The organism is Flavobacterium psychrophilum, from assembly GCA_001708385.1.
In the GTDB taxonomy this organism is placed as follows: Bacteria; Bacteroidota; Bacteroidia; order Flavobacteriales; family Flavobacteriaceae; genus Flavobacterium; species Flavobacterium psychrophilum_A.
Window position 1 is genome coordinate 3,979,337 of the sequence record CP012388.1, and the last position, 163,466, is coordinate 4,142,802.

Below are 163,466 nucleotides of genomic sequence, written 5' to 3' on the forward strand. Positions count from 1 at the left end.
ACCTGCTGTTAAGCCATACGCATAAGATAAATAGTAATCCGTCGGAGCTTATGTCGTTTAACACGTATAGCTATTCAGGAAGTTTAGTAAGCAAAAAAGTAGGAGGCAGTGACATTACAGGAGTGTCTGCTTTGCAATTTATAGACTATACATATAATATCAGGGGCTGGCTAAAAACTATAAATAGTACTGGACGTTTGGCTCAGATAAACGCTCCACAGGATTTATTTGGCTACAATATAAATTATAATGAAGCGATAGGTTCAAACGCTGATGGTAAGGTTAAGCCACTTTTTAATGGTAATATAGCGGAGACTTCCTGGCGTACAACAAGTGATAACATGTTGAGAAGGTATGGTTATACATACGATGATATAAACAGGCTTACAGATGCATGGTATCAGTTACCACTTGCGAGCACGGCCATTCGAAATTCATATAATGAACATCTCACTTACGATAGTAATGGCAATATTACCACCTTAAAAAGAAATGGAGAAAGTGATACCGCAACAACCGTTATCGCAATAGATGACCTTAATTATACGTATGATACCACTAAAAAAGACCGATTACTTAAAGTTATAGATGCTACCAATCACCCAAAAGGTTTTAAAGATAGTGCAGATAATAATGTTGATGATTTTCAATACGACAATTTCGGTAATTTAACAGCTGATAGGAATAAGGGTATAATATCTATTACTTATAATCATCTAAATCTTCCTACACAGATCAACTTTAGTGGTGGGCAGGAGATTAAATACTTTTACACTGCGTCTGGAGAAAAAGTAAAGAAAGTAGTTAATGATGGAGCTACAACTACAGAGTACTTATCCGGGTTTCAATATACAAACGGTACACTTGATTTCTTCCCAACAGCAGAGGGTTATGTAAAGGCAAGTGTAAATCCTGATACAGGAAGCATGATTTATAACTATATTTACAATTACGTAGATCATTTGGGCAATGTACGTGTGAGTTACATGAAAGATCCGGCAGATGGTATATTAAAAATAGTTGATGAGAATCATTATTATCCATTTGGATTAAAACATAACGGGTATTCCTCTTCTTTGCAATTTCTCGAGGCGCAGACTAGACCTCCTTATGTTGTTTTGACCCCTGTGACAAATGAAGCCCAGGCAACATATAAGTATAAGTACAACGGCAAGGAGCTGCAAGACGAGCTGGGGCTTAACATGTACGACTATGGTGCAAGGAATTATGATCCTGCAATTGGTAGGTGGTTTAATGTTGATGCATTAGCGGAAACAGCTTATGACGAATCTACATACCATTATACACATAATAACCCAATTATATATACTGACCCCACTGGACTAATAGGAGAACATTGGGCGACCAAGTATGTTGATGGAACAGGTAAGACAATTTTGGATACTAATGATGGTAGTGATGATATAGTGACTATCCCTAATAATAAATTGACTGATTTTATATTTTATGCTGAATCCTACAAAAATGCTAGAATGAAGAGTGTTTATGATAGTGAGGACTGGAATAACAATATGAAAGCTACATTGTTGGGGTTTGAAACTATTGATGAAATGAATGGACTTTTAGATGGCTTCTCAACCCAATGGTCAAGACAAAAGGCAATTAACTATATTCAAAACCCTACTACCGCTAACGGCGTTGCCATGGCATACGCTGAAGCTTTAAGTCAATGGACAGACCCTCAAAAAGTACTTGCTGCGGCTTCAGTAATGGCAGCGATGAGGCCTAGGATAGATGCTGATGGAATAATCTATTTAAGAACTGACAGAACGGGTGGATTAAAACCTTATGCAGGACAAGCAAAAGATGAAGCTAATTATTTATTAAGACAAAAGACACATATTCGTAATCATCCCGATGCCGATTTTGAATTTAGTATCATCGATAGAGGTAACGTGGCGGGACAACATCCAACAAGTTTATCAATAAAAGAGCAGAAGGCATTAGATAATTTAGGGGGACCGACAAATAAATCAAATCCAACAGGAGGGGCATCTAATAAAAAAAATGTAATTAAAAAGCAATAAATGGAATATAAAAAAGGTGATATTTTTGAATTTAGTATTAATCAGAGTACTAAATCTTATGGTCAAATAATTGACACCGCAAAAAAAAGCACTATAACCATAATAGTTTTTGAAGGTTTGTATAGTTCACGACCTGAAATTAAAGAATTGTTAAATGACAACATTTTATTTTTCGGCAATACATTTGATGGAAAATTGTTTAATAAACATTGGATAGTATTTGATAATTTTATCGATAATATAAAAAATGTTAAATTGCCCTATTATAAAATTGGACTTGAGGATTTATACGTAGAGGATTTTTTCGAAAATAAATTAAGAAAAATAAATAAAAATGAAGAAGATGTTCTGTTATACAAGAGTTATATTGCTCCTGTTAGATTTGAATTAGCCTTAAAAGCATATTATAAAATATTAACATGGGATAATGATTATGATAAGTTATTATATTCAAATGTATTAAAGAGTAATGAAATAATTGAACATAGATAATTATTTAAATATTATTGAAGAATGCATAAGAACAGTTCAAAGATTTTAATTTATAGTCATACAACAGAAAATAAACTAATAGTCAAATTTAAAGGATGGGCAGCAATGTTCATCCTTTGTCTTTTATAACCTTTCATATCCAGTGCACTACCGCCCAGCAATAACCAGTAAGGCAACAATAATCTGCACTATGGCACCTACCAGTCTTAAGTTATAGGTGCATGTCGTTTATTGTGGTTCATTACGCCAGTCATAAACTTGCTGGCTAAAATATCGTATTTGAATTGGGTAGATGGGCTGCTGTCTGTTAGGAAGCCGTTAAAGTAGGGATTGTTATTTTTCATAATTGATTATAGTTTACCTTGAAGATAAATAATACAGTTATCCTTTGCCAGCTTCATTGCTAAAGGAATAATACATCTGATTGGGCGAGAAAGACGGTAGCGAACACTCTGCCATATGTATCATTAATCAGACTTTGAGTGAACTCGATGCTTTGGAAAGTTCAAGTCAATTATATAATTTAATTGAAAAATCCTCAGATGTTGGATCAGGAGCGTCTGGAAATGTCCAATATTCTAATGGTAAAGTTAATGTAAATATTGCGGGTAGTTTTAGTATGGGTTTGTTTGGACGTGAACTAAAACATGCCTATCAATTTGAAAGTGGAAGTCTATCATTCAATTTGTCGAATGGAAATGGAGGGGTGTTATATGATTTGCAGGATGAAGTAGAAGCCTATAATAGGGGCAGCTTTTTCGGAGAAGCTAGACAGAACCTAGCTAACATAAAAGTATTATATCCCGGTATTCAGGATCGAACTACACAGCGAACCTTGGATACCCCTACCACTCCGGGCAAACCACATACTTATAGGAATTCTTTTGAATTTTTCGACAAAAGCGGCAGTGCAATGCGTCAAATTATATAAAAAATTAAAATATGAAAAAGTGTTTTTTCCTAATATTGCCAACATTATTGGCTTGTAGTAGCTACAAAATTAAAGAAAATCGACTAGAAGGTTTATACGAAACGAGATCTCCGAAATTTTATGGTAAAATTGAACTGAGTGAAGAATTCTCGTTTACGTATAAAAGATAAACTTGGTTTAAGAATTAAATCTATTGCAGATTTTTCCCAAAGTGGTTCGCTTGGCAATTATAAGAGATATTACTATAATAGCTACTTGAATCGTTTAAACAGTATAGATTCTCAACTAAATTATAAAATTCCACAATATGTTTCTGATGAAGTAGAAGAAATTCCATGTTCTATTGGAACTGTGGGAGGGGCACCATGCGATCCGACAATTGCTAGGGATAAAGTTATTTCCTCAAGTAGTTTAAATTCTATTTATGCTCCAGGTGGTTCTAAATATCAGTATGTAACAATTAGTTATGGAGGTGATAATTTTGAAAATGGCGGAAAGGAAATTACATTTTCAGTTGCTGAGGATAGTAAAATTATAGAAGTTTTTGGTCCTGGTTCTCCAACATTTTTTTGGAATATGCTCGAGTTCGGAAAATATAGTAATACAGGCTTAACAAATGGAACCATATTAGAAGAAAATTACTTTAAGGTCGCTAGTAATAATTATGCAATCCTGCAAAAAAAACAATACAATTATAAGGAAATCCCGGAAAAATCTGGGTACTTGACGAATTGCTTTATTTCAAAGCTATTTAAAAGAAATGCTTGCCCCAGTGAGTCGAATAGTGGTGATAACGCTTTGGAAATTGGTGAAAGAAATGGACAAAGGTTTTATATGAACTACAACATTCGTAACTACTATTTTGGTGTTTATTATACATATTATAAATGGTATAATTTAGATAAAGTTACTACTACCGATTATTTTGCCGCTGGAAATATTGTAACGAGTGAAGAACTATTTTATGACAGCAAATTAGCTGGTCTGCCATCCCGAAAAGAGGTGGCCGGCACCAATGGGATAACATCTACCAAATATTACTACCCCCACGACCTGCCTACAGAATTTTTAATGCAGGATCTTATCCAGGCCAATAGGTATGAGCAGATTAGGACGGAGAGTTTTGTAAATAACGTCAAGACCTTCGAGACAAAGACGGCTTATGCAAAGGATGCCACAACCGGCAATATCGCCAGGCCAAAGTTTGAGTATGCTGCTAAGTTTCCAAACAGTAATCCAAATTTGTTTACTATCGGTCAGTTGGAAAAACGGGCAACTTACGACCTTTATGACCCTAAGGGCAATATCTTACAGTTTACCCAGGAGGGAGGCATTAGTACCTCGGTAATTTATGGCTATAACAGAATGCATCCTCTTGCGATTATCAAAAATGCTACATTCTCCGAGGTTCTCTCTGCTTTGGGAACCACGGAAGCTTCCCTGCAAACTTTGATAGTTGCTCCATCCACAATCAGGACCGTACTGCCTAGTTCGTTAATTACTACCTATAACTATAAACCGCTTATTGGGGTAAGTATGATTACAGATGAAAAGGGGATTAAGACCTACTATAATTATGATACTGATGGTCGTTTAAAGGACGTTCGGGATAACCAGAACTATATACTTTCGGAGAACGATTATAAAATAAAGAATTAAGGGCAAATGAGAAATATAATATTACTCCTTCTGTTTCCGTTTTTAGCTATAGGCCAGAGCACGACACAGAATTATATAAAAACAAGCATTTATAAGCAGCCAACCACTACATCTGATGCATCAAAAGCCAATGCTGGAGTGATCTATTATGATGGACTGGGCAGGCCTATACAAAAAGTTGCCGGAAAAGCTTCAAGCTTGGGTACTGATTTGGTTACACATATCGAATACGATAGTTTTGGCAGGGAGTCGAAGAGTTATTTGCCCTTCCCGAACAATGGTAATCTTCAGTATAATCCAGATGCGCTGTCCAACACCTTGGTGTTTCACGGTTTAGCAGGCGAACACGAGACTACCAATTACCCTTATAGTGAGAAGTTCTTTGAAAACTCACCCTTAAACAGGGTTGTAAAACAATCAGCTCCAGGTGACGCGTGGAAGGGCAATGCATCTGATGACCTTGACAATACTATCAAGTTTGCCTATCTAAGCAACACGGCAACAGAGGTGAAAAAATTGAAGGCAGTCTCAACGTGGAATGTTACGACAGGGCTTTTCGATATTTCCTTTGTTTCGGATGGCAATTATAGTGCAGGAACATTGTATAAGACTATTACGCAGGATGAAAATAAAAAAGCGACAATTTATCTGGGAATATTAAATAATTTCAAAACTAATACAGTCGAAGAGTTTAAAGATACTGATGGGCGCCTCCTGTTGAAAAGAACTTTTGTTACTCTTGTTAATGGATGGGTGACGTCTGTTCAAACTATAAACACCTATTATGTTTATGATCAATATGGCAACCTCACTTACGTACTACCTCCAATAGCAAGTGGAGTATTTAGCGATGAACTTTGTTACCAGTACAAATATGATGGACAGAACAGGCTTGTAGAAAAAAAGATTCCGGGAAAGGATTGGGAGTATATTGTGTACGATAAAATGGATAGGGTGGTTGCGAATGGCCCGGCGTATTCTCCCTTTGGAGGAAACTCTACAGGATGGTCAATTACCAAATATGATGCTTTCGGGCGTGTGGCCTACACGGGCTGGCTTACAGCAGCTACGTTTAGCAGTGCCACTCGAAAGGCGATGCAGAATAATACATTCAGTACCGTAACTCGTACAACGTCTTCCCAAACTATTGATAATATCGCGGTTAACTATACTACTAATTTTCCAACAGGCATAACGCTGCTTAGCGTTAATTATTACGATAGCTATGGATTTCCGGGAGGGCCAACAGCTTACCCCTTTGGTAGTATCTCCAATGTAAAGGGACTATTAGTTGGCAACTGGACAAGAGTACTAACTGTTGCAGGGGAATACCTTGGAAATAGCTCTTATACCATTTATGATTATAAAAGCAGGCCTATTAAGACCTATACCAAGAATTACCTGGGAGGGTTTACACAAACGGATAACAGTTATGATTTTGCAGGCAAAACCTTATTTAGTATTACTGCTCACAAGAGGCTTAATACAAGTGTGCAAACTACAGTTCGGGATGATTATTCTTATAATCCCCAAGACCTGTTGTTAAGCCATACACATAAGATAAATAGTAATCCGTCGGAGCTTATGTCGTTTAACACGTATAGCTATTCAGGAAGTTTAGTAAGCAAAAAAAGTAGGAGGCAGTGACATTACAGGAGTGTCCGCGTTGCAATTTATAGACTATACTTATAATATCAGGGGCTGGCTAAAAACTATAAATAGTACTGGACGTTTGGCTCAGATAAACGCTCCACAGGATTTATTTGGCTACAATATAAATTATAATGAAGCGATAGGTTCAAACGCTGATGGTAAAATTAAGCCACTTTTTAATGGTAATATAGCGGAGACTTCCTGGCGTACAACAAGTGATAACATGTTGAGAAGGTATGGCTATACATACGATGATATAAACAGGCTTACAGATGCATGGTATCAGTTACCACTTGCGAGCACGGCCATTCGAAATTCATATAATGAACATCTAACTTACGATAGTAACGGCAATATTACCACCTTAAAAAGAAATGGAGAAAGTGATACTGCAACAACCGTTATCGCAATAGATGACCTTAATTATACTTATGATACCACTAAAAAAGACCGATTACTTAAAGTTGTAGATGCTACCAATCACCCAAAAGGTTTTAAAGATAGTGCAGATAATAATGTTGATGATTTTCAATACGACAATTTCGGTAATTTAACAGCTGATAGGAATAAGGGTATAACATCTATTACTTATAATCATCTAAACCTTCCCACAAGAATTAGCTTCAGTGGCGGACAGCAAATAACATATATTTACACTGCGTCTGGAGAAAAAGTAAAGAAAGTAGTTAATAATGTAGCTACAACAGAATACTTGTCTGGATTTCAATATACAAATGGTACACTTGACTTTTTTCCAACAGCAGAGGGTTATGTAAAGGCAAGTGTAAATCCTGATACAGGAAGTATGATTTATAACTATATTTACAATTACGTAGATCATTTGGGCAATGTACGTGTAAGTTACATGAAAGATCCGGCAGATGTTATATTAAAAATAGTTGATGAGAATCATTATTATCCATTTGGATTAAAACATAACGGGTATTCCTCTTCTTTGCAATTTCTCGAGGCGCAGACTAGACCTCCTTATGTTGTTTTGACCCCTGTGACAAATGAATCCCAGGCAACATATAAGTATAAGTACAACGGCAAGGAGCTGCAAGATGAACTAGGGCTTGGGATTTACGACTATGGAGCGCGCAATTATGACCCTGCAATTGGAAGATGGATGAATATTGATCCACTAGCGGAAACTTCAAGGAGATTTAGTTCTTACACCTATTGTTATAACAATCCTTTAAGATTTATAGACCCTGATGGGATGCAAGGTGAGGATACATTTAAATTAGATAAGGTAGGAAATATCACAAAAATTGATGAAAAGAAATATTACGATAGTAAAGGGGTCGAAGTTGATAAGTTAGTTGCAGGTGACCCAACTTATGATAAAGACGGCAATTTGGAAAATAAAAATATTGACGTAAAAGATGGAGTTCTAGATAATCAGAAGTCTTTTACTACTACTGATGATAAAGGGAATGCTGTTAATGGCAATTCTTTAGATTTTGGTAATAATTACGGAAGTGCAAAGAAAACATTTGAATTTATAGCTAACAATAGTGATGTTGAATTTACGTTTTTAAATATTTCTAATCCAGATAATATTTCAGTTAATAAAAATTTAATTTTTACTTCGCATCAAAAGGACAAAGAATATTTTGGTGGACAAGCGGCATTGAGATATGCAGGTCCAGGCTTACTTAAAGAACATAATCATAACCATCCTCTATGGAGTGCGGGGTTACCTTCAACATCAGATTTAAAGATAAAATCTAGAATGACAGATGCAACAAATACATATAAGAATAACAATCCGAGTAAAAAGGTAAATGAAACAAAATTCAATATTTATTATGGAGGAAATTATTATAATTATTAGGCGACTATTAGTGTTATTAATTTTAACATCATCGATTTCTTGTAAATCCCAAGTTCAAGATAATGTTGAAAATAAATATTCTCTGACAGTAAACGAAGTACAATTAGATAAAAATATTTTAGAACTATTAAAAAGTACAAAAGTTAATTTTAACAATAAATTTAAAAAACAACCACAAGTAATTGTTTTGGAATTTTATAATACAGACGATATGTTGATAATGACAGTTGAAAATCGTTCATCATTATATTCAGATAGGGAAGAGCTTTTAATTTTAGATGATAATTTCATTGGAGGTGCTATTTTGGATAGTTCACTTGTATTAATAAAGAATACAAAAGCTTTTGATATAAGCTTTATAAGTATAAAATCAAACAAGGTTAAATTTAATTTAAAATATAATAACAATACGGACTTTTGGAAAGGCAAATATAGAATTAGTAAAAAGGATATTACACTAATTGATGAATATTGGTCATATGAAATATTTACTGATTAGATAATCCTGGTTGTGATGTTAAGATTGATTTTGATAATACAGATGGTTTTTTAGATAATACTCCATACAAATTGTTTGGAAAAACGATGATAATTGGGTTGGATATAGCATAGAATATTTAAAGGCTCAGGAGGCCTATTAACGCTTAATTTAATTATTTCTATTTTCAAAGAATTAATAGTAAATAAAAGAATTGATGATTCAGAAATATTTTCTAAACTATAATAAACAGTTCCACTAATTTATTGAGGATGAACAGCAATGTTCATCCTTTTTCTTTATAACTGTTTCCAAATCCAATGTAATAGCGTTCCAACAATAACCAGTAAGGCAACAATAAGTTGCAACACGGCACCAACCAGTCCTGAGTAGTTATTTATTGATGTAGATGCATTTCGTTTATTATGATTAGAGATACTATATCATATTGAGATTGTTGATGGGTTGTTGTCTATTGGGAAGCCGTGTGTTATTCTAATTTCAAAATATATTTTCTAATTTTAAAGTGTAAACGACAACATAGATCGAAAATAGGAAAGTTAATTTTTGTCAAGTGCGGAAAACCGCAGGTCTATAATATTGCTTTATTTGCTTTTTATTAGTTGATTAATGATAAAATCTTTTATAAGACTTTATAAAGAGTAACTAAATGTGGAAATTTAGCAAGAATGAATACCATTATAAGTATAATCTAAATAGTAATAATTTAGTATATTTGTAATAATTATACCGTTCTTTAAATCAATTAGTTAAGCAAGTCGAGTTTGTGGCCAAATCGTGGCACAATCAATCCTTATTTATATGAATGCCAGCATTTATGCTGGTTTTAAAGGTGAAGTTCGACTCCCATCTTCGTCAATTATCTTGCATATAAAACACAAAAACCTACTTAACAAAAATTAAGTAGGTTTTTTCTTTTAGTGGAATCGCCGGGAATCGAACCCGGGTCCAAACAGGGAAGCAAAGAGCTTTCTACACGTTTATTTTCCGATTGGGTTTTCGATAGTGCGCAAGGCCGGAAACTGCCACACACTACTTAGCTTCTGTTTTCTCAGGGCTTCCGCGAAGCGAAAAAACCCCCAGGTTTACTTTTACGGTTCTCCTATACGAAACGCCATAAACCAAGGCTTTTCAGGAGAATCCTGCCTCCCTGCCTTGCAGGGACGAGGCTAATCTTACTTTAATTTAGATTAAGCAGCTAGAGCGTAGTTATTTTCGCCGTTTATAAGTTCGAGGTCAATTTATTAACGAGAACTAACCTCTGTTCTCGACGTGCTTACTGTTCATTTCGGCCTGCTGTCAAAACCAGTCGACCCCATTTAAGTAATTCGATTTAGTATTTCAAAAACAGTACCAAATCGGTATTGCAAATATAATGATTAATTTTCTAAGTTTTTAATTAGTGAACGAATGAATTACTTGTTATATTTGGTGATTATTTGTGAGTTCGTGTTATATTACTGGTATTACATCGTTGTAGTTATATGTAAACTAACATAAACCGTGTTAATTTTGATTTTTTGATTGCTATGAAATTTGGGATAATTACTGAGAGAAAAATACCGGCAGATAAAAGAGTTGTCTTTTCGCCGGAAAAACTGGCTGAACTGAAGAATTTGTATGCAGATGCAGAAATAAAAGTTGAAGCATCTGATGTGCGTGTATTTACAAATGAAGAATATAGAGCAAAGGGATTTGAAGTAAGTTATGATCTTTCTGACTGCGATGTTCTTATTGGCGTAAAGGAAGTTCCTGTAGATAACCTTATACCCGGAAAGAAATATATATTCTTTTCGCACACTATAAAAAAACAGCCGCATAATAAAAAAATGCTGCAGGCAGTTATAGATAAGGAAATAAATCTATATGACCATGAAACATTTGTAGATGAGCATGGCAGGCGACTTATAGGCTTTGGCAGATATGCCGGAAATGTGGGCGCTTATAATTGTTTCAGAGCTTTTGGTAACAAGTTTGAATTGTATAATTTGCCACTAGCAGAATCTCTTAAAGATAAAGACGCTCTGATTTCAAGACTAAAAAAAATGGTGTTGCCTCCTGTGAAAATAGTGTTAACAGGTAAGGGTAAAGTTGGTATGGGTGCAAAAGAAATGCTTGATGCCATGAAAGTTAAAGAGGTATCTGTAGAAAATTATCTTTCTAAAACATATACAGAGCCCGTTTATGTTCAGATAGACGTTGAGCATTATAATAAAAGAGAAGACGGGAAATCCTTTGATAAAGATTCGTTCTTTAAAAATCCGAAAAATCACGTTTCAGATTTTGAACGTTTTGCAAAAGCTTCAGATATATTTATTGCAGGTCATTTTTACGGAAATGGTGCCCCGGTAATTCTATCTTCGGAAATGCTTAAAAATCCTGAAAACAGAATTAAAATTGTTGCTGATATATCGTGTGATGTTAATGGCCCAATAGCGTGTACATTGCGTTCGTCTACCATTGCCAGCCCTTTTTATGGCTATCACCCTTATGAGGAAAAAGAAGTAGATGTACATCATCCTTCTGCAATTGTAGTTATGGCTGTCGATAATTTACCATGTGAACTACCTAAAGATGCAAGTGAAGGTTTCGGAGATATGTTCCTGGAAAACATTATTCCAGCATTTTTTAATGACGATAAAGATGGTATACTGTCGCGATCACAGATAACAGATCGTGGTAAGCTAACCGAACGATTTAAATATCTTAATGACTATATAAAAGAGAAAGAAAATGTGCCCCACTTGTAGGGGCATTTTTTATGGATTACTATTAAATTTATTTGAATCTCATTATATAGGATAAACGAATTATAATCTGATAAACAGATAGTAGAAAATCGATATTTTTTTAGCAGATTTATTTGTTGGCTTGATGGTTTATATATGTATATTTAGCAAATTTTATTTTGAAAAACGTACAACTAAAACGTTTTACTAATGGCTTTTTTATTTTTCTTTAAATTAGGAAAAATGATAAATTCAGTATTATTTTAGCGGTCACATTTGCAATAACTAATATCATATAACATTTCATTAACCAAACAAACATTATGAGTTCTGAAAATACGCAAACAAAATGGGGCCAATTTATTCCGTTGGTAACTGTTTTCTTTTTTTGGGGGTTCGTTGCCGCCAGTAATGATATCCTTATTCCTGTATTCCAAAAGGCATTCGACCTAAAGAACTGGCAAAGCCAGTTAGTATCTTTTGCATTTTATATCGCTTATACAGTAGGCTCGTTGATTTACATTGGTATATCTGCAGCTATGAAAAAAGATATTGTCAGTCACCTAGGCTATAAAAATTCATTAGCTTTAGGCCTTACTATTTCTGCGCTTGGTACATTGTTATTTTATCCCGCGGCCAATTTAAGTTCTTTCCCGTTAATGCTTTCAGGTCTATTTATTGTAGCTCTTGGCTTTTCGCTACAACAAACGGTAGCAAATCCTTTGGCAATTGCACTTGGGCCTATTAAAACAGGTTCTCAGCGTTTAACGCTAGCAGGAGGTATTAATAATTTTGGTACTACTATCGGGCCGCTTATTGTGAGTTTTGCAATTTTTGGTTCTGTTGCAGATGCTAACACTAATGTGAGTGTTGAAAGTGTAAAAATTCCATACCTTGTTCTTGGTGTTGCTTTTATCGCAGTGGCCATATTATTAAAATTCTCGTCGCTGCCTAACCATCCGCCACTGGAAGAAAGTGTTGTGGAAGAAGTTGTTGGCGCTAAAACATCTGCTTTGCAATACCCTCAGCTATTAATGGGTATGCTGGCTATATTTCTTTATGTAGGTGTTGAAGTTTCTACTGCAAGTAACCTGCCTGCTTATCTTGAAAAGGATTTAGGTTTTCTTACGCATAATATTGCGCCTTATGTTTCTTTATATTGGGCAAGTATGATGATAGGCCGTTGGAGTGGAGCTGTTGAAGCGTTTACAGATAATAAGTCGATGCAGACATTATTTAAATTTATAGCGCCTTATCTTGCGTTTGGTGTATTCTTAGGAGTGAATGCTTTTATGGGACACGACCTGGCACCATTTTACGTATATGGATTAATAATAATTGTATTGATTCTTGCCGACCTTGCCAGTAAAGGTAACCCTGCAAGAATGTTGCTGCTATTTTCGGCTCTTGGTATTATTGCGATTATTACCGGTATGCTAACAAACGGAATGGTAAGCGTTTATGCGTTTACTAGTGTTGGATTATTTTGTAGTACACTATGGCCATGTATCTTTACACTTGCTGTAAGCGGTCTCGGTAAAAAGACAACTCAGGGAAGTAACTTCCTTGTAATGATGATTATGGGGGGAGGACTTGTAAGTCTTTTACAAGGTGCAGTCGCCGATGCTACAACCATTAAAACAAGTTATATTGTAGGCGTTATATGTTTTGCATACCTTGCTTTTTATGCATGGAGAGTAAAAGGTATATTAAGAAGCCAGGGTATTGACTTTGATAAAAAAATAAGCGGAGGACATTAACATATGTCGATCTAAATATCACAAACGGCTACATTTTGTAGCCGTTTTTTTTATATTTCCTAACATTCTTGTATGCGAAAAGACTTATATTTGAGTAAAATAAAAATGTATTATGAAGAATAAAGTTTTAGCATTGTCACTTTTAGTGGCTGCCTTATCATTTGGATCATGTAATAACAAAAAAGAAACAGTTGAAGAAACTACGGCTACAGAAGTTGTTGATACGACTACAGCTCCTGTAAATGAAACTGCTGCCGATACTACCGCTGTACCAGTTACAACACAGGAGAACAAAGATGGCGATAGTATTGAAGTTACCGGTGTGGTTACAGAAATTAACCAGGGTAAAGATGGCTATACTGCTAAACTAAAAACAGCAGATAACAAATCATATGCTGCAACTATCAGTATTCCCAACCTGGATAACCCTAAACAATACAGAGCTGTAAAAGTAGGCGATAAGATCACTGTAAAAGGCATTGTAACTAATCTGGAGTCGGATGTGCTTATTCGTGTAAAAGAACTTAAATAGTTGTAATTAATATATAAGCGTTGAAACCCTGTCCGGTCCGGACAGGGTTTCTTTTTTGAATGGAATGTAGGGTTGATTGGTTGGATTATTTCCATTCTATTTTTCTGGAGAAATACATTACGGCTCCTAATATGGCAAAAAGACCGATGCTTCCTACAAGCAATGCATAGTTTTCAAGCTGTATTATTACATAGATAAAACTGTATAATGCGCTCAATGCAATAGCTATAAATGTCGGGAATTTAATGTTTTTTAATATTGATACCGAATAAAGGGATATCATCACTACAACCGATAGCCCGGCAATAATATACGCCAGCCTAAAGCTGCTGTGTTCTGTAATCGATATTAATAACGTATAGAACATTACTAACGCAAGGCCAATCATACCATACTGGAAAATGTGAATACTTATTTTGCTTACTGTCTGGATTAGGAAGAACACAAGAAAGGTAAGCCCGATTACAAGAAAACCATATTTGGCAGCACGTTCATTTTGCTGGTACTGATCTACCGGAATGAGGAATTTTACATCAAAAGTATAGGGCTGTAATGATGGTATAGATCCGAAATGCTGTTGTCCGAAAGCTCTGTTAAGGTGCGATACTTTCCAGTCGGCGGTAAATCCTTCTTTAGTTATGTTGCTGCTTTCCGGTAGAAAGTTACCGTCAAAACTTGGCGAAGGCCAGTTCGATTTCATTTTCGCAGTAGTCATTTTACCGATAGGAACAATTTTAATCTGCTCGCTGCCTTTATAGTTTATCTTAAGATCAAAACCGGCATTGTTTGCAATAAAAAGATCTTTTACATTGAAAAGTGGCGTCTCCAGGGAAGATACCGAATCTTTATCGCTTTCTTCCACAGCCGGCTCAAAAGCATATTTCTTTCCGCCTATAGTAATAGTGACCGAACCGGTAATGCTTTTTATGTTGTTTGTTTTTACTACAATACTGGCTTTATCCCACTGGATATTTCCATCGGCAATAGAATGTTTACTGAAATCTGGCAACGGATAATTACCATTAAATGCCATTGCAGAAGTATAAACAACCGACTGGTAATTACTTCTGTTTTTTTGCTGGGTATCTACATTTATATCAGCATTTAATTTGTCCGGAAAAAAATAGGCAAATTTTGTTTCGGCAGATTGTTGCACAATTACTTTACGTGTTGCACTGTCAACAGTCTTAACTTCAGAATAGGAGGTGTAGGGCACTTTTAATATCGGGCCATACATATACACGTTTTCTCCCCATTTGTAGTTTATCTCGCTGATGACTTCTTTTTGGCGTTCGGCTCTTTCAAAAATAAGGCTTTTAACGTACTGAAGCGGTATAAGCAATACCAGTGTTAGTAAGCCGACCATTAGTATTTTTGCGGTACTCGACTGGAAAAAGCCCGGGTTGTTATCCGGCTGATTGATGGGGCTTGTGTGAAGGTTGTGATTTGTTTCCATAATTGTATTTGGTTTTAGTTTTATAAAATGATTTGTTTAGTCAAATAAGTACTATCCGAAAGGCTAACTTGTTGCAATGGATAAGTGGTTTCCATAATTAAAATATCAATGAGAAAATGTAATAGTAAAGCAGTGCGATCGGAATATTGAGAAGCATTACAGACGCTCTTAGGAGTAACCGTTTTTGGTATTTTTTCTCAATGAAAGAGAATAGTATAAAAACTGCTAATGCTAAAACATTAAGTACAATTGCCAGTTGTAGGTAGTAATATCCAATTAGCGCCACACCAATATGTTGAAAAACTATATATAACAATAATAGGGATGTGCCCAAAATGAGGCTTACTTTAAATATCTGAACAGGTAATGATAGCAACCATTGTATCTGTACAGGGAGAGATTCTTTCTCCATAATGTTATCGTATTAAAAATGTGTCTTTTATTCTTTGCAGCGGTAAGTGAAGCATCCTAAAATGATCCAGGTCATAGAAGCGTAGTGCATGTTTACCATCAAGATATTTGCTGTAGAAATATTTTATATGCTGAGGGTACAATAGCGTACCTGTGCACACAATAAAAAGCGTTTTTAAAGCCAGGTCGCCGTTGCCAAACAGATAGCAGTACATAGCAATTTCTTCTTTGTTAGATGTTTCTTTTGTGATGAGTACACGATGAATATCGGTTAGTTCCGGCTGCGGGTCTGCCTCATAACTATTCCTGAATAGAAAACTCCCCAGATGAAAACCTAAGGTATCTTTTGGATAACTGATTAATTCATCCATTGTAATCTTTGCTTTTTTGCCATTAATAAATGTGCTAATGATGTTGCTGATGTTTTTCATTTACGATTGATTTTTACTTTGAAATTCAAAGTGTATTTATAAATTTTTTTTAGTTCTGGGAGTATGGTATAAGTTGAATAAAAGGAACATTAAAGTACCAAAGCCGAGTGTTATGCCCCAGGCGGGTTTGCAGGTTTCAGAACTTGTAAGGCTACAAAGTATATCTATAGTAAGGGTATACGGTTTTTGGAGGATGTCCCAACTGTTATACCTAAGAAAACGGCCTATATACATGCCGAATCCGCAGAGCAGGCATACAGCACCCATAATAATCCAAGTGGTAGCGTTGCTAAACCGTTTGGCAAAAATTTTAAACATGTCTTTCATAGAGGCCACCCCAAACAGCATACCTGTAATAGAGAAAGAGGCTATAAGTAAAACATCAAACCAAAATGGAATGGGTGTTTCTCTTCTAAGATGTACAAAATCGGTTATTATGTAGGGAGCGTTTGGCAGCAACAATAGCCAACATACCAGAGCAGGGTAAAAGTAATACCACTTGTTCTGAAGGATCTTCTTATTTTTTATAATACCTGTAAAGACAAGTGGGGTATAGGCTAAAAACAAGTTCCATATAAGGAAAAAGTAAAATATAGATTGTGTAAGTTTAGCTCTTACCAATAATAGTGCTAAGCAAAAAGCTGTTAATGCAAACAACATACAATGCCTGCCTAATGTTTTAATAATGATATTGTTATTCATAATTTATTTTGTAAAGTACTTTGTATTTCAAAGTATATGGATAAAAAAATAGGTTTAACTTTTCTGTATTAATTTTTCAAGCGCATCAATATGATCTTTAAAGGCTTTACGGCCCTCTTTAGTAACCATATAACGGGTATTTGGCTTTTTGCCTATAAATTGCTTTTCGATCATAATATAGTGTTCAGCTTCAAGGGCTTTGGCATGGCTTGCCAAATTGCCATCAGTTACTCCCAGCAGTTCTTTAAGGGTGTTAAAATCGGCATATTCATTAACCATAAGAATCGACATGATACCCAGGCGTATGCGATGGTCAAAAGCTTTGTTTATATGTTGTAATATGTTTTTCAAACTTATTGGTTGCGGTCGTATTTAAAATGCATTACAGTACCGTATATAATATGGCATACGCCAAAGCCTAATGCCCAGAATTCCAGTCCATAGCCCATAAAGGCAGTTGCCACAAGCCCAATAGCTATTATAGTAAGCCCAAGGTAACGAACGTCCCTAACTGTATATTTACTTGCATTAATAATGCTAAGGCCGTAAAACAATAATGTAATAGGGGCAATAAGTCCGTAGTAATGATTGCGCAGCAAAAGTACAGCAAAGATACCACCTGTTACTAGTGGTATAAGAAAATTAATAACAAGACGCTTAGATGTAGCGTTCCAAATGGTTTCCTGCTGTTTCTTCGCCTTTCTCAACGTGAGTATATAAGCGGTAACTACCGAAAGCACAAACACAGCCGCTGCAATAAGAATCATTAATTTGAAAGAAGTGCTTTCCAGGGTAATATAGCTGCCGTAATTAAAATCATAAATGCGATGTACAGCATATGCCCCGATAAGCGCGTAGATGCCTGCCATGATACCTGCCATTCCGCTTAACGAAAGAAACTGCGATGACCTGTCCATCATTTTCTTTATGTCCTGAATGTCCTTTAAATAGTTTTCCATGTAAAAGTACTTTGAGTTACAAAGTAAATTAGAAAATTTGAATTGACAATGCGCTGCATCAAATTTTTTGTGAAATAAAAAAGGACAGCCAATGCTGTCCTCTTAATATAAGTTTTATTTACGGAGTATTTGATTAAGCCAAATTAGAATTGGTTAATGGTTTTTCTGATTGCTACCAGTTTTTCCATAAGGCCTTCAAAGTAATCAAGGTGAAGCATGTTTGCACCATCGCTTTTTGCATTAGCCGGGTCAAAGTGAGTTTCAATAAAAATTCCGTCTACGCCAACAGCTATACCAGCTTTAGCAACCGTTTCAATCATATCCGGCCTACCGCCTGTAACACCAATAGTCTGGTTAGGTTGTTGCAGTGAGTGGGTAACGTCTAACACTGTGGTAGCAAATTGCTGCATTGTAGGGATACCCCTGTAGTCAACAATCATGTCCTGGTAGCCAAACATAGTACCACGATCGGTCACCATTACATTCTCGTTATTTGAATCCAATACTTTCTGAACTGCGTGTTTCATACTTTCCGGGCTCATAAACTGACCTTTTTTAAGGTTTACCGTTCTTCCGGTTTCAGCAGCTGCAACCACAAGGTCGGTCTGGCGAACAAGGAATGCAGGTATCTGAAGTATATCTACATACTGTGCGGCAAGAATTGCATCCTGCTCTGTATGAATATCTGTAATAGTAGGAACACCAAACGTTTCAGAAACCTTACGTAATATTTTTAATGCTTTTTCATCGCCAATACCTGTAAAGCTATCAACACGCGAACGGTTTGCTTTTTTAAATGAGCCTTTAAAAACATAAGGTATCTGTAACCTGCTTGTTACTTCAACTGTTTTTTCGGCAATGCGCAGTGCCATTTCCTCACCTTCAATGGCACATGGCCCTGCAAGAAGGAAAAAGTTACCGCTATCTGTATTTTTAATTTGTGGTATATTCTGTAAGTTCATTGTTGTGTTATAATTTAGTGCAAAGATAAAAATAAAAAGACTCCGCTGTACAGGGAGGCTATAGAGTCTGTTTATGGTGCTATCGGCTTAATACTTAGTCCCTGTGGGGCTACAACCTTACCTTTTTCATAAAGATTGATGTATATTTTTTTAGGAGTAGAAAGCCCATTCCACGTAACTTCATAAATATCAAGTATCCCGGCACCCATCTCGTTTTTTTTAGATGGGAAGGGGCAGCAGCTATCAACTTTTTTATAAACCAAAGCCTGGCCTTCCGGACCTGCAAGTGCACCAAAGAAACGTTTAACGTTTATTTCTGCAGCAGTTACAGGCAAAAAACCCAGGTTTACAGGATAGTCCTGATCATAGGCATATTTCCTGCTGTTACTGGTTTCTGTTATTATAAAATTCTTCTCTTTATTAAGTGCAGGCATAATGGCATTATCATCGATATTTTTGATGGTATTTCTTGTACTTACGCACGAGGTGGAAACAAATGCCATTGCAAGAAGGGAAATAAGCAGGTACTTTTTCATAGGTTGATAAATTGTACATCAAATGTAATAATTTTTGTGGATGTTTTTATGTGTGGGTCTGAAGTCCGATGAGTGTCTTGAGTCTATTGTCTAATATCTACCATCTAATATATTATTACTAATCCTGAATTGTTACTTTTGTAAAAAATAAAACCAATATGGAGAGTTTATACGGTACCTGGCCGTGGTATGTGTCGGGATTCCTGATTGGGTCGGTTATGCTGGCTCTTATTTATTTCGGAAAAACATTCGGAATGTCGTCCAACCTGCGTACTATGTGTACCATACTCGGGGCAGGCAAAACAAGTGATTTCTTTAAATTTGACTGGAAAACACAACGCTGGAACCTTGTTGTTGTACTCGGTGCAATGATAGGCGGATATATTGCAGTACATTTTTTAAGCGATCCTTCTCAGATGGTTGAGCTTAACCCTAAAACGGTAACCGAATTACAGGCAATGCATATTGATGCGCCAAATGGTAAATTATTGCCGGATGCCCTAACAAGCGCAGAAGCACTACAGTCGCCTAAAATATTAGGTATCTTATTGTTGGGCGGATTATTGGTTGGCTTTGGTACGCGCTATGCCGGAGGATGTACTTCAGGCCATGCAATAACTGGGCTAAGCACGCTGCAGTTGCCATCGCTTATTGCGGTAATAGGATTTTTTATTGGCGGTCTTATTATGTCATGGCTGCTTTTACCTCTATTTTTTAATTAAGATCTTCTCATGAAATTTATAAAATATTTACTGGTAGGTATCGTATTCGGTATCGTACTTACAAAATCAGAGGCGGTATCATGGTACCGTATTTACGAGATGTTCCATTTTCAGTCGTTTCATATGTTCGGAATAATTATGACAGCTGTTGTCGTTGGAACTATCGGAGTGCAAATTATCAAGCGTAACAATATTAAGGATGTTAGCGGAGAACCAATTGTTTTTCCTGATAAGAAAAAAGGCTTTAGCAACTATTTTGTTGGAGGTACATTCTTTGGTTTGGGCTGGGGACTTATAGGCACATGCCCGGGACCAATGTTTATTCTTGTAGGCGCCGGTTTCTACGGAATAGGAGTAGTATTGCTTGGTGCTTTAGTGGGAACTTACATTTATGGTTTACTTAGAAATAGACTGCCTCATTAGGATGGATAATTTTGATGGAATGACTGTAAATGAAAGATTATATGTTGGTGGACTGATTGATAAATTTGACCTTGCCGTTAGAAATAGACAACATGAAGAAGTTAGGGAAATACTTTTAAAGGTTCATGTTGATGAAAGCTCTATCAAGGAAATTTTAAAGAATATATAAAAACAAAAAGGGTAGAAGCTTAAAACCTCTACCCTTTTTGTTTTTATATAAAATTGTGTACTACTTATTGAGCCAGCTCACCAGGTCATAAAAGTTCTGAGGAGCAACACCGTGCCCGGCATTGTACTCGTGGTATTCTACATCCAATCCTAAATTCTTAAGGAATTCCGGTGCTTTACGCGCCCATTCAATTGGGATAACCTGGTCTACTGTTCCGTGGGAAATAAAGAAGCGTACTTTAGATGCGTCTTCAGCATGAAGGCTTTTGCCTACGATATCCATGTTTAAATAACCGCTAAGGGCTAAAACGCGTTTCACTTTTTCAGGATAGGTAAGTGCAACAGCGTAGCTTAATATGGCACCCTGGCTAAAACCTGCAAGTGTTATATTATCTTTATCTATTGGATATGTTGCTATAAGCTCATCGATAAATTTTACAATAAGGTCACGTGATTCAGCAGCCTGCTTATCGTCAGAGAACTTATTCATGTCGTTGTCAAACGTAATGGCATACCATGCATGGCCGCTGTATTGCGGCAGGTTATATGGCGCCCTTGCTGAAACAATAAAGTATTCATCGGGTAATTGTGCTGCAAAAGAGAAAAGATCTTCCTCGTTGCTTCCGTAGCCGTGTAATAGTAGTAGTAATGGATTTTTATCCTTTTTAACTTTTGGTTCTCTAACGAGATGGTGTAACGATAAATCCATGTATTATAATCCTTTGAATAATTTTTGAAAAAGTGGTCCTAAAAGAGGTACCTCATTCATTCTGCCGGATACCGCTCCTAAAAAGCCATACATCCAAAGAATGAAAAAGAAAATATAAAATGCAGATGATACCATCCAGCTGTTAAATGTTCCTACAGGATAGCCCAGGGCAAAAAACAGCAATACTAAACCCAGAGACTGCCTGATGTGAAAAGACGCAAATGTGCTTCTCTTTTCTATATCGCTATTCATTACCATCGCAATAATACAGCCTATAATTGTTAGATAGGCTATAATCGCGTTATTCTTTCCTCTTTCTAAATCGGTTATTTTATTATTCATTCAAAAGTAATTTTCCCTGGTTGTAAATTCCGTAAGCTTTGCCTTTAAGTGTTTGTCCTAAAAAGGCTGAGTTTTTCGACTTCGATTTGATATCTGATTTTGTAAATGTCCAGTTTGTTTCCGGATTGAAAAGAGTGAACGATGCAGCAGCACCCTCTGTAATGTCATGGTTTGCAAAACCGAATACAACTTTACCGGCAGTGAATTTATCAACGATAACTTCAAGCGGAAGTATAGTTTGTAATGCTCCAAAAGCACTTTCAAATCCTATAGTACCATCTTTAGCAAGATCAAACTCCAGCTTTTTATTTTCGATATCAATAGGATTGTGATCTGATGTAATGATATCTATTGTTCCGTCAAGAACAGCATCAATAAGTGCTTTTCTTTCGCTGTCAGGGCGTAGCGGAGGCATAACTTTATAACGGGTGTCAAAGTCGGTAAGTACTTCATCCGTTAGTATCAGGTTGTGGATAGCCACACTGCATGTTACATTAAGTCCCTTGGCTTTTGCCTCACGAATCAGCTGAACCGATTTTGCAGTAGAAATAGTAGGTATGTGCATTTTACCACCTGTATATTCTAGTATGTAAAGATTACGTACTATCTGCAGTTCTTCTGCAAGGGTAGGGATACCCTTAAGCCCTAAACGTGTGCTAACAATACCTTCGTGCACAACACCTTTACCTTTAACATTGCTATCTTGTGCGAAAGCAATAACCAGTCCGTTGAAGTCCTGAACGTATTGCAGGGCAATCTTTAGGATACCTGCATCAGTAATCGATTTATTATAGTCACCAAAAGCAATAGCCCCGGCATTTTTCATGTCAAAAAGTTCAGCAATATCTTTACCTTCACTATTTTTAGTCAGTGCCCCAATCGGGTGAAGTTTTGTTGCAGCGTGAGCCGATTTGGTAAGCAGGAAACTAATATCTGCCTGTCTTTCTGCTACAGGTGTACCTGTTGGTTGCAGGGCAATATCGGTAAATCCGCTTTCAGCAGCCACGTTAAGTCCGTTTGCAATGGTCTCCCTGTCTTCATAGCCGGGTTCGCCAAGGCTAACCGAACTGTCAAACCAGCCTTTAGATATGTGAAGGTTATCTAGTTCTATAGTATCAAAACCATCTTCGGTGATGTTTTTGCCAATCTTTTTTATGATGCCGCCTTCAACCTGTATGTCTACAGCCTGCTTGTGGTGCACACTGTCTTTATCTATAATAACGGCGTTTTTGAAAATCAGGTTCATTTTATAAATTTTTGGATAAAAAGTTCAACTAATAGGAAAATCAATGTACCAATAATGAACCATTTCCACAGTTCACTGGCAGTCCTTTCCGATTTAATATCATTGTATACCGTTGCCACAGAATCGGCTTCGGTAAATTTACTGGCAAGAGCTTTGTTTTGCAGGGCAAGGTTACTTTCTGTCCTGGCATGGTTAAAGCTAATATTCTTTAAATTCTGGTCATTTTTGTATACGGCAAAGTTACCGGCTTCTTCGGGATAATCACCAAAAGAAAGCTTTACTTTATTATTCAGCAATTGCTGCATCGGTATAAAGTCGGTCTTTTCGTTTTTAACTGTCAGCACTTCATCCTTAGATAACAAAGCATCAAGCAGTAGGTTTTGGTTTTCACCGATAGTTATCGCGCTGATACCCGTTTTACCGCTATTTTGTGCCATGTTATAAAACGTAGGTACAATAAGGGGAGAGTTCTGGAAGTTACTATTGGTTTTGTTTATCGCAGCAGTAAATACATATACATTACCAAGCTTGTTGCTTAGTGAGGCTAAAAACGGAGTCTGGTCATCATAGCTTAGTACAGGTAATACATTTCCACTAAGTGTAAAACCTGTGGTTGCTTTAGGGTATTGAAAGTTATCTGTTTTCTTTTCAAACACCGTTGCATAAAGCGGATGGTTAAAAGCAATTTTAGTGATCTGTCTTTCGTTGCTGTTTGCGTTTTTAAACTGGCTACCGCCAAAAGCGCCCATCAGGCTGTTCAGGTTCTGTATACCGCTGTCTGCTGCCGGAATGATTACTACATTACCGCCTTTAGCATAAAATGTTTTAAGCGTAGTAATAAGTGCCTGCGGAATATCTTTAATTTCATTTAGGATAATTGCATCCTGCTTTTCAAGATTGTTATAATCGAGTGTGCGAAGTTCTGATGAAGTGAAATTAAAGTCATCGTCGGTATAGATCCTAGAAAGGAAATTATTCTTAGCCGCGTCGCCAATAGCAGTTACGTTAGATTTCTGTGGTTTGGAAATACTAAAGTAATAATTGTTGTCATATGTAAGGCTATTGTCATTTATTGACACATAGCCGTGAAAATCTTTTTTCGGAATGGTAAACGTTCCCGATTTTTTATTGGTGTCAAACTTTACGATAGTTTTCGCCGTAAGGCTGCTGCCATTATATAATGCGATAGGAACATCATTTTCAACATCACCAAATGCTTCCATGTCTACTTTTATCTCATAAAAGTTATCCATTACCTGAGAGATGTAAACACTGTCAATAGCTACATTATTAGTGTTTTCTGCTTCGGGTACTATAAAATAAGTAGGGGAGCTGCTGTTGAATTTTGAGATATTCTTACTGTCAAGATTAACAGCATCGGTAATTACTACAATATCTTTTCCGCTGTTTGGGTTTTTTGCTTCAGCTTTCGTTAAAAGAAAATCAGGACGAAAAGGCACATCACTATACGTAAGATTCTGTAAATCTTTCTGTATCGATTTTATGTCGGTATCCCACCAGGCGTTGGTATTTGTAATAAGCGAGAATTGCTGATTTTCGGGCGTGTTTTCAAGAATGTCCTGAACGGCGCGCTTTAAAAGTTCGCCCTTACTGCCTTTTGCCTGCATAGAGAATGAGTTATCCAGCAGGATCACCATTTCATTACCTTTATTATTATCGTCTTTTGCTTTAAAGAAAGGTTGTGCAAAAGCTACAATAAGGCAGGCTAGTAATAGCAAACGCGTTGCCAGCAAAAGCCATTTTTTAATTTTAGAGCTCTTACGGGTTTGCATGCTGAGTTCCTTCAGGAAGCGTACATTGGTAAAATATTCTTTTTGGAAACGGCGCAATTGAAACAAATGGACCAGAATGGGAATTGCAAGCAGGAAAAGAAAGTATAGAATTTCCGGGTGTTTAAACTGCATTTCGTTTGAAAGTTTGTCAAAAATACAAATTTTTATTCTAAACAGCATAGCAATTATGCTCCATAAATTTCACATAATATTTAAATACTTTACTTTTGTTATCACTAATTTGCAAAGAATGAAAATAGCCAAAATACTACTATTGCTTGTGTTTATGAATGTTAATGCTCAGGATAACTATAACCTTGTTATTGGAACTTATACTAATACTTGCGAAAGCAAAGGTATCTATGTGTATGATTTTAACGTGAATACACTTGTCTTCAAAGAAAAAAACGCAACCGATAAAGTTGTTAATCCAAGCTACCTTAGTGTAAATGCAGCTAACAATGTTATTTACAGTGTTAATGAAGACGGCGATAAAAGCGAGGTTACTTCTTTTAAATATACTCCGGCTAACGGAAAATTAAGCCAGCTTAACAGGAGAGACGCAGAAGGAGCCGACCCTTGTTATATTATCAATGACGATAAAAATGTAATTGTTGCCAACTACACCGGCGGCAGTATTGCTGTTTTTGGTAAAAAGAACGATGGAAGCCTTACCGATGCTAAGCAGGTGATAAAGCACACAGGCAGCAGTATTAATAAAGAGCGTCAGGAAAGTGCACACGTACACATGGTGTATTTTTCTCCCGATAAAAAATATGTTTTTGTAAACGATCTTGGTACCGATAAGATCTATATATATAATTATCACCCTGAAGCAGGCGATAAACCACTTACACTCAAGGAAACTGTAAGTGTAAAACCGGGCAGTGGCCCAAGGCATCTTGTTTTTAACCCTAACGGGATTTTCGTTTACCTGCTTAATGAGCTTACCGGTACGCTGCATGCGTATAGCTACATCAACGAGAAGATGGAACTTATCCAGGAAGTAAGCCTTACCCCGAAAGAATTTGTTGGGATGAATGGCGGGGCGCATATTCAGTTCTCTAACGATGGTAAATATTTATATGCAACCAATAGGGGAGATGCGAATTCAATATCAGTATTTAAAGTGCACAGTAACGGAAAAGTAAACCAGGTACAGCAGATAAGTACTCAGGGTAGTGGTCCGCGTAACTTTACTATAGATCCTACCGATAATTATGTTTTAGTAGCTAATCAGAATACCAATAACATAATTATTTTTAAAAGAGATAAAACTACAGGGATGCTTACAGATACTACAAAGAAAATTGAATTGTGTTCTCCAGTATGCCTGATCTTTACGGCTAACAAATAATTTTGATAGTTGCCATTTTTCTTATAGCGGATGCACTAAGGCTTTTGACAATTGTTTTTGCATTAGCATTATTTACAGCGGTTATACTAACGTTGCTTTTATGGTATGCACTTAAAGATAGGCTTAAAGGTTTTTGGTGGACGGCATTGCTATTTATAGTGGTACTTGTTTTCCTGCTACTTTTAGTTTTTACGCAATTTTTATAATGTTATTGCTGTAATAATTCGGGTATATAAAAGTCAAAAATGCAATATACCACGTTTTCGTTTTTCATTTTTGTTAACATATAAGTCATTTTAAAAGAAAAATGCCAGTATTTATACTTTAGGGTGTTGAATTATTTTCAATGCCCTTATTTTTTTTAGAATAATTTAAAAGTTGATTACCGTCAAGGTCAATCGCTATTAAATTTATAATTTGTGCGTCCAAAATAACATCTATTAATGAGTACTTCAACACAAAAGAATCAGAAGCCAAATTACACGGTTCCGCTGATTACAATCACACTTTTATTCTTCATGTGGGGTTTTATTACCTGTATGAATGACATATTGATACCCTACCTTAAAAAACTGTTTGAGCTTACCTTTTTAGAGTCTATGCTTGTGCAGTTTTGCTTTTTTGGAGCTTACTTTTTAGGCTCACTAGCGTACTTTATCGTATCTAATGCATATGGTGACCCGATAAACAAAGTTGGCTACAAAAACGGAATCATAAGCGGTATCATCGTTTCTGCATTAGGTTGTGTATTGTTTTTCCCTGCAGCTACATTTTCTGTTTACGGACTGTTTTTAGGAGCACTATTCGTATTAGGGTTAGGCTTTACTATCCTTCAGATAACGGCAAATGCTTATGTTTCGCTTTTAGGAAGTGAAGACAGTGCTTCTAGCCGTCTTAACATGACACAGGCTTTTAATGCGTTTGGAACGACTATCGCGCCGATATTAGGAGGTTTCCTTATCTTCGGCTCAAGCCAGGATCATGAAATAACTGCCGAAGCCACACGTGTACCATACCTTGTATTTGCAGGTATCTTATTATTGGTTGCCCTGTTAATCTATAATGTAAAGCTGCCATCATTCCAGGCGGAAGAAGAAGGAGTTGAAACTAATGGCTTAGGTGCTTTAAAGTTCCCTCAGCTTAAATTAGGTGTACTTGGTATATTCTGCTACGTAGGAGGTGAGGTTGCTGTAGGTAGCTTTATAATCAGTTTCCTTGAAAAAGATTACATCATGGGATTAAGCGAAGCGGTAAGTAAAAACTATTTAGCTGTTTACTGGGGTGGTGCTATGATAGGTAGGTTCTTAGGTGCTATATCTTTAAATCACAGCTTAAGCCAAACCAAAAAATACCTGTTTATGTTGGTAACGGCTGCTTTGGTGTTTCTTCTTATTTATAGTGTAGTTGATCTTACATTCGGTCAGTTAAGTTTCTTCCTTGTATTTATCGCCCTTAACTTTGTGGCATTCATGATAGGAAAATCGGCTCCGGCCAGAACACTTGCAGTGTTTGCGACCATTAACGTAGCACTGTTATTATCGGCTATGTTTAACGAAGGCGAAATGGCAATGTACAGTATATTAGGTATAGGTATATTTAACTCTATTATGTTCTCTAACATTTATACGTTAGGTATCTCAGGGCTTGGTAAATACACCAGCCAGGGATCGTCATTACTTGTAATGGCAATATTAGGAGGTGCATTGGTTCCGGTTATTCAGGGAGCTATTGCCGATTCTGATCCTGTTTACGGTGTACAGCACTCGTTTATTGTACCGGTATTTTGTTACCTGTACATACTTTTCTTTGGTATTTACTGCTCAAGAAAACTTAAGAATGTAGAACATGCATCTAATGCTTCAGGGCATTAATACTGCAATCATCATATACTAAAAATGCCGCTCATTGAGCGGCATTTTTTGTTTGTATCTAAAAGAAAAGCACTGCGATTGCAGTGCTTTAAACTAAACTTTCTATTTGTCTTTATCTTTTCTCTTTTTGTCACGGGCTCTTTCAACACCACGGTTACGTGATTTTGTTTTGCGGGGTTTCGTTTTGCCCGGTCCGCCAAGGTTAACTTTCTTATTCTTATCTTTCTTTTCATGAAAGCCACCTGTAGATTTTTTAGGCGCTTTAATCAGGACTTTCATTTTTACTTTGTCCTTTTCGAAATCAAGCATACGCTCGGCGATTTCAAGGCCTTCAGGAAGTTCGAGGAATTCAACCTCTTTTTCCATCAGTACTTCTGCCTGCACCTCAATATCTTCTTCAGATGGAGCTATAAAGCTAATCGCGATACCTGATTTATCTGCACGACCTGTACGTCCAATACGGTGAATGTACTGTTCAGGTGCTTCTGGGAACTCCATATTAATAACATGGGTAATATCAGAAATATCGAGTCCACGTGCCATTACATCTGTAGTAATAATACCTCTTAGTTCTCCTTCCTGAAAAGAAGCCATAGTATTTAACCTGTAGTTCTGAGATTTATTGGAGTGAATAACCCCAAATTGTCCCGGGAAATCCTCAAGTGAATCGGCTACAAGATCGGCAGTTCTTTTATTGTTTACAAAAACCAATACACGCGAAATACTTTCGTCGTTTTGTATAAGGTTTTTAAGCAGGTTTACTTTTGTAAGGAAGTTAGGTACACGATACCCAAGCTGTTCAATCTGGTCAAGCGGTGTACCACTAGCTGCCAGTGAAACTTCTTCAGGAAAATCAAAGTAATCATTAAGCATGTCATCTACTTCATCGGTCATTGTTGCCGAGAAAAGGATGTTTTGCCTTTTAGATTTCATCATTGCCAAGATCGACTGAACCTGTACGCGGAAACCAAGATTCAGTATCTCGTCAAACTCATCAATAACGAGTTTCTTTACCTCGTCAAAACGTACAACATTATCAAGTGCAAGATCCATCATCCTTCCGGGCGTACCCACAAGAATATCTACACCTTCGTAAACTCTTTTCTTTTGAGTATTAATATTTACGCCGCCATATACACCAAGTGTACGAACCGACATAAATTGGGTAAGTTTTTCAACTTCTTCCACCACCTGAACAACAAGTTCACGGGTAGGAACAACAATTACTACACGTGGTACGTGTATATCGGCGAACTTCCACTGCTTAAGTATCGGCAATAAGTAGGCAAAAGTTTTACCTGTACCTGTTTGTGCAATACCCATCATGTCCCTACCTGAGAGTATAACCGGCATAGCCCTTAGCTGAATAGGCGTAGGGGTAGTGAAGCCGAGCTCGTCAATGGCTTTTTGTAGTGCTTTTGGAAGGTCTAAATCGTGGAATGTGGCCATGTAAATGCTATATTTTGTGCAAAGATAGGCATTTTAAGCCGAAGCACCGCCGGATAGCCTTATTACAACGTGGTTATGGACAGAAGTAAATTAACAAAACCTTTTCAAAATTTGAATTTTAGCATGCTATCTTAGCTATATAAATTAACAGCCATGTCAGAATTCGTAGTAATAGGAAACAATATTTCAACAGCCACAATCAGGGATTATCTCTTTGCAAAAAAGATAGATAAAGGCGATTCACTGGTACTTAATGTCACAGATTATGAAAATATTCTTGATGAGATAAGAAACTCGGATGAGCCAATAGATATTCCTGTAAATGTTTTGGGAGTCCTGCTTATAAAAGATACATCAGGAGATGTGCCGGCAGGAAAAGTACAAATAGTAAAAAACGAACAGTTATAAAAAACGGCATTCTTACTTACTTTTATAAATCGTGAAAAAGCTTCGTAGTAGTGCCCGAAGCTTTTTTTATGCCCGTAAATTAACTATTCAATAAAAAAATATAAAATGATAAACGAGAATTTTAAGCCCGTAAAACAGGCTTTTGAGAAAGCCGGGGTAGATGTTAAAAAGGCCGAATTCAGTATTACGGAATACTCACTGAATACAGACCTGAGCTTTAAATTTGAAAATCTGGGTGAGTTGCTGCGTTTCCTGGAAGTGTCTGCACATTCAGAAAAATTTAAGGCTATAAACGCTATGCTTGTTGATTCAGGTATTGATCCTAATAATTTTTTCTATGTGAATTTCTATAAACAAAAGGTTGCCGAACTATAATTTAAAAATACATTTTTATGGATTTAGGATATCTAAAAATAAAGATTGACATAAAGACGGAGCACGACGATGCTAAAAAGAAATATAACTTTAAGAAGAAAGAGCTTAAAAAAGATGAAGTTAAAAAGGTGTTTGAAGGTTTTAAGGAGTTCTTTAAGAATGACGGCCATTTTAAATTCAAAGAAAATGAACATAGCATAGTTGCCGAATATAAAGACCATGGCGTTAAACTGGACATGGATATCTATAAAAATATAGATAACGATGATTTTAACCTTAACGGTACAATTGAGACTTATGATGAAGAGGTCTTTGAATTTGTTGTAGAAGGTGTTTGTAATAGCGATTATACTTTACAGCCTGCATTTGTTGACGAACAAGAAAGAATGGTACATGAAACCCGATATTATAAAGACTTTATCGATGATGAAATAACCTATACTTTTCAATACAGGATAACAGGCAGAGAAGAGGTTTATTCAAGCATGCAGGAATTTATGCTTGCATTGTGAGATAATTTTCCGCCAAATAATACGTTAATATAGCATATAATGATTAATTTTGCCCTTGTAAAACAATATGAAGGAGCATTGCAAGTTATTATTATTTGCACTAATGGTGGTGAGCGCTTTTATACTATTTAAATATCGTCCCCCCTTTTACAACTAAACAAACGTTATTTATCTTTAAAGGTTAAGAAAGGACATGAAATTATTTTCTCTAATATTATCTCTAATAGTATTTTTTGGCGCACTGTATTTTTTTGCCATTAAAATTGCCTATGTAAGCACGCTCGATGATGTAATTTATATTTCATTATTAATAACACTTATGGCTATATGTGTTATCGGAGTAATTATCAACTGGGAGTTTTTCAGGAAACGAAAAAAAAATAAACTGATATTGTTTGTCACAAACAATTACTCTAAAAAGAATAAATAAAAAAAACCGCAATTGCGGTTTTTTTTGTGGGTTGTTATTTCTTATCTACTACAGGTCGGTTTTCTCTGTTAGCAAGCTCCCAGGCAGTAACAAATGCCAGTTGAGCCCTTTTACTAAGTAAATCATATTCAATTTTATCAGGGGTATCACCTGGTTTATGGTAATCGGCATGTACGCCGTTAAAGTAAAATATAATAGGAATACCTTTTTTAGCAAAGTTGTAATGGTCAGATCTGTAATAAAACTGATTAGGATCATTATCCGCATTAAAGGTATAATCCAGATTCAGGTTCGTATACTTTTTATTAGCTTCCTCATTAATATTATGAAGGTCTGTACTCAATCTGTCAGAACCGATAACATACACGTAGTTGCCATTATCTTTATGAGCATCATCACGGCGTCCTATCATATCAATATTAAGGTCGGCAATAGTGTTGCTTATTGGGAACAAAGGATTTTCAGAATAGTATCTTGACCCGTGCAGCCCGTGCTCTTCGCCGGTAACATGAAGGAACAATATAGAGCGTTTGGGTCCGTAACCGTCTCTTTTAGCCTGCATAAATGCCTGTGCGATTTCAAGTAGCGCTACAGTACCCGATCCGTCATCATCAGCACCATTATACACCTCGCCGTTTTTCATACCCACATGATCGTAGTGTGCAGAAATTACAAGTACTTCATCAGGTTTTTCAGAACCCTCAATATATGCCCAGATATTTTCTGAATTGCCCAGTTTGGGGCTAAACTGCCTTTGCATAAATTCTGCTGGTACAGTCTGGTAAAAATCTTTTGCGCCTTTAGGGAAAGACATACCTTCTGACTTATATTGTTCTATCAGGTATCTTCCTGCCTTTTTCTGACCTTCGGTACCTGTGTCGCGACCCTGCATTTCGTCTCCGGCAACAATGTATAAATGTTTTTTAAGGTCTGAAGCCGAAATGGTGTTCATGTATTTATTTACATCGGCTTTGGCGTAATCCTTCTTTTTTGAAGTCTGCGAACCCGCACACGATATAAAGAGGCTTGATGCTATTGCGAGCACACATAATCTTGTCATAGATAAAATTTTATTGATAACGTAAATATAAGTTTTTAATGCATATTTAATACAATATACATTAAAGTAACTACACAAATTATTGCAATGCAAATAAAGTTAATGATAAACAGGACTATACTTTTGATTCTGGAAATAGCCCTTGTTTCACCATAAAATCTTCTATGTGATCTGAAGAAATAAAAGAAGGAATACAGTAAAAAAATAAGGCGTATTATGGTAACGAATGTATTTGCATCTATTGAAAACACATAGCCTAATAGCCAATTTATTACCATAATAATTGTTATTGATAGTAATAGAAAGGAAAAGTAATGTAACGTAAATATTCCGTGATCAAAAAAGTACCAACGTTTTTTTCCATGCATAAGCCATAACCAAAATGCAAAGATAGGCATATATATAAAAAGCACTTTAGGAAGAGTATGAGCCGCCGCAATCATCAGGTCTCTTGTGGATAGGTTATTTTCGCCAACTTTTAAAACCATCTTATTAGAGTAGTATTCATAAAAAGGCATTTTATTCTTATCACTTAAGGAATTTTGTACCGAATCAAGCTGGGTAACAGTATATATCCTTTTATTACCTATATCTAAACCTTTTTCTATTTTAGTACTTTTGTCATGATTTTCAGCTCCATACTTTATCCCATCTCCGGATAGTGTCAGTTCTGTGTCTACATTAGTATCGGCTATTTTATAATCGTGTTCAGCATCCGGTGCCATTATAGCCATTAAAAAGAACGTCACAAAACTTATAAAGATATATAGTTTTACAGGCGGTACATAACGCATTCTGTGGCCGAGTAAATATTCAATCGTAAGTCTTCCCGGACGGAACAAAAGATACTTAATGGTTTTCCAGAAAGCACCATCGTAATGTGTAAGGTCTTCTGCAAAATGCGTTAGCAAATGATGGAAAGATTGTCGTGTCTCTGTATTTTGCTGCCCGCATTTAGAGCAATAAGCAACATCTACAGTATAACCGCAGTTTTGACATTCGTTATCATTACGAAGTTTATGGTGTGACATGTTTTAAGCTTTTGACTGAAATTAAAAAGTTAAAACTATTAAAAATATGTCAATAATGTTTTCTATATTTGAAAAATGATGAAAATAGTATAATTTAGTTTTAAGAAAAAGCCTCCCTTATTACGAGAGGCTTTTTTTACTTTTACTGAGTACGGTTATTTCTTAGGAAATAATTCATCTAAAAACAACTCAAAATGTTGCCATGAACGTTTATCGGCTTTTTCGTTATAAGCAGCACCTTTACTGTTATCGTTACCTGCAGCTTTTTCGGTAAATGCGTGTACCGCATTACTGTAGTAAATCATTTGCCAGTCGGCTTTGCCATCATTCATTTCTTTTTGGAAAGCTTCAATATCTTTTTGAGGAACATGAGGGTCATCGGCACCATGAAGTATTAATACTTTTGGCTGTACAGCGCCGTTTTTTCTAGAAGCATCTTTGCCTAAACCGCCATGAAAACTAACTACACCTTTTACATTGAGTCCGCCACGTGCTGCCTCAAGAGCTCCGGTTCCTCCAAAACAATAGCCAATAACAACAATGTTGTTAGCGTCGGCACCACTTTTAATCAGCTGATCTAAGGCCGCTTTTATTCTTTTTTGGTACGCGTTGTAATCATTTTTATAAAATCCGGACAGCTTGCCTGCATCCTGTGGTGTTTTAGGGTAATTGCCTTCTCCATAAATGTCAGCAATAAACGCATGGTATCCTTCACCGGAAAGTTTTTGGGCAACTTCTGTAGTGTGGTCATTTATACCCAGCCAGGCCGGAAGAATAAGTATACCCGGGTTTTGTTTTAGCGGTTTTGCCGGAACTGCGGCAAAGCCATTTAGTTTCTGCTCGCCTTCTTTATAGGCTACGGGTGTAAGCTGTGCATTTGCATTTATAGCCATAATAGTAAGCAGTAATGCTATTTTTGTTTTCATTGGTAATTGATTTACGTAAATATAAAAAAGAAAGCTTTCATACACAATGGTACGAAAGCCTTCGGTGAATCAAAGTACTAACCTTCAATTAGCTTCTCTGAAGTTCGTGTTTACCTTCTTTAATTTCTTCAACCATTTTTTTGTTGAAAGCAGGCAGGTCGTCCGGAGTACGGCTCGTTACAAGTCCGTTATCCACAACAACTTCTTTATCTACCCAGTTTGCACCGGCGTTTTGTAAATCTTTTTTGACTGACATAAAAGATGTAAGTTCCCTTCCGTCTACCACTTCGGCATTAATAAGTATCTGCGGACCGTGGCATATAGCTGCTACAGGTTTTTTCTCATCAAAGAAGGACTTAACAAATGCAATAGCATTATCATGTCTCCTTAAAAGGTCGGGGTTTATAACACCTCCGGGTAGTACAAGTGCATGGTAATCGCCAGATGATACTTCATCCAGAGTATAATCAACCTCATATGCTTTGCCCCAGTCTTTTTCTGCCCATGCTTTTATAGTACCGCTTTTAAGGCTTACGATATCTGCTGTCCAGCCTTGCTGTTCAAGATATTCTTTTGGCGATTTTAGTTCGCTTTCCTCAAAACCGTCTGTTGCCAATATTGCTACTCTCTTGCTCATAGTTGTAATTTTTTGTCGTTAATAATTCAGTGATTATAAAATTACGTTTCGATGCCCGTGATTACTGATAAGGCTGTATTAAAGTTGTGCTAATGTTTGTTAATGAGATACATATCATCACTAATTTAGGATGATAATTTTTAACACCTTATGAAAGATATATTCGAGTGGAAGCGCTTGTTGTTTAACGACCTCCCTTTTCAGTTTTTAATAGAAGTAATATTCCGTACCATAATAATGTTTACGGTCGTACTGTTAACATTAAAATTTGCGGGTAAAAGAGGAGTAAAGCAGCTGTCTATTTTCGAAGTTGTTATTATTATCTCTTTAGGGTCTGCTGCGGGCGACCCAATGTTTTACGAAGATGTTGGCCTTATACCTGCCATTTTAGTTTTTACTGTAATACTTTTTATGTACAGGGCCGTCACCTGGTTATTAGGCAAAAGCAAACGTTTTGAGAATTTCATAGAAGGCAAAGTACATTGCATTATAGAAGACGGGCAATTTTCAATTCAAAGCTTTGAAAAGGAAGATTTGGCACAGGACGAATTTTTTGCTGAACTCAGAATAAGATCTATAGAGCATTTAGGCCAGGTTCGTAATGCATATATGGAAACCAATGGTGCAATAAGTGTCTATTTTTATGACGATGAAAATGTAAAATACGGATTGCCGATACGTCCTCAGCTATTCAATTTAAAAAGCGTTACCATACCCAAAGCAGGAATTTATGCATGTACATTTTGTGCAAACACCCAAAAGTTAGAGCCTACATCGGGTACTTGTACAGTGTGCGAAAGAAATGAATGGGTAGAGGCTATTAAATCTAAAAGGATAGTTTAATAAACTGATGTTTCTAAAAACAAATAAGCACCACTATGGCGGGTGGTGCTTACTTTCAAATATAATAGAATTAACTTAACCTCTTCTTGATGATCCTCCTGCCGAACGTGCCGGCGCACTTTGAGCCGGTGCGCTTTGTCTTGCCGGAGCCGGTGTGCTTCTCATAGCAGGAGCACTTTGTTGTCTTGCCGGAGCACTCTGTTGTATGTTATTGCTTCGTGCTGGTGCAGATTGCTGTACCGGTGCCGATCTTTGTATTGCAGGAGCACTTTGCTGTCTTACCGGAGCACTTTGCTGTATAGCATTATTGCTTCTTGAAGGTGCTGTATATGTTTCACTTCTTTGTGTGCTTCTCACTGCGTTATTCGTACTTCTTGCTGGAGAATCTACATTTCTAACAGATTGATTGCTTCTGGAAGGCGTTACTGTATTGTTGCCTGAAGATCTCACGGCATTTCCGTTTTGCCTTACTGTGTTTACATTGTTAGCTCTTGACACGTTATTTGAACGTGATGAATTCGTGAAAGAACTTCTGCTTCCATTAGTTCTTGAACCACTTCTGCTTTGTTCAAGTGTATATCTATTTGTAGCATTGTTGTTTCTGCTGCTAAAAGATCTGCCTGGGTTCTGTCTTTCGTACGCATTCTGTCTTCTTGAATTATATAAGGCCGCTGCACGCGAACTACCTCTCGAATTTGTATAGGCGTAAGTGTTTCTTGAGTTTATATGTACGTGTACATTACGTCTGTATCGGTTAACAGGGTAGGGTGCCCAATACGTGTAGTAAGTTGGGTAATAACCCCAGTACCATGGTGAGTAGTAAGGACGGTAGCTGTTCATCCAGAATATATCGAACATAACCGGCCTTGAAACATATACCGGCTCATATATATAGTTTGAACCGTACATGTAAACATCTCCTACAACCTGTACTTGTACATTATTGTTGCTATCTCTCTCAATTTCTATGGTAGCGACATCCTGAAAAGTGTCCTGAGCCAGTACTGCCTGTAATATTATAAGGTGAGTATTGTTCTCGGTAGCTTCAATTACTCTTAGGTAATCTACCCTGTTGTCACCGTTAAGGTCAAGGTTAGATATCATTAGTTCAGGATCGTTAAGCCTTCTTTCAAAATCTTCAAGATCGCTGGATTCTCCAAATATAGATGCTACAGCCTTAAGGTCAAGGTTATCGCTTATGTCGCTGTTATTAGCCCGAACGGTTGTAACATCTTGTGCAATAGCATCAGCTGTAAAAAACAGTGTAAAAAGGGCTATATGTTGTAATATCGTTTTCATGGTTATTGTTATTTAGGTTTGCCCGGTTATTGTAATTTTTGTTGATTGATTAACAATATCCAATTACTGTGCCAATATTTTTTTTGTAACTTTACATATATGTAAGAGCCTGTATTTACGGGGGTTTTAAAAATATAAAAATTATGGAGATACGCAAAGCCGCTATTGGAGATTTTGAAATAATAAATGGTCTTGCCGTAAGTACATGGCCTGATGCCTATAGTAAAATACTGTCTCAGGAACAGATAGAATATATGCTTGACGAAATGTACAGCCTTAACGCTATTACAGATCAGATCGCTATTAAAGGTCACCATTTTCTTATTTTATCTGCCGACGGAAAAGATCTTGGTTTTGCTTCGTATGAACTTAATCATCTTTCGGAGGTAACAAAACTCCACAAATTATATGTGCTGCCTGAAACACAGGGAACAGGCGCAGGGAAACTATTATTATCTAAAGTAGAGAATGCGGCTAAAGCAAACGGTAACGATAAGATTATACTTAATGTAAACCGATTTAATTCTGCCGTAAACTTTTATGTTAAGAATGGTTACGTAAAAGTAAAAGAAGAAGACATTAATATTGGTAATGGTTATCTTATGGAAGATTTCGTAATGGAAAAGCAGCTTTAATTGCAAAGTTTATAATAATATTCGGTTTATATTATGATGTCACTAACACATGTTTAATGGCATAAAGGGTAAATTTATGTATAATTTAAACCCTGATAATCATGATAGTACAAATTCCAGACCTTCCGGATACAATGGTTGGCTTCCGCGCAGACGGTGAAGTAACCAAAGACGATTTTGAAATCGTAAAGCACCAGGTGTCAAGCCTGGTAGAAAAAACAGGAAAACTTAACTACCTTTTATTCCTGAATACATCTCCATCTGAATTTACAGCAGGCGCCTGGCTACAGGATGCCCTTCTTGGTATTAAGAACATTACCAAATGGAACCGTGCTGCAATTATAAGTGATTCTGAAACCGTGATTAATTTTACAGATATATTCAGTAAACTTATGCCGGGTGAATTCCGCGGTTATCCAAAAGCTGATTATAATGAAGCTGTTGACTGGGTTTCCGGCCGAAGCGAAGACTAATTACTAACCAACAAAACGCTATAACTATGTCAGATCCTAATTCTAAAGATAATTTTAAAGATCTCTTTAACGGTGAGGCCAGAGCCAAGATTAAAGAGATGGCAAAAGATATAAATATATGTATGTTCTGTACAGAACTGTCTGTAAGGCCTGTACCTACGCGACCAATGAGTGTTGCCGATATTGATGATGATGGTAACCTTTGGTTTATCAGCTCAAAGAAAAGTAATAAGAATTTTGAGATAGGCCATGATGATGATGTGCAGCTTATCTTTGCAAAAAACGCAGATGCACATTTTCTTTCGGTATATGGTAAGGCTATTGTCTATAAAGATAAAGCCCATATTGAAGAGGTGTGGACACCAATGGCTAAGGCCTGGTTTGACGAAGGTAAAGAAGATCCGGATGTTACGGTGATTAAAGTTGAGCCTACAGATGCATACTATTGGGATACCAAAGATGGTAAAATGATATCTATGTTAAAATGGGCCGCAGGTACTATTACCGGAAACATGAAAGATGACGGTGGGGTAGAAGGCCGACTGAATGTATAATTTTACTACACAACTATAACTGAAAAACTCCCTGGCAAGGGAGTTTTTTTATGCTTCAGGCTTTGGTTCATCTTCATGCTTTGTAGGCGGGATGAATTTTACATGCCTCTCTGTTTCTTTTTGTTCTATGTATACCGCATAATCTGCGGGTTCTATATGTGCGCCAATAAAGCTGGCATACTCGCGGGTAAATTCTGCTCCAAAATACAATATTGCCGCGGTATAATATACCCATAAAAGAATAACAATTATAGATCCGGCTGCTCCGTAAGGGGAACCCGCTGCTGTAGTATTTATATAAATGCCTATTACATAACTGCCCAGCATAAATAGTAACGATGTAAAAAATGCTCCGGCACGTACATCCTTCCATGCTATTTTAGCATCGGGAAGCACTTTGAATATTACTCCAAACAGAACGGTAATTACCAGGAAGCTTATTACAAAATTCACAATGTTTACAATTATTAGTGTAAGATCGGGGAAGTACGATTTCAAAATATCATTAAGTGCTACAAGTGCACCATTTATTATTAATGATACGATTAGCAAAAAGCCAAGCCCAACAATTATTGAACCTGATAGCAACCTGTCTTTAATAAGCTTTAACCATCCCTTCTTAGGTTTTGCTTTAACGCGCCATATCATATTAATTGAATCCTGTATTTCACCAAATACCGTGGTGGCACCAATTACCAGTGTTACCCCACCAATAATAGCCGAAAAGGTAGACTTTCCGGAAAGTTGAAGGTTGCGTATTATCTGCTGTACCTGTGCCGCGGCTTCGTTACCTATAAGTCCGTTTATTTCTTCAAAAATCCTTCCTTCACTGGCTTCCTGTCCAAAAATTACTCCTGCAAGCGAAATAATAAGTAATAATAAGGGAGCAAGGGAAAACAGTGTATAGTAGGATAAGGATGCACTAAGTTTTAAACCCTTATCTGCCATGAACCCTGTAAAGGTATTTTTTAGAATGGTAAAGGTGTTCTTTAGCGCTTTTTTAGAGAAATAATTTTTCATAATACGGTTAATTATTGTCATAAAAATACATATCACCTCAGGCAAATACCACAAAATTAACATAACTATAAATTGGGCTGTTAAAAAAATGCCTGTTAAAATAGCAGCAATTTAATATGCAGGCATAAAACCCAATTATTTCATAAAAGTGCTGTGCGCAGCGTAGGCAATCATTGCCGGGTAGCGTTAAAATTTGTAACTTTATACAGGTATTTTGCACAAAAAAATATGTGCAGTAAATGAGCAATAGATGAGAATAGTGATAGTAGGAGGCGGCTTTGCAGGTATCAATCTTGCTAAAGGCCTTGCAGGCGACAAAAATTTTGAGGTAACTCTTGTAGACAAGAACAACTACAACTTTTTTCCGCCATTAATATATCAGGTAGCAACTGCCTATCTGGAACCGTCAAGTATAAGTTATCCGTTCAGGAAACTGTTTGTAAAAAACGGCAATATCCATTTCCGTTTAGGAGAAGTACTTTCGGTAAGGCCGCAGGATAATGTTGTTGTGCTTAACAATGGTGAGCTTGAATATGACAGGCTTATATTTGCTACAGGTGCAGAAACCAGCTACTTTGGTATGGAGAACGTTAAGAAGAATTCTATACCTATGAAAACACTTAACGATGCTATCGAAATGCGTAACAAACTATTGCAACGTATGGAAAAAGCTGCTATTTGCAAAAATAGCCGTGAGCGCCGTAAATACCTTAATATCGTTGTTGCAGGCGGAGGCCCTACGGGGGTTGAGGTTTCGGGTATGTTTGCCGAAATGCGTAACGGTATACTTAGAAAAGAATATCCTGAGCTTTCTACCAGTGCCAGCAATATTTACCTTGTAGATGGGGGAGATGCTTTATTGGCACCAATGAGCAAAAAATCACAAAAAGATACTTATGATGCCCTAAACAAACTGGGAGTAATTGTAAAGCTAAATACCCGTGTAGTTGACTTTAAAGACGATACGGTCTACTTCCATAACGGAGAGACTATTCAGTCTAAAAACCTTATTTGGGCAGCAGGGGTAATGGCTAAGAAATTTGATGGTCTTCCTGACGAAAGCTATGGCAGGGGACAGCGATTTGCCGTAGATGCCTTTAATAAAGTTAGTAATTCAAATAATATTTATGCTTTGGGCGATACCTGTATTCAGTTAACGGATGCTGCATTTCCTAATGGACACCCGCAGGTTGCGCAGGTGGCAATACAGCAGGGTATATTATTAGCTAAGAATTTTAAAAACGAGCTTAAAAACAGTCCGTTGAAAGCATTTAAATACCACGATAAAGGGTCTATGGCTATTATTGGAAAGAACAAGGCTGTAGCCGATCTTCCTAAGCCCGAAATGCACTTTAAAGGTTTCATAGCATGGGCTATGTGGCTGTTTGTCCACCTTATGTCTTTAATAAGCTATAGAAACAGGGTTACAACATTCTTTAACTGGATGATTGCCTATTTTGCTAAAGACCAGTCTTTACGTATGATTATTAGGCCGGATAAAACAAGAAAAAAAGAAGATGTAAAATTACCACCCGTTCAGTAAGTAACGGCTTAAATAAACAAAGGGCATTCTGAATAAGAATGCCCTTTGTTTTTATGATAGATTTGAATACTAGAACGGATATCCGATAGCTAAGTTAAATACAAGGTTTTCATCACGCCAGTATTTACTGCCAAAATCTATTTCATCAACTACCCATCGCTGCCCTTCTGGCAGGTATGGTTTTCTTAACGGCCATGCAAGGTCAAGTCGCAATACAAGGAAAGATAAGTCTACCCTTAAACCTGCTCCAGTACCTAATGCAATTTCATCCATGAATTTGCTTGAAAATTGCGATCCGGGTTTATTCTCGTTTTTATTCATTAGCCAAATGTTACCTGCATCTACAAATATAGCTCCGTGAATAACACTGAATAGTTTAGCCCTGTATTCGGTATTAAATTCCAATTTGATATCACCTGATTCATCAGGTAGGAAAGACCCCGTATCTATATTAGGCGACCTGTAAGTTCCTGGGCCTATAGATCTTGCCCTGAATGCCCTTATACTGTTTGTACCGCCAATAAAGAACTGCCGGATAAAAGGTAACTCGCTGGAATTTCCGTAAGGCACACCGATACCTGCAATAACGCGGCTGGCTAATTGTGAATTTTCGGTTAATCGTAAGTAATGCCTAAAATCATGTTCCGTTTTAACGAACTGGCTAAATGGTACTCCGAAAACCTTTGTAGGGTCGTCGGTATTACCACCTGTAGCAAGTCCTGCAATTGTGCCGGCAAGCTCTAATGAGCCTTTGTAGTAAAACGTATGCTTTTTTCTTTTCTGTGCTGTGTTGGTATACGTATAAGAATACGTAGGGCCAAATATTAACTGCTTCTCAATTACTTTTTCCAAAGGTGAAACATCTGCTCCGGTTATATCTTTATCCGCTTGTATCTGTGCAAGATATATATCTGTAACATTGGTAGGGCTAACAAAATTAATGTCTGTTACCATAAGCTGGTGCTCTACACGCGGATTATCCTTCCACAAGTAGCCAAAGCTTCCTTTAAATGAATTTAAAGAGTACAGTTTTGCCCTGTTTTGGTATTCGTAATTTATCAGGGCACGGGTTCTGGGAACAAATGCACTAGAATCGGCAATATGTATCGGCGATATAAATCGCGGCCAGGTAATACTGGCTTCACCACCAATTCTGTACACATTAAAGCCTTTGTTTTGTCCGGCTACCTGAACTTCCACACCACCAAAAACACTTAAATTAAGTAGTTCCGCGGCCCTAAAGGCATTACGGTTGCTCCAGTTTACACTTACTTCAGATCCGTTATAGTTGGCAGAGTTGGTTTTACCTAACAACTCAATACGAATTGATTTTCGGGGAAGTGGAGTAAGGTAATAATATACGTCCAATGCTGAAGCCAGAGAATCGGAAAGGCGGAACTCGTTCTTTACGAATTTAAACGTACCCAAATTTACAAGCCTGTTTAACGACAGGTTGTGGTCTCTTCGGCTATAGATGTCACCCTTGTGAAAAAAAAGCGTGCGGTCGAAAATAATTGGCCTGAAAGTATGCTGCGGATCTGTTATTAGAAAGTCTTTGTATTTTGTCACCGAATCCTGAGAAGTAATAAGTGTATCCTTAACTGTTTCTAACGTATAATTTGGATAAACATTGATTTTATTAATAGTATATACTTTGCGTGCCCTCTCTGGTGTTTCTTCTTTTATTTTTACGATGAGGTCAACCTGCTGATTGCCTACAGTACTGTCAACCTGAACTAATATATGGTCCGGACTAAAATAGTAGTAACCTCTGTTTTTTAAACGCTGGTCTATTCTCTCACGCTCTTCTTTTATTACGGCAAGATCGTAAGGCTGACCTTTTCTAAGGCGGCTCCTTCTTTTAATGCTTGCAACGGTGCTATCCAATTCTGTCGCTGTAGAATCTCCGGGAAATAACACCTCTTTTATAGTGTATTGTTTACCGGGAGTAACGGTATATTTAGCAGTAGCCCTTTTGTTTGATGATGTAGAATCGGCGGCAGTACGCGTTTTAAAATAACCTTTATTCTCAGCGTAATTTTGTAATACATCGGCATTGTAGTCAAGGTCAACCTGGCTGAATAATACAGGCGGTTCACCTACTTTAGTACGTAGCCAGTGCTTAAAACCTTTTTCTTTTTTAGGTTCTCCGGCAATGTTATATATCCATAATTTAGGTTTCAGTCCCAAAAAGCCACGGTTAGGTTTAGGACGCAATAGTCCTTCAAGCTCTTTTTCCATCGCTTTCCGGTCTTTGCGTTTCATCACGGTATCAACAACTTTAACTTCGCCACCTACGTAAAGCATTTCGCCTTCGGGCAGGTATTTGGTATTGCTGCATCCGTAAGCAAACAGTAGTGTTATGATAAAATAATATGTAAACCTATTTCTCATTCTTTTTATCCTTATCGTTAGTACTGTTTGGTGGTAAATCCTGTTCTGTATCACCAGATTGATTCTCGTTTCCTTCCGTTTTCTTTTCGGCTTCTGCCTTTATTTTTTCACGTTCTTTTTGCCTGCGCTCTATTTTTTCACGTTGCTTGCGTTCGCGTTCCCTGCGGTTTTCCTCTTTTTCGGCTTCCGACCTGTGGAAAAGCTCCCTGAATTTGTTGTAGTCCATAGTAATAACAAAAGCTACACCTGTTTCAATTACCTGCCCCTGAAGTGCCACCTGATAATCATTTTTACGGTAAGCTCTAACAAGGTAACGGCCGTCTTTTGTAAGCTGATAATCTGCAGAAAGGTCTCCTGCAATATTGTTAGTCTCTTCGTTTGCCTGTTGGCCTTCAAGTCCAAAATTACTGCCCACTGTCACTTTAAGCCTGTCATTTAGCAATCGCTTAGATACTTCTACATTCAGGTCGGTACGGTTTTGCTGTTGCCCTGTGGTATAGTCATCAGTAGATTCAAGGTCAAAATCAATTTCTACGCCTTTAACAAGATCACCTGCAAGGTTGTTAAGCTGTTGCGAAAGCAATTTACTAACACTCTGCCTTGCCAATGATTCGCCACTTGTGCCGCCTGCTTCACTAGAGAAAGGATTCTCACCAATAAATCGGTTAAGTAATAACACGGCAAACACCTGTTTATTTAATTCTGAAGGCTCCTGACGTAACTGATCTAATCTTGATCTGGTAAGGTTCAACACATTTGTTGCAACGTTATAATTACCTTCAGGAACAACAATATCAAACGAAAGTTCCGGTTTTAATAATTCACCATTAATTTTAAGTAAGGTATTGATCGGAATTTTTTGTTTGTACATATTCCTTTGTGCAGGATCACTTATCTGCTGGTCTACAAGATCAATAGGAGGGATCTCGGTTTTATAAGCAGCCGTAATATTTACGGTTGCATCCGTCGGCTCACCTGTCCATAGAATGTAGCTTCCTTCTTCAATGTCGAATTTACGCTTAATGAAGTTGAATGTCATTTGGTAAGCACCTTCGCTAAATTCGTATCTTCCGGTAAGTGTTGTTTTGCCAGATTCATCAATACCACCGGTAAGCTGCGCTTCCCCTTTTAGCTGAAGGAAGTCGCCATTTCCTTTATCAATAACTAAATTCAGCTCAGCTTCCTTAACGATCTCAATATCTACCGAAGCCTTAATGCCTTTTACTTTAGTACTGTTCAGCGTTTCTTCCATTTTAAGGCGCTGTTTTATTTCCATATTATCCTGGTCTATAAACTCAACAATACCTTCCCTGTCAGCAATTGACGGGTCTTGTTGTGGGAGCACAACTGTAAATTGGGTATCCTCATTTATTTTAAGGTTACCATCTACCACAGGACTATCCATTGTACCTTTGATGTTCAGGTTGGTATCAATATACAGGTCGCCGTAGTAAAAATCGTTATCTTTTGCTTTAGAGTTTACTGCCCTAAAGTTTTCTGCTTTTACATTAAGCCCAAAGCCAAACTCTCTATAATTGGTTGTTTTTATATCGCCGTTAATAGTAAGCTCGTTATTCTTTTCGTCCTGAATCTCAAAATTTCTGAAATTAATTCCCGTATTGGTAAACGTAATATTATCGTTCATCCCTTTAAAATATGAGTTAAGCTGGGTTACCCTCAGGCCGACATCATTAAATTGTAAATTACCATTTATATTAGGTGTTGTCGCCGTACCTGTAACTTTAAAGTTACCCGATAAATGTCCTTCACCATCTTTAACATTACCAAAGCTAAAGGCCTGTAAGCTTGCAATAGTTAGCTTTTGCAGGTCGAGGTTAAGGTCGAAGCTTTGTGACGCCGCATTATAATTACCTTTAATATCGGCCTGGTTGCCGTTTCCTGTAATAGAAACATCAGCGGTATAAGTGTTGGCAATCTCATTGTTCACCCTTATTTTTATATCGCCAACAGTATCTTTACTTACTGCAAGGTTAGAAATTTCAAGGTCAGATGTAAATACCGGGCTCGCCGTAATATTTCGTAATTCTGCTTTACCATCAATCATACCCGAGATTTTAAGCTCGTCTTTCTGGATCATATTGGTAAGCGTCTCGATCTTAAAGCTATTCAGCTCTACATTCAGCGGAGCATTTGGTGTTTCAGATGCCGATTGCAGTTTTAAAGAGCCGCCTTCACTGCTCATTTCGAAGTTATTGGCATAAATACCATCTTTGCCAAAGCGAAGTACGTTATCTACGGCAATATTCCATGGCTCGTAATTCAGTTTAAGCCCATCAGGGTCAAGAGACAGTTCTGTGTTGCCATCGGTTGCTTTAAGCTGACCGGCAAGCATATACTGTTCTTCCTCTTTTTTATCCTGTATCTGAACTTTATAAGTTACAATATTGTCCTGAACATTACCGGTAATGCTGGTATGAGGCAGTAATAACGATTCGCTTTGTACTTCATCAATAACAAGGCTATAGCCTAATGCGTTTTCTTCGTTCTGAATTTTAAGGTCTCCACCCGATATCGTGTAACTGCCATATACAACTCGTGGTATAGAACCTACAACGTTTATGCTGTCTGTTTCGCTATTGTAATTTCCTTTTATTTTAATTGGCTCAAGGCGTGTTATCTGAGGGATTAGCTTGTACAATACAGGATCATTATCTACTACCAATCCAAAATCAAACTGTTGTGGCACGTTCGATTTTTTAGGTGCAGAAGGATTAGTATTATAATATTTTGATATGGTATTGGTTAGGGCAGGGCCAACCTGGGTCAGCTTGTATTTGCCTTTCATGTAACCTCTTACGATAGGCGATTTTATCCTGATAGAAGTCGTATCAGGTTTAGTCACAGCGATAATATTGATCGAATCTAAAGCAAATTCTTCTTTTTCATTCACAAACATAAAGCTGTGCAGGCTTACCGTACCATTGAGGTTGTCGGGGTCTGCGTCTGTAATATCTGCATCTACATTACCACGAAGTTTAAGCGGACCCGCATGTAGGTTTAGCTTGTCAAGATCTGCGATATCAAGATTCAGTTTAATTTTTCCGTTAGGGAATTTCCCTTTAAAGCCTCCATTGGCAACCAGCTGAAATTCAAGATTAGGGTCGGCCATATCGGCAACAGCATCAAACTTGCCGTTGTTTATTTTTCCGTCCACATTAAGGTTGGTGTACACATAGCTATTGTATTCAGCCTTAATAACTTTTGCTTTTATTTTGGCATTTGCCGTCTGCGGATCAAGTCCCGTACCTTTTACCTTAGCCTTAAGGCTGATTTTTCCTATAGAATCATTTGTTATAAGCTTGCCTACATCAAAATTAGCAATGTCAACATCGGCATCGTAAATTTCGCGGCCTTTTCTGCGCTGGTCAAAAATGGCTTTTACTTTCGCATTACCAAAGCTGCTCTTAAGGTCTACGTTGGCATTAAAGTTATCCAGTTTGCCTTTAAAGTTGGCTTTCGCCGATAGCTTGCCCGGCAACTGAATGTTTGGCGGCAGCGTACCTTTAGGTATATAGGTATTAATATCTTTAGATGTAGAACTAAAAGCCCTCACATCCATATCAAAATAAGCGGTTTTTACATCAGGTAGTCCTGTTATGCGTCCTTTTGCAGCAATGGTTGTAGCACCGATTCCGCTTACTTCAAGGTTGGCAATGCGTATGTCGCTAACTTTACCTTCTACGCGGCTGTTTATTTTAAGTATGCCGTTCGGATTACCCTTAAACGGAGCCATATCGGCAAGCGTAGGTACAAACAATAACACATCTTTAAAGCCAATCTGGCTTCCGTCAAGATTAGCATCTACAGAGAGGCTGGCAATATCTTTAGAAACCGCCTCAAGTGACGGATACCCAACAATTATCTGGTCTTTAACCAAAGTTTGCGGTGTTTCAAGATACAGGTTTTTAAGTTCGGCACCTTTAGGACCATAGAAGAAATCGGTGCTAAGTTCGTCAACCACTAATCCGCTTTTATCATTAACGGTTAGTTTGTTTACCTTACCCGAAATAGCTTCAGGAGCATACGAAAGATCCTTGGCTTCAAGATTAAGGTTGGTAATATCAAGATGTTTAAAATCCATACCCATAGCAACAGGGGTAGAATTTTCATCGTCAAATTTAAAGGCAACGTCTTTTATATCGGCATTAGCGAGTTTAAATTTCCATTGTGCCTGCTGTACCGCAGCAGAGTTCTCAGGCAGGGCTTTTTGTACCTGCTTTTCAAACTTGCCAAAAGCCAGTTGCCCTTTCAGGTTGTCAATTTCCAGATTATCAAGATCTATCAATTGCGTTTTCAAGTCAATCTCATTAACTTCTACAAATAGCTTTTTAAGTTTAATACCTGTATCAAGGCGGCTGCCTTCGTTATCATAACCAATATTAATATTAGCTAAGTTAATTTTACCGAGCTTTAGTTTAAGATCCGGTTTTTTAGAAGCTTCTTCGGCTACCTCTTGGGTATTTTGAGCGATTTCGTCAATCATGCCCTGCTTAAGCACAAGTTTTAGCCCGTCAAGATTTACCTTGGGCACTTCAAACTCCATTTTATCAAGATCGAATGTTTTAATACGGGTATCAAAGTGTTTTATGTTGGCACTTATATTGTTCTTAGATATCTGGTCATCAAATTTTACCCTTATCCTCTCAAGGTTAATCTTGTTTATAGATATCTTCATTGGGGCAGAAGTAGTATCCTTTGGTTTATCTGACGCAAAAGCATTAATAATATAGTCGAAATTAAACACAGAATCTTTATTTCGGGATACATTGGCAACTATGCCTTCCAGGCTAATGGAGTTGATCTCTACTTCGCTGCTTAAAAGTTTAATAAGGCTAATGTCTACAGCCAGTTTTTCTCCGGCTAGCAGAGTATCACCTCTTTGGCTTTCAAAATAGACACCTTCAAGAATCACCTTTTTAGGCAGGCCTATTTCAATTTTATCGATGTTGACATCGGTGCCGATCTTGCCTTCAAGGTAGGTTATGGCCTTATCTTTTACAATGTTCTGGAAGTATGGAATTTGCAATAATAGTACAATCAGCAGGAACAATCCAATGATCGAGCCTACTGTCCAAAGGAATATTTTTAAACCTTTACGTAAGTATTTTTTCAACTTTGTGTTCATTTATAGCCTAAAAATAGACATAAAAACAGCATTAGTATTTTAAAGTTTTGCTAAAAGATTACCTACAAAATTTTAACAACCTGATTTTAATGCTAATACTCGTTGTACTGTGTTTGTTAACCATAACAAAAAGTTAATAGCTTGTATGTTTTTACTTCGTAATTTTATGTTTATTTTTTATTATGCCCAAAACCGAAATTATCATACATCCCGCGCCAAAGCGTTATTTAGACCGCGATCTTAGCTGGCTCAGCTTTAACGAACGTGTATTGCTCGAAGCAGCATCAGCCAAGGTGCCATTGCTGGAAAAAATAAAGTTCCTTTCCATCTATTCATCTAATCTTGACGAGTTTTACCGTGTGCGTATTCCGGCGCTTATGGCATTGAAAAAGATATCGGGTAAAAAGGCAGAAGCCGAAAAGCGTTTCTACAAGAAAATACTAAAACAGGCCAATACCATTGTATACAAACAACAGCAATTGTTTGGTGACCTGCTGATAAATGAAATACTACCGGGACTTACTGCCGAAAATACAGTGCTTGTTTATAACGAGTCCATTCCTGATGTGGTTAAGGCTGAAGCCGAAAATTACTTTTTTACAAGAATACTTACATACATTAAGTGTATGGAGCTAAATGAAGAAACTGACTTCTTTACCGAAAATAATAAACTGTATTTTCTTGTATCGCTAACAAAGGCAGATGGCAACAGTTGCCTCGAAATTGTAAATATACCTTCGGAAGAAATGCCGCGTTTCTATAGTATATATAAAGACGGCAAGCAGTATATTCTTTTTATTGATGATATAATTAAAGAATATTTATCGGCAATTTTTCCGAACAGCGAAATTCATGGTGCTTATAGTTTTAAGATTACGCGCGATGCCGCCGTTGAATTTGATGATGATTATGAAGAAGGGCTTGCGGCCCAAATGGAAAAGAAGATCGCCAAACGCGATTTTGGTATTGCTACCCGTTTTCTGTATGATGATAAAATGCCGCGTGAGTATCTCGAAACACTTATTAGCCTCTTAAAGCTAAAAGGTGCTAATGTTATGAAAGGCAGTTCTTATCATAACCTTAAAGACCTTGCCGAACTGCCGGTACACAAAGAGCATCTGGAAAATCCTAAATGGCCTGCTTTGGCATATTATTTTGAAGGGACTTCGCTGCTTAAACATGTGCAGGATAATGACGTTATGATTCATACTCCGTACCGATCTTACGATACCGTGCTGCGGTTTTTTAATGAGGCAGCTATTCATCCTGATGCCGAAGAAATTTTTGTAACGGTATACCGGATGGCAAACGATTCGCGCATAGCAAATGCTTTGATAAGCGCAGCAAGAAACGGAAAAAAAGTGACTGTAATTGTAGAGCTTAAAGCACGCTTTGACGAGTCTAATAATATCCGTTGGTCTAAAAAATTAAGCGATGCCGGAGTAACTATTATTCACAGTGTTCCCTCATTAAAGATACATGCCAAAATAGCGTTGGTAAAATTCAGTAAGGGTTATACTATAAAAGCTCTGGGACTGCTTGCTACAGGAAACCTTAATGAAACTACTGCGCGTTTTTATACAGATCATATACTTCTTACAGCACACGAGGGTATGATGGAAGAACTTGAACAGGTTTTCAGTTTCTTAGGCAAAATGAAGAAACCGGAACCCGATGATATTGTCAATTATAATCACTTGTTGGTAGCACAATTTAATCTTCGTGATAGTTTTATACGTCTTATTGACCGAGAGATATTAAATGCTTCTCAGGGTTTAGAGTCGGGAATTACGATTAAGCTCAATAATCTTGAAGAAAAGGTGTTGATCGAAAAGCTGTACGAAGCTTCTTCGGCAGGCGTAAAAATCGAACTGATTATCCGCGGAATTTGTTGCCTGTTACCGGGCATTCCGGGACTAAGCGATAATATTACAGTAAAACGGATTGTTGACCGTTACCTGGAACACGGGCGCGTTTTTATATTTGAAAATAATGGCGATAAACAAGTTTATCTGGGTTCTGCCGACTGGATGAACCGAAACATTTACAGAAGGGTAGAGGTATGTTTTCCTGTTTATGATGATATTTTAAAAGAGGAACTTTTACAGATGATCGAATTACAGCTTAATGAAACCACTACAGATGCAAAACGTTCCCAGGAGAAAATCTATGAATTTTTATCGGGTAAATTTAAATCCTGAATGAAACACCAAGGCTTTCATAATACCTGTGATAATGATTTGTGGAAGTAATTTCATAGCCGGCAGAAATATCCAGTTGTACATCTTTTGTAATTAAAAACATAAAACCACCATCTGTCCAGTGTTCAGAATGATGATGTGCCGGCATAAAACCATAGGCTTCTACATACGCTTTTAATTTTTTTGTAATACTGATATTAGGTGAAAACGTATAGGCGTAAATAGGCGCTGTCGATTCTCCATCCCAATTTACACCTAAATTATAGCCGAGATCTGCATTTTCGGTTAAGGTATTTTGGAAAAGAAATCGTATTTCCGGAGCAAGATGATTCACGATTAATTCTTTCGAAGCCAGTTTTGGAATTTGCATCTGTGTTATTAAAGATGCTTGGGGAACAAATCCTTTTTCATCCCACAATTTTATCTTTAAACCCACAATTAAAGGTTTTAGTCCCGATTGAGTGCTGTCCTGAAACTTGTTGTAAATAATATCTGTTTCCAGTCGGGCTTCCAGATTTTTAGAAATACCAAACTTCCATAATGCTGTTGGAAGCATTAAATCACTTTCATGCTTTTCTTCCTGCTGCTGTACAAAACCGTTTTCCATCTGAAAGCGGTTTACCGGAACAATAGAAGGTGTTTCCGTTTGATTAGGCCTGTCAGTATCAATTTCATCCTGCGCAAAAGTTGCACAATATGTGAATAATAAAATTGCTAAAAAGTATAGGTGTTTCATGCTATTTTGATTAAAGCTACCTTTTATAAAATCAGATTTATCTAAAGTTATCCTAATTTTAAACGCTCAAAAGTTAGAGAATCTCTATACATCAAACGATTCTACCTCCTGTACTTCGCCCGGCTGTAAATCTCTAAGAAGCACATCGCCAACGCGTACCCTAACCAACCTAAGCGTAGGAAATCCCACAGCAGCTGTCATTTTACGAACCTGCCTGAATTTGCCCTCGTTAACGGTTATAGATACCCATGAGGTCGGGCCGTGGCGTTCATCCCTGATCTTTCGGCCACGCTCAGGAAAATCGGGTTTTTCATGTAGAATCCGTGATTCGCACGGCAGGGTAGTGTAACGTGTTCCATTGAAACCTATTTCTACTCCTTTTTTAAGCTGCTCTACCGCGCTTTCTGTAATAAGGCCGTCTACCTGTGCATAATATTCTTTTTCAACCTTTTTACTGCGTACAATTTCACTCATCATACCATCTGTAGTAAGCAGGAGTAAACCTTCAGAATCTTCGTCAAGTCTTCCGATAGCCATTGTACCTTCAGGAAAATCGTGCAGTTCTCCCAGTAGTTTCTTTTTACGTTTTAGATTGTAAGTAAACTGACTTAAATAGCCAAAAGGTTTAAATATAAGATAGTGGTGGTGCATTGTAACAGTAGTCATGCTGCAAAAGTAAATTTTTAAAACGAGGCATTAAAATAGGAGTAGGTTATATTTAATACTACCGGAAATTTAAACGGCTATCAAATGATAGCCGCTCTTATAATGGAAATTATTTTTCGAGTATTACAGTCATTCCCTGCCCGCCCGCAGCACATACCGATACAAATCCGTAGCCGCCGCCTTTTTCATTCAGGAGTTTAGCCATAGTTGCCAGTACACGTCCGCCGGTTGCGGCAAATGGATGTCCTGTTGCCAGGCTGCTGCCGTTTACATTAAGTTTCCGCGGATCTATCTTGCCCAAAGCTTCAACGCCAAACTCTGCTGAAAGTTCGGGGCTTTCCCAAATTTTTAGGATGGCTAATACCTGTGCTGCAAAAGCCTCGTGAATTTCATAAAAATCAAAATCCTGAAGTGTAAGCCCTGCTTTTTTAAGCATTCGCGGAGCAGCATACACAGGAGCTAAAAGTAAATTTTGCTTGTTTTCTACATACTCAATAGCACCCATCTCTGCGTGGCTTATGTAGGCCAGTATAGGCAGATTGTTTTTTCTCGCCCAGTCTTCGCTCGCAATTAAAATACACGAAGCACCATCGGTAAGCGGGGAGGAGTTACCTGCTGTAAGCGTACCTGCGGTTTTGTCGAATGCAGGTTTTAGCTTTCCAAATTTTTCCAGAGAAGTATCCCTTCGCATATTATTATCCAGATCCAGTCCGAGGTAGGGCGTAAGCATATCATTAAAGAAACCATCATCGGTAGCCGCAGCCATTTTAAGGTGGCTTTGCAAGGCAAACGCATCCTGTTCTTCACGCGATATGTTATAGTATTTTGCAGTGTATTCTGTATGCCCACCCATAGACAGCCCGGTTCCGGGTTCAAGGTTTTGAGGGGCAACAGGAGTAAAATCACTGAATTTTATTTTTGCCAGTTGTTTAATTTTATCGAAAGTACTTTTGCTTCGTCGTACCGACAATAGTATTTTACGGATATGCTCATTAAATTCCAATGGCACGTTGCTGGTAGAATCTACCCCACCTGCAATACCACATTCAATTTGCCCTAAAGCTATTTTGTTAGCAATATAAATTGCAGATTCTATTCCAGTATTACATGCCTGCTGGATATCGCATGCGGGTGTTTTGGGATCAAGTGATGTTTGCAGGACGCAATCGCGCATAAGGTTAATTTCCCAGCTGTGTTTTATAACTGCACCTCCGGCAACTTCGCCTAATTCTTTACCTTGTAATTTATAGCGGTCAATAAGTCCGTTAAGGGTAGCGGTCATCATATCCCTGTTATTGGCAAGCGTATATGCTGTATTATTTCGGGCAAAGGGGATACGGTTATATCCTACAATGGCTGCCCGGCGAATTGGTTTGTCTGTAAACATAGTTTTTGGTTTGATGTAACCAATTTACAAAAATATGGTGTACGTTTTACCTTAACATATGTGTAATATAATGCAATGATAATATTTGAATAATATCCAGTTTTTTGAATGGTGCCAGCTTTGCAGCAACCAAAAACAACACTATGGGACTATTTGATAAAGGAGAAAAAAAGCTCAGGAAAGAGCTGGGTAAAAAAAACAGTGCGTTTTGCAGGGAAACGGTAAAAGAACTGGAAGAACTTCATACCGAATTAAAAACAGCATATGACGCTATTGATGATGTTGTAGCAGAGTTTACAGTTTTTAAAGAAGGTATTGCAAAAAGTCTTAGTGAGGAAGAGAATACTAAGATGGACTATTTTTTAAAACGTTTTAAAAAGATAGATAAGGTAGCCCGGGACGCTGTTAGAGATATCCGCGATTTACTTAGAAGCCAAAAGAAACGACTTCGCGAATCTGAACATGACGAATAGTGTTAAAAACAGAAAGGCCCCGCATGCGGGGCCTTTCTTTATCCTAATATTATAAGAAACTATTCTTCTCTGTTAATGTATATCCATCCGGTGTTTGTTCCACCAGCTGAACGCTCAATAACATAGTAGTAAGTACCGGTTGGTAATTCGTCTCCGTTTTTACCTTGTCCGATCCATTCTCTTGTATAGTTTGCTTTAGTGTATACTTCTTGTCCGTAACGGTTGAAGATTGACAGTTTTTTAACACCCATATATTCAAGGTCAAAATAGTCGTTCAGTCCGTCATTGTTTGGTGATATACCTTTTTGTATAGAACATCCGATACCTAATACAGTATGATTCCTTGTAGTTTCACAACCGTTTGCATCGGTAATTGTTAACAGGAATTCCTGAGGGAATACATCCTGACCAGGTGTGCTGTTAGCATATTCAGATACATCAAATGTATAAGAATTTGTTCCTACAGGAGTACCTGTTGAAGTAGTCCACTGGAATGTAAGACCAGTGCTTCCTTCATAAGTACCATCTTCACTAGGAGCAGCAGTTACGATAAATGCACTTCCGTTACACTCACCATTAAATACAAACTGAAGATCAGTTCCGATAGTGAACGTATCGCTTTTTAATCCTGCTTTGATACAGTTTACAGTATCAGCATTGAATGTATAAGTAACAGTGTGCTCACCCGGTGTACTTGCCTCAACGTTTATCGTACCTGACACAGGATCGATAACAAGACCAGGAGTACCGGAGAATGTACCACCTGTAGTAAATGCAGGATCAAGATCCGGAGTCACATCAGATGAGTCATAACAGTAGTTAGTGGCATAACTAAATTCAACTACCGGTTCAAATACAGGTACAATAGTAACATCAAATGTACCAGTACCGTCTGCTGTACAATCAGCAACATTTCCTGTAAAGTTATACGTTACAGTATAAGTACCGGTTGTACTTGCTGCAAAGTTAATCTCACCTGTTGCAGGATCAATAACAAGACCCGTTGTAGAGCTAAATACACCACCTGTGCTAAAGTCTGTTGCCAGAGCCGGAAGCTGGTTAGGTGCATCTGCACAAGCAGGAGTTGTATACGTGAATCCTGTTACAGCAGGAGCCAACGGTGTTACAACAATTTGTACGCTTGTAGCATTTCCTTTATTACAAACAGAAGGATCAGGATCTACAGTATAAGTTACTGTGTAAGTACCAGGAGTACTTTGTGTAAGATCAATTTCACCTGTAAGTCTGTCAATAATTAATCCGCCACCAGCTGTATAGTAACCTCCAGGAGTTTGTGTTGTATCCGGAGTTACAGTAGGGTTAGGGTCTTCGATACAAACGCTCGCCGGTAATGTAAATGTTGTTACAGGAACTATAGAAGGGTTAACAACGATAGTTATTTTAGTCCTGTTACTTTCACATCCAAATTGAGTTGTCTGGCTAACAAAATAATCAAATGTACCAGGTACAGCTGTAGATGGAGTAGGAGCAGTAGTGCTTGCAGTTCCACCAGTCTCATCTTCATACCAGTTTAATGTGTTTCCTGTAAATACGGTAGCCGTAAGTGTTATAGGAGTAGCATCCTGACAGTATGTGTAAGTAGTAGCAGCGATAGGCGCTGTAGGAATTGCATGTACAGTTACAGCAATTGCAGTTCTAGGGCTTTCGCAGCTATCCGGAGCTGTCTGGCTTACATAATATGTAGTAGTACCAACAGCTGTAGCGGTAGGAGTTGGTGCAGTTGCATCAGCTGTTCCACCAGTTGCTGTAGTATACCAGTTTAATGTGTGTCCTGTAAGAGCAGTAGCCGTTATCGCTACAGGCGTTTCGTTAACACAGTAATCAATCTGAGTTGTAGCAGCAGGAGCAGGTACATCTCCGTTGTCATAATGAACAATACGCTCAGTCTGACAATATAGAGTAGTCCAGTAGAATTTATAATCACCTGTTCTGCTAAATCCTGTTATTGATGTACTAGGGTTAGAAGGGTCACTGATTTCAGTTTCTGAAGGGTTGCTTGAATCAGCACTCCATTCACCTGATCCTGAAGCCTGAGCCGTAATTACATTGTTTACACAAGTAAGTTCTTCAGGTCCAAAAGTTACAATACTGTTATCAGCAGTAAATTCAATTCCATCAAGGAAGTTACCAATACTGGCTGCATTTGCAGCACCACCACAAGATGAAGCGGAGTTAAAGAAGAAACGTGTTACTGCAACACCAGGCTCAGATGTGTAAGTTCCTGTATATACAGCCCAATCTCCTGTAAAGCCGGTTTCCTGAACCGTTATCAATGGTAATGTTTTAGGATCCTGAGTTTCAGCATTACCTGCACGAAGCTCAATTTTATCTACACAGCTTCTACCTCTGTGTGCAAACTTATAAGTAAATGTTGTAACCTGCGGCGTAGAATAATCTTGGTATAAACCTGCGTTTTCGTTAGCATTAAGCTCAACAAATTGTCCGCCATCATAATCAGGTACATTTTCAAAGTTACTAGCAGGCCAAACTTCAATAATTCCGTCTGATGCCGTAGTTCTCCATCCCTGAACCGTATTATGGTGAACCATATTAGGGTATGGTGAAGGCGGGTCAACCGGCGCCGGTCTAGGATCTTCGAAGTCTGCATTTATTGTGGTTACAGCACATGCCGAAGATGTTACAGTACCTAAGTCTTTAGGTGTATTTATACAAACTTTAAACGAAGTTTGTGCTAAGTTAGGTGTAGCACTATTCATAGATAGTCTTACTTTGTAGGTAACACCCGGTACAAGGTTTCTTGCCTGTAATACGTTAACAATACTACATCCTAGTGGTTGTAAAATATCACAGTTAGTACCTTCGTATAACGAGATTACTATTGGCATAGCAACTACGTTTTGAGGAAGTGGTGCAAAGTCTGAAAGCTCAATATTATGTCTTTCTCCTGTTGCAACAAATTCATACCAAATATCGGCACCATTAGTTTGCGTACATGTGTATGGCTGCGAAGATGGTGTAGAATCTACCCATGATGTAGTAGCAGATACCTGACAAGGATTGTCTTTGTCATTTACGCCAAGCGCATACGCACCAGAACATTCGTCGTTTGCAATGTCTGTTTTAAATTCAAACGGACCAGCCCACTTACTCATATCATCTGAATCACAAATTGACCTTACAAAGAATCCGTAGCTTGTAGACGAAAGTAAGTTCGGAGTTGTATATACATAAGATTGTGGATTTGGATCTGTACTTGTTACAGAGATACCTGTAGTTGCAGCAGTAGGCGAAGGCTGTCCTGTTGGCGTTACATATATTTCCCACGATGTAGCAGTACCTTCTTCATTCCAGTTGAAAGTAGCTCCGGTTGAAGTTACATCAGTAACGTCTAATGCTGTTGGCTTAGCACATGTAACTACTTGTAGGTCTATGTTATCTATGGCTGCAGGAGCCTGATTTGCAGTAAATGTATTACTTACCCACTCAAAGATAATACGCTGGTTAGTACCTGCATATCCTGTTGGATCTAGTGTAAAACTAGCGGAAGTCCATGTTGTCCTGCCTTGCAAGTTAATGTTTGTAATTAATTCGCTGTCTGCAGGTAATGACATTTCGTTTCCTGTTGTTGGGAAATATGTAGTTGGAACTCTCCAAACACGAACATAATCTCCAAAGCCATCACCATTATTTTTCCAGTCGAAACTAAAATCTAATGACGTAGCGGTACTAGGAATAACAAAATCTTTATAAGCATGAACTACCGATCCGTTAACACCATATGTATTAGTTTCACCGTTTGTATTACTTATGTAAAGTGATTTGTCTGGGCTGTTGCTTACAGCAGTACCAACTACCCACTTATCTTGCTCCGAACCGTTTTTAAGGCTCCAGCCATGCTGAATACCATCAAAATTCTGTACATAAGGAAGAGTAGAAGCTTGTTGAGCTGTATTTAGCTCTACAGGGCCTATCCAAATACTTTTACCGTCCGATCCACAGTTAGACCTTACCCAGAAATAGTAGTTTGATGATTGCTCTAAACCTGCTAATGTAATAGAAGTAGTAGGATGTGCAACAGGATTACTAGGCGTAGTTGTGCTTGTTGGCGCAGCCAGGCTAGTAGTATAGTAATAGTCGTACCCTGCAGCCGGAACTGTAGGAGCAGTCCATGCAAATGTAGCACCACCTGCATTGTTAGATGGCATTGTAAGGTTACTTGGCGGGTAACATGTTACGGCAGCCAAATTAACGTTATCTACAGCTGCTGGTCTTTGAGTACCACCAAATTGATCGTTTGTCCATTCGAACACTAAACGTCTTGCTTGTCCTTGGAACTGGTTAACGTTAAAGATAAAATTCTCAGTTTTCCAGCCGGCATTATTCATAAACTGACCACCGATCTGAATTCTTGAATTGTTAAGTTGTGTTATTTGAGTTCCCGGAGTAGGTACATAATCTACAGGTACCATCCATACTTTTAGATAGTCACCAAATTCGCCTGTTCCTTTCCAGTCAAATGTAAACTGTACATCCTGAACAACAGCTGGTAGCTTTATATCTCTATAAGCGTGTACAACTGAACCGGCAGTACCAGTATAAGAATTATTTGCGCCGTTGTCGTTAGATATATATAATGAGTTAGGAGCACTATTATTTGTAGCAGTTCCTACAACCCATTTATTAACCTGGCCTTCATTTACAAATTGATAGCCATTTGTTGCACCGTCAAAGTTCTCTGCATAATCCATAGGCGCAGGAATTTGTGGTGTAACAAATCGTAGTGGTCCTGTCCAGTAACTTTTAGTAGCACCACAGTTTGTTCTAACCCAGAAATAGTAAGTTGTAGAAGGAGTAAGATCTGCTCCGTCAATTACCGCCTCAGTTGTAGTTTCAGCATTAAGATCTGCTGCAGGAGGTGTAGCAGTAGGAGGTGTAGCATCTGTACTATAGTAGTACTCGTAAGCTGTAGCACCTGATACAGGAGCTGTCCATCCTACTTTTACTTCTTCAGCTGCAAGTGAAGCTAATACCAAAGCTGTCGGCTGAGGACATTGTACAACCTTAAGGTTAATGTTGTCTATAGCAGCAGGCGGATTAGAACCGTTTACATTGTTATTAATCCACTCAAATACCAATCTTTTTGTTGTACCTGCGTAAGTAGAACCCTGAATGATGTATTTGAAGTTAGTCCACGCAGTCTGACCTGTAAAGTTATTGCTTGTTGCAGTAGCAGGTATTAAAAGGCGTGTGTTGGCTGTGCCAATCGCACTGCCCGGTGTTGGTGTAAAGTCAGTATTAACTAACCAAACCCTGAAGTAATCAGATGCTTCCCCAACACCTTTCCAGTCGAACGAAAGTTCAAGCTGATCTAGTGGAGTAGGCATTTGTATGTCTCTGTATGCATGTACTGTAGACGTTGCTAGAACATTATAGCTGTTTGTAGTACCATTGTCACTTGATATATAAAGTGATTTTGTGCCACTGTTACTTGTAGCTGTTCCTACCGCCCATTTGTTTGCCTGAGTACCGTTGCTTAAACCCCATTCGTGGGTAGCTCCGTCAAAATTCTGTGTGTAATCCATTCCCGCAGGAATTTGTGGAGCCACAAAGAATAATACTCCGCTCCATGTACTTTTATCAGTTGGTCCGCAATTTGCTCTTACCCAAACATAATAAGATTGAGATGGAGTAAGTGTGTTTACAGGAAGATCTAAAGTATTTGTTGCAGACGATAATAAGATAACACCTCCAACGCCATTAACAGGGCTTACAGGAGCTGTTGGTGATGGGCCAATATATACTTCATATCCTGCAGCAGGAATAGAAGTTGGCACCGGCCATGTAAAGGTAGCTTCTGTTGGCTGTAATGTACCAGCAACAAGTGTAGCTGTACCAGGTGCAGGACAAGTAATAACAGATAAGTTAATGTTATCTATGGCAGCAGGAGGCTGGTTAGCCGAGAATGAGTTGTTAAACCATTCGAAAACAAGTCTTCTTGTACTTCCGGCAACACCAGTAGGTAGCGTAATAACGTTACTTGCAGTAGACCATGCAGGAGAGCCAGATCTGTTTCCACCCACAGGGATGTTAGCAGCCACGTTGGCTATTTGCTGGCCCGGAACTAATGTTAACGTAGTTGGAGCAAGATATACTCTAAAGTAACCACCAGATGTTGTACCATTACTTTTCCAGTCGAAAGAAAGGTTTAATGATGTAGCATCACCAGGTATGGTAACATCCCTGTACGCTTGTACAACTGATTGTGTTGAAGTAGTGAAAAGGTTATTTAAACCATTATCATTAGATATAAATAACGCATTTCCGGTACCACCAAAATTAGTGTTCCCAATAGTTGCATTACCATTTATAGCCCATTTATTTGCTTGTGAACCATTGTTTAATGTCCATTGAGATGGAACTGTAGTAAAATCTTCAGTATAATTAAGCAAGGCAGGGTTTTGAGTCGTTGTAAACGCTATCGGACCTACCCAAATACTGTAAGTATCACCACTTGTACACTTAGCTCTAACATAATATTCGTAAGCTGTGGAAGCTGATAAATTTACAGGAGTTGTCCCTGTAGTCTGTGTTACTGAAGGTGTAGCACTAGTTACAACTTGTCCTGCAACTGTAGGGAATCCTGTACCTGCAGGCTGTACGGTAATTTGCCATTCTGTAGATACACCCGCAGCCCAAGAAAGGTTTGCAGTATTTGAGCTTACAGATGTTACAGTAGCAGCTGTTGGAGCATCGCAAAATATCTGCTGAACAGATAAGTTATATGCTGTTACAGCAGTTGCGCCAGAGCTTGAAATAACTATATATATAGGTGTGCCTGCCGTTACAGCATAAGTAGGTATTTCTACCGTACCATTGCCTGTAGCCCCTGCAAGACAGCTAACACCTATGTTAGCACAGTCGCTATAAACAAAAACGCCTGCATTAGGAGCAGTACCTGTAAGTTTTATATTAATATTTCCTGTAGCATCTGGTGTATATTGATATACTACATCATTACCCTGAAGGTAGTTGCCAGTAGTATTACATCCTGTTGAGCCACTTGCATTATAATTATTTGCAAAAGCTGAAGTATTGCTAGTTGTAAAGTAAGGTAAGGCTGATGGTATTACCAATGGATTACTACAACTTTCACCTAAAGCGGCGGTAGAGAAAAACACAGGATTAGTGTTGTCACTTACTCCGGAGTCACTACATACTGCACGCAGGTACACTTTATAATCGGTATCTGCTGTCAAAGTTTCTCCGGCTCCATTACCATAAACATATGGTGGTGCACCATTATAAGTTACCCAGTTGGCTGACGGTCCACCAGCACTTTCCGGGACAACATTTATTTCCCATTGCTGAGCATCATTTGTGCTGGTCCAGCCAAGTTGTACGGTTGTCATACCTGGATTAGTAGCTGTTAAACCTGTTGGAGGAGTACATATAGACAAACAAGATACATCATCTATACGCCAAGCGTCCTGGTCGTTACTTTCCAGCACAAAAGCAATACGAACATTACCTGTAACGTTAGGCATGTTTATAACCTTTTGCGTCCATGATAACTGCAATGTCTGTATAGTTTCGTCTGTATACGTAACTATATCTGTATAGTCGTCAAAATTATACGGATCTTTTCCAGGGCCTTCCTGAAAAATTTTAATTTTGTAGATGGCATTATTAACACCAGCAAATCCCAGTTTAGAGAAGAATTTTAGCTGGCCATTTGCTGGCATTGGAAAAGCTTTTGTAATAAGCCAGCTTTTTGGTACTTCACACGAAGTACATACTGCCTGACGGCGTATGTATGCAAAGCCGGTACCGGTAACCGAAGGATTTGCAGTGGTTGACTCAATTCTTTGCCACGCGTATACGGCAGCGGTTTGCTTTCTTACAATCCATCCCGCGGCAGGAACATCTCCACCCTCACCCGGCCCGTCATTGTAGTCGGGATTTGGAATCCAGGGGGCATCAAAGCTCTCATTGGGGAGCTGAGCGTAGCCGCAAAATGACAGTAATGATACAATGATCAATAATGTAATTTTTTTCATAAAAGATAGTTAATATTAGGTTTAAGTTTTAAATCTACTTAAAAAAACATCTACAATAGCAGTAACCCTAACCAGAATTTTCACTAAACACCTAAAAAAAACAAAAAACATACAAAATGTTACATATGTAACTATTTAAAAAAATATTATAACTTTTAATATTTATTTTGTAGATATTTTAACAAAATAAAAACAAGAAAGGATGTTACTAAATCGTAAAACTAGAACTTGCGGAAATTGCTAATTAGTAAAATTGTTGAATTATTATAAGTGTTTCTTTCAAAACGTTAAAAGCTTTGTTTAATAAGTGTAAATAGCCTATTTTATATTAAATGCTCTGTTAACATACACTGGAATTTTATAATTGAAATTTGTATTTAATTGAAGTTAGAAATATAGACTTTACTTGTTATTTGCAGAGGCTTCAAAAAATTCAATATATCTGCGTTTTAACTTTTTTTGTAATATATATGCGTTGTATTTACTATCGTCAATATACTACAGTTTCAACATTAAATAATTAGTTTTACCTCATTTACTATCCACAGAGAATCATTATTTCGGTACAATTATATAAAAAAAACAGGGGACACTTAAAAAGTGTCCCCTGTGATTATTACGTAGAAGTATTACTATTCTTCCCTGTTAATATATACCCAGCCGGTTTTAGTTTCTCCCTGACCTCTCTCTATCATGTAGAAATAAGTTCCTGTAGGTAATTCACGTCCATGAGAATCCTGTCCGTGCCATTCTTTTTCATAGTTGGCTTTAGAATAAACTTCCTGTCCGTAACGGTTAAAAATTGTAATTTTTCTAACGTCAAAGTCTGTAAGGTCAAATTCATCATTGCTGCCATCATTGTTTGGAGATATCCCTTTTGGAATCTTACAAGTTGTTGCAGAAATAATAATTTCCTTCTCTCCGGTACAACCATCGGCAGTGGTAACTACAACTGTATAGATACCTGGTTTAGGAGCCGCAAATTTTCTTTCTGTAGAAGTAAAATCGTCCGGACCTGTCCAGCTATATGTAGCGGAATCTTCATTAAATGAATCATCTTCTGCAATAGCTTCCAGCATGTAAATATTATTCTCGCAACCTTCTACAAAGTTAATTTCAACGGCATTTTCGTTTAGCTCAACAACAACATTCTCAGTATGGGTACACGTACCTATAGATACTGTAACACCGTATGTCCCAAATGCTGTTGAAGTTAGTGTGCTCTCGTTTCCTGCAATAATAGCTCCATCAAGAGTCCATTCGTAAACTGCATCGGCAGTGTTGAAATTCACTGCTTTAACAGTTATAGTAACATCCTCAGCACGGCAAGCTGTAAATTCGCCTTCCAGTGTAAATTCCGGTTGAGGGGTAATAGTTACCAAGAAGCTTGTTTCTGCTGTACAGTTAGGAGTAGTATTGCTTTGCGCAAAAATAAATATTTCCTGTGTGCTATCAATTAGTTTTCCTTCCTCAAGTAAAGTACCTGTTCCATTTGAACCCGTATAATAGCTATTACCATCGTTTAGTTCGGGAAGAGTATAACTTCCACATTCTGTAACATCCAGTAGTTGTTGTGCAACAGGCGCAGGTAATACAGTTACTTTTACTGTAGCCGTAGCTGTACATCCTTTATTATTTACGGTAACCACGTAATCTCCGGTTTCATCGACAGAAATTGATGCTGTTGTGTCCGGTAGGAGTGTGCCATTTAATGTCCAGCTGATAGTAACATCCTCAGTATTAAAATTGGTTGGTGTTACCGTTATTGTTCCCGTTGTGTTTTCGCATACAGAGAAATCCGGAGTAATGGTAAACAGAGGTGTTAAGTCCTGTACTATCAATTTAAATGACTTTACAGTATAACACTGCGTAGCGTTGTTTTCTATTCTGACAAATACTTCCTGTTCAGTTTGGGTAGTATTTGTATATGGACTTGTAATTGCGCCTGTATTACCTTCAGCTTCTGTAGCAGATAGGTGATACGTTACAGTATAATCTGTAGTAGTAAGTCCGTCAAGTATTACCGGTGTGTTTAATGCTAAATTAAATTCAGCAAAACCATCAGCATCACAAGCAGTAAGATCCTGTGGTGCACCGGTAACATCTGCCGCATAAAACTCAACAACAACAGTATCTTCCCTTACACAGCTATAACCTGTAACATTGGCGCTAACACTATAAGTACCCGGTTCGCTTACTACAAGTTGCGATCCTGTTTGCCCTGCAATTACAGTATTATTGCGAGTCCATTCAAATTCAAAAACATCAGCATCAAGGTTTGTTTCCAATGTTGTTTTCTGACCATCGCAAACCGCTGTATTAATTGCTACCAGTAGGTCATCACCAAGGTTAATACTACCACCTCCGTTAACGCCGCCTTTAATAAATACACCTGAATCCAGGTTATTATCTGTTTCGGCAATAGCAATTTTAAGGTGATATTGCTGGTTTGGTATAACGTCTGCCTTAGCAGTCATTACAACCGTTTGTCCATTGAACGCAGTGTTAGAATAATCCTGTTGTTCAAACACGTTATACTTGTCAAAATACTCAAGATTATAACCCGGGCAAACAGTTGGATATCCATTTCCGCTAATACTAAATACAGAGATTGGTGTAGTTGTTTCTGGTATAACAGCTATGTTCTTTTTGTTACCCTGATCATCTGTTAAAAGAATTGCGAATGTATCCCAGCTAAAACACTGTATCATATCACCATATTCTTCAGAAGCAAACAAAAAGTCTAAACTTAATGTTGGCAGGGTAGGTACAAAGTCAAATTCTATAACAGATGCATTCGTAGTTGGCTGGAATGGTTCAGCACCAAGCATACCTGTTACGACTTCATCAATGTCTGTATCGCCTGGCCATACAGCAGATCCATGCTCCATAGCCTTATAGTTAGGGCCGGGTACCATCATTGCGTTACCTGTAGTTAGCAACACACCTTCCTGGAAAGGAAAATCAGAACCATTTTTATTAAAGTAAGCAATACCATTAGGGTTATCTCCAAATACATTGTCGGGATCCGGGAAGTTAGTTCCTGTAGACCATGTAACATTGCTTACCTGTGCGCAATCTCCGCTAAATAGTACATCTTTTACAAGTTGTTCTACTGTATGTTGCGTATTGTTTACAGCAATAGGGGTAACAGGTATTTTAATACAAACTTTAAATGTCCCGGCTATGTTCGATGATTCCGGGCTAAATACCCTAAGTGTATATTTTTTACCTATCGTTAGGTTATCAAGAATCATAGAAGAAGAGTCAAGACCCATATCTGAGCTTGCCGTCATACAATACCCAACCTGCGTTAGGCCGTTGCAATCGTCACCTTCATAAATCATGTACATTAACTGTGTTCCCGAAATTAATGACAGAGTGTGCATTTCAGCGGTCGCAGTAAAATTAAACCAAACATCGTCATCGGCATTTGTCCAGCTTCCGCAAGGATTTTCCTGAGAAGATTCTGTTGCGCCGTCTAGTGTTCCAAAAGCATACACATCACAAGCAGGCCCAACGTTAACCGGAATTTCCCTAGCGGTATCGCAATCGTTATTATCAAGTTTAGTTACAAATGTAGCCTTGTCTGATGATGGGCTGGTATTCGAACCACAAATAGCTTTTACAGTTATTTCATAAGGAGTAGAAGGCTGTAATCCTGTAAGGGTGTAAGGAAGGCTGGTTACAGCTATCCCTGTTGTCGGAACATTTTCACCTTGTACATTTACAAACAATTCCCATTCCGTTTCAGTTCCACCAGCCTGCCAGTTTACTTCGGCACTGGTTTGTGTTATATTAGTTGTTGTAACATATAGAGGCTCAGCACAAGCAGGAGCAGTTTCTACCATTACATTGTCTATAAACAAATCGTCACCAAATTCATAAACCGGAGGTACCTGCCATGCAAAATATACAGGGCCTGTTTTTCCTGCAAGAGATATAATATTTACAAGATAATCCTGGTTTGTATAAGTTGCTTCCGGTAGTAAAACCTCTGTAAAGCTGCTTAGATCAGAATTTGTAGTAGACATTAATACTCTAAATCCTGTAGTGTCGCTATTACCACCAACTTTATAATGAAATTTAAGCCTTTCGTTACCTGTAAGGTTTATAGCGGGCGATATTAGCCAATCATTATTTGCGGCGTTACCTGTATAAATACTTGCTGCCTCATCACCTTCATATTGTCCGTTACTGTTAGTGTCCCAAACAGCCCAGTCGCCGTTACCGTTAACTGTTTTCCAGCAATTTTCTGATGCCGAATCACTGTTAAACCCTTCGAAGAAAGGAATGTCAAAAGCGGCACATTTTGTTGTGAAGCTAAACGGGCTGCTCCAAAATGTTTTATTTGTAGGGCCACATACTGCACGTACAAAAGCCTGATAAAGCGTATTCGGTGCTAATGATGAAGGATCGTACGATGGAGAAGTTAGTGGTGTACCGGAAAATGATTCTGCCGGAGCGCCAGATACGTTAGGATCAACCACAACTATTTCCCAGGCTGTTTCGTTATTACCCGGAGTCCATTGTAAATGAGCCGATGTAGATGTCAGATTGTTAACTAAAATATCTGTTGGCTCTGCACATGCAGGCATCGCCTCAACCAAAAAGTTATCAATAGCTATTTCATAACCACCGTTTACACCGGTAGGTATATGTAGTGCTAAATACACAGGGCCAGCAGGTAAGCTTGACAGGTTAATTGTTTTCTTTGTAAAACCTGCAACCGCATAGCTTGTAAGCGGTGAAAGCTCTATAGTAAAATCTTCAGGAGCATTTCCTGTAGTTGATGCCATAACCTTAAGGCCAACCGCGCCAAACTCCTGTGTTTGTACATAGAAGCTTAGGCGTTCGTTTCCTGAAAGTTGTATTGCGGGTGATATAAGCCAGTCATTGTTTTCTGAAGTTGAACTAACATCAAATTTAGCCGACTGGTCTCCTTCGTATGTAGCGTATGTAAAATCAAGATCCCAAACACTTCCATCATTGTTTTCATCGGCAACAGTCCAACAAAATTGTGTGGTAGAATTTGTATCGAAACCTTCAAAGAAGGGAACAGTATACACACCACAAGCGGTGTTGAATACTGTAGGGCCTGTCCAGCTGCTGTACGTTCCATCTCCACAATTGGCACGAACATACACTTCATATTGCGTGCTTTGCGTAAGGTTATTTAGCGTTACTGTATTTGTTGTTGCAGCAGTTCCGTTGCCAAGTGGCAAACCTGTTCCTACTGGCTGAACCACATATTCCCATGCTGAAAGTGACGATGTCCATCCCAGGGTAATACCTGTGTAGGTTGCATCTGTAGCTGTAACATCAGTGGGCTTATCGCAAAATTCCTGCTGAATAGTAAGTTTATACCCAACGGTTTGTGCAAACCATGAAGATATTACAATGTAATATGTTGTACCTGCTGTTACAGCAATTGTCGGGATATTAAGATCCGGAGCAGGGGTAATGTAATCATTGGCAGCACCTGCGTAACAGCTTGTGCCTATACCGGCACATGATGTATAAACAAATACACCTGCATAAGTATCTGTAATTCCCGATACGTTAATGCTTATTACACCATTTTGTGTAGCTGTATAAGCATAAGTAACATCGTTACCATTTAAGTATTGAGATGAGTTTGTGGTTCCGCAGCCTCCTGCAGATCCTTGATATACATCAAAATAGTTTGCAGTATCGTCTGTGTCAACATACGGCAGGGCAGTAACTACTTTTGCGTTTAGGCAGTTATCTCCCGGTTTCACCGTTGTAAAAGTAACCGGCCCAATCCAGTCGCTCTTACCGCCATCTGCGCAAAGCGAACGTACGTAAAATTTATATTCTGTACCCTGTACTAAATTTGTAGCAGAGTAGGGAGATGATCCGTTGTAAATAATACCGGTACCAACTGTAGGTTCGTTAACAGGTTTTAATTCAATTTCCCATTTTGTAGCCCCGGATGTGTTTATCCAGTTAAGTGTAGCAGTTGTAACACCAATATTAGTAGCAGATAGATCTGTAGGATCTGTACATTGAGACACTACCTCCACATCGTCCAGTAAGAATCTGTCACCAAAGTCGCTCACTACAACAAAGGCAATCCTAACTTGTGTATTTTCATACGCAGCAGGAATGTTTACTATTGTTTTAACGTATTCGGTCTGACCAGGATTTAGTTCCAGTTCTGTCCACGATTGTAATTCTACATAGTTACTAAGGATAGAAGCATCGGCACCTGCCGGTAATATTTTTACCTTTATAACTGTAGATTGGTCTGCCACCTGTAAAAATCTCGAATAGAAATTTATCCTTCCGTTAACAGGAGAATTAAATAGTGGCGATACAAGATAGTCTTCCGGCATACCCGTAAGTACGTTTTCGGGTATCAGGTAGGCAGCATGTGTACCGGTATTGGGTGGTGTAACCGTATTACCGGCTGTAGACTGTACCCATTTGGTATTTAAGCCTGTGTTGTTCTGGAGTATCATCCAGTTTGTTGGGCCCTGCCCGGCAGTCCAGCTCTCAAAGCTTTCGTTTGGCAGCTGTGCATAACCATTCAAAGCGAATAGCAATGCCGTTAAAAACAGTGTAATTTTTTTCATGCCATTTTCTGTTTTTGTTAGTTCATGCATTAATTAGTAGTTTATGTTAACAGGTAGTTTAGGGGTAGGATCTGTAAAATATTCTGAAGTTTTTTGGAAAGAAAAAGCAAGGATATTTTTAGGCAGAACAATACCGTACACAACATTAACTAAAATTTCACACAATATTTAAAATACGCATGATTATCGGTTTGGAAACAGTGCGACAATAACTAGAAAAAGTAAGACATGTGTGTGTTATAGTGTTGATATGTAGTCGTATAAGCTAATATTTTCCGGAATTTCCATTTTGATAGCCATACGGTCTTTTCGCTTTCTGCAAGCCTCAATTGTTATGTTAAGTATAGACGCAATTTCCTTAATACTAAGGTTCATGTAGATGTATGCAAGAAAGCGTACATCATTTGAAGTTAAGCTTGGGTGGAGACTTTTAAGACGGGTAAGGAAACCATGATTCACCTCTTCAAAATGGGTAATAAAATTATCCCACTCATCATCCGTTTTTAAATGGTTTTTAAGATTTCTTATCTGGTTTGCTAAAGAAAGGTCTTTAGATAATTTAGGCTTCTTAGACAATGATACCAATATGTCTTCTATAAGCTGATTCCTGTCTGAAAGATAAAGTGCTTTGGCAGATAGCTTTCTGTTACGGGCTTCAATTTCGTTTTTAAGGCGCTCCTGTTCTAAAAGGGCATTCGTTTCGTTTTCCCTGTACTGCTTTTCAAGCAACAGGTTGTCATTCTTTTCTTTTTCCAGTTCAAGTGATGTAATACGCTGATTGCGCTCCGCGATTAGTTTCTTTTGTCTTAAAATAAGTACAGTAGCACAAAGCACTGCTATAAAAATAGCGAGTAGAGAATAAACTATCTTACGCTCCGCGGCTATCTTTTCATCATTGATCGCCAGCTGATTCTTATAGTTCTGAATTTCAAACTTTACACGGCTATTTTCGAAGAGCCTGCCATTTTTAATTTCGTTTAATTTGGTATCGGTGCTTAAAATCGAGTCTTTATAACGAAGTGCGGTTTGATATGCTCCCGATTTTGTATAAATGTCTGAAAGTAATTCAAATATCCTCCTTCTTGCTTCCACATTGGGAGACTTTTCTAATATGGTTAAAGCACTTCGTGCAGCATTATCATAGTTTTTTTCCTTAAAGTAGCTCTTTACGATAATCTCACCTAAAGGCACACTAATGTCATTGTAAGCAACATCTTTGGTGTTTAATAAAAGTTCTTCTGCTTTTTGCCTTGCTACCGCAGTATTTCCTTCAAGCAAATCACTTTCTGCCAGTATCATATTTGCCGCTATTACAGATTTTGGCCAGTTTTTCTTGAGGTTAGGCATAGCTTCTGCAATATAGGCCCTTGCATTTTGCGGTGCATTTAAGATATTTTCTACATTGGCAAGGTTTATTAAGTATATACCAATGCTTTTGTATTTCTCATCCTTAGCAGTTTTGTACGCCTTAAGATAATATTCCCGTGCTTTCTTATAGTTTTTATCGGCAGTATATAAAATGGCAATATTGTTAAGCGCAATCATTTCAAATTCGGGGCCTAGCTCCTTTACCGAAAGGTTGTAGGCTTCAAGGCAAAAGTTAAGTGCCTCACCGTAATCCATCATAGCGATATAATTATGGGCTGTATAATTAATTGCCCAAAACAACTGTTTGTTCCACCTGTTCTTTTCGGCTGCAGTGCGGACAGTTGTAAGTAGTTCGAGCGATTTTACATATTCTTTATTGCGTGTGGCTTCCTGGCCTTTTTTTAGAAGCGAGTCGCATTGAGCCGAGGTAAGTGCCTGTGCCCATGACGGCAAGGTAAATACCACAACAAGAAGAGTAAGAAATATATATTTTAGTTTAAAATGCATTAAAAAAATAGCAGGTTATACAAAACTTAATTTATTCAAATATAACAATAACTGCTATGTAACGAAAATTTTATAGTAATAAGCGTTTTTAACCTGTCTCCGTTCTTTTATTCCTACAAAATGTATAGTGTTGTAATAACGGTTTTTAGGTATTCAAAAATGCATTTCATCGGATTTTTTAAACACTTCAACGTCTTGTTGTGCAGTGTTTTACGTTCTTTTTTGTGTTGAATTAAATTATCATTATTTTAAGTAAAATATACTGTTTTTACAATTCATTCTTCACAATAATTTGTAGGTTTGCCGATTGATAACTAAGCTATAAATTCAAGGTACTTAACCATGAAAAAACTCTATTCTATTCTCTTTTTACTCACCATCTTACCATCCTGCTTACTACATGCGAAGGTAAAACAGCCTTTTGCGCTTACTGCCGAAATTTCTGGAGGTACAACAGTTTGCCGGGGCACGTCTTCACCTTTAGCAACTTTTACAGGGGGTGGAGGTATGGCCCCCTACACTTTTACTTATACAGTTAACGGAGGTACAAATACAACAATTACAAGTACGGGCGGTGGAGATACAGCTACATTAAGCATTCCAACCAATGCAGCAGGTGTATTTACATATCAAATTGTCAGCGTTACAGATGCCGCTAATGTTACACAAACCATAACAGGGCAAAGTGCCGTTTTTAATATAAATTCTACAACCATAACAGGAGCAGGATCGGGCTGTATAGGCAATGCTGTGCCGCTTACAGGTATGGCAATGCCGTCTACTAATCCGGCAATATGGTCATCATCCAATCCGGGTGTTGCTACTGTGAGCAATACAGGTGTGGTAAATGCGCTTTCAGCAGGAACAACGATTATCTCCTTTGATGGGGGCAACGGATGTATCGCTACCCATACTTTTGAAGTTGGTGCTGTTTTAAACGCCAATTTCACTTTTAATAACAATGCCTGTTCAGAAGAAAACGTTGTTTTTTTATCTAGTGTATCTGGTGGAATATCGCCCTATACCTACGCCTGGAATTTCGGGGACGGGCAAACATCTGCTATATCCAATCCTACCCATAAGTTTGAGGCAATAGGCTGTGCCACAGAAACATTTAATGTTACCCTTATAGTAACAGATGCTTCCGGTTGTAGTGAATCGATACAGCAATTGGTAACGGTAAAAGAAAAGCCGCATGCAGCGTTACAAGACCCTAGCTTTAATCCTTTTAGCAACTGTGACAACAATCCTACAGCCGGTAACCCAATGTATGAGCTTACTGTAAATAATATATCTACAGATACAGGATGTACCACCGGCTATACCATAAACTGGGGAGACGGGAGTCCTACACAGACCATTACAACCCAGGCTACGCACACTTATACCCAGTTAGGTAGTTTTCCTTTAACCTTTACAGCTACGGGTGCCAACGGATGTGTAAACACTGTAACGTATAATGTCGCCAACCAGAGTAACCCGGCGGGAAGTTTGGGTACATCGGGTAATACTATTGGCTGTGCACCGTTGAGTGTAGGCTTTTTAATTGGTGCTTGGGAACTAAACTCACCCGGAACGCAATATGTTATTGATTTTGGAGATGATGAAAGTGTCACCCTTCAGCAATCAGATTTTGCAGGGACGCCACCCGGACAGGCCTATACTGTTATGCATCAGTATACTAGATCATCGTGTCCTGCTTCAGGAAGCTTTTCTGCATCTTTAACCGTTACAAATTTATGTAACAGCACAACATTTACAGCGGGTAACCTTCAGGTAAGAACCAAACCTATCCCTGCATTTACTGTTCCTGATACAGGAGTATGCGCAGGAACAGTAGTACAGTTCCCAAATATAACGGTTGCCGGTTTCGGAAACAACTGTCAGACCGGGGCAACATATGTATGGGATTACGGCGATCCTAATGGCGCAAATAATATAGTAACGGTAACAGGCGCTGCAAGCCCGCCAACCGGTACTCACGTGTTTTCGGCACCGGGATTATACACTGTTACATTGAGTGCAGAGAATAATTGTGGAATTGAAGTTACAACCAGACAGGTGTGTGTGGACGGCCCGCTTACTCCGTTTTTTACATTGAACAACGAGGTAATCTGTACAGGGCAAATGGTTAGGGCAGAAGGCAAAACTATAACCACGGTTAACAACGCAGCTCCTGCATGTCCTATAACTTTTGAGTGGACCGTACAGAATTACCTGCTTACAAATTGTGGTACAGGTGCCTCGTGGGGTTTTACCAATGGTACAAATGCAGGCAGCGATGAACCCGAATTTATTTTTTATGAATCGGGTACATATACAATTCGATTAAGGGCAACCAACACCTGCGGCGATTACTTTTTGACAAGAACAGTCGTAGTTAAAAAACCGGCAGAAGTTACCGTAGCCGATATTGCTAACCAGTGTTTTGCGCCGTCGGTAACTATTAATCCGGTTGCTACTGTGACTAACTGTGGCACCACGACCCCGACATACGAATGGAGCTTTCCGGGAGGTACGCCATCAACATCTACAGATGCAGCACCATCGGTAGTATATACTACAACAGGCGTAAAAACATTTACACTTATAGTAAACAACGAGTGCGGACCTTCAACTACTGTTACTAAGACTTTTACTATTTACCCTGAACTGGTTGTTAACGCAGGTGCAGATATTACAATATGTCCAACCGTTGGTGCTCCACTTTTAGCCACAGCGACAGGAGGGTCAGGCGCAGGTTATACGTATTCATGGTCGCCGGCAACAGGGCTTAGTGCAGCTAATATTCCAAATCCTACGGCAAACCCAACAGCAACCACAACCTATACGCTAACAGTTACAGATTCTAATAACTGTACATTAACAGATCAGGTTACTGTAAACGTTAATGTTATCACTCCGGGCACTATTGCTGCTTCTCAAACTGTGTGCGCAGACGGCGATCCGGTTGTTTTTACAGAAACGGTAGCCGCTACCGCTACAGAAGCAATAACATATCAATGGCAGAGTTCGACTACCGGTAATAATACGGACTTTACAGATATACCGGGGGAGACAAATACAACATTTGATCCTCCCGTTCCAATAGCAACAATTTATTACAGGCGTTTGGCAATAAGCAGCCTTAATGGCGTAGAGTGTAGTGTAACGGGCAATATCGTTTCGGTAACAATAAATAATGTTTCCGCAAGTGTCTTCGATTCAGATGAAATTATTTGCGAGGGCGGTAACCTACCGGCATTTACAGCGGCACCTGCGGCCACAGGTACAGGAACATTAACCTATGTTTGGGAGACTTCTACAGATAATGTCACATTTACAACAGCAGGAACTTCAGCATTGTTTGATCCTCCTGCATTGATGCAAACTACCTATTACAGGCAGGTAGTTACAAGCACATTTAATGGTGTTGCGTGTACAGCAACTAGTAATTTAATTACAATAACCGTTGTGCCTCCGCCAACCATAACAACAGAACCGTTAGCTACACAAACGTTGTGCGCAGGCGGAAGTATTGCGCCGTTAACCATTGCTGTTACAGGCGGTACAGGAAATCCGATAGTATATACTTATCAGTGGTATTCTAACACCATAAACAGTACCACAGGCGGAACAGCAATACCAACAGCAACATCTGCAACATTTACGCCTCCATCAACTACAGTAGGTACTGTTTACTACTATGTAATAGTAACCACAACAGGAGCGGGATGTTCAGATACAAGTACGGTGTCTCAGGTTATAATAACACCATCGCCAACATTTACTACACAGCCGGTATCTCAGGAGCTATGTGAAGGCGAAACACCTGCACCATTAACGGTTGCATATACAAACGGCACCGGAACACCAACATACAGATGGTATAAGAATACCGTAAATGATGATTCTACCGGTACAGAAATACCAGGCGCGACAACAGCAACCTATCAGCCTGTACCATTGGCAACAGATCCTTCTACGGTTTATTATTATGCCCAGGTAGAGTTTGATTCAGGTGGGTGTTCGTTAATAACATCTAATGTAGCAGCAATTATAATAAATACACCGCCCTCTGTAACAGCACAGGCTATCCAAGTTTGTAGTAATGATGCTGCATTCGCAGGATTTGTACCAACAGATGGAGGAGGCAACATTGTACCTACCGGAACTCAATATACATGGGCCGTTACAGGTGCTGCACCTGTCGGGATACAAAATTATACGTCACAGACTGCGTTACAGGATAGTTTCAGACCGATTCCTGCATTAGTTAACACGACCAATGCGCCAATAACGGTTACTTACACTGTAGCTCCACAGGCAGGTATATGTACGGGTACATCGTTTACACTTTCGGTAACGGTTAATCCAAAAGCATCAATAGCAAATAGTACAACTGCAATTTGCAGTAGTGAGACTTTTATAGTATCTCCTGCCAATGTTAACGGAAATACATTACCTGCAAATACTTTATATACCTGGGATGTTCCCGTGGTGTCAGCTCCCGGTAATATAACAGGCGCAGAGGCAGAAACAACTCCACAGGCAAACATAAGCCAGCAACTGGTTAGTACAGCAGCTGTTCCTCTAACGGTTACCTATACAATAACTCCCGTTTCAACAACAAACGGAAATGAATGTGCAGGAAATTCATTTACAGTTGTGGTAACAGTTAATCCGGTGCCTTTAATAGTGAATGTAGAACAACCGGGTATTTGCAGCGGGGAGTCATTCGCTGTTACTCCGGCTAATGGAAACGGAAATATAGTACCTGTAGGTACCACTTATACATGGGGTACTCCTGTTATAAGTCCGGCAGGTGCAATTACCGCTAATGGAGGAGGAGCACCGGTAGCGCAAACATCACCTCAAACAAGCATCGGTCAGCAATTATTTAATGCCACTAGCGATGTGGCAACGGCGACTTATACTGTTACTCCTGTAGCTAACGGATGTACCGGGTCTACTTTTGATATCGTGGTTACACTTAGCCCTACAACTACTGTAGATGCAGTTGCAAACCAAACAATATGCGCAGGAGAATTAACCGATCAGGTAAACTTTACTGGGCCTGTTGCGGGTACAGTATTCAACTGGGTAAATAACATACCTTCTATAGGTCTTACTGCCAGCGGAACAGGAGATATTCCTGCTTTTGCAGCAGTCAATAGCGGAACAACACCAATAACGGCAACTATTACAATAACCCCGGAACTTAACGGATGTATAGGCACACCAAGTAGTTTCACGATTACTATAAATCCTGCACCTTCGGTGTCATTTTCTCAGCCCGATCAGGTTATCTGTTCGGGCAGTACAAATACAGCGGTAAATCTATCCAGTACCACACCATCGGCAACTATAACATGGACGGCGGTTCAGCCTGCTGGAATTACAGGTGTAGTTACAAGCGGTACAACAACTATACCTGCCCAAACCCTGGTTAATAGTACGAGCAGTCCTATAGTAGTAACTTACATTGCAAATGCTGCCACAACAGGCGTTGAATGTCCCGGCGCCGATATGACGTATACTATTACCGTTAACCCTGTTCCGTTTGTAGGATCGGCACAGGAAACGGCTATTTGCAGTGAGGCGTCTCCAAACTTTATTCCTACCGATGGCGGAACAAACAATATACCTGCGGGTACTACATTTACCTGGATAACTTCGCCTGTTGCGGGTGTAACGGGTAATACAAATCAACCCGTAGCCCAGCCGGCGCTTAATCAGGCGTTGATAAATACCACAACAACAACTCAACAGGTTATTTATACTGTAACACCAACATCTGGTGGCTGTACAGGTGTTTCGTTTACGGTTACAGTAACAGTAAACCCTAAAGCAGTTGTCGCTAACGGATCACTTATGATTTGTAATGGCGAAGCTGCTGTATTTACCCCTACAGGCACAATACCAAACGGTACTACTTACTCATGGAACACCCCTTCGCTACCTACGGGGGTAAGCGGGGCAACATTTGGCAATGACGAAACTATAATAAACATTCAACTTACAAATTCGGGTAATGCGCCCCAGCAGGTAACTTATATTATTACACCCGTATCGCCACAAGGCAATTGTCCGGGTAATCCGTTCAATGTTGTGGTTACTGTAAATCCGTCCATCTCGGCTACCTATACAACATCAATGTATAATGGATTTGAAATTAGTGCAGCGGGTGCAAGTGACGGATCGATAGATATTACACCAGTCGGCGGATCTGGTAACTACCAATATACATGGACTTATCCTGACGGTACTACTCAGGCAACAACCCAAGATCTGTCTAACCTTAGCCAAGAAGGCGATTATGTTTTGGTAATAACAGATGCCAGTGGTGTTTGTCCGCCATTTACGCTTACGGTTAAAATTAATGCACCGCTTCCGTTAGAAATATCGATAACCGATACTACAGATGTACTTTGTTTTGGTGCAGCTACAGGAGTTATAGAAGTGGCTATTGATACGCCTTCTATAGCACCATTTGATTATGTTATTAAAAGGATAAACGCTAACGGAACAACAACTACAGTTGAAACAGTTAACGATAGCAATGACCTGAACTATATTTTTGACAACCTTACCGCAGGCAATTACAGGATAGAGGTTATTGACGCTAATAACCATGTTGAATTTTTGAATGCAACCATTAACCAGCCTTCAGAAATTGTAGTTGTGGTTGCAAAAACAGACGAAACCTGCGATGGACTGGAGAACGGTACAATTTCCCTGGCTATATCCGGAGGTACTTTGCCATACCAGAATCCTGCGGTAACATGGGATGATTTTGCAACCGGGCCAATAAGGACGGGGCTACCGGGAGGTACTTATATAGCAACTATTACAGATGGTAACATGTGTACCAAAACGGTTACCGTTGTTATTAATGAGGCACCTGCATTTTCGGTTAATCCTGTAGTAACACAAATTAGCTGTAATGGTGCCAACGATGGTAAAATAGCCCTTAATTTTGTTGGAGGTGTTGGTACGATAGATTTTGAATGGACAGATAATCCTGCTGCCGGTGCAACACGTACCGGATTGGCTCCGGGCAGCTATACTGTAATAATTCAGGATAGCCAGCCATGTGAGATACGAAGAACTTTTGAAATTGTAGAGCCAGCCGAACTTATTATTGGTGCAAACGTTACGCAGCCTATAGATTGTAATAATGCTTTTAGTGGTGCGATAGACCTTATCCCTGCGGGTGGAACACCTCCGTATACCATTCAATGGACAGGATCTGTGAATAGTACCAATGAGGATCTTGTAAATATTACATCGGGCACATATCTGGTTACAGTTACCGATGCTAACGGCTGCAGCAACAACAGGCGGTTCACTTTAGCAAGTCCTAATCCGCTTAATGTAACGGTAAGCAGCACGGTATCGCCAAATTGTGATAACGGAACGGTGGTTCAGATTAATACTGCTTCGGCTACAGGAGGTGTGCCGCCGTATAACTTTACATGGTCTACCGGTACTACTTCGGGAGTCAACAACCAGAATATGACAACCAACGAAAATGGTACCGTGTTAGTTACGGTTACTGATTCTCAGGGCTGTACGGCCAACACTACTTTCACGGTTGAAACGCTACAGTTAGGAAAGCCATCGTTTACTATAGATTCGTATGCTTCGGGTACGTACAACCTGTATTCTATTATGGATCCGATACAATTTACCAATACCTCTACAGGAGATTACACTGCTGTATCCTGGGACTTTGGAGACGGAAGCGTTTCTGACGAAGAGAATCCTCAGCACACTTACATGCGTGAAGGGACTTATGTTATAGTTCAGACGGTAACGTATCCTTACGGATGTGTTTCTACCAACAGAATGACAATAGTTATAGAAAAAGGATATGATGTAATGATACCTAATGCCTTTACACCAAACGGCGACGGTATTAACGACACCTTTGCATTACAGTTTAGGGGAGCAACGTCGGTAGAACTTAGCGTATACGATACCTGGGGCTCTATGATTTACTATGAAAAAGGAGAAACAATTAAAGGATGGGACGGTAACCTGAAAGGCAAGCCTGCCGAAAACGGGAATTACCTTTATAAAATTTCGGTGGTTACATTCTACGGAATACCGGTAAACTTCGAAGGGCCTTTCGTTTTAATTAAATAATACACACACCTACAAAGATGAAGATTAAGATAACCATCCTTGCCTTACTATGTTTTATGCTTTCTCAGGCACAGGATCCTATATTTACACAATATTTTATGGCACCGCAGGCGCTGAATCCCGGGTATACGGGCTTTATGGAAACAACCCATGTTGGGGTGCTTCACCGCACACAATGGCCCGATGCCGAGCTAAAGATAAACAGCGATTATGCTTTTATTAATGCATGGGCAGAGGGTATGAACAGTGGATTAGGATTAAGCTTTCTGAGTCAGCGCGAATCGTTTACCAATTACAGCCTTAATCAGGTGAATGCCAGTTATGCGTATAAAGTTCAATTGGAAAGCGACTGGTATTTTATTCCGGGTATAGAGGTGGGGTTCGGTACAAAGTCATACGGTTTTCAAAACCTTATCCTGGAAGACCAGCTTAATATTGGTACGGGAACAATTGACGGTACAAGTATTGACCCACTTGGAATAAAAGACAGGATTACGTTTTTTGATGTGTCTGCCGGTATGGTAGTGCACAACGAAAATGCCTTTTTTGGAGTAGCATTAAAACATTTAAATAAGCCTAATATTTCGTTTACTACAATCGGTAATGTTCCGTTAGATATGTTTCTTTCTGTAAACGCCGGATACGAATTTATGGTCTCAGATTATAATGATTTCCTGCCAAACAACACAAAATTATTATTTACGTCGAGCTTTATGATGCAAGGCGATTACAACCGCCTGAATGTTGGAACCGGACTAATATTTTCACGTTTTTTCTTTGGGGCTATAGCAGCTACCAATCCGTCACGCAATAACCCGAACAGCCATTTGCTGACATCAATAAATGGTTTTGGAGGGTTGCAGTACGAACACTTTAAGTTTGGCTATTCGTACGATTTTAATGTTAGTGGTATAGGACGAACCGGTGGGGTACACGAATTTTCTATAACCTACCATTTTGATCTTGCTGCCAAATGTTTCGGGTGTCCGCAATACGAATAATACCTATATATTATACAAATAAGGCAGCTTGATAGCTGCCTTATTCTATTTCATGATTTGTTCAATTTCTACATCTGTAATTGAGGCATTCGCTCCCGGTTTGGAAGCAACCAACGAACCCACAGCACAGGCAAAGTCAATAGCCTTTTGAGGTGGCGTGCCTGTTAGTAGTTTTGTAACGAGCGATGCAAGAAAAGAATCTCCTGCGCCAACCGTATCGGCAACAGTTACAGTATATCCCGGATTAGAGTAGAATTCACCATTCCACAATAATAAAGCACCGTCTTTACCACGGGTTACGCAAACAGCTTTAGCATTCGTTTTTTCCGCGATAAACTGCATACTTTTCTCAATGTTATCTGAATTAAAACCCAAGGCTGTGGCGATCTCAGGAAGTTCCTCATCATTTAGTTTTATAAAGTCGGCTTTCTGCATTAATACATCGAGCGTCTCTATGGAATAATGTGGCTTTCTTAAATTGACATCAAAAACTTTGTAGGTAGTGCTATTGAGTAATTGCAATAAGGTAGTTCTTGAGGTCTCATCACGGCAAACCAGGCTTCCGTAAATAATTACATCGGCATCATCAACTAAGTTTTTAGTGTGAGTATCAGCTTTAATTTTATCCCATGCCGATGGATAACTTATATCGTAGGTAGCCGTTCGGTTTTCATCTAGGTGTACAAGTACAGTACCTGTGGCAAAAGCGTCGCTGACTGATATTCCATTTGTATCAAGCCCCTGTTTTTTTATGTAGTCAAGTATTACCGTTCCGTCTTCATCTTTGCCAACGCAGCTAATCATTGCGGCATAGCAACCCAGGCTTTTCATTCGTAGGGCAACATTAAGCGGAGCACCGCCTATTCGTTTATCATCGGGAAAAACATCCCAAAGTACTTCGCCGTAGCTAACCGCTTTAAGGCTTTTATTGTTGTTCATGTATCGGGTAAAATGTATTACAAAAGTATATACTGCAATTTAATGGATTCCATAGCATTTTTAGGACTGCTAACAGATATTTTTAATTATTACTTAATGTAGGGTTAACGTGACTGGCGCAGTGCAATGGTAAGTTTGCGGAATTTAAAGTTAACAAGCACGAAAATACATGTACTATAATTTTACCAGAATAAGGCTCGTTGCTATTGGCGCAATAGCCGCTGCTGCCACGGCATTATCGTTCTCTTTCACGTCGGACGAAGCCTATACAATAGCTCCTGCCGTAGTTAGTAAATATACCTATGAATTTAAAGAAGCAGCAGTACAAATGGATAGGGCTGCCGAAGATTTCAGGTCAGGTAAAATAAGCCTGGATTCCCTAAAGCAGGTATTGGCAGAAACCCGTATCAGCTACAAAAAAATAGAGTTTTACCTTGCGTTTCATTACTCCGAATACGTGAATGAACATATTAACGGCGCACCATTGTTACATATAGAAAAGTCAGGTACAAGTCCGTTAGTGCTTACGCCTGAAGGTTTACAGGTACTTGATGAATTGGTTTTTTCTGATGAAGCTGCGGACGAAAAAGGGCAGATTGCAGCGATTGCTAAAAAACTGAATTCCTATTACACTATTTTATTCGGTAGTCTTGATACCAAAAGCGGAACTGTAAAAGGTAACATATCGGCGATGAGGCTTCAGCTGGTAAGAATGTATTCATTAGGCTTAACCGGCTTTGATACACCTGGATCGCTCAACGCCATTCCCGAAGCACAAGCAGCACTTGAAGGTATGAAGGCTTTTTTATCTGAAAACTATCCTGAGGCTAAAACAAAAAGTATACTTCCATTGTTTGACGGGGCTATTGGCTACCTTGAAAAAAACACCTCTTTTGAAACCTTAGACAGGCTTGAAATATTTAGAAATTATATCGATCCATTATATAAACAGCTTGGCACAATAGAAAAAGGGCAAGAGCCTGAATTCATCAAGCAGATAGCGGCATGGAATCCCGGCAGTACTTCTATTTTTGGGAATGACTTTTTGAATCCGTATTTCTTTACCGACCTGAAGGAGGGTGAAGACAATGAGGCACTTCGATTATTGGGTAAAGAATTATTTTATGATGCAGCGATAAGCGGAGACGGTACAATGAGCTGTGCTACCTGCCACCAGCAGGGTAAGGCATTTGCCGATGGTATACCAAAATCGATTAGTAATGTGGAAGGTAAAACGGTTTTGCGAAACGCCCCAAGTTTGATTAATGCGGTGTATTCCGACAGGTACTTTTATGACCTGCGCGCCTTTACACTGGAACAACAGGCAGAACACGTAATCTTTAATCCGGATGAGTTTAATACAGCCTATAGTGCTATTCTTAAAAAACTGGGTGAAAGCAAAAGATATGCAGATCAGTTTAAAAGCGTATTTGGAAAAGGAAAGATAACACGCGAAAAATTCTCAAAAGCCCTGGCATCGTATGTGCTTTCGCTACGCTCTTTTAATAGCCAGTTTGATAAATACATAAGAGGAGAAAGTAATGAGCTAAGCCAGGAAGTGAAAAATGGATTTAACCTGTTTATGGGTAAAGCCAATTGCGCTACCTGCCATTTTGCACCTACGTTTGCGGGCTTGGTTCCGCCATTGTACAATGAGAACGAAAGCGAGATATTAGGCGTGCTTGCCGACCCGAATGCTAAATCGCCAAAACTGGATACCGACGAAGGCCGATGGAGTAATACTATATTAAGTGAATACGCCTGGATCTATGAAAAATCGTTTAAGACAAATACAGTGAGAAATTCAGGGCTTACGGCCCCATACTTTCATAATGGCGCTTACGCAACACTGGAAGAAGTTGTAGAGTTTTATAACAATGGTGGCGGGGGAGGCCTCGGGCTTAATGTAACGAACCAAACTTTGTCGGCAGATCCGCTAAACCTTACTGCGACCGAGAAAAAAGAGCTTGTAGCGTTTATGAAAGCCCTAAATGATGTTCCTTCAGGAAAATAGTATTTAGGTCAATGTTAAGGAAAAAGTTATGGCTTTTGTAATGACTAAAATAGTTTAAACACTGATACACAATAGTAACCGGACGCTTGTCCGGTTTTGTGTTTTATAAAAACAGTGATAGCGCAACAGTTTGCTTAATCTTATTTTAAAGAACAGGGCTGTTACTTAATCTAAACTTAAGCAGCGCTTCAGTTGCAGGACATATACCAGGTCTACTTTTGCCGCATAACAAAAACTAATTAACAGATTATGAAAAAACGTTTACTATTAGTAAGCCTTTTAATGTCGGGAGCTTTTTATGCCCAGGAGGGTGTATTCCCGGTTGCTAAAGGAGCACAGTGGAAGTATCTTGACAACGGAACAAGCCAGGATGCTACAAACTGGAACCAGATTAACGGCGATGCCGCTGCCGGATGGGCTACGGGTGTTGCACCACTAGGTTATGGCGACCCAATGGCTACTGTAATATCTTACGGGCCTAACCCGACTAAGTATATTACATCATACTTCTATAAAGATATCGATGTGAACCCATCATCTCTTACAGAGTTTGTTGAGTTTGGATTACGTAGAGACGATGGTGCTATTATTTATGTAAACGGTGTTGAGGTTATAAGGGATAATATGCCTGCTGAGCCAACAGATTACCTTACGAATTCAGCATCTACAATTGATGGTCTAAACGAGAAGAAATTCTATATTTTTAAAGTTCCTAAAACGGCTTTCACTACAGGTATCAACAGGATCGCTGTAGAAATACACAACCGTGACGGTAACAGTTCTGATCTTGGTTTTGACCTTTACATCAAAAACACTCAGGACCTAAGCGTTAGCTGTGAAGAATCTCACATTGGCTGTTTTACTTCGATTAAGCCAACGGCTCAGCTTAACCACCTTATTATAGCTCCGGAGCACCGCTTCCAGTTGATATTTAAAGAAGGATGGCAGTATATGACAGGTACAGGAAATGTACCGGGTAACCATGATTATACCGCATTTATCCCTAAAAATAACAGCAGTAAATTAGGTCACCTTTCTGTAAACCAGGAAAATACTCCGGGTGGTGTTTCAATGCTTAATATTCACCTGAATGAAGAAAATAACCTTTGGGTAGTTGATGACTCTAAAGCAGTTGATATGTATAACAATGACCTTGTTACAACATCAAGAAACTGTTCTGGTGGTTTAACTCCTTGGGGTACTGTAATTACTACAGAAGAAGATACAGCTACCGGAGACGCTAACGGTGACGGATACCAGGATCTTGGATGGTTTGTGGAAATTGATCCGGAAACTGCTAAAGTAAAAGAATACGGTAATGGTAAACAGGAAAAACTTTGGGCTCTTGGAAGAATGAACCACGAGAACATCGTTATTACTCCTGACGGTACTACAGCATACTATGGTGAAGATGGTGGTACACATTGTGTATACAAATTCGTAGCCGATGTTGCTAATAACTTCACTGCTGGTAAAGTATATGTACTTAAGCTTGACCTTGATTTATCTAACGATGAGCCTAGTTCTGCAACTGCAAAATGGATACAGGTACCTAACACAACTAAAGAAGACCGTAACAACCTTCGTAATGTAGCTTCATTACTTGGCGGTACAAACTTTAACGGTGTTGAAGATTGCGAAATTAGCCCGCTTGACGGCAAAATATACTTTACAACTAAAGGGAAAAACAGGATTTTCAGATTTAAAGATAACGGAAGCACGATAACCGAATTCGAAACTTTTGCAGGTGGCGTAAACTACGATATTGAAACTGCAGACGGTATTGTTAACGAGCCTTGGGCAGACGGTAACGACAACCTTACATTTGATGATAAAGGAAACCTGTGGGTACTTCAGGATGGTGGATTAAACTACATCTGGGTTATCCGTCCCGATCATACACAAAGCAAGCCAAATATTAAATTGTTCGCTTCTATGCCGGCAGGTTCAGAGCCAACAGGTTTAACGTTTACACCAGACTTTAAATATGGTTTCTTCTCTGTACAGCACCCTAACGGTAACAATGCACCACAACAGGATGCTACGTTTACAGATGTTAACTTTAACGCTTCTGCTACTGTAGTTTTTGCTTTATCTGAAAACCTTGGAGCGCAGACACCCGCTGCTGACTTTACAGCTAGCCTTACAACTGTAGATAAAGGTGAAACAGTAACATTTACAGATATAAGTACTAATAACCCTACAGCATGGGAATGGACATTTGAAGGTGGAGAACCTGCAACTTCAACTGAAAAAAATCCTGTTGTAACTTATGCTACACCGGGTACATACAATGTTAGCCTTGTAACATCTAACGCTGCCGGTGAAAGTACACCTGCTGAAAAAACAGACTATATACTTGTAGAAGATGTTCTTGGTCTTGATACACCTAACCAGTTAAAAGGTATGGTTACTCTTTATCCAAACCCTACACAAGGTAACGTAACTGTTGAAATAAACGGTGAAGCAGGAAATGATGTATCTGTAGAAGTATTTGATATGCTTGGCAGAAAAGTTTCTGAAGTTAAGGGACAATCTATCGGCGGAAGCCAGAAATTAGATATCAATCTTTCAGCAGCTGCAGGAGACCAGGTATTTGTTGTTCGCGTTCACGTGGGCGAAAAGACAGGTTCTTACAAACTGCTAAAGAAAAATTAAGTAGGTAATGTAATTTTTTTAGGGCCGGCGTTTTATATGCCGGTCCTTTTTTGATTTAGATATGATAAGAACAAGTATCGCCATTATGGCTATGTTTTCAGTGTGTAGCGGATATGCCCAAAATGCCAATCCGTTAAAAGAACCGGTATATTATAGTATTGATGATGCTGTGGCTTCTAACAATGCAAAACAGTTAAACTTAAGGGACAGGCATGTCTTTACCCTTTCGCCGGAAATAGATAAGATAAAGGGGCTTACCTTTCTTAATATTATGGGGAATAACCTGGAGCATTGGGATGAGGTACTGTTTAAGCAAACAAAGCTTGAAGTGCTTAATATTCAGGGTAACCTTTTAAAATACATACCCAATAATATTGATGTATTTAAGCAGATGATTAAGCTGGATGTGTCAGACAATGACATCGCTACAATGCCGGGGTCTATCGGGAAACTTAAAAAGCTTAAGTATTTGTACCTTTCACAAAATGCATTTACCGCAGTGCCGGGCACTATAAAAAACTGTTCTTTACTTGAAGTGTTGGCTCTGGATGACAATCAGCTAAGCTATTTGCCTCAGGAGTTATCCGAACTTAAAAAACTTAAACAGCTGAATATTGGCAGAAACCAGTTTAAAGAGTTTGATAATGACTGGGCCGGACTGGAAAATCTGGAAGAACTGAATGTTGAATATAACCAGCTACAACTTTTTCCGGAGAGTATTGGCAGGTTAAAAAATCTTACTTCTATCATTGCAGATCATAATAAGATAAAAACGTTGCCTTCATCTGTCGGCGAACTGAACAAGCTGACACTGCTTTCATTAGCAAATAACAATATTACAATATTACCCGAAAGTATTACTAAGCTTTCCAACCTCAAAACGCTTATACTAACAGGTAACCCTATTACCGAAAAAGAAAAATCCAGAATTAGGAAAGCTCTTCCGGATTGCCAGGTCTATTTTTAAATAACATAAAATCTTGTATAAACCTCCTTTATGGAGGTTTTGATTTTTATGGAGTTGCATAAAATTTTGGAAAGCTTATATTTGCAGGGTACTTTATTAATTTATTGCTTTATCATGAAAACCATTTATATCGTATTATTTTTTGCAGCTGCCTTTGTAGCCTTATATGAGCAGTCTACAGGACATCCAAATCTGTTTATTATGATCGGGTGTATTGCTATTTTTATGATGGGAATGATGAAGCTAATGGCTAAAGTGCCAAGCAAATCAGAACAATATAAGGAGGAAGATAATGGCGAAGTTTAGTATTGGCGATCAGGTTAGCGTACTGGATGATTCTTTTAGCGGCCGCGTTAAAAATTTTAAAGGCGGGAAGGTAATCATAGAAACCAACGAAGGTTTTGAGCTGCCTTTTGACGAAAGCGAACTTATTAAAATAACCAACCAGGGCGAGTTGAGGTCTTTCTTTTCATCGCAAAGCCTTGGATCTGTACTTAGGGAAAAAGAAGAACCGAAGAAGCGCAGTTTTGTGAAAGAGAAAAAATCACGCAAAGACGATTTTGTACTCGAAGTAGACCTGCACATAGAAAAGCTCGTACCCAACAAACGTGGAATGTCTAATTACGACATACTAACCCTGCAAACGGAAACAGCAAAACGCCAATTGGAATTTGCTATAAAAAACAGGATGCCTAAAGTGGTTTTAATTCATGGGGTGGGAGAAGGCATACTTAAAGCTGAACTCGACTTTTTACTGGGCCGTTATGAAGGCATAGATTTTAGGGATGCCGATTACCAGAAATACGGACTGGGAGCTACCGAAGTATATATAAAGCAAAACCCTAACAGGTGATAGTAAACATAGAAAATCCCGCTTCGGCGGGATTTTCTATGTTTACTATTATTCAGCAGCTTTAGAATATTCACCAAAGAAATAACCATCTTCAGTTTCTACAGCAACGTCTTTAAGGGTAAATGTCAAATTATTACTGTCACGGTTTCTAAATATAATGTCTTTAAGATATATTTTGTGTAGGTAACTATTTCCGGCAGCATTAAATGTTGTAATTACCTTTATAGTGCCCGGAGTAATTGTGTTCTGACTTGTAGTTGCATTTGCGCTCCATCGTTGCCCGGGTACGGGGTTAGGCAGGTCACCTCCACCAGATTTACAAATTCTTTCGTCATTAACAGTACTTTCAAATACCGTAAAGTCTATTGTATTGCGATTTTCAACAAGTTCGTCTACGTTATTAACGACTACAGATCTTGTGCCTGCTTCATTTTTAAATAGATCAGAATCTTTAGCAGTTGTAAGTACCAGTGCCTCTTTAAAATATTTAGTATATATAATGTTGAAACAACTTAAAACTGTAGGCTCTTCATCTTCAGCGGCAAATTCAAAATCAAAACCGTTAGCTATATTAATAGTTCCGTAAAGATTGTCATTTATAGTAATGCTTTCTCCACCTTTTGTAAACGTCACATTTTTAAGTGTTATCTGGTGGCCGTAACCGGTAACTTTTCCGGTATCCTTATTCGTAGTTGCCGTTGTTATTACAGATAATGTTCCAACACCTATCCATTGGTCATCATAGTCGGCGGTACCATTTATAAAAGTGGCGCAGATATTACTTGGTATAGCAGTGTAATTTCTGTAAGTGATTTTGTTATTCCCGGTTATGATAATTTCACGAGGTATGTTTTTACCGCTTTCATCTCTGTTTTCAGAATTGATTAGTTGTCCGTCGGCAAGTTCAAGGATTAATACTTCTGTTCCGTTTGATATATAATATAATTTGCCGGTACTGGTACTTGCGAGTGGGCAATTTTGAGGATCGTTTGCATCAGAAAAGTCAAATGTTTTAAAAGTCATATCACCATCGTCGCAGCCGGATAGCAAAACCAAAATAGCAATAAGGCTAAAAATCTTTTTCATATATAAGTATTTTGAACAAAAATAATCTTTTTCGTCAAGTTCCTGAAATGTTTAAAGGTGTTATCAATAAATAAAATTGCAGCTACTTTTTCTGTAATTTTGCAGTAATGAAAAAAGCATATCTTGATAACGCAAGTACAACCGCATTAAGGCCGGAAGTACTACAGGAAATAACGCATATTCTTGCCGAAAATTATGGCAACCCATCTTCTACCCATACTTTTGGGAGAAGTGCCAAGGTTGTTGTAGAGACGTCGCGCAAAACCATCGCCGCACTTATTGGTGCAGAAGCCCGTGAAATTATTTTTACATCGGGTGGTACAGAATCCAATAACTGGATTATAAGGAGTGCCGTTAAAGATCTTGGCGTAAAACGTATTATAAGTAGTAAGGTAGAACATCATTCGGTGCTTCATGCCGTACTTGAGGCCCAGAAAGAATTTGGCATTACTGTAGATTACATCAATCTCCTGCCGGACGGCAGTGCAGATATTACCCACTTAGTGCAATTGCTTAGCCAGGATGTTCTAACACTGGTAAGCCTTATTCACGTGAATAACGAAACGGGTACGGTACTGGATATAGAAAGGGTAGGGCGCATATGTAAACAATATAACGCCTATTTTCATACCGATACGGTTCAGTCTATTGGTAAAATGCCGTTAGACCTTGCAGCTATTCCGGCAGATTTTATAGTGGCAAGCGCTCATAAATTCCACGGGCCAAAAGGAATCGGATTTGCTTTTGCGCGCAAAAACTTAATGCTGAAACCATTTATATATGGCGGTGAGCAGGAAAAAGGTTTCCGTGCTGGTACAGAGGCATTACATCAAATTGGTGGGATGGCTAAGGCACTTGAATTATCGTACGCGAACCTTGAGGAAGAGAAAAAACATATTACTGCCCTAAAAGCATACTTTACGGAACAGCTTGATAATCATTTTCCGGGTTACAGGATTAATGGGGAAAATGACAGCCTGTTCTATAATATTATAAATGTTATGCTGCCGTTACCGGAAGACAAAACTTCGATGATATTATTTCATTTGGATATGAAGGGGGTTGCTGTATCAAGGGGTAGTGCGTGCCAGTCCGGGAGTGTACGGCCTTCTCATGTGTTAAAAGAGATACTTACGGGTGACGATATAAAAAAGCCATCATTACGAATTTCATTTAGTCACTTCAATACCAAAGAAGATATAGATTTGCTGATCGCAGCATTGAAAACAGTATAAAATACGAAAGCCGCCCTCCGGCGGCTTATAAACAAAAACTACTACTTAAAACCTCATACCTACGCCTATGCCAAATAGCCACGGGTCGATGTCCACTTCGGCCGGTATACTTAGCCCTGCGGCAAGGTTAGAAGCATCTACGGTTACATCTGTGTTAAGGAAAATCTTCTTAGCATCGATGTTTATAAAAAACGTATCGGTAATCATATAGTCGATACCCAGCTGGCATGCAAAGCCTACTGCATTATCATACTTAACATCTTTTACGGTATTTCCGCCTTTTACATCATAGAAAATGGTGTAATTTATACCTGCGCCTACATACGGCTTGAAGTTTTTATCGGCAAGCGGATAAAAATGGTACTGAAAAGTAAGGGTTGGCGGTAACAGGCGAACACTGCCCAAATCTACATTGGTACTTGTTGGTCCGCCTACGGCAGAGATATCCGAACCTGTTGTGTTTACGTCATGTTTAGACGTTCCGAGGATAAGTTCGGCGGCAAAGTTTTTAGTGAAAAAATAGGTAAAATCAAGTTCCGGAATAACAGCGGTGGATATGGCTGCATCGCCGTCTATCAATCCTATAGAGGCACTTTCTGAAGGTACTACTGCAAGGCCTCTAAGGCGTACCTGCCATCTTTTAAAATCGGTGTTTGGGTTAGAATCCTGTTGTGCAAAAACAGAACTAATGCTAAAAAAAGAAAGGGCAAATACAGATAAAATTATTTTTTTCATTTTGTGTGTGTTTTGAATTACATGTCAAAAGTATGTAAGACAAAAGGCACTTTAACTGATATAAATCATGGTTTAAAACCTATTTTATCTGCTTATATAATTGTAGGGTTGGTAGTCTATTTTTTCTTTTTTCTGCCCCAGTTCTTTTTCATTTTCTTATACGATTTCTTAGAAACAGTTTTCTTCTTTTTAGGGCGTGAGATGCCTTTTTTCTTTCGGGCATTTATATTGTTTACAAGTGAATTTTTTACACCCAGCTTATTCTTTTTGGTACTGCCTTTTTTAGCTTTCTTCTTTAACTTACTCATAGTATACTTTTTTGAGGGAATTAAAAATACAAAAGAGCGAAAAGTATTTATGCCTATAAGCTGTTAAATAAAAAGCACCGCCCTCATTTCGAAACCGGTGCTTTATAAGACTCTCATCGTAATAATTACTCCTTTTTCGCTGCCATATTTACCGCAGGCAGAACATCGTTAGAAGGCGTAAGCGAAAAAGAAATTATATCATATTTCCAGGTACTGTCTTTCCATACAACGTGCGAAACCATCCTCCACGGGATGTACTGGGTGAATATGTTTATATTAAACTGTTCTATAATTGTAGCTTCATCCATATCAGTATTAAAAATGATTTCCTGAAAATCAACTTTGTACTGTATAGTGCCAATGGCAGGGTTAAGCAATTTTCTGTTCAGGTGCTGGATAAAAGGTTCGTAGCTAAATATCTCGGTGTGGTCAGTGTCCGAATACGAGCCATTGTCAAGAAGCATACCTTTTATGGTTTCTATCTGTTTGGCTTTGTATGCGGTGTGAAATTTTTCGGAGATTTCCCTGATTTCAGCCCTTGTTTTGTCGGCATCTTTAGTTTTTTCTGCTGTCGCAGAATTATGTTTATCAGTACATCCTGTTATCGCCGTTAAGCTTAACACTAATGCAAGCAGAGTTATAGTTCTTTTCATAGGTTTTGGTTAATTTAAGGGGCTAAAATAAGTATTTGTTTTTAAATACAAATCTCGATTTAAGTTACAGGTCTAATTATCTCATCCAGCCTTCAATTTTGTATATTTTCTGGGTAAGTTTTTTTTCTTTTCCGGTTTTTTCATTTTTATACCACATTTCAAAGCGGGCAGCATATGGCTTACCCCAATCTCCTTCGTAAATCGTAAAATCATCTTTTAAACGATAGTGCGCTATTGAATCAGATAAGTTTACAGTAATAGCAGATCGTAATTTTAATTCCTCAACACTTAGTGGATCCTCGTGTGTAACTTCAAATGCTTTAAGAAATACAGTTCCCTTAGCCGGACTGTTTATGCAGATGTCATAGGTATAAATACCAGGTTGAAATCTGTTATATAATTTAAAATCTATAGGATTAATAAAGACATCACTTAAGGAATCTTTAGGAACTTCTATTGTGATGTCTTTTGGTATTTCGAGATTATTGGCATAATAATCATAGGGGTAAAACATGATGTAAATAGATAAGAATGAGACTCCTATAAACAATACGAGAACTGTACTAATAAGTTGCAATATACCGTGGAGATATTGCTTTTTAAAAAGTTTTATAATTCCTATAACTCCGGATGTAACCAATGCAATGAAAGGAATAGTTAAACCTAAATAAAATGCAGTTTGGTAAGGCAGGGTTATAATGCATATATTAATAATACCTAGTATAATAGATATGAGTACAGGTATGTACCAGTTGTTATAGTAGGCAGATAAAATATTTTTCATAATTGCTGATTGTAATTTATGTGGACAAAAAAAATCCGCACTGAATATTCAATGCGGATTTATATATAGTAAAATGTATGTACTAATTATAGGTGAATCACTTCATCGTAAGCAGCAGCAGCAGCTTCCATGATAGCCTCACTCATAGTAGGGTGAGGGTGAACCGATTTAATGATCTCATGTCCTGTAGTTTCAAGTTTTCTTGCAACAACAGCTTCGGCTATCATATCTGTAACACCTGCGCCAATCATGTGGCATCCTAACCATTCGCCATATTTAGCATCAAAGATAACTTTTACGAAACCATCAGGGGTACCCGATGCTTTTGCTTTACCTGATGCAGAGAACGGAAACTTACCAATTTTAAGTTCGTATCCTTTTTCTTTAGCTTGTTTTTCTGTAAGACCAACAGAAGCAATTTCTGGAGTAGCATAAGTACAACCCGGTATGTTTCCGTAATCAAGAGGCTCTACATGAAGGCCTGCAATTTTTTCAACACAAAGAATACCTTCTGCAGATGCAACGTGTGCAAGTGCCTGGCCCGGTACGATATCTCCGATAGCGTAGTAACCCGGTATGTTAGTCTGGTAGTAAGAGTTAACCAATACTTTATCCCTGTCTGTAGCAATACCAACTTCTTCAAGACCGATGTTCTCGATGTTAGATTTAATACCTACCGCAGAAAGAAGGATATCTGCCTCAAGGATTTCTTCGCCTTTAGCTGTTTTAACTGTAGCTTTAACGCCGTTACCTGAAGTATCGACTTTCTCAACAGAAGAGTTAGTCATAATTTCGATACCCGACTTTTTAAGCGAACGCTCAAATTGTTTAGAGATATCTTCATCCTCTACAGGAACTATGTTTGGCATGAATTCAACAACAGTTACCTTAGTACCCATTGAGTTATAGAAATGAGCGAACTCAACACCAATAGCACCAGAGCCTACAACGATCATAGATTTAGGCTGCTCCGGCAGGTTCATTGCCTGGCGGTAACCAATAACTTTTTTACCATCCTGAGGCAGGTTTGGCAGTTCGCGGGAACGTGCACCTGTAGCAATGATAATATGGTCTGCGCTAAGCTCAGTAGTTTTTCCGTCTTTAGATGTTACGTCAAGTTTTTTACCCGGTTTAAGTTTACCCGTGCCTTCAATAACTTCTATTTTATTTTTTTTCATAAGGAACTGAATACCCTTGCTCATACCATCGGCAACGCCACGGCTACGAGCGATAACAGCACCAAAATCTTTATCAAATTCTTTAACGGTAAGACCGTAATCAGAAGCGTGTTTCAGGTAATCAAAAACCTGTGCACTTTTTAAAAGTGCTTTCGTCGGGATACAGCCCCAGTTAAGGCATATACCACCAAGGTTTTCTTTTTCCACAATAGCAGTTTTCAATCCTAATTGTGCTGCCCTGATAGCGGCAACATATCCGCCCGGGCCACTTCCTAAAACAATAACATCGTATTTCATCAGTGTATAATTTCTGTATTAATTTGTGCCTACGAAAGTAAGTATAAATTTGGTTATAGTAAAATGTTTCCTAATTTGATTGCGCAGATGCCCTACTGTAAATTGCGACTGAATGCTGTAAACTACTCTTCACTTTCTACTACAAACTGTGAGTAATAAAGGTTTTTATAATAACCCTGCTCACGGTTAATAAGGTCGTAATGTGTTCCGGCTTCAACAATAAGGCCTTTGTCCATAACGATGATCTTATCGGCATTTACAACAGTTGCCAGTCGGTGTGCAATGATTATCGATGTTCTTCCTTCGGTGATCTTATCGGTTGCATTCTGTATCAGTTCTTCCGAATAGGTATCTATAGAAGAGGTAGCCTCATCCAGTATCAATATACTTGGGTTACTCACCAGTACCCTTAAAAAGGCAATTAGCTGTCGCTGACCCGATGAAAGCATAACACCGCGCTCTTTCACGTTATAATCGTAACCTTCCGGAAGGCTCATAATGAAGTTGTGAACGCCAATATCTTTCGCAGCCTGAATTACAGTTTCCCTAGTAATTGACGGATCGTTAAGTGTAATATTGTTAAGGATAGTATCAGCAAAAAGGAAAACATCCTGCAATACGATACCTATCTGCTTACGAAGGCTTTCCAGTGTAAATTCGTTAATATCTATGCCATCAATAGTAATCGTACCGCTATTGATCTCGTAGAAACGATTCAGCAGGTTAATAATAGTCGATTTTCCTGCGCCTGTCGATCCAACAATAGCTATTGTCTGCCCGGCATCAATGCTCAGGTTAATACCTTTTATTACTTCTTCATCCTGAATGTAGCTAAAGTGTACCTTCTCAAAATTGATAGCTCCTTTAAAATGACCGGCAGTTACAGTTCCCGATTTCTGAACAAGGTCTTCCATCTCCAGTAATTCAAATACCCTGTCAGACGCTACAATACCCATCTGCATCTCGTTAAATTTATCGGCAATCTGCCTCAATGGGTTAAAAAGCATACCTATATACATAATGTAGGCAAACATATCTCCCGGTTCTGTAATAGAATCTCCGTTAAGGATATTAATACCCGCATACCAGATAACCATACCCAGTGTTAATGATGAAATGGTATCGGCAATAGGGAAGAAGATCGAGTTATACAGGATATTCTTTTGCCATGCGTCATTATGCTTCTGGTTGATCTGTTTGAATTTTTCGAACTCTATATCCTCACGGTTAAAAAGCTGAACGATACGCATACCTGTAACGCGTTCCTGTATAAAGGTATTAAGGTTAGCCACCTGCGCACGTACTTCTTCAAAAGCACCTTTCATCTTTTTCTGGAAAACACGGGTAGCAAATACCAGTATTGGCATTGCCAGCATTACCACAATGCTCAGCTTCCAGTTCATATAGAACATAAAGGCAAGTATCACCAGCATTTTAAGCATGTCGCTTATGATCATGAATAATCCCTGGCTGAAAATTTTCGATATGGATTCGATATCAAAAACAGTTCGGGTAACCAGTCTTCCTACGGCTTCGTTATCAAAGAACTTCATCCTGAAATTGTTGATATGCGAAAACAGCTTTTCGCGGATATCTTTTACAATATCCTGCCCCAGCCAGTTGGCCCAGTACACAAAATAAAACTGCGATATAACCTCAAAAATAAGCACGATGCCCATTAGGGTTACATAAAACAGCATTCCCGATTCGTCTTTAGGTATAAGGTAGGCATCTACAGTCTGTTTAAGAAGGTATGGCCTTGCAGCTGCAAAAAGCGAAAGGAATATAGAGAATAATATAACCCATATAAAACGGGTTCGATAAGGTTTTGCAAATTGCATTACCTTTTGAAATGATGTCGATTTAATGGCTTTCATAGTATTTTAACGGCTTAAAGGTACGGATAAATTACCTTGGTAAGGTATAATCCGTGTGCAGGAACCGAAAATCCTGCTTTGTTTCTGTCGCGGCTTTCAATGATGGCTTTAAAGTCATCAATGCTTATTTTTTCGAGGCCTACGCTAATAAGTGTTCCAACAATTGCTCTTACCATGTTGCGTAAAAAACGGTCGGCGGTTACAGTAAATACCAGCTTGTTATCCTGCATATCCCAACACGCCTCCCTGACATCACAATTAAACGTCCTGACATCGGTATGTGTTTTAGAGAAACATTTAAAGTCGGTATAGTTTAAAAGGAGTTTAGCAGCTTCATTCATCTTTTCAACATTCAGCGGATGAAAGTGGTACCAGCTTCCCTCAAAATCAAAAGCGTCCTTATAGGTATGAATATGATATTCGTACGTTCTGCTTTTTGCATCAAAACGGGCATGGGCATCCTCGTGCAGCGGTATAAAACGATACACTACAATATCTTGTGGTAAAAATGAATTCAGCTTTTGTACAAGCTTGGTTGTATCTGTAATTTCTTCGTGGTCAAAATGGGCAAACATCTGTCGTGCATGTACACCGGTATCGGTACGGCCGGCACCTACAACATCTACAGTTGTCCTAAGCAGAGTAGACAAAGCTTTGTTTAAAGTTTCCTGTACCGATGGGCTATGCGGCTGGTATTGCCATCCGCAATAATTTTTTCCATTGTATGCAAACTCGATAAAGTATCTCATAAGAATGCAAAGATACTATTAAGTCATAAAGTTAGAAAGTCGAAAGTCGTAAAGTTTTTGAGTAGCAGAGTCTCAAAGTCTCAAAGTAGCGGAGAAATTAGTTTTAGGCTAAACTGGTTTTACTCTTTGAAACTTCAATAAAACTTTGCAGCTTTGCAACTCAGACACTTTGTAACTCTTCTAAAATGAAAATCCTCCTTCTTAGCGATACCCACAGCCATATCGATGATACTATATTAAAATACGTTCGCCAGGCCGATGAAGTATGGCATGCGGGCGACATAGGTGATCTTTCTGTTACCGATATTTTAAAGAAAGAGAAACCTTTGCGTGGCGTATACGGAAATATAGACAGTAATGAAGCACGACTGGAATTTCCGTTGAATAACCGCTTTATGTGCGAGGGTGTAGATGTGTGGATTACGCATATTGGTGGCTATCCCGGTAAATACAATCAGGCGGTAAGGGATGAGTTAAACAGCAACCCGCCCAAACTTTTTATTTGCGGGCATTCGCACATACTTAAAGTGCAGTTCGACCAAAAACTAAATTTACTGCATATGAATCCCGGAGCAGCGGGAGTAAGCGGATTTCACCAGGTACGCACCATGCTGCGTTTTGAAATTGAAGGCGATAAAATTCAGAACCTCGAAGTGATCGAGATAGGGAAGAGGTGATTATTTGGGGATTCGGTAATTTAGATTGATACTCTTGAAAGTAATAAATAGCTGAGAAGAAATTAACTATAATCTTATACATTGAGTGAAGCTCCTCCCTTTTCCTCGGAGAGGGCTGGGGTGAGGACACAAAAAAATCCGGACTTTTCGGGTCCGGATTTTTAACGCACTAATAAACTAAGTTAAAAGGTTTTATCGCAAGCGGTCTACTGATTTTACGAGGTCCTCATCCTTCTTGATAGCTTTATTTGCTAAGCTTAGAAAAACGATAGAAACAATCGGGAGGATTACCCCAATACCCTTCTCTGAAACGACCTTTTCAGGATCTGTCTCTCCGGATAAATTGAATAGCCTGAATACAAATAACCCTAATAAAATTAAATTTAATATTATATTAAGCCTGCCTATAACAAACTGGCTTTTTCTTTTCTTATAGGATAGTATGCTTACAACACTTAATGTAGTACTGAAAGCAAACAGCATTACAAAAGACAGGTCCTGAATGAAATAATAATTCTGGTCTGTGCCTGTTACCCATAATGGTAAAACGAACGGAAGTACTGCCGTTGCTAGAAACGATATAAAAAGATATACGGTTTGTATTCGTTGTATCATTCTGATTTTTTTGTTTTGCAGCACAAAAATATGTTTTCTTTTTAAGAAATACTATTGTATACTTAAAATAAATTTGTATTATTGCAATACCAAATCATAAGTGCTTCATTCTGAAAGTACGGCATTCCCAAAAAAATTCCACCAAAACATTACCATTACACTATTTAATTTAACCAAAAATTTTTCATGTTTGATATTTCCGAATTAAAAGAAATGAAGCTTCCTGAGCTTCAGGAAATTGCAAAAAAAGCAAAAATAAACAAATACAGAGGGCTTAAAAAAGACGAACTGGTTTATCAGATCCTTGATCACCAAGCCGCAAATCCTGCTACTATTAAACCTCTGTTTGAAGAAGCAACTCCTGCTGCAGCTACCGAAACACCGGCCGAGCAGCCTGTTGAAAAAGCAAAAAGAGCAAGGATAGCCCCAGAAAATCAAAAAAATGATCAGGTTATAAAAAAAGCGGCTCCTGTAAAAAAGGAATCACCTTTTACACTGCCATTAGATGATACTGCCGATGCTACTCCTGTTGTGACAGAAGAGCCTACGCCAAAACCGGAATTTAAAAAACCGGCACCAAAAGCAGAAGCGACCGAAACTACTACCGCAGATGCTGTTACTCCCAAAGCTGTTCCGCAGCCTAAAGAGAGAATAATTAAGGAAGACAGAAAGAAAACTATACCTGTTAAGGATGGTGCTACGGCGAAACCTCAGGGTGCTGATGCAAAACCATCTGACAGGCCGAAAAAGCCACAGATTTCTGAAGAAGAAAGACTGGCACAGATTGAAAGGGCAAACGCAAACAATCCTAACCATCCTAGTTATAAGGGTAACCTTAACAAGGATAAGGATAGTGTACCGGTTACACCTGCTGCTGCAGCTCCCGCAACTCCGGTTGCTGCTAAAGAAGCTGCTCCGCATCAGAATACACAAAACAAAAAACAAAATTACCGCGAACCCGATTATGAGTTTGACGGAATTATAGAAAGCGAAGGTGTTCTTGAAATGATGCCTGATGGATACGGTTTTCTTCGTTCTTCAGATTACAACTACCTTGCATCTCCCGATGATATTTACCTTTCTAACTCTCAGATCCGTCTTTTCGGACTTAAGACTGGTGATACTGTAAAAGGTGTGGTTCGCCCGCCTAAAGAAGGAGAAAAATATTTCCCGCTTGTTAAAGTAAATAAGATCAACGGACACGACCCTCAGGTTGTGCGTGACAGGGTTTCTTTTGAACACCTTACACCACTTTTCCCGGAAGAAAAATTTAACCTTGCCGACAAGCAAAGTACAATTTCTACAAGGATAATCGATTTGTTCTCGCCAATTGGTAAAGGACAAAGAGGTATGATCGTTGCTCAGCCTAAGACGGGTAAAACAATGCTTCTTAAGGATATAGCTAATTCAATTGCGGCTAACCATCCTGAAGTTTACCTTATCGTATTACTTATTGATGAGCGTCCTGAAGAGGTTACCGATATGCAGCGTAGTGTTAGAGGTGAAGTTATTGCTTCTACTTTTGATGAACCTGCAGAACGTCACGTAAAGGTGGCTAACATCGTACTTGAAAAAGCAAAACGTTTAGTAGAATGTGGTCATGATGTAGTAATACTTCTTGACTCAATTACCCGTCTTGCAAGGGCTTACAATACAGTTCAACCTGCATCTGGTAAAGTATTAAGTGGTGGTGTTGATGCTAATGCATTACAAAAACCAAAACGTTTCTTTGGTGCTGCACGTAACATTGAAGGGGGCGGATCGCTTAGTATTATTGCTACTGCACTTACCGACACCGGCTCTAAAATGGATGAAGTTATCTTTGAAGAATTTAAAGGTACAGGTAATATGGAGCTTCAGCTCGATAGAAAAATCGCTAATAAGCGTATCTTCCCTGCTATCGATCTTACATCGTCAAGTACAAGGAGAGATGACCTTCTTCTTGATGAGAAAACAATACAGCGCATGTGGATAATGAGAAAATACCTTGCGGATATGAATCCGGTTGAGGCTATGGACTTTATCAACGAACGCTTTAAGAAAACAAGAAACAATGAAGAGTTTCTTATCTCTATGAACGACTAAGGAAATCAGCTATACTAAAAAAGTCCCCTGTTTTGCAGGGGACTTTTTTATGTTTTAGTAAAACGTACAGTTGTATTATTTTGCTTTGGACGAACCGCATTTCTCATTATAGTATTCTACAATATCCGGTATTGTCTTGTTGCTAAAAGTGTTGTCTTCCAGGCCTTCAAGGACACCGGGACACTGATTGAAATAGGTTGCTATCTTCTTTTTATTGCCTAATGCGGCAAATTCTTTCTCTCCTTTTCGCTTAACTCTTAAGTGCTTTGGTTCGGGCGATTTAATATCGTCTTCCTTTACATCCCATACGCCAACAGCTTCGGCATACAGGTTTACTTCTCCGGTTGCAATAACTTCAAAAAGAGAGTCTTGTGTTCCGTCAATATAAACTACGGGAATGAATTCAAATGTTTTTGGAGTGCCAAAATCGTGAAATACTACTTTAGAAATTGTCTCGCTATCCCAAAGATCGGGTTCATCGTCTGTAGTAACGCGAAAAGAAACTTTGTCTTTAGGGATGCCGTAAAACGATTCTTTTACAAATTTTAGTGTTGCAAATCCGGTAACTTCTGTTCCGTCAAGGAAATACATTGTAGCTTCGTGATCCTGAGCAGTGGCAGATAGCTGTGAAAGCAGCAGTAGCAGTAATATAGATAGTTGTTTCATGCGTATTAGATGGCTTAGAAACAAATATACTACACTATTCTTTTATAACCATAACCGAAGCCCTAAATCCTGTTGCCAGGTTCCATTGGTTTGACATCAGGAGTTTATCGGTGTCATCATAAATAGCGAACTGGGCCGTGTTGGGACCCGATGTTCCCTGGTTCATAGCTTCGAAATCTATCTTGTTGAAACCCGGTTGGAGGGTTATCTGAAGTCCTCTGTTAAAGTTAGTTAGCGTAAATTCCTGTATGACAACTTTGTCGTTTACAAGTACCCTGATACGGTCGCCGTCCTCAAGGCCAAAGTCGGCAGCAAGGATGTCAAGACGGCTTGATTTAGTACGTAATTCACCAAAGTGCTGGTTGCCACGGTATGCTGCATTCGATTCACCTCTTGGACTTACACTGGCATTTATTTTACTTCTGAACTCTTCTCCACGGTCTGCAAACGACTCATTTTTAGCCACATGCTCGTCTGTTCTTTCCAGGTCGTAAGAAGTAAAGCTCTTGCGGGGTTCGTCTTTTTTTGTGGGAACATCGGCTTTCGCTTTTGGTGCTACAGCAGGAATCGCGGTATTCGACTTAGGTATGGCAAGTCCGCCCATAGGGTTATCAACCTGAGCATATACTCCTGTTGCTGAAATAGTTAATAGTAAAATTGAAAATAAGTACTTCATGAAAACCGTATAATTTAAGCTGTAAATTACAAATCTAACTAATTTTACGGGATAAGGTGCAATTAGTATGCCAGCTTACTGGTACTTTAAAACAAAATACCCGTTATATAGTATAAACGTGCAGGTTTACTACTTATTACGTCCTGTTCTGCTCTTTTCGGCATCCCATTCATCGGCACTATTATGGCGGTCGCGGTCGTCTGTTCGGGTGATGTTTCCTTCCTTATCATAATGTGCGTTATTATTTACATTATCGTCAGAAGACGTTGTTCTTTCATTTTGATTTTTATCGTCGTTCATAGCCTTAATTTTAGTGAATCTTAAAGTTATGAAAGATGTTTTGTCTTTTTGTTAAAACGATAATAAAGTGTAAACATCGGTTGAACGTGAATACTCGTGAGGGATAGGCGCGGGCACGAGCGACAACGGAGCGAAGTATAGCAGATAGCCCGACCCGTAGCGATAGCGAAGGGGCACGCCCAAAAAATCGAGTAAGGTAAAATCTCGACAACCATTAAAAGGCAACTGTCTAATAAATAAGCTCTTCTACGTTCTTCTTGATGTTTGCAGCTATTTTATCGAGCGGAAGGTCGTTAGGATCGGTTCCGAAAGGATCTTCTATTTCTTCGGCGATAATTTCAAGGCTTGCAAGCACATAGAAAATAAATACCACTACCGGAATTACATAGTACCCAAGCTGAAACACATAACCAAAGGGCAGTGTCATAACATAAAAGAAAATAAACTTCTTGATGAAAGCACTATACGAGTAGGGGATAGGTGTGTTTTTTATACGCTCACAAACACCGCATATATCGGTAAACGACTGTAGTTCGGCGTTAAGTACAATAAGCTGATCGCCTGTAAGTTTGCCTTCGGTATACAGGTCGTTTATCTTAGCGATCATAGTCTTTGCTATCTGGTTGGGTTTGTGTGTATAATGGTCGGCAGACAGCACGGCGTCGTCAAAAAGCTCATGACTTATGTCACGGTTTTTAAGATGCTGGTTCAGTACATCGGCATAGGCGGGTATAAGCCTCCTGAATATTGCCTTGTCTTCGGTATCCTTAAGCATAACGGCAAGTTTGATGGCAAGGTTGCGGCTGTTGTTTACCAGTGCGCCCCACATACGTCGGCCTTCCCACCAACGGTCGTAGGCGGTGTTGGTACGGAAAACAAGCAGCAAAGAGATAACAAACCCAAGCATGGTATGCATAATGGTAATGTTCTTAACATGGCTGGAATCAGACAGTTTCCAATATTCCAGTTCCAGGAACGCTATGGCTGCCGAGTATGCGCCAATGCCAAGCATCATTGGTATAAGCTTCTTAAACGTATCACCTCTGTGAAACCTGAAAATAAACGTAAACCAGTCTTTAGGATTGTATGAAACCATTTTGTGTTTTATATTGCTTTTTAAGAAATTATCTAACTATTTTACAATCGTATTATTGCACTTTCTGCTCTCAAAACGCCATTTTGCTGCGTAAAATTAATCGTTGTAACTATTTGATATTCAATAGTGCTTAAATTAATGTTGCGCTTTTTGGTTTTCAAAATTTGCTAATTTTTCAGACGATTGATAGCGTAGACAAATGTAGAGAAAATCCCTTACGAAAATATATCCATTTAATTGCTGAAAGAAACCTTTCAGTGAAGGCACTAAAAAGCGTTGTAATTTTGTAGACGATTCTGTAAGATTTTATTTGAATTTACGTTATGAGTTTATAACTATCCATATCATGATAAAAAAAATCACCTGCATTATTGTATTGTTTTCATCGGTCGCTTTAATGGGACAGGATCTGACAGCTATAGAAAATAATATCAAAAAATTAAACGGCACCGAAATACAGGCAGAGTGGGAGGCTATCAATACATACGACCAGTCCATACGTGAAAAAAGTAAATTTGATAGCAATGCTGATATTACCAATTTGTACAAGGTAGCTCTTATGGAACATTATCATGGTTATCCAACCGATAAGTTGTATGGCTATCCTGCGTATACTACTCCGTGGGTAGTCTGGATTCACTGTCCAAGTACAGCCTTGGTGCAATATACTTTTCCGATTATTTTAAAAGGCAGGGATTTACAGCAACTCCCCGAAGACAGATTCCCCAATTATTTTGTGGGTGGGCTTCTATTACATATATACGGACTTGATATGGAGTTTGATACCGATTTCCATACCAATGGTGTTTCGCCAATAGCGCGTATGCTATATCGCCTGGAGGAAGAACGCCATGAAATTGACCTTAACAAACTAAAAAAGTTAACCGAAGAAGCCCTTGCGATTAATAAGTTGGATGTAAAAGCGGAATTAGGAAAGTGGAGCATTGAGCAGCATGGCACCATCGTGACATTTTCGATAGCGAAGCTAAAAAAAGATTTCTACCTGATGAGGCAAAACAATGGTGGAGTGCCAACGTATAGTAAGTTAAGGCTTAAAAACAAAAAACTGGATTACCTGAATTTCGAAGAAGGCTACGGACACTATCATCTGGAAAATAAAGACGGCGATTTATTACTGAAAGATCACACTGATACTACCATCAAGATTTTAAAACCGGTAAAGATTTAAGTTCTGGATTTTGAGCACAGCGTAGCGAAAGGGTTTGTAGTGGTCTGGCAATCGGCAACCAAAAAGAACCAACAAAGGCAGAAGCCTTTACAACTGCTGCCTTATGCCGTTCAAAACCTGATAATTGTTTCAATATGCGTAAGTGCATATGCAATTGCCGAAACAGTTAATTTTAGGTTTCTCATGATCGAATGTGTCTGGGGGGCATTTTTCATGGGCGATGTTTTTGTTGATTTGTTATACCCAAATGTATCTCTCTTAATTCACACTAAAAACTTTTTGAGGTAAATGGGCCGTTTTATGAGGTGAGCAGTTTGTAATAGTACCCTTATAAATAAAATACTAATTAATTGTATGCGGTAGGTAGTAAAGTGTCTAATCTCCAACTAAGTTAACACTTTATTTTTTTATTACTTAGGTACAATTACCTGAATTGAACAAGTAAGTATTTATCTAAGACATATGCCATAAAAAAATCCCTCTTTCGGAGGGATTCATTTTATCGGTTAAATTTTTTATCTTCTACTTTTACTCTGATAGCTCGTGAGTAAAGGTCGTCTTGTTTTTTTTGTTTCTTTCTCCATAAATAGAACGGAAGGTAGCTTACAGCTATTGTAGCTCCCAGAATCAGGCCAATTACATTTCCTGTGGTCATAGTTCTGTCTTTTAATTAGATGAACTACTAATGTACGGAATTATTTAATACAGCAGTAAGGGATTTCCTGATTTGTTTGTGTTAAAGTTTCTGATGATGGTTGCCTGTTGATGGTTGATCGAACCTCACACCGTGAATAGTTAAATAGTTAGCAGATAAATTACCGTATTGTATTCATTACAACTCCCTCTCCTTGGGAGAGGGTCGGGTGAGGCCTAAATGTTTATAAAAAGAAACGCCACCGAGATTGTCTGGGTGAGGCTAATGTTTCATTTGCAAAAACCACCCCGCCTTCGGCACCCCTCCAAAAGAGGGGAAGACTCATGTCGTATAGCACTATCTCTAAACAAAAAAATCCCTCCGGAGAGGGATTACATAACCAATAAATCCGATATAAAGTTGTAGTGCTGTTTATAGCGGATTATAAAAGTACGGCCTATTTTATGGCTCATGTATCGTTTTACTACAGAGAAGTTATAAAATCGTGTTTTTGAGGTTTTTAATTCAAAAAGAGATTGTTAGCGATGCTGCCTTTCGGTCGAAAAGACAATGAACATCCTACAACCGACAACTGACAACCAATAACCAAAAGCCAACTATTTACTAAGTTCAATCCACACCGGGGCATGGTCGCTGGTTTTTTCCCAGCCACGTACATGGCGGTCGACTTCGGCATGTTTGAGTTTCTTAACCAATTGCGGACTCAGTAAGAAATGGTCGATACGCAGCCCGGCATTACGGTCGTAGGCTTTACGGAAGTAATCCCAGAAGGTATATATGGTTTCGTCGGGGTATAGCTTTCTAATAGCATCTGTCCACCCCTGAGCTACAAGGTTATGAAATGCCTCACGGGTTTCCGGACGGAAAAGCGCATCGTTTACCCAGCGTTCTGGTTTGTATACGTCTTTTTCGGTGGGCATTACATTAAAGTCACCCAACAGTATAACCGGAATCTTGAATTCCAATAAAGCCTGTGCGCGGTCGGTTAGGCGTTGAAACCACTTTAGCTTGTAGTCGAACTTAGGACCGGGCGCAGGGTTGCCGTTAGGCAGGTACAGGCAGCAAATGAGAATACCCTCTACCATAGCCTCAAGGTAACGGCTTTGTACATCTTCGGCATCTCCGGGCAGGGCGCGCCCAACCTCCTTTATATCCATTCCGTTTTTTACCAGGATGGCGACACCGTTCCATTGCTTTTGCCCGTGCCAGATGGCTTGGTATCCCGCATTGATAATGTCGGACTCAGGGAATTTCTCCTGCGGTGCCTTAAGCTCCTGGAGGCATACGATATCGGGTTGTGCCTCGCCAAGCCAGCGCAGCAGCACCGGCAGCCTCCCGTTGACTCCGTTTACGTTATATGTGGCTATTTTCATAATACTAAAGTTACGGAGAGGTTTTACGTTGACGGTTAATAGTTAACAGTTTTTTGCGTAATAATCAGCCGCCATAGTATTTTTCCAGTTTTACTAGGTGCCTGCGGGATTTTTCGCCTGCTTTAAAATGAGTACTTACAGAACCGTCGCCATTTGAATAGGTTTTAAACGGAATCTGCAACTTGAATTTGTCTGAAGAATCAAGAAGATTTAAAATATCAGCAAGCTTTTTTATAAAATTGTCTATCTGCACAGCTTCATAACTATCAGGTACGGCATCAGGTGATGTATAAGTTTTTAAGCTGTAGATAGAATTTCTTTTATGCTGTAATGTATAAAGTACACCGGCTGGGAACTGGCTCCAAACAGGAATGAGCTGATGTGTAGGGAAACTGTCAACTTTTGTTTCTTCAATTAATTCCATTACAGACTTTGCCTCTTGTGGTGTAAGGCCAAAGGTCATTTTAAACTTTTTTCCGGTTTCTTTGTCGCCAAACTCGTTAGTTTCGTATACGTTATAAACAACACTGCCAAAACAGGAACTGCCACGTTTATATACTGTAATAGCTGTACCGTAATGGGAAAGCCGAAAGGAATAATCATTGTTATCGTCTTCAATAGGGTCGTAACCCAATTTTTTGTTTTGTTCCCGGATTTCAGGATAAATCGCAACATCGCTGCCTTGCGCGAATGTAAAGGCCGGCTCCTGAGCGAATGCGCAAATCGAAAACAGTAATAATAGATATTTTTGCATGCACTAAGATATGAATTTACCGTAACAAAAAACGGATAACAGTTTTTACCGCTATCCGTTTTTTATGTCTATTTTAATATGTCGTTATGAGTTACCATACAGGTTCGATTCACCGCCGTCAATAGCAATGGTTTGTCCGTTTACGTACTGGCATTCGTCACTTAAGAGGAAGGCAACCAGTTTACCCACTTCTTCGGGCTGACCTAGCCTTCTTGCAGGGTTACGCTGTGCGTACTCTGTCTCTGCAGCTTTAGGGTCGGATGGGTTAACCTGTTTAAAGGCTTCGGCAACCATTGGCGTTAAGATAGCACCCGGAGCGATAGCGTTGGTAAAAATGTTGTCTTTACCATATTCTATAGCGGCGTTTTTGGTCATACCCGAAACAGCGTGTTTACTTGCTACATACGGCATCTGGTTGATAACCCCACGGATACCACCTACAGAAGCCACGTTTACAATCTTACCGCCACCGTTTTTCTGCATAGCAGGGATAACGTGTTTCAGTCCGTAATACACACCCATAAGGTTAATGTCGATCACCTTTTTGAAAACTTCCACATCATAGTCCACAAGCGGAGCCTGTTTGCCTTCGATACCTGCATTATTGTAGAAACCGTCGATCTTGCCGAATTCGGCAAGTGTTTTTTCTACGTAGTTTTTTACAGCTTCTTCGTCCGAAACATCGGCAACTACTGTAAGGATCTTCGCGTTTGGAGCGACAGCTTTAATATCTTCTTTCGCCTTGTTAAGGGCTTCTTCATTATAATCTACAAGGGCAAGGTCTGCACCTTTTTGCGCTAATACTTTTGAAGCAGCCAGACCAAGACCCATTCCTGCGCCGGTAACAATCACTGCTTTACCATTAAATATACTCATGATTTTATATTTTATTTCTCCTAAAGTTACAACACACCTAACGGCGTTCGCGTTAACAAACGGTTAATTAACGGAATTATTGTTTCTTTTTGAAGCAGTGAGGATTTTTGGCGAGGATTGTGGGGTTGAGAAATTAATTGTCAATATTAAAAGTAGTAGATGTATTAATATGCTTAAATTTCACAAAAAAAATGTGTAAAACTTTTCGCATTATTTTATTTAAACTACATTTTTTAGTTAAAATTTTGTTATATTGTGTCTTTTTAAACGTAATTTTATATGAGTATACTTCCAATAGATGATTTGGATAAATTATTTCAATCTTACAATTATCAAGTCGCCCCTCAATCTGATAGTAAAATTAGAATATATACTTTAAGATATGGTATGTATCACGCTGCAGAATTAATAATTTTAGAAGACGATTATGACGCGTCTGAAATAAAATCTCAATATTCACAAGCTGGCTATGCAACTGAAGTTAGGAATGCAACTGATATATACGATATTGAGGAATATCTATTCGAGGGCTTTTTTATTAAAACTCCTTTAGGTAATGAGTTAAAAAATAGATATTCCCACTTTGTTCAGAAACAGTTACAAAATTTACCTGAAGGAAGTACTTACGAATATGTTGAAGGTGCTTATGATTTCATGCTGCAGAATGAAGAAGGAGCTGTTATTGAGAATCGCATTGCTGTTGTTGATGGATCAATTGTATCCAAGATTAATCATTTATTAACTGAAACTGAGGGATCGTTATTCATTGTTATCGAAGCAGCCGCTGGATTTGGTAAAACCTGTACAGCAAATGAGGTTTTAAATTCATTGTCTAACACAAGTAGCAAAAAACTTCCATTTTTCACTGAATTATCTAGAAATAGGGAGGCCAGAGTGTTTAAGCACATTTTACTGAATGAAATTGATGAACAATTTCCCACTGGAATAAAACAAAATATTGTTATCGAACAAATCACTAAAGGCAGAATTCCTTTAATTATCGATGGCTTTGATGAACTTATTACTAAAGAAAGTAATAAAGAGGAAGTTGAAAGTATGTTTACAACCATTCTTGATCTTTTAAAAGGTCAAGCAAAGATTATAATTACTTCTAGAAAAACAGCTATTTTTAATAGTGATGAATTTCATAATTCTATAATAGAGTCTAAAAATCATTTTTCTGTTGCAAGATTTCAAATAAAGGAGCCAACTGTTGAAAATTGGTTAGTCCCAGAAAAATTGGATTATCTTAAGGAGAAGGACTTCCCGATTGATGAATTAGCAAATCCTGTATTGTTAGCATATGTGAAAAATATCCCCTTCGATAGATTGAAATCGTATCTTGCAAGCGACTCAGAAATTTCTTTGGTTGATACTTATCTCACTTACCTTTTAACACGCGAACAAATTAGGCAAAATTTAAAAATCACTATTGAGAATCAATTTAGGATTTTTAGAAAGCTAGTAAGGTTCATGACGGAGTATAATTTTACTGCTGAAACTAAGAGCACGATTAAAGATTTTATAAAAGCATATAATTTAAAAATCATAAAAGAAAGCTTACTACTGTATTTAGCAGAAGAGAAACCTTCAATTGAAGACTTAGTTGAAACATTATCAAATCACGTTTTCTTAGATAGGAAACCAAATGGTTATTTAGGCATTATCAATGATTTTATTTTTGGATACCTAGTTGGTGAAAATTTGATATTAAAAAAGTACGAGTACTATTACCCCGATTTTTATGAAAATTTGCCACAAGATTTTTCTGTAAAAGCTGTTCAATCTTTCAAAATACAGTCAGTAGAAAGAAGAAAAGCTCTTTGGGATATTTTTCATTCTAACTCTGATCGTTTTAATTATGATGTCAAGTTTTATTTTGATTTAGATTACTCTTTTTTGAAGTTATTTACAAGGGAATATTGTAATTTATTTTTAAGTGACAGTGAGTTTAAAAATTTAGAGTTTGCCGGTGACGGAATCTTTAAAGACTCAATTTTTTCAAATATTACATTTAAAAGCTGCCAATTTAAAATTGACAATTTCACTAATTGTACTTTTCAAAATTGTGAATTTTATGATTGTGATTATGAAATCGCTGTTCACGATAAAGCCTTTAACGATTTTGCTCTTTTTGCATGTTTTTCGAATAATCATTTTATAGAAAATTTGGCTCAGGATCTAGAATATGAAGAGGAAGGATATTTGAATAATGACCTCACAGATGTGCTAGTATTAAAGAACTTTTTCAATATTGATGGTAAGACTCCTAGAGCAAGAAAGATATCTTACATTCGAGAGAAACTTTCTGAATATCCAGGTAAAGAAATCAATAAAATATTTTCCACATTAAAAAGTAATGATTTACTCTACTTTAGAGATGATGTTGGATTTATATCTAAACAAGGAATCTTATATTATAATCAACTAAAAGCTGAGACCATATGAACCCTGGATTACAGATGATACAAAAGGATATTTGCAGCAAAATAGAGGATGAGCTTGATAAAGTAGGTATCCTGTATAGGTTATTTAGCAGAATTAAAGATGAACGATCAATTTTTGAAAAAATTGAAAGAAAAAAGTATGAAGGTGACCCATATTATAAAGGTGGAAAATTAATTCAAGACATTTTAGGCATAAGAATAGTTACTTATTTCAAAGATGATATCGAATTAGTTAAAGAGATTTTAGATGGTAAGGTTGTATTTGTCGATGAGGAAATTGACGAGCATGAATTAACAGTATTTAAACCTAAAAGGACAAATATAATTTGTGCATTTGATGAAAATCAAAAAAAGAACTTTAAAGAAGTTGCCAAGTCTTCCGCAAAAGATTATTATGAGTTAATTGATAACACATACGAACTTCAATTAAGAACTATTCTATCAGAAGGATGGCATGAAATTGATCATAGTTTAAGGTATAAATGTAAGACCGATTGGTTGGATCATCCTCAAGATGAAAGAATGTTAAACGGTATTTATGCTAATCTTGAGATAAATGACTCAGTACTAAAAAATTTATTTGAAGAGCTAGCTTACAAACATTATGTTAATCGAAATTGGGAAGCTCTTATTAGAAATAAATTCAGGCTTAGATTTCACATGGGCTCATTGCTCCCTGAAATTGCTCAAGCTATGCAAAGTGATACTGATCTTTGTAAGTATTTGATAAAGGTGAATAGATCCAAAATACTAACATCATTGAGTCTAGCAGAAATGAGTTTTCCCATAACTGTAAATAATCTGATTTTTTTCATCAATACATTTTTTACACGTAACAAAGAAATTCTTGAAATTACTCCAACTATGTTTATAAAAGAGTATGAGACGGTCGAAGAGAAATCTTAAGTTATCTAACTAATATAATTCCAAATACTCTTCTTCTTGCTCATTTCTAAAAACGCGTTGCGCATAGCAGCGTGTTCGGGGCGGGCAAGGGGAGCGTCTTCCTGTAGTATTTTAATGGCGTAGTTGCGTGCCAGTTGTAGTATGTCTTTATCGCGTACAAGGTCGGCTATCTGTAGGTTGAGTACGCCGCTTTGCTGCTTGCCCATAATATCGCCGGGGCCGCGTAGTTTAAGGTCAACTTCGGAGATTTCGAAACCGTCGTTGGTACGGCACATGGTTTCCATACGTATCTTGCTGTCGTTGGAGAGTTTTTGTCCCGTCATCATGATACAATACGATTGGTCGGCACCACGGCCCACGCGTCCGCGAAGCTGGTGCAACTGCGAAAGCCCGAAACGCTCGGCGCTCTCAATAACCATCACACTGGCATTGGGTACGTTAACACCCACCTCAATAACAGTGGTAGCCACCATCAGGTTGGTTTTACCTTTGGCAAAACGATCCATCTCGCTGTCTTTTTCGGCGGGTTTCATTTTTCCGTGTACAATGCTCACGCTGTATTGCGGCAGCGGAAAGTCGCGCGAAATACTCTCGTAACCGTCCATCAGGTCTTTATAGTCCATTTTCTCGCTCTCCTGAATTAGCGGATATACGATATAAATCTGTCGCCCTTTGGCGATCTCTTCTTTTAAGAATGCCCACACTTTTAGTCGGTTACTGTCGTAACGGTGCACGGTTTGTATGGGTTTACGTCCGGGAGGAAGCTCATCGATCACCGAAATATCCAGATCGCCATACAGGCTCATTGCCAAAGTACGCGGAATAGGGGTAGCGGTCATGACCAGTACGTGTGGCGGAATCTCATTTTTATGCCACAGCTTACTGCGTTGTTCCACACCAAAGCGGTGCTGCTCATCTATAATGGCAAGCCCAAGGTTTTTGAACTGCACTTTGTCTTCAAGCAGGGCATGGGTTCCGATAATAATATGCAGCTCTCCCGATTCCAACTGCTCGTGAATGATGCGGCGTTCGGCTGTTTTTACAGATCCGGTAAGTATTTTTATGTTGATGCCAAGTGGGGCGGCAAGTTCGCTTAACCCCATAAAATGCTGGTTGGCTAATATTTCTGTGGGTGCCATAAGACATGCCTGAAAACCGTTGTCCAGTGCCAAAAGCATGCTCATTAATGCCACAATGGTCTTACCCGAGCCCACATCCCCTTGAAGGAGACGGTTCATCTGGGCAGGCTGCCCCATATCATGGCGTATTTCTTTAAGCACACGTTTTTGCGCACCTGTAAGGGCAAACGGCAGGTAGTTGTTGTAAAAATCGGTAAAATATTCGCCGACCTTATCAAACGGATTCCCTTTTATCTTATGCTTGCGGATAAGGTTCTTGGTGATCAGCTGTAGCTGTATAAAAAACAATTCCTCAAATTTTAGGCGGAATTGCGCCCTTGCCAGCAGTTCCTGGCTTTTAGGGAAATGTATATTAAAAAGTGCCGCGTTTTTTGGTATTAGCTTCAGCTCATTGACAAGGCTCGCAGGCAGCGTTTCGGTAAACAAGGCCTGGGTTTCTATAAATAGCTGCTGCATGATCTTGTTCACCACCTTATTGGTAATGCCGCGCTGCACGAGTTTTTCGGTAGAAGGGTAAAACGGCTGCATGGCACTGCGCAGGCTTTGTTCGTGTTCGGCAAGGAGTTCCATTTCGGGGTGCGCCATGTTGAACGTACCGTTAAACGAAGTCGCTTTTCCAAATATCACATAAGGCACATTGATCTTCAGGTTCTCGCGAATCCATTTCTGCCCCTGAAACCAAACGAGTTCCATTTCACCTGTGCCATCGGTAAAGGTCGCAACCAGGCGGCTGCGTTTTTCGCCAACCGATTTTATATTTATCACTTTGCCCACTACCTGAACCTCACTGTTGCTGTTAAGCAGCTCGTTGATGCGGTAATATCGCGTACGGTCGATATAACGGTTTGGGAAAAGGTTTATAAGGTCGCCATATTTATGAATGCCAAGCTCTTTCCGGAGCAGCTCGCCGCGCGCCGGACCCACACCTTTAAGGTATTCTATAGGGGTTTCGAGTAGGTTGTTCATAAACTGATTTTGTGAATTTGAGGGGTTCGAATCCCATCGTGGTCACAATTCTACAAATTGGAACACGAAGATAAGAAAGCATCGCTAACAATCCAAAAGCTAACAATCCATTATCTGATAAATAAAGCTTACCTTACAGATCATGGATTACCTACTATACGAACTTTCTGCCAACGCCAACTTTACTGTGTTTGAGTTTACAAGCTCCGGCAAAAACGGACGTATACGCAAAGCTATAAAATTCACGCAGACGCTAAACGGGAATGTCTACAACCTTGGCTTTGGCGATATTGTATTCAGCGATGAATCCACAATAGAAATTGACGATGACACCCTGAGCAACAATGGCGATCTTGAAAAGGTTATTGCGACCGTCGTACATTCCGTATACCTTTTTATCAAACATCATCCCGATGTGTATATTCTCTTCGGTAGCAGCAATAAAGCCAAGCTGCGCATGTACCGTATGTTTCTTTCACGAAACATTACCGAGATTTTAAAGTCGTTTACTGTTTATGGAGCCATACATAATGAAAAAGGGCAGCTTGTAAATGTACCTTTTGATTCTGCTGCTGACGTCGACGGGTATTTTGTATTTAGAAAATGATTTTGTTGAGCAAATCCATATCGGTAATCTTACATAAGTCTTAAATTATATCTAATACTGCGATATATAATAACTATTACGGGTTTATATGTGATACATTTACGGCCTAAGCAACAACCCCTATGTATGATATCCTCGAACAAAGCCGTATTGAAGAACTAAGAAAGTACGACATACTCGATACGCTTAGCGAAACTGAATATGAAGATATTACAAAGCTTGCATCCATTATATGCAATGCTCCTATTGCGCTTATAAGCTTTGTAGATACCGACAGGCAATGGTTTAAATCGCGTCTCGGTTTGGGTTTACCCGAAACGCCCCGCGAATATTCTTTTTGTTCTCATGCTATTATGGAACCTGATAAGATAATGATCGTGGAAGATTCACGTCTTGACGTGCGTTTTAAAGATAATCCCTACGTTACAGGAGATCCGGATATCGTTTTTTATGCGGGTATGCCGTTGGTAACCAGTAATGGTTATAGCTTAGGTACCGTCTGCGTAATTGACACTCAGCCCAGAGTACTAACCGATATACAAATAGATGCTTTACAGTCGTTATCGCGACAGGTGATGACACTTCTGAATGCGAGAAAAGTCAATGCTGAGTTACTTGAAGCTAAAAAGCAGATGGAAGCTGATATGAAGCTTCGCAAAACTTTTACCGAAGAACTGGAACGCCAGGTTGAAGAACGCACCGAAAAGATTGCCGTACAGAATGCCGACCTTGAAAAAATGAATAAGGAGTTACAGGCATTTACGTATATCTCGAGCCACGATTTACAGGAACCATTACGCAAAATACAGTTTTTTATATCGCTACTAAAGGATAAAGAAAACAACGGCTTTACCGATAATGCTGTAAATTACATGGACAAAATAGCGAAATCGTCTGAAAAGATGAGAATACTAATTGCCGACCTTCTTTCGTATTCGCGTGCCACAACATCAGAACGTTTGTTTGAGGAGCTGTCTTTTGAGCATATTATAGACGATATTATATCCGACCTATCGGAAGAGATAATAAATAAGGATGCAACCATTACAGTGAAAAATTCGTGTAATGTAAAGGTTATCCCGTTCCAGTTTCACCAATTGGTGTATAATCTGGTGTCGAATGCACTTAAATTTTCCAGGCCGGGCGTATTACCGGTTATTACAGTAGATTCCGGTTACCACGATGGTAATGCTACAGCAAATCCCGATCTCGACGCTTCTAAAAAATACTACAGGTTTGTTATAGCCGATAATGGCATTGGTTTTCCCGATAAGTACAGCGAAAAGATATTTCAGCCCTTTCAACGATTGCACAGTTTTAACGAATATGTTGGTACAGGCATAGGCCTGACTATTGTAAAAAAAATCGTTGAAAATCATAGTGGTTATATCTATGCATCCAGTAAAGGTGATGAAGGTGCAACCTTCGAAATCTTTATACCGGAGGTGAATTAGTAGCGGAAGCCACTAATTTCAGCACATATAGTTCTTCAGCTTTCAAAGTATAAGAAAATATGTGTAAAATATAACATTTGGAGAAAACGAAACAGTATATTTGTTACAATATGCTTACCTAAATTGAGGGTGACTTTTACTAAAAACAATTGTTAGCTAATTTTAGAAACTTACAAATACAAATGGGAGATAATTCAGTAAAAATTTTGAAAGAAAAAAAAGAAGCCATTTTAGAACTTTGGATAACCAAACAAATGACCGAAGACAGTTACTTTAACCCTGAAGACCAAAAAGAAGATTCTGAAGATTTTCTGGACGCGTTCTTAGGTACATTGAACGAAACCAACATCAACGACCAGGATGCCAGAGGGTTTGAAAAAGTTCACGATATCCTTATGGGTATTTCAGTTTCAAGGGCTAAAAGAGGTTTTTCTCCGAGAGAAACCGGTGTGTATATGTTCACTTTTAAAGAAGCATTACTAGAAACGCTTTCAAAAGATGTAAGCGATCCAACCAAACTTTACGAAGATAGCTTAAAGATCAGTAAGATTATTGATAATATGGTTATTCTTACCTTCGAAGGTTTTATTAAAGGCCGCGAAGATATAATTGCAAGGCAAACGGATGAAATTACTGAAATTTCTACTCCGGTTATCCGTGTTTGGGATGGTGTTGTTGCACTTCCTATAATCGGTACATTAGACAGCGCCAGGACACAGGTAGTTATGGAAAACCTTCTTCAGCAGATCGTTGAAACAGGTAGTACTATTGCAATACTTGATATTTCGGGTGTCCCTGCAGTTGACTCTCTTGTTGCACAGCATTTAATTAAAACGGTGAGTGCTACGAGGCTTCTTGGTGCTGAGTGTATCATAAGCGGAATACGTCCGGAGATTGCACAGATCATAGTGCATTTAGGTATAGACCTTTCTAATATTATTACAAAATCGTCACTGGCCAGCGCACTTCAGACTGCTTTTGCAATGTTAAAACTGGAGGTGAGTAAGAAAAAGGTGAATACTATAATTAATTAGGTATATGGATAGAATTCCTATTTTAAAAATGGGTGATTTCCTATTGGTCACCATACAGGTAGATTTATATGATCAGCTTGCTGAAAATTTAGAATCTGATCTTGTAACCGCCGTACAAAAACATGGGTCCAAAGGAGTTCTTATCGATATCTCATCGGTTTCTATTATCGACTCTTTTATGGGGCGTATATTAGGTAATATTGGCGTAATGTCAAGGATTATGGGAGCCCAGTCAGTTATTGTAGGCATGCAGCCTGCGGTAGCAATGACTTTAGTGGAACTTGGGCTTACGCTTACAGGAGTTGCCACAGCACTTAATGTTGAAAAAGGAATGGAACTTTTGCGTTCTAAAATTTTGTTAAGTGAGGGACAAGGCTATGATCATGACGACAACTCTGAATAAAGAAGACTTTCTTATCGTTCGTGAACAGGACGTGGTTCCTTTTAGAAATAAAGTAAAGGAGGCAGCGGTTAAAGTGGGTATGGGTATTTTAAACCAGACGAAACTTATAACTGCCGCGAGTGAGCTTGTACGTAACCTTTTAAAATATGGCGGTGGAGGCACTGTTGTAATTGAAAATGTAACTAATGGCAGGGAAAATGGCGTACGGCTTATATTTGCCGATAAAGGCCCTGGTATTAAAGACTTGGATCTTGCCATGAAAGACGGCTTTAGTACCGGTAAAAGCCTTGGGCTTGGACTGCCGGGTACAAAAAGGCTTGTAAACGAATTTAATATACAATCAACTGTTGGTGTAGGAACTACGGTTACAATACTAAAATGGAAAAATGGATGATACCGTTTTTTTGAACTATAAAATTGAAGACAGGAGTTATGTTTCTTATGTTAAAAGAGAAATACATAACATTATAGTAGCAGAAGGGTTTAGTTCACAAAAAATAGGTGAGATAGATATTATTGTTGCTGAGTTAACATCGAATCTTGTCAAATTCGCAGAAGTAGGTGAGTTGCTGTATCGCGTAAGTTTCGACGAAAACGGGCGTTTTTTTGAAATTTACTGTATAGATAGCGGTCGTGGCATAAGAAATCTAACGAGGATGTTGCAGGATGGTGTATCTTCTTCTGACACTTTGGGACAGGGCCTGGGAGCGATTTCCCGGCTTAGTTTTGCATCTAATATTTACACTATTCCAAACTGGGGTACGGTAGTGTACAGCAAGGTGTATAAGGATGCTGTACCTTTAAACAATAATAAAAAACCTTTCGATCTTGGTGCTGTACAGGTGTGCTGTCCCGGAGAGAAAGTTTGTGGTGACGGGTATGCTTATAAAAAAGTAGGTAACGGTTACCAATTCTTTATGGGAGATGGCCTTGGTCATGGTGTAAATGCCAACGAAGCAGCTACCGAAGCGATACAGGCTTTTAAAGAATGTAAAGAAAAAAGCCCTGCCGAAATAATAAGATACATCCACCAGAATGTAAAAAAGACAAGAGGCCTGGTTGGTACAATTGCTTATCTTGACTATGATACAGAAAAGTGGCTTCTTTGCGGAGTAGGTAATATTTCCACCAGCTTGTATACAGGGCTGGCGTGTAAAAACTACACCCCTTACAATGGTATAATAGGGCATAATATTCCGAGGACATTGAATGACTCAGTATTAAGCCTTGAGAAGTACCAGACGCTTATAATGCACTCTGACGGATTGCGCACGAGATGGAACCTTGCAGATTTACCGGGTATTTTAAAGTATGACCCGAATCTTATTTCTGCTGCGCTTTATAAAGATAATGCGCGCTATAACGATGATATGTCTGTATTTACAGCAAAAATAAACCTATAAGGATGAGAGAGATAATTCGTATCAGTCTGGATAATGAAATGGATTTGATCCTGGCTCATAAACGCGCCATAAAGCTTGCCGAACTGTGTGGGCTTATAGTATCTTCCCAAACAAGGTTTGCTACGGCAGTTTCTGAAATTGCCCGCTGTTCTATTGCAAATGGCGATAATTCTTATCTTATCCTGGGTATTAATTTTTTAACCGGTGGAAAGAAAGAAATAACTGCCATTATTTACGATGATATCGATCTTCAAAAATGCAATCCCGAAGCCTATGCGTATGCATCGCGTTTATCACGCGACATTGAGATAAAGTTGGTAAATGGTGTTTATCAAACCATTTTAAATCTGCAAATTCCATATTCCGGTATAATTTCAGAAAATCGTATTGCTTCATTTGCAGAGCATTTTCAAAAAGAACCTCCCTTATCTCCTTATGATGAAATTCGTAAGAAGAACATACAGTTGATAGAACTTTCCGAAAAATTAGGCGAAAGTGAAACCAAATACCGCCAGCTTACCGATACCTTGCCGCTTATAGTATTCTCCGTAGCTGCTTCAGGCATTGTTACAGTTTCAAATAAGCGTGTTAAAGATGTTTTGGGTAACAACTTTACTTCTTTTTCATCATCGTCTATGGGATCGCTTTTCCACCCCGATGATAACGCATTGATAGCTAAAGGCTGGGAGACTGCTAAAAAAAGAAGGGGTGTTTTTACAGGTCAGGCACGTGTGCGTATTAAAGAAAATTATATATGGCACCTTGTATCTATAGTACCTGACAATGATGAAAGGGGCGATGTTTCGGGCTGGATAATATCTATGGTGGATATTCATGCTCAAAAACTGATAGAAGAAACCCTAAAAGACAATAAAGAATTAAGGCAGGCACAGGAAAGTCTTAAAACATCTAATGAAGAGCTTTCGCGTAAGAACAGGGAGCTCGAGCAATTTGCATATATAGCAAGTCATGACCTTCAGGAACCGCTTCGTAAAATAAGAAACTTTACGTCGCTTGCAGAACGTACGCTTACGGAAGAAGAAAAAGATAAATTATATTTTAATAAGATAAATTCTTCTGCCGAAAGAATGTCGAGGCTTATTACAGATGTGCTTAATTACTCAAAATTATCAATCAAAGAAAACGAGTTTGTTACGGTTGACCTCAACACGGTAATGGACGATGTTATTAACGATTTAGAATTTCAGATACAGGAAAAAAACGCTGTTATTACGTATGAAAAATTGCCTTCTGTAAACGGTATTCCGGTACAGTTAAGCCAGTTGTTTTATAACCTTATAGGCAATTCATTAAAGTTTGCTGAGGGCGCGCCTGTTATAAAAATATCGTATGAATTTTTAGAAGCTGCTAAAAGCAACCTGCCTAAAGATTACCATAAAATTGCTGTAACCGACAACGGAATAGGAATCGACAGTAAACATATCTCTAAAATATTTACAATTTTTAAAAGGCTACACCACCAGAGTGAATATGAAGGCACGGGTATTGGACTAGCCTTATGCGAAAAAATTGTAGAGAATCACAATGGTACTATAGAAATTGACAGCATGCCAAATTCGGGTACTACAATAACTGTTTATTTGCCTTAATTCTATCCGCCTTTCTTCGTAATTTTACCCTACTTATGGAAGAAGTTTTAAGAAAGCAGATCGAGAAGATAGTTAAGTTAACGGATGAAGAGTTCGAATTTGCGCTAACGCATTTTACCCAGCGAAGCTATAAAAAGCATCAGTACCTAGTTCAGGCGGATAATCCTGCACCAAACGACCATTTTGTAGTGAAAGGCCTTTTAAAGTCTTTTTATTATGACGATGCAGGTAAAACGCATATATTGCAATTTGCAATGGAGGACTGGTGGATATCTGACCCTAATGCTTATCATAACAGGCTCAATGCTACCCTTAACATTGATTGCCTGGAAGATACCGAAACCTTTTTCATTTCTATAGACAATAGGGAGAAACTCTGTGCCGAAATGCAGAAGATGGAATACTTCTTTTTAAAGAAAACCACTGCGGGTTACATCGCCCTTCAAAAAAGGATTTTATCGCTCATGAGCCAAAAGGCTGAGGAGCGATATACGCAGTTTGTCCAGTTGTACCCTAATCTCATCGAACGTGTTCCAAAGGCTTTGATTGCTTCTTATCTCGGAATTACCCGCGAAACACTCAGCCGTATGACGGCATTGTAATGTGAGGTATATCACATTTAGGGTGTGACCTATGTCCTTTTTAAAACCATGGCTGTTTCAGAAATTTGTATCACATAATTTTAAGACACACACTATGGATAAAATAGCATTAGTTGTTGGTGCCAGTGGCATCACTGGAAGCAATCTAGCCAAAAAACTTATTTCTGAATGTATTACCACATTCGGTTTAGCCCGTAATCCGCAAAGCGATATAGAAAACCTTAATCCTGTTACTGCCGACCTTTTGGATCATGAAAACCTAAAAGCTGCATTGGCAGATATCGCGCCAACACACGTTTACATTACAACCTGGATGCGTAACGACACCGAAGCCGAAAACATTAGGGTAAACAGCCTGATGGTTAGAAATCTGCTTAATGCCTTATCGCCAAAAAAATCGGTACAACATGTGGCGCTTGTTACAGGGCTTAAGCATTACCTTGGACCATTTGAAGCGTATGCTAAAGAAGGCTTCCTGCCGCAAACGCCTTTACGTGAAGAACAACCACGTCTGGATATCGAGAACTTTTATTACGCTCAGGAAGATGAGGTATATGCTGCTGCCAAACGTGATGGTTTTACGTGGAGCGTTCACCGTCCGCATACTGTCATTGGTAAGGCTGTTGGCAATATAATGAATCTTGGTACAACGCTGGCGGTATATGCAACAATCTGTAAAGAGACGGGCAGGCCTTTCAGGTTTCCCGGATCGGCTGCGCAGTGGAATGGCATTTCAGACGTTACCGATGCCAGGATACTTGCAGAACAACTAGTATGGGCGTCAACAACCGATGCGGCACGTAACGAAGCATTCAACATAGTAAATGGCGATTACTTTAGATGGAGCTGGCTATGGAATAAAATAGCGGCCTATTTTGGTGTTGAAGCTGTTGGGTATGAAAATGAGATCCATCCGCTTGAAAAAGAAATGGAGAATGACGCTGAAGTATGGAAACAAATTGCAGAGCGTTACAGTCTTAAAGAGCATAATTTAGGCAGACTTGCTTCGGCATGGCATACGGACCTTGACTTGGGGCGACCAATTGAAGTAATGACTGATATGTCGAAAAGCCGTAAACTGGGTTTCAGCGCGTTTCAAAGTACCGAAGATTCTTTTACCGACCTGTTTGAACAGTTGCGTAAAGAGAATTTAATTCCGTAATTAAGTTTATAAAAATGCCTCTTAAAATAAGAGGCATTTTCTTTTTTTAGTTTTCCGGCGGCAGCGGTTTAACCACACTGCCTTCTTCGGGATATTGAATAGTTCCTTTAATTTGTTCGATATGTTTAGGGTCGAATTTAGGTAGCTGTAGTTCGCTGTTTTCCCTCCATGCTTTAACTGTTTCAGTTGTCTGGGCCGTTTTCTCTTCAGATATGCCATTATCGCGCGAGAAGTAGACAGTCTGTGACGGATAAGCAAAGCTTGTTCCGCTTTTTGAAACAATATCCATCATACGTAGTAATAAGTCTTCCTGAACTTCCTGCGACACATCAACATTTATAGCTTCAATGTAAGCTGTTATTTCTACTTTAAGGGCATCGGCTGTAATGCCTGTAAAGCGCACGATAGGTGAGGAGTTGATAACGCTTGGATGCGAATATAGCAACGCACGAAGTTCTACCAATAAATAACGCAACTGATCAGGGGTGGTATCCATCCTGAACATAAATATAGGATTAAAGATATACCTGTCACGGTGGGCATAATTCTCAATCTTGCTTGCTGAAAATTCACCATTGGGGATGGTAACAATAGTTCGTTGTGCTGTACGCAAGGTAGTCGACCTCATCCCGATAGATTCTACCGTTCCTTTAATATCGCCCACACGGCAATAGTCGCCCACGCGTATGGGTTGGTCGGCAATAAGGGTAACACTCCCTACAAAGTTTTCCATAGTCTTTTGTGCACCCAACGCCAATGCGATACCACCTATACCCAGTGCGGCAAGCCCTGCGGTAACATCTACACCTACAGCACCTAGTACCGCAATAATCCCGATTATTACAATAGCCACTTTAGTGGTGCGCCTTAAGAACAATATTACCGATATGGCAGAGATACGTCCCCTACGGGTCATCCTGTCTTTACTAAAAGTGCTTATAAAGTCTGTCATTCTCCATAACAGCATCAGGAAAGCTACAATGCCAATGGTTACTATAATTACGCTAAATCGTTGGCGTACAATAATAGAGATGCCTAAACGCTGCGTAAGCGCTACAAATACCAATACCGACAGGTAAAGTTGTACGGGCAGCGTTAATGCCTGTATTATTGCCGATACTTTTTCTGTGTTTGACCTTCGCCATAATTTATGAATAAGGAACGTAAAGAGTGCAATAAGTGCCCACGATAATAGGTAGGCAACAACTATCATAACAACGACAACCAGCCAATGGCCCACAGGAACGCCCGCCATTTTACGGTCTTTAAGTGCTTCCGGCAGAATCTTGTCCAGTATTGTTTCTTCACCTATAGTTGCAGTTGCAACTGCATTTACGGTTTCCGCCGAAAATAACCATACTGCGGGCTTATCATCATCAGATTGATTCTCTACATATAGTTGGATCACCGTTTTATTTGTAGTAACATTTCCAACGATATCAAGTCCTGAGGCGAGGTCGTCATCCGTTTTACCAGTTTCTTTATTGCTGATCATAGAGGAAGGGTTAATACTTCCCGTCTGATCTAAAAGTCTTTCAAAAGCCTGTGCAATGCGTACCCTTTCTTTTTCCCTTCGATACGCCCTTCTGCTCAAAACAAGGTATTGGCTGGCACGCAGGTAATTTTGGTCAGCTAAAGCTTTTATAAATCCGTTAACCGTTCCCTGTGGCGTACGCCTGCCAAGCGAATCTTCCGGTGTTTTCTCAGGTTCTTCTGTGGTTTCCTTACCGCCGAGTAGTTGTGCATGGCCGTTGTAAGGGAGCACAGCAAACAATAACAGCAGCAGTAAAGTATTAATTTTGAACCTGAATTTTGAAGACAATAACATAGGCATGGTTTTAGTCTGAATTTGGGTTACTAAAATTAGAAAATCTATCGGCTATTAGTGTGTTTTTTAACTAAATGTTGTCAGGAAAGTTGCAGGGTTTCAAAGTAAAAAATCTGTAAAGTTCAAAGTTTTCGTCGGATAGCATCGTAAAGCTTAACAACCTATGGTCTAAAAAAAAAGACGCTCCCGTTTCCGGAAGCGTCTTTCACTTTGTAAATATATAAAACATGATAGGCCTTACGACTCACAGCTGCTACAGCTAACCAGGCTTGTTACGAGCTCTTTAGAAACACTCTGGCTTCTTTGGTAATACAAGGTTTTTACACCCAGTTTCCATGCTTCAATAAGCAGGCCGTTTACATCTTTAATTGGCAGTTCAGACGGAATGTTAAGGTTAAGGCTTTGTGCCTGGTCTACATATTTCTGCCTGATAGCTGCCTGCTGAATAATCTCCAGCTGGCTTATTTCTTTAAACGTTTTAAACACGTCTTTTTCTTCCTGTATAAGCTGGCTCATATGCTGAACGCTTCCGCCGTTAAGCATAATTTCCCTCCATACATCCTCGTTATCAAGGCCTTTTTGTTCTAACAGTATTTTAAGGTATTTGTTCTTACGCATAAAGTTACCTTTTGAAAGCCCTGCTTTATAGTAATTACTGCTAAATGGCTCTATACCTGGCGATGTTTGACCTAATATAGCCGATGATGACGTTGTAGGCGCAATCGCCAGAGTAGTGGTGTTACGTCTTCCGTAGCCTTTAAGCAATTCCGGTTCGCCATAAATACGGGCAAGTTCCTGTGTTGCTTTGTCTGCTTTCTCGTTGATGTGCTTAAAAATCTCTGTGGTTTTCATTTTAGCCTCAAGGCCTTCAAACGGAATCATATTCTTTTGGAGGTACGAATGCCATCCCAAAACGCCAAGCCCAAGGGCACGATGCCTTTTAGCAAACTTGTTGGCAGCAGTAAGATAATAGTCACCTTCGGTTTTTTCTATGAATTCCTGTAGCACTGCATCTAGGAAAAATATTGCCAGTTTAACAGCTTCGGTATCTTTCCATTCATCATACAGTTCAAGGTTCATGCTCGAAAGGCAGCAAATAAACGATTCATCCCTTGTAGATGGCAGCATGATCTCGCTGCAAAGGTTACTTGCATTAATACGAAGGTTATTGTCTTTATAAACCTGCGGCTTGTTTTTGTTTACGTTATCACTAAAGAAGATATACGGCAAACCTTTTTGTTGACGGCTTTCCAGCACCTTAGCCCACACGTGGCGTTTATCGGTATCGCCATCAATCATTTCCTGCATCCAGTAATCGGGTACACAAACGCCTGTAAACAGGTTTTGTATAGGGTTACCAATGCTTTTTATTTTAAGGAACTCCTCGATATCCGGGTGGTCAATATCCAGGTAGGCTGCAAATGCACCACGGCGAACACCTCCCTGGGAGATGGTATCCATAGCGGTATCAAAAAGCTTCATGAAGCTAACGGCCCCGCTGCTTTTTCCGTTATCGGTTACGGCGCTACCTCTTTCACGAAGTTCACCAAAGTAGCCCGATGTTCCACCGCCAATTTTGGTCTGCATAATTACTTCACCCAGTTTGTGGGTAATGCCTTCAATATGGTCAGGTACATGTACGTTGAAGCATGAAATAGGCAGTCCGCGTTCGGTACCCATATTAGCCCATATTGGCGAGCTGATGCTCATCCATCCGCGCTCTATCATCTCAACGAACGATTCTTTAAGTTCTGGTTTGTATAACCTTCTTGCTGCAGCAGTACAAATCCTGTCTATTGCGCCTTCAACGGTTTCACCTTTAAGTAGGTAGCCCCTGTTAAGTATTTGTTCGCTTTCAGAGTTTTTCCACCACATTTTGGTAGTGGTTTCCTCACTAACTAAAGGAGGCTGAGGATTGGATATATTGTCTATCATAATGAATCAGGGTAAGGTGAATTAAAACAGGTCGTTTGCAGTGATACTCTTGTCGTGCTTGGTATAATCTACCGGGCGTTTGGCAAAGAAATCATCAAGGCTGTTGGCAAATACTTCTTCTTCAAACCATGCCATAGGTTTGTACTCTTCCTGGCTTACATTAAATATGGTTTCAATACCAATTTGTGTAAGGCTTTCATCGATCCTGAACTTCATAAAGTTCACCAGGTCGTGTTTTTTGATGATTTCAATTTCGCCATCTTCAAATATCCAGTCAAGGATATTTGCTTCAACTTTAATAGAGTCTTTAACCGCCTGCCTGATAAGCTCTACCGTTTCAGCATCAAAATAGTCAGGGTGTTCTTCCCTTATCTTGTTTACAATATATATACCTGCATTGGCGTGTACCTGCTCATCTACAGATGTCCATGCGATAATGTTGCTTACATTCTTCATATACCCCTTAAAACGGGTAAACGATAGTATGATAGCAAACTGGCTGAACAGCGATACATTCTCAATTAAGATAGAGAACAGTATAAGCGATACTACATACTTTTTGTTGTCCTGGCTTTTGGTATCTTTAAGTACATCACTTAAGTAGTTAACGCGTTCCATAATAACCGGAATATCCATTAACTTCTCAAACTCGTTGTTATAGCCCAGTACTTCAAGAAGTCGTGAATACGCTTCTGAGTGCCTGAATTCACATTCTGCAAAAGTACTTCCTAATCCGTTAAACTCCGGCTTCGGAAAATGCTCATAGATATTACCCCAAAAGCTTTTAACGGCGACCTCAATCTGCGCAATTGCTAAAAGGCTGTGTTTTATGGCGGTTTTCTCGGCTCGGTCAAGGTGCGAGTGAAAGTCTTGTGTATCGGCAGTAAAGTCTACTTCGCTGTGTACCCAGTAGGCTTTATTAATAGCTTCGGTGTATTTAAGTACTTCCGGGTACTCAAACGGCTTATAGTTGATTCGTTTATCGAAGATTGACATATATAGAGTTTTAATTGACGTTTTTCTGATTAGAAAATGAGTTTCCGGAACCGGATTATATATCATTTTCTGTGTTTAACAAATGTAAGGCATACTCAAATTTTGTTCAATAGGTTATTCGTAGTTATAAAAATTACTTATTAACACTATTGATAATCAGCAGTTTGTGTTTTTTAACAAAATTTTATTAACAATGATTCTAAATAGTGTAACCTGCATTGTTATAAGGGAATCTGAAAAATGAAGAGTGGAGTTATAAACAATTTGGTAACGGAAAATATTTTCTGTAAACAGGCAGTTATCAACAGGTAAAATCGAAAAAATTCATTTTTGAGAATCTTAAAAATGCGTAAAAGGGCTAAGCTGCCGTTTTAAATGTTGGGTTAACGTTAATAATGCAATGAAGTTTGGGGCAGGTTATGTAGCTTTGTAGGGTACTCCAAATTTAGTTTATGAAATTTACCCTGTCAGTATTTATACTGTTTATATACAGCCTTGGCTTTGGCCAGCAAATCCAAAAAGCCGACTTTATTACTGCAAGTGCAGACCTTTCTTTTGATGTGCCCAACAAAAAAATAATGGGTAAACTTAGCTATGCTTTTAATGTATCAGACAAGAAAATCGACACCATTTTTATAGATGCCCATAGCATGCAGTTTACCGATGTAAAAATAAATGGTAAGAAAGCGGGCTGGTCATCTTCAGCGAAAGCACTAAAGCTTTACAAAGGGTTTAAAAAAGGTAAAAATACTGTCGAATTTAATTACTCAGCCCAACCTAAACAGACCCTGTATTTTGTAAAAGATGGGGCTGACGACCAGATTTGGACACAGGGACAGGGTAAATATACGAGCCATTGGCTGCCGAGTTTTGATGATGTAAATGAAAAAGTTATTTTTAATATAACTGCTTCTTTCGATAAAGAATATACCGTGTTGTCTAATGGAGAGCTTAAAGTTAAAAAGACAGACAGCGACAACATAAAATGGGTGTACCAAATGGAGAAACCCATGAGCAGTTATCTCGCGATGCTGGCTATTGGCAAGTTCAAAAAATGGCAGCAGAGCACAGCATCGGGCACTCCTCTGGAATTTTATTTAAGAGAACAGGATAGTACTATGTTTGGCGACACCTACAGGTATAGCTGGGATATATTCAATTTCTTTGAAAGCGAAATAGGGGTTAATTATCCGTGGAAAATATACAGGCAGGTTCCGGTACTCGACTTTTTATATGCAGGAATGGAGAACACCACTTCTACCATTTTTGCACAGGATTTCGTGGTAGATTCCGTGGGGTTTAACGACCGTACGTATACTAATGTAAACGCTCACGAATTGGCGCATCAGTGGTTTGGCGATCTTGTTACTGCCGAAAGCAGCAAGCACCACTGGCTTCATGAAGGCTTTGCAACCTACTATGCCCTGCTGGCAGAACAAAAACTTTTTGGTGATGATCATTTTAATTATGAACTGTACCAAATGGCAGAGAATCTTCAGCAGGCATCTAAGATTGATACGATTCCGGTTATGAATGAAAAGGCAAGTACGTTGTCTTTTTATCAAAAAGGAGCATGGGCATTGCATATATTGCGCGAAGGTGTAGGACATGATGCATTTAAAAAAGCCGTTAAGACTTATTTGGAGAAGTATGCTTTTAAAAATGTAAACACAGATGAGTTTCTGGCAGAAATAAATAGAGTGTCTGATTACGATACCAATTCATGGAAGAAACGCTGGCTTGAAAGTGGTCATTTCGAAGTAGAAGAAGCTATTGGTTTACTAAAGAAGAATGAATCGATGCAGCTTTATTTTGAGGTAGGGGAGTTGCAAAAGAACTCTTTTGCGGAGAAGAAAGAAACCTTCATAGCAATGCTAAAATCGAATGCTTTTACGGCTCTTAAAGAAGAAGCTATTTTTCAGACTGCCGACGTACCCTTTGAAGAGAAGGCCGACTTTATACGCCTGGCCCTGCAAAGTGGTGCGGTGCCTGTGCGTCAGGCGGTGGCGCGTACAGTTACTAAATTCCCCGAAAGCTTTATACCCGAATATAAAACCCTGCTATATGATGCGTCTTATATAACACGTGAAGTTGCGCTAAACATATTGTACAAAAACTTCCCTGCCAGACAAGCTGAGTTTTTAGAAATAGGTAAAGACTGGGTTGGGTTTAGCGATAAGAACCTAAGAATATTATGGCTTACGCTTGCTTACAGGGCAAAAGACTATCGCACAGCAGATAAAGAAAGCCTCTATAAGGAACTGCAACGTTATGCATCACCCGAATATGAAAGTACTGTCAGGTTGAATGCATTGGCGAACCTATTGTATCTTGGTAAACAAGATCCTGTGGTATTGCAAAACCTTGTTAATGCTACATCGCACCATAAATGGCAGTTTTCTAAATTCGGACGCGACAATATCCGTAAACTATTAAAAAGGGAAGGTTACCGCCAGCAATTTGAAAGTTTATTGCCGACACTACCGAATGCGGAAAAGAAAAAACTTGAAGGATTGTTAGCAGAGAAGTAAATTATTCGGGTAGTAAATCGCAAAACCAAAACTGCGATTTAAATCCGTTAGTATTATATTCCCTCATAATGACTTCACCTTTAGTAAAAACAACTGGCTTTTTAAAGTAAGGCCCGTCAAAGCAAAAGGTATGGAATTCGCCATTTTCACCGCAAATATCTACACCTTCGGGCAAATCTGCAATAAAGCTTTCATCTATTATTCTTCCCACAAAAGAACTGTCCAGTTTGCTTCCATCAACACAAACGGTAATGGCTTTAAAACCGAGGTTTAGAAACTGTGTCAGGAGTTCTCGGGTGTCTTTCTTCCAAAGCGGAAATACAGTTTTGATACCGAAGGGTTCCAGCTGCTTTTCGCGATAGGCTTTCAGGTCTTCAAGGAATATATCGCCAAAGGCAGCACATTCAAATCCGTCAGCAACTAATCCTTCTACTTTTTCTTTTAGTAAAGCTTCGTACTCGGCATTAGTAGGCTGCGCAGGAAGTTCGACTGTCATACCGGGTATGCCAATGGCTTCTATCTGTTGCTGTAGTAATTCCTTCCGAAGACCATGCATACTAACACGGTTATAATGGGAGTTGACCGATGTAAACAATCGTTCAACACTGTAGTTGCTGTCCTGTAAAAGATAGTATAATGCTAGCGCACTGTCTTTACCTGTACTCCAGTTAAAATAAGTTTTTGTATGGCTATTTGACATATAATTATTAAAAAAGCATCCCTAAAGATGCTTCTTGATATTTTTGAACATAAGTAATCTAATCCTCTCTCCAAAGTCCCGATACCTCATTTTTAAGGTGTGCAATACCAACACTGCTTGGCGTCTGCTTATCAAACAACCCTTTTAGTATGGTTTCACGAAGATCTTGCGCTGTAGCTACAGACGGATCGGCCGTTGTTTTGCGAACCATCTGAATAGTAGCATTTTTAGCGGTAGTTATAATATCCCAGCTTTCAGAAGATACATAGATCTGCTGTGCAAGGTTGTGCTCATATTCCACTTCAATTTGAGAAACCAGATAATCTTCATAGTCATGTTTGTTAGACGACTGTGGGGTAATGCGTATAAGTAGTTTTGCCGGGTTTATCCTTTCCAGGAAAAGGGTTAGCCTTTCATAAGCCTGTAGTCGAAGCGGCAATGCATTTTTTTGTGCTTCTTTATGTATTAAGTAACGGCGGCGGCCTTCCTCATTTTTGGTGTGCATGCTAAAAAAATAATATGCTACACCACCGGTAATAAGTGATGGAAGCGTATAAGCGGCAATTTCTATAAGTTTTTCAGCTATCATAAGATATAGTTATGGTGTTTTGGTATAACGCTAGTGTAGGCGTTCGAATTGCAAGAGGCGAAAATAAGCAAATAAGTTTTTTGATGGCGTTTGCTTACCAAAAAATGTCACTTTAAATCGCTATTTTTGCATTGTAAATTGCAACAATGGATATTCACAGTTATATAAGCCAGTTAAACGAAGCCCAACAGGCACCAACCCTTCAGAAAGACGGTCCGATGATCGTAATTGCAGGAGCAGGTTCGGGCAAAACAAGGGTATTAACAATACGTATTGCCTACCTGATGAGTCAGGGGGTAGATGCCTTCAACATTCTTTCGCTAACCTTTACCAACAAGGCGGCAAAGGAGATGAAAAAACGTATCTCTGATATTGTAGGTAATTCTGAGGCTAAAAACCTATGGATGGGAACTTTCCACTCCATATTTGCCAAAATACTTCGTTTTGAAGCCGATAAGCTTGGCTATCCTTCTAACTTTAGTATATACGATTCGCAGGACAGTTTGCGTCTTATCGGGTCTATCATCAAAGAAAAACAGCTCGATAAGGATGTATACAAACCAAAACAGGTTTTAGGAAGGATATCAACCTATAAAAACAGCCTTATTACTGTCAAAGCGTATTATAACGACCCTGAACTTCAGGAAGCCGACGCAATGTCTAAAAAGCCGCGTCTTGGTGAAATTTATGAGGCCTATGTAGACCGTTGCTTTAAAGCAGGCGCGATGGACTTTGATGACCTTTTATTACGTACCAACGAATTGCTTACCCGATTTCCGGATGTACTTATGAAGTACCAGGATCGATTTAGATATATACTGGTTGATGAGTACCAGGATACCAACCACTCGCAGTACCTTATTGTACGTGCACTGTCGGACAGGTTCCAGAATATTTGTGTGGTAGGCGATGATGCCCAGAGTATCTACGCATTCCGTGGCGCGAACATTAACAACATTCTTAACTTCCAGAAAGATTATGATAATGTGCAGATGTACCGCCTTGAGCAGAACTACCGTTCGAGTAAAAATATAGTAGAGGCAGCAAACGCTATTATAGATAATAACAAGACCAAACTTGATAAAGTGGTGTGGACATCTAACGATGACGGACCAAAAATTAAGGTACACCGCAGCCTTACCGATGGTGAAGAAGGACGATTTGTTGCCAGTACCATTTTTGAAGAGAAAATGAGAAACCAGCTTACCAATAACAAGTTTGCTATTTTGTACCGTACCAATGCACAATCGCGTGCTATGGAGGATGCCCTGCGTAAGCGTGATATTCCATACCGTATCTTTGGAGGACTTTCTTTCTATCAGAGAAAAGAGATTAAAGATGTGCTATCATATTTAAGGCTTGTTATCAATCCGAAGGATGAAGAAGCACTTATGCGTGTTATCAATTATCCTGCAAGAGGTATTGGAGACAGTACTATAGAAAAGCTTACGGTTGCTGCTAACCATTACGGAAGGTCGGTTTACGAAGTTATGGAAAACATAGACCGTATAGACCTTAGGCTGAACAACGGTACTAAGAACAAGCTTCAGGATTTTGTTACCATGATTAAAAGTTTTCAGGCAATTAACGAAACGCAGGATGCTTTTTTCCTTGCCGATCACGTTGCAAAGAAAACCGGACTTATACAGGAGCTTAAGAAAGATGCAACGCCCGAAGGTATTGCACGTATAGAGAATATAGAAGAATTACTAAATGGTATAAGGGACTTTATTGAAGGCCAGAGAGAAGTAGACGGTGCACGTGGTGCCCTTTCTGAATTCCTTGAAGATGTTGCACTGGCTACCGACCTTGATAAAGATACTGGAGATGACGACCGTGTGGCACTAATGACCATTCACCTTGCAAAAGGACTTGAATTTCCGCACGTCTTTATAGTGGGGATGGAAGAAGACCTTTTCCCGAGTGCAATGAGTATGAATACACGTAGTGAACTGGAAGAGGAAAGAAGGCTGTTTTATGTAGCCCTTACCCGTGCCGAACATCAGGCATATCTTACGTATGCACAGTCACGTTACCGTTGGGGTAAACTTGTAGACAGCGAACCATCGCGTTTTATTGAGGAGATTACAGAGAAATACCTTGAATTCCTTACACCGACAGAAACCAACTACCGCTATAAACCAATGATCAACGCGGATGTATTTGGTGACGTAGATAAATCGAAGTTAAGACAAACAAAACCAAACAATACACCACCACCTAAGTGGGTTACCGATAACGATCCTAAACCGGATCTGCCTATCCGTAAGCTGAAGCCAATGTCCGGTAATGCTCCGGTATCGTCAGGTCCGGCAATGCCCGACACAAAGCTGGTACCCGGCAATGTGGTAATGCACGAACGTTTTGGCAAAGGAAAAGTTATAAATCTTGAAGGTGTTGGCGCCGATAAAAAAGCGGAAATCAACTTTGAAGTTGGCGGAATTAAAAAACTGCTGTTGCGGTTTGCCAAACTCGATATTATTGGATAAAACAAAAGCCTGCTGATAAGCAGGCTTTTGTTTTTTAACGCCGATAACATTAAAGAAAGGCTTTGATAATAGTATAAGATGATGTTAATATAATTAGTATGCCGACACCAAGAAACAATGCTTTTTTATTGATTCTCGAAGCAATATAGGCACCTGCCGGAGCAGCAATGATTCCGCCTGCAACAAGTCCGGCAATAATCTGCCAGTGGTCTACACCCAGAAAAGTTATAAATACCGAAGTAGCAAAGAAGGTTACAAAAAACTCAGCAGTATTAACCGTACCAATTGCCTGTCTTGGGTTCTTACCCTGGCTAAGCAGGTTAGAGGTAACAATTGGTCCCCATCCGCCACCACCAATGGCATCCATAAAACCGCCCACCAATGCCAGTAGTGGTGCTCTCTTTACAGGTTTTTTCTCTTTGTTTTTTTTGCTGAATCCTTTGTAAATTATGTAGATACCCAAAAAGAGTAAATAAATAGCGATGTAAGGTTTCAGAAAATCCCCATCTAACAATCCTGATACTAAATAGGCACCGGTAACAGCACCGATTACACCGGTTATTACAATCTGAAAAAACAGTTTTTTATCTATGTTTTTAAATTTGATATGCGATAACCCGGATACCCCAGTCGTAAAAACCTCTGAAGCATGTACACTGGCTGATGCAAGATTTGCAGGTATGCCAAAATTCATGAGTAATGTGGTGCAGCTTACGCCATACGCCATACCCAGGGCACCATCAATCATTTGTGCAACGAAGCCAACAACCATAAAAAAGTAAAAGTCGTTTGTAAACGCAAGTGTCCCGTTAGAGAATTCATTAAATATAAGATACCCAAATGATACTAGTAATATACTTTTAAGAACAAGTATGGTAACCGCAATATGCCTGAAGGTTATCTTAGTGCCTATTTGTTCAATTCTTAGTGCTAAATTCATAATCTATAGTTGTAGTTAGAATGATGTTGGTTTTGGATAACTTTATTTGTTCAGTTTGCTGTTTTTGCGCCCATAGGCAAAGTAAAATACTACGCCAATAAGCATCCAGATAAATAGCCTTACCCAGCTTTCTCCCGGTAAGCCTGTCATAAGGAAAACACAAACCCCAATACCCAGTAAAGGAATATAGGGTACTCCGGGAACTTTAAATGGCCTGTGTATCTCCGGGCTTTTGTAGCGTAAAATAATAACGCCCAACGCTACAAGCGAAAAAGCAAATAAAGTACCGATGCTTACCATATGGCCCAGATCTGAAATAGGAACGAAACCTGCCAGTATGCCTACAAAAACTAAAAAGAACAAATTTGTTTTCCACGGTGTTTTAAACTGAGAATGAATTTCGCTGAAAAATGAGGGTAACAGCCCATCTTTAGACATACTGTAAAACACACGCGACTGCCCCATAAGCATTACAAGTATTACAGAAGTATATCCGGCTAAAATGGCAATGATAAGCGCACTGTTTAAAAAGCTGTAACCTGTAACAGCAAAAGCAGTAGCAGCCGGACTGGCATCTCCTTTAAAAGCTGTGTACGGAACAAGCCCTGTCATAACATATGCAAACACAACATAAAGTATTGTGGCTACCAGAAGAGATCCAATAATGCCTATTGGCATGTCCTTTTGTGGGTTTTTAGCTTCCTGGGCTGCGGTAGATACAGCATCAAAACCTATAAAACCAAAGAAGACGACTGCCGCTCCACGAACTACGCCAGACCATCCGAAATGGCCGAATTCGCCTGTGTTCTCAGGTAGGAACGGACTGTAATTTGCCGGATTGATAAAAGACCATCCCAATGCAATGAAAAGTATGATTACACTTATTTTTATAATAACCAATATTGTATTTAAGCCTGAAGATTCTTTAGTTCCTTTAGCCAGAACAAAAGATAAAATAGCGACGATGATAACGGCAGGAAGGTTAATTATACCACCTTCTAAGAGTGTTCCATCGGCAAGCTTCACTGTATCGAAGGGTGAGGCTGTAAGCTCAGGCGGTAAATTGATATGAAATATGGAGAGTAACTTTACCGCGTAACTTGACCAGCTTACGGCAACAGTAGCTGATGCCAGCGCATATTCCAGTACCAGATCCCAGCCTATAATCCACGCCATGAATTCACCCAGTGTTGCATAAGTGTAAGTGTAAGCAGACCCTGCAACCGGAATCATAGATGCATATTCGGCGTAGCAAAGTGCACAAAAAGCACAGGCTACTGCTGCAAGTACAAAAGATAGAATTACAGCAGGTCCTGCATTTTCGGAAGCGACTATTCCCGTAAGGGAAAAAATTCCCGCGCCTACAATAGCACCTATGCCCAAAGCGACAAGGTGAATAGGGCCAAGGCTTCGCTTAAGCGTATTTCCGTTTTGATTTTGCTGCTCTTTAACGAGCTGTTCTATTGGTTTTTTAGAGAACATAATAGTATTCGTTTCAATTATATAGTAGAAGTGACAGATTCTTTCCTGAATTTAGGAAGGCTCAGGTTGTAGCGTACTGCCATTATTCTGATAGTAACAATAACACTGCCCGACAGCCAGAAATTAAGGTTGCGGCTAATATGAAAGTGATGAAGTGTTAAGTAGAGCAGCGCACCGGCAAGGCAGGCTGTTGCATAAATTTCTTTATGAAAAATAATAGGTATTTCATGCGTAAGTATATCCCGTATTACGCCGCCCATAACAGCACTGAACATACCCATAATAGCTGCTGTTTCCGGCCCGGCGCCAAGGCTTAATGCTTTCTCTGTACCAACAATGGTAAAGAGTGCGATACCCAGAGTGTCAAATAGGAATAGTGTTTTACGCAACTTGTGCAAAGTGGTATAAAAAACACTGGCAAGTACGGTTCCGCCTAAAATGGCGTAAATAAAGTAAACGTCCTTTACCCATACAATTGGGTAACATCCTAAAAGTACATCGCGAAGGCTACCACCGCCTATGGCTGTTATGAAGCCAATGAAGGTGACCCCAAACCAGTCCGGGGTCGATTTTCTGTTGGCTGCCAGTGCTCCTGAAATAGCGAAAAAAGCGGTGCCCAGCACTTCGAATAGATATTGTACTTTCATGACCTACCAGCCTTTTAAAGCCCCTCCTTTAAATTGTTCTTCTGCTGCCTTCTCAACTTCTGCCGATTGATAAGCCTTAACAAATTGCTTAATTTTTTCCTGGGTCTTGTTGCTTTCTCTCGACACGATAAGATTCACATAAGGAGAATCGGTATCTTCTACAAATAAGGCGTCACGCGACGGTACAAGGCCTGCCTGTGCCGAAAAGGTATTATTTATTATGGCTATAGTAACTTCCTGGTCGTCCAGTACACGTGGCAATTGGGGAGCTTCCAATTCTACAATTTTAAAGTTTTTCGGATTTGCCGTTATATCGGTAACCTTTGGCAAAAGGCCAATACCCTGTTTAAGGGTTATAAGTCCGTTTTTCTGCAATAACAGTAACGACCTGCCGCCGTTGGTAGGGTCATTAGGAATTGCAATGGTAGATCCGGGCTTTAGCTCGTTTAGTGTTTTAATTTTCTTAGAGTAGGCAGCAATAGGGTATAGGAAGGTTTTGCCTACAACAGCCAAGTTATAACCCCTCTGTTTAGACTGCTCCTGTAAATAAGGTAAATGCTGGAAGGCATTAATATCTATATCGCCCTGATTCAATGCTTCATTAGGTACTACGTAGTCGTTAAACGATACAAGCTCAACTTCCAGTCCGTATTTTTGTTTTGCTACCTTTTGTGCTGCCTTTGCGAGGGCATACTCCGGTCCAGACGATACCCCAACCTTAATGTGGTGGGCATCTTCGTTTTTAGATCCGTTACATCCTGAAAGGACAATCAGTAATGCTATTGCTGTATAAAGTGAGGTTATTTTTCTTTTTGTATTCATGAGTGTCGATTTACTGTTATTAATTTTATCTGTGGTCAAAGTGTCTTGAAAGGCGGTCACCCGCAAACTGAATTATAAATACCAATGCCACAAGTAGTATAAGTACAATATTCATAACGGCAGCATCATATCCTATGTACCCATACTGGTAGCCGATCTGTCCGAGGCCGCCTGCACCTACAGCACCACCCATTGCAGAATAGCCAACAAGGGTAATAAGTGTTATAGCCGCAGCGTTTATAAGTGATGGTAAAGCCTCGGGCAGCAATACTTTAAAAACAATTTGAAGCGGGGTTGCACCGAGTGCCCTTGCAGCTTCTATAAGCCCGCCGGGTAAGCTAAGCAGACTGTTTTCAACCAATCGTGCGATAAATGGCGCAGCACCAATGCTAAGCGGCACGAGGGCAGCACTAACACCAATAGATGTACCTATAAGCCCTCTTGTAAAAGGAATCATCCATACAATAAGAATGATAAAGGGTATTGACCTGAAGATGTTTACTGTTATAGAAAGTATCCTGTTGAAAGCGGGCTGTTCCATTAGTTGGCCTTTTCTGGTAAGGAATAGTAATATGCCTGCAGGCAAACCCAACACGAAACCGAAGAAGCCAGACACGAAGGTCATTACAATGGTTTCCCAAAAACCCAGAGATAACAAAGAGATGGTAGATTCAGACATAGCCAAGTGTATCGGTTTTTATATTGTTTGTTTTAAGGTAATTAATAGCCAATTGCTGTTTGGCAAGGTCTCCGGATAATTCTACAAGCAATATCCCAAATCGTGTTGCGCCTGCGTAGGTAGTCTGTGCGCTAACAATATTTGCATTGATGTTAAAACGCAGTGCCGCCTGTGTTAGTAATGGTTCATCAGTACTTTCGCCTGTAAATTCAAGTTTAAGAAGTGTATTATACCCCTGCACATAATTTGTTTTAAGCTTTTCGGCATAGAAAACAGGCACTTCAACATGAAGCGCAGAGGATATAAATTCGCGTGTAAGCGGTTCTTTCGGGCTGGCAAACACATCGCCCACACTGCCTTGCTCTACCAGTTTTCCGTGGCTTATTACAGCCACACGGTCACAGATCGCCTGTATAACCTCCATTTGATGGGTAATCAATACTATCGTAATGTTCAGTTTCTTATTGATATCCTTTAACAGATTAAGGATTGAGCGGGTAGTAGCAGGGTCTAATGCTGAAGTTGCCTCATCGCACAAAAGCACTTTAGGGTTGTTAGCCAAAGTACGTGCTATTGCTACACGCTGCTTTTGCCCTCCCGATAAATTTGCCGGATATTCGTTGCTTTTTTCCTGTAATCCTACCAATCCAAGCAGTTCTTCTACACGCTGGCGTATAACATCTTTAGATAAGCCTGCAAGTTCCAGAGGAAAAGCTACATTGCCATAAACTGTTCGTGAAGACAACAGGTTAAAATGCTGAAATATCATCCCTATCTGTCTTCTTTGCAATGTAAGCTCTTTGTTAGAAAGCTTTAATAATGGTTTGCCGCCAACTATAATTTCGCCATTGGTGGGGCGTTCTAAAAGGTTAACGCAACGTATGAGCGTGCTTTTTCCTGCACCTGAAGTGCCAATGATGCCAAAGATAATCCCTTCGGGAACATGCAGTGAGACATTGGAAAGAGCGTGTACCTGTCTTCCCGATTTGGAAAAGGTTTTACTCACATTTTTTAATTCAATCATTTCATTTAAAATTTAATAATGCGTTATGTGGCGATACGGATTGGTAATACGGTTTACTATGCGTTCAAAATAGCGCAGGCGTACTTTATTTCTTTTGCTTATGCGGTAACTGGTGATATTAGTTAGCAAAACGCCGCCAAGTATTATTGCAAGACCCCATGATTGGGTTGCAGAAATACTTTCATCTGCAATAAGCCATCCAAAGAGTACAGCCACTACAGGGTTAACGTAAGTATGTGTACTTACCAGTGCGGGAGGCCTTACCGATAAAAGCCAGATAAACGAAAGGTAAGCTGCTATCGACCCAAAAAAGATAAGATAAACCAGTCCGCCCCACGCTTCTGTTGGTATAGACAACAGTTGAAGACTGCCCCATTCGCCGGAGGCAGTTGCTATCAGTAAGCTTAACACACCACCTACAATAAGCTGTTGCCCTACGTTCATGAAGATAGAGTGTGATGAAGCCCTGTTTTTAGAAAATAGCGATCCAACAACCCAAAGCACAGAACTTACAAAAAGTACGGCTATAGCTATAATCCGAAGGCTACCGTTTCCGTTATGCGTGCCACTTATAATACTGTCTTTTACAAACAATAACAATCCACCAATACCTATCAGTAATCCGGTGACAACAAGCGGACTCGAAAAATATTTTTTCCAGTTCTTTTTGTCAAGCAGTATAAACCAAAATGGTTCTGTAGCCATGATAATTGCGGCTTCTGTAGAGGTAATATATTGTTCGCCCCACGCCACAAGACCTACACCGGCGGCCAGAATTAAAAGCCCCGGAATAAAGTTTTTGTACCAGTTGGTTATTGAGTTAGGTTTCTCGCCTTTAGCCCAAAGCCAGGCAAGAATAATAAATCCGGCAATTAAAAAGCGTAACCCCGAAAGCACAAAAGGAGGGAAGCCTTTAAGCCCATAGGTAATGGCAAGGTAAGTGGTTCCCCAAATAATATAAATGCCGGCAAAAGCCAGTATAAGTCGAAATTTAAAATTATTGATAATTGTATTCATGATAAAAATTGGTTTTGAAAATAAAAGCCCCTTTACATGGTTTGTAAAAGGGCTTAGCTAATATTATAATTCTCTATAAACTACGCATAAGACTTCTACAACATCGCCCCTCCGGCATGTAGCAGCACATCATAATAAAATGGGTATTTACAGAACTATTCATAACTTATGTATTTAAAAACTCTTCCAATTTTTTATTAAACTCTTCCGGTTGCTCCATCATAGGAGCGTGTCCACAATGGTTGATGAGGTGTAGGTGTGCATTAGGCAGCAGGAAAAAGAATTCTTCTGCAACACTAATAGGTGTTACAATATCCTGTATACCCCAAATTAAAAGTACCGGCAGAGTTATAGTATATAATGTATCTTTAAGATTCTGGCTACGGGCTGCTTTGGCAGTACGTACTACAGAAAGTGCCTTTTCCCTATCTTGTATTGTAGCATATACATCATCAATAAGAGCGTCAGATATGGCTTCCTGATTGTAGAACACTTCTCTCACTTTATCTGATATAAACTCAAAGTCATTAATGCGCGGAAAAGAAATATCCATAGCGCTTTCATACAATCCTGAGCTTCCTGTTAAAACTAATTTATCAACCTCATTAGGATATTCCAGTGCATAAAGCAGTGTAATGTGTCCTCCAAGCGAGTTACCAATTAATACAGGCTTGGTTATTTTTTTTGTAGTAATATATTCCCTAAGAAATGCAACATAGTGATCCAGATTAGCCTCTTTTGAATTTTTCTTGTAAAGTGGTAATTCAGGAACATATATATTATGGATGGCTTCAAACTTTTGTTTTACCAATTGCCAGTTGCTAAGATTACCAAATAGTCCGTGCAATAGGATAATATCCTTTGCTTTTGCTTTGGGCGGATTTGTAAGTACTACATTTTCCATAATCAGGCGGGTTTGATAATTATGGCACAAATGTAAAGTAATATTTTGTATCAACAAAGTCTATAGGATTAATAGACTATTAAAATTTTGTTATTATCACGATAAAATATTGCAGTGTTATAAATACGGAGATTTATATGAATAGAAAATAATGATGCGGATTGCTTATTTTAAAGCTTCTAACTGTAAAAAGACAGGGATAACTAACTTTCCTTTTTCAGTGAGGTTATACTCTATATGCAAAGGTTTTTGCTTAACGATTATTTTCTCTAAAAGTCCTTCGTCTTCCAGTTCACGTAATGCAACAGATAACGATTGCTTATTAGAACCGGGTATCAAACGTAATAAACCACTAAAGCGTAATGGAGATTCTACAGCTAATTTAAAAATTTCTGCCTTCCATTTACCAGATAGTATTTTTAGAAGCCCTTGAGCGGGACAGGTTTCAGTTTTCTCTGTTAGTTTATCTGTAGTCATAAATTTCTGACTTATTGTAAAGTGTGATTATCTGGTGCATATTTGTACAAATGTAAAAATTATATAAGATCATCATGAAAAAAAGCTACATATCAGAATTGAGTACAGATAAATTAATTAAAAGGAGAGAGTTATTTAAGGGAGTTGTGTTAGGATTTATAATTATCTGGCTCCTGGTTTTCGGAATAGGGGTATATTTATATTTGAACAAATCAGATGGAAAATTATTTTTTATGCTTTTCCCGCTCTCGGGAACGCTATTACCATTGTATGTGTATTTGAATTCATTGAAAGCTGAAATAAAAAGCAGATCTTCAAGATAATCCACTGAGGCTGATTTAACAATCAGCCTTTTTTTATGCTTTTGTGTTACCATCAATTACTCAATAAATAGTCTCGCTATTAGATATGAATATAATAACTACTGTTTGCGGTCAAATACTAAATAAATATTAAAAAACTGGTAATCTCGTACAGATAAAATTAATATTGTAGTAAACAAAGTGCAATTAGTGCAACTGTTATTACTTGTAATACTGCACATTTCTTATGCCCCGGTTTTAAAGTCACCACTATATATAATGTTTATTAAGGCAAATAAAATATATGAACGTAATAAAACGTTCTGATTTTTTGTGGCTTTTTTTGAGAGTACTGAACAATGAAAAATCGATCCAATAATTAAATTTTTTTGAAGACTATGAAAAACACAATTTATCTAACTGCTATTTCAGCAGCTTTCTTTACATTGGCAGGATGTGCAGATGATGACAAATCTACAACAGCACCTGTAGTAACAGGGCCACCCGTAGAATCTAGTGACCCGAATACAAATTACACGCCTGCATTTTCAGGACAAACCCGTGCCAATGGGGCGCAGACTACAACGGCATATGGCTTTGATATTTTAACTACAGCGCTGGCTTCTCCATGGGGAATAACCGGTTTACCCGATGGGCGTCTTTTGGTTACAGAAAAGGGTGGAAGTTTACGTATTGTTACGCAAGCAGGTGTTGTAAGTAATCCGATTACAGGTTTGCCACAGGTAAATGCTGACGGACAGGGCGGGCTTTTAGGAATCTGTCTTGACCCGGATTTTGAATCTAACAGAATGATTTATTGGGTTTTTGCTGAAGCTGTATCCGGTGGTAATGTTACTGCTGTTGCTAAAGGAAGGCTTTCTTCAAACGATTCGGCAATTGAATCGTCTACCGTTATCTATCGTGCAAATCCTGCAAATCCTAGTAACCTGCATTACGGAGGTCGTATTCTTTTTGATAAAACAGGCAACCTTTTAGTAAGTACAGGAGAGCGTTCTGTTTTAGAGACACGACCTTTAGCACAATCGGTTACTTCGGGACTTGGAAAGATTATCAGGATTACAACCAACGGTCAGGCTGCACCTGGAAATCCGTCATTTTCTCAAAGCGGAGCTTTGCCCGAATTATATAGTATAGGTCATAGAAATCCTCAGGGAATTGCATTGCACCCTGTTACAGGAGAATTGTGGCAGAGTGAGCATGGGCCAAGAGGAGGAGATGAGATAAACCGTGTTAAGGCAGGAGCAAACTATGGCTGGCCTACAATAACGTACGGAATAGAATATAGTGGAGAGCCTATCGGAGATGCTATACAGCAGCAAGATGGCTTGGAGCAACCTGTTTATTACTGGGACCCTGTAGTGTCACCAAGTGGTATGACATTTTACAAGGGTAACCGCGTTCCGGAGTGGGAGAACAACCTGTTCATAGGAGCACTTAGCGGGTCGCATATTGTTAGGCTTCTTATTCACGATAACCGTGTAATTGGTGAAGAAAGGCTTCTTGCAGGTGAAAACCAAAGATTTAGAGACGTTACCCAAACTGCTGATGGTGCATTATATGCTATTACAGACCAGGGAAGGCTTTACCGTATTGATAAGGAGTAATAATAGTTTCTTCTACATTACGTATAAATATAAAGGCGGCATTATAAAATGCCGCCTTTCCTATTTTACAAAGCTTCGGTAGTAACAGAAAGCCTCAATATAAATTGATAAGTCAATCCTTATTTTTTAGCTGCTTTTACATCGATACCTATTTCGATATCTTTGCTAATCATCCATTCTGCAGGATCAGTTTCGGAAGTTCCAAATTTGATATCCCAGTCAGCGCGGTTAACTGTAAATTTAGCTTGTATTGTTGCAGTACCATCTAATACAGACACTTTTGCAGGGAAAGAAACATTAAGTGCTTTTCCTTTAAGAGTAAGGTTACCGCTTACAGTTTTGTTCGCTCCTTCAACAGCATCTGCTGCAGGCGCTTCCAAAGCAGCAACTTTAGTAATTTTAAAGTCTGCTGTTGGATTCTTTTCAACATCAAAAAAGTCAGCATTTTTTAGGTGACCTTCCAGGTCAGTATATTTTTTATCTTTTTCTGTTACCGAGGCCGGATCTACTTTAAGAGAGTTCATATCGATCACAAAATCGCCGGCAGTAAGCTCAGTCCCTTCTACTGATACTTCACCCGATTTTATGGCAAGCGTACCCCAGCGTGGTGCAAATCCACCTTTATGGAAAGCTTTCCAGTCTACCTTAGATGTTTCAAGGTTTACAGCATACACTTCTCCTTGTTTTTCAGCCACTTGCTGCTCTTCTCCTGTTGTTGTTTCTCCAGAAGATTTTCCTCCGCAAGCGGTAAGAAATAAAGTAACTGCCGCTAATGTCAATACATTTAGTTTTTTCATTTTTTAAATTTTTGTGTTTATATTTATTATTGGTCCTATTGCTATGGTGTTCCATCGCAACCCAAATATATAACAAATGCAATTATTTTTCTAACTATTGTTGCTCATCGGGAACGAAGTAGGTATCAGCATTTTCCTGATATACTATGTAAACCCTCTTCCACGGATCATCATTTAACAACCTCCATGTATGTCCGGTACCGGTATGGTCTGTAGCCAACAACACATCTCCCGGATATAAGGTAAACGAGGCTCATGTTTTTGTTGTAAACTCGAGAATTCCTGATAGGTTAATTACATATTGCGGCACAGGGTCATTGTGCCAGTCTGAAAACGAATTGGCGGCCGTCTCCTTAAAAACAATATGATCTGCCTTTACAAGTTTTTCTGTGCTTATGCTGCCGCTTTTAAAATGAGAATTACCATCGGCACCTGTGTATAAAAAATAGGCTCGTATCATGCTGAAATATTTTAATTGTTATTATATGATTCATTACTGTCTCTAAGTTATTTCATTAAATGGCATCCGCGTTATATCAATCTGTAGTCAGGCAAAAAGTGTCGTTCAAAAGGGTGTTTACAAAGCCGCACTCCTATAGTTAAGCTAACGAAAGTATAAAGTTTAACTGGGTGTACCCTGCAATTGTTACCTTTATAACAGGTAGAATGATAACCACTAAATTTGTAATGGACTTTGGAGAGGTACCACTAATAACGATATCAAGATGGAAATAAATGAACAGCTTTTCTGGCTATTTATCCTGGCTTTACCCATTGCCTGTGTTGCATGGACTGTAACCCATGAAGAGGTATTTAGAGAGCCTAGAGAATATTGTGTATCAAAAAGTAAAAAATCCGATAGACTCTATAAAAGGAAATTCTTTTATCTTTTTACGTGCGAATATTGCTTTAGTCATTACGTTACCATTTTTTTCTTATTCCTTACCAATTTCAGGTTGCTGTTAGATGATTGGAGAGGATACATTATCTCGGGCTTTGCTTTGGTCTTTGTTGCCAATTTATATATGAGCCTTTTCGCGTTACTCCGTCAGGCTATTAAAAAAGAGAAAACAGAAATAGAGGTACTGACTCAGGAAAAAATTCAAAAGGAGAAGTAAAAAACGCGTGACAGGGGGTATACTCTGATTTACTTCTGCGCATCTTTATTTTAAATGTGAAAGAGAATTAAACTGCTTTGCCGTTAGCTTATTAAGTTTTACATTTAGATGAATTCCTTGCTGTGATCTGGAATAAGGGGCATAGGGATAGAAACTGCCAATCTTCAAAAAAACTTAATGCTTTTTATGGGGAAGATTTATTAACCACAAAGCGTTTTGGCGGTAGTGGTGTTGGTATAACAATTAGCAATAAACTTCTTTAAATGAGTGGAAGCGTATCTTAAATATAGGGAACTTATAAAATCGTGTAGGAAACTTGAAGTAAATTACAATATTTCAAAACCTATTACAAGCCGGTAATTGAATCACTTCATTTTGTAGCAGATCAGTATTATTTTTAAGTAAAATTTAAATAATTAACAGAGACTGCTATCTTTGGAAAATGAAACAGAAATATAATATATATTCTCATATCGTTTTATTATTTGTAATTGCATTACTGCTTTACGCGTGTAAGGACAACAATACAAATATTGAATATGTCGTAAATAGAGATAACATTAATTTTGAATCTATAGCTGCTACAAACGTTTCTGAAGCGAGGAGAATTACAGACCAGATGATCCGTAAGGCAGAATCAACAGAAAACGACTCACTTTTTTTAAAAGGCTATTATTACAGGACACTTCTGGATGTAAATACAGGACTAACCGACAGGGTTATCAAGGATAGTGAACGTGCACTTGAATATTCTGAAAAGCTGAATGACGAATATTACAAGAACAAGATATTTACAATGCTGGGCAAGTACTACGTACTTCAGAGTGAATATACAATTGCACTGAATTATTACCTTAAGGCGCGTGATTATTTTGATAAAAATAATGATTTAGAAAATTTATCTGTCGCTTATAATGGATTAGGAATTCTTTACTTTGAGATGGGGGATTTTGATAATTGCATTGTAAACTTTAATAAAGCTTTTGACATTTATAACAAATCGGGAGACGAGAGAGGTATTGGTGTGTTTTACGGTAATATGGGTAATGTTTACATGATTAAAGAAGATTTTTTAAAGGCCAAAGAGTATCAGGAGAAATCACTTGAAACATTTACAACATTAAAAGATACCGTTAATATTGTCAGCATAATGATCAATATCAGTAATATTGAATCTAATCTTAAAAATTACGATTCTTCTTTTAAAATGCTGGACGAAGCTTTAAGACTTTCTGAAACAATAAAAAATCAACGATTAAAAGAGAGAATATTGCTTAATTATGGCCTTGTTTACTCTGAAACCAATGAGCTGGCTAAAGCAAAAACCTACCTTAACGAACAGATTGAACTTACTAAGACCATTAATTTTCCTAGAGGTGAACTTGATGCGTTAGAAAGATTGGCAGAAATAGCGAAGACAGAGAATAAGTACAAAGAATATGCCGAATACACAAGAAGTTATTACAAGTTAAAAGATAGCGTATACGGCTCTGAAGTAAAGCAAAAAATAGAAGAATTAAAGTGGGCCAATGAATTTGAGAAATCTGAACTGGAAAAAAACCTGCTTAAGAGTAAATACGATATTGAAAAGGAGAGGAGCAATTATCTTACTTTTTCAATTATTCTAACTGCATTTGTGTCTTTGCTTATTATTGGGTTTGTATGGCTATTTTACAGAAATAATAAGAAGAGCTTACAGATTAGTGAGTTCGAAAATGAGAAACTTCAGGAAAACATACTTCGGGAACAAATTAGTCATGAAAAGGAAAAGGCTGAAAACGAATTGCTTAAGCTAAAGTCGGAACAGCAGGAGCTGGAACTTGATACAAAAAACAGGGAAATTACAGCTATTAGTCTTCAACTCATCGCTAAAAACAAGCTTATGTCCGAAATCTCGGAGATACTGGAAAATAGCAAAAAATCGAAGTCTAATATTGAGGCCGACTTAAAATCGATACTTTTTCAGAATCAGAATCAGGAAAAAGATTGGGAGCAGTTTCGGGACGTTTTCGAAAAGATCCACCCGGGCTTTTTTGAAAAAATAAAATCAGAATATCCTCAACTTTCAACAACCGATGTAAGAATATGTGCTTATGTTAAGATAAGAATGTCGTTGAACGAAGTTGCCAGTCTTTTAAACATTTCGTTGCAAAGTCTCCATACGTCAAGATATAGGATCAGGAAGAAGCTTAATTTGACATCGGATCAAAATCTTGATGATTTTATCTTCGAAATACAGTAACGTTTTAATTATATTCATAACCTTTTAGTTAAATTCAGGGAAACTATATTTAGAGAATTATTTACATAACTATTTCAAAAGTTAAAATTTACTTAATATCTAAATTCGATAGTCTTGTATTCCGAATACAACCATTTAATAACATTGTTCATTTGTGTTAGTTGTTATGTTTGATATATGTGTTTGATTATCAGTGTTCTGTTTTTAAATTTATTTTTATCTGTACAGTATTTGTCTAGGAGTATAAAAACCGTTTTTCTCATATAAAATTTACTTTTGAGTTTCTATTACTACTTAAAAACTAAATATTAATTAACTATGAGAAAAATTACATTACTACTGCTGGTAGTGTTTATTTTTACCTTTGGAACATCCTACGGTCAATGGACTCAAAACTTTGAAAATGGGATACCTTCAAACTGGGAGAAATTTACATTGCTAAACGGGGCACCGGGTACAGTACCGGAATGGGGTAACTCAACAGGAACAACCTGCCAGGGTACAACCGGAGCTTATGTATCAAATGCGCTTATTGGCGTAGGGAATACATTACAGGCGTGGTTGGTAACTCCACAAATTTCGATACCTGCAAATGCAGATTTATCATTTTTGGCGTTGCAGACTTACCCTGCTCAAAACGGAAGTATTTATCAGCTATGGGCTTCAACAACTTCTCAGACTGATACTTCTACGTTTACTTTGGTTAAATCGTGGACAGAAAATGAAATGAATCCAGGAAATCAGATTGCCTGTTATAAGCAGACAGTAGATTTAGCTGCCTTTGCTAATCAGAATGTTTATCTGGCTTTTGTAAAAAGAGACACTCAATACGGTAATGCAATTCAGGGTGAAAGATTTACACTTGATGACATTAGGATTATTGCAAGATGTTTGCCGGCAACGTCATCAATCGGTGTTGCAACGGGAGCTACAACTGCAAATATTACCATAAACGGAACGCCGTCTGGCACTTGGGATATTAATCTTATTCCAGGAAGCACTACTGCTCCAAATACTGGTGTTATAACACATACAGGAACTGCTTCACCAATAGCCGTTACAGATTTACTACCTTCAACTCCTTACACATATTACGTAAGGGCAAATTGTGGTGCTACACAGAGTAACTGGATAGGCCCTTATAACTTTACAACATTTCAGGCGGCTGCTTCATTACCATTCTCTGATAATTTTGAATCTACAAATGTAGGATGGTCAATGAGTACAGGTACGCAGCTTAACAAATGGTTTGTTGGCAATGCGGCAAATAACGGTGCTTCAAAATCACTTTACGTGAGCAACAATAATGGGGCTGCCAATGCGTACACAATAACACAATCATCTATAGTGCACGCATATAGAGACTTAACTATTCCTGCGGGAAGTACTAATATTGGTATTTCATTCGATTGGAAAGGTTTAGGCGATGGTAACGGTAACGATTATTTTTATGTCTGGGCAGTACCGGCTACTTTTAATCCGGTAGCGGGTACAGGTATAAATGCTGCAACAGACAGGATACGAATTGCTGATAAATTCTATAATTCAGCTAATTATCAGCCGTATGCTTATATGCTAAACGCAACCCAGTTTGCCGGTCAAACAATGCGTTTAGTATTTGAATGGAGAAATGATGCATTAAACGGTGTACAGCCACCTGCATCTATAGACAATGTATCGGTAAATGTTATAAATTGTAATGTTCCTTCAAGCATTACATATGCAGGTATCACAACTAACGGCGGTACTATTAACTGGCAGGAAACAGGCACTGCTACAGAATGGAATATTCTTATTCAGCCTTGGGGAACTCCTTTCCCGGCAAGTACAGTTCCCGGTATAACAACTACGCAACCTACATATACTGCAACTAACCTTAATTCAACGTCGGCTTACGATGTATATGTAAGATCGGTTTGTTCGTCTACGAACAAAAGTTTTTGGGTAAAAGCTGCAACCAGGTTAATTACGGCGTGTGGTACTATACTGCCTCCTTTTACGGAAACATTTAACTCTACATCTCCAAGTAAATCGTGCTGGAAAGTAGTTGATGCAAATGGAGATAACCTTACATGGAATCTTAATACAACATATCTTCCATATGAAGGAGACCAATTGGCTTCGCTTGCCAGATATTGGAATTCTACAAGTAATAATGACTGGTTAATCAGCCCGGCTATACAACTAAACGGTAACCAAAGGGTAAAATTCCGTTATAGAGTGGTTTCTGCATCTTATACTACAGAGCTGGAAGTAAAATTATCTACTACAGGTAATAATGTAGCAGACTTTACCAATGTATTAATGCCTCAACAGATCATTAATAACACAGTATACGACCAGAAAATCATATATCTTAATAACTATACAGGTGTTGCGTATATAGCGTTACATGTTCCAAATGTAACTAATAATAGCTGGACACTTTGGATTGACGAATTTGTTGTTGAAGATATACCCGGTTGTGCAGCTCCGACGGCACTTACTGCATCTAACACAAGCAATACAAGTGGCACCTTATCCTGGAATGCAGGATATCAGGAAACACAATGGGAGGTTAAAGTACAACCTGCTAACACAGGCGTACCTACAACAGACGGTACATTAGTTTCTTCATCTACATATAATGCTGCAAACTTAAATCCGGCAACACTTTACGAATACTATGTAAGAGCATATTGTTCTTCAACAAGTAAAAGTGAATGGGTGGGTCCATTTGTATTTAATACAACAGTTTGTCCTGTTGAAAACAGATGTGATTACAAGTTTACCATCAGGGCTACTTCCGGTAATGGAACATTCTCTAAACTAAATGTATATCAAAATGGTATATTAGTAGGTACAATAAATGCAGGATCAGGATTGTTAAATTCAGGTAATGTTGCTATGTGTCCCGGTATTCCATTTACATTAAACTGGGATTACAATAGCTGGAGTGATTATGTAGCTGAAGTTACCGTTTTAGATTCTTACGATGAGATTGTTTACAGTTATGTAAAAGGTGTAACTCCGGTTATACTGCCTATTACAGTCCCTGTATTCTCCGGTACGGCAACATGTACACCCGTTGCTTGTCCTAAGCCTCAAAATGTAATAACTACAGGTAATACGCCAAACGCTATAACAATAGACTGGACAGAAGCAGGATCAGCTACATCATGGGAAGTTTTTGCTGTGTCTACAGGAGAAGCTGCACCAACGGCTGATAGCGAAGGGGAAGTTGTAACAGCTCACCCTTATACATTGGCTAACCTTACACCGGGCAGAAGATATTCTTTCTATGTAAGAGCTATTTGTAGTGAAACAAGTAAAAGCTCTTGGACTTTAGAGAAAGTATTCTATAGTAAAATTACTAATGATGAGTGTAGTACAGCGTACGTATTACCTGTTAGTACAACAGGTTATTGTGATACTCCATACAGGGCAACATTATTAGGTGCTACTGCATCGGCACAAGCCAATGTATGTGGAATAGCTGCCTATGCTAATGACGACGTTTGGTTTGAATTTACAGCTTCATCTGCATCTCACATACTTTATATTAATAACAGGGCGGGTTCTGCTACGACCACTCTTAACCTAAGTAAAGTATTATACAGTGGCAGTTGTGATAACCTAACTCAGGTTCAGTGTATTCAGGGTAATAATGTACAATATAATACTACATTTTTTATCACAGGAAATAATATTAATAACAACGATGTGTTACTAAATAACCTTACAGTAGGTACTACTTACAAACTAAGGATATTCTCTAACTATGCTGCAGCTAACGATACACGTTTTGATATTTGTATTGCTACTCCTGCAACACCTATTACTATAGACCAGACAACGTATACTGAAGAGCAGCTAATAAGTGACGTGCTTGTAAATGAGAACTGTGCACAGGTTTCTAACCTTAACTATTCTACAGGTACAAATTATGGTGCTGCTCATAATGGTATCGGTTATTTTGATGCTAATGGATCTGATTTCCCTTTCCAGAATGGTATCATACTTTCAACAGGTAAGGCAGGGACTGCGGTAGGGCCAAAAACAACTATTCAGTCAAACAGTTACCAACAAACAGTATCACCGTATAGCATTTTGTGGCTGGGTGATCAGGATCTATACAATTATGTATCTGCTTCTGGTACGATTCCCGGGCTTGTAAATTTCTACAACGCTACATCTATAGAGTTCGACTTTATGGCTTATGGTACAGAGATGTCGTTCGACTTCCTGTTTGCTTCAGAAGATTACGGACTATTCCAGTGTAACTATGGTGACGCATTTGCATTTTTTTTAACAGACGAAGACGGAAACACTGTAAACCTTGCTACATTACCGGATACAACATTACCTGTATCTGTTAGTACAACAAGAGATAACAAGATGAACTACGATGTTAACGGTAGTAACTGTACTGCTGGTAACCCTGAATTTTTTGACAAGCTTTACGATGGCTACAAAGGTGTATCAAGATATGCTGCATCAGATAACTTTATGGGTCACACTGTACCACTAAAAGTAAAGTCTGCTGTTGTTCCGGGTGCTACTTACCGTATTAAAATGGTAATTGCCGAAACAAATGATGGAAACTATGATTCTGCTATTTTCCTTGACGGAAACAGTTTTGACGTAGGACGTATTAATTTTGGTGATGATTTACTTGTAAGCACAAATACTGCGGTATGCTATGGTGCACAAAAAGTGCTGGATACCAAACTAAGCAATACATACTTTAACTTCGTTTGGAGTAAAGATGACGTTGTAATTGACGGAGCTACAGCTGCAACCTATACAGTAACGGAGGCTGGAACTTATAAAGTTTCTGCTACAGTTATAACATCAGGATGTACAACGAGCGATGAGATTGTAATTGAGTTCAACGAAAACATTGCAACCACAGTAAATGCTCCGGCTGACCTGACTCTATGTTCTTCTACAACCGAAGCATCATTCAATCTTAGCCTTAACACAACAACAATACTTGAAGATGTTGCAAATGCTGCAGATTTTGCTGTTAGCTATTTTGAAACTGAAGCTTTAGCGCAAACAGGTGATGCTGCCGATGCTATTGCCGATACAGCTGCTTATATAGCTGCAAACGACAACACAGTATATGTACGTGTTGAAAATACTGTAACAGGATGTTTCATTATAGATTCATTTAAAACAATTGTAACACCTAATAGCGCTGCGGTACTTGAATTCTCGTATGCTGACGATATTTGTGCTATAGCTACACAAAATCCTGCACCGGTTAAAGCCACAGGTTTTGCTGAAGGTGGTACATACAGCATTACAGATACAAATATTACGATAGACGCTGCAACAGGTATTATCGACCTTACAGCTACACAGCCGGGTACGTATGAAATCACATATACGCTAGCCGATGCTAATTGTCTAACAGGTGGTGCCTATGAGGCAACAGTAATAATAAATGCAACGGCACAGCCTGCTATAACTTTTAGCTATGCTGATACTTGTGTACTGGCAGCTAATGCTACGCCAGTACTTCCAACAGAATTTATAACAGGTGGTGCATATTCTTCTGCAACACTAACTGTTGATGCACAAACAGGAGAAATAGATTTAAGTACTGCAACTGTAGGCGCTCACGATATTAGTTATGAAGTGATTGCTGACGCTGCGAATTGTACAGCTGCTGCAACATATACGGCTACGATAAATCTAACAGCTCCAACACAGCCGGCTATAACGTTCAGTTACGCTGATACCTGCGTACTGGCTTCTAATGCTACGCCAGTACTTCCAACAGGATTTGTAACAGGTGGTACATATTCTTCTTCAACATTAACTGTTGATGCACAAACAGGAGAAATAGATTTAAGTACTGCAACTGCAGGTACTCATGATATTACTTACGAAGTGGTTGCTGATGCATCTAATTGTACAGCTGCGGATAGCTATACTGCAACAATTACAATTACAGAATCTATAGTTCCTGTAACATCATTTACGTATGAAATGGCATATTGTATGGGTGCAGGTGTTGTAACTCCTGAATTAGCATCGGGCTTTACTAGCGGAGGTGTATTTAGTTCAGATAATCAGAATCTTGTAATTAACAATGCTGATGGTTCTATCGATGTTTCAGCCAGTCAGCCGGGTACTTATGTTATCACATATACATACACAGCTCAGCAGGATTGCGAACAAAATGCAAGCAGTGTGTTCACAGTTACACTTCAGGATGGTTTAGAGGCAAACATTAAGGATACTTGCCTGGGTAATGCACTATGGCTTGAAGCTGTACCTACAAATAATTCTTACGATGCTTCTTCAGCTACTTATGTTTGGAAGAACGCACAGGGAGCAACAGTTGGTAACGATAGTGCTTTGTTTAACGTAGCAGAATACTACAATGCTAATCCTAATACTACATTCCCGGCTGTGTTTACAGTAACGATAACATCTGGAGAATGTTCGGTTTCAAAAGACTATGAAGTATTTAATGTGCTTTGTGAAGTTCAGAGAGGTATTTCGCCTAACGGAGATGGTAAAAACGATAATCTTGACCTTAGAGGTATGAACGTTGATAAAATAACAATTTTCAACAGATACGGAACCAAGGTGTATGAGCAGCGTAACTACACTAACCAATGGGGCGGACAAAGTAATTCAGGTTCAGATCTTACAACAGGTACTTACTTCTATATTTTAGAATTAAATAATGCTGAAAGTAAGACAGGATGGATTTACATTAATAGAGAAGAATAGGTGATTAATTAAAAGTGGTAGAGGAGTAAGGCAGCTGAAAAATGGGCTATTTGTAAGCTGCCTGAACCTTTACTTGTAGTCTTGAAAAAGGTCATATAATTTTTATTGAGTGAGGCTGGTAAATCGGCCTCACTTTTATAGTTATTACAAAGAATTAAATTTTATAGAATAGTAAGCGATTTTATCGAAGCTTACGGGTAGGGAGGGTCCTTTCTGTCTTGTTTTATAGTAATCGGAAAATATGTAAACGATAGTTTACTATTTGGCCATTTATAATGATACTTTTGCCGGTTTAATTGAATTGAAATTGATGACAAAAAATATGCTGATGAAAAAGGAATTTATGTTTTTCTTAATGTTGGTACTATTCTCCTCAGGGTATAGTATCGCACAGGTTGGCTGTGCTGAAATCCCACCGAATTTGGTGCAGGTATTACCTTCGGATTTCGAAAACAATATTTATACAATTGACTTTTCACGGAGTATATCTCTTACAGCTGATGCTGATGCTACAGGAATAGATCCAAATAATATAATTTACCAGTGGGATTTTGGTAATGGAGCAGTTTTATTTGGTAAAACTATAAATTACAGTTTTGTACAGGAAGGATTGGTAACCCTTACATTATCTACTATTTATCAGGGATGCACAACTTCCAGAACATTTACCTTTAATGTACAAAAGGGAAATCCTTTTTCTTTATATACACAGTACAATGGCAGATATGACTATCTTGCTATTGGAAATACTTTAAACCTCCAGGAAAATGCAGGTATACTGGAAAGTGATGAATGTGGAATTCTAACAGAGTCATCTGCTGCGCTAAGCCTTCAACCTGGACAAACTATTGTTGCTGCTTATTTATACTGGGCGGGGTCTGGTTTAGGAGATTTTAATGTAAAGCTAAACAACATAGATGTTGCTGCTCAGAGAACATTTTATTCTACTATAACTACCACTGCTAATAATCATAAATCGTCTTTTGGAGCTTTTGCAGATGTAACCAATATTGTTACCAATAGTGGTACATATACATTATCTGACCTGGATATTACAGCTACCCTTGCAAACGATCTTGATTATTGTTATTCAGCCATTAACTTTGGCGGATGGTCTGTAATAGTTATTTATAATGACAACACTTTACCTTATAATCAGGTGGGCGTATATGATGGTTTTAAAACTGTTGATGCGCAAAATCCATTGCTGAATATTTATTTGGATAATCTTAATGTTATAAGTAATGTTGGTGCAAAAATAGGATTTTTGGCATGGGAAGGAGATGCAGGAATTGCGGTTAATGAAACTGTAAAGGTTAACGGATTTACGCTTAGTAATCCGCCTCTTAATCCGGCGAATAATGCCTTCAACGGAACCAACAGCTTTACAGGAGCATCAGATTTGTGGAATATGGATATTGATTTTTATGATATTCAGAATTATATAAATATTGGTGATACAGATTTAGATGTGTCGCTCACAACAGGACAGGATGGTGTAATTGTAAATAATATTGTTACCGTAGTAAACAGCGAATTACCCGATGCAAGTATAGAAATGATTTTTCATACCGGTAATGAAATTTGTGGTAATCGCGATTTACAATTGGTATATATTGCTAAAAATTATAACAGTACAGATGTTCTTCCTGCAAATACCCCTATTGCAATTTATGCTGATGATATTTTAATAGGTACTACAGCTACTACGGTAAATATTCCAATTGAAGGGTCGGAAACAGGAAATTTAACGGTTACACTACCGGCTGAAGTGCCTGATACCTTTACGTTGACTTTTGTAATAGACGATAATGGTACAGGAACAGGTATTGTGAGGGAAACAGATGAAACGAATAATGATTATACCGAGGAGATTACGTTAAGAGTCGGTATTGAGCCTCAAACAATAGAAGAATCTTTATTTACTTGTGCTTCCGGAACTACAGGAACTTTTGATCTTACTCAGGCAACTACGGCTGTAGTTGATTATGAGTTTGATTTTTACAGGACACCGGAAGAGGCGGCAACTGAAACTAATGTAATAACAGATTTTACAAATTTTGTTTCGGATAATGCAACTGTGTACGTGAGGATATACGATCCGTTTGCTCCCACTTGTTTTAGCATAGAGTCGTTTACGGTTGCTATTGTCAATTGTCAGCCCAATAAGCCTGATGACGTAGTTGTTTGTGCCGAAACAGGACAAACATCCAGACAGTTCAACTTAAATGATTTTAACACTGAAATTTTAAATGGTAATGATGCAGATTCTAATCGTATAACTTTTCATAATACTTTACTGGGAGCTCAGGATAGTAATGATTTAATCGCAGGTCCGGAAGCGTTTATAGTTAATGCAGGAAACCAAGTTACGGTATTTATCCGTATGGAAAATGTTCAAAACCCAGCATTGTTTGGTACTGCCAGTTTTACAATTACGGTTACTACTCCGCCTACTGTCATAGAGCCTACCGCATTAGAAGCGTGTGAGGCTGACAATGCAGGTTTTGCCACTTTTGATCTGACCCAAAGAAATGCTGAAGTGCTAAACGGTCAGTCGGGATTAACCATTACCTGGTACCCAACACTGAGTGATGCACAGCTAAATGTAAATGCCATCCCGGACCCATCGAGCCATTACGATGATTCAGGTATTGTGTATGCAGGTGTAGTACAGGAAGGCACCACAACAGGCTGCCGCAGCATAGTACCGCTGACACTGATAGTACATCCACGCCCGGCAGTGCCGGTTGTAAGCCAGCTTACCCTGTGTGATGACAACAATTCACCGGACGGTATAGAAGAATTTGACTTAACCTTGAATGACGATGCCGCAAGGGGAGGGGATGCGAGCCTTACGGTTCAGTATTACCTTACCCAGGCAGATGCACAAAATAACCTAACGCCTATTACAGGCCCGGAAGCATATAATAACATTAATCCCAACCAGCAGACTATTTGGGTCGCAGTATCCAACGGTTTTGGCTGCCGCAGTGTATCATCATTTACCATTTTAGTAAACCCGTTACCGGTATTAAGCACCGACCCTGCAGACTTTATTGCCACCGAGTGTGAAGAACTGCCTGGCGAGGCTGATTTTGACCTTGACCAAATTGCAACAGCTATAACTGCAGGCTCCGCGAGCTATGTGGTGTATTTCTACCAGACAGAAGCCCAGGCACTGGCTGGGGGTGCTGATTTTGAACCGGGCCCCACCTACCTTTCGGGCGATGCCGATATCTGGGCCAGGGTAATTAACCCTACCACGAACTGCGTAAGGGTAGCCCGTGTGGAACTAAACGTAATCCCTGCCCCTATTGCCACCACCCCTGCACCTATTGCAGAATGTGATGACAACAACGACGGCTTTGCAAGGTTTAACCTTACACCAGCCATGCAGGCTATTGAGGCCGCTATCCCCGATGTAACGGTAAGCGCCTTTGAGACCCAGAGCGATGCTGACCTAAATGTAAATGTAATACCGTCACCCGAGGCCTATGACAATATCGTAGCAGGTACCCAGACCCTGTACCTAAGGGTACAGTCGGACCTTACGGACTGCTATGATACGGTAACCCTTGTGCTGATTGTAAACCCAAGGCCTGATGCCCACAGCCCGGCGCAGCCTTATGCGCTGTGTGATGACGGTACCAGCGATACTGATGGCATAGCCCATTTTAACCTGAACAGCCAGAGTGCTGAGATACTTGCAGGCTTAGACCCTGCGCAGTACACAGTAGACTATTACACCGACGCTGCAGCTACACCTGCCAGCCTTATCGGTACACCGGGCAACTACCCATCGGCAACAGCTACGGTGTATGCCAAAGTAACCAATACAGCCACAGGCTGTTTCTATATCGTAGCGGTACGCCTTGTGGTGAATGCCCTTCCGGTGCTTATTACCAATGAGTACAGCTACTCGCTGTGTGATACCACACTGCCGGCCAACAAAGAGACCTTTGACCTTACCACTACCATCGATAAATTCATCACCGATGAAAACCTAAACGGTGTAGCGGTAACCTTCCATACCACCCTTGCCGATGCGCAAGGGGGCACCAATGCCCTTACCGACGCCCAGGCACAGGCGTATGAGAACACTTCACAGGTACAGAGCCTTTATGTGCGCTTTACGGTAACCACTACAGGCTGCTTCAGGCTTGGCTACCTTGATATCAGGGTAGAGCCGCAGCCGGTACTTACCCTTCCCTCACAGGATGAGCTAACGGTATGTGATACCGATGGCAACGGTATCGGTGAGTTTAACCTTGAAGCCTTAAAAGAAACCCTTGCCAATGGTGATACAAGCCTTGTGATCACCTTCCACCTAACGGCGGAGGAAGCACTATCGGGGGCCAACCCGATCGGTAATACGACCGACTACAGGAATGACCACCCGGGCACACAAACCCTTTGGGTAAGGGCAGTGAGCAGTACTACAGGCTGCTTTAACACCACGCCATTCCCGGTTACCCTTATAGTAACCCCTGCACCGCAGGCACCAAAGCTACAGGATATCACCCTTTGTGATGATACCGACAACAATGGGCAGGACGGGGCGCTAAGGACAGACCTTACAGTATATGAAACACAGATAAAAGAAGCAGTAGCCCCTGTGGAAGTAACAATCACCTATTACCTTTCCAAGGCTGATGCTGATGCGGGTAGTAACGGTATTGCCAGCCCTGCAAGGCACATTGCCAGGGATGGGCAGGTGATCTGGGTAAGGGTAGAGAATACCGCAGGCTGCTATAGCCTTACGAGCTTTACCATCCATATCAACAAGCCACACCAGTTGGTAACCCCAACACCCCTTGCCGTATGTAACGAGGCACTGCCAAATGACGGTATTGCAGAATTTGACCTTACACAAAAAGACGATGAGATACTGGGCCCTGATGGGGTAGGCATGGACTACGTTGTAGACTACTTTACCACCGACCCAAAAACAGACAGCACCGCCGTGGCAATCGCTGACCCTAAGGCGTATGTAAATACAGACAGCAATGGAGCAGCCCAAAACCCAAGAACGATCTGGGTAAGGGTAACCACCACCCAAGGGTGTGTTAGCTATACCACCCTAACCATAAGGGTGCTTCCGCTACCTGTACCCAACTTTAACCCAGCCCCACTTGAGGTATGCGACCAGGATACTACAGAGGTAGGCAGTGAGCCCTTTGACCTGACCCTTGCACAGGATGATATCCGCAACAACGGTACTAACTACCTGTTCAGCTATTATACCACAGAAGAGGATGCCCAGGCAGGCACCAATGCGATACCTGACCCAACCAGCCACAACAGTGCCAGTGGCAGTGTATGGGTAAGGGTTGAGGCCAATACCAATAACCCATCTGATTTGAGGTGCTTCCAGATAGTGGAGCTTGAACTAATAGTGAACCCACTGCCACCGATAGCCGACCTTGCCGACTATGGTATCTGTAACGACACCCCTGCATCCCCGACAGCCTTTAACCTGAAGGAGTATGTAGAGACAGCCCTTGGCGGTAATACAGGTACCATTTACACTATAGGCTACTTTAGCGATGCAGCCCTTACCACACGTGCCACGCCAATAACAGGGTATGTAGTAACAGGCAGTGCAACGGTATACATAGAAGTAGTGAACAACGACACAGGGTGCAGGATCGTAAAAGAGCTTGAGCTTATCGTAGAGCAGCAGGCAGTAGCCAACCCTGTGGCAGACCCTGCGGCGGTATGTGATACCGACGACCAGAATGACGGCAGGGCCTCAGGATGGGATTTAACCCTACTTGCACCTGAAGTACTTGGCGCTCAGGACCCGGCTGTGTTCCTTGTAAGCTATTACGATATTGACCCGTCTACAGTACCTGCACCGCAACCGATACAAGACCCTGAAAACTATACCAACCAGACTCCGGAGAGCCAGGTGATCTGGATCGTAGTAACCAACAGCGATACGGTACAGGACACTCCATGCAGTGCCACCACTACGGTAACCCTAAGGGTAGAGCGCAGGGCAGAGCCTGTTATCACCACAGCAGATGGCAGCGATACAGTATGTATCGAATGGGGGGCAAGCGAAGGCGAGCTGGAACTTAACAGTGGTGTAGTACCAAACGGGCACACCTATCTTTGGTACAAAGACGGGGTACTGCTAACCGATAGTGATGACTCAGGAAGCTACATCGCCAAAACAGGCGGCGTATACACCGTAGTAGTAACGGGCCCTGCGCCACTGGAATGTGTGTCGGATGAATCGGCAGGCTTTACGGTAATCGAATCAGGGCAGGCATCAGCAATAGGCCAGGGGTACTATGTAACCAACTACTTTAGCGATAACCAGACCATAACGGTAACCATAGAAGGAAACGGGGAGTACACCTACCAGCTGGATAACGGCCCAAGGCAGGAATCTCCGGTATTCACCAATGTATCCCCGGGCTACCACACGGTTACGGTATGGGATGAGAAAACAGATTTTCCATGCCAGGAGCTGGTCTTAAATGGAGTAAGCATTGTAGACTACCCTAACTTCTTTACCCCTAACGGTGATGGTTTCCATGACACGTGGAACATCATAGGCTTAAGCGGTACAGGATCGGTGATCTATATCTTTGACCGCTACGGCAAGCTTATCAAACAGATAAGCCCGGACCTTGAGAGCAGCGGATGGGACGGAACACTAAACGGTACCCCGGTACCGGCAACGGACTACTGGTTCACCGTTACCTACCCTGAGTTTGATGGCACCACAACGGCAACCAAAGAATTTAAATCGCATTTCTCACTGAAGAGATAAACAAATAGAAAACCATAATAACTAAGAACCCCGGACAGCGAAAGCTGCCCGGGGTTTGTTTTTATTAGTAATGTAAAAGTTAAAACGTCAGAAAAAAAGTTTAAGAAAGTGTTACAGTTTGTGCCTAGCCCTGATAGAGGCGGCATCCTGCCCGGCAAGGCCAAAGGGCAGATACAGCCGATAGCAGGAAATAGCTTTAAATAAATGCGCTTAGTTGGACTTCTTAATACTACTCTAAATAGTCAGGAGATATCGTTTTTCGTGTAGTAAAGTTTATATGTAGTGATTAACCTATCATTAACTCTGTATTAACCGGGTAAATGAATTTTACTTGCAACATTTGCAGCTTAAACACATTAAATTTATAAGTATGAAAACAGGTCTTTTTATTGCAATGTTACTTTTATTTAGCCTATTTGGTTTTGCTCAGGCGAGACCTGTATCAACAATTCCGTTTGTGTTAGAGAATAACACAGTTTATGTGTATTGTAAAATTAATAGTACCGACAGTTTAAAATTCTTGTTTGATACCGGTGCTGACGGATCTGTTATTAATAAAGACTCTAAGCGTATGTTTAATCTTAAAATAGATGGTAAATCATTAAACAGGGGCTCTAATGGTACGAATGAAGTAGAGGTGGCTATTGATAACACCATTAGGTTTGGAGATATTGAAAGAACTAAAATCAGTTTTACATTAATATCTTTCGGAACAGATAGTTTTGATGGGATTATTGGAACTGATTTGATGAAAGGGTATATTGTAGAGCTTGACTATAATAAAAATGAACTAAAGTTTTATAAGGATAATGATCCGGAAATGACATATTCCGGATATGAAAAAACAAAACTCCATCTTATAGATAATTATCCTGCCGTAGAAAGTAAAATGATTGTAGATGGTGTAGAGTATAAAGGCCTGTTTGGTATCGATAGCGGGGCAGACGATATTCTGACTATTGCTGCGCCATTTTCTAAAAGGCACAAATTGAATGAAAAAATGAAAAATATAGGATCGGCAACTGCTCAGGGATCTGATGGGTCTGTTTATGAAATGCCTGTAGTTTTGTGTTCGATCATGAACTTTAGCAATAAATTTTTGTATAACCTTCCTGTATTACTTTCCAGTTCTACAGAAGGAATTGATGCATCAGATAAAATGGCCGGTTTTCTTGGTAACAAATTTCTAAAACGATTCAATACCATATTAGATTTTAAAAATAGATATGTGTATTTCAAATTAAATAAAAACCTATATTCTGAAGTTTATCAATAATTTATGTAAGAAAAATAATAATTGTACACTGCAGGTTTATATAATATTGTAAATTAGTAGTATCGGCAATTGGTTCACTACCAAAAATAAACAAGGGTGCACTACCGTCTAACTAATTGTATAATAAAGTAGCAACAAATGAAAAAGAAATTAAGACTTGCAATAGTGTGTACCGTGCTTCAATGTGTGATATCTTTCTTTACCAGCAGGTATCCTTTCTTTTACCAGGGGGCAGACTGGTTTATAACTGCGACGGGCGATATACTTTTCCTGATACGACTATTATGTTCTTTAGGTACTTTACCTTTTTTTATCGCGCTTTATAAAAGTAATGACTTTATAAATATAATAGATAAGGATGTTGCTACAAGTCAGGACAATCCGAAGGACGAATCCTGGTTTAAGCATCTGTTAATCAGGGTGGCAATTTTACTCGTGGCCTATTTGTTTTTGTATACCATATCACTATTAGACAATAGTCTTGGAGCGGGCTATATTGTAGCTTACGGACTCTTAATGATTTTAGGTGCCTCAACTGTTATTCTCAGTATTGAAGCTGTTATTTTGTTTCGGAAGAAGCTTTTCTTTAAGAGCTATGGAAATATGTTTATTTTAGGTGTTTCCTTATGGATCTTGTTAGGCCTTTTGTAAACAAATATTTTCTGATGAAATGTTTTAGATGCACTCGGTTATGAGTCGTAACTTTGTTATTGTAACAATTAAAGCTATCTATGAAAAAAATAGGATTTTTATCGTTTGGGCATTGGTCCGATCATCCTTCCTATCAAACCCGTACAGCGGGCGATACGCTGCTTCAGTCTATCGATTTGGCTGTTGCTGCAGAAGAGATTGGTTTGGACGGCGCATATTTTCGTGTACATCATTTTGCGCGGCAGCTGGCATCGCCTTTTCCTTTGCTTTCAGCTATAGGTGCTAAAACGCAAAAGATAGAGATTGGAACAGGAGTGATTGATATGCGGTATGAGAACCCTCTGTACATGGTTGAAGATGCCGGCGCTGCCGACCTGATTTCCGGAGGGCGTTTACAACTAGGAATAAGCAGAGGATCGCCAGAGCAGGTAATCGATGGCTACCGCCACTTTGGTTATGTGCCTGCAGATGGCGAAACAGATGCAAATATGGGACGCAAAAAGGCTCTGGAGTTTTTGGATAGGCTGAAAGGTGAAGGATTTGCACAACCAAACCCAAACCCCATGTTTCCAAACCCACCGGGTTTATTACGTCTTGAGCCGCATTCTGAAGGTTTGAGAAATCGTATATGGTGGGGAGCAGCATCTAATGCTACTGCCATATGGGCGGCTGAGAATGGGATGCACCTGCAAAGCTCTACCTTGAAATATGACGAAAATGGCAAGCCTTTCCACATTCAACAGGCGGAACAGATAAGGTTATATAAAGAAGCCTGGAAAAAGGCCGGACATCTGCACGAACCAAGGGTATCGGTAAGCCGCTCTATCTTTGCATTAGTTACCGATCAGGATAGGTATTATTTTGGACAGCAGGGAAGAGGATCAGATAGTTTTGGTTATATTGAAAGTGATCAAAGAGCAATATTCGGCAAGAGTTACGCAGCCGAACCAGATAAACTTATTGCAGAACTGGATCAGGATGAAGCTGTTAAAGAAGCGGATACCGTGCTGCTGACTATACCTAATACTTTGGGTGTTAACTATAATATACATGTGTTGTCGGCTATTTTAGAACATATTGCCCCGGCACTGGGTTGGCGATAAACTTTTTGAAAACATTAGAAATGAAAAACCCTTAAACTCTTTGATTATAAAGTGTTTAAGGGTTTTTTAGTGTGGAATCGCCCGAATCGAACCGAGAAATCGTATATAGTGGGGAGCAGCATCTAATGCTACTGCCATATGGGCGGCTGAGAATGGGATGCACCTGCAAAGCTCTACCTTGAAATATGACGAAAATGGCAAGCCTTTCCACATTCAACAGGCGGAACAGATAAGGTTATATAAAGAAGCCTGGAAAAAGGCCGGACATCTGCACGAACCAAGGGTATCGGTAAGCCGCTCTATCTTTGCATTAGTTACCGATCAGGATAGGTATTATTTTGGACAGCAGGGAAGAGGATCAGATAGTTTTGGTTATATTGAAAGTGATCAAAGAGCAATATTCGGCAAGAGTTACGCAGCCGAACCAGATAAACTTATTGCAGAACTGGATCAGGATGAAGCTGTTAAAGAAGCGGATACCGTGCTGCTGACTATACCTAATACTTTGGGTGTTAACTATAATATACATGTGTTGTCGGCTATTTTAGAACATATTGCCCCGGCACTGGGTTGGCGATAAACTTTTTGAAAACATTAGAAATGAAAAACCCTTAAACTCTTTGATTATAAAGTGTTTAAGGGTTTTTTAGTGTGGAATCGCCCGAATCGAAC

Annotated in this window: 111 protein-coding genes and 10 pseudogenes (1 of these 121 cut by a window edge); 60 read left to right on the top strand and 61 right to left on the bottom strand. The window is 39.0% G+C overall.

The window, feature by feature from the left end:
• From ALW18_17555 to ALW18_17600, 10 genes and pseudogenes are all read left to right on the top strand, one after another.
• Positions 1-1,355: pseudogene (locus ALW18_17555) on the top strand (hypothetical protein); it begins 1,531 nt to the left of the window's first position.
• Between the two features lie 693 nt (positions 1,356-2,048).
• The gene (locus ALW18_17560; protein AOE54153.1) at positions 2,049-2,540 is read left to right on the top strand and encodes a hypothetical protein; all 492 of its coding nucleotides are present in this window, start codon (positions 2,049-2,051) and stop codon (positions 2,538-2,540) included.
• A 424-nt stretch (positions 2,541-2,964) separates the two neighbouring features.
• Positions 2,965-3,471 carry a hypothetical protein gene (locus ALW18_17565; GenBank protein AOE54154.1) on the top strand — a complete coding sequence of 169 codons (507 nt, stop codon included), beginning with the start codon at positions 2,965-2,967 and terminating at the stop codon, positions 3,469-3,471.
• A 138-nt stretch (positions 3,472-3,609) separates the two neighbouring features.
• Positions 3,610-5,130: a hypothetical protein gene (locus ALW18_17570; protein ID AOE54155.1), complete on the top strand. Its 1,521-nt coding sequence runs from the start codon at positions 3,610-3,612 to the stop codon at positions 5,128-5,130.
• Between the two features lie 6 nt (positions 5,131-5,136).
• Positions 5,137-6,777, top strand: a complete 1,641-nt coding sequence (locus ALW18_17575; protein ID AOE54156.1) for a hypothetical protein — start codon at positions 5,137-5,139, stop codon at positions 6,775-6,777.
• A gap of 19 nt (positions 6,778-6,796) precedes the next feature.
• On the top strand, positions 6,797-8,623 hold the full coding sequence (locus ALW18_17580; protein AOE54157.1) for a hypothetical protein: 1,827 nt from the start codon (positions 6,797-6,799) through the stop codon (positions 8,621-8,623).
• The gene (locus ALW18_17585; GenBank protein AOE54158.1) at positions 8,598-9,122 is read left to right on the top strand and encodes a hypothetical protein; all 525 of its coding nucleotides are present in this window, start codon (positions 8,598-8,600) and stop codon (positions 9,120-9,122) included. The genes ALW18_17580 and ALW18_17585 overlap by 26 nt, the downstream gene beginning before the upstream one ends.
• A gap of 1,529 nt (positions 9,123-10,651) precedes the next feature.
• Complete coding sequence (locus ALW18_17590) at positions 10,652-11,872, top strand: alanine dehydrogenase (protein ID AOE54159.1); 1,221 nt, start codon at positions 10,652-10,654, stop codon at positions 11,870-11,872.
• A 302-nt stretch (positions 11,873-12,174) separates the two neighbouring features.
• On the top strand, positions 12,175-13,611 hold the full coding sequence (locus ALW18_17595; protein ID AOE54160.1) for an MFS transporter: 1,437 nt from the start codon (positions 12,175-12,177) through the stop codon (positions 13,609-13,611).
• Positions 13,612-13,723: 112 nt separating this feature from the next.
• Positions 13,724-14,143: a hypothetical protein gene (locus ALW18_17600; GenBank protein AOE54161.1), complete on the top strand. Its 420-nt coding sequence runs from the start codon at positions 13,724-13,726 to the stop codon at positions 14,141-14,143.
• Between the two features lie 85 nt (positions 14,144-14,228).
• On the opposite strand, the gene ALW18_17605 is transcribed toward ALW18_17600, so the two are convergent.
• The 8 genes and pseudogenes from ALW18_17605 to ALW18_17640 all read right to left on the bottom strand — a co-directional run bounded on the left by ALW18_17605 (position 14,229) and on the right by ALW18_17640 (position 19,600).
• Positions 14,229-15,566 carry a hypothetical protein gene (locus ALW18_17605; protein ID AOE54472.1) on the bottom strand — a complete coding sequence of 446 codons (1,338 nt, stop codon included), beginning with the start codon at positions 15,564-15,566 and terminating at the stop codon, positions 14,229-14,231.
• A gap of 130 nt (positions 15,567-15,696) precedes the next feature.
• Complete coding sequence (locus ALW18_17610) at positions 15,697-16,011, bottom strand: hypothetical protein (GenBank protein ID AOE54162.1); 315 nt, start codon at positions 16,009-16,011, stop codon at positions 15,697-15,699.
• Between the two features lie 4 nt (positions 16,012-16,015).
• On the bottom strand, positions 16,016-16,441 hold the full coding sequence (locus tag ALW18_17615; protein ID AOE54163.1) for a hypothetical protein: 426 nt from the start codon (positions 16,439-16,441) through the stop codon (positions 16,016-16,018).
• 132 nt (positions 16,442-16,573) lie between these two features.
• Positions 16,574-17,101 (bottom strand): annotated as a pseudogene (locus ALW18_17620) (hypothetical protein).
• Positions 17,102-17,197: 96 nt separating this feature from the next.
• Positions 17,198-17,494, bottom strand: a complete 297-nt coding sequence (locus ALW18_17625) for a transcriptional regulator (GenBank protein ID AOE54164.1) — start codon at positions 17,492-17,494, stop codon at positions 17,198-17,200.
• 2 nt (positions 17,495-17,496) lie between these two features.
• Positions 17,497-18,102 (bottom strand): hypothetical protein, encoded by a 606-nt coding sequence (locus ALW18_17630; GenBank protein ID AOE54165.1) that lies wholly within the window; start codon positions 18,100-18,102, stop codon positions 17,497-17,499.
• A 143-nt stretch (positions 18,103-18,245) separates the two neighbouring features.
• Entirely contained in the window at positions 18,246-19,064 is an 819-nt protein-coding gene (locus ALW18_17635) for a 2-dehydro-3-deoxyphosphogluconate aldolase (GenBank protein AOE54166.1), read from the bottom strand.
• A gap of 71 nt (positions 19,065-19,135) precedes the next feature.
• Positions 19,136-19,600, bottom strand: a complete 465-nt coding sequence (locus ALW18_17640) for a 2-dehydro-3-deoxyphosphooctonate aldolase (GenBank protein ID AOE54167.1) — start codon at positions 19,598-19,600, stop codon at positions 19,136-19,138.
• Between the two features lie 158 nt (positions 19,601-19,758).
• On the opposite strand from ALW18_17640, the gene ALW18_17645 reads away from it, so the two are divergent.
• Together ALW18_17645 and ALW18_17650 are read left to right on the top strand one after the other, a co-directional pair.
• Positions 19,759-20,322, top strand: a complete 564-nt coding sequence (locus ALW18_17645; GenBank protein AOE54168.1) for a YeeE/YedE family protein — start codon at positions 19,759-19,761, stop codon at positions 20,320-20,322.
• Positions 20,323-20,331: 9 nt separating this feature from the next.
• Positions 20,332-20,745, top strand: a complete 414-nt coding sequence (locus ALW18_17650; protein AOE54169.1) for a transporter — start codon at positions 20,332-20,334, stop codon at positions 20,743-20,745.
• A gap of 229 nt (positions 20,746-20,974) precedes the next feature.
• Here ALW18_17650 and ALW18_17655 read toward each other — a convergent pair whose 3' ends face one another.
• The 4 genes from ALW18_17655 to ALW18_17670 are packed head-to-tail and all read right to left on the bottom strand — an operon-like array spanning position 20,975 to position 25,135.
• A complete protein-coding gene (locus tag ALW18_17655) occupies positions 20,975-21,622 on the bottom strand; it encodes a phospholipase (GenBank protein AOE54170.1) in 648 nt (215 codons plus the stop codon).
• A gap of 3 nt (positions 21,623-21,625) precedes the next feature.
• Positions 21,626-21,964, bottom strand: coding sequence for a hypothetical protein (locus ALW18_17660; protein ID AOE54171.1), 339 nt, complete (start codon positions 21,962-21,964; stop codon positions 21,626-21,628).
• Complete coding sequence (locus ALW18_17665) at positions 21,957-23,210, bottom strand: dihydroorotase (protein AOE54172.1); 1,254 nt, start codon at positions 23,208-23,210, stop codon at positions 21,957-21,959. Before ALW18_17665 ends, ALW18_17660 begins: the two co-directional genes overlap by 8 nt.
• Positions 23,207-25,135 carry a hypothetical protein gene (locus ALW18_17670; protein ID AOE54473.1) on the bottom strand — a complete coding sequence of 643 codons (1,929 nt, stop codon included), beginning with the start codon at positions 25,133-25,135 and terminating at the stop codon, positions 23,207-23,209. Before ALW18_17670 ends, ALW18_17665 begins: the two co-directional genes overlap by 4 nt.
• Positions 25,136-25,253: 118 nt before the next feature.
• Here ALW18_17670 and ALW18_17675 point away from each other — a divergent pair, with 118 nt between their 5' ends.
• The 3 genes from ALW18_17675 to ALW18_17685 all read left to right on the top strand — a co-directional run bounded on the left by ALW18_17675 (position 25,254) and on the right by ALW18_17685 (position 28,231).
• Positions 25,254-26,360, top strand: coding sequence for a 6-phosphogluconolactonase (locus ALW18_17675; GenBank protein ID AOE54173.1), 1,107 nt, complete (start codon positions 25,254-25,256; stop codon positions 26,358-26,360).
• A gap of 2 nt (positions 26,361-26,362) precedes the next feature.
• The gene (locus ALW18_17680; protein AOE54174.1) at positions 26,363-26,566 is read left to right on the top strand and encodes a hypothetical protein; all 204 of its coding nucleotides are present in this window, start codon (positions 26,363-26,365) and stop codon (positions 26,564-26,566) included.
• Between the two features lie 237 nt (positions 26,567-26,803).
• On the top strand, positions 26,804-28,231 hold the full coding sequence (locus ALW18_17685; GenBank protein ID AOE54175.1) for a fucose permease: 1,428 nt from the start codon (positions 26,804-26,806) through the stop codon (positions 28,229-28,231).
• A 102-nt stretch (positions 28,232-28,333) separates the two neighbouring features.
• On the opposite strand, the gene ALW18_17690 is transcribed toward ALW18_17685, so the two are convergent.
• Positions 28,334-29,680 carry a DEAD/DEAH box helicase gene (locus tag ALW18_17690; protein ID AOE54176.1) on the bottom strand — a complete coding sequence of 449 codons (1,347 nt, stop codon included), beginning with the start codon at positions 29,678-29,680 and terminating at the stop codon, positions 28,334-28,336.
• 153 nt (positions 29,681-29,833) lie between these two features.
• Here ALW18_17690 and ALW18_17695 point away from each other — a divergent pair, with 153 nt between their 5' ends.
• The 4 genes from ALW18_17695 to ALW18_17710 all read left to right on the top strand — a co-directional run bounded on the left by ALW18_17695 (position 29,834) and on the right by ALW18_17710 (position 31,405).
• The gene (locus tag ALW18_17695) at positions 29,834-30,088 is read left to right on the top strand and encodes a hypothetical protein (protein ID AOE54177.1); all 255 of its coding nucleotides are present in this window, start codon (positions 29,834-29,836) and stop codon (positions 30,086-30,088) included.
• A 105-nt stretch (positions 30,089-30,193) separates the two neighbouring features.
• The gene (locus tag ALW18_17700; GenBank protein AOE54178.1) at positions 30,194-30,463 is read left to right on the top strand and encodes a hypothetical protein; all 270 of its coding nucleotides are present in this window, start codon (positions 30,194-30,196) and stop codon (positions 30,461-30,463) included.
• Between the two features lie 17 nt (positions 30,464-30,480).
• Positions 30,481-30,975 (top strand): hypothetical protein, encoded by a 495-nt coding sequence (locus ALW18_17705; GenBank protein AOE54179.1) that lies wholly within the window; start codon positions 30,481-30,483, stop codon positions 30,973-30,975.
• Positions 30,976-31,168: 193 nt separating this feature from the next.
• Positions 31,169-31,405 carry a hypothetical protein gene (locus ALW18_17710; GenBank protein AOE54180.1) on the top strand — a complete coding sequence of 79 codons (237 nt, stop codon included), beginning with the start codon at positions 31,169-31,171 and terminating at the stop codon, positions 31,403-31,405.
• Positions 31,406-31,439: 34 nt separating this feature from the next.
• On the opposite strand, the gene ALW18_17715 is transcribed toward ALW18_17710, so the two are convergent.
• The 4 genes from ALW18_17715 to ALW18_17730 form a co-directional block, all read right to left on the bottom strand.
• Complete coding sequence (locus tag ALW18_17715) at positions 31,440-32,465, bottom strand: peptidase M28 (GenBank protein ID AOE54181.1); 1,026 nt, start codon at positions 32,463-32,465, stop codon at positions 31,440-31,442.
• A gap of 35 nt (positions 32,466-32,500) precedes the next feature.
• On the bottom strand, positions 32,501-33,496 hold the full coding sequence (locus ALW18_17720) for a hypothetical protein (protein AOE54182.1): 996 nt from the start codon (positions 33,494-33,496) through the stop codon (positions 32,501-32,503).
• Positions 33,497-33,651: 155 nt separating this feature from the next.
• Positions 33,652-34,422: a dienelactone hydrolase gene (locus ALW18_17725; protein AOE54183.1), complete on the bottom strand. Its 771-nt coding sequence runs from the start codon at positions 34,420-34,422 to the stop codon at positions 33,652-33,654.
• 88 nt (positions 34,423-34,510) lie between these two features.
• Positions 34,511-35,059 (bottom strand): glutamine amidotransferase, encoded by a 549-nt coding sequence (locus tag ALW18_17730; protein AOE54184.1) that lies wholly within the window; start codon positions 35,057-35,059, stop codon positions 34,511-34,513.
• 150 nt (positions 35,060-35,209) lie between these two features.
• Here ALW18_17730 and ALW18_17735 point away from each other — a divergent pair, with 150 nt between their 5' ends.
• Positions 35,210-35,902 (top strand): hypothetical protein, encoded by a 693-nt coding sequence (locus ALW18_17735; GenBank protein AOE54185.1) that lies wholly within the window; start codon positions 35,210-35,212, stop codon positions 35,900-35,902.
• 75 nt (positions 35,903-35,977) lie between these two features.
• Here the strand turns inward: ALW18_17735 and ALW18_17740 are convergent, their stop codons facing one another.
• Entirely contained in the window at positions 35,978-37,201 is a 1,224-nt protein-coding gene (locus ALW18_17740; GenBank protein ID AOE54186.1) for a hypothetical protein, read from the bottom strand.
• Positions 37,202-37,344: 143 nt separating this feature from the next.
• Here ALW18_17740 and ALW18_17745 point away from each other — a divergent pair, with 143 nt between their 5' ends.
• From ALW18_17745 to ALW18_17755, 3 genes are all read left to right on the top strand, one after another.
• A complete protein-coding gene (locus ALW18_17745) occupies positions 37,345-37,836 on the top strand; it encodes an acetyltransferase (GenBank protein ID AOE54187.1) in 492 nt (163 codons plus the stop codon).
• A 101-nt stretch (positions 37,837-37,937) separates the two neighbouring features.
• A complete protein-coding gene (locus ALW18_17750) occupies positions 37,938-38,309 on the top strand; it encodes a hypothetical protein (GenBank protein AOE54188.1) in 372 nt (123 codons plus the stop codon).
• A gap of 26 nt (positions 38,310-38,335) precedes the next feature.
• Positions 38,336-38,863, top strand: a complete 528-nt coding sequence (locus tag ALW18_17755) for a general stress protein (protein AOE54189.1) — start codon at positions 38,336-38,338, stop codon at positions 38,861-38,863.
• A 48-nt stretch (positions 38,864-38,911) separates the two neighbouring features.
• On the opposite strand, the gene ALW18_17760 is transcribed toward ALW18_17755, so the two are convergent.
• On the bottom strand, positions 38,912-39,883 hold the full coding sequence (locus ALW18_17760; GenBank protein ID AOE54474.1) for a ribonuclease BN: 972 nt from the start codon (positions 39,881-39,883) through the stop codon (positions 38,912-38,914).
• A 250-nt stretch (positions 39,884-40,133) separates the two neighbouring features.
• Here ALW18_17760 and ALW18_17765 point away from each other — a divergent pair, with 250 nt between their 5' ends.
• Positions 40,134-41,426 (top strand): NADH dehydrogenase, encoded by a 1,293-nt coding sequence (locus ALW18_17765; GenBank protein AOE54190.1) that lies wholly within the window; start codon positions 40,134-40,136, stop codon positions 41,424-41,426.
• A gap of 69 nt (positions 41,427-41,495) precedes the next feature.
• On the opposite strand, the gene ALW18_17770 is transcribed toward ALW18_17765, so the two are convergent.
• Together ALW18_17770 and ALW18_17775 are read right to left on the bottom strand one after the other, a co-directional pair.
• Positions 41,496-43,835, bottom strand: coding sequence for a hypothetical protein (locus ALW18_17770; GenBank protein AOE54475.1), 2,340 nt, complete (start codon positions 43,833-43,835; stop codon positions 41,496-41,498).
• The gene (locus tag ALW18_17775) at positions 43,810-48,966 is read right to left on the bottom strand and encodes a hypothetical protein (protein AOE54191.1); all 5,157 of its coding nucleotides are present in this window, start codon (positions 48,964-48,966) and stop codon (positions 43,810-43,812) included. Before ALW18_17775 ends, ALW18_17770 begins: the two co-directional genes overlap by 26 nt.
• Before the next feature lie 182 nt (positions 48,967-49,148).
• On the opposite strand from ALW18_17775, the pseudogene ALW18_17780 reads away from it, so the two are divergent.
• A pseudogene (locus tag ALW18_17780) lies at positions 49,149-51,098 on the top strand (polyphosphate kinase).
• A gap of 58 nt (positions 51,099-51,156) precedes the next feature.
• On the opposite strand, the gene ALW18_17785 reads toward ALW18_17780, so the two are convergent.
• From ALW18_17785 to ALW18_17795, 3 genes are all read right to left on the bottom strand, one after another.
• The gene (locus ALW18_17785; GenBank protein AOE54192.1) at positions 51,157-51,903 is read right to left on the bottom strand and encodes a hypothetical protein; all 747 of its coding nucleotides are present in this window, start codon (positions 51,901-51,903) and stop codon (positions 51,157-51,159) included.
• Positions 51,904-51,987: 84 nt separating this feature from the next.
• Positions 51,988-52,554, bottom strand: a complete 567-nt coding sequence (locus ALW18_17790; GenBank protein ID AOE54476.1) for a pseudouridine synthase — start codon at positions 52,552-52,554, stop codon at positions 51,988-51,990.
• A 124-nt stretch (positions 52,555-52,678) separates the two neighbouring features.
• On the bottom strand, positions 52,679-53,956 hold the full coding sequence (locus tag ALW18_17795) for an acetyl-CoA acetyltransferase (GenBank protein AOE54193.1): 1,278 nt from the start codon (positions 53,954-53,956) through the stop codon (positions 52,679-52,681).
• A gap of 104 nt (positions 53,957-54,060) precedes the next feature.
• Here ALW18_17795 and ALW18_17800 point away from each other — a divergent pair, with 104 nt between their 5' ends.
• Positions 54,061-54,429, top strand: coding sequence for a hypothetical protein (locus tag ALW18_17800; GenBank protein AOE54194.1), 369 nt, complete (start codon positions 54,061-54,063; stop codon positions 54,427-54,429).
• A 59-nt stretch (positions 54,430-54,488) separates the two neighbouring features.
• On the opposite strand, the gene ALW18_17805 is transcribed toward ALW18_17800, so the two are convergent.
• From ALW18_17805 to ALW18_17815, 3 genes are all read right to left on the bottom strand, one after another.
• Positions 54,489-62,468 carry a hypothetical protein gene (locus ALW18_17805; GenBank protein ID AOE54195.1) on the bottom strand — a complete coding sequence of 2,660 codons (7,980 nt, stop codon included), beginning with the start codon at positions 62,466-62,468 and terminating at the stop codon, positions 54,489-54,491.
• Between the two features lie 632 nt (positions 62,469-63,100).
• Positions 63,101-69,097, bottom strand: coding sequence for a hypothetical protein (locus ALW18_17810; protein ID AOE54196.1), 5,997 nt, complete (start codon positions 69,095-69,097; stop codon positions 63,101-63,103).
• Positions 69,098-69,304: 207 nt separating this feature from the next.
• Entirely contained in the window at positions 69,305-70,942 is a 1,638-nt protein-coding gene (locus ALW18_17815; GenBank protein AOE54197.1) for a hypothetical protein, read from the bottom strand.
• A gap of 507 nt (positions 70,943-71,449) precedes the next feature.
• Between ALW18_17815 and ALW18_17820 the strand changes: the two genes are divergently transcribed.
• Both ALW18_17820 and ALW18_17825 read left to right on the top strand, forming a co-directional pair.
• Complete coding sequence (locus ALW18_17820; protein ID AOE54198.1) at positions 71,450-79,072, top strand: hypothetical protein; 7,623 nt, start codon at positions 71,450-71,452, stop codon at positions 79,070-79,072.
• A gap of 17 nt (positions 79,073-79,089) precedes the next feature.
• A complete protein-coding gene (locus ALW18_17825) occupies positions 79,090-80,073 on the top strand; it encodes a hypothetical protein (protein AOE54199.1) in 984 nt (327 codons plus the stop codon).
• A gap of 45 nt (positions 80,074-80,118) precedes the next feature.
• Here the strand turns inward: ALW18_17825 and ALW18_17830 are convergent, their stop codons facing one another.
• The gene (locus ALW18_17830; GenBank protein AOE54200.1) at positions 80,119-81,012 is read right to left on the bottom strand and encodes a carbohydrate kinase; all 894 of its coding nucleotides are present in this window, start codon (positions 81,010-81,012) and stop codon (positions 80,119-80,121) included.
• A gap of 169 nt (positions 81,013-81,181) precedes the next feature.
• On the opposite strand from ALW18_17830, the gene ALW18_17835 reads away from it, so the two are divergent.
• From ALW18_17835 to ALW18_17855, 5 genes and pseudogenes are all read left to right on the top strand, one after another.
• Entirely contained in the window at positions 81,182-83,026 is a 1,845-nt protein-coding gene (locus ALW18_17835) for a cytochrome C peroxidase (GenBank protein ID AOE54201.1), read from the top strand.
• 249 nt (positions 83,027-83,275) lie between these two features.
• A pseudogene (locus ALW18_17840) lies at positions 83,276-85,141 on the top strand (twin-arginine translocation pathway signal protein).
• Positions 85,142-86,072: 931 nt separating this feature from the next.
• Positions 86,073-86,651: pseudogene (locus ALW18_17845) on the top strand (hypothetical protein).
• 114 nt (positions 86,652-86,765) lie between these two features.
• On the top strand, positions 86,766-86,957 hold the full coding sequence (locus tag ALW18_17850; protein AOE54477.1) for a hypothetical protein: 192 nt from the start codon (positions 86,766-86,768) through the stop codon (positions 86,955-86,957).
• Complete coding sequence (locus ALW18_17855) at positions 86,944-87,504, top strand: DNA mismatch repair protein MutS (protein ID AOE54202.1); 561 nt, start codon at positions 86,944-86,946, stop codon at positions 87,502-87,504. The genes ALW18_17850 and ALW18_17855 overlap by 14 nt, the downstream gene beginning before the upstream one ends.
• An 879-nt stretch (positions 87,505-88,383) precedes the next feature.
• Here the strand turns inward: ALW18_17855 and ALW18_17860 are convergent.
• A pseudogene (locus ALW18_17860) lies at positions 88,384-88,590 on the bottom strand (hypothetical protein).
• 107 nt (positions 88,591-88,697) lie between these two features.
• Between ALW18_17860 and ALW18_17865 the strand changes: the two are divergent.
• A complete protein-coding gene (locus ALW18_17865; protein ID AOE54203.1) occupies positions 88,698-89,825 on the top strand; it encodes a cysteine desulfurase in 1,128 nt (375 codons plus the stop codon).
• Between the two features lie 45 nt (positions 89,826-89,870).
• On the opposite strand, the gene ALW18_17870 is transcribed toward ALW18_17865, so the two are convergent.
• The 7 genes from ALW18_17870 to ALW18_17900 all read right to left on the bottom strand — a co-directional run bounded on the left by ALW18_17870 (position 89,871) and on the right by ALW18_17900 (position 96,406).
• Positions 89,871-90,560, bottom strand: a complete 690-nt coding sequence (locus tag ALW18_17870; protein AOE54204.1) for an OmpW family protein — start codon at positions 90,558-90,560, stop codon at positions 89,871-89,873.
• Between the two features lie 116 nt (positions 90,561-90,676).
• Positions 90,677-90,868, bottom strand: coding sequence for a hypothetical protein (locus ALW18_17875; protein AOE54205.1), 192 nt, complete (start codon positions 90,866-90,868; stop codon positions 90,677-90,679).
• Positions 90,869-90,993: 125 nt separating this feature from the next.
• Complete coding sequence (locus ALW18_17880) at positions 90,994-91,521, bottom strand: hypothetical protein (GenBank protein ID AOE54206.1); 528 nt, start codon at positions 91,519-91,521, stop codon at positions 90,994-90,996.
• A gap of 76 nt (positions 91,522-91,597) precedes the next feature.
• The gene (locus ALW18_17885) at positions 91,598-92,305 is read right to left on the bottom strand and encodes a hypothetical protein (protein ID AOE54207.1); all 708 of its coding nucleotides are present in this window, start codon (positions 92,303-92,305) and stop codon (positions 91,598-91,600) included.
• Between the two features lie 86 nt (positions 92,306-92,391).
• Complete coding sequence (locus ALW18_17890; GenBank protein AOE54208.1) at positions 92,392-93,780, bottom strand: hypothetical protein; 1,389 nt, start codon at positions 93,778-93,780, stop codon at positions 92,392-92,394.
• A 122-nt stretch (positions 93,781-93,902) separates the two neighbouring features.
• Positions 93,903-95,657 (bottom strand): antibiotic ABC transporter ATP-binding protein, encoded by a 1,755-nt coding sequence (locus ALW18_17895; GenBank protein ID AOE54209.1) that lies wholly within the window; start codon positions 95,655-95,657, stop codon positions 93,903-93,905.
• Positions 95,658-95,671: 14 nt separating this feature from the next.
• Entirely contained in the window at positions 95,672-96,406 is a 735-nt protein-coding gene (locus tag ALW18_17900) for a pseudouridine synthase (GenBank protein AOE54210.1), read from the bottom strand.
• Positions 96,407-96,591: 185 nt separating this feature from the next.
• Here ALW18_17900 and ALW18_17905 point away from each other — a divergent pair, with 185 nt between their 5' ends.
• On the top strand, positions 96,592-97,083 hold the full coding sequence (locus tag ALW18_17905) for a phosphodiesterase (protein AOE54211.1): 492 nt from the start codon (positions 96,592-96,594) through the stop codon (positions 97,081-97,083).
• Between the two features lie 192 nt (positions 97,084-97,275).
• Here ALW18_17905 and ALW18_17910 read toward each other — a convergent pair whose 3' ends face one another.
• Positions 97,276-97,698, bottom strand: a complete 423-nt coding sequence (locus ALW18_17910) for a transcription termination factor Rho (protein AOE54212.1) — start codon at positions 97,696-97,698, stop codon at positions 97,276-97,278.
• A 186-nt stretch (positions 97,699-97,884) separates the two neighbouring features.
• Here ALW18_17910 and ALW18_17915 point away from each other — a divergent pair, with 186 nt between their 5' ends.
• Positions 97,885-99,783: a transcription termination factor Rho gene (locus ALW18_17915; protein ID AOE54213.1), complete on the top strand. Its 1,899-nt coding sequence runs from the start codon at positions 97,885-97,887 to the stop codon at positions 99,781-99,783.
• 75 nt (positions 99,784-99,858) lie between these two features.
• On the opposite strand, the gene ALW18_17920 is transcribed toward ALW18_17915, so the two are convergent.
• From ALW18_17920 to ALW18_17930, 3 genes and pseudogenes are all read right to left on the bottom strand, one after another.
• A complete protein-coding gene (locus ALW18_17920) occupies positions 99,859-100,449 on the bottom strand; it encodes a hypothetical protein (protein AOE54214.1) in 591 nt (196 codons plus the stop codon).
• Positions 100,450-100,483: 34 nt separating this feature from the next.
• A pseudogene (locus tag ALW18_17925) lies at positions 100,484-100,843 on the bottom strand (hypothetical protein).
• Positions 100,844-101,654: 811 nt separating this feature from the next.
• Positions 101,655-102,521: a hypothetical protein gene (locus ALW18_17930; GenBank protein ID AOE54215.1), complete on the bottom strand. Its 867-nt coding sequence runs from the start codon at positions 102,519-102,521 to the stop codon at positions 101,655-101,657.
• Positions 102,522-102,867: 346 nt separating this feature from the next.
• Between ALW18_17930 and ALW18_17935 the strand changes: the two genes are divergently transcribed.
• Positions 102,868-103,710 carry a hypothetical protein gene (locus tag ALW18_17935; GenBank protein ID AOE54216.1) on the top strand — a complete coding sequence of 281 codons (843 nt, stop codon included), beginning with the start codon at positions 102,868-102,870 and terminating at the stop codon, positions 103,708-103,710.
• 39 nt (positions 103,711-103,749) lie between these two features.
• On the top strand, positions 103,750-103,998 hold the full coding sequence (locus ALW18_17940) for a hypothetical protein (GenBank protein AOE54217.1): 249 nt from the start codon (positions 103,750-103,752) through the stop codon (positions 103,996-103,998).
• Between the two features lie 963 nt (positions 103,999-104,961).
• Here the strand turns inward: ALW18_17940 and ALW18_17945 are convergent.
• The 3 genes from ALW18_17945 to ALW18_17955 form a co-directional block, all read right to left on the bottom strand.
• Positions 104,962-105,738: an exodeoxyribonuclease III gene (locus ALW18_17945; GenBank protein ID AOE54218.1), complete on the bottom strand. Its 777-nt coding sequence runs from the start codon at positions 105,736-105,738 to the stop codon at positions 104,962-104,964.
• 64 nt (positions 105,739-105,802) lie between these two features.
• Positions 105,803-106,492, bottom strand: a complete 690-nt coding sequence (locus ALW18_17950; GenBank protein ID AOE54219.1) for a hypothetical protein — start codon at positions 106,490-106,492, stop codon at positions 105,803-105,805.
• Positions 106,493-106,576: 84 nt separating this feature from the next.
• Complete coding sequence (locus tag ALW18_17955) at positions 106,577-107,368, bottom strand: oxidoreductase (GenBank protein AOE54220.1); 792 nt, start codon at positions 107,366-107,368, stop codon at positions 106,577-106,579.
• Between the two features lie 279 nt (positions 107,369-107,647).
• Here ALW18_17955 and ALW18_17960 point away from each other — a divergent pair, with 279 nt between their 5' ends.
• Together ALW18_17960 and ALW18_17965 are read left to right on the top strand one after the other, a co-directional pair.
• Positions 107,648-109,816: a hypothetical protein gene (locus ALW18_17960; protein AOE54221.1), complete on the top strand. Its 2,169-nt coding sequence runs from the start codon at positions 107,648-107,650 to the stop codon at positions 109,814-109,816.
• On the top strand, positions 109,813-110,721 hold the full coding sequence (locus ALW18_17965) for a hypothetical protein (protein AOE54222.1): 909 nt from the start codon (positions 109,813-109,815) through the stop codon (positions 110,719-110,721). Before ALW18_17960 ends, ALW18_17965 begins: the two co-directional genes overlap by 4 nt.
• Before the next feature lie 5 nt (positions 110,722-110,726).
• Here ALW18_17965 and ALW18_17970 read toward each other — a convergent pair whose 3' ends face one another.
• Positions 110,727-112,826 (bottom strand): ATP-dependent DNA helicase, encoded by a 2,100-nt coding sequence (locus tag ALW18_17970; GenBank protein AOE54223.1) that lies wholly within the window; start codon positions 112,824-112,826, stop codon positions 110,727-110,729.
• A gap of 142 nt (positions 112,827-112,968) precedes the next feature.
• On the opposite strand from ALW18_17970, the gene ALW18_17975 reads away from it, so the two are divergent.
• From ALW18_17975 to ALW18_18015, 9 genes are all read left to right on the top strand, one after another.
• Entirely contained in the window at positions 112,969-113,433 is a 465-nt protein-coding gene (locus ALW18_17975) for a hypothetical protein (protein ID AOE54224.1), read from the top strand.
• Between the two features lie 122 nt (positions 113,434-113,555).
• A complete protein-coding gene (locus ALW18_17980) occupies positions 113,556-114,887 on the top strand; it encodes a hypothetical protein (protein AOE54225.1) in 1,332 nt (443 codons plus the stop codon).
• Positions 114,888-115,069: 182 nt separating this feature from the next.
• The gene (locus ALW18_17985) at positions 115,070-115,921 is read left to right on the top strand and encodes an anti-anti-sigma factor (GenBank protein AOE54226.1); all 852 of its coding nucleotides are present in this window, start codon (positions 115,070-115,072) and stop codon (positions 115,919-115,921) included.
• Between the two features lie 4 nt (positions 115,922-115,925).
• Positions 115,926-116,324 (top strand): anti-anti-sigma factor, encoded by a 399-nt coding sequence (locus ALW18_17990; GenBank protein ID AOE54227.1) that lies wholly within the window; start codon positions 115,926-115,928, stop codon positions 116,322-116,324.
• The gene (locus ALW18_17995) at positions 116,305-116,718 is read left to right on the top strand and encodes an anti-sigma regulatory factor (GenBank protein AOE54228.1); all 414 of its coding nucleotides are present in this window, start codon (positions 116,305-116,307) and stop codon (positions 116,716-116,718) included. The genes ALW18_17990 and ALW18_17995 overlap by 20 nt, the downstream gene beginning before the upstream one ends.
• Entirely contained in the window at positions 116,711-117,727 is a 1,017-nt protein-coding gene (locus ALW18_18000; GenBank protein ID AOE54229.1) for a hypothetical protein, read from the top strand. Before ALW18_17995 ends, ALW18_18000 begins: the two co-directional genes overlap by 8 nt.
• Positions 117,728-117,729: 2 nt before the next feature.
• Complete coding sequence (locus tag ALW18_18005; protein ID AOE54230.1) at positions 117,730-119,337, top strand: hypothetical protein; 1,608 nt, start codon at positions 117,730-117,732, stop codon at positions 119,335-119,337.
• Positions 119,338-119,372: 35 nt separating this feature from the next.
• Positions 119,373-119,939, top strand: a complete 567-nt coding sequence (locus ALW18_18010) for a Crp/Fnr family transcriptional regulator (protein ID AOE54231.1) — start codon at positions 119,373-119,375, stop codon at positions 119,937-119,939.
• Positions 119,940-120,033: 94 nt separating this feature from the next.
• Positions 120,034-121,101, top strand: a complete 1,068-nt coding sequence (locus ALW18_18015) for an NAD-dependent dehydratase (protein ID AOE54232.1) — start codon at positions 120,034-120,036, stop codon at positions 121,099-121,101.
• Positions 121,102-121,147: 46 nt separating this feature from the next.
• On the opposite strand, the gene ALW18_18020 is transcribed toward ALW18_18015, so the two are convergent.
• The 3 genes from ALW18_18020 to ALW18_18030 form a co-directional block, all read right to left on the bottom strand.
• Positions 121,148-122,935 carry a mechanosensitive ion channel protein MscS gene (locus ALW18_18020; protein ID AOE54233.1) on the bottom strand — a complete coding sequence of 596 codons (1,788 nt, stop codon included), beginning with the start codon at positions 122,933-122,935 and terminating at the stop codon, positions 121,148-121,150.
• Between the two features lie 231 nt (positions 122,936-123,166).
• The gene (locus tag ALW18_18025; protein ID AOE54478.1) at positions 123,167-124,852 is read right to left on the bottom strand and encodes a ribonucleotide-diphosphate reductase subunit alpha; all 1,686 of its coding nucleotides are present in this window, start codon (positions 124,850-124,852) and stop codon (positions 123,167-123,169) included.
• Positions 124,853-124,885: 33 nt separating this feature from the next.
• Positions 124,886-125,860 carry a ribonucleotide reductase gene (locus ALW18_18030; GenBank protein ID AOE54234.1) on the bottom strand — a complete coding sequence of 325 codons (975 nt, stop codon included), beginning with the start codon at positions 125,858-125,860 and terminating at the stop codon, positions 124,886-124,888.
• A gap of 452 nt (positions 125,861-126,312) precedes the next feature.
• Between ALW18_18030 and ALW18_18035 the strand changes: the two genes are divergently transcribed.
• Positions 126,313-128,391, top strand: a complete 2,079-nt coding sequence (locus tag ALW18_18035; GenBank protein AOE54235.1) for an aminopeptidase — start codon at positions 126,313-126,315, stop codon at positions 128,389-128,391.
• A 1-nt stretch (position 128,392) separates the two neighbouring features.
• On the opposite strand, the gene ALW18_18040 is transcribed toward ALW18_18035, so the two are convergent.
• Positions 128,393-129,091, bottom strand: a complete 699-nt coding sequence (locus ALW18_18040) for an ATP-binding protein (GenBank protein ID AOE54236.1) — start codon at positions 129,089-129,091, stop codon at positions 128,393-128,395.
• A gap of 58 nt (positions 129,092-129,149) precedes the next feature.
• Positions 129,150-129,680, bottom strand: a complete 531-nt coding sequence (locus tag ALW18_18045; GenBank protein ID AOE54237.1) for a hypothetical protein — start codon at positions 129,678-129,680, stop codon at positions 129,150-129,152.
• Positions 129,681-129,826: 146 nt separating this feature from the next.
• Between ALW18_18045 and ALW18_18050 the strand changes: the two genes are divergently transcribed.
• Positions 129,827-132,169 (top strand): ATP-dependent DNA helicase, encoded by a 2,343-nt coding sequence (locus ALW18_18050; GenBank protein ID AOE54238.1) that lies wholly within the window; start codon positions 129,827-129,829, stop codon positions 132,167-132,169.
• Positions 132,170-132,218: 49 nt separating this feature from the next.
• On the opposite strand, the gene ALW18_18055 is transcribed toward ALW18_18050, so the two are convergent.
• The 10 genes from ALW18_18055 to ALW18_18100 form a co-directional block, all read right to left on the bottom strand.
• A complete protein-coding gene (locus tag ALW18_18055) occupies positions 132,219-133,091 on the bottom strand; it encodes an ABC transporter permease (protein ID AOE54479.1) in 873 nt (290 codons plus the stop codon).
• 60 nt (positions 133,092-133,151) lie between these two features.
• A complete protein-coding gene (locus tag ALW18_18060; protein AOE54239.1) occupies positions 133,152-134,591 on the bottom strand; it encodes an amino acid transporter in 1,440 nt (479 codons plus the stop codon).
• A gap of 17 nt (positions 134,592-134,608) precedes the next feature.
• Positions 134,609-135,238 (bottom strand): hypothetical protein, encoded by a 630-nt coding sequence (locus ALW18_18065; protein AOE54240.1) that lies wholly within the window; start codon positions 135,236-135,238, stop codon positions 134,609-134,611.
• A 3-nt stretch (positions 135,239-135,241) separates the two neighbouring features.
• Complete coding sequence (metQ, locus tag ALW18_18070) at positions 135,242-136,060, bottom strand: DL-methionine transporter substrate-binding subunit (protein ID AOE54480.1); 819 nt, start codon at positions 136,058-136,060, stop codon at positions 135,242-135,244.
• 25 nt (positions 136,061-136,085) lie between these two features.
• Positions 136,086-136,739 carry a DL-methionine transporter permease subunit gene (locus ALW18_18075; protein AOE54241.1) on the bottom strand — a complete coding sequence of 218 codons (654 nt, stop codon included), beginning with the start codon at positions 136,737-136,739 and terminating at the stop codon, positions 136,086-136,088.
• Positions 136,732-137,763, bottom strand: a complete 1,032-nt coding sequence (locus tag ALW18_18080) for a hypothetical protein (GenBank protein ID AOE54242.1) — start codon at positions 137,761-137,763, stop codon at positions 136,732-136,734. The genes ALW18_18075 and ALW18_18080 overlap by 8 nt, the downstream gene beginning before the upstream one ends.
• 12 nt (positions 137,764-137,775) lie before the next feature.
• On the bottom strand, positions 137,776-138,780 hold the full coding sequence (locus tag ALW18_18085) for a hypothetical protein (protein ID AOE54243.1): 1,005 nt from the start codon (positions 138,778-138,780) through the stop codon (positions 137,776-137,778).
• A 166-nt stretch (positions 138,781-138,946) separates the two neighbouring features.
• Complete coding sequence (locus ALW18_18090) at positions 138,947-139,684, bottom strand: alpha/beta hydrolase (protein ID AOE54244.1); 738 nt, start codon at positions 139,682-139,684, stop codon at positions 138,947-138,949.
• Positions 139,685-139,849: 165 nt separating this feature from the next.
• Complete coding sequence (locus ALW18_18095) at positions 139,850-140,161, bottom strand: transcriptional regulator (protein ID AOE54245.1); 312 nt, start codon at positions 140,159-140,161, stop codon at positions 139,850-139,852.
• Positions 140,162-140,246: 85 nt separating this feature from the next.
• Positions 140,247-140,537 carry a hypothetical protein gene (locus ALW18_18100; GenBank protein ID AOE54246.1) on the bottom strand — a complete coding sequence of 97 codons (291 nt, stop codon included), beginning with the start codon at positions 140,535-140,537 and terminating at the stop codon, positions 140,247-140,249.
• A gap of 324 nt (positions 140,538-140,861) precedes the next feature.
• On the opposite strand from ALW18_18100, the gene ALW18_18105 reads away from it, so the two are divergent.
• Complete coding sequence (locus ALW18_18105; protein AOE54247.1) at positions 140,862-142,088, top strand: glucose dehydrogenase; 1,227 nt, start codon at positions 140,862-140,864, stop codon at positions 142,086-142,088.
• Between the two features lie 119 nt (positions 142,089-142,207).
• On the opposite strand, the gene ALW18_18110 is transcribed toward ALW18_18105, so the two are convergent.
• Both ALW18_18110 and ALW18_18115 read right to left on the bottom strand, forming a co-directional pair.
• Complete coding sequence (locus ALW18_18110) at positions 142,208-142,885, bottom strand: hypothetical protein (protein ID AOE54248.1); 678 nt, start codon at positions 142,883-142,885, stop codon at positions 142,208-142,210.
• Positions 142,886-142,979: 94 nt separating this feature from the next.
• Positions 142,980-143,345 (bottom strand): annotated as a pseudogene (locus ALW18_18115) (hypothetical protein).
• A gap of 265 nt (positions 143,346-143,610) precedes the next feature.
• Between ALW18_18115 and ALW18_18120 the strand changes: the two are divergent.
• From ALW18_18120 to ALW18_18155, 8 genes and pseudogenes are all read left to right on the top strand, one after another.
• Complete coding sequence (locus ALW18_18120) at positions 143,611-144,003, top strand: hypothetical protein (GenBank protein ID AOE54249.1); 393 nt, start codon at positions 143,611-143,613, stop codon at positions 144,001-144,003.
• Positions 144,004-144,445: 442 nt separating this feature from the next.
• Positions 144,446-146,245, top strand: a complete 1,800-nt coding sequence (locus ALW18_18125; protein AOE54250.1) for a hypothetical protein — start codon at positions 144,446-144,448, stop codon at positions 146,243-146,245.
• Between the two features lie 318 nt (positions 146,246-146,563).
• Positions 146,564-152,977: a hypothetical protein gene (locus ALW18_18130; GenBank protein ID AOE54251.1), complete on the top strand. Its 6,414-nt coding sequence runs from the start codon at positions 146,564-146,566 to the stop codon at positions 152,975-152,977.
• A gap of 634 nt (positions 152,978-153,611) precedes the next feature.
• Positions 153,612-155,141: pseudogene (locus ALW18_18135) on the top strand (hypothetical protein).
• Positions 155,142-160,134: 4,993 nt separating this feature from the next.
• Positions 160,135-161,040 carry a hypothetical protein gene (locus ALW18_18140; GenBank protein AOE54252.1) on the top strand — a complete coding sequence of 302 codons (906 nt, stop codon included), beginning with the start codon at positions 160,135-160,137 and terminating at the stop codon, positions 161,038-161,040.
• Positions 161,041-161,178: 138 nt separating this feature from the next.
• Positions 161,179-161,691, top strand: a complete 513-nt coding sequence (locus tag ALW18_18145; protein AOE54253.1) for a hypothetical protein — start codon at positions 161,179-161,181, stop codon at positions 161,689-161,691.
• 80 nt (positions 161,692-161,771) lie between these two features.
• Positions 161,772-162,794, top strand: coding sequence for an alkane 1-monooxygenase (locus ALW18_18150; GenBank protein AOE54254.1), 1,023 nt, complete (start codon positions 161,772-161,774; stop codon positions 162,792-162,794).
• A gap of 73 nt (positions 162,795-162,867) precedes the next feature.
• Positions 162,868-163,374, top strand: a pseudogene (locus ALW18_18155) (alkane 1-monooxygenase).
• Positions 163,375-163,466 lie beyond the last annotated feature (92 nt).

Coding starts and splice junctions, on each gene's coding strand:
- ALW18_17805 (AOE54195.1), bottom strand. CDS start 62,468: ATGAAAAAAATTACATTATTGATCATTGTATCATTACTGTCATTTTGC.
- ALW18_17955 (AOE54220.1), bottom strand. CDS start 107,368: ATGAGTATATTTAATGGTAAAGCAGTGATTGTTACCGGCGCAGGAATG.
- ALW18_17880 (AOE54206.1), bottom strand. CDS start 91,521: ATGAAAAGAACTATAACTCTGCTTGCATTAGTGTTAAGCTTAACGGCG.
- ALW18_18130 (AOE54251.1), top strand. CDS start 146,564: ATGAGAAAAATTACATTACTACTGCTGGTAGTGTTTATTTTTACCTTT.
- ALW18_17980 (AOE54225.1), top strand. CDS start 113,556: ATGTATGATATCCTCGAACAAAGCCGTATTGAAGAACTAAGAAAGTAC.
- ALW18_17930 (AOE54215.1), bottom strand. CDS start 102,521: ATGGTTTCATACAATCCTAAAGACTGGTTTACGTTTATTTTCAGGTTT.
- ALW18_17970 (AOE54223.1), bottom strand. CDS start 112,826: ATGAACAACCTACTCGAAACCCCTATAGAATACCTTAAAGGTGTGGGT.
- ALW18_17635 (AOE54166.1), bottom strand. CDS start 19,064: ATGAACTTACAGAATATACCACAAATTAAAAATACAGATAGCGGTAAC.
- ALW18_17950 (AOE54219.1), bottom strand. CDS start 106,492: ATGCAAAAATATCTATTATTACTGTTTTCGATTTGCGCATTCGCTCAG.
- ALW18_18090 (AOE54244.1), bottom strand. CDS start 139,684: ATGGAAAATGTAGTACTTACAAATCCGCCCAAAGCAAAAGCAAAGGAT.
- ALW18_18060 (AOE54239.1), bottom strand. CDS start 134,591: ATGTTCTCTAAAAAACCAATAGAACAGCTCGTTAAAGAGCAGCAAAAT.
- ALW18_18140 (AOE54252.1), top strand. CDS start 160,135: ATGAAAACAGGTCTTTTTATTGCAATGTTACTTTTATTTAGCCTATTT.
- ALW18_17935 (AOE54216.1), top strand. CDS start 102,868: ATGATAAAAAAAATCACCTGCATTATTGTATTGTTTTCATCGGTCGCT.
- ALW18_17725 (AOE54183.1), bottom strand. CDS start 34,422: ATGAAAACAAAAATAGCATTACTGCTTACTATTATGGCTATAAATGCA.
- ALW18_17900 (AOE54210.1), bottom strand. CDS start 96,406: ATGAGATACTTTATCGAGTTTGCATACAATGGAAAAAATTATTGCGGA.
- ALW18_17755 (AOE54189.1), top strand. CDS start 38,336: ATGTCAGATCCTAATTCTAAAGATAATTTTAAAGATCTCTTTAACGGT.
- ALW18_17655 (AOE54170.1), bottom strand. CDS start 21,622: ATGGATTTATCGTTACACCATCTCGTTAGAGAACCAAAAGTTAAAAAG.
- ALW18_18095 (AOE54245.1), bottom strand. CDS start 140,161: ATGACTACAGATAAACTAACAGAGAAAACTGAAACCTGTCCCGCTCAA.
- ALW18_17825 (AOE54199.1), top strand. CDS start 79,090: ATGAAGATTAAGATAACCATCCTTGCCTTACTATGTTTTATGCTTTCT.
- ALW18_17945 (AOE54218.1), bottom strand. CDS start 105,738: ATGAAAATAGCCACATATAACGTAAACGGAGTCAACGGGAGGCTGCCG.
- ALW18_17715 (AOE54181.1), bottom strand. CDS start 32,465: ATGACAAGATTATGTGTGCTCGCAATAGCATCAAGCCTCTTTATATCG.
- ALW18_18075 (AOE54241.1), bottom strand. CDS start 136,739: ATGTCTGAATCTACCATCTCTTTGTTATCTCTGGGTTTTTGGGAAACC.
- ALW18_17850 (AOE54477.1), top strand. CDS start 86,766: ATGAAAACCATTTATATCGTATTATTTTTTGCAGCTGCCTTTGTAGCC.
- ALW18_17885 (AOE54207.1), bottom strand. CDS start 92,305: ATGAAAAATATTTTATCTGCCTACTATAACAACTGGTACATACCTGTA.
- ALW18_17815 (AOE54197.1), bottom strand. CDS start 70,942: ATGCATTTTAAACTAAAATATATATTTCTTACTCTTCTTGTTGTGGTA.
- ALW18_17835 (AOE54201.1), top strand. CDS start 81,182: ATGTACTATAATTTTACCAGAATAAGGCTCGTTGCTATTGGCGCAATA.
- ALW18_17705 (AOE54179.1), top strand. CDS start 30,481: ATGGATTTAGGATATCTAAAAATAAAGATTGACATAAAGACGGAGCAC.
- ALW18_17595 (AOE54160.1), top strand. CDS start 12,175: ATGAGTTCTGAAAATACGCAAACAAAATGGGGCCAATTTATTCCGTTG.
- ALW18_17695 (AOE54177.1), top strand. CDS start 29,834: ATGTCAGAATTCGTAGTAATAGGAAACAATATTTCAACAGCCACAATC.
- ALW18_17690 (AOE54176.1), bottom strand. CDS start 29,680: ATGGCCACATTCCACGATTTAGACCTTCCAAAAGCACTACAAAAAGCC.
- ALW18_17745 (AOE54187.1), top strand. CDS start 37,345: ATGGAGATACGCAAAGCCGCTATTGGAGATTTTGAAATAATAAATGGT.
- ALW18_18000 (AOE54229.1), top strand. CDS start 116,711: ATGGATGATACCGTTTTTTTGAACTATAAAATTGAAGACAGGAGTTAT.
- ALW18_17890 (AOE54208.1), bottom strand. CDS start 93,780: ATGAAATACGATGTTATTGTTTTAGGAAGTGGCCCGGGCGGATATGTT.
- ALW18_18145 (AOE54253.1), top strand. CDS start 161,179: ATGAAAAAGAAATTAAGACTTGCAATAGTGTGTACCGTGCTTCAATGT.
- ALW18_17640 (AOE54167.1), bottom strand. CDS start 19,600: ATGAAAAAGTACCTGCTTATTTCCCTTCTTGCAATGGCATTTGTTTCC.
- ALW18_18110 (AOE54248.1), bottom strand. CDS start 142,885: ATGAAAAAACTAAATGTATTGACATTAGCGGCAGTTACTTTATTTCTT.
- ALW18_18080 (AOE54242.1), bottom strand. CDS start 137,763: ATGATTGAATTAAAAAATGTGAGTAAAACCTTTTCCAAATCGGGAAGA.
- ALW18_17750 (AOE54188.1), top strand. CDS start 37,938: ATGATAGTACAAATTCCAGACCTTCCGGATACAATGGTTGGCTTCCGC.
- ALW18_17865 (AOE54203.1), top strand. CDS start 88,698: ATGAAAAAAGCATATCTTGATAACGCAAGTACAACCGCATTAAGGCCG.
- ALW18_17765 (AOE54190.1), top strand. CDS start 40,134: ATGAGAATAGTGATAGTAGGAGGCGGCTTTGCAGGTATCAATCTTGCT.
- ALW18_17665 (AOE54172.1), bottom strand. CDS start 23,210: ATGAACCTGATTTTCAAAAACGCCGTTATTATAGATAAAGACAGTGTG.
- ALW18_18020 (AOE54233.1), bottom strand. CDS start 122,935: ATGCCTATGTTATTGTCTTCAAAATTCAGGTTCAAAATTAATACTTTA.
- ALW18_17660 (AOE54171.1), bottom strand. CDS start 21,964: ATGAATAATAAAATAACCGATTTAGAAAGAGGAAAGAATAACGCGATT.
- ALW18_17820 (AOE54198.1), top strand. CDS start 71,450: ATGGCCCCCTACACTTTTACTTATACAGTTAACGGAGGTACAAATACA.
- ALW18_17830 (AOE54200.1), bottom strand. CDS start 81,012: ATGAACAACAATAAAAGCCTTAAAGCGGTTAGCTACGGCGAAGTACTT.
- ALW18_17650 (AOE54169.1), top strand. CDS start 20,332: ATGAAATTTATAAAATATTTACTGGTAGGTATCGTATTCGGTATCGTA.
- ALW18_17645 (AOE54168.1), top strand. CDS start 19,759: ATGGAGAGTTTATACGGTACCTGGCCGTGGTATGTGTCGGGATTCCTG.
- ALW18_17895 (AOE54209.1), bottom strand. CDS start 95,657: ATGAAAGCCATTAAATCGACATCATTTCAAAAGGTAATGCAATTTGCA.
- ALW18_17630 (AOE54165.1), bottom strand. CDS start 18,102: ATGGAAAACTATTTAAAGGACATTCAGGACATAAAGAAAATGATGGAC.
- ALW18_18030 (AOE54234.1), bottom strand. CDS start 125,860: ATGTCAATCTTCGATAAACGAATCAACTATAAGCCGTTTGAGTACCCG.
- ALW18_17985 (AOE54226.1), top strand. CDS start 115,070: ATGGGAGATAATTCAGTAAAAATTTTGAAAGAAAAAAAAGAAGCCATT.
- ALW18_17585 (AOE54158.1), top strand. CDS start 8,598: ATGGAGGAAATTATTATAATTATTAGGCGACTATTAGTGTTATTAATT.
- ALW18_17610 (AOE54162.1), bottom strand. CDS start 16,011: ATGGAGAAAGAATCTCTCCCTGTACAGATACAATGGTTGCTATCATTA.
- ALW18_17975 (AOE54224.1), top strand. CDS start 112,969: ATGGATTACCTACTATACGAACTTTCTGCCAACGCCAACTTTACTGTG.
- ALW18_17675 (AOE54173.1), top strand. CDS start 25,254: ATGAAAATAGCCAAAATACTACTATTGCTTGTGTTTATGAATGTTAAT.
- ALW18_17910 (AOE54212.1), bottom strand. CDS start 97,698: ATGATACAACGAATACAAACCGTATATCTTTTTATATCGTTTCTAGCA.
- ALW18_18010 (AOE54231.1), top strand. CDS start 119,373: ATGGAAGAAGTTTTAAGAAAGCAGATCGAGAAGATAGTTAAGTTAACG.
- ALW18_17965 (AOE54222.1), top strand. CDS start 109,813: ATGAACCCTGGATTACAGATGATACAAAAGGATATTTGCAGCAAAATA.
- ALW18_17740 (AOE54186.1), bottom strand. CDS start 37,201: ATGAAAACGATATTACAACATATAGCCCTTTTTACACTGTTTTTTACA.
- ALW18_17775 (AOE54191.1), bottom strand. CDS start 48,966: ATGAACACAAAGTTGAAAAAATACTTACGTAAAGGTTTAAAAATATTC.
- ALW18_17920 (AOE54214.1), bottom strand. CDS start 100,449: ATGAAACAACTATCTATATTACTGCTACTGCTGCTTTCACAGCTATCT.
- ALW18_18150 (AOE54254.1), top strand. CDS start 161,772: ATGAAAAAAATAGGATTTTTATCGTTTGGGCATTGGTCCGATCATCCT.
- ALW18_17575 (AOE54156.1), top strand. CDS start 5,137: ATGAGAAATATAATATTACTCCTTCTGTTTCCGTTTTTAGCTATAGGC.
- metQ (AOE54480.1), bottom strand. CDS start 136,060: ATGAATACAAAAAGAAAAATAACCTCACTTTATACAGCAATAGCATTA.
- ALW18_17685 (AOE54175.1), top strand. CDS start 26,804: ATGAGTACTTCAACACAAAAGAATCAGAAGCCAAATTACACGGTTCCG.
- ALW18_17905 (AOE54211.1), top strand. CDS start 96,592: ATGAAAATCCTCCTTCTTAGCGATACCCACAGCCATATCGATGATACT.
- ALW18_17870 (AOE54204.1), bottom strand. CDS start 90,560: ATGAAAAAAATAATTTTATCTGTATTTGCCCTTTCTTTTTTTAGCATT.
- ALW18_18045 (AOE54237.1), bottom strand. CDS start 129,680: ATGATAGCTGAAAAACTTATAGAAATTGCCGCTTATACGCTTCCATCA.
- ALW18_17960 (AOE54221.1), top strand. CDS start 107,648: ATGAGTATACTTCCAATAGATGATTTGGATAAATTATTTCAATCTTAC.
- ALW18_17875 (AOE54205.1), bottom strand. CDS start 90,868: ATGAGTAAGTTAAAGAAGAAAGCTAAAAAAGGCAGTACCAAAAAGAAT.
- ALW18_17735 (AOE54185.1), top strand. CDS start 35,210: ATGAAAGATATATTCGAGTGGAAGCGCTTGTTGTTTAACGACCTCCCT.
- ALW18_18050 (AOE54238.1), top strand. CDS start 129,827: ATGGATATTCACAGTTATATAAGCCAGTTAAACGAAGCCCAACAGGCA.
- ALW18_18085 (AOE54243.1), bottom strand. CDS start 138,780: ATGAATACAATTATCAATAATTTTAAATTTCGACTTATACTGGCTTTT.
- ALW18_17760 (AOE54474.1), bottom strand. CDS start 39,883: ATGAAAAATTATTTCTCTAAAAAAGCGCTAAAGAACACCTTTACCATT.
- ALW18_18125 (AOE54250.1), top strand. CDS start 144,446: ATGAAACAGAAATATAATATATATTCTCATATCGTTTTATTATTTGTA.
- ALW18_17590 (AOE54159.1), top strand. CDS start 10,652: ATGAAATTTGGGATAATTACTGAGAGAAAAATACCGGCAGATAAAAGA.
- ALW18_18120 (AOE54249.1), top strand. CDS start 143,611: ATGGAAATAAATGAACAGCTTTTCTGGCTATTTATCCTGGCTTTACCC.
- ALW18_17855 (AOE54202.1), top strand. CDS start 86,944: ATGGCGAAGTTTAGTATTGGCGATCAGGTTAGCGTACTGGATGATTCT.
- ALW18_17615 (AOE54163.1), bottom strand. CDS start 16,441: ATGAAAAACATCAGCAACATCATTAGCACATTTATTAATGGCAAAAAA.
- ALW18_17710 (AOE54180.1), top strand. CDS start 31,169: ATGAAATTATTTTCTCTAATATTATCTCTAATAGTATTTTTTGGCGCA.
- ALW18_17560 (AOE54153.1), top strand. CDS start 2,049: ATGGAATATAAAAAAGGTGATATTTTTGAATTTAGTATTAATCAGAGT.
- ALW18_17730 (AOE54184.1), bottom strand. CDS start 35,059: ATGAGCAAGAGAGTAGCAATATTGGCAACAGACGGTTTTGAGGAAAGC.
- ALW18_17795 (AOE54193.1), bottom strand. CDS start 53,956: ATGTTTACAGACAAACCAATTCGCCGGGCAGCCATTGTAGGATATAAC.
- ALW18_17995 (AOE54228.1), top strand. CDS start 116,305: ATGACGACAACTCTGAATAAAGAAGACTTTCTTATCGTTCGTGAACAG.
- ALW18_17810 (AOE54196.1), bottom strand. CDS start 69,097: ATGCATGAACTAACAAAAACAGAAAATGGCATGAAAAAAATTACACTG.
- ALW18_18035 (AOE54235.1), top strand. CDS start 126,313: ATGAAATTTACCCTGTCAGTATTTATACTGTTTATATACAGCCTTGGC.
- ALW18_17670 (AOE54473.1), bottom strand. CDS start 25,135: ATGCAGTTTAAACACCCGGAAATTCTATACTTTCTTTTCCTGCTTGCA.
- ALW18_18040 (AOE54236.1), bottom strand. CDS start 129,091: ATGTCAAATAGCCATACAAAAACTTATTTTAACTGGAGTACAGGTAAA.
- ALW18_18005 (AOE54230.1), top strand. CDS start 117,730: ATGAGAGAGATAATTCGTATCAGTCTGGATAATGAAATGGATTTGATC.
- ALW18_18065 (AOE54240.1), bottom strand. CDS start 135,238: ATGAAAGTACAATATCTATTCGAAGTGCTGGGCACCGCTTTTTTCGCT.
- ALW18_18015 (AOE54232.1), top strand. CDS start 120,034: ATGGATAAAATAGCATTAGTTGTTGGTGCCAGTGGCATCACTGGAAGC.
- ALW18_17700 (AOE54178.1), top strand. CDS start 30,194: ATGATAAACGAGAATTTTAAGCCCGTAAAACAGGCTTTTGAGAAAGCC.
- ALW18_17915 (AOE54213.1), top strand. CDS start 97,885: ATGTTTGATATTTCCGAATTAAAAGAAATGAAGCTTCCTGAGCTTCAG.
- ALW18_18105 (AOE54247.1), top strand. CDS start 140,862: ATGAAAAACACAATTTATCTAACTGCTATTTCAGCAGCTTTCTTTACA.
- ALW18_18100 (AOE54246.1), bottom strand. CDS start 140,537: ATGGTAACACAAAAGCATAAAAAAAGGCTGATTGTTAAATCAGCCTCA.
- ALW18_17790 (AOE54476.1), bottom strand. CDS start 52,554: ATGCACCACCACTATCTTATATTTAAACCTTTTGGCTATTTAAGTCAG.
- ALW18_17600 (AOE54161.1), top strand. CDS start 13,724: ATGAAGAATAAAGTTTTAGCATTGTCACTTTTAGTGGCTGCCTTATCA.
- ALW18_17720 (AOE54182.1), bottom strand. CDS start 33,496: ATGTCACACCATAAACTTCGTAATGATAACGAATGTCAAAACTGCGGT.
- ALW18_17785 (AOE54192.1), bottom strand. CDS start 51,903: ATGAAACACCTATACTTTTTAGCAATTTTATTATTCACATATTGTGCA.
- ALW18_17990 (AOE54227.1), top strand. CDS start 115,926: ATGGATAGAATTCCTATTTTAAAAATGGGTGATTTCCTATTGGTCACC.